This is a genomic window from Leucobacter sp. USHLN154 (genome assembly GCF_037145595.1).
GTDB classification, from domain to species: Bacteria; Actinomycetota; Actinomycetes; order Actinomycetales; family Microbacteriaceae; genus Leucobacter; species Leucobacter alluvii.
The window spans coordinates 1-230,686 of record NZ_JBBCXF010000001.1 but is presented as its reverse complement, the minus strand read 5'-3'; the positions used below and the strand labels follow the sequence as shown (position 1 = coordinate 230,686).

Annotated in this window: 200 protein-coding genes, 5 tRNA genes and 1 pseudogene (1 of these 206 cut by a window edge); 68 read left to right on the top strand and 138 right to left on the bottom strand. The window is 68.0% G+C overall.

Translation table 11 applies throughout. The annotated features are described in order from the left end of the window. A protein-coding gene (locus tag WFH23_RS01030; RefSeq protein ID WP_336661313.1) for an ABC transporter permease crosses the window boundary here: on the bottom strand, positions 1–589 show its 5' end (the start). 818 nt of this gene lie to the left of the window's left edge; 589 of the gene's 1,407 nt are visible here — the first part of the coding sequence; its start codon is at positions 587–589; its stop codon lies off the left edge, out of view. Beyond that, a complete protein-coding gene (locus WFH23_RS01025; protein WP_336661311.1) occupies positions 586–1,371 on the bottom strand; it encodes an ABC transporter ATP-binding protein in 786 nt (261 codons plus the stop codon). The genes WFH23_RS01030 and WFH23_RS01025 overlap by 4 nt, the downstream gene beginning before the upstream one ends. A 171-nt stretch (positions 1,372–1,542) precedes the next feature. On the opposite strand from WFH23_RS01025, the gene WFH23_RS01020 reads away from it, so the two are divergent. Further along, on the top strand, positions 1,543–2,592 hold the full coding sequence (locus tag WFH23_RS01020; protein ID WP_090146999.1) for an LLM class flavin-dependent oxidoreductase: 1,050 nt from the start codon (positions 1,543–1,545) through the stop codon (positions 2,590–2,592). Positions 2,593–2,616: 24 nt separating this feature from the next. Here WFH23_RS01020 and WFH23_RS01015 read toward each other — a convergent pair whose 3' ends face one another. Continuing rightward, positions 2,617–3,540, bottom strand: a complete 924-nt coding sequence (locus WFH23_RS01015; RefSeq protein ID WP_336661309.1) for a hypothetical protein — start codon at positions 3,538–3,540, stop codon at positions 2,617–2,619. Between the two features lie 48 nt (positions 3,541–3,588). Continuing rightward, positions 3,589–4,635 (bottom strand): hypothetical protein, encoded by a 1,047-nt coding sequence (locus WFH23_RS01010; RefSeq protein WP_336661308.1) that lies wholly within the window; start codon positions 4,633–4,635, stop codon positions 3,589–3,591. Between the two features lie 141 nt (positions 4,636–4,776). Here WFH23_RS01010 and WFH23_RS01005 point away from each other — a divergent pair, with 141 nt between their 5' ends. Continuing rightward, complete coding sequence (locus WFH23_RS01005; RefSeq protein WP_336661307.1) at positions 4,777–5,094, top strand: hypothetical protein; 318 nt, start codon at positions 4,777–4,779, stop codon at positions 5,092–5,094. Between the two features lie 16 nt (positions 5,095–5,110). Here the strand turns inward: WFH23_RS01005 and WFH23_RS01000 are convergent, their stop codons facing one another. The 3 genes from WFH23_RS01000 to WFH23_RS00990 form a co-directional block, all read right to left on the bottom strand. After that, a complete protein-coding gene (locus tag WFH23_RS01000) occupies positions 5,111–5,743 on the bottom strand; it encodes a maleylpyruvate isomerase family mycothiol-dependent enzyme (RefSeq protein ID WP_336661305.1) in 633 nt (210 codons plus the stop codon). A gap of 199 nt (positions 5,744–5,942) precedes the next feature. Further along, entirely contained in the window at positions 5,943–6,401 is a 459-nt protein-coding gene (locus WFH23_RS00995) for an ASCH domain-containing protein (protein ID WP_336661304.1), read from the bottom strand. Positions 6,402–6,440: 39 nt separating this feature from the next. Beyond that, a complete protein-coding gene (locus WFH23_RS00990) occupies positions 6,441–6,926 on the bottom strand; it encodes an SRPBCC family protein (RefSeq protein WP_336661303.1) in 486 nt (161 codons plus the stop codon). A gap of 203 nt (positions 6,927–7,129) precedes the next feature. Between WFH23_RS00990 and WFH23_RS00985 the strand changes: the two genes are divergently transcribed. From WFH23_RS00985 to WFH23_RS00975, 3 genes are read left to right on the top strand one after another with little or no spacing between them, the layout of a single operon-like run. Further along, entirely contained in the window at positions 7,130–7,849 is a 720-nt protein-coding gene (locus WFH23_RS00985; RefSeq protein WP_200329897.1) for a VIT1/CCC1 transporter family protein, read from the top strand. A gap of 52 nt (positions 7,850–7,901) precedes the next feature. Next, positions 7,902–8,300, top strand: a complete 399-nt coding sequence (locus WFH23_RS00980; protein WP_211650219.1) for an MGMT family protein — start codon at positions 7,902–7,904, stop codon at positions 8,298–8,300. Further along, a complete protein-coding gene (locus WFH23_RS00975) occupies positions 8,297–9,190 on the top strand; it encodes a LysR substrate-binding domain-containing protein (protein ID WP_090146987.1) in 894 nt (297 codons plus the stop codon). Before WFH23_RS00980 ends, WFH23_RS00975 begins: the two co-directional genes overlap by 4 nt. An 11-nt stretch (positions 9,191–9,201) precedes the next feature. Here the strand turns inward: WFH23_RS00975 and ypfJ are convergent, their stop codons facing one another. Both ypfJ and WFH23_RS00965 read right to left on the bottom strand, forming a co-directional pair. After that, complete coding sequence (ypfJ, locus tag WFH23_RS00970; protein ID WP_090146985.1) at positions 9,202–10,092, bottom strand: KPN_02809 family neutral zinc metallopeptidase; 891 nt, start codon at positions 10,090–10,092, stop codon at positions 9,202–9,204. A gap of 479 nt (positions 10,093–10,571) precedes the next feature. Continuing rightward, positions 10,572–10,811 carry a helix-turn-helix transcriptional regulator gene (locus tag WFH23_RS00965; protein WP_336661299.1) on the bottom strand — a complete coding sequence of 80 codons (240 nt, stop codon included), beginning with the start codon at positions 10,809–10,811 and terminating at the stop codon, positions 10,572–10,574. 183 nt (positions 10,812–10,994) lie between these two features. Here WFH23_RS00965 and WFH23_RS00960 point away from each other — a divergent pair, with 183 nt between their 5' ends. Next, positions 10,995–11,231 carry a hypothetical protein gene (locus WFH23_RS00960; RefSeq protein ID WP_336661297.1) on the top strand — a complete coding sequence of 79 codons (237 nt, stop codon included), beginning with the start codon at positions 10,995–10,997 and terminating at the stop codon, positions 11,229–11,231. Between the two features lies 1 nt (position 11,232). Continuing rightward, positions 11,233–11,700 carry a BLUF domain-containing protein gene (locus WFH23_RS00955; protein ID WP_336661295.1) on the top strand — a complete coding sequence of 156 codons (468 nt, stop codon included), beginning with the start codon at positions 11,233–11,235 and terminating at the stop codon, positions 11,698–11,700. A 378-nt stretch (positions 11,701–12,078) separates the two neighbouring features. Here WFH23_RS00955 and WFH23_RS00950 read toward each other — a convergent pair whose 3' ends face one another. Together WFH23_RS00950 and WFH23_RS00945 are read right to left on the bottom strand one after the other, a co-directional pair. Further along, positions 12,079–12,408, bottom strand: a complete 330-nt coding sequence (locus WFH23_RS00950) for a DUF7882 family protein (protein ID WP_336661293.1) — start codon at positions 12,406–12,408, stop codon at positions 12,079–12,081. Between the two features lie 94 nt (positions 12,409–12,502). Then, on the bottom strand, positions 12,503–12,847 hold the full coding sequence (locus WFH23_RS00945) for a DUF7882 family protein (RefSeq protein WP_336661292.1): 345 nt from the start codon (positions 12,845–12,847) through the stop codon (positions 12,503–12,505). 263 nt (positions 12,848–13,110) lie between these two features. Here WFH23_RS00945 and WFH23_RS00940 point away from each other — a divergent pair, with 263 nt between their 5' ends. The 3 genes from WFH23_RS00940 (at position 13,111) to WFH23_RS00930 (ending at position 14,848) form a co-directional block, all read left to right on the top strand. Then, the gene (locus tag WFH23_RS00940) at positions 13,111–13,743 is read left to right on the top strand and encodes a tyrosine-type recombinase/integrase (protein ID WP_336661660.1); all 633 of its coding nucleotides are present in this window, start codon (positions 13,111–13,113) and stop codon (positions 13,741–13,743) included. A gap of 249 nt (positions 13,744–13,992) precedes the next feature. Continuing rightward, complete coding sequence (locus WFH23_RS00935) at positions 13,993–14,196, top strand: hypothetical protein (protein WP_141653202.1); 204 nt, start codon at positions 13,993–13,995, stop codon at positions 14,194–14,196. Between the two features lie 4 nt (positions 14,197–14,200). Continuing rightward, entirely contained in the window at positions 14,201–14,848 is a 648-nt protein-coding gene (locus tag WFH23_RS00930) for a hypothetical protein (RefSeq protein WP_336661291.1), read from the top strand. On the opposite strand, the gene WFH23_RS00925 is transcribed toward WFH23_RS00930, so the two are convergent. The 5 genes from WFH23_RS00925 to WFH23_RS00905 all read right to left on the bottom strand — a co-directional run bounded on the left by WFH23_RS00925 (position 14,845) and on the right by WFH23_RS00905 (position 24,751). Further along, positions 14,845–15,762: a glutaminase gene (locus WFH23_RS00925; protein ID WP_200329907.1), complete on the bottom strand. Its 918-nt coding sequence runs from the start codon at positions 15,760–15,762 to the stop codon at positions 14,845–14,847. The genes WFH23_RS00930 and WFH23_RS00925 overlap by 4 nt on opposite strands. A gap of 9 nt (positions 15,763–15,771) precedes the next feature. Continuing rightward, on the bottom strand, positions 15,772–16,749 hold the full coding sequence (gene pip / locus WFH23_RS00920; protein ID WP_336661290.1) for a prolyl aminopeptidase: 978 nt from the start codon (positions 16,747–16,749) through the stop codon (positions 15,772–15,774). Positions 16,750–16,826: 77 nt separating this feature from the next. After that, on the bottom strand, positions 16,827–18,917 hold the full coding sequence (locus WFH23_RS00915; RefSeq protein WP_336661288.1) for an acyl-CoA dehydrogenase family protein: 2,091 nt from the start codon (positions 18,915–18,917) through the stop codon (positions 16,827–16,829). A 243-nt stretch (positions 18,918–19,160) separates the two neighbouring features. Further along, positions 19,161–20,507: a DEAD/DEAH box helicase gene (locus WFH23_RS00910; protein ID WP_336661287.1), complete on the bottom strand. Its 1,347-nt coding sequence runs from the start codon at positions 20,505–20,507 to the stop codon at positions 19,161–19,163. A 116-nt stretch (positions 20,508–20,623) separates the two neighbouring features. Further along, positions 20,624–24,751 carry an efflux RND transporter permease subunit gene (locus WFH23_RS00905; protein ID WP_336661286.1) on the bottom strand — a complete coding sequence of 1,376 codons (4,128 nt, stop codon included), beginning with the start codon at positions 24,749–24,751 and terminating at the stop codon, positions 20,624–20,626. 83 nt (positions 24,752–24,834) lie between these two features. Here WFH23_RS00905 and WFH23_RS00900 point away from each other — a divergent pair, with 83 nt between their 5' ends. Further along, complete coding sequence (locus WFH23_RS00900) at positions 24,835–26,139, top strand: DUF445 domain-containing protein (RefSeq protein WP_090146964.1); 1,305 nt, start codon at positions 24,835–24,837, stop codon at positions 26,137–26,139. A gap of 73 nt (positions 26,140–26,212) precedes the next feature. On the opposite strand, the gene WFH23_RS00895 is transcribed toward WFH23_RS00900, so the two are convergent. Then, positions 26,213–26,842 carry a hypothetical protein gene (locus WFH23_RS00895; protein WP_336661285.1) on the bottom strand — a complete coding sequence of 210 codons (630 nt, stop codon included), beginning with the start codon at positions 26,840–26,842 and terminating at the stop codon, positions 26,213–26,215. 129 nt (positions 26,843–26,971) lie between these two features. Between WFH23_RS00895 and WFH23_RS00890 the strand changes: the two genes are divergently transcribed. Next, positions 26,972–27,169, top strand: a complete 198-nt coding sequence (locus tag WFH23_RS00890) for a DUF3073 domain-containing protein (RefSeq protein ID WP_090146959.1) — start codon at positions 26,972–26,974, stop codon at positions 27,167–27,169. Between the two features lie 85 nt (positions 27,170–27,254). Here the strand turns inward: WFH23_RS00890 and WFH23_RS00885 are convergent, their stop codons facing one another. From WFH23_RS00885 to WFH23_RS00875, 3 genes are all read right to left on the bottom strand, one after another. Then, a complete protein-coding gene (locus tag WFH23_RS00885; RefSeq protein WP_234037098.1) occupies positions 27,255–28,001 on the bottom strand; it encodes a phosphoglyceromutase in 747 nt (248 codons plus the stop codon). A gap of 43 nt (positions 28,002–28,044) precedes the next feature. Next, positions 28,045–29,181, bottom strand: a complete 1,137-nt coding sequence (gene ygfZ / locus WFH23_RS00880; protein ID WP_336661284.1) for a CAF17-like 4Fe-4S cluster assembly/insertion protein YgfZ — start codon at positions 29,179–29,181, stop codon at positions 28,045–28,047. 183 nt (positions 29,182–29,364) lie between these two features. After that, on the bottom strand, positions 29,365–29,661 hold the full coding sequence (locus WFH23_RS00875) for a hypothetical protein (protein WP_090146952.1): 297 nt from the start codon (positions 29,659–29,661) through the stop codon (positions 29,365–29,367). Between the two features lie 121 nt (positions 29,662–29,782). Between WFH23_RS00875 and WFH23_RS00870 the strand changes: the two genes are divergently transcribed. The 8 genes from WFH23_RS00870 to pstB all read left to right on the top strand — a co-directional run bounded on the left by WFH23_RS00870 (position 29,783) and on the right by pstB (position 38,734). Beyond that, complete coding sequence (locus tag WFH23_RS00870; RefSeq protein ID WP_090146950.1) at positions 29,783–30,454, top strand: winged helix-turn-helix domain-containing protein; 672 nt, start codon at positions 29,783–29,785, stop codon at positions 30,452–30,454. Beyond that, positions 30,451–31,380, top strand: coding sequence for a mycothiol synthase (gene mshD / locus WFH23_RS00865; RefSeq protein ID WP_336661283.1), 930 nt, complete (start codon positions 30,451–30,453; stop codon positions 31,378–31,380). The genes WFH23_RS00870 and mshD overlap by 4 nt, the downstream gene beginning before the upstream one ends. Then, positions 31,377–33,506 (top strand): RNA degradosome polyphosphate kinase, encoded by a 2,130-nt coding sequence (locus WFH23_RS00860; RefSeq protein WP_090146946.1) that lies wholly within the window; start codon positions 31,377–31,379, stop codon positions 33,504–33,506. The genes mshD and WFH23_RS00860 overlap by 4 nt, the downstream gene beginning before the upstream one ends. Next, positions 33,503–34,456, top strand: coding sequence for an NUDIX hydrolase (locus WFH23_RS00855; RefSeq protein ID WP_336661282.1), 954 nt, complete (start codon positions 33,503–33,505; stop codon positions 34,454–34,456). Before WFH23_RS00860 ends, WFH23_RS00855 begins: the two co-directional genes overlap by 4 nt. A 194-nt stretch (positions 34,457–34,650) precedes the next feature. Beyond that, entirely contained in the window at positions 34,651–35,754 is a 1,104-nt protein-coding gene (pstS, locus tag WFH23_RS00850) for a phosphate ABC transporter substrate-binding protein PstS (protein WP_090146941.1), read from the top strand. A gap of 100 nt (positions 35,755–35,854) precedes the next feature. Then, positions 35,855–36,793: a phosphate ABC transporter permease subunit PstC gene (gene pstC, locus WFH23_RS00845; RefSeq protein WP_090146939.1), complete on the top strand. Its 939-nt coding sequence runs from the start codon at positions 35,855–35,857 to the stop codon at positions 36,791–36,793. Continuing rightward, entirely contained in the window at positions 36,793–37,914 is a 1,122-nt protein-coding gene (gene pstA / locus WFH23_RS00840) for a phosphate ABC transporter permease PstA (RefSeq protein ID WP_090146937.1), read from the top strand. Before pstC ends, pstA begins: the two co-directional genes overlap by 1 nt. Before the next feature lie 40 nt (positions 37,915–37,954). After that, on the top strand, positions 37,955–38,734 hold the full coding sequence (gene pstB / locus WFH23_RS00835; RefSeq protein ID WP_200329926.1) for a phosphate ABC transporter ATP-binding protein PstB: 780 nt from the start codon (positions 37,955–37,957) through the stop codon (positions 38,732–38,734). A 72-nt stretch (positions 38,735–38,806) separates the two neighbouring features. Here pstB and WFH23_RS00830 read toward each other — a convergent pair whose 3' ends face one another. After that, the gene (locus WFH23_RS00830; RefSeq protein ID WP_336661281.1) at positions 38,807–39,256 is read right to left on the bottom strand and encodes an acyl-CoA thioesterase; all 450 of its coding nucleotides are present in this window, start codon (positions 39,254–39,256) and stop codon (positions 38,807–38,809) included. A gap of 390 nt (positions 39,257–39,646) precedes the next feature. Further along, a complete protein-coding gene (locus tag WFH23_RS00825; RefSeq protein ID WP_336661280.1) occupies positions 39,647–40,276 on the bottom strand; it encodes a hypothetical protein in 630 nt (209 codons plus the stop codon). Positions 40,277–40,521: 245 nt separating this feature from the next. On the opposite strand from WFH23_RS00825, the gene WFH23_RS00820 reads away from it, so the two are divergent. Further along, positions 40,522–40,707, top strand: coding sequence for a CsbD family protein (locus WFH23_RS00820; protein WP_090146928.1), 186 nt, complete (start codon positions 40,522–40,524; stop codon positions 40,705–40,707). Positions 40,708–40,809: 102 nt separating this feature from the next. Here WFH23_RS00820 and WFH23_RS00815 read toward each other — a convergent pair. Both WFH23_RS00815 and WFH23_RS00810 read right to left on the bottom strand, forming a co-directional pair. Next, positions 40,810–40,884 (bottom strand) — tRNA-Lys (locus WFH23_RS00815). Between the two features lie 85 nt (positions 40,885–40,969). Next, positions 40,970–41,596: a LysE family transporter gene (locus WFH23_RS00810; protein ID WP_090147449.1), complete on the bottom strand. Its 627-nt coding sequence runs from the start codon at positions 41,594–41,596 to the stop codon at positions 40,970–40,972. A 74-nt stretch (positions 41,597–41,670) separates the two neighbouring features. On the opposite strand from WFH23_RS00810, the gene WFH23_RS00805 reads away from it, so the two are divergent. After that, positions 41,671–41,743 (top strand) — tRNA-Ala (locus tag WFH23_RS00805). Positions 41,744–41,848: 105 nt separating this feature from the next. On the opposite strand, the gene WFH23_RS00800 is transcribed toward WFH23_RS00805, so the two are convergent. Beyond that, positions 41,849–42,484 carry a TetR/AcrR family transcriptional regulator gene (locus WFH23_RS00800; RefSeq protein WP_090146925.1) on the bottom strand — a complete coding sequence of 212 codons (636 nt, stop codon included), beginning with the start codon at positions 42,482–42,484 and terminating at the stop codon, positions 41,849–41,851. A gap of 88 nt (positions 42,485–42,572) precedes the next feature. Between WFH23_RS00800 and WFH23_RS00795 the strand changes: the two genes are divergently transcribed. Both WFH23_RS00795 and WFH23_RS00790 read left to right on the top strand, forming a co-directional pair. After that, a complete protein-coding gene (locus tag WFH23_RS00795; protein WP_336661279.1) occupies positions 42,573–44,018 on the top strand; it encodes a purine-cytosine permease family protein in 1,446 nt (481 codons plus the stop codon). Further along, positions 44,015–45,190 carry a serine hydrolase domain-containing protein gene (locus WFH23_RS00790; RefSeq protein WP_336661278.1) on the top strand — a complete coding sequence of 392 codons (1,176 nt, stop codon included), beginning with the start codon at positions 44,015–44,017 and terminating at the stop codon, positions 45,188–45,190. Before WFH23_RS00795 ends, WFH23_RS00790 begins: the two co-directional genes overlap by 4 nt. A 75-nt stretch (positions 45,191–45,265) precedes the next feature. On the opposite strand, the gene WFH23_RS00785 is transcribed toward WFH23_RS00790, so the two are convergent. The 3 genes from WFH23_RS00785 to galU all read right to left on the bottom strand — a co-directional run bounded on the left by WFH23_RS00785 (position 45,266) and on the right by galU (position 47,946). Then, on the bottom strand, positions 45,266–46,315 hold the full coding sequence (locus WFH23_RS00785) for a hypothetical protein (RefSeq protein ID WP_200329935.1): 1,050 nt from the start codon (positions 46,313–46,315) through the stop codon (positions 45,266–45,268). Positions 46,316–46,402: 87 nt separating this feature from the next. Further along, the gene (locus tag WFH23_RS00780; RefSeq protein ID WP_090147447.1) at positions 46,403–47,011 is read right to left on the bottom strand and encodes a GNAT family N-acetyltransferase; all 609 of its coding nucleotides are present in this window, start codon (positions 47,009–47,011) and stop codon (positions 46,403–46,405) included. Positions 47,012–47,016: 5 nt separating this feature from the next. Further along, positions 47,017–47,946, bottom strand: coding sequence for a UTP--glucose-1-phosphate uridylyltransferase GalU (gene galU / locus WFH23_RS00775; protein ID WP_090146916.1), 930 nt, complete (start codon positions 47,944–47,946; stop codon positions 47,017–47,019). A 75-nt stretch (positions 47,947–48,021) separates the two neighbouring features. On the opposite strand from galU, the gene WFH23_RS00770 reads away from it, so the two are divergent. Both WFH23_RS00770 and WFH23_RS14080 read left to right on the top strand, forming a co-directional pair. Continuing rightward, positions 48,022–48,615, top strand: coding sequence for a 5-formyltetrahydrofolate cyclo-ligase (locus tag WFH23_RS00770; protein ID WP_336661277.1), 594 nt, complete (start codon positions 48,022–48,024; stop codon positions 48,613–48,615). Between the two features lie 18 nt (positions 48,616–48,633). After that, positions 48,634–48,822, top strand: a pseudogene (locus WFH23_RS14080) (FmdB family zinc ribbon protein); the annotation flags it as partial. A gap of 14 nt (positions 48,823–48,836) precedes the next feature. Here WFH23_RS14080 and WFH23_RS14075 read toward each other — a convergent pair. From WFH23_RS14075 to WFH23_RS00730, 7 genes are all read right to left on the bottom strand, one after another. Continuing rightward, entirely contained in the window at positions 48,837–49,211 is a 375-nt protein-coding gene (locus tag WFH23_RS14075; protein WP_442918683.1) for a hypothetical protein, read from the bottom strand. A gap of 24 nt (positions 49,212–49,235) precedes the next feature. Further along, the gene (locus WFH23_RS00755) at positions 49,236–52,997 is read right to left on the bottom strand and encodes an AAA family ATPase (protein WP_336661274.1); all 3,762 of its coding nucleotides are present in this window, start codon (positions 52,995–52,997) and stop codon (positions 49,236–49,238) included. Between the two features lie 153 nt (positions 52,998–53,150). Further along, on the bottom strand, positions 53,151–54,491 hold the full coding sequence (locus WFH23_RS00750) for a uracil-xanthine permease family protein (RefSeq protein ID WP_090146907.1): 1,341 nt from the start codon (positions 54,489–54,491) through the stop codon (positions 53,151–53,153). A gap of 118 nt (positions 54,492–54,609) precedes the next feature. After that, positions 54,610–54,999 carry a cupin domain-containing protein gene (locus WFH23_RS00745; protein WP_090146904.1) on the bottom strand — a complete coding sequence of 130 codons (390 nt, stop codon included), beginning with the start codon at positions 54,997–54,999 and terminating at the stop codon, positions 54,610–54,612. Then, positions 54,996–56,420, bottom strand: a complete 1,425-nt coding sequence (locus tag WFH23_RS00740) for an FAD-dependent oxidoreductase (protein WP_090146901.1) — start codon at positions 56,418–56,420, stop codon at positions 54,996–54,998. Before WFH23_RS00740 ends, WFH23_RS00745 begins: the two co-directional genes overlap by 4 nt. 175 nt (positions 56,421–56,595) lie before the next feature. Continuing rightward, the gene (locus tag WFH23_RS00735) at positions 56,596–56,814 is read right to left on the bottom strand and encodes an HPP family protein (RefSeq protein ID WP_200329950.1); all 219 of its coding nucleotides are present in this window, start codon (positions 56,812–56,814) and stop codon (positions 56,596–56,598) included. Further along, a complete protein-coding gene (locus WFH23_RS00730; protein WP_090146897.1) occupies positions 56,811–57,545 on the bottom strand; it encodes a CYTH domain-containing protein in 735 nt (244 codons plus the stop codon). The genes WFH23_RS00735 and WFH23_RS00730 overlap by 4 nt, the downstream gene beginning before the upstream one ends. 113 nt (positions 57,546–57,658) lie before the next feature. Here WFH23_RS00730 and WFH23_RS00725 point away from each other — a divergent pair, with 113 nt between their 5' ends. The 6 genes from WFH23_RS00725 to WFH23_RS00700 all read left to right on the top strand — a co-directional run bounded on the left by WFH23_RS00725 (position 57,659) and on the right by WFH23_RS00700 (position 60,600). Next, complete coding sequence (locus WFH23_RS00725; protein WP_336661273.1) at positions 57,659–58,240, top strand: hypothetical protein; 582 nt, start codon at positions 57,659–57,661, stop codon at positions 58,238–58,240. Positions 58,241–58,503: 263 nt separating this feature from the next. Then, complete coding sequence (locus WFH23_RS00720) at positions 58,504–58,740, top strand: hypothetical protein (protein ID WP_141653199.1); 237 nt, start codon at positions 58,504–58,506, stop codon at positions 58,738–58,740. Next, positions 58,733–59,224 (top strand): BLUF domain-containing protein, encoded by a 492-nt coding sequence (locus WFH23_RS00715; RefSeq protein ID WP_234037102.1) that lies wholly within the window; start codon positions 58,733–58,735, stop codon positions 59,222–59,224. Before WFH23_RS00720 ends, WFH23_RS00715 begins: the two co-directional genes overlap by 8 nt. Positions 59,225–59,465: 241 nt before the next feature. Beyond that, positions 59,466–59,807, top strand: a complete 342-nt coding sequence (locus WFH23_RS00710; RefSeq protein ID WP_336661272.1) for a hypothetical protein — start codon at positions 59,466–59,468, stop codon at positions 59,805–59,807. A gap of 185 nt (positions 59,808–59,992) precedes the next feature. Beyond that, positions 59,993–60,307: a hypothetical protein gene (locus WFH23_RS00705; protein ID WP_336661271.1), complete on the top strand. Its 315-nt coding sequence runs from the start codon at positions 59,993–59,995 to the stop codon at positions 60,305–60,307. A gap of 125 nt (positions 60,308–60,432) precedes the next feature. Continuing rightward, entirely contained in the window at positions 60,433–60,600 is a 168-nt protein-coding gene (locus tag WFH23_RS00700; RefSeq protein ID WP_176698278.1) for a hypothetical protein, read from the top strand. Positions 60,601–60,814: 214 nt separating this feature from the next. Here the strand turns inward: WFH23_RS00700 and WFH23_RS00695 are convergent. The 4 genes from WFH23_RS00695 to WFH23_RS00680 form a co-directional block, all read right to left on the bottom strand. Next, positions 60,815–60,887: transfer RNA gene (locus WFH23_RS00695), tRNA-Arg, on the bottom strand. Positions 60,888–61,115: 228 nt separating this feature from the next. Next, positions 61,116–61,877 carry an NlpC/P60 family protein gene (locus WFH23_RS00690; RefSeq protein ID WP_336661270.1) on the bottom strand — a complete coding sequence of 254 codons (762 nt, stop codon included), beginning with the start codon at positions 61,875–61,877 and terminating at the stop codon, positions 61,116–61,118. Positions 61,878–62,070: 193 nt separating this feature from the next. Then, positions 62,071–63,423, bottom strand: coding sequence for an NADP-specific glutamate dehydrogenase (gdhA, locus tag WFH23_RS00685; RefSeq protein WP_090146884.1), 1,353 nt, complete (start codon positions 63,421–63,423; stop codon positions 62,071–62,073). A 109-nt stretch (positions 63,424–63,532) separates the two neighbouring features. Next, positions 63,533–64,225, bottom strand: coding sequence for a metal-dependent transcriptional regulator (locus tag WFH23_RS00680; protein WP_200329964.1), 693 nt, complete (start codon positions 64,223–64,225; stop codon positions 63,533–63,535). Positions 64,226–64,313: 88 nt separating this feature from the next. Between WFH23_RS00680 and serC the strand changes: the two genes are divergently transcribed. After that, positions 64,314–65,432: a phosphoserine transaminase gene (gene serC, locus WFH23_RS00675; RefSeq protein ID WP_336661269.1), complete on the top strand. Its 1,119-nt coding sequence runs from the start codon at positions 64,314–64,316 to the stop codon at positions 65,430–65,432. A 165-nt stretch (positions 65,433–65,597) separates the two neighbouring features. Here serC and WFH23_RS00670 read toward each other — a convergent pair whose 3' ends face one another. From WFH23_RS00670 to WFH23_RS00650, 5 genes are all read right to left on the bottom strand, one after another. After that, entirely contained in the window at positions 65,598–66,533 is a 936-nt protein-coding gene (locus WFH23_RS00670) for a class C sortase (protein WP_336661268.1), read from the bottom strand. 71 nt (positions 66,534–66,604) lie between these two features. Further along, a complete protein-coding gene (locus tag WFH23_RS00665; protein ID WP_336661267.1) occupies positions 66,605–68,086 on the bottom strand; it encodes a SpaH/EbpB family LPXTG-anchored major pilin in 1,482 nt (493 codons plus the stop codon). 41 nt (positions 68,087–68,127) lie between these two features. Beyond that, entirely contained in the window at positions 68,128–71,094 is a 2,967-nt protein-coding gene (locus WFH23_RS00660) for a SpaA isopeptide-forming pilin-related protein (protein WP_336661266.1), read from the bottom strand. Between the two features lie 216 nt (positions 71,095–71,310). Continuing rightward, positions 71,311–71,994 carry a DUF3027 domain-containing protein gene (locus tag WFH23_RS00655; RefSeq protein WP_336661265.1) on the bottom strand — a complete coding sequence of 228 codons (684 nt, stop codon included), beginning with the start codon at positions 71,992–71,994 and terminating at the stop codon, positions 71,311–71,313. Beyond that, entirely contained in the window at positions 71,987–72,364 is a 378-nt protein-coding gene (locus WFH23_RS00650; protein ID WP_090146876.1) for a cold-shock protein, read from the bottom strand. The genes WFH23_RS00655 and WFH23_RS00650 overlap by 8 nt, the downstream gene beginning before the upstream one ends. A gap of 140 nt (positions 72,365–72,504) precedes the next feature. Between WFH23_RS00650 and WFH23_RS00645 the strand changes: the two genes are divergently transcribed. The 8 genes from WFH23_RS00645 (at position 72,505) to WFH23_RS00610 (ending at position 83,049) form a co-directional block, all read left to right on the top strand. Beyond that, positions 72,505–72,771: a hypothetical protein gene (locus WFH23_RS00645; RefSeq protein ID WP_090146874.1), complete on the top strand. Its 267-nt coding sequence runs from the start codon at positions 72,505–72,507 to the stop codon at positions 72,769–72,771. 13 nt (positions 72,772–72,784) lie between these two features. Next, positions 72,785–74,614, top strand: coding sequence for a helicase-associated domain-containing protein (locus WFH23_RS00640; protein WP_336661264.1), 1,830 nt, complete (start codon positions 72,785–72,787; stop codon positions 74,612–74,614). 45 nt (positions 74,615–74,659) lie between these two features. Beyond that, complete coding sequence (locus tag WFH23_RS00635) at positions 74,660–76,360, top strand: DNA repair helicase XPB (RefSeq protein ID WP_336661263.1); 1,701 nt, start codon at positions 74,660–74,662, stop codon at positions 76,358–76,360. Between the two features lie 72 nt (positions 76,361–76,432). Beyond that, entirely contained in the window at positions 76,433–77,461 is a 1,029-nt protein-coding gene (locus WFH23_RS00630; protein ID WP_200329989.1) for a LacI family DNA-binding transcriptional regulator, read from the top strand. A gap of 79 nt (positions 77,462–77,540) precedes the next feature. Then, complete coding sequence (mmsA, locus tag WFH23_RS00625; protein ID WP_336661262.1) at positions 77,541–79,130, top strand: multiple monosaccharide ABC transporter ATP-binding protein; 1,590 nt, start codon at positions 77,541–77,543, stop codon at positions 79,128–79,130. After that, entirely contained in the window at positions 79,127–80,545 is a 1,419-nt protein-coding gene (gene mmsB / locus WFH23_RS00620) for a multiple monosaccharide ABC transporter permease (protein WP_211650156.1), read from the top strand. Before mmsA ends, mmsB begins: the two co-directional genes overlap by 4 nt. Before the next feature lie 36 nt (positions 80,546–80,581). Next, the gene (locus WFH23_RS00615; RefSeq protein ID WP_090146844.1) at positions 80,582–81,712 is read left to right on the top strand and encodes a substrate-binding domain-containing protein; all 1,131 of its coding nucleotides are present in this window, start codon (positions 80,582–80,584) and stop codon (positions 81,710–81,712) included. A gap of 89 nt (positions 81,713–81,801) precedes the next feature. Continuing rightward, entirely contained in the window at positions 81,802–83,049 is a 1,248-nt protein-coding gene (locus WFH23_RS00610) for an AGE family epimerase/isomerase (protein ID WP_336661261.1), read from the top strand. Between the two features lie 85 nt (positions 83,050–83,134). On the opposite strand, the gene WFH23_RS00605 is transcribed toward WFH23_RS00610, so the two are convergent. The 6 genes from WFH23_RS00605 to WFH23_RS00580 form a co-directional block, all read right to left on the bottom strand. Next, the gene (locus WFH23_RS00605) at positions 83,135–84,166 is read right to left on the bottom strand and encodes a zinc-dependent alcohol dehydrogenase (RefSeq protein WP_336661260.1); all 1,032 of its coding nucleotides are present in this window, start codon (positions 84,164–84,166) and stop codon (positions 83,135–83,137) included. Continuing rightward, positions 84,166–84,924: an SDR family NAD(P)-dependent oxidoreductase gene (locus tag WFH23_RS00600; protein WP_090146838.1), complete on the bottom strand. Its 759-nt coding sequence runs from the start codon at positions 84,922–84,924 to the stop codon at positions 84,166–84,168. The genes WFH23_RS00605 and WFH23_RS00600 overlap by 1 nt, the downstream gene beginning before the upstream one ends. Before the next feature lie 70 nt (positions 84,925–84,994). After that, the gene (locus tag WFH23_RS00595; protein WP_200329998.1) at positions 84,995–86,032 is read right to left on the bottom strand and encodes an NAD(P)-dependent alcohol dehydrogenase; all 1,038 of its coding nucleotides are present in this window, start codon (positions 86,030–86,032) and stop codon (positions 84,995–84,997) included. Continuing rightward, positions 86,029–86,772, bottom strand: coding sequence for a hypothetical protein (locus WFH23_RS00590; RefSeq protein ID WP_336661259.1), 744 nt, complete (start codon positions 86,770–86,772; stop codon positions 86,029–86,031). The genes WFH23_RS00595 and WFH23_RS00590 overlap by 4 nt, the downstream gene beginning before the upstream one ends. Continuing rightward, positions 86,769–88,226 carry a xylulokinase gene (xylB, locus tag WFH23_RS00585; RefSeq protein ID WP_336661258.1) on the bottom strand — a complete coding sequence of 486 codons (1,458 nt, stop codon included), beginning with the start codon at positions 88,224–88,226 and terminating at the stop codon, positions 86,769–86,771. The genes WFH23_RS00590 and xylB overlap by 4 nt, the downstream gene beginning before the upstream one ends. Continuing rightward, the gene (locus WFH23_RS00580; RefSeq protein WP_336661257.1) at positions 88,223–88,867 is read right to left on the bottom strand and encodes an SIS domain-containing protein; all 645 of its coding nucleotides are present in this window, start codon (positions 88,865–88,867) and stop codon (positions 88,223–88,225) included. Before WFH23_RS00580 ends, xylB begins: the two co-directional genes overlap by 4 nt. A 133-nt stretch (positions 88,868–89,000) precedes the next feature. Between WFH23_RS00580 and WFH23_RS00575 the strand changes: the two genes are divergently transcribed. Beyond that, positions 89,001–89,948, top strand: a complete 948-nt coding sequence (locus WFH23_RS00575) for a sugar-binding transcriptional regulator (RefSeq protein ID WP_336661256.1) — start codon at positions 89,001–89,003, stop codon at positions 89,946–89,948. A gap of 55 nt (positions 89,949–90,003) precedes the next feature. On the opposite strand, the gene WFH23_RS00570 is transcribed toward WFH23_RS00575, so the two are convergent. The 3 genes from WFH23_RS00570 to WFH23_RS00560 form a co-directional block, all read right to left on the bottom strand. Further along, entirely contained in the window at positions 90,004–91,077 is a 1,074-nt protein-coding gene (locus WFH23_RS00570; RefSeq protein ID WP_090146826.1) for a substrate-binding domain-containing protein, read from the bottom strand. Between the two features lie 82 nt (positions 91,078–91,159). Beyond that, positions 91,160–92,173: an ABC transporter permease gene (locus tag WFH23_RS00565; protein ID WP_090146824.1), complete on the bottom strand. Its 1,014-nt coding sequence runs from the start codon at positions 92,171–92,173 to the stop codon at positions 91,160–91,162. A 1-nt stretch (position 92,174) separates the two neighbouring features. Further along, entirely contained in the window at positions 92,175–93,779 is a 1,605-nt protein-coding gene (locus tag WFH23_RS00560) for a sugar ABC transporter ATP-binding protein (RefSeq protein ID WP_090146822.1), read from the bottom strand. A 179-nt stretch (positions 93,780–93,958) separates the two neighbouring features. Between WFH23_RS00560 and WFH23_RS00555 the strand changes: the two genes are divergently transcribed. From WFH23_RS00555 to WFH23_RS00535, 5 genes are read left to right on the top strand one after another with little or no spacing between them, the layout of a single operon-like run. Then, on the top strand, positions 93,959–94,918 hold the full coding sequence (locus WFH23_RS00555) for a sugar-binding transcriptional regulator (RefSeq protein WP_336661255.1): 960 nt from the start codon (positions 93,959–93,961) through the stop codon (positions 94,916–94,918). Next, positions 94,915–95,685 carry an SDR family oxidoreductase gene (locus tag WFH23_RS00550; protein WP_336661254.1) on the top strand — a complete coding sequence of 257 codons (771 nt, stop codon included), beginning with the start codon at positions 94,915–94,917 and terminating at the stop codon, positions 95,683–95,685. Before WFH23_RS00555 ends, WFH23_RS00550 begins: the two co-directional genes overlap by 4 nt. Further along, the gene (locus tag WFH23_RS00545) at positions 95,682–96,623 is read left to right on the top strand and encodes a carbohydrate kinase family protein (protein ID WP_336661253.1); all 942 of its coding nucleotides are present in this window, start codon (positions 95,682–95,684) and stop codon (positions 96,621–96,623) included. The genes WFH23_RS00550 and WFH23_RS00545 overlap by 4 nt, the downstream gene beginning before the upstream one ends. 22 nt (positions 96,624–96,645) lie before the next feature. After that, positions 96,646–97,347: a response regulator transcription factor gene (locus WFH23_RS00540; RefSeq protein ID WP_010156155.1), complete on the top strand. Its 702-nt coding sequence runs from the start codon at positions 96,646–96,648 to the stop codon at positions 97,345–97,347. A gap of 1 nt (position 97,348) precedes the next feature. After that, on the top strand, positions 97,349–98,845 hold the full coding sequence (locus WFH23_RS00535; RefSeq protein WP_090146813.1) for an ATP-binding protein: 1,497 nt from the start codon (positions 97,349–97,351) through the stop codon (positions 98,843–98,845). Positions 98,846–99,396: 551 nt separating this feature from the next. On the opposite strand, the gene groL is transcribed toward WFH23_RS00535, so the two are convergent. From groL to WFH23_RS00490, 9 genes are all read right to left on the bottom strand, one after another. Next, the gene (gene groL, locus WFH23_RS00530) at positions 99,397–101,019 is read right to left on the bottom strand and encodes a chaperonin GroEL (protein ID WP_090146809.1); all 1,623 of its coding nucleotides are present in this window, start codon (positions 101,017–101,019) and stop codon (positions 99,397–99,399) included. Between the two features lie 185 nt (positions 101,020–101,204). Then, entirely contained in the window at positions 101,205–102,047 is an 843-nt protein-coding gene (locus WFH23_RS00525; protein WP_336661252.1) for a LytR C-terminal domain-containing protein, read from the bottom strand. Positions 102,048–102,144: 97 nt separating this feature from the next. Beyond that, entirely contained in the window at positions 102,145–102,957 is an 813-nt protein-coding gene (locus WFH23_RS00520) for a heme ABC transporter ATP-binding protein (protein ID WP_200330013.1), read from the bottom strand. Beyond that, entirely contained in the window at positions 102,954–104,024 is a 1,071-nt protein-coding gene (locus WFH23_RS00515) for a FecCD family ABC transporter permease (protein ID WP_442918665.1), read from the bottom strand. Before WFH23_RS00515 ends, WFH23_RS00520 begins: the two co-directional genes overlap by 4 nt. A gap of 101 nt (positions 104,025–104,125) precedes the next feature. Then, a complete protein-coding gene (locus WFH23_RS00510; RefSeq protein WP_090146798.1) occupies positions 104,126–105,235 on the bottom strand; it encodes an ABC transporter substrate-binding protein in 1,110 nt (369 codons plus the stop codon). Then, a complete protein-coding gene (locus WFH23_RS00505) occupies positions 105,235–106,176 on the bottom strand; it encodes an HtaA domain-containing protein (protein ID WP_336661251.1) in 942 nt (313 codons plus the stop codon). Before WFH23_RS00505 ends, WFH23_RS00510 begins: the two co-directional genes overlap by 1 nt. Before the next feature lie 48 nt (positions 106,177–106,224). Then, the gene (locus tag WFH23_RS00500; protein WP_336661250.1) at positions 106,225–109,089 is read right to left on the bottom strand and encodes an HtaA domain-containing protein; all 2,865 of its coding nucleotides are present in this window, start codon (positions 109,087–109,089) and stop codon (positions 106,225–106,227) included. A gap of 207 nt (positions 109,090–109,296) precedes the next feature. Next, positions 109,297–110,586, bottom strand: a complete 1,290-nt coding sequence (locus WFH23_RS00495; RefSeq protein ID WP_336661249.1) for an HtaA domain-containing protein — start codon at positions 110,584–110,586, stop codon at positions 109,297–109,299. A gap of 185 nt (positions 110,587–110,771) precedes the next feature. Continuing rightward, positions 110,772–113,375, bottom strand: coding sequence for an HtaA domain-containing protein (locus WFH23_RS00490; RefSeq protein WP_336661248.1), 2,604 nt, complete (start codon positions 113,373–113,375; stop codon positions 110,772–110,774). A 269-nt stretch (positions 113,376–113,644) separates the two neighbouring features. On the opposite strand from WFH23_RS00490, the gene msrB reads away from it, so the two are divergent. After that, on the top strand, positions 113,645–114,082 hold the full coding sequence (msrB, locus tag WFH23_RS00485; protein ID WP_200330023.1) for a peptide-methionine (R)-S-oxide reductase MsrB: 438 nt from the start codon (positions 113,645–113,647) through the stop codon (positions 114,080–114,082). Continuing rightward, a complete protein-coding gene (locus tag WFH23_RS00480; protein ID WP_090146788.1) occupies positions 114,079–114,636 on the top strand; it encodes a nitroreductase family protein in 558 nt (185 codons plus the stop codon). The genes msrB and WFH23_RS00480 overlap by 4 nt, the downstream gene beginning before the upstream one ends. Here the strand turns inward: WFH23_RS00480 and WFH23_RS00475 are convergent. The 4 genes from WFH23_RS00475 to secA form a co-directional block, all read right to left on the bottom strand. Beyond that, positions 114,633–115,574 carry a DMT family transporter gene (locus tag WFH23_RS00475; RefSeq protein WP_336661247.1) on the bottom strand — a complete coding sequence of 314 codons (942 nt, stop codon included), beginning with the start codon at positions 115,572–115,574 and terminating at the stop codon, positions 114,633–114,635. The genes WFH23_RS00480 and WFH23_RS00475 overlap by 4 nt on opposite strands. Positions 115,575–115,844: 270 nt before the next feature. Further along, positions 115,845–115,920, bottom strand: a tRNA-Thr gene (locus WFH23_RS00470). A 36-nt stretch (positions 115,921–115,956) separates the two neighbouring features. Then, entirely contained in the window at positions 115,957–116,931 is a 975-nt protein-coding gene (locus tag WFH23_RS00465; protein WP_336661246.1) for a DsbA family protein, read from the bottom strand. 62 nt (positions 116,932–116,993) lie between these two features. Further along, entirely contained in the window at positions 116,994–119,735 is a 2,742-nt protein-coding gene (gene secA, locus WFH23_RS00460) for a preprotein translocase subunit SecA (protein ID WP_336661245.1), read from the bottom strand. 125 nt (positions 119,736–119,860) lie between these two features. On the opposite strand from secA, the gene WFH23_RS00455 reads away from it, so the two are divergent. Next, a complete protein-coding gene (locus WFH23_RS00455) occupies positions 119,861–120,673 on the top strand; it encodes a polyprenol monophosphomannose synthase (protein ID WP_336661244.1) in 813 nt (270 codons plus the stop codon). A 65-nt stretch (positions 120,674–120,738) separates the two neighbouring features. Here WFH23_RS00455 and hpf read toward each other — a convergent pair whose 3' ends face one another. The 11 genes from hpf to truB all read right to left on the bottom strand — a co-directional run bounded on the left by hpf (position 120,739) and on the right by truB (position 133,276). Next, positions 120,739–121,368, bottom strand: coding sequence for a ribosome hibernation-promoting factor, HPF/YfiA family (gene hpf, locus WFH23_RS00450; RefSeq protein ID WP_090146780.1), 630 nt, complete (start codon positions 121,366–121,368; stop codon positions 120,739–120,741). A gap of 96 nt (positions 121,369–121,464) precedes the next feature. Then, complete coding sequence (locus WFH23_RS00445; protein ID WP_336661243.1) at positions 121,465–122,205, bottom strand: ComF family protein; 741 nt, start codon at positions 122,203–122,205, stop codon at positions 121,465–121,467. Between the two features lie 115 nt (positions 122,206–122,320). Beyond that, positions 122,321–123,970: an LpqB family beta-propeller domain-containing protein gene (locus tag WFH23_RS00440; protein ID WP_336661242.1), complete on the bottom strand. Its 1,650-nt coding sequence runs from the start codon at positions 123,968–123,970 to the stop codon at positions 122,321–122,323. 29 nt (positions 123,971–123,999) lie between these two features. Continuing rightward, a complete protein-coding gene (mtrB, locus tag WFH23_RS00435; protein WP_211650127.1) occupies positions 124,000–125,700 on the bottom strand; it encodes an MtrAB system histidine kinase MtrB in 1,701 nt (566 codons plus the stop codon). Positions 125,701–125,707: 7 nt separating this feature from the next. After that, entirely contained in the window at positions 125,708–126,391 is a 684-nt protein-coding gene (mtrA, locus tag WFH23_RS00430) for an MtrAB system response regulator MtrA (RefSeq protein ID WP_090146770.1), read from the bottom strand. A 90-nt stretch (positions 126,392–126,481) separates the two neighbouring features. Next, on the bottom strand, positions 126,482–126,937 hold the full coding sequence (locus tag WFH23_RS00425; protein ID WP_200330033.1) for a metallopeptidase family protein: 456 nt from the start codon (positions 126,935–126,937) through the stop codon (positions 126,482–126,484). Between the two features lie 18 nt (positions 126,938–126,955). Beyond that, positions 126,956–128,356, bottom strand: a complete 1,401-nt coding sequence (locus WFH23_RS00420) for a DUF5719 family protein (RefSeq protein ID WP_336661241.1) — start codon at positions 128,354–128,356, stop codon at positions 126,956–126,958. Further along, on the bottom strand, positions 128,353–131,430 hold the full coding sequence (locus WFH23_RS00415) for a glycosyltransferase (RefSeq protein ID WP_336661240.1): 3,078 nt from the start codon (positions 131,428–131,430) through the stop codon (positions 128,353–128,355). The genes WFH23_RS00420 and WFH23_RS00415 overlap by 4 nt, the downstream gene beginning before the upstream one ends. Positions 131,431–131,488: 58 nt before the next feature. Continuing rightward, positions 131,489–131,803 (bottom strand): WhiB family transcriptional regulator, encoded by a 315-nt coding sequence (locus WFH23_RS00410; RefSeq protein ID WP_090146764.1) that lies wholly within the window; start codon positions 131,801–131,803, stop codon positions 131,489–131,491. Positions 131,804–131,969: 166 nt separating this feature from the next. Further along, on the bottom strand, positions 131,970–132,326 hold the full coding sequence (locus WFH23_RS00405) for a hypothetical protein (protein WP_090146761.1): 357 nt from the start codon (positions 132,324–132,326) through the stop codon (positions 131,970–131,972). Continuing rightward, positions 132,323–133,276: a tRNA pseudouridine(55) synthase TruB gene (gene truB / locus WFH23_RS00400; protein WP_336661239.1), complete on the bottom strand. Its 954-nt coding sequence runs from the start codon at positions 133,274–133,276 to the stop codon at positions 132,323–132,325. Before truB ends, WFH23_RS00405 begins: the two co-directional genes overlap by 4 nt. Positions 133,277–133,348: 72 nt before the next feature. Here truB and WFH23_RS00395 point away from each other — a divergent pair, with 72 nt between their 5' ends. Continuing rightward, positions 133,349–134,248, top strand: coding sequence for an A/G-specific adenine glycosylase (locus WFH23_RS00395; protein ID WP_336661238.1), 900 nt, complete (start codon positions 133,349–133,351; stop codon positions 134,246–134,248). 9 nt (positions 134,249–134,257) lie between these two features. On the opposite strand, the gene rbfA is transcribed toward WFH23_RS00395, so the two are convergent. Next, positions 134,258–134,689, bottom strand: coding sequence for a 30S ribosome-binding factor RbfA (rbfA, locus tag WFH23_RS00390; RefSeq protein ID WP_200330041.1), 432 nt, complete (start codon positions 134,687–134,689; stop codon positions 134,258–134,260). 101 nt (positions 134,690–134,790) lie between these two features. Here rbfA and WFH23_RS00385 point away from each other — a divergent pair, with 101 nt between their 5' ends. Then, the gene (locus WFH23_RS00385; protein WP_336661237.1) at positions 134,791–135,663 is read left to right on the top strand and encodes a DUF805 domain-containing protein; all 873 of its coding nucleotides are present in this window, start codon (positions 134,791–134,793) and stop codon (positions 135,661–135,663) included. A 360-nt stretch (positions 135,664–136,023) separates the two neighbouring features. On the opposite strand, the gene infB is transcribed toward WFH23_RS00385, so the two are convergent. The 10 genes from infB to WFH23_RS00335 all read right to left on the bottom strand — a co-directional run bounded on the left by infB (position 136,024) and on the right by WFH23_RS00335 (position 151,015). Further along, positions 136,024–138,774, bottom strand: coding sequence for a translation initiation factor IF-2 (gene infB / locus WFH23_RS00380; protein ID WP_090146751.1), 2,751 nt, complete (start codon positions 138,772–138,774; stop codon positions 136,024–136,026). 75 nt (positions 138,775–138,849) lie between these two features. Beyond that, complete coding sequence (locus WFH23_RS00375; RefSeq protein ID WP_090146750.1) at positions 138,850–139,107, bottom strand: YlxR family protein; 258 nt, start codon at positions 139,105–139,107, stop codon at positions 138,850–138,852. Between the two features lie 97 nt (positions 139,108–139,204). Then, complete coding sequence (gene nusA, locus WFH23_RS00370) at positions 139,205–140,200, bottom strand: transcription termination factor NusA (RefSeq protein WP_090146748.1); 996 nt, start codon at positions 140,198–140,200, stop codon at positions 139,205–139,207. 109 nt (positions 140,201–140,309) lie between these two features. Next, a complete protein-coding gene (locus WFH23_RS00365) occupies positions 140,310–144,962 on the bottom strand; it encodes an FtsK/SpoIIIE domain-containing protein (RefSeq protein WP_336661235.1) in 4,653 nt (1,550 codons plus the stop codon). A gap of 24 nt (positions 144,963–144,986) precedes the next feature. Further along, positions 144,987–145,472, bottom strand: coding sequence for an inner membrane protein YiaA (gene yiaA / locus WFH23_RS00360; protein ID WP_336661233.1), 486 nt, complete (start codon positions 145,470–145,472; stop codon positions 144,987–144,989). Positions 145,473–145,566: 94 nt separating this feature from the next. Then, a complete protein-coding gene (locus WFH23_RS00355; protein WP_336661232.1) occupies positions 145,567–146,154 on the bottom strand; it encodes a hypothetical protein in 588 nt (195 codons plus the stop codon). A gap of 2 nt (positions 146,155–146,156) precedes the next feature. Next, positions 146,157–148,235: an alpha/beta hydrolase gene (locus WFH23_RS00350; protein ID WP_336661230.1), complete on the bottom strand. Its 2,079-nt coding sequence runs from the start codon at positions 148,233–148,235 to the stop codon at positions 146,157–146,159. Further along, complete coding sequence (locus WFH23_RS00345; protein WP_090146737.1) at positions 148,232–148,540, bottom strand: hypothetical protein; 309 nt, start codon at positions 148,538–148,540, stop codon at positions 148,232–148,234. Before WFH23_RS00345 ends, WFH23_RS00350 begins: the two co-directional genes overlap by 4 nt. Positions 148,541–148,643: 103 nt before the next feature. Beyond that, positions 148,644–148,991: a WXG100 family type VII secretion target gene (locus tag WFH23_RS00340; protein ID WP_249290837.1), complete on the bottom strand. Its 348-nt coding sequence runs from the start codon at positions 148,989–148,991 to the stop codon at positions 148,644–148,646. A 236-nt stretch (positions 148,992–149,227) separates the two neighbouring features. Beyond that, positions 149,228–151,015: a proline--tRNA ligase gene (locus WFH23_RS00335; protein WP_336661228.1), complete on the bottom strand. Its 1,788-nt coding sequence runs from the start codon at positions 151,013–151,015 to the stop codon at positions 149,228–149,230. A 57-nt stretch (positions 151,016–151,072) separates the two neighbouring features. Here WFH23_RS00335 and WFH23_RS00330 point away from each other — a divergent pair, with 57 nt between their 5' ends. After that, positions 151,073–152,686 (top strand): phospholipid carrier-dependent glycosyltransferase, encoded by a 1,614-nt coding sequence (locus WFH23_RS00330; RefSeq protein WP_336661658.1) that lies wholly within the window; start codon positions 151,073–151,075, stop codon positions 152,684–152,686. A gap of 30 nt (positions 152,687–152,716) precedes the next feature. Here WFH23_RS00330 and WFH23_RS00325 read toward each other — a convergent pair whose 3' ends face one another. Continuing rightward, a complete protein-coding gene (locus tag WFH23_RS00325) occupies positions 152,717–153,388 on the bottom strand; it encodes a response regulator transcription factor (RefSeq protein WP_336661227.1) in 672 nt (223 codons plus the stop codon). Then, positions 153,385–154,788, bottom strand: a complete 1,404-nt coding sequence (locus tag WFH23_RS00320; RefSeq protein WP_336661226.1) for an ATP-binding protein — start codon at positions 154,786–154,788, stop codon at positions 153,385–153,387. Before WFH23_RS00320 ends, WFH23_RS00325 begins: the two co-directional genes overlap by 4 nt. Before the next feature lie 113 nt (positions 154,789–154,901). Here WFH23_RS00320 and WFH23_RS00315 point away from each other — a divergent pair, with 113 nt between their 5' ends. Together WFH23_RS00315 and WFH23_RS00310 are read left to right on the top strand one after the other, a co-directional pair. Beyond that, positions 154,902–156,614: a PspC domain-containing protein gene (locus WFH23_RS00315; protein WP_336661225.1), complete on the top strand. Its 1,713-nt coding sequence runs from the start codon at positions 154,902–154,904 to the stop codon at positions 156,612–156,614. Further along, the gene (locus WFH23_RS00310; RefSeq protein ID WP_336661224.1) at positions 156,611–157,090 is read left to right on the top strand and encodes a hypothetical protein; all 480 of its coding nucleotides are present in this window, start codon (positions 156,611–156,613) and stop codon (positions 157,088–157,090) included. Before WFH23_RS00315 ends, WFH23_RS00310 begins: the two co-directional genes overlap by 4 nt. A gap of 3 nt (positions 157,091–157,093) precedes the next feature. Here the strand turns inward: WFH23_RS00310 and WFH23_RS00305 are convergent, their stop codons facing one another. After that, positions 157,094–158,605, bottom strand: a complete 1,512-nt coding sequence (locus WFH23_RS00305) for a histidine kinase N-terminal domain-containing protein (protein ID WP_090146722.1) — start codon at positions 158,603–158,605, stop codon at positions 157,094–157,096. A gap of 207 nt (positions 158,606–158,812) precedes the next feature. On the opposite strand from WFH23_RS00305, the gene WFH23_RS00300 reads away from it, so the two are divergent. Further along, a complete protein-coding gene (locus tag WFH23_RS00300; protein ID WP_336661222.1) occupies positions 158,813–159,352 on the top strand; it encodes an Rv3235 family protein in 540 nt (179 codons plus the stop codon). A gap of 29 nt (positions 159,353–159,381) precedes the next feature. Here WFH23_RS00300 and WFH23_RS00295 read toward each other — a convergent pair whose 3' ends face one another. Genes WFH23_RS00295 through galE form a run of 3 tightly spaced genes read right to left on the bottom strand, consistent with a single transcriptional unit; the run spans position 159,382 to position 162,840 of the window. Further along, positions 159,382–160,359, bottom strand: coding sequence for a glycosyltransferase (locus WFH23_RS00295; RefSeq protein WP_211650100.1), 978 nt, complete (start codon positions 160,357–160,359; stop codon positions 159,382–159,384). Between the two features lie 40 nt (positions 160,360–160,399). After that, entirely contained in the window at positions 160,400–161,830 is a 1,431-nt protein-coding gene (locus WFH23_RS00290) for an LCP family protein (RefSeq protein ID WP_336661221.1), read from the bottom strand. Beyond that, positions 161,827–162,840, bottom strand: coding sequence for a UDP-glucose 4-epimerase GalE (galE, locus tag WFH23_RS00285; RefSeq protein ID WP_090146713.1), 1,014 nt, complete (start codon positions 162,838–162,840; stop codon positions 161,827–161,829). Before galE ends, WFH23_RS00290 begins: the two co-directional genes overlap by 4 nt. Before the next feature lie 299 nt (positions 162,841–163,139). Here galE and WFH23_RS00280 point away from each other — a divergent pair, with 299 nt between their 5' ends. Further along, positions 163,140–164,255 carry a mannosyltransferase gene (locus WFH23_RS00280; protein WP_336661220.1) on the top strand — a complete coding sequence of 372 codons (1,116 nt, stop codon included), beginning with the start codon at positions 163,140–163,142 and terminating at the stop codon, positions 164,253–164,255. Positions 164,256–164,312: 57 nt separating this feature from the next. Here WFH23_RS00280 and purE read toward each other — a convergent pair whose 3' ends face one another. Together purE and WFH23_RS00270 are read right to left on the bottom strand one after the other, a co-directional pair. Beyond that, the gene (gene purE, locus WFH23_RS00275) at positions 164,313–164,825 is read right to left on the bottom strand and encodes a 5-(carboxyamino)imidazole ribonucleotide mutase (RefSeq protein WP_336661219.1); all 513 of its coding nucleotides are present in this window, start codon (positions 164,823–164,825) and stop codon (positions 164,313–164,315) included. A gap of 26 nt (positions 164,826–164,851) precedes the next feature. Next, positions 164,852–165,997: a 5-(carboxyamino)imidazole ribonucleotide synthase gene (locus WFH23_RS00270; RefSeq protein ID WP_336661218.1), complete on the bottom strand. Its 1,146-nt coding sequence runs from the start codon at positions 165,995–165,997 to the stop codon at positions 164,852–164,854. 188 nt (positions 165,998–166,185) lie between these two features. On the opposite strand from WFH23_RS00270, the gene WFH23_RS00265 reads away from it, so the two are divergent. Continuing rightward, complete coding sequence (locus WFH23_RS00265; RefSeq protein WP_090146707.1) at positions 166,186–166,761, top strand: MarR family transcriptional regulator; 576 nt, start codon at positions 166,186–166,188, stop codon at positions 166,759–166,761. Positions 166,762–166,858: 97 nt separating this feature from the next. Beyond that, complete coding sequence (locus tag WFH23_RS00260) at positions 166,859–167,650, top strand: GntR family transcriptional regulator (protein WP_200330078.1); 792 nt, start codon at positions 166,859–166,861, stop codon at positions 167,648–167,650. 47 nt (positions 167,651–167,697) lie between these two features. On the opposite strand, the gene WFH23_RS00255 is transcribed toward WFH23_RS00260, so the two are convergent. The 3 genes from WFH23_RS00255 to eccCa form a co-directional block, all read right to left on the bottom strand. After that, positions 167,698–168,396 (bottom strand): endonuclease/exonuclease/phosphatase family protein, encoded by a 699-nt coding sequence (locus WFH23_RS00255; protein WP_090146703.1) that lies wholly within the window; start codon positions 168,394–168,396, stop codon positions 167,698–167,700. Between the two features lie 180 nt (positions 168,397–168,576). Next, entirely contained in the window at positions 168,577–170,229 is a 1,653-nt protein-coding gene (locus WFH23_RS00250; protein WP_336661216.1) for a DUF5684 domain-containing protein, read from the bottom strand. A gap of 127 nt (positions 170,230–170,356) precedes the next feature. Beyond that, positions 170,357–174,349 carry a type VII secretion protein EccCa gene (gene eccCa, locus WFH23_RS00245; protein ID WP_336661215.1) on the bottom strand — a complete coding sequence of 1,331 codons (3,993 nt, stop codon included), beginning with the start codon at positions 174,347–174,349 and terminating at the stop codon, positions 170,357–170,359. 223 nt (positions 174,350–174,572) lie between these two features. Between eccCa and WFH23_RS00240 the strand changes: the two genes are divergently transcribed. Both WFH23_RS00240 and WFH23_RS00235 read left to right on the top strand, forming a co-directional pair. After that, a complete protein-coding gene (locus tag WFH23_RS00240) occupies positions 174,573–175,751 on the top strand; it encodes a DUF2510 domain-containing protein (RefSeq protein WP_336661214.1) in 1,179 nt (392 codons plus the stop codon). Further along, entirely contained in the window at positions 175,748–177,127 is a 1,380-nt protein-coding gene (locus tag WFH23_RS00235) for a hypothetical protein (protein WP_336661213.1), read from the top strand. Before WFH23_RS00240 ends, WFH23_RS00235 begins: the two co-directional genes overlap by 4 nt. A 21-nt stretch (positions 177,128–177,148) precedes the next feature. On the opposite strand, the gene WFH23_RS00230 is transcribed toward WFH23_RS00235, so the two are convergent. The 10 genes from WFH23_RS00230 to WFH23_RS00185 form a co-directional block, all read right to left on the bottom strand. Beyond that, positions 177,149–178,531: a hypothetical protein gene (locus tag WFH23_RS00230; protein WP_336661212.1), complete on the bottom strand. Its 1,383-nt coding sequence runs from the start codon at positions 178,529–178,531 to the stop codon at positions 177,149–177,151. Then, complete coding sequence (locus WFH23_RS00225; RefSeq protein ID WP_336661211.1) at positions 178,528–180,039, bottom strand: S8/S53 family peptidase; 1,512 nt, start codon at positions 180,037–180,039, stop codon at positions 178,528–178,530. Before WFH23_RS00225 ends, WFH23_RS00230 begins: the two co-directional genes overlap by 4 nt. Continuing rightward, positions 180,036–180,461 carry a hypothetical protein gene (locus tag WFH23_RS00220; RefSeq protein ID WP_336661210.1) on the bottom strand — a complete coding sequence of 142 codons (426 nt, stop codon included), beginning with the start codon at positions 180,459–180,461 and terminating at the stop codon, positions 180,036–180,038. Before WFH23_RS00220 ends, WFH23_RS00225 begins: the two co-directional genes overlap by 4 nt. Before the next feature lie 31 nt (positions 180,462–180,492). Beyond that, complete coding sequence (locus WFH23_RS00215) at positions 180,493–180,915, bottom strand: hypothetical protein (protein ID WP_090146691.1); 423 nt, start codon at positions 180,913–180,915, stop codon at positions 180,493–180,495. Between the two features lie 37 nt (positions 180,916–180,952). Continuing rightward, positions 180,953–181,798, bottom strand: coding sequence for a hypothetical protein (locus WFH23_RS00210; RefSeq protein ID WP_336661209.1), 846 nt, complete (start codon positions 181,796–181,798; stop codon positions 180,953–180,955). Then, positions 181,795–182,850 carry a hypothetical protein gene (locus WFH23_RS00205; RefSeq protein WP_336661207.1) on the bottom strand — a complete coding sequence of 352 codons (1,056 nt, stop codon included), beginning with the start codon at positions 182,848–182,850 and terminating at the stop codon, positions 181,795–181,797. The genes WFH23_RS00210 and WFH23_RS00205 overlap by 4 nt, the downstream gene beginning before the upstream one ends. Before the next feature lie 139 nt (positions 182,851–182,989). Continuing rightward, positions 182,990–183,286 (bottom strand): WXG100 family type VII secretion target, encoded by a 297-nt coding sequence (locus tag WFH23_RS00200; RefSeq protein WP_336661206.1) that lies wholly within the window; start codon positions 183,284–183,286, stop codon positions 182,990–182,992. Positions 183,287–183,324: 38 nt separating this feature from the next. After that, complete coding sequence (locus WFH23_RS00195) at positions 183,325–183,642, bottom strand: WXG100 family type VII secretion target (RefSeq protein WP_090146683.1); 318 nt, start codon at positions 183,640–183,642, stop codon at positions 183,325–183,327. A 212-nt stretch (positions 183,643–183,854) separates the two neighbouring features. Next, a complete protein-coding gene (locus WFH23_RS00190) occupies positions 183,855–185,279 on the bottom strand; it encodes an FHA domain-containing protein (protein ID WP_336661205.1) in 1,425 nt (474 codons plus the stop codon). Continuing rightward, positions 185,276–186,607 carry a hypothetical protein gene (locus WFH23_RS00185; RefSeq protein WP_336661204.1) on the bottom strand — a complete coding sequence of 444 codons (1,332 nt, stop codon included), beginning with the start codon at positions 186,605–186,607 and terminating at the stop codon, positions 185,276–185,278. Before WFH23_RS00185 ends, WFH23_RS00190 begins: the two co-directional genes overlap by 4 nt. Positions 186,608–186,726: 119 nt before the next feature. Here WFH23_RS00185 and eccD point away from each other — a divergent pair, with 119 nt between their 5' ends. From eccD to WFH23_RS00170, 3 genes are read left to right on the top strand one after another with little or no spacing between them, the layout of a single operon-like run. After that, positions 186,727–188,064: a type VII secretion integral membrane protein EccD gene (gene eccD / locus WFH23_RS00180; RefSeq protein ID WP_336661203.1), complete on the top strand. Its 1,338-nt coding sequence runs from the start codon at positions 186,727–186,729 to the stop codon at positions 188,062–188,064. 3 nt (positions 188,065–188,067) lie between these two features. After that, on the top strand, positions 188,068–189,414 hold the full coding sequence (eccB, locus tag WFH23_RS00175) for a type VII secretion protein EccB (RefSeq protein ID WP_336661202.1): 1,347 nt from the start codon (positions 188,068–188,070) through the stop codon (positions 189,412–189,414). Further along, positions 189,414–190,706: a S8 family serine peptidase gene (locus tag WFH23_RS00170; RefSeq protein ID WP_336661201.1), complete on the top strand. Its 1,293-nt coding sequence runs from the start codon at positions 189,414–189,416 to the stop codon at positions 190,704–190,706. Before eccB ends, WFH23_RS00170 begins: the two co-directional genes overlap by 1 nt. Positions 190,707–190,744: 38 nt before the next feature. On the opposite strand, the gene WFH23_RS00165 is transcribed toward WFH23_RS00170, so the two are convergent. The 13 genes from WFH23_RS00165 to WFH23_RS00105 all read right to left on the bottom strand — a co-directional run bounded on the left by WFH23_RS00165 (position 190,745) and on the right by WFH23_RS00105 (position 208,937). Continuing rightward, positions 190,745–191,386, bottom strand: a complete 642-nt coding sequence (locus WFH23_RS00165) for a hypothetical protein (RefSeq protein WP_200330106.1) — start codon at positions 191,384–191,386, stop codon at positions 190,745–190,747. Continuing rightward, positions 191,383–192,204 carry a PP2C family protein-serine/threonine phosphatase gene (locus WFH23_RS00160; RefSeq protein WP_200330108.1) on the bottom strand — a complete coding sequence of 274 codons (822 nt, stop codon included), beginning with the start codon at positions 192,202–192,204 and terminating at the stop codon, positions 191,383–191,385. Before WFH23_RS00160 ends, WFH23_RS00165 begins: the two co-directional genes overlap by 4 nt. Next, the gene (locus tag WFH23_RS00155; protein WP_336661200.1) at positions 192,204–194,777 is read right to left on the bottom strand and encodes a transglutaminase domain-containing protein; all 2,574 of its coding nucleotides are present in this window, start codon (positions 194,775–194,777) and stop codon (positions 192,204–192,206) included. Before WFH23_RS00155 ends, WFH23_RS00160 begins: the two co-directional genes overlap by 1 nt. Beyond that, complete coding sequence (locus WFH23_RS00150) at positions 194,774–196,141, bottom strand: DUF58 domain-containing protein (RefSeq protein ID WP_090146666.1); 1,368 nt, start codon at positions 196,139–196,141, stop codon at positions 194,774–194,776. Before WFH23_RS00150 ends, WFH23_RS00155 begins: the two co-directional genes overlap by 4 nt. After that, positions 196,138–197,130: an AAA family ATPase gene (locus tag WFH23_RS00145; protein WP_090146664.1), complete on the bottom strand. Its 993-nt coding sequence runs from the start codon at positions 197,128–197,130 to the stop codon at positions 196,138–196,140. Before WFH23_RS00145 ends, WFH23_RS00150 begins: the two co-directional genes overlap by 4 nt. Positions 197,131–197,179: 49 nt before the next feature. Continuing rightward, positions 197,180–203,347, bottom strand: a complete 6,168-nt coding sequence (locus tag WFH23_RS00140; protein ID WP_336661199.1) for an Ig-like domain-containing protein — start codon at positions 203,345–203,347, stop codon at positions 197,180–197,182. After that, the gene (locus WFH23_RS00135; protein WP_090146660.1) at positions 203,344–204,480 is read right to left on the bottom strand and encodes a protein kinase domain-containing protein; all 1,137 of its coding nucleotides are present in this window, start codon (positions 204,478–204,480) and stop codon (positions 203,344–203,346) included. The genes WFH23_RS00140 and WFH23_RS00135 overlap by 4 nt, the downstream gene beginning before the upstream one ends. 187 nt (positions 204,481–204,667) lie before the next feature. Further along, complete coding sequence (rplA, locus tag WFH23_RS00130; protein WP_090146657.1) at positions 204,668–205,357, bottom strand: 50S ribosomal protein L1; 690 nt, start codon at positions 205,355–205,357, stop codon at positions 204,668–204,670. 12 nt (positions 205,358–205,369) lie between these two features. Continuing rightward, positions 205,370–205,798 carry a 50S ribosomal protein L11 gene (gene rplK / locus WFH23_RS00125; RefSeq protein WP_090146655.1) on the bottom strand — a complete coding sequence of 143 codons (429 nt, stop codon included), beginning with the start codon at positions 205,796–205,798 and terminating at the stop codon, positions 205,370–205,372. Positions 205,799–205,988: 190 nt separating this feature from the next. Then, the gene (locus WFH23_RS00120) at positions 205,989–207,611 is read right to left on the bottom strand and encodes a molybdopterin-dependent oxidoreductase (RefSeq protein ID WP_336661198.1); all 1,623 of its coding nucleotides are present in this window, start codon (positions 207,609–207,611) and stop codon (positions 205,989–205,991) included. Positions 207,612–207,678: 67 nt separating this feature from the next. Next, the gene (gene nusG / locus WFH23_RS00115) at positions 207,679–208,491 is read right to left on the bottom strand and encodes a transcription termination/antitermination protein NusG (RefSeq protein ID WP_090146651.1); all 813 of its coding nucleotides are present in this window, start codon (positions 208,489–208,491) and stop codon (positions 207,679–207,681) included. A 46-nt stretch (positions 208,492–208,537) separates the two neighbouring features. Further along, positions 208,538–208,810: a preprotein translocase subunit SecE gene (secE, locus tag WFH23_RS00110; protein WP_090147422.1), complete on the bottom strand. Its 273-nt coding sequence runs from the start codon at positions 208,808–208,810 to the stop codon at positions 208,538–208,540. A 51-nt stretch (positions 208,811–208,861) separates the two neighbouring features. Next, a tRNA-Trp gene (locus WFH23_RS00105) sits at positions 208,862–208,937 on the bottom strand. A gap of 243 nt (positions 208,938–209,180) precedes the next feature. On the opposite strand from WFH23_RS00105, the gene WFH23_RS00100 reads away from it, so the two are divergent. Beyond that, complete coding sequence (locus tag WFH23_RS00100; RefSeq protein WP_090146649.1) at positions 209,181–210,383, top strand: aminotransferase class I/II-fold pyridoxal phosphate-dependent enzyme; 1,203 nt, start codon at positions 209,181–209,183, stop codon at positions 210,381–210,383. A 73-nt stretch (positions 210,384–210,456) separates the two neighbouring features. On the opposite strand, the gene WFH23_RS00095 is transcribed toward WFH23_RS00100, so the two are convergent. Further along, positions 210,457–211,242, bottom strand: a complete 786-nt coding sequence (locus tag WFH23_RS00095; protein WP_090146647.1) for a lytic murein transglycosylase — start codon at positions 211,240–211,242, stop codon at positions 210,457–210,459. 99 nt (positions 211,243–211,341) lie between these two features. Here WFH23_RS00095 and WFH23_RS00090 point away from each other — a divergent pair, with 99 nt between their 5' ends. The 3 genes from WFH23_RS00090 to WFH23_RS00080 all read left to right on the top strand — a co-directional run bounded on the left by WFH23_RS00090 (position 211,342) and on the right by WFH23_RS00080 (position 213,828). Further along, on the top strand, positions 211,342–212,529 hold the full coding sequence (locus WFH23_RS00090) for a CE1758 family FMN-dependent luciferase-like monooxygenase (RefSeq protein ID WP_090146645.1): 1,188 nt from the start codon (positions 211,342–211,344) through the stop codon (positions 212,527–212,529). An 85-nt stretch (positions 212,530–212,614) separates the two neighbouring features. Then, entirely contained in the window at positions 212,615–213,070 is a 456-nt protein-coding gene (locus WFH23_RS00085) for a MarR family winged helix-turn-helix transcriptional regulator (protein ID WP_336661196.1), read from the top strand. A 47-nt stretch (positions 213,071–213,117) separates the two neighbouring features. Beyond that, a complete protein-coding gene (locus tag WFH23_RS00080) occupies positions 213,118–213,828 on the top strand; it encodes a CE1759 family FMN reductase (RefSeq protein ID WP_336661195.1) in 711 nt (236 codons plus the stop codon). A gap of 234 nt (positions 213,829–214,062) precedes the next feature. On the opposite strand, the gene WFH23_RS00075 is transcribed toward WFH23_RS00080, so the two are convergent. The 15 genes from WFH23_RS00075 to WFH23_RS00005 form a co-directional block, all read right to left on the bottom strand. Next, on the bottom strand, positions 214,063–215,505 hold the full coding sequence (locus tag WFH23_RS00075; RefSeq protein ID WP_336661194.1) for an ATP-binding cassette domain-containing protein: 1,443 nt from the start codon (positions 215,503–215,505) through the stop codon (positions 214,063–214,065). Next, positions 215,498–216,382, bottom strand: a complete 885-nt coding sequence (locus tag WFH23_RS00070) for an energy-coupling factor transporter transmembrane component T family protein (protein WP_336661193.1) — start codon at positions 216,380–216,382, stop codon at positions 215,498–215,500. Before WFH23_RS00070 ends, WFH23_RS00075 begins: the two co-directional genes overlap by 8 nt. 2 nt (positions 216,383–216,384) lie before the next feature. Next, a complete protein-coding gene (locus WFH23_RS00065) occupies positions 216,385–217,239 on the bottom strand; it encodes a histidine kinase (protein WP_336661192.1) in 855 nt (284 codons plus the stop codon). Then, positions 217,223–218,413 carry a nucleoside hydrolase gene (locus tag WFH23_RS00060; protein WP_336661191.1) on the bottom strand — a complete coding sequence of 397 codons (1,191 nt, stop codon included), beginning with the start codon at positions 218,411–218,413 and terminating at the stop codon, positions 217,223–217,225. Before WFH23_RS00060 ends, WFH23_RS00065 begins: the two co-directional genes overlap by 17 nt. 62 nt (positions 218,414–218,475) lie before the next feature. Continuing rightward, positions 218,476–219,801 carry an MFS transporter gene (locus tag WFH23_RS00055; protein ID WP_442918680.1) on the bottom strand — a complete coding sequence of 442 codons (1,326 nt, stop codon included), beginning with the start codon at positions 219,799–219,801 and terminating at the stop codon, positions 218,476–218,478. A gap of 62 nt (positions 219,802–219,863) precedes the next feature. Beyond that, complete coding sequence (locus tag WFH23_RS00050; RefSeq protein WP_336661190.1) at positions 219,864–220,325, bottom strand: MarR family winged helix-turn-helix transcriptional regulator; 462 nt, start codon at positions 220,323–220,325, stop codon at positions 219,864–219,866. 138 nt (positions 220,326–220,463) lie between these two features. Then, a complete protein-coding gene (locus WFH23_RS00045; RefSeq protein WP_336661189.1) occupies positions 220,464–221,786 on the bottom strand; it encodes an aldehyde dehydrogenase family protein in 1,323 nt (440 codons plus the stop codon). Then, positions 221,783–223,441 (bottom strand): thiamine pyrophosphate-dependent enzyme, encoded by a 1,659-nt coding sequence (locus WFH23_RS00040; protein ID WP_336661188.1) that lies wholly within the window; start codon positions 223,439–223,441, stop codon positions 221,783–221,785. The genes WFH23_RS00045 and WFH23_RS00040 overlap by 4 nt, the downstream gene beginning before the upstream one ends. A 63-nt stretch (positions 223,442–223,504) precedes the next feature. Continuing rightward, positions 223,505–224,617 (bottom strand): ABC transporter substrate-binding protein, encoded by a 1,113-nt coding sequence (locus WFH23_RS00035; protein WP_090146623.1) that lies wholly within the window; start codon positions 224,615–224,617, stop codon positions 223,505–223,507. Between the two features lie 66 nt (positions 224,618–224,683). After that, positions 224,684–225,532, bottom strand: a complete 849-nt coding sequence (locus tag WFH23_RS00030; protein WP_090146621.1) for an ABC transporter permease — start codon at positions 225,530–225,532, stop codon at positions 224,684–224,686. Continuing rightward, the gene (locus WFH23_RS00025) at positions 225,529–226,365 is read right to left on the bottom strand and encodes an ABC transporter ATP-binding protein (RefSeq protein WP_090146619.1); all 837 of its coding nucleotides are present in this window, start codon (positions 226,363–226,365) and stop codon (positions 225,529–225,531) included. Before WFH23_RS00025 ends, WFH23_RS00030 begins: the two co-directional genes overlap by 4 nt. After that, the gene (locus WFH23_RS00020; RefSeq protein ID WP_336661187.1) at positions 226,362–227,357 is read right to left on the bottom strand and encodes a dipeptidase; all 996 of its coding nucleotides are present in this window, start codon (positions 227,355–227,357) and stop codon (positions 226,362–226,364) included. Before WFH23_RS00020 ends, WFH23_RS00025 begins: the two co-directional genes overlap by 4 nt. Positions 227,358–227,372: 15 nt before the next feature. Next, positions 227,373–228,077: a hypothetical protein gene (locus tag WFH23_RS00015; RefSeq protein WP_336661186.1), complete on the bottom strand. Its 705-nt coding sequence runs from the start codon at positions 228,075–228,077 to the stop codon at positions 227,373–227,375. A gap of 20 nt (positions 228,078–228,097) precedes the next feature. Then, positions 228,098–228,844 (bottom strand): IclR family transcriptional regulator, encoded by a 747-nt coding sequence (locus tag WFH23_RS00010; protein ID WP_090146613.1) that lies wholly within the window; start codon positions 228,842–228,844, stop codon positions 228,098–228,100. Beyond that, positions 228,841–230,523 (bottom strand): hypothetical protein, encoded by a 1,683-nt coding sequence (locus WFH23_RS00005; RefSeq protein ID WP_336661185.1) that lies wholly within the window; start codon positions 230,521–230,523, stop codon positions 228,841–228,843. The genes WFH23_RS00010 and WFH23_RS00005 overlap by 4 nt, the downstream gene beginning before the upstream one ends. Between the last annotated feature and the right edge of the window lie 163 nt (positions 230,524–230,686).

The window sequence follows — 230,686 nt, the reverse complement described above, 5'->3', positions numbered from 1 at the left end:
CGGGCCGGGGCTCCACGACCGCGCCGGTCGCGGCGATCGGAGAGACGGCTGCAACCCGACGCGATCCGACCCAGGCGGCCGCCCACGTCGTGAGCGCCACGACCGCGACGGCGATGAACGAGAGCGGATCGAAGAGCGGATACTCACGGCCCTCAGGCAGCCACCCCCATGCCGGTCCGAGCCTGGTGACTCCGAATGCGAGCGCCTCCGCGAGCCCCCAGCCGACGACGGCCCCGAGAGCTCCCATGATGAGGCCTTCGGCTGCGACGCGCGAGCGAACCGAGCGAGCCGTGGCGCCGACGAGCCGGAGGAGCGCAATGATGCGCGTGCGACCCGCGATCACCGTGGCGAAGGTGTTCGCGGTCACGATGGCGCCCACGTAGAGCGCGATGATGATGAAGATGACGCTCACCATCAGCAGCACGAGCCGGAAGGTCCCCGATTCTGCGATCAGTGCCGGGTCGAGCGCCGCGGTGAGGATGCCGGTGCCGAGGATCAGGGTGACGGCGAAGAGGGTGCTGAGCGCCGCCACCACGATTGTCGCGACGTGCTCGCGCAGCTGTCCCGTCGCAGTCCCGACCGCGCTCATGCGCGCTCACCGAGGCCGGCTGCGGCCCCCCGTTCGAGCCCCAGCATCGTCTCGGAGATCTGCTCGGGCGACATGGCGCCGCGGTCGGCGACGATGCGGCCGTCGGCGAGGAAGAGGATCCGGTCGGCGTGGCTCGCCGCGATCGGATCGTGCGTCACCATTGCGATGCTCTGCCCGGACTGCTCGACAGCCGATCGCAGCAGACTGAGCACTTCCCGCCCGGTGCGCGTGTCGAGAGCGCCCGTCGGTTCATCCGCGAAGATGATGTCGGGCTGCGTGGCGAGAGCTCGAGCGATCGCGACGCGCTGCTGCTGACCGCCCGAGAGCTCGTGCGGTCGATGGGTGACGCGATCGGCGAGACCGAGGCTGTGGAGCAGCGCGTCGATGCGGGCGAGTTCCTCCCGACCCGGCTTCACTCCGTCGAGCTGGAACGGCAGGAGGATGTTGCCGCGAACGTCGAGGGTGGGCACGAGGTTGAAGGACTGGAACACGAAGCCGATCCTGCGCCGTCGCAGCCGGGTCAGTGCGGCATCGCCGAGCCCCGTGATCTCGTCGCTGCCGAGCCACACCCGCCCGCTCGTCGGGGTGTCGAGGCCGGCCATCACGTGCATGAGCGTCGACTTCCCCGACCCCGACGGGCCCATGATCGCCGTGAACTGCCCGCGCGCGATGCCGATCGAGACGTCGTCGAGCGCGTGCACCCGCTGCTCGCCATCGCCGTAGTACTTGCCCAGGTCGGCGACGAGCGCGACCATTTCTCTTCCGCCAGTTCTTGTCTGCATACTCCGAAGGTACGAGCGGGGCGCGCTCGTACGGATCGTGCCGGAGTACGACATCGATGGGTCTACGGTGCCGTTCGCCGCCGGTACCAGCGGGCGTTCGAGAGCGAGGCGTCGCACGAACGGAAAGTGTATGCGCGGGAATATAGTTGGGAGCCCGGGGTTGTACCGGGCATGAAAGCATTCGGATTCCTCTCGTTCGGGCACTACGGCCCCGTTCCCGGTTCACGCGTCCGCACGGCGGGCGACATGCTGCGTCAGACCGTCGAACTCGCCGAGGGCGCCGATGAGATCGGCGTGAACGGCGCGTACGTTCGCGTGCACCACTTCGCCCGGCAAGCGGCCTCGCCGATCCCGCTCCTGACCGCGATGGCCGCCCGCACGAAGCGCATCGAAGTCGGCACGGGCGTCATCGACATGCGCTACGAGAACCCCCTCTACCTGGCCGAAGAACTCGCCGCGCTCGACCTGCTCGCCGATCAGCGCATCGCGATCGGCATCAGCCGCGGCTCCCCCGAGACCGCACTGCGCGGATACGAAGCCTTCGGGTACGGCGGATCCGACGACCCGCGCGGCGCCGATCTCGCTCGAGAGAAGTTCGACACGCTCCTCCGCGCGATCGATGGCGAAGCCGTCGTCGACAGCGATCCGCAGATGGCTCCCCCGGGACGGCTCGCCATCGAGCCCCGGTCGCCCGGGTTGCGCGACCGCATCTGGTGGGGCGCAGGATCGCGCGATTCCGCCGAGCAGGTCGGCCGGCAGGGCGTGAACCTCATGAGTTCCACCCTCCTCACTGAAGCGACCGGTCAGCCGTTCCACGTCTTGCAGCGGGAGCAGATCGACCGCTACCGGGAGGCGTACCGCGAAGCGGGTCACACCGGCAGCCCGCGCGTCTCCGTCAGTCGCAGCGTCTTCCCGATCGTGTCGGCCGAAGACGAAGCGTACTTCGGGCTGCGCTCCCGCGAGAACATGGACCAGGTCGGCATCATCGACGGGTTCCGGTCGACGTTCGGCAAGACCTACGCCGACGCCCCCGACCGGCTCATCCAGCAGCTCAAGGCGGACGAGGCCGTCATGTCGGCAGACACGCTCATGCTGACGATTCCGAACCAGCTGGGGCCCGAGTACAACCTGCACGTGCTCCAGGCGTTCGCCGAGCACGTCGCGCCCGCGCTCGGGTGGAAGCCGAACACGGAGGGACCGGTGCAGGGCGACGCGATGTGAGTGCGCCCGGTGCGGTTCCGCCCCTCAGAGCCCGAGAAACTTGTCGAGGTTCCGATCGCTCACGAACAGTGTGAGGTAGTCACCGCTCATGGCGTAGTGGAGGGCGTGCGTGTCCGAGGTCAGAACGGCTTCCGGCATCCCCGCGCCCTCCATGGCGGGATTCTCCTCGACGTCCCACCCCTCTGACGCGAGCCTCTCCATCCACGTCTGCACCTCCGGCTGAATCACCGGAGATCCTGTGAGCGTCCACGTCGTGGACGCCGGCGTGAACCCCGTGCCATCGCGGTAGCCCGACGATTCGCGGGCGTCGCACTCCTCGAACGTCGCCGCCTCAGGGTGCGGGAAATCGCTCCAGCTCTCAGCAGGGGTGTTCTCCACGTGCACGGGAATCCCCGGCTTCGCAGTCTCCTGGAGATGGAAGCGGTAACCGCCCGCGTCGAGGGATTCCCACCCCACGATCTTGGTCGCATCCATTGCGCTGGGGTGATCCTGAATCTGCCCCTCGGCTTTCATGCCTCCGGTGTCGCTGTCTCGGATCGAATCCTGCCCGTGCCCCTGCCTCACATCCTCGGGAACGGCGAAAAGATCTTGGATGCTCTCGAGATAGTCGCGCGTGCTCTGCTCCGTTGCGTCCGGACTGCTCACGAGGACCGCGAGCAGCGTTCCGTCGCAGGCGTAGTGATTCTCGATCTGGTCGAAACTCACGCCATCGGGAGTCGGGAGCGTCATCGTCGTCGGCCAGGGAATGTCACCCTGCGCATCTGCCAGACTGCCTGTCGTCGGCGCCGTCTCGGATGCGTCCGTCCCAGCCTCGGAGCCGGAGGGTGCTTCCGAAGATTCCAGGTGCGCCTCCGATTGCGGTTCCGCGTTCCCGGCGCATGCGGTGGCGCCGAGCAGCAGCAGCGCGGTGAGGGTGAGCGAGAAGGTGCGCGCGAACATGAAGGCCATGGGTTCGACCGTAGTTTCGTCTGGGCGCCTCTCGGGCCTGCTCGCTGTTCAGGTTTGTGCGAAAACCGAGACGCGTGCCTTCCGACCGGGCGTTTCCCGCAGCGCCCCGAGCTGTTCGATGAGCGGCATGTGCTTCGCGGAGAGCCTCATTCGACTGCGGATCACTGCGAAGATCGCGAGGGCGATGAAACCCGTCAGCAGCTTGTCGAGGATCGACGTCGAGAGATTCGAGGTGAAGGTCGCCGCGATGAAGGGCATCCCCGCTTCCTGGAGCGATTCCGAGATTCGACCGATCGCGCCGTACGCGCCTCCTCGGATCGCCACGAGTATCGGTGTCGCGACGAGGCTGCACGCGGTCGCCGCCAGCAGGCTGAGAACGAAGAAGCCCAGAATGTCGTGCCCGAACCGGAAGCGGCGCACGCCATAGCCCCAGACCAGGGCTCCGGTGACGTTGACGAGCGTGAAGGCCATGATGCCCGGCTCGAACATCGGCCCCGTGAGGCCGGTGGCGATCGCGACGGCGACGCCGTACCACGGCCCGAGGGCGATCGAAGCTACGGCGGTGCCCACCATGTCCAGATACACGGGAAGGTCGAGCGGCGCCGCGAGGAACCAGTGGCTGGCGTGGTTGCACACCACGAGCCCGAGGAGCAGCAGCAGCACGGGCGGCGCCGGGAGCCGGCGTGCTGGCTGAGCATCCGATCCCGGGCGGGGAGCACTGCCCGACGGCTCGGCGACGGATGCACGCTCGATCTTCCGAGCGTGCCGGGTGCGCTGCACCCACTGCACCGCTTCCTCTTCGCTCTGCCCGAGGGCGAGGACGATGTCTCGAAGCAGGGCCGGATCCATCCGGCTCCTCCCCGATTGGAAGGCGTTGTAGACCGTCGATCGAGCGGGAATGGCCGCTGCGGCGGAAACCCCTCTCCCGATGCGAAGGTCGGCGATCCGGCGCACGAGTTCCGCGAATGAAACCGGGCCGGCCGCTTCACGGAGCTCTCTGAGGTCTCGAGCGATCCTGTCGAAGCTCTCGGCCTCGCCGTTCTCAGCCTCGCCGTTCTCAGCCTCGCGACGGGGGAACGAGTCGGGGTTCGTCATCTTCCCTCTCCACTGTCGCAGCGCATATGGCTGCCGCGGCATATGGCTGAATCGAACGGCCTCATCATACTCTGAACGGGAGCCGCGACGGCTCCGGATGCGGATCTCATGAAGACTCACTGTCGCGGTAGCCTCTCACGCATGGGCAAGAAAGAGTGGGATCGAAAGCCGATGCCCCGCGACCGCTTCATCACCGTGAAGGCGCGCACGGGATTCTCGGATCACATCGCATCGCCCGACCTCGGCCCGCTCACGCTCTGCGGGCTCAGCGTGGGCGAAGTACTCGACGACGGCATCGACTTCGCCGACTACGACCGCCGTTGCAAGCCGGAGCACATCGCCCCGCGCGGCTACTGCGCACCGTGCAACCGCGCCTACCTCATCGTGCACGGCGTCCACGAGCCGCGCTGGGACCGCTGGGATGCTGCGCGGAAACGCGATCGTGAGCGGCGCGGGTAGCTCATCGCGTTCGACCTCACACGCTCAGGCGCCCCGCAAGCTCTCCGACCCCGTCCCCCGACAGGTGCGGGAGGAACGCGCGCCGCCCCGCCATCACCATGACGAGCGAGAGGATCGGCCCGTGGACGGACGGCCCCTCCCCCGAGCGGAAGTCGGCGTCGCTCGCTTCGAGCGTCAGGCCGCGCACCATCTTCTTGCTGTTCACCGCGAAATCCCGAGTCGAGAAGAAGCGGGCGATCTCGAGCACGCTGCGCGGATCGGGATCGAGCGCCAGCCCGAGTGGGAACGCGATGTCCTGGCTGTGCACGACGACCTCCCCGAGAAAGGCCGCGTAGTCGCGCGTCGGAGTGATCCGGCTCGGCACAGCCGAACGAAAGCGGGCGAGTGTTCCCACCGCATCCGAGCCGCGGTAGCGCTCGATCATGCGGTCGTTGTGCTTCGCAGCGTCGAATCCGGCGCGCACGATGCTCAGCAGCCACGCTGCGGTTCCCGTACTCGCGGCCGCGGTGAGGTGGGCGACGACCTCCTCGACCGTCCACCCGTCGCAGAGGGATGTCGACTGCCACTCGGCATCCGTGAACCCGCAGAGCACCTGCTCCAATCTGGATCGCTCGGCTCGCACGAGGTTCTCATACGCTTCGCGTTGCATATGCGCCTTTCAGAGGTTCTTCGGCCGCGCTCAGAAGGATCGCCGCAGCATATTCTGGCACGGCGCAGCCCGCAGCACGGCGCTCCGCCTGCCCGCGCCGGCGAGCCCAGCGCCGAAAGCGCGTTTCGGCACCTTCATTCCGCACAGCCGAGCACAACGTGCGCCCTCGCGAGCACGCGCCGCCGCCGCCCCGTCGCCGTCACGGATACCGCACACTGAAGCGCTCGCAGATCACCGGCATGTCGGGCTCGAAGCCGCGCTCGTTCTCGGAATAACGGCGCCAGTAGCGCTCGTGGGTGTCGCGCCAGTCGGCGAGCGTGCGATCCCCTTCCCCTTCGGAGCGGGCGTGCTCGGCGGTCACATCGCAGAACGGTACGGTCTCGATCCGCGTCGTCTCGAGCACTGCTCGCGGCACCCCGGACCCGTCGAGGATGATGCTGAAGTCACCGACCGCCGGCACCGGATCGCCGCTCGCTTCATAGTCCCAGAGCGACGAGGCTGTGCCCGTCTTCGTTCCGGCGAGCACGAGTTCGAGCAGCTGGTCGGCCTGCTCCGGGATCGCCCCGAACGCCCAGACCTCTGGGAGATCCTCCGGCAAGGCGGGGTCCTCGGCGCGGCGTTCCTCCCAGAACCGAACGACTGCAGCATCCACACTCATGCTGTGCAATCTATCTCGAACTGCCTGGTCCCGCGCGAATCACATCGCCAGGTAGGCCTCCCGCAGTTCGGGGTAGTACTGGTCGAATCCTGGGCGCTCGGTGCCCTCGGTGGACGCGACGAGGAGGTCGAGGTAGTACTCCCACCCGGGCCCGATCTCGCCGACCTCGTCGTCGGGGGTGAGGTGGTGCACGAAGGTCAGCAAGCAGTCGTCTCCGTCAGCCTCGAGGTGCAGCTCGAGCCGCCACGCGCCGACCTCCTCATCGGACAGGAGCGCGAGAAAGCGCGGAGCCTCGCACGCGAGCACCTTCATCGTGATCTCGGGCTCGTGATCTTCGAACCGCATGCGCACGCGCACCGTGCCGCCGACCCGACGATCACCCTCCCACGGACCGAACCAGGTCTCCGTCAGCTCGGATTCGGTGAGGTGGGCCCAAGCCTCGGCGTCCCTGAGCGACAGCGAACGCACCAGGATCAGGTCTCGTCCGCGTTCGGTTGCGACGACGCGTCCGCTTGCTTCGGTCATGTCGGCCTCCAGGCTCATCGTGCGCGGAATCGAGCATCCCGCATGCACAGCCTAAGCGGCGGCGGCACCCGCCGAGTAAGTTCGCCCCATCGAACTCCCGACACACCCTGTTTCGAGGTCTGATCCGGGCTTCTCCCGATCGCCGGAAACTTGCTACGGTTGCTGCTCGTGCGCCACCGCGCACCGCAACACTGGGAGCACACATGAGCGATTACAACATCGCGAACCCGCACGATTACGACCACCGTCACGCAGACATCGGCGCGGGTTGGCTGCGAGCGAGCGTCTTCGGAGCCATGGACGGCCTCGTGTCGAACCTGGGCCTCATCGCGGGCATCGCCGCGGCGGGCGCCGCACCCGGGATCGTCGCGATCACCGGCATCTCGGGCCTGATCGCCGGCGCGGTTTCGATGGCCCTCGGCGAGTACACCTCGGTGCGCACCGCCAACGAGCAGCTCGACGCCGAGGTACGGATCGAACGAGAAGCGCACCTGCGCAACCCCGAGGGGGAGATGGCCGAGCTCACGGCGCTGCTCGAGAACCTGGGCGTCGAGCCGAGGATCGCGGAGACCGCTGCGGAGCAGGTCCACGCGAACGCCGATCAGGCCGTGCGCGTGCATCTGCTCTCCGAGCTGGGCGTCAGCCCGGAGGAGCAGCCGTCGCCGTGGGTCGCGGCGTTCTCGTCACTGGTGGCGTTCGGCGTGGGGGCGCTGATCCCGATCCTCCCGTTCATCTTCGGGTTCGGCACGCTCGGGTTCGGACTCGCCTTCGGCGGCGTCGGATTGCTCATCGCAGGCGGACTCGCGGCTCGGTTCACGAAGCGCAACTGGCTGATGGGCGCTGCCCGCCAGCTGCTCTTCGGCGGCATCGCCGTCGCCGCGACCTACACGATCGGCTCGTTGCTCGGCGTCTCGGTCGCCTAGCGAGGCACGGCGAACAGTCTCGCACTCACGCTCGAGCGCGTAGGCTTGAGGCATGCCCAGCGCCGAATTCGTCGAAGCGGTGCTCGACGTCGTCGCGCGCATCCCGCCCGGTCGTGTCATGACGTACGGCGATGTCGGGATCGCGGTCGGTTCCGAAGCGCCACGCGCCGTCGGCCGAGTCATGGCGCTCTACGGCCACGGATCGCCCTGGTGGCGCGTCGTGCCCGCGAGCGGCAACCCGCCGCAGGGTCACGCGGTGCTCGCGCTCCCGCACTATGTCGACGAGGGCACCCCGATCCGCGTGACCGGAGCGCCGCGCGCCGGTACCGCAGCGGCTGCGGCGAGCGCGGAGGTCGCGCACCGCGCCGCACGCTCCGGGGAGTACCGGATCGCGTTATCGGCGGCTCGCCTCCCCTATACGCACGAGATCTACGGAGAGGTGGCGCTGTGAGCGACACGACCGCGAACGAATCCGATTCACCGACCGGCGCCGAATCCGCTCCGAGGCCGCTCCGCCTCGGATTCGCCCGCGGCATCGCCCCGAGCAAGTGGGCGCGGCGCTGGAAGGCGGCGACGCCCGGACGCAAGCTCGAACTCGTGCCGCTGGAGGTCGCGTTCGGCTCGCCGCTCGCAGCGCGCAACCAGGAGACGGCCTCCTCGGCCGCCGCGTGCGACGTGCTCATCGAGCGCACCGCGCCCGATGGCAGACCGGCGGACTCCGAGGGCGATGAGAGCCCTCGTCGCGCCATCCGGCTCTACGCAGAGTCGCTGGCACTCGTCGTGCCCGCTGACCACGAGCTCGCGGAGCAGGAATCGGTGAGTCTTGCCGAGATCGCGTTCGTCACACTGCTCGATCACCCCGACCATTTCCCGGCATGGCCTGCGCCGCAGCCGTGGGGGGATCCTGAATGGATGCCGAGGGGCCCGCGCGCTGCGCTCTCCCTCGTCGCCACCGGCGCCGGCGCCGTGCTCCTGCCCGTGCCGCTCGCACGGCACCTGATCAACAAGCGCGAGCACACGGTGCTCCCGGTCCGCCCGGAGCCGGGTGAGCGTCCGCTCGACGGTCCCGTCGTCTGGGCGGTGTGGAACGTGGACCGGGACGACGCGACGGTGCAGCACCTCGCGGGCATCCTCCGGGGCCGCACAGCCAACAGCTCGCGGGAGTCGGCCCAGGAAGAGGCGAAGAGCACCGCCAGAGCCCCCCGAGTGCACGCACAGCCGAAGAAGCAGGCACCCAAGCTCAAGCCGAACTCCCGCGGCGCGCAGTTGCAGGCAGCGAAGGAGAAGGCGGAGCGCAAGAAGGCAGAGGCTCGGCAGGCCAAGCGGCGCAAGCGCCGCTGATCCGGCGTTCGCTACAGGTCAGCCGCGCTGACGTCGAAGGTGCCGCAGGCCGTCGGCCCCTGCTCGTAACCCGTCATGAACCAGCGCTGCCGCTGCTCCGAGGTGCCGTGGCTGAACCGCTCGGGGTTCACCTCGACGCCTGCGGCCTCCATGATGTGGTCGTCCCCCACCGCAGCGGCGGCGCTCATCGCGTCGTCGATCTGCTGCTGCGTCACCGGCTTGAGGTAGGTGACGCCCTGATCATCGGTGACGGTCGACGCGGCCTGCACCCAGGCCCCCGCGAAGCAATCGGCCTGCAGTTCGAGGCGCACCGAACCAGACGTTGGGCCCGTCTCGCGGCCGGCGCCCTGCAGCGAACCGATGAGGTTCGAGACGTGGTGCCCCCACTCATGCGCCAGCACGTACATCTGCGCGAGCGACCCCTCTGACGCTCCGTATTCGTTCGAGAGGGTGTCGAAGAAGGCGACGTCGATGTAGATGGTCTCGTCCGCCGGGCAGTAGAAGGGGCCCGTCGATGCTGAGGCGGCCCCGCACTCGGATTGCGTCTGCCCGTCGAACAGGATCACCGGTCCTGGCGACCGATAGTTGCCGACCTCATTCGCCCAGTAGCGATCGAGAGAGTCCGCCGTGGCATTCATGCGGCACTCGTCATCGGAATTCGCGTCGACGCCGCTCTTGCAGGCGTCGAGCACGGCTTCCGACTGCTCGGAGGTGGTGCCGGCTCCGATCGCCTGCTGCACCGCCGGGGCGAACGGCGTGAGATCGAACCCGAGCAGCTGCGAGCCGAGCGCGAGCAGGAGCGCGATGCCGATGCCGCCACCTGCCACCATGCCACCGGTGCGCGCACCGCTGCGCTTTCTCACCTTGCTGTTGTCGATGCGCACGTTGTCGTTGAACGTCAAGGCTGCTCCTGTGCATGTTCGGGATTGATAGTGAGCGTTGAAAATACGCGTAAGTTCCAATAGCGCGTGATAGCTGATGATAGTGAGAAATTGGAACTTTTGCGGACTCCTTGCGGACTGGGGGTCGCGTTTCAAACGCCCCCCTTTCATCCCGCGTTTCAAACGCGACATGTCTCGCATGCCGTTTTGCCAACCACCGCGTGGAGTGGCTGGGATGAGCCTCCTACCGGTGGGCTCCGTGTTTCGCCTGGAACGCTCGCACCATCACCTCGAGCTCATCAACAGAAGGCCCGCCCGGCTTCCACGCGACCTCAGCAGCTTCACGCGGGTCCGAGTTCATGATGCGAACCACAGCCTTCCCCAAAGCACGCGCTGCGGTACGCCTGCAAGATTCATATGTTTCGGTCATAACACCCTCCTTCAACCAAGCGGGCGGCGATTCACCACACCGTTAAAGGGGGCGCAATAGCCGCGCCCCCTTACGGCCGCACGTCGATTCGTGATGCTTCGATGATCGCGTCGATCTCGTCACGCTTATAGAGCGGCGTGCGGGAACCCTGGAAGCGGTAGAACGGGAATCTGCGTTTCTCCGCGCGGAGATTCGCCAGCCTCCCCTTACTGAGCCCGGTAAGTGCGGAAAGCTCGTCGGGTGTCATCCATTCAGTCATCCGTCCAGTATCGAAGATCTGAATTTGCCTCCCGACGACGTCGAGCATCATGAAGGGAGAAAGTTGTGTAATCAACTTGGCCAAGAGCCTGTATACCTAGTCCATTTCTGTGTCAAAGAATGTACATTCGCATAGGTCGTGCAGCGCCGATAGCATCTTCGGGCGGTTATAACGTTCTACGTTTACGCGGCACCAGTTCGGTGCTGCTCTCTAGAGCCGTAGGAAGGCTCAGATATGAGCATCACCCTTCCGCCCCGGGCAGGAGCCACGTGGGCGAAAGTCGAGGACGGATTCTACGTCGGCAGTCGCGACGGCGCGTTCCTCGGTTACATCGATGAAGAATCAAACGGCCGGTACGTCGCGAGCAACATGTACTCCCACACCATCGGAGAATACGACGCGCTCGAAGACGCAATACAGGCGATCGATGAGGAATACAACGCACGTGAAGAACCACAGGAGGGGAACTGAGATGGAGACATCGTCCCACCCCGAAGCTTTGAAGTTCCTCGTGTACACCAGTGAAGCCATCACACGGTTCTACGAGGATGATCTTGAGCAACTCCTCGTCCTCGCACGGCAGCATAACCATTCAGCCGGAATCTCAGGGATCTTGCTCTATAAGAGCAACCGTTTTATCCAATTCCTTGAAGGCCCTCCTGCCGCTGTCGACGCTCTAATCGACCGTATCTCTCGCGATCCTCGCCATACGAACGTCCGCGTGGTTCTCGAAGAGCTGACGCTCGAGCGTCAGTTCGACGATTGGAGCATGGGATACCAGGTATCGAAGGACAATAGTGAGCAGCTCCCGGAAGGGTTTCGGGACTCGTTCGCCGACATCGAGGCAGCACCAGATGCCTTCACGACGGGACGTGCTGCGAAAGAACTCGCGCTGTGGTTCAAAGTGAAATCCGCCCGAACTGCGCAGGCGGCCGCTTAACCACGCTTCGGCCCGTCTCTTCTTCGTCGCGAGTCCTGCACTGACTGAAATCTCGTGCGATGCTGACGACAAGTCTCTCGCGCTTCGCGTTCTGTTTGCACAGTTCTTAAGTGATGTGCCAAAATTTTGTGAGCCACCCTGGCGCCCCCTGTTACCCCCAGTTTCATGACGTTAGGTTGGCTCTCGTGCCTGACGGACCCGGCCAAGCGTCGCGAATTCTAGACAGCTCGATCCTTGAAGGTCAACCCGTTTATGAACGGGGTCCATTGTTCGATACTGGAAACGTCGTTCTGCTTCACCGTGTACCCCATACCTTTGACGGGGAACGACGAAACCGCCCCTCCCGAGACTTCCGGAAGGGGCGGTTTTTAAGTTGCTTCACATCATGTCGGGGTTGCTCTTCACGAAGCGCTCGGCTTCTTCCTCGGAGATCGCGACGAGTCCCCGCGGGGTATGAGAGAGCGAGTTCAACGCCCGCACCCATACTTTGCTGAGTTCGGCTTCGCGACTTCCCGAAAAGTGGAAGCCCACGGTCCCGAAAGGAGACATCCAGACAGACATGCGCCCATCACCTTGATCGTGCGGCTTCTGCCAGCTCAGGAAGAAGCTCTCCTGCTTTTTGAGCTTCTGTCCGATCACGAACTTCAGATGCGCAAGTAAGCGGTCTTCGAACTCATATTGCCTTTCACCGTGTATTAAGTTCCCCATGTCCGAAGTCTGACATTCTAAACAAACTGCGGTAGGGGTTGCTTTCCGACCGAAAGTTTGCGAGCGAAATTGCGTGCCGCTCGCTGCCTTCGAATTACATGTCGCCTGGATACAGAGTTTTGTCCGGCGTATCCGCGATCGCCAACGAGCCGTCCTCTTCAGTGACTACCAGGCCGGTGCTCGCGTTCGCCGATTCGCCCAAACGTTCCAACCATTCCTTGTTGACGTCGGGCATGACATGCTCCATGAATGTGAAGGTGAGTGGTATCTGTGGTGAGAGCCAGATCGATGTACGCCCATCACCGCTGCTCTGGCCCGCCTTCCAGGACATCAAAAAACTCTCTTCGCGCATCAGCTTCTGCACGATGACGATCTGCATATGTGTCAGCAAATCGTCGTTGAAGTGCGTGGTGATTCCGTCGTAGCGAATAGAGCCCATGGTGGTCGTCCTTCCGTTGACGTTGTTCGACCACTCGGGTGCGAGTAAGTCAGACCTCCAGGAAAGCACGCCCGCCGCTCATCGGCACAGACCTTGACAGTTGGCGGAACTGCCCGGAAACGACGAAAAGCCCCCTGTGGCATCCCGAAGGACACCACAGAGGGCAGAGACTGGACCGAAGAGGACAGGAGGAAGGTGGCAGGGGAACCCGGTTTATCCGATGAGCACCGACAAGACCTTTGGGGCGTAGTACCTCTTCTTGTATGCCGTGTCATCTAGCACGTCAAGAATTCCCAGGTCCGCACTTCCGCGCATTTGTCTCACTGTGCGCGTTTGCCGGTCTTCGGCTCGGAGAGGCAGCCGCATTGCGACTCTCTGACATCGACTTTTTGCGGCGACAGATCACGGTGTCACGACAGATGCGCCCGGGCGCTGCGAAAGGCAGCTACGAGGTCGCGGCACCAAAGTACGGCTCAGAGCGAATTGTGTATGCCGCCGACGAGCTCCTTGAGCTGATGAATACTCATCTCGGCGAAATCGGCACTTTCGGAGAACTTGGATACCTCTTCCCCGGCAAACCTGGCGAGCCGCCCACCCGCGGGCAGGTCGGCTACTGGTGGGCGAAGGCACGCACCGCGGCCAGTGTCGACGGCGTGCGCCTGCACGACCTCCGGCACTTCTATGCCTCGGGTCTCATTGCGAACGGCTGCGACGTCGTGACGGTGCAGCAGGCGCTCGGGCATGCGAAGGCGACGACGACCCTGAACACGTACAGCCACCTCTGGCCGACAGCCGAAGACAAGACCCGCGCTGCCGTCGGGGCGATCGCACGGACCGCCCTCGCTGCTGCTGCGGACTCCGTGCGGACCGCGGACTTGGAGATCACCACAGCGTAAGGGATCGCGGCCTATTCTCGACGTTGTCGTTGAACGTCAAGGCTGCTCCTGGAGATGCGAGGGACTGTTCCCGAGCGCGTTTCGCGCGAGAGTACCGATCGTGGTGTGTAGCCGATACTAGTGAGGATTCGGGCGAGCTGTATTCCCCTGGTGCAGGAGCGAGCGCCGCACCGCCTCCTCGCTTACTCGAACGGACGCGACGAAGCAAGCGGGAGCATGTGCACGCGCACTCCCCCTAACCTGGGAATCATGTCCGACAACGCACACTTCCGTCGCCTCCCTCGAGCGATACAGCAATCGGTGACCTCGGGGCTCGATGCTGAAATCGAGGAGAGCTTTCGGCGCATCGACCGCGCGAAGCACGACCCTTCGGTTTCGGAGGCGGATGTACGAGCGATGGAGAACGACATCGTGACCGCCGGTGAGCTGCGCCGACGTCTGACCGGCGAGTAGTGCGATGAGAGCGCAACAGGCGATGAGTCTCGCAGCCGCATCGGTGCTGATGCTGGGTCTTGCATCGTGCGCGCCCGAGAGCGGCGCCTCAGACGAGCGCACCGCGTCGCCCTCGTCGTCTCGCGAGTCGGAACCGTCGCAGAAGCCGAGTTCGGAGCCCGCGCCGACGGAGGAGCCCGCGCCTGAGACCGAGCCGGCTCCCGTCGTGATTCCGGAATGCGAGCAGCTCGTTCCCATCGATGTGGTGCATGAGAGGCTCGGACCGGCGTTCGTCTTCACGCCGGATTCGGGGCCGTTCCGCGACATGCTGCTTGGAGCAGTCGGCCCGTCGGCGCAGGAAGCGATCTCGCGGGCCGAGCAGACGTCGTTCTGCTCGTGGGGCATCCCGCAGTCCGATGGCCTGAATCTGCTGATGGTCGCCGAACTGCCTGCTGATGCCCGAGATGCGTTCCTGGCGGAACTCCGCGCCTCCGAGTTCGTCGAGACCGAAACTGCAGGATCGCCCACGTTCGTATGGGAAGATGAGCCGGGTCTCTCGCAACGATTCCTCTGGTACGGGTTCACCGGTGACCTGCTGGTCATCTCGGTCGGCGCAAGCGCCGACGGCGGGGTCGGCGTGCCCGCGCTCGCGTCGCTCCAGGCCGCGACCTAGAAGATCGACCAGCCGGTGCGCGACGTGAGCTCGTCGAGCGCCGCCATCCCGATGAGCGAGTTGCCGGAGGAGTCGAGGCCTGGGCCCCACACGCAGATCGAGCACACATCGGGAACGATGGCGAGAATGCCGCCGCCGACGCCCGATTTCCCGGGAAGGCCGACGCGATAGGCGAACTCGCCTGCAGCGTCGTAGAACCCCGAGGTGAGCATGACGGCGTTCACGCGCTTCGTCTGGTTCCCGCTGAGCAGGTGACGGCCATCGGCGCTCTCGCCGCGTCGAGCGAGGAACGCCCCAGCCGCAGCGAGGTCCGTGCAGCTCATCGCGATCGAGCACTGACGCACGTACCGGTCGAGCACCGCGTCCACATCGTTGATCAGGTTGCCGAAGCTCCGCAGCAGGTGCGAGATCGAGGAGTTGCGATCGGCGTGCGCGAGTTCGGACGCGGCCGTGAGCGCGTCGATCGAGATGTCGGGGTTGCCCGATTCCGTGCGCACGAAATCGAGCACGGGATCCTCCGCGTCCGGCGTCAGTGACAGCAGGTGATCGGCGACGACGAGAGCGCCCGCGTTCATGAAGGGGTTGCGCGGAATACCGCGCTTGTACTCGAGCTGCGCCAACGAGTTGAATGCCGCGCCGGAGGGCTCGCGGTCCACCCGCTGCCAGATCTCGTCGCCGTCTCCCGCCATCACCAGCGCGAGCGAGAAGACCTTCGAGATGCTCTGGATGGAGAACTCGACGTCGGCATCGCCCGACGAGACCTGGGTGCCATCGGTCATCATCACGGAGATGCCGAAGTGATCGGGGTTCACCGCGGCGAGACGGGGGATGTAGTCAGCGACGCTGCCCGAGCCGATGAGTGGTCGGACGGCCTCGTGCACATCCTCGACGAGTTCTTGGAGATCGATCGTCATCGGCGTCACTCAGGCCGTGGCGAAGCGATCGGTGGCGCGCACGAGCGCGTCGACGATGCCCGGCTCGCTCGCGGCATGACCCGCATCGGGAATCATCTCGAACCGCGCTTCGGGCCACGCGCGGTGGAGATCCCAGGCCGTCTCCGGCGGGGTGCACGCGTCGTAGCGGCCCTGCACGATCACACCCGGGATGCCCGCGAGCCTCGCTGCGGCGTCTCGGATCAGCTGCCCCTCATCGAGCCACCCGGCGTTCGAGAAGTAGTGGTTCTCGATCCGCGCGAAGGCGACGGCACTGGCCGCGTCCTCGCGCACCTTCGCGATGCCCGCGAGGTCGGGGATGAGCCGGATGGTCGAGTTCTCCCACACGGTCCAGGCGAGGCCGGCCGGCACGTGCACCGCAGGGTCCTCATCGAACAGGCGCCGGTGGTATGCCGCAACCAGATCACTGCGCTCCGCCTCAGGGATCACCGAGAGGTACTCCTCCCACACGTCGGGGAAGAGATGCGACGCGCCGTCCTGGTAGAACCAACGGATTTCGCTCGTCCGCAGCGTGAAGATGCCGCGCAGCACGAGTTCGGTCACCCGCTCCGCGTGGGTCTGGGCGTAGGCGAGCGCGAGCGTCGAGCCCCAGGATCCGCCGAATACCTGCCACTGCTCGATGTCGAGCGACTCCCGCAGCCGTTCGATGTCGGCGACGAGATGCCAGGTGGTGTTCGATGAGAGATCGGCGTCGGGCGCGCTCGCGTGCGGCACGCTGCGGCCGCACCCGCGCTGGTCGAACAGCACGATCCGATAGCGTTCCGGATCGAAGAACCGGCGATGATCCGGAGCGCACCCTCCGCCGGGCCCTCCGTGCAGGAAGACGACCGGCTTGCCATCCGGATTCCCGCAGGTCTCCCAGTACACGGAGTGCCCGTCCCCGACATCGAGCATGCCGTGAGCGTAGGGCTCGATGGTCGGGTACAGTTCGCGCAGCGATTCGGTCATACCCCCACCCTAACGAGCAACGGTCGCGCTCGAAGTCGCATCCGGCACCCCGGCTCCAGTGGACTCCGGCGCCTCGGTCAGCTGGCTTTCGCCTGCCGGCTCTCGCGCTCGGCGGCCTGCCGCTGCTTCCGCAGCTCCTTCTCGTGCACCGGCCACGTCCCGGCGGCGCGCTGCGCCTCGACGTATTCGTGCGCCTCCTGCTGCCGCTCCGCTTCGATCCCCGTCGCGATCTCCGCGCGCAGCAGTTCGGGGGTGAGGCCGAACGGCTCGACGAGGTCGAGCGCATGCGGGCGCAGTCGACTGATGAGCCGATCCACGTAGGCCGTGACGGATTCTGCGCGGTGGGGAGAGATACGCCCGGCCGTGAGGTACCAGGCGGCGTTGCGCTCGATGATCCCGAGACCGAACAGATCTCGCAGCCATGTCAGCACCTGTCGAGATCCCGCGTCGGCGATCTTCTCGAGCGCGTCGGTGAAGGCCTCCCACTGCAGCAGCTCACCGTGGGCACGCGCCGCCTCGATGAGCTTGTACTGCTGCGCGTTGAAGGCGTTCTCGCTGGCGACGGCTCGGGCTCGACCATCTTCCTTCGGAATGCCCTTCGTCGCGTCGCGCAGAGCGAGCGCGATGTCGCCGACCATCGTCTGCACCCGATCAGCGAGCAGCTCTCGCTGCGCTTCCGGCGAGCGCATGCTCTCGATCGAGCGGGCGATCTGCCCGAAATCCGCGATGCTCTGTCCGACTCGGCGCAGCCCGAACCGGCTCACGCGATCACCGATCTGATTCACGGCAGCGCGGGTGAGCGTCGCACGGTCGGCATTCTTGAACTGGGCGGCGTAGTCGCTGAGCAATCGCTTGCCGACCAGTTGCAGCAGCACGTTGTTGTCGCCCTCGAATGTCACGTAGATGTCGAGATCGGCGCGGAGGCCGACGATGCGGTTCTTCGCGATGAAGCCGGCGCCGCCGCAAGCCTCGCGCGCCTCTTGCAGTGTGTCGAGTGCGGCCCAGGTCGACAGCGGCTTGAACGCAGCCGCGAGCGTCTCGAGGTCCTCGCGATTCTCATCCGTGTCTTTCGCTCCTGAGAAGACCTCGTCGAAGACGGTCAGGAGGCGCTCGTCAGCGAACTGCATCGCGTACGTCTGCGCGAGGCGAGGAATCAGGCGCCGTTGGTGCAGACCGTAGTCGAGCAGCACCGTCTCACGCCCGGAGGCGCCGGGGAACTGCCGTCGCTCGCTGCCGTAGCGGATGGCGATGCCGAGAGCCGCCTGCATCGCGCGCACGGCCGACCCGTCGAGCGAGACGCGGCCCTGCACGAGCGTGCCGATCATCGTGAAGAAGCGACGCCCCGGACTCTCGATCTCGGACGAGTAGGTGCCGTCCGGCGCGACATCGCCGTACCGGTTGAGGAGGTTCTCGCGCGGCACGCGCACGTGGGTGAAGTGCAGGCGGCCGTTGTCGATCCCGTTCAGCCCGCCCTTGACCCCGTCGTCCTCGCTGCCGACGCCGGGCAGCATCTCCCCGTCGGGGGTGCGGATCGGCACGTAGAACGCGTGCACGCCGTGATTCACCCCGCGGGTGATGAGCTGGGCGAAGACCACCGCTGCCCGTCCGTGCAGCGCCGCGTTGCCGAGGTAGTCCTTCCACGCACCCGCGAACGGCGTGTGGATCTCGAACTCCTCCGTCGTGGCATCGTAGGTCGCGGTCGTGCCGATCGAAGCGACATCGGATCCGTGGCCGATCTCGGTCATCGCGAACGCGCCAGGGGTCTGCAGATTGATGACGTCGGGGAGCCACTGCTCGTGATGCTTGGCGGTGCCGAGATGCAGGATCGCAGCGCCGAAGAGCCCCCATTGCACGCCGCTCTTGATCTGCAGCGAAGGATCCGCGAGCACGAGCTCCTGGAATGCAGCGATGTTGCCCCCGTGGTTATCGCTCCCGCCGACGGCGGTGGGGAACGCGCGCTGGATGGCTCCGGCCTCGACGAGAATGCTCAGCTGCTCGAGGGCTCGCTCACGATGGTCGTCCATCGACTGCCCGGGAACGGTGTGCAGCCTCGGATCGGCTGCGAGCTTGCGCGACTCCAGTCGCTCCGTCTTCCATTTGCCGAGCAGCGCGTCGCTCACGGCTGCGGTGTCGATTCGGGGGTGGGACGACGAGCTGCGTTCGGCCATCGGAACTCCTTCGAGATGACAGGCGGGACGGCCCTGCTTGGCGAGCCCCGTTGATGCTGTCAGCCTAAAGTCGACCTCTGAGACTGCCAAGCGGAGCGGGTCGCACACACAAACTGAGACGGGCCACGGCCCCGCCACCCTTGTGCACACCCTCCAAACTCGACGGAACTCAGCTGGCGGTATCGTCAATCGCCGATGAGCGCAGTCCGGCGTGATGCAGGGCAGCGCGACGCGAACGAGCGGTCAGCGCGGGAACCGCTTTCCGAATCCCGGCTCCACCTCTCCGAAGAACGACGCCCCGACATCCACCTCGTCGAGCATCTCTCTCGTGCGCGCCTGGCGCGTCGGGGGAATCACGAGCACGACACTCCCCGTCTTGCCCGCGCGCGCGGTGCGACCCGCACGGTGCAGATAGACTTTCGCGTCCTCTGGCGGATCGGCCTGCACCACGAGATCGACGTCGTCGACGTGGAGCCCTCTCGCGGCGACATCGGTGGCGACGAGCACGGACGCCTTGCCCGACGTGAACTTCGCGAGGTTGAGCTCTCGGCGCGCTTGGCTCAGGTTGCCGTGGAGCGCGGTCACCTTGAGCCCGGCCGTGGAGAGCATCTCAGCGACCTGCTCTGCGTACGCACGAGTGCGGCAGAAGACGATGGTGCGACCGGGCGCCGACGCGAGTTCGGTGATGACCTCGTCCTTGTGCGCCCGTCGCACCACGAACACCCGGTGCTCCACCGGCATCGCCGCCGCCTCCTCGGCTTCATGGACGGCGGGATCGTCGAGGAACTCGGCGACGAGCGCCGACACCGAGGCGTCGAGGGTCGCCGAGAACAGCAGCCGCTGACCGCCGCGAGCCGTCTGACGCAGAACGCGCTGCACGGGCTCCAGGAAGCCGAGGTCGCACATGTGGTCCGCCTCATCGATGACCGAGACGAGCACCTCCCGCAGGTCGAGACGCCGGCGGGTGACGAGATCCTCCACCCGACCCGGGGTTCCGATCACGATGTCGACGCCGCGCTGCAGCGCGTGGATCTGCGGGTCCACCGGCACGCCGCCGACGAGCTGAGCGGTGTAGAAGCCGACGGAACGCGCGAGCGGCTGCACCGTGCGATCGATCTGGAGCGCGAGCTCGCGCGTCGGGGCGAGGATCAGCGCCTTCGGCTTTCTGGTGGCGAGACGCGTGTCGCGCACGCCGCGCTGCTTCTTCGCCGCGGACGGCTTCGGGTCCGACGCGAAGGCGCCCTGAGCTTTCAGCCGCAGAAGACGCTCGACCAGTGCAGCGCCGAAGGCGATCGTCTTGCCCGACCCGGTTCGGGCACGGCCGAGCACGTCACGACCGTCGATCGCGTCGGGAATCGTCGCCGCCTGAATGGGAAACGGCTGATCCGCCCCGAGCTCGCCGAGGACCCGGACGAGATTGCCGCCGAGCCCGAGATCACCGAAGGCGAGACCGGCCACATCGGCTGCTGTGGTGCGTCGAGCGTCAAGACGTTGCGCCGGAACCGCACGCCTGGGCTGAGCGGGCGACGACGCTGCGCGCTCCTTCGTCGGCGCGGGCGCGTCCTTCTCGGCTCGCTTGGTGCGCTCCACGGGTGCGACTCCAGGCTCGGTCCGGCGTCCACGATGCCCGCCGGCTCCCTTCGGTTTCCGGTTGGGATCGTAGTTGGCAGGCGGCTTGAAGCCGCCGCGTCGCTTCTGCGCCATGGTTAGCGGGTCTCCCCCGGGTCGGTGCGCGGGCGGGGATCCCGACCGTCGGTCTCGGTGGCGTCAATGGCGGGCTCCGCTTCGTCGACCTCCTGCGTCGCCTGCCACATGAGCTGCTCCCAGTCGAGCTCTCCCGTGATCGGGGGCGCCGGTTCGCTCGGCTCCACATCCGTCTCGATCTCCGCCTCCGCCTCGACCTCGTCGTCGGAGCCTGTCGCTACGTCCGAAACGGGTGACGCGTCGGTGAGGCTCTCGACCGCCGGATCGCGAGCGGCGTCGGCCGCGAAGAGCCGGCTCACGGGGGGAACGACGGGCGCGGGCGGCGAGGAGGACGCGTGATCCGCCCCGTCGACCGCTCCGAGATCGGTCAGCGGGTTGTCATCCCCGGTGAAGCCGAGTCGATCCAGATCGAGCGACATCTGCTGCGTGGACGGCCCCATCGGCTCGTTCACGGTCGCCGGCTCGATGGTGACCGGAGGGTCTTCGGAATCCGACGGGGTCTCCTCAGAGAGATCCGCGGTGCGTCCCGCTGCATGTTCGGCAGCGGGCACTGCCTCGGGCAGGAGTCCCGGCGACTCTGCGATTCCGTGGGCGGGGGTCTCATCTGGCACGACCAGCGCCTGCTCCGGGTACGCGGTGTCGCTGTCGCGCGATACCGCGGGAACCGGCTCGGGCGGGGCGATGACGGGATCGATGCCCGGCCCCGATGTCGCGTCGTCGTCGGCGGCAGGCTCGACGTCGAGGGCGTCTTCGACGCGACCCTCACCGTGGTCGGCATGCGACGTGTGTGCGGCAACGCCTCCGGTCGCCGCGCCCGCACCGGTCACCGCAGCCGCACCGGCCGCCGCACCGGCACCGGCCGCTCCACCCGCACCAGCGAGCGCCGCAGCCGGAACGGGGCCGAGCGCCGGGCCTCGACGGCGATTCGACGGGCCGCCGCGACGGGGCCCGCGCTCGCGGCGGCGTTCCACGAGGTAGTAGAGCGTCGGGAGCACGACGAGCGTCAACACGGTCGAGGAGAGCAGACCGCCGATCACCACGACCGCGAGCGGCTGGGAGATGAAGCCGCCCTTTCCGGTGATACCGAGCGCCATCGGGGTGAGCGCGAGGATCGTGGCGAGCGCGGTCATCACGATCGGGCGGAGTCGCTGCAGGGATCCGTGCAGCACGGCATCGCGGAGGGCGTCTCCGCGCATTCGATACTGATTCACGAGGTCGATGAGCACGATCGCGTTCGTCACGACGATGCCGATGAGCATGAGCACACCGATCAGCGACGCGACGCCCAGCGGGATGCCGGTGACGATGAGCAGCAGGATGGCCCCCGTCGCAGCGAAGGGTACGGAGATCAGGAGCAGCAGCGGTTGCAGCAGGCTGCGGAAGGTCGCGACCATCACCACGTACACGATGAGGATGGCGGCCAGCAGCGCGAGTCCGAGCTGCTGGAAGGCATCGGCCTGCTGCGAGAGCACGCCTCCGACGCTCGCGCTCGCACCCGCGGGAAGTTCGAGGGTCTCGAGCGCGGCCGTGACCTCGGCGCTCGCCGTGCCGAGGTCGTCGCCCTTCGGCAACGCCGATACTGTGACGGATCGCACGCCGTCCTCCGTGCGCACGGTCACCGGCCCGTCCGCGACCTCCACGAGGGCGAGGCTGCTCAGCGGCTGCGGGCCGGCCGCGGTCTGGATCGTGAGCGCGGCGACGCCTGCCGGGTCCGTCGGCGCCACAGCGTTGGCGAGGTACACCGAAACGGTGTCGGCGTCCATCGTGATCGTACCGATCTGAGCGGGCTGCATCTGCTGCGCGACCTGGCCGGCGACGCCCGCCTCGGTGAGGCCGGCCTGCGCCGCGAGCGTGCGGTCGACCGCGATGCGGAGGAACTCGCGCGATGCACCCAGATCGCTCTCGACCTGCTGCAGACTGCTCTCGTCCTGCAGTGCGGCGACGACTGCGTCACTCGCTTCGGCCAGGGTCTCCTGATCCGGGGCCGTGACGTCGACCTCGATCGCACTGGACGAGGTCACGCCTCCTCCTGACTGCCCCAGCGAGAACTCCCCGGCGCCCTCGAGCTGGTCCACGGCGGCGCGGATGTCGTCTTGCACGCGAGCCTGATCGGCGTCCGGGTCAGTCGTGATCGCGTAGTTCACGGCGCCATCGCCGCCGCCGCCGCCGAACAGCGCTCCGGCTCCGCCTGCGCTGCCGATCGTCACCTGCACGCTCTCGATCGCGGAGACCTCGTTCAACGCCTGCTCGACGTCCTCCGCCTGCGCGAGCTGCGCCTCGAGACTGGTGCCTGGCGCGAGGTTCTGCACGAGACCGACCGAGTTCTGCTCGTCGGATCCGAGGAAGCTCGTCTTCATGAACGGGCTCGCGGCGATCGTCCCGGCGAACACGACGACCGCGATGAGCAGCGTGATCGCCGGGCGACGCAGGGTCCACTCGATGATGGGTCGGTACCGGCGCTGCAGCGCCGTCGGGTGCGCATCGATCTCCGCACCGGAGCTGCGCGGCTGCTCGTCGGCGACGGCGCCCGCGCCGGTGTCGACGCCGCTCCCGGCGGTGACGAACCCGCGTCGACGCCGCGACGGGCCCGTGCGCAGGAACCAGTAGGCGAGCACCGGCACGATCGTGAGCGACACGAGCAACGACGCGACCAGAGCGATCGTCACCGTGAATGCGAACGGCCGGAAGAGCTCACCCACCATTCCCGCGACGAAGGCCATCGGCAGGAAGACGGCGACGGTCGTCACGGTCGACGCCGTGATCGCTCCAGCCACCTCTCGCACGGCGCCGATGATCACCGCCGACCGCTCCCCTCCATCGGCGAGGTGGCGCTTGATGTTCTCGATCACGACGATCGAATCGTCGACGACGCGACCGATCGAGATCGTCAAGGCGCCCAGCGTGAGCAGGTTGAGCGTGTAATCGGCGAAGTTCAGGCCGACGAAGGTGAGCAGCACCGAGGTCGGAATCGAGATCGCCGTCACGAGCGTCGCTCGGATCGACATCAGGAAGACGAGGATCACGAGCACCGCGAAGACGAGCCCCAGCAGGCCTTCTGTGGTGAGCGTCTCGATCGACTGCTCGACGTACGGCGCCTGATCGAAGATCACGGTCAGCTTCGCGCCGCCGAGCTGATCCTGCAGCTCATCGAGCTTCTCCTGCACGGCGTGCGAGACGTCCACCGTATTCGCCGCAGAGGTCTTCGTGACGCCGATCGTCAGCGCCGGCGCGCCGTCCACTCGCGAGATGCTCTGCTCCGGCCCGGGCTCGAGACGGACGTCGGCGACCGCGCCGATCGTCACCGGCGCGGCGGGCGCCGCTGCCTCGCCGTCGAGCTGACCGGGGGATTGCGGAGCCTGCTGCTGCGCAGCCAGCTGCTCGGCGCCCAGCGCGATGGGGAGCGCGGCGATCTCATCGGCCGATTCGAGCTCGGTGCCCGCTTGCACGGCGAGGGTTCGATCCCCCTCAGTCACCGATCCTGCAGCGATCAGCACGCCGCTCTGCTGCAGCGTGTCGGTGATGGACTGCGGGCTCAGACCCTGTGCCGCGAGGGCTTCGAGATTCGGCTGGATCGTGACCCGCTCGGGTCGTGCGCCGCTCAGCTGCGCGTCGCGAACGCCGTCGAGGTCTGAGAGGTCGGGGATCGCGGTGCGCTCGACCAGTGCCGCGGTCGACTGCAGGTCCTCCCCTTCGGCGGGAGTCACCGCGATCTGGATCACGGGGAAGTCATCGATGGTGCCGGAGAGCACTTGCGTGTCCGCGGCTTCCGGGAGCACCTGGGAGATGCGGCTGATCGCCCGCTCGACCTTCTGCTCCGTGGAGGCGAGATCGACGCCATAGGTGAATTCTGCGAGCACCGTCGACGTTCCCGTGCTCGACGTCGCCGAAGAGGTCTCGAGCTGCGGCACTCCGCGCAAGGCGGTCTCGATCGGCATCGAGACGTCGTTGTTGACGACCTCAGGAGAAGCGCCCGGGTAGCTCGTCACCACCGCGATGGTCGGGAACTGCACCGACGGCATGAGTTCTTGCTTGAGCGATCCGGCTCCGATCACCCCGAACACGGCTGCGACGATCGTGACGAGCGCGATCAGCGCGCGGTTCTTGAGGCTCAGCGCCGTAAGGAGGTGCATGGGCTTGATTATCCCATGCAGCACCCGCTCCCGATGCGGCACCGGTGTGGCCTCTCCCGCGCCGGAGGGGAGATAATACTGGAATGCCGCAGCCCCGCACCCGCCGAACGCTCGGTGCCGTATCCCCCGTCGACTTCCAGCGCCTCGCCGAATTGAGACGCATGCAGGCCATCGCCGTCGGCCTGCTCATCGCGATGGCGGTGCTCTTCGTGGTCTCATTCATCTTGCAGTCGCGCTTCCCCGGTTGGGGCTTCGTCCGCGCCGCGAGCGAAGGAGGAATGGTCGGCGCCCTTGCCGATTGGTTCGCCGTCACCGCACTGTTCCGGCATCCGCTCGGGATCAAGATCCCGCACACCAATCTCATCTCGCAGAAGAAGGACGACATCGGCGAGGGGCTCGGCTCCTTCGTCGAGGAGAACTTCCTCGCCGAGGACGTCGTGCACGACAAGCTCTCCCAGATCAGCGGAGCGCGGCGGGCCGGTGAATGGCTCGTGGAACGTCAGAACGCCGAGCGGGTGAGCGCCATGGTGGCGACTGCGAGCCTCGGCGCGCTCGCGGTGCTCGATGACGACGATGTGCAGGAGCTTCTCGAGGTGCTCGTGCGTCGCCACGTCATCGATCCCGAATGGAGCCCGCTGCTCGGGCGAGCGGCGGAATCGTTCGTCGCCGGGGGCCACCACGAGGCGCTGCTCGACATCGCCGCCGAGCGCCTCGAAGGGTGGCTCGTGGAGCATCCGGACGCGTTCGACCGCGTCGTGTCGTCGCGGCTGCCGTCGTGGATGCCGGGCATCGTCGACCGGTTCGTCGACCACCGTCTGCACACCGAGGCCGTTCGCTTCGTGCAGAGCGTCGCCGTCGAGCGCGATCATCCCTTCCGCATCGCCATGAGCAAGTTCCTGTCCGACCTCGCGGGAGACCTGCAGTCGCAGGAGCGCTTGCAGGGGCAGCTCGAAGCGTTCAAGCACGGTGTCTTCGACAGCCCGCGCATCAGGGCGCTCGCGCAGAGCACGTGGCAGACCGCTCGCGCCGCCATCGTCGAGATGCTCGAAGACGCCGAGAGCGATCTCCGCACTCGCATGGTGCGCGCTGCGCAGGATTTCGGGCTCAAGCTGCAGGAGGATGCGACGCTGCAGTACAAAATCGACGTCTGGGTGATGGAAGTCGTCGAGCGTCTCGTGCGCACGTACCGGCACGACCTCGCCAACGTCATCTCAGAGACCGTGCAGCGGTGGGATGCACGGGAGGCGGCGGAGAAGATCGAGCTCCAGGTCGGCAAGGATCTGCAGTTCATCCGCATCAACGGCACCGTGGTCGGCTCGCTCGCCGGCCTCGCCATCTACGCGATGGCGACCCTCGTGATCGCGCCCCTGGCCGGCATCTCCCACTAGCCGCCGGCCGGATCGCGGACGCGACGCACGCGCCCCCGCACGCCCGGTCTCCCCGGCAGCGGGAGGGATCGCCTCACTCGTAGGCGATCGGGAGCAGGAGGTCCTGCACGCGATCCGCGGCGGCAGTGTGGTCGGCGCGCGTCGCGATCGCACATCGCGTCTCCCGGCAGTCGAGGCCTTCTCCCGACGCTTCGGGCATGGTGAGCGTCACCGAGAAGTCGCCCGCGGTTGCATCCGCGTACCGGTGCGTCGCGAAATTGCGCCAGGCCCAGTCGTTCGTCACCCATGCGCTCGTCAGCTGGGAGTCGTCCACGTCACCGGTCTCGGCGCCCTCCGGTATCCCTCCGAGGCAGGGTCCTGGTTTCTCACCGGTCACCTCGGGAATCGCGCAGACCGCGACGTATATGCCGATACCGGCATCGAAGCCGGAGCCCTCGATCCGGATCGCTTCATCCGGCTTCACCGCGTCGAGCTTCGCCGGCCCGTTCTCGTCGAAGGCGCTCAGAGTTCTCACTCGCCCATCCGCGCCACGCGCGGACGTCTCGGGCACAATGTCCGCGGGAATCTCCTGACCGGAGCCCCCTGCACTGCGATGGAGCAGGATGGGCGCGGTCACGGCGACGACTGCGACCAGCACGAGAGCGGCCACGATCAGGAGCGCGACGAGCACGATTCTGGAGGGGCGGACGCGCGTCGAAGACATGTCCACATGCTAACGCGCTGCATTCGTCGCGCAGGTTCATCATGCTAGAATCTGCACCATACGTCTATGAACTGGTATCTGCCTCGGGGATCACATCTCGCGGGGCCCGACTGTGTAAGGGGGTCACGCATGGGGCGCGGCCGTCAGAAGGCAAAGCACACCAAGGTCGCCAGGGAGCTGAAGTATTTCAGCCCCGACACGAACTACTCTGCGCTGCAACAGGAACTCTCAGCGGCTGAGGCTGCAGAGGCGTCTCGAGTGCGAGAGGAAGACCCTTGGGCGGAATATGCCAGTAAGTACAACGCGGACGATGACGACGAGGATTGATTCTCGGTTCGCACAGCGCGCTTCGGCTTGACGAGTAAGGGCCCCTCCGACAGGAGGGGCCCTTACTCGTAGCTTGAGTGGGTGATCAGGCGCCCTTGCCCTGCGCGGCGACGGCTGCCGCTCCGGCTGCAGCGGCTTCCGGGTCGAGGTAGCGTCCCGCGCCGTTCGGCGTCCCATCCGCGTTGATGTCGTAGACGAGCGGCATACCCGTCGGGATGTTCACCCCGGCGATGTCGGTGTCCGAGATCCCGTCGAGGTGCTTCACGAGTGCGCGGAGTGAATTGCCGTGCGCGGTGACGAGCACCGTCTTGCCGGCGTTCAGGTCGGGCAGAATGCTCTGCTCCCAGTAGGGCAGCATGCGATCGATCACGTCGGCGAGGCACTCGGTCCTCGGTCGCTCACCGTCGATGTCGGCATAGCGCGGATCGTCGGCCTGCGACCACTCGCTCGCGTCGTCGAGCGCGGGGGGCGGGGTGTCGAACGAACGCCGCCACTCCATGAACTGCTCCTCGCCGTACTTCTCCAGCGTCTCAGCCTTGTCGAGGCCCTGCAGGGCGCCGTAATGCCGCTCGTTGAGACGCCACGAACGACGAACCGGGACCCAGAGCCGATCGGCGCTGTCGAGTGCGAGGTGAGCGGTCTGAATCGCGCGGCTCAGCAGCGAGGTGTGCAGCACATCGGGGAGCAGACCTGCCTCGGCGAGCAGCTCGCCTCCGCGCTTCGCCTCGGCGCGCCCCTGGTCGGTGAGCCGCACATCGACCCAGCCGGTGAACAGGTTCTTCTGGTTCCACTCGCTCTGCCCGTGACGGAGCAGGATCAACGTATTCGTCATGCTCACCAGTCTATGGGGAGACCACCGCTCCCCGCCGCGCGGCTCATAGACGTTTCAACCGCGGCACCGAGCGTGCAGCGCCGGCGCTCGACGGAACGATGACCTCCTGCGTTGCGGCGATCGGGTCGCCCGGCGCGGCCTGCGGGTCGGCGCCCTCCGGGCCGCCGCGGACTTCGAGTGCGACGTCTTCGGCGACGGATCGCTTGAGCAGTGCGAGAGCGATGCCGCCCCACTCGTGGTGCAGCGCGGCGCGCGTGACGCGGCCGACCGGCCGTGCCCCCGGCTCGTTGGCCGAACCCGGCCCGGCGAACACGAGCGCTCCGGCCACCGGCAGCTCACCGCCGGTGCCGTCGAGGTGGAGCAGCGCGAGACGACGGGGCGGATGCCCCAGGTTGTGCACTTTCGCCACGGTCTCCTGACCGCGGTAGCAGCCCTTCGTGAGGTGGACGGCGGTGCGCAACCAATCGAGCTCGTGCGGAATCGTGCGTTCATCGACGTCTCCCGCCTGCGAGGGTCGCCACGCTCGCACCTCGAGCGCATCGAGTGCGAGCACGCCCGCTGCGCGCACGGCACCGCGGGTCACGAGGTCGACCACGGATGCGAGGCGTTCTCGTTCGAAGACGAAGTGGGTGGCCGACCAGTGCGCACCCGCGTGCTCCGCATCGTCCCGGGCGTACTGCACGCCTCCGCGTGCGACCGCGGACCAGGGGTCTCGCCACTCGACCGCAGGTCCGAGGCCGTGCAGGGCGTCGCGTGCGTCGCCCTCGAAGGCGAGCACCGTCGCGTACTTCTCGCTGCGGTCCTCCACCTCGACGCGCAATGCGAAGCGCATTCGCGTGAGGAACGCGGCAAGGGGGGCCGCTGAGCCGGCGTCGACCAGCAGCCACGTCCGCTCACCGTCATCGACGACGCGCACGGCGCGCTCGATTCGCCCGTTCGGGTCGAGCAGAAGCGTCTCGGTGCTCTCGCCCGGTCGGAGCGCGAGCAGATGCTGACTCGTCATGGAGTGCAGCCAATTCAGTCGATCCGCCCCCGATACGACGACGATGCCGTGATGCGAGAGGTCGACGATTGCGCCTCCCGCTTCCAGCGCTCGCTGCTCGAGCAGCGGCTCGCCGTAGTGCGACGCCACGCCCTCGTCCGATGCAACGCGCCCCGGCAGCTCGGAGAACGGCGTCACGTCGACTCCGCGCCCCTCGGCGTCACTCTCGAGAACGCTCAGCGCTGTCCCTTGAAGAGCTTGTAGATGACCGTGCCCGACACCCAGGCGATCGCGAGTGAGGCCAGGCCGAGCAGGCCGAGGTAGAAGAGTTCGAGCGCGAGAAGCATGACGACAGTCTACATCGCCTGTGCGACTTCTCGGTTAGAGGACGAGTCCGACCACGTCGATGATCGCGATGATGACCACCGAACCCGCCACGCTGAACGAGACACGCGTGATGAACCCTTCGCGCTGCGCGGTGCCGAGCTGCAGTGCGAACGTCACGAGCGCGGAGACTCCCACCGCGAGCACGAGCCACGAGAAGCGTTCTTCTGGCGCGGTGAGCAGGGTGACGAGCGTGCCCATGACGGCCGCCGCCGCCCACGCGAGGATCAGCCGCGGTACGTGCCAGGAGTGCGCATCGGGCATCTCCGCGGTCTCGGGGGGCATCTCGGTCATTGCGCCATTCTTCCACACGCCGCGAAACAGCCCGGCGAGCTCGAAACACTCGCGAAACGGGGGCGAAACAGGCCGCACAGTACTATTTGGTGCAGGCCACGAGACGAGGAAGGACGGGTAGATGCAACTCCTCTGCCTCTCAGATCGCGATCCGGCTGATTCACTCCCCGGGCTCGACCTCCTCCCGCACGATGTGCGCACCTCGCCGCTCTCCCTCCGAGTTCCGGAGACCATGGCGGATCGATTCGATGCCGTGCTCATCGACGGCACGCTCGACGCCCGCCGTGCACGCAGCGCGTGCCTCAGCATGGTCGATGGGAGCGAGACGCCGCGCGTGGTCATCCTCCCCGAGGTGGCGCTCACGGCGCTGACCCCGGATTGGGGCGTGCAGGAGCTGCTCCTGCCGACCGCGAGCCCCGTCGAGATCGAGCTCCGGCTGCGACTGCTCGAGCGCCCCAGGGCTGCCGCGCAGCCGGCCGCCGTGCACGCCGCCGGAGTCGTCATCGACGAATCGAACTTCACCGCTCGGCTCTTCGGCCGTCCGCTCGACCTCACCTACAAGGAGTTCGAGTTGCTGCACTTCCTCGCGGGCAACCCGGGTCGCGTGTTCACGCGCGAGCAGCTGCTGAGCGAGGTGTGGGGCACCGACTACTTCGGCGGCACGCGCACCGTCGACGTGCACGTGCGACGTCTCCGTGCGAAGCTGGGCGAACACGAGGGTCTGATCAGTACGGTGCGCGGGGTCGGCTACGGCTTCGCACGGGCCCGTATCGAGGAGGAAGAGACGGAGTGACGCATCTCGAGTCGTACGCCGCAACCCGCCCGTCCGACTTCGAGCTCGCCCGGCGCATCATCGCCGCGGCGCATCAGCACGATGGAGCGTCGCCCGTCTCCGATCAGGCGCTGCTCGCCGCGGCGCAGGGCGAGCGATCACTGCTCCTGTTCCGGGGCGATGCGAACGCGGATCCCGTGGCCGTCGGCGTCGTCGGCCAGGGCGAGGTCGATCTCGTCGTGCTCCCGGAGGCGCGTGGGAACGGAGTCGGCACTGCGGCCCTCGCCGAACTGCTGCATCGCGTCGACGCCGAGGCGCTCGCGTGGGCGCACGGCGAGAATCCGGCGGCCGAGGCCCTCCTGCGCCGCGCCGGCTTCACCCCGGTGCGCTCGCTCTATCGCATGGCCCTCGATCCCGCACTGCTCCCGCAGCCCGGTTCGGACGCGGTCGCACTCGACATACCAGACGGGTTCGAGCTGCGCCCATTCGACCCCGAGCGACCCGACGACGCCGGCAGGTGGGTGCGGGCGAACGCCGCAGCCTTCGCGACGCACCCCGAGCAGGGGCGCGTCACCGAATCGGACTTCGCCTTGATGCGGGCCGAAGAGTGGTTCGACCCGGAAGATCTGCTGCTCCTCATCGACGGCACCGGCGAGGCCGCGGGATCGACGTGGATCAAGACGCTCCGTGATCCCGAGGTCGAGACGGAGCTCTACGCCGTCGGAGTGCGCCCGGAGTTCGCCGGGCAGGGACTCGGGGGCCTGCTCCTCGACGCGACACTCGCTCGCATGGCGCAGCACCGGCCGCAGCGGGTCTCGCTGTACGTCGACGGCGACAACGATCGCGCCGTGCGCATGTACGAACGCGCGGGGTTCACCATCGATTCACGCAGTCGCCAGTGGAGAACGGCCTCACCGGCCTCCCCTGGTGCCACAATGGATCCATGAACGACGAACCGCGCGACCCCTCCGATGTCCGGGTCGAACTCCCAGCAGACCGGTACATCGACCGCGAGCTGAGCTGGCTCGACTTCAACCAGCGCGTGCTCGAGCTCGCAGAGGACCCGTCGACGCCGGTGCTCGAGCGGGCGAACTTCCTCGCGATCTTCGCCGCGAACCTGGACGAGTTCTTCATGGTGCGCGTCGCCGGCCTGCGACGGCGCATCATCACCGGCCTCGCGGTTCCGACGAACGTGGGACGCGCTCCGACCGACGTGCTCGCGAACATCAACCGACGCGCCTACGAGTTGCAGTTGCGGCACGCCGAGTGCTTCCGCGGTCACGTGCAGCCCGCGCTCGCCGAGTCCGGAATCAACATCGTCGACTGGGACGAGCTCGATGACGCGGATCGCGAGATCCTCACCGACTACTACGAGCAGCGGATCTACCCCGTGCTCATGCCGCTCGCCGTCGACCCGGCGCACCCATTCCCCTACATCTCCGGCCGCGCCCTCAACCTGTCGATCCGGGTGCGCAACCCGAACACCGACAAGATCGAGTTCGCGCGCCTCAAGGTGCCGCAGATGATCCCGCGCTACGTCCGCGTCGACGGTCGAGAGAGCGTCGACAACGTGCGCTTCATCCCGCTCGAAGAGCTCATCGCGAATCAGCTGGGCGGCCTCTTCCCCGGCATGGAGGTCATCGACCATCACGTCTTCCGCGTGACGCGCAATGAAGACGTCGAGATCGAAGAGGACGAGACCGAGAATCTGATTCAGGCGCTCGAGAAGGAGCTGCTGCGCCGCCGCTTCGGCCCACCCATCCGCCTGGAGATCTCGGATGACATGGATGAGGCGACGCTCGAACTGCTCGTGCGCGAATTCGACATCGACGAGCAGCAGGTCTACACCCTTCCGGCACCGCTCGATCTCAGCGGCCTGTTCGCCCTCACGCGGGTGGCGCGGCCCGACCTGAAGTTCAAGCCGCACATCCCGGTCACCCACCCCCAGTTCCGCGTCGGAGCTCCGAGCGACAAGCTCGACACGTTCGCCGCCATCGCTCGGCGCGAGGTGCTCGTGCACCACCCCTACGAGTCGTTCGCCACGAGCGTGCAGGCGTTCGTCGAACAGGCCGCGACCGATCCCGATGTGCTCGCCATCAAGCAGACGCTGTATCGCACCTCCGGCGACAGCCCCATCGTGGCGTCGCTCATCAAGGCCGCGGAAGCCGGCAAGCAGGTGCTCGCGCTCGTCGAGGTGAAGGCGCGGTTCGACGAAGAGGCGAACATCACGTGGGCACGCAAGCTCGAGCAGGCCGGGGTGCACGTCGTATACGGGCTCGTCGGATTGAAGACGCACTGCAAGCTCGTCCACGTGATCCGCGAAGAAGGCGGTCGCCTCGCGCACTACTGTCATATCGGGACCGGCAACTACAATCCGAAGACCAGTCGCATCTACGAGGACTTCGGGCTGTTCACATCGTCCCCCGAGGTGGGACGCGACGTCACGAAGCTCTTCAACGTATTGTCCGGCTACGCCATCGAGACGGACTACGACCGCCTCCTCGTCGCCCCGCTGCAGCTGCGCAGCGGACTCCTCGAACGCATCGAGCGCGAGGCGGAGCATGCACGCGCCGGCCGCCCGAGCGGCATTCGACTCAAAGGCAACTCGATGGTCGACGAGACCATCATCGACGCGCTCTACCGCGCGAGCCAGGCCGGTGTGCCGATCGACGTGTGGATGCGCGGCATCTGCTCGATCCGCGCCGAAGTGCCGGGCCTCTCCGAGACGATTCGCGTCCGGTCCGTGCTGGGCCGCTACCTCGAGCACTCGCGCATCTACTCGTTCGAGAACGGCGGAGAGCGCGAAGTGTTCATCGGCAGCGCCGACCTCATGCACCGCAACCTCGACCGTCGCATCGAGGTGCTCGTGCGCCTCGATGAGCGAGAACACCTCGAGCGCATCTCCCGCTTCTTCGACTTCGCCTTCAGCGACGACGTCTCGTCGTGGCGCATGCTGCCGGATGGCAGCTGGCATCGGAGCGTGACGAACGAGGCCGGCGAAGTGCTCCCCGATCTGCAGGATCTGGTCATGGAGGATCGCACCGAGGCGCGCCGTGCGCGGAGATCGCGGTGACGGAGGAGGTCTTCGCCGCCGGAACCGTCTGCTGGACCCGCGATGCCCGCGCTGACGGGAGCGAGCATGTGCTCGTGCTCGTCATCCACCGACCGAAACGGCGAGACATCTCGTTTCCGAAGGGCAAGCTCGAACCAGGCGAGAGCCTGCCGCCGGCCGCGGTGCGCGAGACTCGCGAGGAGACCGGGCTGAAGGTGCGGCTCGATCAGCATCTCGGCACGATCCACTACGGCCTCAGCGGCAACCGTCGGAAGACGGTGCAGTACTGGGCCGTCCAGGTCCCGAGGAAGCGTGCGCTCGAAGCCGCGTTTCAGCCGAACGGCGAGGTCGATGCGATCGAGTGGGTGCCCATCGACGAGGTGCGCGGGCGGCTCACCTATTCCGCCGATCAGGAGCTCTTCGACGTCTTCCTGAAACTGGCCGAGCACGATCACCTCGACAGCTTCTCCGTGACGCTGCTGCGCCACGGGAAAGCACTTCCGCGCGCTCAGAGCGGTGAGCCAGACCATCTCCGCCCGTTGACCGACTTCGGGAAGGCTCAAGCCGCCGCCCTGGTGCCAATCCTCGATGCATTCGGACCTCGGCGCATCTACACGTCGACGGCTGTGCGATGCGTGGAGACCGTCAGACCGTTCGCCGAGCGTCGGCGCAAACCGGCGCGGCTCACCGAAGCGATCAGCCAGGACTCGTGGGATGCGGGCGAACTCGGGGGGCTGCGCGAACTGATCGCCGCGATCGTCAGCCGCGGCAAGAACGTGCTGCTCTGCAGCCACCGACCCGTGCTGCCGGATCTCGCTCGCGAGCTCGCACTCGCCACCGGAGGTCGCATCGGCGCCTATCTGGAAGAAGCGACCACGCTGCCGACCGCCGGGTTCTCCGTGTTCCATCTGTCGCGGCGGCACCCCGAGGCGGGCATCCTCTCCGTTGAGACGTACCCGCTGAAGCACTGACCCCGAAGCCTCGGGATGGCCGGAAGGGCGCCGCGGAGCAGGTGCAGCCGTCCGCCGGCTGCGGATGCCGGCGGCGTGAGTTCACCTGTTGTTCACCCTCTGGCAGACCCCGCGTCACGCAGGATGCTTAGCGTGGTGCTGTGGTCGTTTGAGGCCATCACCTCACATCCGTTTCCAGATTGGATCAATCTCAAGTGAAGCTCTCCGCATTCGCCAAGATCGCCGCTATCGGCGGTATTGCTGCACTCACGCTGACCTCCTGTGCCGCCAACGAAGGCGGCAGCGCCTCCGGAAGCGATGACTCGGCTGCAACCTCGAGCCTCTCCGGCGAACTCGTCGGCGCCGGCGCCTCGTCGCAGGGCTCGGCCCAGGAAGTCTGGGTCGCCGGCTTCCAGACCGCGAACCCCGACGTCACGGTGAACTACGAGCCCTCCGGCTCGGGCGCCGGCCGCGAGACCTTCCAGCAGGGCGCGAGCGCCTTCGCGGGCTCCGACCGTGCGTTCAAGGCCGAAGAGATCTCGGCGGGCCCCTTCGACGGTTGCGCCACCGGCGACATCGTCGAGTTCCCCGCCTACATCTCCCCGATCGCAGTGATCTTCAACGTCGAGGGCGTCGATTCGCTGAAGCTCGACGCACCGACCGTTGCGAAGATCTTCTCCGGCGCCATCACCAGCTGGAACGACCCGGCCATCGCCGACCAGAACCCCGACGTCGAGCTGCCCGAGGGCAACATCACTGCCGTGCACCGCTCCGACGACTCCGGCACCACGGGCAACTTCACCGAGTACCTCGCGGCAGCAGCGGCCGATGACTGGACCGCCGGTTCCATCGAGACCTGGCCGACCGAGTTCGGCGGCGAAGGCGCGCAGGGCACCTCGGGCGTCGTCAGCGCGGTGAAGAACGGCAGCGGCACCATCGGTTACGCCGACGCTTCGCAGGCCGGCGACCTCGGCACCGTCGACATCAAGGTCGGCGAGGATTACGTGCCGTACTCCCCCGAGGCCGCCGCAGCCATCGTCGACGCTTCGTCGCTCGAGGAGGGCCGCACCGAAGGCGACCTCGCCATCACGCTCGATCGCACCTCGACCGAGGACGGCGTCTACCCGATCGTGCTCGTCAGCTACCTCATCGGGTGCGCCGAGTACGAGGATGCGGCGAACGCCGAGCTCGTGAAGTCGTACTTCAGCTACATCGTGAGCGAAGAAGGCCAGTCGGCGGCTCAGGAATCGGCCGGCAACGCGCCGATCTCCGAAGATCTCCGCGGCCAGGTGCAGACCGCGATCGACTCGATCAGCTGATCTTCGAGGTGGGAGGGGCGCGGACGTGTCGCGCCCCTCCCACCTCCGATCGCCGCCAGGTGATCCCCCCAGCAGTTCCCTCCCAGACCTCGGAGACTCAGTGACCGTCACTTCCGCCCCCGCCAAGCCGGTGCTCAGCATCGGCGACCGCGTCTTCTCGCGCTCCGCGGTCTTCGCGGGCAGCATGATCCTCGTCACCCTCGCTGCCGTCGCGATCTTCCTCATCGTGCAGAGCGTCCCCGCCTTCGTCGCCACCGATGAAAGCGCGTCGCTGCTCACCAGCAACTTCTGGTCGTACGTCGGTCCGCTCGTCTTCGGTACGGTCTGGGCCGCTGCTCTCGCCCTCCTGATCGCGCTCCCGCTGGCGATCGGCATCGCCCTCTTCATCTCCCACTACGCGCCTCGCCAGCTCGCGCAGGTGCTCGGCTACATCGTGGATCTGCTCGCGGCAGTGCCGAGCGTCGTATTCGGCCTGTGGGGCATCGGCGTGCTCGCGCCCGCGGCACGCCCGATCTTCGAGTGGCTCAACACGTACCTCGGGTGGATCCCGTTCTTCAGCGGCACGGTCAGCGGCACCGGTCGCACCATCCTGACGGCCGCGCTCGTGCTCGCCGTGATGATCCTCCCGATCATGACGGCGATCTGCCGCGAGATCTTCCTGCAGGCGCCCGTGCTGCACGAGGAGGCCGCGCTGGCGCTCGGCGCGACCCGCTGGGAGATGATCCGCATGGCGGTGCTCCCCTTCGGTCGCCCCGGCATCATCTCTGCCGCCATGCTCGGCCTCGGGCGAGCGCTCGGTGAGACGATGGCCGTAGCGATGGTGCTCTCGGCCACCGGTCTCGTCTCGTTCCGGCTGCTCACCTCCGAGAACCCCTCGACGATCGCGGCGAACATCGCCCTCTCGTTCCCGGAGGCCTACGGGGAGAACATCAACGTGCTCATCGCCACCGGCCTCATCCTGTTCATCGTCACCTTCCTGGTGAACGCGCTCGCTCGCTGGATCGTGAGCCGCCGCGCCGAGTTCTCGGCGGCCAACTGATGCTCCAGCAGACCGAACCGAAACAAGAGGGGACCACTTCCGTGGCCATCACCGTCCGCCCCGTCCGCGCAGGTTCTTCGCTCGCCGGCAACCGGTTGTCCCGTTCGACGCCGTGGTTCGTGCTCGTCGGCTGCCTCGCCGCAGCGTTCGCGCTCTTCGGCCTTCTCGCCGCGTCTTCCGGCAGCGAGTTCTCGATCGTGGGCGCGGTGCTCATCGGTGCGATCGCCTACGTGCTCGTGATCACGATCATGTCGGCCGCCGTCGAGGGCAGTCGCCAGGCCATGGACCGCTTCATCACGGCCATCGTCTCCGGAGCGTTCCTGCTCGCCATGGTGCCGCTGGTCTCGGTCGCGATCACCGTGGTCTCGAACGGCCTCGCACGCTTCGACGCCGAGTTCTTCAACTCCTCCATGCGCAACGTCACGGGCGAGGGCGGCGGTGCGCTCCACGCCATGATCGGCACGCTGCTGATCACGCTCGCGGCCTCGGTCATCTCGGTGCCGCTCGGCCTCATGACGTCGATCTACCTCGTCGAGTACGGACGCGGGCGGGTGGCGAAGACCATCACCTTCCTCGTCGACGTCATGACGGGCATCCCCTCGATCGTCGCCGGCCTGTTCGCCTACGCGGTCTTCGCGCTCTTCCTCGGCCCCGGCGTGCGCATGGGCATCGTCGGCGCGGTGGCCCTCTCAGTGCTGATGATCCCGGTCGTCGTCCGTTCGAGCGAGGAGATGCTCCGCCTCGTTCCCAATGAGCTGCGAGAAGCCTCGTACGCCCTGGGGGTGCCGAAGTGGCGCACCATCACCAAGGTCGTCCTGCCCACCTCCATCGCGGGCATCACCACCGGCATCATGCTCTCCATCGCTCGCGTCATCGGCGAGACGGCGCCGCTGCTCATCACCGCCGGGTTCACCGCCTCGATGAACTACGACCTCTTCTCGGACCGCATGCAGTCGCTGCCCGTGTACGTGTACACGCAGTTCATGAACCAGGGCAACCCGGCCGAAGCCTTCATCGACCGCGCCTGGGCCGCAGCGCTCGCGCTGATCCTCATCGTCATGGCGCTCAACCTGCTCGGCCGTCTCATCGCCCGCTGGTTCGCCCCTAAGACCGGCCGCTGAGCCGCTCCCCTTTCCGCTGACTCCGAACGAAAGAATCACCATGTCGAAGCGCATCGAGGTCAAAGACCTCAACGTCTACTACTCGAAGTTCCTGGCGGTCGAGGATGTCTCGATCAACATCGAACCCCGCAGCGTCACCGCGTTTATCGGCCCCTCGGGTTGCGGCAAGTCGACCTTCCTGCGCACGCTCAACCGCATGCACGAGGTCATCCCAGGCGCGCGCGTCGAAGGCGAAGTCCTGCTCGACGGAGAGGACCTCTACGGCACCGGCGTCGACCCCGTGCTCGTGCGTCGCCAGGTGGGCATGGTGTTCCAGCGCCCCAATCCCTTCCCCACCATGTCGATCCGCGACAACGTGCTCGCTGGTGTGCGCCTCAACGACCGCCGCATGTCGAAGAGCGACTCCGATGCGCTCGTCGAGAAGTCGCTGGTCGGCGCGAACCTCTGGAACGAGGTGAAGGATCGCCTCGACAAGCCGGGCTCAGGGCTCTCGGGCGGGCAGCAGCAGCGACTCTGCATCGCACGCGCCATCGCCGTCGAACCCGAGGTGCTCCTCATGGACGAGCCCTGCTCGGCGCTCGACCCGATCTCGACCCTCGCCATCGAGGATCTCATCGATCAGCTCAAGCAGGAGTACACGATCGTCATCGTGACCCACAACATGCAGCAGGCCTCCCGCGTCTCCGACCGCACCGCGTTCTTCAACATCGCGGGCACGGGCAAGCCGGGCAAGCTCATCGAGTACGACGACACCTCGACGATCTTCTCCACGCCGTCCGTCCAGGCGACCGAGGATTACGTCTCGGGCCGTTTCGGGTAACTCGCCCGCGGGGCAGCAGCCCCGGTGCGCGCCGGTGTTCGGCGCGCACCGGGGCTGCTGCGTTGACCGGGGTCAGTCCTCGTCGCGGTTCGGCATCCCGTCGGCGTGAGGCATGCGGTCGCGATCGTAGGTGATCTCCGTGTACCCGTGCGGCACCGGCACCCCTTCTGGGCCGATGTTGACGAACACGATGCGCTCGATCGACAGGATCGTCTTGCGCGTGATCATATTTCGCACCACGGCGCGCATCGTGAGCGAGGTCCTGCCGAATTCGGTCGCGACCAGTCCCATCTCGATGAGGTCGCCCTCGCGCGCCGACGCCTCGAAGTTGATCTCCGAGATCAGCTTCGTCACGACGTGCGGGTTGCCGAGCTGAATGATGGCGTAGATCGCCGCCTCTTCATCGATCCAACGCAGCAGGCTCCCCCCGAAGAGCGAACCGTTCGCGTTCATGTCTTCCGGCCGCACCCACTTGCGCGTGGAGAAGTTGATGCCGTCTGCGTGCGCGTACTGAGATCTCATGCACCCGAGCTTAGAACGCGCGCATTTCGAGCAGGAGAACAGCGATGTTTCGGGATCGAGAACGCGAGCGCTTCAGACCGCCCTCGCCAGGGCATGAAAAGACCGAGCCGCAGAAACGCCTCTCGGCGGAAGGCCGCTCGAAGCGGCGAAAATTGGAGCCCGGGGTTACTGCGGCCCGGCACGAACCAGTTTAGCGCAGCGTGCGCTCCGCGCGAGGGCGTGCCGTTTGCGCTGGGCGAACGCGCTGCTGCTCGCCCTGGGCGCGCCGCGGTGCTCCCTTCGCGCGCGAACACGAGGATTCACACCGAGAGCAATCCCATCGTCGGCGAATGCTCCCTCGTGCTCGCGCGTTTCACTCGTGCCCGCGAGTACCTCTCGACACCCACACCGTTACGAGAGCGTGCCGTCGCGCCAGCGCCTTGCACCGGCGTGGAGGTCGCTCGCGAACGTCGAGTAGCGCAGCGAACGGGTCGTGAGCTCCGAGGCGTGCGCGTCGTCGTGCACATCGCGCGTATCGGCGAGATCGGCGGCGCCGAGCGACATGATGCGGCAGTAGCTCGACGAGCGTTCGAGAGCGCCGCCCAGGTCTCCGGCGAAGACACCGCGGAGGATGGTGTCGCAGAGTCCGGCGATCGACTCCGGGGTCACCGGCTCGACTGCACCAGCGACCACCGGATCGATCGTCGCCGTGGCTGCCGCGCCGCGGCGGAAGAGGTCAGCTGATCCCTCGGGATCAGCGTCGACGACGCGGCGCAGCAGGTACAGCCGCCACAGCACACCCGCCAGCGAGTGCGAGCTCTCGCCCGCCCACAGTTCGGCGATGTCATCGAGCCCGGTCCCCGAAGCGAGCCCGACGACTCGCTCGACGACATCGGGGTCGGCGACGCTGCGCACACGGTCGAGCAGCGCCCACGAGGTCTCCTGGGCGAGCCGGCGAGCCGCCTCCGGTTCGTCGGACCCGATGATCCAATCGAAGGTGAAACTCGGCTGCAACACAGGGCGCTGGTGATCGCGTGACATCGGCCTCTTTCACGGTTCAATCGGGACGGGAAGCGCGCGAGCGCATCGCGGACTTCGCGAGTCTACGCCGCTTCGCGCACCACGATGCACAGCCCTCGCTCGACCCCGGGGAGTACCATTGAGGTCTCGCGATGATCCACACTTCACGGTGGAAGTGCAACCCCCTGGGCGCCGCCCGGGCGAGATGGCAATGTGGTGGATGTTCCCGATACAGGGAATGCGCCCCATCATCGAAGGAGGACTGCATGAGTGCATCTGACAAGATTTCCGCAGCAGGAGACAAGCTGAAGGGCAACGCCAAGGAGGCCGCTGGCCGGGCAACCGGAGACGACAGCAAGGTCGCCGAGGGCAAGCTCGATCAGGCCAAGGGCGATATGAAGCAGGCCGGCGCGAACGCGAAGGATTCTGCGAAGGACGTCTTCGACAAGTAGTCGAAGCGGACGAGAACGGCCCTGCACTTCTTCGGGAGTGCAGGGCCGTTCTGCGTGCTCCGGCCGAGACGGTCGCGGACGCGCGTCGAGCACTCTTGCACGTGGTGCCCCCAGTAGGGATCGAACCTACGACCTGCGGATTAAAAGTCCGTAGCTCTACCGCTGAGCTATAGGGGCCAACCCGAATAGCTTAGCGGATTCGAGGCGGCCGGCTCGTCTCGGCGCGACGAGCTTCGCGCACGCCGGGAGCGCACGCGTTCCGTCAGTGGATGAAGACGAGGAGTGCGGCGACGGCGACGAAGAGGCTGCCGAACACCGCGTTGAGCACCCGCTGGCCCCGAGCGGTCGCGGTGTAGCGGCGAAAGGGCCGGGCCGCCACCGCGAAGAAGCCCCACATCACGATCACGTCGACGCCGACGGCGGTCGCGACGAGGATCAGGTACTGCGGCATGATCGGTGCGTCCGTGTTGATGAACTGCGGGATGAAGGCCAAGAAGAACACGATCGCTTTGGGATTCAGCAGATTCACCCAGAATCCCCGGCGCAGCATCGCCATCCGCGTCGTCGCTTTCCGCGCCCCCTCCGAGTCGGCGGCTGGAGGCTGGGGCTTCGTGAAGATGAGGCGGAGACCGAGGTACACGAGGTAGGCAGCGCCCGCGTAACGAATCGCGTTGAAGAGTGCTGGGGTGCTGGCGACGAGCACCCCGACCCCGGCGGCGACGATGACGATGTGCACGAGCAGCGCGAGCTCTTGCCCGAGCACTCCCCAGATCGACCGGCGCCATCCGACCGCGAGTGAGTTCGACATCGTGTTGATCGCTCCGGCCCCGGGAGTGATGCAGATGACGACGGTGGCCGCCAGCAGGGAGAGCCAGATCGCGAGAGACACGAGCACAGTGTAACGGCGCGCGGGCGCGCGATTTTCACCAGGCCCCGCTCCCCTGCTAGAATCGATCGCTGTCAGGGTCTGTGGCGCAGTTGGTAGCGCGTCTCGTTCGCAATGAGAAGGTCAGGGGTTCGATTCCCCTCAGATCCACCGGTCAGAGTCTCGGTTTCCTCGTGGAGCCGAGACTCTTCTGCGCGTCGCGAGATCGAGCTCAGGACTCAGCTCGGACGGAGCCCGAGCGCAGCGTCCGGCCCGTTACTCGGCCGCTTCCACGTGCACGCGGAGGACGTCGGGCGCGAGGCCGATGGCCCAGGCGGCCACATCGGTGACGAAGTGGTCGAAGGCGGGATGCGCGAAGTCGCCGAGGTCGTTCGCGTAGGCGCCGACGCCATCGATCGCGATGAAGATGCGGATGCAGGCGACGAGGGGGTCGGGGCACGTGAATTCCTCAGCGGCGACACCGGCCTGCAGGATCGCGACGAGCTCATCCCGATCGAGTCGCTCCTGCTCGGCGACGGCTCTGGCCAGCTCGGGGCGGAAGCGCGAGAGGTTGCGGGCGTTGAGCCAGAAACGGGCGAGGTCGATGGCGTCGCCGCTCTCGACGCGTCGGATCATCGTCGCGAGGCGTCGGGTCGGCGCACCCTCCGACGCGAAGAGCGTTGTGCGCTCGATCGATATCGCTCGCTCGAACGCCGCAATCACGAGTGCCTCGGACGACGAGAAGTAGTGGTGCACGAGGCTCGGCTGCACGCCCAGCGGCTCGGCGACCGCGCGGAGCGTCACCGATTCGAGGCCGTGGGCGATCGCGATCTCCGCGGCTCGGTCGAGAATCTGCTGACGTCGTTCGGTCGGCGCTTTACGGGTCCTCGTTGCGCGCGCGGGTGACACCATGCCTCGGAGTCTACGAGATGCGTGCCCCACGCGCTATTGAAGTGTGCTTCAATAGTGGCCGAACGCCATCTATCGAAAGAGGATTTCAATGCCGAAATCGCCCCCGACACCACCGTCATCGCTGCCGCAGCAGCTCGACCGCGCCTCCCGCCCTGAGACTCGCGGCATCGACCTCGTGCCGCACACCGAGCGACACGGACGGGCGCGCGACCTCTTCACGGTGTGGGCGGCCCCCAACATCAGCGTCCTCAACTTCACGATCGGCGCAACGCTCACGCTCGTGCTGGGACTCGAGATCTGGCAGGCGCTGCTCGTCATCGTCGCAGCGCAACTGCTCTGGGTGCTCCCAGGAATCGTCGCGATCAGCGGGCCCGCCGCCGGCACCTCCGGGTCCGTCGTGCAGCGGGCGATCTACGGGATCCGCGGCAACAAGGCGGTCATCGCGATCTACGGCTGGTTCATCTCGGGAGTATTCCTCGCCCTCAACTGGGTCGCCTCCTCGTTCATGGGCGCGGAGCTCCTCATGCGCTGGGGGTTCCCAGACCACCTCGCCGCCCTGATCCTCGTCTCCATCGCGGTCTCGGCCTGCACCGTGCTCATCGCGGTGTTCGGCCACGGACTGATCCTCCGCTCCTACACCTGGGTGACGATCGGCCTCCTGCTCGTGTTCGTCATCGTGACCGCCTGCATCCTGCCGCGGGTCCACTTCGGATACGCGCAGCCGGAGCCGCTGACGGGCCTGGCCCTCTGGTCGAGCATCACGATCGGCTTCGCGATCCTCGCCTCCACACCGCTCTCGTACTCGAACAGCGCCGACCTCGCGCGCTACCTGCCGGCCACCACGAGCCCCAAGCGCATCATCGCCGCGACGGCGCTCGGCGGCGCCCTGCCGAGCGCCGTCTTCGTTTCGGTGGGCGCGCTGCTCGGCACCACAGTCTCCCCGGACGGGGCTTCGGAAGGAATCGAGTACGTGCTCTTCGAGTTGCTGCCCGGTTGGCTGGGACCGGTCTTCGTACTCGGCGTCATCGTGAACACCGTCGCGCTGAACGGGATGACCACCTACACGGCCAGCATGGCGTTCCAATCCATCGGCGTGCCGATCCGGCGCATCCCCTCCGCGATCCTCATCGGAGCGCTCGGGACCGGGCTCACAATCGTGCTCGTGCTGTCGACCACCCTGCTCGGTGCCGTGAACCTCATGCTCCAGTTCCTCATCGTCATCTCCGCCCCGACCATGGCGGTGTACGTCGCCGACATCGTGCTGCGGCAGGGCCGCTACGACGGCCTGATGCTCTTCGACGAACGCCCCGGCGGGCCGTTCTGGTATCGCGGCGGATTCGGCATGCCCGGGCTCCTGGCGGTGGTCTCGGGCGGCACAGCGGCGGCACTCTGCATCTCGACTGACGTGTGGACTGGGCCGATAGCGGTGGCGCTCGGATACCTCGACCTGTCGGTACCGGCCGGCATGCTCGTGTCGGCCGCGCTCTACTGGGTGTTCGCCGGTCGCTCGATCAAGCGGGGAGCGAACGCGTGAGCGGGGACGACGCCGAGTGCCGCCGCACCGTCGACCCGTGCGAAGCGCGGCCGACGCTCGACACGTGGCAGGATGCACCGCATCAGCCCTGGTCATTCGCGCACCTGTCCGAGCTCCTGCCGACCGCTCCCGTATCCCGCATCGCCGAGCGCCGGCCTGAGCACGGACGGGGGCAGGGGCTCGAAGCGCTGGAAGCGCTCGTGCCGGGCCTGCGCGCACGGCTCGATGCGACGCACACCGACGCGTTCCTCGTACTCCGAGGCGCTGAGGCGACCGCCGAATACGCCCGTTCCGGGCACTCGGTCGACGCCCCGCACCTGCTCATGAGTGTTTCGAAGTCGCTGTGCAGCACCGTCGTCGGCGCGCTCGTGGGCGAAGGGCGCATCGACACCGCGGCGCCGGTCACCGCGTATGTGCCCGAGCTCTGCGGTTCGGTGTTCGACGGGCCCAGCGTGCAGCAGCTGCTCGACATGGAGATATCGATCGACTACTCCGAGAACTACCTCGACCCACGGTCAGAGGTGCAGACGCACGATCGCGCTTCAGGGTGGCGCAGCAGGCAGCCGAACGACCCGGCGCACGACCGCGCCTTCCTGAGGACACTGCGAGGGCTCGGCGCCGTCGGCGAGTTCCAGTACTGCTCAGCATCGACGGATGTACTCGCATGGATCGTCGAGCGGGCGAGCGGGCTGAGGTATCCGCAGGCCCTCTCCCAGTATCTCTGGGCGAAGATCGGGGCGGATCGCGATGCGTCGATCACCGTCGACGCGACGGGCTTCGGATACGCCAATGCCGGCGTCTCGTGCACCGCGCGCGACCTCGCCCGCGTGGGTCGCATGATCCTCGACCGCGGTCTCGCTCCAGGAGGCCGCGTTGTTCCAGGCGAGTGGACGGACGCGCTGCTCGCCGGCGGATCGGCGACGGCGATGGCACCGAGTGGATGGACGGCGGCGTTTCCCGGCGGCAGCTACACCCGGCAGTGGTGGTGCACCGGAAACTCCCGCGGCAACATCGCCGCGATCGGGATCCACGGCCAGCACCTCTGGCTCGATCCGACGAGCGACAGCGTCATCGTGAAGCTCTCGTCGTGGCCCAGGCCCGACGACGATGCTGCGCATGCTGAGCAGACGCGCTTGCTCATGGACGTGTGCGAAGCGCTCGACGCGACCTGAACGAACGGGGAGTCGACCAGAGTTCTGAGCTCGGGGCAGGTTGCCGACTGACCACTGAGCGAGCCGACGGGCGTCTCAACCGGCGTTGCGGCGACGGCGAAGCACGGCGTCGAGATCGGGCATGCCGGTGGCAGTATCGCCCACCACGCCCATGTTGCGGAGTCGCTGGCTCGCCTCCTGCTGCTGGGCGCGCAGTTCGCGCTGCCTGGCCTGCTCCCGCAGGCGCGCGTCCTCAGCGGCCTGCGCCTGCTGGCGCGCCTGCTCTTCAGCCGCAGCCGACGCCGCAGCTGCACGAGGGTCGACCGGCGTCTCTGCGGCCTGAGCGAGCTGCTTGCGCACTTCGCGCAGCAGCATCGAATCCGTCTGGTTCTCCTGCGGCGCGGGGCGCTCCGCACGAGCGCGGGCCCGAGCACGGGCGAGTTCGATGCGCTCCGCGGCCGCGCGCTGAGCTTCCGCATGCGCCGTCGCAGCGGCCGCCGCATGCGCGGGGTCCGGCGCCTCGACGAGTTGCGGCGCGGATTCCACCACTGCGGTCGCGATCGCCGTGGTCACCTGCTCGGCGGGAACCGCCTGCACCCGTGCTCGACCGGGAGCGAGAAGCACGAGCGCACCGCTCGAAGCGGCGAAGAGTGCGGCCGAACCGATCAGCATCGAGGGCCCGCTTCCACCGATCGCGAAGCCGGCGCCGACGAGCAGCCCGATGAGCCCGAGCAGGGCCCCGAGAGCGGCGGTCGCGCGCACGCGCCGCGCCACCGGTTTCCGCAGCTTCGCCGCACGTTCGGCTGCCGCCTGCTTGCGCTGCATCTGTCGGGCTCGAATCTCTGCACGCACCTGTTCTGCCTCCGCTTCTGCCAGAGCGGCTCGTCGCTCGGCATCTTGACGCTTCTGCGCGCTTCGCAGCATGCGTTCATGCGCGAGCGCCTCCCGCGCTGTGGCCTCGAGACGCACCTCTTGCGGCACCTCAGAGGTCTCCGCCAGCAGGCGAAGGGTGCGCTGGAGCCTCAGCGCATTCTTCTCGGCCGCGCGGAACTCGCGCCGTCGTGCCCAGTTGGGAACCAGCACGGCACCCCACAGGAGCGCGGCGATCACGAAGATCACGCCTCCGCCCAGTACGCCGCCAGTCATGGGGATCACTGTACGGCGTCCGCGCGAGGCGCTGTCATCGGCGCGCCGCGATGCTGCGATGCCACCGCGAATGCGGCGCCGGAGCGCTCAGTCCCGGGATACCCTCGCGACGTAGCCAGCGCTCGCATCGCTTCGCAGAGCGACGAAGACGTCGTGATCGCGCCAGGCCCCATCGATGTGTATGTACGATTCCCTGCGCCCTTCGCGGCGCAGCCCCAGCTTCTCGACGACCCGGAGCGACGGGTCGTTCTCAGGCCGGATGCACACTTCGACGCGATGCAGGCCGAGAGCGGAGAAGAGATGATCGATCACGAGCGCCACAGCCGTCGTGGTGACGCCCCGACCGGCGACGTGCTCCGAGACCCAATAGCCGAGCTGCGACGACTGCAGGGCTCCGCCGCTGATCTCGGACACGCTGAGTTGCCCGACGACGACGCCGTCGTAGAGGATCACGAAGGGCATGCCGCTTCCGGCTCGCAACTGCCTGCGCAGGGTGCGGATCATCGGCCGCATCGACACGGATCCCGGAACGACGCTGCGACCCGATGGGTGCGTCGCCTCCCACCGCTGCAGCCAGGAGCGGTTGTCCGTAAGGAGCCTGCGCAGCGGCTCCGCATCCGCCCAGCGGATGATCCGCACGGCCACGCGACCCGACGCGAGCAGCCCCGGGTCGTCGATCTCGCGGCCGAGCGGCACCTCGGTCAGCCCTCGGAGCGCTGCTCGCGGAGGCGGTCCGCGAAGCCGATGACCCACTCGGTGATCTCGTCGCCGAGCTCTTCGTGGTCGACGCCGAGCAACACGTTCGCCTTGATCCAATCGGCGCGGTCGCCGGTGTCGTAGCGCCGCCCGCGGAAGATCACACCGTAGACGGGGCCGTCGCCCTTGCCCTCCGCCAGATAGTTCAGCGCATCGGTGAGCTGGATCTCGCCGCCGCGCCCCGGCGGCAGCTCATCGATGACGTCGAAGATCTCGGGCCGCAGCACATACCGTCCGATGATGGCGAGGTTCGACGGCGCCTCCTCGGCGGAGGGCTTCTCGATGAGCCCCGTGATGCGCACGACATCGGGATCATCCGTGGTCTCGACCGCTGCGCATCCGTACAGGTGCACTGACTCGCGCGGCACCTCCATGAGCGCGATGACCGTGGCGCCGCGGGAGTCGTGCTCCGCGATCATGCGATCGAGCAGCGGGTCGCGTGGATCGATGAGGTCATCGCCGAGCAGCACGGCGAAGGACTCGTCGCCGACGTGGCAGCGCGCGCGGCCGACTGCGTGACCGAGCCCGAGGGGCTGCCCCTGACGCAGGAAGTGCACCTCAGCGACCTCGCTCGACTCGCGCACCTTGTCGAGCTTGCCCTCGTCGCCCTTGCGCTCGAGCGAGTACTCGAGCTCGGGAACGCTGTCGAAGTGGTTGAGCAGGTTGTCCTTGTTCCGACCCGTGATGATCAGCACATCGCCCAGCCCGGCCGACGCGGCTTCTTCGACCACGTACTGAATCGCCGGCTTGTCGACGATCGGCAGCATCTCCTTCGGCATGGCCTTCGTGGCCGGGAGGAAACGGGTGCCGAGCCCTGCGGCCGGCACAACGGCCTTCGTCACCGAACGGCTGTGCTTCACCTGCGTGTCAGTCATGAGGTCAGCCTATCCTCCGCGCCCGAGGCGGCAAAGTCGTGCCGGTGGGCTCGCCTCAGACCTATGCTGAGTGCTATGTCTCAGCAGGTGCGCTCGGAGAAGATCGCGGTGCGAGCAGAAGTTCGCGCCCGACGCGCCTCGGCGTCTCCACGCGAACGCGAGCGGCGGCGCGACGCGCTCGCCGGGCAGCTCGTCGACCTGGTCTCCGACTTCGGCGCACGATCGGTGACCGCCTACGTGCCGCTCGGCAGCGAGCCCGACATCGGCGCGTTCTTGGAGTGGGCGTCGCACACGGGCGTGTGCGTGCTGCTCCCGGTGGCGCTGCCAGGTCATCGCATCGAGTGGGCGATCGACACGGGCGCCAGGATCGAGGGTCGGCACGGAATCCTCGAACCCGAGGGCCCCAGACTCGGCACCGAGGCGGCGGGCGACGTCGATCTGCTGCTCGTTCCCGCGTGCGCGGTCGACGCGAGCGGGACCCGTCTGGGGTGGGGGCTCGGGTACTACGACCGGATGCTCGCGACACTGCATCGTCGCCCACCGGTCTACGCGGTCGTCGACGACGAGGACGTGTATCCGTCCCTTCCCCGAGATGCCCACGACGTGCCCGTCGCCGGTGCGGTCACACCGACGCGCATCCTGCGTTTCGCCGACCAGCGAGAGGTGTAAGCCTGCGCCCGCGGAACCGTGCTGGCTCGGCGCTCGCGCGAGCGCGAAGAGGTATCATTGGTGCTTGTGCCTACGTACGCTTATCGCTGCTCTGAATGCGGCCACGCCTTCGATATCTATCAGGCGTTCTCCGACGCATCGCTGACCGAGTGCCCCGAGTGCGGAGGCACGCTGCGCAAGGTGTTCGGTTCACTCGGCGTGACCTTCAACGGCTCCGGGTTCTATCGCACCGATTCCCGGTCTTCCGGCAGCTCATCGGACTCCGGCGCAGGATCGGCTTCGAAGTCGTCAGGGTCGAAGTCCGACTCCGGGTCGAAGTCGGGCTCGGGATCGGGCTCGGGCTCCTCCTCCAGCGGGTCGTCCGCCGGGTCGTCGTCCAGTTGAGCCGATCGGCTACCCCCAGTGGGGCGGCCGATCTCGGCTGAGCGCCTCGTCGCGCGCCGATCGTGTTCCGGCACCGCGCGCGCCGGCCGCGCCGGGCTCGCCCCAGCCTTCCGGCAGGTCCTCAGCAGCGCGCCCGTCGAGCGGGTGCTGCGACGGATGCTGATCGACGCCGGGCGCAGCCGGACGACTGGCGCGACGAGAGCGGCGCTCACGCGGCGACTCCCCTCCGTTCGCGCTCATGCGCGATCGGATCCGGCTGCGCCCTCCCCCGCGTCGTACCCGACGATCCGCGCGATGCGCAGCGCGACCTCGTCGGGATCGGCGAAGAGATCGAAGCTCTGCACGCGGTGGTAGTGCCAGCCCAGACGACGGAGCACCGCAGGTCGCAGCCTCAGCGTGTCGCGAAGGCTGTCACCCCGGTAGTCGCCGGCGGCACCGAGGTCGAGGTCGATCGCGATCGCGCGATCCTCGAGCGACGCCGCGAGCGGAATGGCTCCGCGGTAGTCCATCGCGACGGTCAACCCGAGCGCTGCAAGCCGATCGGCGAGCTCCCCGAGCATCGGGTCCCGCTCGGCGGGCAGTGACGGCGCCTCCGGCTCCGGGTGCTCGAAGGCCAGGAGCTCCGCGAGTTCGACGACCCCGTGCTTGATGCGGGCGCGATCGAGGTCCTCCGGCTTGAAGCAGCTGACGATCGTCATCGCACGACGCGCGCGGGTCATGGCGACCGCGAGCAGGCGCTCGCCGCCCGGGCGACCGAGGCCGCCGAAGTTCGACAGCACGCGCCCGTGGGGCGTGCGCCCGAAGCCGATGGAGAAGATCACGCGATCGCGACTCTGCGCCGTCGCCTGCTCGAGCGTGAGCACTGCGAACGGCTCTGCGCGCTCGCCGAGCAGGAAGTCGCGATACTGCGGGAACTTCGAGAACGCCTGCAGCACGGCCTGATACACCCGCACCGCATGCCGCTCGCTCGCAGTGATGACCATCAGCGACTCGCCCGAGCGGTCGCTCGCGTGCTGCAGCACCAGCTGCACCACGCGTTCGACCTCGGCGTCGGTACTCTCGACCGCGCCAGTCTGCTGATCGGGGAGCCCCTGGCCGCCGCGCACGAACTCGTACGTCAGGCTCGAGTGGTTGAGGAAGCTTCCGGCCCAGGGCAGCGACTGAATCGCCCCGCCGTAGAAGCGGCTGTTCACCAGGTTCGTGAGGTCTTCGCCGCCGGCCCGATAACTGCGGGTGAGCGTCAGGGTCGGCAGCACCTCGCCGAGCTGCGCGAATGCCGAGCTGCGGTGCAGTGCGTCGGCGTCGACCGCTTCGCGCTCTTCATCCGACGCGCCCACGGCGATGTCGAAGTGCGAGGGCGTCTGCGTCATGGTGTCGCCGAAGGCGATGACCTGGTCCGCGCGTCGAATGGCGCCGAGGTTCTCGGCGAGCGTCGTCGCTCCAGCATCGACCACCACCGCGGCGTCGAAGCGCATCGAGTCGGGCAGCATGGCGACCTCGTACGGCGACATCGTCCACACGGGGGCGAGCACGCCGAGCAGGTTGGGAGCCCGCTGGGCGAGCGACTGCGGCGAGACGTATCCACTGCGCAGCGCCTCCCGCATCGCGAGAGCCTCCTGCTTGAAGTCAAGCACCGCGATGCGCCACGAATCGGCGAGCGAGGCTGCGAGCAGCGCACCGTTCGCTCCCGCGTGCGCGTCGTCGACGAGGCGGAAGTCGGCCTCGAGTCGTTCGATGACGCTCGTGTTCGCGCTCAGCAACGCCTCATTGCTCTGCAGCATGCGTTCGAGCGCGGATTGCCACCAGGCCAGTTCGAGCTCGTCGGCGACGTCTTCAGCTGGCACGTGGCGCGCTGAGAGGTCGTCGAGGAGGGGCTCGAGGTGCGCCGAACGCATGCGCTCGACGATGGCGGTGCGCTCCTGGATGTTCTGCAGCACCTCGGACTCGCGGGCGAGATCCGAAATGCGGCTCGCGAGCCGGGCGAGCGACTGCGTCTTCAGCCGATCGGCGTCCGCCGTGGTGCCGAGCACGCGATCGAGCGCGTCGAGATCTTGGTACGCCGACTGGAAGGCGACGACGACATCCGAGATGCCGAGCGGAACCTCCGGGCGGGCTCCGACCACCGTCGTGTATCGCTGCCAGAGCACGCGCTGCTGCTGGATCTGCACGAGTCGCGAGTACATGTCGGAGATGTGCACCCCGGGTCGCACGTACTCGCGGGCGAGCTTGCGGAGCCGTCGCTTGTTCGCCGCCGACATCTCGTCTTCCCCCCGCGGGGCGTGCGCGGCGATGACCTCGGTGAGCGACCGGTCGTACACCTCGGGAGTGAAGCGGTCGAGGGTCTCCCGGATGCCCATGAGCAACCGGAGGTAGACGCCGAGCTCGGCGATCGTCTCGTACGGGCGCATCGACGTCTGGCCGATGAGCTCGTTCGACATCGAGATCAGACGCGGCAGCTGGGACTCGGCGAGATCCACCGCCGTACCGTAGGCCGAGCGCGCCTCCTCGGTCGTGCTGAAGCTGACGCCGTACCAGGGCGAATCCTCCGGGCCGTACTGGAACTGCCCCAATCGTGCGACCTCGGTGAGCGCTTCGGCGACCGAGGATCGATCGAGGGTGAGCTGGCCGAGGGCCTGGTCGTCGAGCCGCACCGTCGTACTCGGCGGCCGCTCCTCGAGCGACAGGGCGGTGAGCCTGCGCAGCGCGTCGAGCGGCGAGACGCCGAAGCGCTCGTCGGGTGTGGAGAGCGCCGTCTGATAGTCGAGCAGCACGCCGCGCAGTCGCACCAGTGCTTCATCGACGTCGCGCAGTTGCTCAGTTCGGGCGTTCTCGTTCCGGCTGATCGACTCGACCAGATTGCGCCGCAGACGGCGCGGGCTGACCGAGAGACCGGCGAGACCCACACGGGCCAACCGGTGCGTGATGCCGTCGAGCGTCGCGCGCCGCGGGGAGACGACGAGCACGCGCTTGCCAGCGCGCACGAGGTTGCCGATCGCGTTCACGACGGTCTGCGTGCCGCCGGTGCCCGGGAGAGTGTGCACGACGAGCGAATGGCCGGCGTCGATCTGCGCGAGCACATCGTCCTGCTCCGCGTCAGCGTCGTAGAGGGTCCGATCAGTATCGGGCGACCGCTCATCGGGCGGCGTCGCCGAGACGGGGCGATAGGTCGCGGCGAGCTGACGTTTCGCCGGTTCGTTCCCGCAGACCGCAGCGAGCACGGGTGACGTCAGGTCCTTCGCGTCGGCCACCATCGACTGGGCGACATTGTGGAACGACGAGACGACGAGGCGCGGCTGCACCACGAACCCCGGCACCCCGGCCGCCATCTGCCGCAACCGATCGATCACGGGCTGGGGCTTGAAGACGCCCTCCGACTGCGACAGCTCGATGAGGGAGCGCGCATCGACGCTGATGCCGAACTGCTCGCGCATCGCGCGGATCAACTCGGAGTTCACCACGGGGAACTGCTTCAGCTTGAGCTCGAAGTCACGACCGTAGCGACGGATGGCGAGCGGGCGCAGCAGCACCGGCGCGCAGAACTCTTCGCCCTCGAATTCCCACTTCGCGATCCCGACACCCAGGTTGACGGTCTCGAGCCCACGGACGGTGCGCATCTCGATCGCCTTGTCGGTGACTCGGCCGGCGGCCTTGCGGGCGTGCCGCAGGGCGAGATCGTCACGGATGAGCGCGGAGAGGAGGATCTTATTGCCCGTGATGAACTGCGGGAGCCCGCCGGGGTGGGTCGTCGAGAGCTCGATGCGGTTGAACGGTCGATCATCGAAGTGCAGCAGGGCGTTCTTCCCGCCGATGCTGGCGAGCTCGCGCCGCCAGTCGGCGTGCTCGTCGGCGTACACGTCGACGAGCGATACCGGTCCGCTCAGCTCGGCTGCGAGATCGGGCTCATCACGGGGCGCCGGGGAAGGCGCCTTGGCGAGCGCGCCCTCGTTCACCGGCTGCTCCGCGACGTTCTGCGTCTGCGCCGCCGCTTCCGAGTCCACGCCGTTCGCGCGCGTGGAAGATGACTCGGCGCTCTCCGCGCCGCGGCCCTTTTCAGGTCGCCGTAACCGATCTACACTCCACACACCGCCACCCTACGCAGAACTCCCGGGAATCCGCGCTGATTCCCCGGAGTTTCGCGGCGCGTCGCCGTCTCAGTCGCGCGTTGCGCCCGTCACGACAGGATCAGCCACCTGCACTTCACCGCCGCGCAGCTTCGCGAGCCCGCGCATGAGGTGGTAGACGGCCACAGCGGCGATCGTTCCGAGCGCGATGCCGTTGAAGAGCACCGACCCGACCTGGAGGGTGAAGTCCGCGATCCCGACGATGAGGGGCACTGCGGCCGAGAACTGATTGATCGGCTTCGAGAAGTCGACGCCGTTATCGATCCAGATCTTCACTCCGATGAGGCCGATGAGGCCGTAGAGCGCGACCGTCACACCGGCGAGCACACCGGAGGGCACCGAGAAGATGAGCTCTCCGACCTTTGGAGAGAAGCTCAGCAGCACCGCGAAGAGCCCGGCGACCCAGTAGGCGGCAGTGGAGTAGACGCGCGTGGCGGCCATGACGCCGATGTTCTCGCCGTACGTGGTCGTGCCAGATCCTCCCCCGAACCCGGCCAGCATCGTCGACACCCCGTCGGCGAGCAGCGCGCGCCCGGTGAGCGGATCGAGATCCCGTTTCACCATGAGCCCGACACTCTTGACGTGGCCGACGTTCTCCGCGATCAGCACGAGCACGACCGGCAGGAACGCTGGGAGCAGGCCCCAGAGCGTCGGATCGGCGAACGGGTTGCCGACCGCATGGAACGACGGCAGACCGAGCCACGGGGCATCGCCGACCTTCGAGAAGTCGATCTCCCCCATGAGGGCCGCAGCGACGTAGCCGACGACCATGCCGAGCACGATGGAGAGACGGCCGAGCAGCCCGCGGAACAGCACCGTGATGAGCAGCACCGCGGTGATCGTGATGAGCGCCACCCACCCGGAGAGCTCTGTGGCGTTCCAGTTGTTCTTCACGGCGGGCGCGAGGTTGAAGCCGATGAGGGCGACGATGGCTCCCATCACCACCGGCGGCATCAGCGCGTTGATCCATCGAGAACCGAAGCGGTGCACGATCAGTCCGACGATGGCCATGAGCACGCCGATGGCGAGGATGCCGAACGATGCCCGGCCGAGATCCGGATTCTCGGGATCGCCGCCGGCGGTCGCGGCGAGAATCGGCGCGATGAACGCGAACGAGGAGCCGAGGTAGCTCGGCAGGCGATTACCGGTGATCAGCAGGAAGAGCAGCGTGCCCAGCCCTGAGAAGAAGAGCGTGGCGGTGGGGCTGAAACCGGTCAGCAGCGGCACCAGGAACGTGGCGCCGAACATGGCGACGACGTGCTGCGCTCCGAACCCGATGGTACGCAGCCAGCTCAACCGCTCCTCGGGGAGGACGATCGCTTCCGGGGCGACATGCGTGCCGTCTCCGTGCTGCTTCCAGGTCAATGCCATCGGGGCTCCTCAGGGGTTCCGGATCGCGAAGAGCCGCACGGCCACCCCTTCGAGCGCACAGCCAAGCACATATCCTAGTGCTCAGCGAGCGCTCAGCTTTCCATGGACCGGGGTTCCCCTACGCGTCCGACCCGGCGGCGACGTACACCTTGCGAATGTGGTCGGCGACCGTCCAACGCGTCCGCGTTCCAGCGACGAGCCGCATGACGTCTCCTGCGGCCACCTCGACGACGCGACCGGACTCCTCCGGCGAACCGGGCACCTCGAGCAGCTCGATCGAAGCGCCGCCGCTCAGCACGACGAAGATCTCGTCGACCTCGGTGTCGGTGACGGTTCCGCCGCGGAGCTCCCAGATGCCGAGCTCGGCGTCGCCGATGAGCCCGAGCTCCGCGATGCCCTGTTTCGGGCTGCCTGCCACGGTGTCTTCGGCGTCCACCGGATCGAGTGCGACATCGACCCGGGCGCCCTGCACGGAGACGTTGCGGCCGTCGGGAAGCAGCGCGTTCACGAGTCGAACCCGAATCCGACGGCGTCCATCGTCTTCAGGAAGAGATTCCGCTTGCCGCCGTTGTGGTCGGCGCGGTCGAAGGACCAGCGGAAGAGGTTGACGCCGATCGACGCCGCCGGCTCCGGCGGGAAGGGCAGCGGCATCTGCTTCACCATCTCGAGCTCGGTGCGCTCAGTGACGCGGCCCTCGAAGCGATCCACCATGACGTCCGCCGCGAAGTGCGTCGCGCCCACGCCGAGGCCGGTGAATCCGGACACGTACTGCACCCTGCCGCCGTGCGCCTGCCCGAAGAACGCGCAGAACCGGGTGCTCGAGTCGATCGCTCCGGCCCACCGATGGGAGAACTTGACGCCTGCGAGCTGGGGGAACGTGGTGAAGAAGTGACTCGCGAGCTTCCGATGGCTCTCCATGCGGTCTTCGTACTCCCGCTTGATGCGGCCGCCCGCGTGATACACCGCGTCGTAGCCTCCCCAGAGAATGCGGTTGTCCTTCGTGAGCCTCGAGTAGTGGAACTGGTTCGCGAGGTCTGAGAGCCCCTCTCGCCCCTCCCATCCGATCGATGCCAACTGCTCGTCGGTGAGCGGCTCCGTCATCAGCACGTAGTCGTAGACCGGAATCGTGTGGAAGCGGTAGCGCTTCAACAGTGACGGGAACACGTTGGTGCACAGCGCGACGCGCTCTGCGACGACGGCGCTGCCGTTCGCGATGGTCAGGCGAATCGGCTCTTCGGCAGAACCGTCGAGCTTCTCCACCGGGGAGCCCTCGTAGATCTCGACGCCGATCGAGGCGGCGTGCCGCGCGAGTTCGAGCGCGAGTTTCGCGGGATGGATGTTCGCATTCTCGCTCGGCGAGAACTCACCGCCGAGGAAGGTCGGCGAGGCGATGCGCCGCTGCACGGCTTCCTGATCGAGGGTGACGACGTGCTCGTCCTCGCTCTCGCCGAGCCAGTCGAGCTGGTAGGCCTCGTTCGCCACCGATAGAGCGCCGTTGCGCTCGAAGTCGACATCGAGATTGTGCTCGTTCACGAAGCGCTCGATCGCGTCGAGGTTCTCGTAGCCGATGCGACGGAGCGTGCCCGTCTCGTTCGGCCACCGCGATTCCGCGTTGGGCTCGCCGTGCGTGATGCTCGCCTCGCAGAACCCGCCGTTGCGACCGGAGGCCGCCCAGCCGACCCGAACCGCCTCGATGAGCACGACACGGCGATCCGGGTGCTCGGTCTTGAGCTTGATCGCCGTCCACAGCCCGGAGAATCCACCTCCGACCACGGCGTCGTCGACCTGCTGGTCTCCGCTGAGCTCGGGGTGCCTCGGAGCCTGCGCCTCCACGTCATCCGTCCAGAAGCAGGAGAACTTCGTGTCGGCGAGCGAGTCGTCGATCACTTTCGTGTCGGGCGTGCGGGTTTCAAAAATGGTGGGGTGCATGGATTCCTCGTCCTCGATGTCCGTCTCGATCCTCGCACACTCCGGCTGAGGTGTACACCATCATTCGTGAAGTGAATCTACGCGATCCGGCAAATTCTCACCGAATGCGCTCGATTCCGCAATCGAGATGGCAATATCACTGCGAAATCAGCAAACGCTTGCAGCAGCTCCCTGCTCAGGACCGGTCAGCCGGCGGCTTCATGATGGCACCCGTCGCGAGCCCCATCGCGAGACCGGCCGGAAGCCAGAGCCAGAACTGCGTCAGCGCGCCGAGCACCACGCCCATGATCAGCCCCATGACGAGCCCGACGATGATCTGTTTGCGCCGCGCGCCGGGCGACGGCGGCTCGGATGGCGATCTGTCGCGATCGCCTCGATCCGGGGTGTTCCTCATTCTGCAGCTCCTTCGGTTCGGGAATCAGCGCGCGCATCAGCAGCGGCTCGATCCGCCCGGTCGAGTGCTTCGAGCGCGACGATCCGATCCGCGCCAGCACCCGAACGTCGCGCCGCGTCGACGAGGCGGCCCGTTGCGCGCGCGATCTTCGCCAGACTGAGCGACGGCGCCGCCCCTGCGGCGAGCAGCACAGGTTCGACGACGTCGAGAGCGCTGGCCGGGGCACCGGGAAGAAGTTCGGCCTCCCACTCGCGCCAGGCGCGCGCGACACCCTCGACACGGTCGAACGCCTCGACTCGATCATCCGCGAGCTCGACGAGCTCTGCACCGGCGGCGTCGCTGAGCACGACGACGGTGCGCTCCGTGCTGAGCTCAGCGATCGGCGAGACCGCGTCAGCTGCACCGCCGATCCGCTCACGCAGCTCCGAACGCACTCCCTCGGGCATGGCGTCGCTCAGCGGCCAGAAGAGCTCCCGCACACCATCCTCACCCCGTTGCTTCAGGTGCCACCCCGCATCCGACCCGCCGCGCCGCACGCGAAGCGCGAGGTCGCGCCTCGCGAGATCTGAATCGCTGGTGTCGAAATAGATCGCCGAGAGCTCGTACGTGATCGGCGCCTCGGCACGCAGCCCCGCCTCTTCGAATGCCGCATCGGGAGGCAGCAGGAGATCCGCCGCGACATCGTACTTGCGCTCGACTTCGAGCGATTGCTGACCGGCGTTCTGACTCATTCCTACAGTCTATGTCGCCGCTCTCGCACGGATCGGAGAGCCTCGTCGAACGGATCGTCCGGCTGCTGGTGCGCCCGATGGATCGCGCATCGCGCCGGCGTTACACTGTGCGGGTGTCCGAGTCACCCGAGCCGCGAGCGACAACCGTGCCACCCGAGTTCGTCGCCGCGGTCGAGCGCGCGCGGGCCGCGTGCAGCGCGACCGCGCAACGCCTCGCGGCATCGAGGGTTCCGCGGGAGTTCTTAGCGGAGTACGTGCCGCCCCGTCGCGGCTTCTTGCGCATGAAACCGGGAGTGATGCGTCCGATCGGCGAGGTCTGGCGCATCGGATCGTTGCTGCTCGCCGACTCGGGTTCGCTCTACGGGCTCGGACAGGCGACACGCGCCGCGGAGCGCGGGCGCCCTGGCTACCAGTCGGTCTCCCGGGAGGAGCGGCGGGAGATCGCCGCCGCCGCGCTGCGCGGCGGGTATGCCGTCGGGGAGGCCGTCAACTTCGACGCGACGCCCATCCCACTCGACGCCGATGCGCCAGCGACTCATTCGGCGCTTTCGGGTGACGGACTCCTCGGTTACGCCTCCGGAGAGATCCGCGTGCGATGGAAGGCCGGCGCACCCCTCTCGGGTGCACCGGCCCTCAGCTCGTTTCTCACCGAACGCGCGGACCTGCTGATCAATCCGCCCTTCAGCGGCGGATGATCGCCCCTCGGTCGCCACGTTCCAATTGCCCGTCAGGGCCACCTGGCTGATGCCCGTCGCACGCGGGACGTCGCGTGCGACGGGCGGAACGCTGGCCGAGAGCACGGGGCACGAATCGGTGGAATCCGATCCGAACAAACCGTGCGCGCCCCCGTAGAACACGACCGCCTCGGATACACTGTCCCGGCGGCCCCGGCACATGACGTGCCTGTCCTGGCATCAGCTTGATGCCGCGCATGAAGGTCGCGGAAAGGCTCAGATCCATGAGCACCATCAGTTCCGCACACGCCGACATCATCTGGGCGGAGGTGGAGCACGGCTTCTATGTGGGAAGCCGGAGCGGAGAATTCCTCGGCTACATCGACGTAGAGACCGAGACACGACACGTTGTCTGCGACATGTATTCCCAGGCCGTGGGCGAATACGCCTCGCTCTCAGAAGCCATGCTCGCCCTCGAAGCCCTGCACCTCTCACCAGAAGGGGCGATCACCGTTGCTTGAGCCTCAGTCCACCACCGGCGGCGTGCCCCTCCCCGACGGAGCACTCCGCTCACTCGTCTACTCGAGCGAGGCGGTCTCCCGCTTCTACCAGGCCGACCTCGATCAGCTCCTGCTCGAAGCGCGGGCGCACAACGCGGCGGCCGGGATCACCGGCATCCTGCTCTACCGGAACGATCAGTTCATCCAGTTCCTCGAGGGCCCCCCGGAAGCGGTCGACGCTCTCACCGAACGCATCCGGCGGGATGCGCGCCACACCAACGTGCGCGTGCTCATCGACGAGTTCACGCTCGAACGGCAGTTCGACGACTGGACGATGGGATACCAGCCGTTGAAGAACCAGTCGTCCTCGGCGCTTCCCGGATTCCGGGACTCGTTCGCCGACATCGCCGCTGCACCCGACGAGTTCACCACCGGTCGCGCAGCGAAAGAACTCGCCCTGTGGTTCCGCGTGCGGGCCGGAAAGCCCTCGCGGACCGCCGCCTAACCACGCCTTCCGCGGTGCGCAGCCCCTTCGAGCTTCACAGCGCGGAGGGGCTGTCCTTCTGCCACGGCGCCTCCCCCGTTCCGGTGCGCGCCTTCCGCTGCTCGGCTGCTCCGCTGCTCGACTGCTCCGCTGCTCGACTGCTTCGCTGCTTCGCCCAGCGCCTCAGCATTTCCCCCTCCCGGGGGATGTGCCCTGTTCGGCGCCACCGTAGATTCGTGAGCACCACGAATGGAGGGCACACATGGACGAGAACCACTCGAAACCCGCAGCGCAAGACGAGCACACCGGTCTTGCGATCGGCATGTCGCTCGGCGTGAGCCTCGGCGTCGTACTCGGAATCACGCTCGACAACCTCGCCCTGTGGTTAGGGGTCGGGATCGCACTCGGCCTTGTGGCCGGCATGTTCGTCGACGAGAATCGCAAGAAGCGCACAGCGGCGGGGCCGGTGAAAACCGTCGACGGATCGACGTTCACGCTCATCGCGCGGAAGCACCCGGAGCCGGGACAGCGCAGCCACTACTGGTTGGGCGACAGCGGCCAGGAGATCGAGCTCACGGACACGGAAGCAGCAGAGCTGCTCTGAGCCGCCTGACCCAGCGGGCGGCTGCGCGGTGGGCGCCTCTCCGCGCCCGACTAGCTTCGAGGAGCCCGACGAAGGAGACCACGACTGCGTCAATGGAGAGCACGAGGGAGATGAGCTCCATAGGACAGGATTGTGATCACTTCCTTCCCTGGAGCGAGCTGCAAAGAATGATTACACCAACGCGAGTGACACTAGCAAACGAGTACGGTTTCACCCTGCCTGTGACGGCCTACGACGATGACGGGGAACTCATCCACAACGTGAAGGCGCTGTTCAGCCCTGCTCTCGACTCACGGCTTCGGGCGTGGGCCGCACGCTTCAACGATGATTACGGCTACGAGTCGGGCTGGCCGTCGTTGGTCGCGTGCCGAGAGGCGTATATGGAAGGTCTTGAGCTCTGTGATTTGGTGAAAGAAGAACTGAGCGGAACCACCGTGTCCTATGAGTTTTGGGAAACGCGTGTCCAGGGGAAGACCCGGTCGCTCGACGAGCTTCGGTAGGACAGGAGGTGAAGCCGCGCATTGTACGAGGGAGCCAACGAATCGCGCAGTGGCGCCCTGAACCCCCTCGGATCTCCGTCGCGCGGGGGAAGTGGCCATGCGCTTCGCCGCATAACGTTGAAGGCATGAGCAGCGCCGAGCAGAAACGACTCAACTGGTGGGCCGCGGTCATCGGATTCGGAATGATCCTGCCGATCGCCTGGCTGTCGTTCGACAACTTCACCTCGGCGATCATCATGGCCGGCGCGGCTGCGATTGCCGGCCTGTTCTTATTCCCGGTCAAAGCGCGCTGATTCATCGTCCCTCACCTCGCCACTCGCGCGGCGGAACCCCGTGTGCGGAAGCGGGATGCGTGACGAAGTCACCCTTTTCCGGAGAGATGCTCGACGGAGGAGTCGAACTCACAGTCGTCGCGGAGAACCTCGGTCACGCCAACACGACAACACTTCAACAGCTGTACGCGCACGCTACGGAGGAGAGGGCGCTACAGATCAATCTTCTCGAGGGTGCCCCGGATAGGAATCGAACCTACGACACCTTCTTTAGGAGAGAAGTGCTCTATCCACTGAGCTACCGGGGCGCTGGGCCGGAAAGCGGCCCATGCGATTCTAGCGCACGGACGCCCTGAGACTCCCCCGCGCCCCGCGCCCCACCTGGGAGCGGGGTCGATCTTCGTGCGTGTCGACCATGCAACACGCACGAAGATCGACCCCGCTCGCAGATTGGAAGGGGTGCGGTCGGCTAGGCGGGCGCGAACACGCAAAACGGGCGAGGTCGAAACCCCGCCCGTTTGCACACACGAATCGTCTTAGCCGAAGCGAACCACCGTCAGGCCCGACTCGCCGCCAGGAGCGATCGGCCCGATGCGGGTGGTGCCACCCCATCCGCCGTGCACGGCCTGGCCGTTGCCGATGTAGACGCCGACGTGCTGGCCCGGGAACACGAGGATGTCGCCGGGAGCGTAGTTGCCGCTTCCCACGATCGTTCCGCCGAGCGCGGTGTACTCGTGCACCTGCGTACCGAGGTCACCAGCAGGGATGCCGACAGCGCGCAGCGACTTCTCCACGAGCGCGGTGCAGTCCTGGTTCACACCGAGCTGCGCGAGCGCTGCATCGACGATGCCCTGTGCGCCGCTTCCGGCAGGAACGTCGCCGCCCTGGGGAGCGGAGGGGTCCGGAGCCGAAGCTCCTGCGGCACCCGCGGGGGCAGCTGCGGCGTTCTGGGCAGCGGCGCGATCCGCTGCCTCCTGCTTCGCCTTCGCCTCGTCTTCAGCCTTCTTGGCTGCGGCTGCCTCTTCAGCGGTCGCTGCCTCGTCGCTGCCGGCGGGCGTCTCGCCCACGGCTACGACGGTCTCGGCATTGTTCGTTTGCAGCGTCTGCGCGGCGAGGAACCCGTCGGGGAGCCCCTCGGGTGCCGGGCTCGTCGCATATGCCGGAAGCGAGAAGGTGCCGACCATGCCCAGGCTCAGTGCTGCTGCGCCGGCCATCTGTACGATCCGCTTCGCTCGCGACGGGGTCCGTCCGACGAGCTCGCTCGGAAGCACGACGTCCGTGCTGGAGTGCTGAGTCACGTGTATATCTGCCTTACTGTTGCCAACTGGTGTCTGCGTCAGGTGCAGCCCGTGCGGGCCGCGACCGTTCAAGGGTAACCGAACATCACGAATATGTCACGCTCAGGTCACGAAACCTTCAAGTACCGCTGAAACGTGCGGCAGTCGGGGCCAATGAGCGACTCACAATAGCTCGACGCCGAGAGATCGCGGCTCAGATCACACCCTGCGCCAGCATGGCGTGCGCCACCGTTTCGAACGCGGCGGAATTCGCACCGAGCACGTAGTCGCCTGGGCGACCGTACCGCACCGATGCGTCGTACGCGGAGGCGTGAACGTCCCGCATGATGTCGCGCAGACGCGACTCGCTCTTGTCGCGATCCCACCGCGAACGCGCGGCGTTCTGGCTCATCTCGAGCGCCGACGTCGCCACCCCTCCCGCATTGGCCGCCTTGCCCGGCGCGAAGAGCACGCCGGCTTCGCGGAACAGGGCCACGGCCTCCGGTGTGGCCGGCATGTTCGCGCCCTCGGCGACCGCGCGCAGCCCTCCGGCGATGAGCGAACGCGCGTGCTCGGCGTCGAGTTCGTTCTGAGTCGCGCACGGGAATGCGAGCTCCCCCTTGACGTCCCAGACCGAACCGGTCGCGACGAAGTGCGCGCCGGGACGGCGTTCCGCGTAGACGGAGATGCGAGACCGCTCGACCTCTTTGACCTGCTTCAGCAGATCGACGTCGACGCCGGCCTCGTCCACGATGTACCCGCTCGAATCGGACGCCGTGATCGCGGTGCCGCCGAGCTGCTGAATCTTCTCGATCGCATAGGTCGCGACATTGCCTGAGCCCGAGACGACGGCGCGGCGACCCTCGATCCCGTCACCAGCGCGCAGCAGCATCTCCTCGGCGAAGAAGACCGCGCCGTAGCCCGTGGCCTCGGTGCGCACCTCGGCCCCGCCCCACCCGAGACCCTTGCCCGTCAGCACCCCGGCTTCGTAGCGCTGCGTGATGCGGCGGTACTGCCCGAAGAGGTAGCCGATCTCGCGGCCGCCGACGCCGATATCGCCCGCCGGAATGTCGGTGTGCTCGCCGATGTGGTGCACGAGCTCGGTCATGAAGCTCTGGCAGAAGCGCATGACCTCGGCATCGCTCTTGTCGCTCGGGTCGAAGTCCGATCCTCCCTTGCCGCCGCCGATGCGCTGCGACGTGAGGGCGTTCTTGAAGATCTGCTCGAAGCCCAGGAACTTCACGACGGAGAGATTCACGCTCGGGTGGAAGCGCAGTCCCCCTTTATAGGGGCCGAGCGCGGAGTTGAACTGCACGCGATACCCGCGGTTGACGTGCACCCGACCCGCATCATCGGTCCAGGGCACCCGGAAGATGAGCTGACGTTCGGGCTCGACGAGCCGTTCCAGGATTCCCGCCTCGATGTACTCGGGGTGCTCGGCGAGTACCGGCTCGAGCGTCTCGAGCACCTCGCGCACCGCCTGCAAGAACTCGGGCTCCGCAGAACTGCGCCTGCGGACGGTCTCGGCGACGGCTCGCAGGTGGGCTTCAGGGGTAAGCAACGTCAATGTCGACTCCTCGGTCTCAGTACCTTGTGGATCGGCCCGGTCTGGGCAGATCAGATTGCACCCGCATTCCGGCCCAACCGCACTGCTGCGGCGAAGGAATGAGGGGTCGTCAGATCGAGACGAAGATGTGCGCAGCGACCTCGGTCGGCAGGTCGATCGCTTCGCTCGAACCCTCGACTTCGACGTGCACGGTGTGCCCGCTGCGGCTGAAGGAGGCCCGGTTCCCGGGCAGGACGCCCGCTGCCGCGAGCTGTTCGAGCAGCTCCGGGTCGACCTGGAGGGGTTCGGCCAGTCGCTTGATGCGCGCGACGACGGCCACCTCGGGATCGATGAGCAGCTCGGTCAGCCCCGTGACTCCGGTCTGGAAGGACCCGGCGCGCACGGCGCCAAGCTCTTCGAGCCCGGGGATCGGGTTTCCGTACGGCGACTCCGTGGGATTGCCGAGGATGCCGAGCAGCTTCCGCTCGACCTGCTCGCTCATCACGTGCTCCCACCGGCACGCCTCCTCGTGGACATACGCCCACTCGAGCCCGATGACATCGGCGAGGAGTCGCTCTGCAAGACGATGCTTGCGCATCACGTGCACGGCTTTGCTCCGACCCGGGATCGTCAGTTCGAGACGGCGATCGTCCGTGACGACGACGAGGCCGTCACGCTCCATGCGACCGACGGTCTGCGAGACGGTCGGACCCGAATGACCGAGCCGCTCGGAGATGCGCGCACGCAGGGGGACGATCCCTTCTTCTTCGAGCTCCAGAATCGTGCGGAGATACATCTCGGTCGTGTCGATCAGGTCCGTCATCGCCGTCCTTTCGGGTCCACCGTCCAGTTTAGGGCATCCTGACCCGGCGGAGCGGGTCGCGAAGCACGCGCTCGATAGAATTGCGCTCATGGCTGACATCACGATTCCCACTGAGCTCCTGCCCGCCGACGGACGATTCGGGTGCGGCCCATCCAAGGTGCGCGACGAGCAGCTCGCTTTCCTCGGTTCGCTGCAGCCCGGAGTTCTCGGCACCTCGCACCGCCAGGCTCCTGTGAAAGATCTCGTGGGAAGCGTCCGCTCTGGCCTCACCGATCTGTTCCGCGCGCCGGACGGGTACGAGATCCTGCTCGCGAACGGCGGTGCGACCACGTTCTGGGATTCGGCAGTGCACTCGCTCATCGAGCACCGCAGCCAGCACCTGACCTTCGGCGAGTTCGGGGCGAAGTTCGCGAAGGCGGCGAGCTCTGCGCCGTTCCTGGCGGAGCCCGACGTGCGAGCAGCGGATGCCGGTTCGCGATCCACCGCTGAGGCAGTCGCGGGAGTCGACGTGTACGCGTACCCGCACAACGAGACCTCGACGGGCGTGATGGCCCCGGTGCAGCGAGTGGCGGGCGATCCCGGCGCCCTCACGGTGGTCGATGCGACCAGCGGCGCCGGCGGCATCGATTTCGATGCGAAGGAGGTGGATGTCTACTACTTCTCCCCGCAGAAGAACTTCGCCTCGGATGGAGGAATCTGGTTCGCCCTCGTCTCCCCCGCCGCGATCGAGCGGATCGAGCGCGTCACGGCGTCAGGCCGGTACATTCCGGAGACCCTCAATCTCGCGGGTGCCATCGAGAACTCGCGGAAGAATCAGACGCTCAACACCCCGGCGCTCGCGACGCTCGGCATGATGGACGAGCAAGTGCGCTGGATCAACGCCAACGGCGGTCTCGGGTGGGCTGCCGCCCGCACCGCCGAGTCGTCCGGGGTGCTGTACGAGTGGGCCGACCGCACCTCGGTCGCGACCCCCTTCGTTTCCGATCCGGATCATCGCTCGCAGGTCGTCGTCACGATCGACTTCGATGACACCGTGGATGCCGCAGCGATCTCAAGCGCGCTCCGCGCCAATGGCGTGGTGGATACCGAGCCGTACCGCAAGCTGGGGCGCAACCAGCTGCGCATCGCGACGTTCACCGCGATCGATCCGGATGACGTGCGCGCGCTCGTCGCATCGATCGATTACGTGCTCGATCGCCTGAGCTGACGCTCGCAGACCGAAGGGCCCGGATCAAGGGGGAGTCTCCGGGCCCGACGGGAAGCGGTGGCCACGATCGCCCCGGCCGAGCCGGTGCAGAATTCGCAGCCGCGAACCCGCTTCTTGTGCGGGGCGCCAGTGCGGAGGAAGGCCGCGGACGCCCCGGTCTGTGAGTCACTCGCTCATGACGTTCTCCCTCGCTTGATCGGTCCGTGAGCCGCGCATTCGAACCAGGTAGCACACGACACCGCCCGCGCTGCCGAGCACCGCCGCCGCCCACCAGGGGAAGCCCGGAGCTTCCGGCCCCTCCCCCGCACGGTCGACGTCCGCCTGCGGCGTCGGCAGAACGCGTTCGCCCGTGACGAGGATGCGGTGGCTGTTGATGCCGAGCGGGGTGCAGGTCACGAGGGTCATGAGATCGGCATCGGCTTGAGGGAAGAGTGATTCCGTCTGGTCTGGGCGCACCACTCGGCTCTCGATGACCCGGTAGACCAGCACTTCGCCGAATACCTCCACCGTGAACGTTTCACTGACGCCGACCCGATCCAGGTTCGAGAACAGTTCTGATGTCGCGAGGCCTCGGTGCGCAGTCAGCACCGAATGCTGCGATGCGCCTCCCACGGGAAGCGAAGTGCCTTCGAGATGTCCCACACCTCTCGCAAGGGTCGCATCGGCCGTGCCGTGGTAGATCGGAAGATCGAGGTCGATCGATGGAACGCGCAAACGGCCCATCGCCCCTTCCGCGTCGGCTGCGAGAAGGCCGTTGTACGCGTCGGCGGGCACGTTGTCGAGCACGCCGGTGCCCGCGGGCACCGTCCGGTATTCCTCCAGGAGAGCTCCACCGATCAGAGCGTCGTTGTACGACCGCGCGCGCGCAATTTCGGAGGCGAGTGCGTCGAGGGGCTCCTCACCGGTGTCTGATCCGAGGTCTCTGATCACCCGAGACTGCTCCAGCTGCGAGAACCACGCTGCGGCAGCGGGGTAGACGAGCACCAGCACCCCGATGAGCGCAAGCAGCGAAGCCGCGACGGCGAGATACGGAAAGCCGCGTCGAGACGACGCCTGCGTCGCGCCGTGTCGCGGCGCGCGATCCTGGAGTACGGTACTCATCATCGCCGCCTTACTCGAAGTCCCGGGCTGTGGGGGCCGAGCTGAATGCTCGGCCCCCTTGGATTGCACCTCTATTGCAGCGGATTCCGCTTGCGCTTCGTCGCCACGAGCGCTGAACCGATGGCGATCAGCAGCAGCGCTGCGCCACCTGCCATGAAGACGGTGCCCCCGCTCGATCCTGTGAGGGGAAGGTTGGGGCCCCGCTGCTGAGTGTTCTGGATGGAAACCGAGACGACGCTCGCGAGGTCACCGGCGTTCACCGTGACCTCCGTCCATGCGGCATCACCGGAGGGAAGCACGTAACCGGCCGGCGCCTGCGTCTCGCGCACCCAATAGTTCTTGGAGAGCGTCGCGCCATTGCCCACCCAGAGCCCTGCCACCGAGACGATGCCGTCTGAGTCGCTGGTGAGAAGCCCGACTCCTGAGACCTCCGGACCGCCTTTCGTTTCGTGCAGGGTGAATTCCGCTCGAGAAAGGGTGCGATTGGGCTCTTGCGCTGCCGTCTTCACGATCTGCAACGGACCCCAGTTGGTCTGAGGTCGATCCGTCTCGCGCACGGAGTCGTTGACATTGACCACGGCCTTATTCTGAACCTTGCCGCCGGTCTCACCGCTTCCAAGCGAGGCCACCTGCGTCGAGAGCTCGACGGTGACCGCCGTCTTTCCGGCGAGCTGCTCGAGTCCGGCCGGGGTGAGCGTCACTACGGCATTGGGCCCGTTGGTCGCCGGCAATGAGGCGGGCTGCAGTGTGTAATCGGTGCCGAGCGCGAGCGCCTCACCGTCGAGCGAGACGGCAACCCCCGAGAGCGTGAGTCGCGGATCGAGCTGATCGGTCACGATGAACTTGCGGTAGGTGTCACCGACCCCGAGCTCCGGAATGGGGGCGGTGACGGTCCACTTGACCGTCGAACCGAGCACCAGCCCCTCCGGGGCGGCGACCGTCTTCGTGGGCTCCGTCGCATTGAGTTTGTTCTTCGGATAGACGTGCACGTCGTAGAGCCAGGAGCTGTCAGCAGCCTCGGGATAGGGCACCGACACCAGGAACGGCTGAACGGGAGACACGATCGGATTCGGCCCAGCATCCGTTTCCGTGACGAGGTAGAGGCCGTACGGGAGGTCGTCGGCGACTGCCAGGCCACCACCCGCCGTCGTCACCGACGGCGTCGAGGCTGCGACGAGACCGTACGGGGCAGTTCCGGCGTTCGCGGGGGTGGCGTCCTGCGCCTGGTCCCACCCGTCTGCGGTGGTGAGGTCGATCGGCTTCCCTGCGAAGGTCACTCGCTGCAGGCTGAACTGCACTCCGTCGAGTCCCTCGCCGAGTGCGTCAACGCTGTCCGGTGACGTGATGACGCCGCCATCACCAGCGGTACCCGGATCTCCTGCGTGCTTATGTATGGTCAGGCTGCCCGACGTTCCGACGATGTTCGAGATGTCGGGAGGGTCGGTAGCTTGCGCTGCGGAAGCGACTGCCACGGTTCCGAGTAGCGCCAGGGCGAAGGCTCCGACTGCGGCGAGCGCGCGCCGCAGGTGCGGGCGCCGTTCTGCTGATGTCATGGTGTTTTCCTCTCCATGGGACGCGTCGTCGCGTGCCCGGGTCACGGTGCTGGGGTGATCGAAGTGATGATTCGGGGGCGCAGCCTGCCCGCGCGACGCGCGACCAACGCGGTGAGGATCGCCAATCCGGCGACGCCCAGGCCGCCGAACGTGAAGAGCTGCGCTCCGAGGCCTCCGGTGAGTGGCAGCGCGACTCCCGGTTGCTGCGCATTGGTGATGGCGCCGCGGTCGATGATGGTGCCGGCGTTCTCCGCAGTGACGGCGAACGTGAATTCCGCCCCTCCGATGTACCCCGGTGGGGCCTGCGTCTCCGTGACGGTGTACGCCCCCCAAGCGAGATCTGCGAGCGCGAACGCGCCGGGGCCTGCATCGGTGTCGGCGCCTGTGCATGGAGCAGCGGTGCAATCGGCGATCGCTGTCCCTCCTGGCGGAGTGCCGGGACCGGTGATCTTCCACGCGGACCCGGCGAGCAGCGCGCCTCCGGCTTCGGCCGTCTTGGTCCACCGCACGCCTCCGGCGAGATCGCGGTTCGTGATCGTGCATGTCACGGAACCGCCGGCTGGCACGGCAACGGCGCTGTCAGACGTCACCGCGATCGAAGATCTCCCGTTGGTGCAGCTCCACTCGCTCGCCGTGTAACCGGCACCCGTCGACTCACTCAGCGTGTAACTTCCCGGCGTCACGGTAGCGTTCGTCACCTCGGCGTGCGCCGTTTTTCCGGTGATCGTGGTCGGGCCCGTGGCCGTGAGGGTCCAATCGTCGACGACGCTCGTGCCTCCGTACGCGTTCTCCACCTGCTTCACCAGCGTGAGTTTCGCGGTCGGGGGGTCCTGCTTGTTGACGATCGTGCAACTGGTGATCAGCTTTCCGTTCACCGGAACTGAGAAGCCGTTCGTCTTCTGCGTCACCGCTCCGGCGGCATTCGAGCATGTCGCGTTCACGAACGTGAACCCGGCTTGCGGGGTTTCCGTCAGCGTGAATGTACGGTTGGCGGTATCCGGGAAGACCAGGGAGAAATTCGTACCGGTGTCAGAGGTCGTCTGCGTGACGGGCGCACTGCCCGGAACCTCGAGCTGACCGGTGAAGTCCCACCCGGGTGCGTTGTCGTCGATGAGCGTTCCGTCGGATGCTCGCGTCTCCTTGATCACGGTGACGCTGCTGGCGCAGTTCTTCGTCGCAATCTGCTGGAGTGTCTGCTGCAGGGACGAGAAGCCGGATGAGAGGAAGTAGTCATTCCCCTCCGCCGGACCGGTGATCGCCTGCAAGTTGAGATGCGAGTTCGCGCTCAGGCCGACTCCGACTCCGAGCATCTTGGTCGCCGTACCGCTCGGACCGGTCCTCGCCTTGATCGCGTTCGCTGACATCGCCGCCTGTTCCACCATCCGGAATTGCACGTTCGTGTCGGTCGTCGTGCCCGATCCGTACGTGGTCGGATCACCATCGGTCAGCATCAGGACCATGTCGAACGCTCCCGTTTGCTGTACGAGCCGAAGCGCCGAATCCCAGTTCGTGAATCCGTCGCCTTGAGCCGGGAGGCCCGACTGGATGCGCTGCGCTGCACCGAGATACCCGGTATTGCCCGCGGCCGTCCCTGGAACCGAGAGATTGTAGGCAGTGCCACCGTTCAGCACCCCTGCGGTCGTACTGAAACTGAACATCGTCGCTCGTGAGGGCGTACCGCCGAGACCCGACGTCCCGACGAAGTTCTTCGCCGCGTTCTTGAACTGCGTCATCTCGTTTCCATTGATCGAGGTCGACGTGTCGAAGACCATCGCGATCGAAATGCCGCACACCTCAGGAAACTTCGGGTTGTCTCGCACGTCGACCCAGGCGTCGCTCACCGATGTGTTCGGCTGATTCCGATCCGCCGTCACATTGCGCGTGACGTTCTGCGCCCCGGTACCGACGGGGACTCGGAACTGATACGGCGTTACCGTTTTCCCTTGGTCGTACGGCCCGGTGCCCAAGGCCCCGATCGCCCGCCAACCGACTGGGGTCGCGGTTTCTGTGACCCACACGCCGTTGGGGTGCGTGTTATGAACGCTCATCGTGCAGATTCCCTGGGCGTTCGTCACGCAGGAGCCGAGAGATGGGCCGGTCGGCTGCGCTCCCGCACCTCCGGTCGAGGCAAACGCCTCATACGTCGCGCCGGAGACGGGTGCGCCTGCCGCAAGCCCGTCACCCGTGCGATCGCCGATCTTCGTCACGCGCAACGTCGTTGTTCCCGCTGCAGCGGCAACGGCCGCATTCGCTCGAATCGGCGGCTGCGGCACCGGCTCCGCCGCGTTCGGTTCCGGCTCTGAGTCGGCTTCCGAGCCTGCGGCGTCTTCCGGTTCCATGTGCTCCGGATCCGGCTCTGGTCCCGCGGGTTCGACGGGGGTCTCCGCCGCTGGAACGTGCTGAGGTGCGACCGAGATCGGGGTGGCGTCCGTGCGCGATGCGCCGGCTGACACCTGCTGCCATGCAGAGGCGCCGGCACCGACGGCACGAATGCGGAACGTCTCCCCCACGTGCACGTCTACCGCGACCGACGGGTCTAATGCGTGGCCGATGCGCTGCAGCATGAGTACCGCGGGTTCCTCGGCGAGGTCGAGGGCGTCACCGTCAGCCACCGCCGTCGTGCCGGCTTCCCCCCATTGAGCGTCAGCTCCGTCATCGGCGATCGAGGTGTTCCGCGGGCCCTGCACCTCGAAGTGCGCACCGGGAACAGCGACGCCGCTCGGGTCCACGGCGCTCCAGCGCAAGACGCCGGGAGCCGGTGCGATCGGTTCCGCCACGGAGGGCACCTCTGACTCCGCGGCGCCGAGGTCATTCGCGAGAGCGGGCCCGGCGCCGAGCAGGAGCAATGCCATCGCCACGGCAGCGGCAGCAGCCGTCCTCCCGGCGACGCGATTGCGCTGCGGCCGATCCGACCGCGGCCGCCCGAGGGCGCCCGCTCGCCGCCGGGTTTCCGCATGCCGCAGCGGCTTCACCCCTGATTCGGTCCCCGATGTTCGCGGTTGGTGCATGGCATCCCCGTTTCGCCCCGTTCAGGGGGCGACCGCATCGCCGTCGACGCCGTCTCCGACCCCCTGGCAGTCACGCTAGAGAGCGTCTGAGCGAAGGGGATCCGGGAGAATTACGTATTTCCGGGACAGTCGCGCCTTCTGAGCGCGACGATGCAGGGGGAAACGCACGACGCCCTCGACCCGTATCGGGTCGAGGGCGTCGCTCACTCGGGCCGACTACTCGTCGTCGTCCTCATCATCGTCATCATCGTCATCGTCGTCGTCGTCGTCGGAATCATCATCGTCGTCGACGTCATCGCTGTCCTCATCGAACAGTGCCGTGTCATCGGCATCGTCGTCGATGTCCTCATCGGAATCGTCGTCGTCAGAATCGTCGTCGTCATCCGAATCGTCGTCGTCGGAATCGTCGTCGACATCCGACTCCGCGTCGTCGGCGCCGAAGTCACCGTCGTCATCGATGTCGGCGCCATCGAGCTCGTCTTCGAAGTCGCCGTCCAGCTCGTCGCCGGCGTCGTCGAGCTCGTCACTCTCCGCATCTGCGGCGCTATCGTCCCCCTGCTTGGCGTGCCCCTCGCGATACTGCGCGAGACGCTCCGACCACGGCACCCAATCAGGAGCGATCACCGAATCCGGCCCCGGCAGCAATTCGACCTCGAGCACCGTCACCGGCGCGTCCTCGCTCGTGCGCGCGAGGGTCGCCGCCCACCGCCATCCGGGGTAGCCCGCCAGTCGGCACTCGAAGAACAGCGTGAGCACGTGCGCTTCTTCGACCTCGTGACCGTTGTCGTCGCCGATCGACGCGGGGTCGGTGATCTCGGCGAGCGCAGCGCGCGCTTGGTCACGCGCGTCGAGGAGCACCGGATCGGGAGCGAGCCCGGACTCCGATTCGGTCTCAGACATCGAAATCATCCGCCACTCGTCGCAGCATCGTCGCGACCTTCCGCGACTGTGCGCGCTCCGGGTACTGCCCGTGCTTCAGGCGTTCGCCGAGACCATCGAGCAGTTTCACGAGATCTTCGATGATCACCGCCATCTCGTCGGCCGACTTCCTGCTGCGCTTGGCGAGGCGCGGGGTGTCGAGGACATGCACCGACAGCGCCTGGGGGCCGCGTCGCCCGTCGGCGACGCTGTACTCCAGACGTGTGCCCGCCTGGATCTCGGCATCCGCCGGCACGACCGAGGCGTGCAGGTACACCTGAGCGCCATCATCCCCCTGGATGAACCCGAAGCCCTTGTCTTCGTCGTAGAACCTGACCTTGCCGTTCGGCATGCCTCGTTCCTTTCCGTCTCGTCGAGATGCCCCGCGTTCCGCTCACGCCCGTTCGCGAGCGCGGGTTCCCGAGCATTCAGCCAATTCTAGCGGGCCATCTTGCCCTCGCGCGGAGGCCGGAACCCGATAAAATGAAGCGGATGTCCACTGAACCCAGCACGCCGTCGATCCTCGAGCGGATCCTCGCCTACGCGTCCCTTTCCATCATCGGTCTGGCGCTCCTCTCTTTCTTCGCGACCCTGATCGTCGGCCTGAACAATCGCTTCGCGCTTGCGGAGGGGTTGTGGCCGATCGTCTACGGCATCTCGATGATCGGCTTGCCTGTCGGATTCGTCCTGCTGATCGTCCTGCTGATCCTCACTCAGCGCCGCCGCCGCACAGAGACTCGAAGGCTCTCCGGCCGTTAGGTCGGATGCGCTGATGAGCGGCACACTCGCGCTCGCCTCCGCTCTCGCGGAGATGGATCGCGACACTCTCGCTGCGCTCGTGCGCAGCCGGCGCCCGCACGCACCCGCGGGCATCACCGATCCCATCGGGCTCGCCTCCGATCTCCTGAAGACGGAGTCGATCGCGCGAGCTCTGGCTCCGCTCGATTGCGCGAGCCTCGCAGCGGTGCGCGATCCGACTGGCGCCGATGCCGCACTCGTCTCCGAGCTGTTCGGAATGGGCCTGCTCGGTCGCGATGGCGGATCCGCCGTCAGTCTGCCCGAAGTCGCCGCTGCACTCAGCGACGCGCTCGACGCAGCGCATGTGGTGATCGACTCGCTCTCATCCGCCCCCTTTCCTGGCGATATCAGCAGCGACGTCGACACCAGCGCCTGGTTCACCTCGGCGCTCACGGCCGTCGGGCAGGCCGCGGAGTGCCTGCGCACCCTGCGCGACCGCCCCGGCAAGTTGAACCGCTCGGGGAGCATCGCCGTCGCGACGGTCAAGCAGCTGGCGGAATCGACCGGGGTCGAACCCGACGAGGTGTCGCTCGCACTCGCCGCGCTCATGCGGGCGGGGCTGGTCACCGCTCTCATCGACGACCATCTGCTGATCACCGCCGCCGCCTCGAGCGCGTGGTTGCACAGCTCGCATGTCGAACGATGGCTCTCCCTCGCGCATGCCGCCGGTTGCAGTATGCCCTCGACGCTGCGCACCGAATGGAACCGAGCAGACCAGGCGGAGATCGATCTGCGCGCGCTCGCGGCAGGGGTGCCGACGCGGTATCCCCTGCTACCCGCGACCGACCTCACTGCGGTGGACGATTTCGTGCGCGGAGCCGAATACCTGGGCTTGACCGTCGAAGGGCGCTTCACGGAGGTGGCCGACGCACTCCTCGTCGGAGAAGTCGTCACCTCCGAGATTGCGCGCGCGATGCCAGAGACCGCGACGGGCGTCTACGTGCAACCCGACCTGAGCGTGGTCGTACCCGGCCCGCTGCCGCCGAAGGACGAAGCGGTGCTCGCAGCGCTCGCTCGCCCCGAGCACATCGGCGTCGCCTCGACCCGGCGGATCAGCGAGGCGTCGATCGCCGAGGCGTACGAGCGGGGCCTCTCGCCGGCCACCGCACGGGAGGCGTTCACCCGCATCTCGCTCACGGGCATCCCTCAACCCCTCGAGTACCTGCTCGACTCGTTGGGCGAGCGCGTCGGCGGCATCGTCGTCGGCGAGTACGCGGGTGACGAAGGACGCACGCGCCTCTCCTTCGCGCGGGCGGACGTCGCGGCCACGATCTCCGTTGATCGTGCGCTGCAGCACCTCCAGCTGCAGCGCTCGCGCGCGTCCGACACGGTGCTGTACTCCCGCCTGAGTGCTGACCATGTGCTCGCCGCGCTCGCCGATGCCCGGTATCACGCGTCTTCGCAGGTGGCAGCACTGCGAGATGCAGAACCCGCGGAGCCCGCGGAACCCGCGGAAGTCGGCGCCCTCCAGGCTGGTGCCACCGCATCCGAGGCGGCGGGAGCGACCGCGAGCCGGCGGGCGGGAGCTGGCGAGGGACCGACGGCCCCGTTCGACGCACTGGTCGAGCGCGTCTTCACCGCTGCGCGCTCCGAGCCGGGCACGGGCGACTTCACCAGGCGACTCGAGCTCGCGATCCGCGACCGCAGCCCCGTGCGCGTGACGGCGGAGGCGCGCGGAGAGGTGCGCACGTTCACGCTGCTCCCGGTCTCAGTCAATGCCGGGCGTCTGCGCGCCGCGGATCAAGCGGCGGGTGTCGAACGCACGCTGCCCGTGAACATGATCACGGCCGTCGAACCGGCCTGAACCGGCGCTCCGGCGGCCCAGCGATGCGCGGTAGACTTGCTGGTTATGACTCTCGGCCCCCTCATCGTGCAGAGCGACCACACCGTACTCCTCGAAGTCGCCCATCCCGATGCCGAAGACGCGCGGCACGCGCTCGCGGTCTTCGCCGAGCTGGAGCGCGCCCCGGAGCACATCCACACCTACCGGGTCACCCGGCTCGGGCTCTGGAATGCGCGGGCAGCCGGGCACACGTCCGACGAGATCCTCGAGACGCTGAACCTGTACGCCAAGTTCCCGGTGCCGAGCGGTGTCGCCAACGAGATCGCCGACACGATGCGCCGCTATGGGCGACTCACCATCGAGCGCGCGAAGGTCGCGGGCGACGCCGCGGTGGATCCCGCGGGCGACTCGGCAGCGGCTGCCGCCGAGGAGGCGGCACCCGCGCAACTCGTGCTCCGCTCGGAGGATCCGATGGTGCTCCGCGAGGTCGCGAGCGCCAAGAAGATCGCCCCGCTCCTCGGCAACCGCATCGACGAGCACACGTTCCCGGTGGAGGCGTGGGCGCGCGGAGAGCTGAAGCAGCAGCTGGTCGCCCGGGGGTGGCCGGCGGAGGATCTCGCCGGGTACCGCCCCGGTGAGCCCTACGACATCTCGCTGGCAGAGGACGGCTGGCAGCTGCGCGACTATCAGGCGAAGGCGGTCGAGGCCTTCCAGCGCGGGGGTTCGGGCGTCGTGGTGCTGCCCTGCGGGGCGGGCAAGACGATCGTGGGCGCGGCGTCGATGGCAGCGGTCGGCGCGAAGACGCTGATCCTGGTCACGAATGCGGTATCGGCGCGGCAATGGCGGGACGAGCTGCTGCGTCGCACCACGCTCACCGAGGATGAGATCGGCGAGTACTCGGGGCAGGTGAAAGAGGTGAAGCCCGTCACCATCGCGACGTACCAGATCCTCACGAGCCGCAGAAAGGGCGAGTACGCGCATCTGTCCCTGCTCGACGCGGAGGACTGGGGCGTCATCGTCTACGACGAGGTGCATCTGCTGCCCGCGCCGGTCTTCAAGCTCACCGCGGATCTGCAAGCGCGCCGCCGTCTCGGGCTCACAGCGACGCTCGTGCGCGAGGACGGCCGCGAGGGCGATGTGTTCAGCCTGATCGGCCCCAAGCGGTACGACGCCGCCTGGAAGGACATCGAGGCGCAGGGGTTCATCGCGCCTGCGGAGTGCTTCGAGGTGCGCGTCGACTTCGGCGAGGCGGAGCGCATGGACTACGCGGTGGCCGAGGATCAGGATCGCTACCGCATCGCGTCGAGCGCGCTCATCAAGCAGCCCGTTGCGCGCCGCATCATCGACCGTCATCCCGGCGAGAGCGTTCTCGTGATCGGGCAGTACATCGATCAGCTCGAGTCGATGTCGGAGGCGCTCGGCGCACCCCTGATCACCGGGCAGACTCCCGTCGATGAGCGAGCACGCCTGTTCCAGGCCTTCCGCGACGGGGAGGAGAAGATCCTCGTCGTGTCGAAGGTCGCGAACTTCTCGGTGGATCTCCCCGATGCCTCGGTCGCGATTCAGATCTCGGGATCATTCGGTTCCCGCCAGGAGGAGGCGCAGCGCTTGGGGCGTCTGCTGCGCCCGAAGGCGAACGGGGCCACGGCGTCGTTCTACACGTTGATCACCCGTGACACCGTCGATCAGGATTTCGCGCAGAACCGCCAGCGGTTCCTGGCTGAGCAGGGGTACGCGTACACGATTCTCGACGCAGATCAGCTGTGAGGGCGTGCCCGGGCGGGCCCGCGCGTACACTAATGTGAACGTACACATTCGAGTTTCACCGCGGAGGCCCTGATGTCCGGAGACGGAGAGGCGAGGGCCAAACCGGCAAGCATCCGCGACGTCGCGCGCCTCGCCGCCGTCTCCTATCAGACCGTCTCTCGGGTGCTCAACGATCACCCCAGCATCCGGGACGACACGCGTCAGCGGGTGCTCTCGGCGATCCAGACCCTCGACTACCGCCCGAACCAGGCCGCGAGGGCGCTCGCCTCGTCGCGTCCCAATGTCCTCGGCATCCTCTCCGCGACGATCGGCGAGTACGGCACCACGTCGGCGATCGTCGCGATCGAGCGCGTCGCCCGGGAGCGCGGCTTCTCGATCAGCACGCTCAACCTTCCGGACGCCTCGCCGGAGGCGATCGGCGAGGCGGTGCGTCAGTTCGATCACGAACAAGTGGCCGGCATCATCGTACTCGCCCCCCAGGTGCGCGTGTTCAACGTCATCGGCGGGCTCGGAGTGCGGGTTCCGGTCGCTTCGTTGCACACGGGAGCGGGCGGCACAGCCGAGAGCATCGCATCGGACCAGCGGCTGGGGGCGAGCATGGCGGTGCAGCATCTGGTCGCGCTCGGGCATCAGGACATCCTGCACATCGCCGGCCCGCAGGACTGGATCGAAGCAGAATCGCGCATGCACGGGTACTTGGATGCGATGTTCGAGGCCGATCTGTCGACGCTGCCGCCGATCCGGGGCGACTGGACCGCCGACTTCGGGTACTTCGCGGGTCGCGAACTGTCGGGGAGGCGCGACTTCACCGCGATCTTCGCCGCCAACGACCTGATGGCGATCGGTCTGATGCACGGATTCCGCGATGCCGGGGTGCGCGTGCCTGACGACGTCTGCGTGATCGGGTTCGACGACATTCCCGTCGCCGCGCACACCTGGCCGACACTCTCCACGGTGCGCGTGGACTTCGCGGAACTCGGCCGCCGGGCCGTGATGCACCTGCTCGCATCCATCGAGCAGCAGCCCGATCCGGAGTTCGAACTGCTGAGCCCTGAATTGATCGTGCGGGAATCCACAACCTCCCCCGCAATGCGACGGTAACGATTCTGTAATCAGCCGACAACGGCTTGACACGCGGCGTAACATGTTCCACGATGTGAACGGTCACACGAGTGGCGAGATGGATGACAGCGAGGTCAATCAAGTGGAACCAGCGACGACGCAGGCAGAGCCGGCTCCCGTGCTGCAGATGCACGACATCACGAAGGTCTTTCCGGGCGTGAAGGCGCTCTCCGACGTGTCGCTCACGGTGCGGCCGGCCACCATTCACGCGATCTGCGGCGAGAACGGCGCCGGCAAGTCGACGCTCATGAAGGTGCTCTCCGGCGTCTACCCGCATGGCACCTACACCGGCGACATCATCGTCGAGGGGCGGGAGATGCGCTTCCGCGACATCCGCGCGAGCGAAGAAGCCGGCATCGTCATCATCCATCAGGAGCTCGCCCTGATCCCCGAGCTCTCCATCACGGAGAACATCTTCCTCGGCAACGAACTTCGCCGCGGGGTCGGCATCGACTGGCGCTCCGCTCGCACGCGCACGGTCGAGCTGCTCGAACGCGTCGGACTGCGAGAGGATCCCGATACGCCCATCAAAGCCCTCGGCGTCGGCAAGCAGCAGCTCATCGAGATCGCCAAGGCGCTGAACAAGAACGTGCGACTGCTGATTCTCGACGAGCCGACCGCAGCCCTCAACGACACCGATTCCGAGCACCTGCTCGGGCTCATCCGAGGCCTCAGGGATCGCGGCATCGCGTCGATCATCATCAGCCACAAGCTCAATGAGATCGAGCAGATCGCCGACGACATCACGATCATCCGTGACGGCCGGGTCGTCGAGACGCTCGACGTGCAGCACGGCACGATCAATGAGGATCGCATCATCCACGGCATGGTCGGCCGCTCCCTCGAGCACCGCTACCCCGACCGCACGCCGAACCCCGGTGACGTCTTCTTCGAGGTGCGCGACTGGGTCGTGCAGCACCCGACGGTGCCGGAGCGATACGTCGTGAAGGGGTCGAGCCTCAACGTGCGCCGCGGAGAGGTCGTCGGCATCGCCGGCCTCATGGGCGCGGGGCGCACGGAGCTCGCCATGAGCATCTTCGGCCGCTCCTACGGCAGGTTCCTCTCGGGGACGATCACGAAAGACGGCGCCCAGATCGACGTCCCCGATGTGCCGGCCGCGATCCGCCACGGCATCGCCTACGTGAGCGAGGATCGCAAGTCGCTCGGCCTCAACCTCCTCGACTCGATCAAGCGGTCGGTGGTCTCGGCCAAGCTCTCGAAGATCACGCATCGCGGCATGGTCGACGCTCGGGAGGAGCGCGCCGTCGCGGAGCAGTACCGGAAGTCGCTGCGCATCAAGACGCCCGACGTCAACAACGGGGTCTCGAGCCTCTCGGGCGGCAACCAGCAGAAGGTGGTGCTGGCCAAGTGGATGTTCACCGACCCCGATCTGCTCATCCTCGACGAGCCGACGCGCGGTATCGATGTCGGCGCGAAGTACGAGATCTACTCGATCATCAACGAGCTGGCGAACGCCGGCAAGGGAGTGATCGTGATCTCGAGCGAACTCCCCGAGCTGCTCGGCATCTGCGACCGCATCTACACCGTGTTCGAAGGCCGCATCACCGACTGCATCCCGGCCGACCAGGCCACACCCGAGACGCTCATGCGCAGCATGACGTCGTTGAACGAGAAGGCGCACGCATGACCTCGACCGATACGAAGACCACGGAGAAGCACGGCTTCCGGTTCTCAGACATCCGCGGAATGTTCGGCGGCGGGCAATCGACGCTCCGCCAGTTCGGCATCCTCGGCAGCCTGATCGCCATCATCCTCATCTTCCAGATCTTCTCCGACGGGTTGACGTTGTCGCCCGGCAACGTGATCAACGTGATGCAGCAGTACTCCTACATCCTGATCCTCGCGATCGGCATGGTGATGGTGATCATCATGGGTCACATCGATCTGTCGGTCGGCTCGGTCGCGGCCTTCGTCGGCATCGTCGTCGCGAAATCGATGGCGGAATGGAATTTCCCGTGGTGGGCGGCCATCATTCTCGGCATCGGCCTCGGCGCCCTCGTCGGTGCATGGCAGGGTCTCTGGGTCGCCTACGTCGGGGTTCCCGCATTCATCGTGACGCTCGCGGGCATGCTCTTCTTCCGCGGCGCGAACCAATGGATCGGCGACTCCATCTCGGTTCCCGTTCCCAAGGAGTTCGTGACCATCGGCGCTGGGTACCTGCCCGAGATCGCGGGGATCCCGATCCCCTACAACGTGCCGACGCTCATCCTCGGCGTGCTGGCCGCCGCGTGGCTCGTGTTCTTCGAGTGGCGCACGCGCCGCCAGCAGAAGAAGATGGGATCTGAGCGCGCACCGCTTTGGGTGAGCGTCGTGAAGGTCGTGCTGCTCTGCGCGGTGATTCTCGGGGCCGCACTGCTGTTCGGCAGCGGTCGGCCCGGCACGAGCTTCCCGGTCTCCGGCATCATCCTGCTGGCGCTCGTCATCCTCTACTCGTTCGTGACGAACCACACGGTGTTCGGCCGCCACATCTACGCGGTCGGCGGCAACCGCCAGGCCGCGAAGCTCTCGGGCGTGAAGGATCGTCGCGTCGATTTCTTCGTGATGATGAACATGTCGGTGCTCGCCGCGGTCGCCGGCATGATCTTCGTCGCCCGCTCGCAGGCCTCCGGCCCGCAGGACGGGAACGGTTGGGAGCTCGACGCGATCGCCGCGGTCTTCATCGGCGGGGCGGCGGTCTCCGGTGGCATCGGCACCGTGATCGGGTCGATCATCGGCGGCCTCGTGATGGCATTCCTCAACAACGGCATGCAACTGCTCAGCTTCGGCGCCGACACCGTGCAGATGGTGAAGGGTGCAGTGCTGCTCGTCGCCGTCGGCATCGACGCGTACAACAAGCAGCAGGGCCGCCCATCGGTACTCGGGTTCCTCACGAAACGGCGCAATCCGCCCGGTGAGTTCGCAGGTATCGACACCACCCCCATCGGCGCCCGCGCCATGGAGGCTCCCCCGGCCGCCCCGCCCGCACCGGGCCCGCGCAGCTCCTCCTCCCAAACCCCTCCCGCCGCCGACGACAGCGCGACGAAGGAACCCGGCTCTCGCTGACGAGAGTTCGACGATCACAGAAAGTGAATGGAATCCATGAATAAGAGAATCCTCCTCTCCACGGGCGCTCTGCTGGCCGCGGCCGCCCTGGCGCTCACCGGATGCTCCTCGGAGCGCGGCGGCGACGCGGGTGGCTCGGGCGGCTCCGACGCCGGCGCCACGTCAACCGGGTTCGAAGAGGGCGCCACCATCGGCGTCGCGCTTCCCGACAAGACCAGCGAGAACTGGGTGCTCGCCGGCAAGCTCTTCACGGACGGTCTCGAAGACGCCGGGTACAAGGCCGACGTGCAGTACGCGCCCGCCTCGAACACCGTCGCCGAGCAGCAGAACCAGATCCAGGCAATGGTCACGGGCGGTGCGAAGGTCATCGTCATCGGCGCGAAGGACGGCAAGCAGCTCGCCACCCAGGTACAGGCCGCGAAGGACGCAGGCGCAACGGTCATCGCGTACGACCGCCTCATCGAGAACACCGACGCACTCGACTACTACGTCGCGTTCGACAACTTCAAGGTCGGCCAGTTGCAGGGCCAGGCGCTGCTCGACGGGCTCGAGGAGCGCACCGACCACGATGCTCCGTACAACGTCGAGCTGTTCTCCGGATCGACCGACGACGCGAACTCCGCGGTCTTCTTCAACGGCGCCATGGACGTGCTGCAGCCGAAGATCGACGACGGCACCCTCGTCGTGGGATCGGGCCAGACCGACATCCAGCAGACCGCGACCGCCGGGTGGAAGGCCGAGAACGCTCAGAGCCGCATGGACACGATCCTGACCTCCGCCTACAGCGACACCGACCTCGACGGCGTCCTCTCCCCGAACGACACGCTCGCGCGCGCCGTGCTGACCTCGGTCGAGCAGGCGGGCAAGCCACTGCCCGTCGTGACCGGCCAGGACTCGGAGGTCGAGTCGGTTCGCTCGATCATGGAGGGCAAGCAGTACTCGACCATCAATAAGGACACGGCGCTGCTCGTCGAGCAGACCATCAAGATGATCGGTCAGCTGCAGCAGGGCGAAGAGGTCGATGTGAACGACACCGACCAGTACGACAACGGCTCGAAGGTCGTGCCCGCCTACCTGCTCGATCCCGTGATCGTCACGCAGGAGAATGCAGCGGATTCGTACCAGAACGTGCCGAACCTGCTCGAGATCGTCGAAGAGTACAAGTAGCACTCGCGATATCCCCGCACTGAGCTGCGCCGGGATGCGGCAGGATCTTCCTCCGCACCCCGGCGCAGTGCCGTTTCGAAAGGCAGCGCATGACCGACACTCGCTTCTCCATCGACACCGACGCCCACCAGGCGTGGCTGGACGCCCAGACCGATCGGCTGCTTGCATTCGCAGAGCCCGCGCTCGACCCGGATGGCGGCTTCTCCTGGCTCGACGATTCCGGCGCTCCCGTCGCGTCCCAGGGCGCACAGCTCTGGATCGCCGGCCGCTACACCTACTGCGCGGTGCTCGGGCACTTGCTCGGGTTCCCCGGTCAGGCCGAGCGCGTGGAGCACGGGCTCGCCTTTCTCCGCTCCGGCGCGCTGCGCGACGCCGAGCACGGCGGTTGGTTCGTCACCGTCGGCGCGGCCGATCCTGCGACGAATTCCAACGCGAAGGAGAGCTACGGGCACGCATTCGTCCTGCTGGCCGCAGCTTCGGCGAAACTCGCGGGTTTCGAGGCCGACGATCTCTACGCCGACGCGCTCGGAGCACTCGAGCGCTGGTGGGAGCCGGAGGCGCGCATGTACGCGGACACGTGGAACCGCGAGTTCACCGTGCTCGACCCCTACCGCGGCGCCAATCCCAACATGCACCTCGTCGAAGCTGGCCTGCTCGCGTACGAGGCTGACGGCGATCCCCGCCATGTCGAACGATCGACGGCCATCGCGCGACGCCTCATCGGCGACGTGACCGCGCGCAACGAGTGGCGCCTACCGGAGCACTACCTGGAGGATTGGACGCCCGATCCCGAGTACGGCGCCGACTCCCCCGACAGCCACTTCAGGCCGTACGGCGCGACCGTGGGCCATTGGCTCGAGTGGGCTCGCCTGCTCATCGCGCTCGAGGCCGCGCAGCGCGAAGCCACCGGTTCGCCTGACACCTGGTTGATCGATGCGTCGCGCAGCCTGTTCGGCCGTGCGGTCGCCGATGCCTGGGACGAGGATCGCGGTGGGTTCGCATTCAGCACCGACTGGGCGGGCATCGTGTTGAACGACCACCGCTTCCACTGGGTGATCGCCGAGGCCATCGGCACGTCGGCGGCGCTCTTCCGCGCCACCGGCGACGCGTCCTACGCGAAGTGGTACGCCCGGTTCTGGGAGTACGCGGCGGCCCACCACATCGAGGCCGACGGCAGCTGGATCCACGAGCTCGACGCCGATGGGGCGCCAGCGGACGGCACGTGGAGCGGCAAGCCCGACCTCTACCATGCGCTCCAGGCAACGCTCTTCGCGCGACTGCCGGTGACGCACAGCCTGACGCACGGTCTGCGATCCGGCGCCCGCGACGCGAGCTGAGCCGCCAGCCCGGCAACGCGGATCGGGGTCGGCATCCGGGTGCGACCCCGCATACTGACCCCGACCCACAGGGAGGAGCGACGTACTACACCTCCACCAGCACCTTCACCTGCTCGGGATCGTTCGACGCGTCGAACGCCTGCTGCGCCTGGTCGAGCGGGAAGACTCCCGTGATGAGCTCGTCGAGGGGCAGGCGACGCTCGCGCAGCAGCGCGATGGCGGCCTCCACGTCCTCCCGCACGTACATCAGGTTCCCGAGCAGTGCGATCTCGCGATCCTGGATCAGCTCGAGGTCGATCGTGGTGGGCCCGGAGGGCACGCCGACGGTCATGATGGTGCCGCCCTTCTCGAGCATCTCGATCGCGAGGCGCACGGTGGCCTCCCGCGAGACGCAGTCGAACACGACGTCCGCCTTGCCGCCGAGCTCGCGCATCGCGGCTTCGGCGGCATCGGGGGCGCTCGAATCGAAGCTGCCGGAAGCGCCGAGACGCTCCGCGCGGGCGCGCTTCGACTCGAGCAGATCGGCGACGACGACGCGTTCAGCTCCCGCGTGCAGCGCGGCGATCGTCACGAACAAGCCGATGGGGCCGGCCCCGAGCACCACGACGCGAGCGCCCGTGAGATCCCCTGCGCGGCGCACCGCGTGCACGGGAGTCGCGAGCGGCTCGATGAGCGCAGCCTCTCGGTCGCTCAGGTCGTCGGGCAGCGCGATGACGCGATCTGCGGCGATGGTGAAGCGATCCGTCATGCCGCCAGGGGTCTGGCAGCCGAAGACGTCGAGCGTCGCGCAGATGTTGTACCGACCCCGCTGGCACGGCGTGCACTCCCCGCAGGCGAGGTTCGGCTCGATGACGACGCGGCGGTTCACGAGATCCGCCGGCGCCTCGGGTCCAGCGGCCTCGACGACGCCGATCACCTCGTGCCCCGGCCAGAACGGCAGGGACATGAACGGGTGTCGGCCGTGCGCCGCGTGCACGTCCGACCCGCAGATGCCGACGATGGTCGAGCGCACGAGCACCTCGCCGGTCCCCGCGGCGGGCGCCGGAATCTGCTCGACACGGATGTCATCGGCCGCATTGACGACGATGCGACGTACGGCGTCCTGCACGTCGCTCATCAGACTGCCGTGTATCCACCGTCGGCCACGAGGACCGAGCCGGTGATGAACGAGGCGGCGTCGCTCGCGAGGAAGACCACGCTCGGCGCGATCTCCTCGGGCAGGGCGAAGCGCTGCTGCGGGGCATCCTCGATCCAGTAGCGCTGGAACTCGGGGTTGTCGACGGGAGCCATCTCCGTCTTGACGTAGCCGGGCGCAACCGCGTTCACTCGGATGTTCAGGGGAGCCCACTCGACGGCGAGCGACTTGGTGAGGTGGTGCACTGCAGCCTTCGAGGCGTTGTACGCCGGCTGCCACTGCGGGCGGTTGACGATCAATCCCGACATCGAGCCGATGTTCACCTGCGATCCGCCACCGATCTCGCGCATGTGCTCGCCGACCGCGACGCTCGCTTTCCAGAGGGCGCGCACGTTGAGGTCCCACACCGCGTCCCACTGCTCGTCGGTGACGCTCCACGATTCGCCGTGGAAGCAGGTGCCAGCGTTGTTGACGAGGATGTCGATGCGGCCGAGACCCGACTTGGCCTCTTCGACCATACGGGTGATCTGCGCGTCGTCGGTGATGTCCGCGGTGATGGCGACGAACTCGATCCCGCGATCCGCGGCTTCGGCGACGACCTGCGCGTTTCGCTCGGCGCTGCGGCCGACGATCGCGACGCGTGCGCCGGCCTCGGCGAGCCCGAAGGCGAATGCCTTGCCGAGACCCTGGTTACCGCCGGTGACGAGGGCCGTCTTGCCCTCGAGGCTGAACGAAGTCATGTTTCGTGTCCTTTTCATGTTGGTACATCGTGCGAGGAAGCGACGGATCGTCGCGAGAGGTGGTGGCTGATCAGCGACCCGGGTAGACGACCGATTTCAGGCTGTCCGGGTCGGTGTCGCTCTCGAGTGCCTGCTCGACCTCGTCGAGACCGAATTGCCCGGTGACGAGCGAGTCGAGATCGACCTGGCCGTTCGAGACGAGCTGGATCGCGACCGGCCAGGTCTCGGTGTAGCGGAAGATCCCGGTGACGGTGATCTCGCGGTTCTGGATGTCTTCGACGGGCAGCGTCATCTCTGGGTTGCCGAGGCCGACGAGCACGGCGGTCCCGGCAGGACGCACGGCGCGGATGCCGGACTGCACGGCGGGTGCCGCGCCGCTCGCATCGATGAAGGCGTCGATCGGCACATCGAGATCCGCGGGGTTCTGCGTGCGCGGGTCGATGACGCGGGTCGCACCGTACTGCAGTGCGCGGTCGCGGCGCGCCTCGACGAGATCGGAGACGATCACTTCGCCGGCGCCGAATGCGCGTGCCGTCTGAGCGGTGATGATGCCGATGGGGCCGGCTCCGGCGATGAGCACGGTCGAGCCGGGGACGATGCCGGCTTTGCGCACCGAGGTGATCGCGACCGACAGCGGCTCGAGCAGGGCGGCCGCCTCGTCGGTCACGTTGTCGGGCACGTCGTGCGCGAAGGCCGACTGGATGGTCACGAACTCCGCGAAGGCGCCGTCGATCGGGGGCGTCGCGTAGAACTCCATGTCGGGGCAGAGGTTGTAGGCGCCGATGCGGCATTCGCGGCAGCGCCCGCATGGCCGCTGCGGCTCGATCGCGACCCGGTGGCCGACGCGGGCCGGATCGACGTTCTCGCCGACGGCGACGACGACGCCGCCGACCTCGTGCCCGAGCACGAGCGGAGCCTCGACGACGAAGTCTCCGATCCGCCCCTCGCGGAAGTAGTGCACATCTGAACCGCACACGCCGACGGCGCCGACGCGAACGAGTACCTCGTCGGCGGCGGGCACCGGCACCGGGCGCTCTTCGATCGTGAGCTCTCGCGTGCCGAGGAGCACGCTGGCGCGCATCCGCTCCGGGATCTCAGGGTGAGTCATGACTGTTCTCCTCGTACTGCTTGGGTGTGTGCGCGGCCGAGCAGGGCGCGGCCGACGATGACGTGATGGGCTCCGAGCTCGATCGCGCGGAGCGCGATGGCGGCATCGACGCCTCCGTCGACACTCACCTGCACCGCCGGAGCGAGCTGCGGAATGCGTTCGAGCAGTTCGGGGCGCGCGGGCTCCCGCGTGCCGGGCTCGATGAGCATGATCAGGGCGCCGGCAGTGCCGGCGTCGAGACTCGCCGGGTCGTCCCCCGGTTCGAGCACCGACCAGACCTCTCCGCCTGCGGCGCGGAACGCCTCGGTCAGGGAGGCGTCCGCTGCCACGCCGGCGGGCACTGCGGCGCGCTGCGCACCGACCGAGGCGGCGGCCTCGAGTACCGCGGCGATCTCGTCGCGCAGCTCGGGGTCGTACCCGTCGACGGCGCGGCCTCGCGCTCCCGCGAGCACGATCAGGTGGACCTCGAGCAGCGAATCAGGGTGCCGCGCGCCGAGGTCTCGCAGTTCGGCTGCGACGATCCCTCGATGCACCAGCTCCCCGGTGTCTTCGCGATCGAGAATCACATCGAGATGAATCGGCAGGCCGATCGCCGCGAATCGGTCGGCGACGGCTTCCCGATCCGGCGCAGGCGCGGCGTACAGGCTGCCGTACACCGATCCTTCCGGCACATCGGTGATCCATGCAGCATGGGGCGGGGCGGCAGCGGACGAGCGCTCCGCGAACTGCACCGCGCTCATCCGCGGCTCCGGTCGAGCGTGTCGATCGCTGCGACCTCGGCGTACCGCGCGAAGCGCTCGGTCGAGACTCTGGCGGGCTCGGCCGCGACCCGCCGGGCCGGCTTCCAGTGCTCCGCGAGCTCCATGATGGGCGTCTCGCTCAGCACCGAGGCGGCCTGCACGGCCGCTCCGCGCGCGACCGCCTCCGGTGCGTCGACGAGATGCACCGGTTTGCCAAGCGCATCGGCGAGGATCTGCCGCGTCGCGGCGGAACGGGCGGCGCCGCCGATGGCGATCACTTCGCCGTCGGTGCGCACCCCACAGCGCTCGAAGTGGGACAGCCCGGCGACGAGACCGAACACCACGCCTTCGTACGCCGCACGTGCCAGTTGCTCACGGCTCGTCTCGGTGGTGAGGTCGGCGAGCAGGCCGGAGGCCAGCGGCCGGTTGGGCGTGCGCTCCCCATCGAGGAACGCCGCGAGCACCGGCCCATCGCTCCCCGCCTGCAATGCGAGGGCGGAGAGTTCGTCGTGGTTCGCTCCCATGAGTCTCGCGAACGTGTCGATCACCTTCGCTCCGTTGAGCGTGCAGACGAGCGGCAGGAAGCCGCCCGTGAGGTTCGCGACGCCGTTCACGAATCCTCGCGCATCGCGCACGGGCTCTGGTGTGGTCGAGAACACCACCCCGGAGGTGCCGAACGCGAAGACGGCGTCTCCCTCCGCGATCCCGAGGCCCAGGGCCGAGGCGTGCTGGTCGCCGCCGCCGGCGGAGACGAGTGCCGGCTCTGCGATGCCGAGCTCGGTCATGGCCGCCGAGGTCGTGGTGCCGGCCACGCCGTCGGGCGGGAGCACCTCGGGCAGCATCGCCGCCCAGTCGCGCGACTCGTCGATGAGCGCGAGGTGATCGAGCAGATAGCGGTTCGCCGACGGGTCGAAGTACCCGGTGCCCGATGCTTCGGAGCGGTCGGTCGCGAACGCCCCGGTGAGCCGGTACGTGAGATAGTCGTGCGGCAGCAGGATGGTCGCGAGTCTCGAGAAGTTCTCCGGCTCGTGATCGGCGAACCACGCGACCTTGCTCAGCGTGAATGCGGCGGTCGGGAGCGATCCGGTGGACGCGATCAGGCGATCCGCACCGATGCGCTCGGTGAGCCGGCGCAGCTCGCCGTCGGTCGTCGTGTCGTTCCAGAGCTTCGCGTCGCGAATCACCTCGCCGTGCGCGTCGAGCGGCACCATGCCGTGGCACTGCCCCGCGACGGAGATCGCGCGAACGCTCACGTCGCCCGCTTGCGCGAGCGCAGCGCGAAATGCGCCGACGAACGCATTCCACCAGGCATGGGGATTCTGCTCGCTGCGCGGCGGCGCGACCGGCGGATGCGCGGCAGTGGCCCCCGCGATCCGGCGCCCGTCGTCGAGCGCGAAGAACTCCACCTTGCACGACTGCGTCGACGTATCGACGCCGCAGACGACGGCGATCATGCGGCGCCTCCCCGCGTCGGCGCCTCGATCGTATCCGGCAGCTCGCGCTGCTGGCCGACGATCCCGGCCGGGTGGATCTGCACGACCTCTTCCCAGCTGAAGCCGCGCAGGCCCATGAGCGTGACGGTGAGGGCGTCTCCCCACGCTCCGGCCACGAGTGTGCTGCCGAGTGCGATCAGGCCGCCTGCGTCGGCGTCGATCGGATCTGTGGTGAGGTGGACGACGCGCGTCGCGGCCGCGGCGAAGGGCGAGTCGGGTCGCTCGGTCACCGCGACGACGTCGGTTCCGCGCTCGACGAGGCGCTCGACGAGCTGGGTGAGTTCGACTGACTGCCCGCCCTTCGAGAAGGCGATCACGAGGTCGTCCGAGGTCACGGCTCCCATGCCTCCGTGGAGTGCGTCTTGCGAGGGGAGGTAGAACGCCGGCGTCCCGGAGACCGACAGCAGGTGAGCGAGGCGCTCGGCCATGATGCCCGACGTTCCGGCTCCCGTGGTCACGACTTTGCCGGTGCAGCGCTGGACGGCCGAGACCACGTCGGCGAAGCTGTCGTCGATCTGCTCGGCGAGATTCGCCAGTGCTTGAGACTCGCGAAGAATCGACTCTCGTGCGTGATGCACGAGGTCGGCGGCGGTTGCGCTCATATGATTGACCTGATCTCTCATTTGTTGCATTTATTCTATCGTCTTGCGCGATGTGAAGCGACTTCCGGCTCGACGCAGTGCGCGCCCCGGAATCATCCGGTGTGAGATGATGACCCATCGAGAGGAGACGACCATGGAACCCGGTCCCAACAGGCTGGTCGAGATGGCGCACGTCGCCCGAGAGCACTTCATCAACGACGTTCCGATGGTGGTGCTGGCCGCGCGAACCGGCATGTCCCGCTTCCGCGTCGCCCGACTCATCGCCGAGGCCCGCGACCTCGGCGTGCTGCGCATCAGCGTCGGCGCACCGCAAGCGCTCAGCCGCGATGACGTCGCCGAACTGCGCCGACGGTACGGGCTCCGCGACGTCCGGTGCGTCACGATGCCCGACGGCGACGCCGACCCGCGCGCGCTCCGCGCCGCTCTCGGCCGCGCCGCAGCCGAGTACCTCGAGACGCAGGTCCAAGCCGGAGAGGTGCTGGGGTTCGCGAGCGGCCGAACGCTCGCCGCGATTCCCGAGCACCTCCGCGCGCTCCCGCAGTGCGATGTCCTCCAGCTGACCGGGCTCGCGGGCCCTCCAGGTGAAACGGCTGGAGATCTGGTGCGCACCGTCAGTGCGATATCGGGAGGCGAGCCCGCGTCGCTGTACGTTCCGCTCGTGGCGTCCGACGCCGACGCCGCAGCCATGCTCTGCCGCCAGCCCGGCGTCGCCGAGACGCTGGCGCGCATGGGAGAGGTGACGCGCGCCGTGCTCGCGGTCGGCAGCTGGAGCCCCGTCGTCTCCCAGCTCGCGGATTCGATCTCCGACGACGATGCGGGCGGTCTGATCGCGAGCGGTGTGCGCGCCGATGTCGCGGCGTCGCTCTTCGACGGTTCGGGCGGCCGGGTTTCGGCCCTCGATACTCGCACCATTGCGATCCCCTTCGATCAATTGCGCGCGATCCCCGAGATCGTCGTCGTCGCGGGTGGAGCCGAGAAGCACGCCGCGCTCCGGGCCGTGCTGCTCGCCGGGTTCGTGACGACCCTCATCACCGACCGCGCCTCGGCGCTGTCGCTGCTCTCCGGGCCGCGCACAACCTGAACGGCGGCGGCTTCCACCCCTGCCCGGGAGGAAACCGCCGCCGCTCGATCGCTGACTACTCCTGGCCGGGCAGACCCTCGTACGCGATATCGCCGGTCTTGAGGTTCTCGGCGATCAGTTCGCTCAGCCCGTCGAGGAAGGCCGGGCGATCGTTGACGACGTGATCGAGAGCGTCCTCGACGTTGTCCTGCGTGATCGGGGGCATGGTGTAGACGAGGTTGTTGTCGACATCCTCATCGCGCGCGATGGCAGCAGCCACCGCAACACCGGTCGCGAGCTGGACCGTGCCGTTCTGCAGCGAGGTGCCGATGAAGTCGCCGTTCTTCACAGCGTTGAGACCATCCTCGATGCCGTCGATGCCGACTACCGGAATGTCGTCCATGCCGGCCTCGCGCAGCGCCTGCTTGGCGCCGAGACCCATGTCGTCGTTCTGCGAGATGACGCCGTCGATCTCATCGCCGAAGGCGGAGATCCAGTTCTTCATCTTGTTGACGGCCTCGTCGCGGCTCCAGTTTGCGGTGTCCTTCGCGAGCACGCTCACATCGGGGTTCTCCTCGAGCACCTGGTCGATGCCGGCGCCGCGGTTGATCTCGCCCGAGCCGCCCAGCGGGCCCTGCAGGATGACGACGTTGCCCTTGCCTCCGAGCTCGTCCATCATCATCTGCGCTTCCTGCGCGCCAGCGGCGACGTCGTCGGGCTGCACGCTCCCGGCGACCTCGTCGTTGTTCAGCGTCGCATTGACGTCGAGGAAGGGGATCCCCGCCTCGCTCGCGGCGGTCACCTGCGGCTGCAGCGTATCCGCCTGGACGGGGACGACCATGATCGCGTCCACGCCGGCCTGGATGAACTGATCGACCTGGGTCGCCTGCGTCGAGACGTCCATCTTCGCGACGTTCCACAGGATCTCGATGTTGTTGTCTTCCGCGTAGCGGTCGATGCCTTCCTTGCCTTCGGTGATGAAGGAGGACATGTCGTAGACGCTCACGCCGACGGTGACGCGTTCCTTGCCGCTGTCATCGGCGCCCTGCTGCGCTGCAGGATCGCCGGCACCGCAAGCCGCGAGCGACAGCACTGCCGCGCCGGCCACGGCAACCGCGAATCCGCGGTTCATTCGGGAGGTGAACTTCATGGGGTACTCCATTTCGATGGTGAGTGGTGAGGGGAGAGTCGTGCACTCGGGGATCTCGCCGCGCCCGTGGGAGCGGCGACGGTCAAGATCGTCGACGTTTGCTGGCCCATACGTCGACCGCGACTGCGGCGACGATCAGCACGCCCTTGATCACGTCCTGCCAGTAGGCGGGGACGGTCAGAATGTCGAGACCGTTGTTCAGGGTCTGAATGAGCAGCAGGCCGAGCGCGGTGCCCCAGACGGTGCCGCGGCCGCCCATGAGGCTCGCCCCACCGATCACGACTGCGGCAATGGCGTCGAGTTCGTAGCCCTGGCCGAGGTTCGGCGACCCGCTGATCACGCGGGAGGAGAGCATGATGCCGGAGAGGCCGGCGAGCGCGCCGCTGATGGCGTACACGCTGTAGAGCACCCGGCCGGTCTTCACGCCGGCGATCTGCGCGGCGAGCGGGTTGCCGCCCACTGCGTAGACGCGCAGGCCGTAGCTGGTGCGGCGCATCATCAGCCCGAATCCGATGATCATGAGGATCATGAGGATCACGGGGACGGTGAGCCCGAAGACGCGCGTGTTCGCGAACTGACCGTACTCGGTGGGCAGACCGTTGATCGGCGCACCGTCGCCCAGCACGAAGGCGAGGCCGCTGGCCAGCGTGAGCATGCCGAGCGTCGCGATGAACGGCGGCACCTTCATGACCGAGACGACGAAGCCGTTCACCGAACCCGCGGCGAAACCGACGGCCACGGCGACGATCGGCGCGAGCCAGATCTGGTCGGGCATCTCCTTCGCCGCGACGGCGGCGGCCATGGCGCTCAAGGCGATGACGCTGCCGACCGACAGGTCGATCCCGCCGGTGAGGATCACCAGCGTCTGCCCGAGCGCGATCAGCGCGAAGGGCGCCGCCGCGACCAGAATCGTCGTCACATTGTCCACCGTGCCGAAGCGCGCGCTGCGGTACAGGAAGAAGGCGATGATGAGCAGCATCACGATGACCATCGCGTAGCGGATGGCCAGTTCGCGGAACCAGGGTCCCGAAAAGCGGCGGAGATCGCCGCTCTCGGACACCGTCCGCATCACTTCGGTCTGTGTCGGATTCGACATGTCATGCGTCCTTTCGAGGAGCGTCTGCGGGTTCAGCGGCAGCCGCGTCCGCTTCCGTGGCTTCGAGTCCGCTGGCGAGGCGGAAGATTCGGTCCTGCACCTCGGCGCGGGAGAGGTCGGCTGCGGTGAGCTCACCGGCCACCGCACCCTCTCGCAGCACGAGTGCACGGTGGGAGAGGCTGAGGATCTCGGGCATATCGCTCGACGCCATGAGCACGGCCATGCCGCTGGCGGCCAATTCGACGATGATGCGGTAGATCTCGCTTCGCGCTCCGACGTCGACGCCGCGCGTCGGCTCGTCGAGCAGCAGCACGTCGACATCCCCGGTGAGCCAGCGGGCCAGCACCACCTTCTGCTGATTGCCGCCGGAGAGCGTCTCGAGCGACTGGTCGAGATCGCGGCTGCGCAGTCGCACCGAATCCATGACCTCGCCGACCCGCTCGCGACGAGCGCGCTGACGCAGGAACCCTGCGATGGAGAATTGGCCGAGGCCCGGCAGAGTGCCGTTGTCGAGCACCGACATCGGGAGCACAGCGCCAGAGCCCTTGCGATCCTCCGGCACGAGCGCCATCTTCGCTGTGATGGCGGCTGCTGGCTCGCCCGGCTTCACGCGCGATCCGCGGACCCTGACCTCGCCGCTCTCCGACTTGCGGACGCCGAACACGGTCTCCATGAGCTCCGTGCGTCCGGCGCCGACCAGACCGGCCAGGCCGACGATCTCGCCGCGGCGCACCTGCAGCGAGATGGGGGCGTTCGCGCCGGTGACCTGCAGCGCGTCCAGTTCGAGCACGACGTCAGCGCTCGGCACACCGCGCTCGGGGAAGAGGTCTTCGAGCTCTCGTCCGATCATCGCCGTCACGATGTCGTCGTCGGTCAGGTTCGCGAGCGCCTGGTCTTCGACGAGCTCACCGTCGCGGAGCACGATCACGCGGTCGGCGATGGCCCGAATCTCCTCCATCTTGTGCGTCGTGAACAGCAGCGCGACGCCGCGGTCGCGCAGCAGCCCCATGACCTCGAGCAGTCGGCCGACCTCCCGCTCCGAGATCGCGCTCGACGGCTCGTCGAGCAGGATCACGTTCGCGCCGGTGTTGGTGGCTTTGACGATCTCGATGATCTGACGGATGCCGACGGCGAGGTCGCCCATGCGCTTGCGCGGATCGATCGTGAGCCCGAAGACCGCGAGCTGCTCGCGGGCCTGCTCGATCATCGCGCCACGGCGAAGCCCCAGCGGTCCGCGCAGCTCGCGTCCGATGAAGAGGTTCTCGTACACGGTGAGCTCGAGGATCGACGCGAGCTCCTGCGGCACGATGGCGACGCCGAGTCGGTGCGCTGCTTGAGCGTTGCCCGCGGGAAGCGGGGTGCCCTGAACTTCGACGGTGCCGCCGTCCGGGCGGTACTGACCCGATGCGATCTTCATCAGCGTGGACTTGCCCGCGCCGTTCTCGCCCGCGAGCGCGGTGATGGTTCCCGCCTCGAGGCTCAATGAGATTCCCCTGAGCACGGGGATCCCTCCGAAGCCCTTGACGATGTTCGTGCATTCGAGCAGCGTCCCGGTGGCCGGCACGTGCTGCGCGGAGTCGCGCGTGTGTGCCTGCTGGTTACTCATGTTGCATTCACCCCTCTCCACGGCGAGCGGAGGTTCCTCGTCGTCCCGGCATGTGGGCGCTTCGTTCGAGGCCCGTATAGGTTTTTACCATGACTTGTAACATCTGAGAAACATGCCCGCACATTTGAGCGATGCTACAGTCTCTCTGTCCCACTGCGCCAATCCGATGGAGGAGCCCCATGAGCGAGGTCGAACGCCGCATGGCCCTCGTCGCAACGCGGCACTATCTCGATGGCTTGTCTCGCATAGAAATCGCAGATGAGCTCGGAATTTCCCGGTTCGCCGTCGCGCGCCTGCTCGAGCAAGCGCGCGAACGGGGAATCGTGCGATTCGAGATCGCCTCACCCGACGAACTCGACCTCGGGCTCTCCGCTCAGTTGCGCGCAGCCTTTCAACTTCGACACGCAATTGTTGTACACGCACCCGGCGGCGCGGAGGACACGTTGAAGCGGCGTCTCGGTACCGCCGCGGCGCGACTCGTCGAAGAGGTGATGACGCCCGGCGAGGTGCTCGGCCTGGCCGCAGGCCGCACCTTGCGCCAGATGGTGATGGCGTTCCAGTCGCTCCCGCCCGTCGATGTCGTCCAGTTGGAGGGCGTCGCCGCAGGTTTGCAGGAGAGCGGCGTCGAACTCGTGCGGCACGCCGCGAGGGTATCCGGCGGCACCCCGCACGCGCTGCTCGCTCCGCTCCTGACACGCAGTGATGAGACCGCCGAGCTGCTCCGCGACGAGCCCGCTGCTCGCGAGACGTTCGCCCGATTCTCAGAGGTCACCACCGCGGTCGTCGGCATCGGAAGTTGGAATCCGGAGGATTCGCAGGTCTCGATGCTCGCGGGGCAGCTCGGGATCCGCGAATCGCTCCTCGACGCCGGCGTGCGCGCCGACCTCGGCGCCGTACTGCTCGACATCGACGGTGCGGTAGTCGAGAATGCTGTGGGACGGAGCGTCGGCATCGACGCCCCGGGGCTCCGCAACGTCCCCCATGTGCTCGCCGTCGCCGGCGGGCCGCTGAAGTTCGTTGCGGTGCGCGCGGCGCTCCGCAGCGGGCTCATCCACTCGCTCGCATGCGATGCGAGCACCGCCCAGGCACTGCTCGCAGATGCCTCACGTACCGACCCGCACCGAAGGAGCGATTCATGAAGTTCGAAGACCTGCAGGGCCGCACAGCTGTCGTCACCGGCGGCGGACGCGGCCTCGGCTACTCGCTCGCGGAGGCGCTCGCGGGGCAGGGTGCGAATGTCGCACTGCTCGATGTGCTCCCCGACGTCGACGCGACGGCTGTCGCTCTCGGCGAGCGATTCGGCGTGCAGGCAGTCGGCATCCACACCGACGTCACCGACCCCGAGCAGATCAGCGCGGCGTTCGACCGGATCGGCGCTGCCGTCGGCACCCCCCAGATTCTGCTCACGGCCGCCGGCATCACCCTGCTCGAAGCCGCCGTCGATATCGACCCGGCGCAGTGGCGCCGAGTGCAGTCGATCAACGTCGACGGAACCTTCTTCGTGGCCCAGGAGTTCGCGCGACGGGTGTTGGCCGAGGGACACGCGGGCTCTGCGATCCTCGTCTCGTCGATGTCCGCGAAGATCGTCAACGTGCCGCAGCAGCAGACGGCGTACAACACGTCGAAGGCCGCCGTGGACCACCTCACGAAGTCGCTCGCCGTGGAGTGGGCCGCTGCAGGCATTCGCGTCAACGCCATCTCCCCGGGCTACTTCCTCTCCGACATGACGAAGCAGTTCACCGAGAGCAACCCGGAGCTCGCCGCCGAGTGGACGTCGCGCATTCCGATCGGCCGCATGGGCGATCCCAGTGACCTGCATGGGCTCGTCGCCTACCTCGCATCCGACGCGTCCTCCTACCTCACCGCCCAGTCGATCGTCATCGACGGCGGATACACCGCGCTGTGAAGCACGCGACGACCGGGGCGCCGCGCGCACTCGTCTTCGGCGAGGCGCTCGTCGACGTCATCGACGGCGCCGCGTTTCCCGGGGGTTCGCCTCTGAACGTCGCCGTCGGCCTGAGCCGGCTCGGCGTTGCCACGACGCTGGCCACCCGGTTCGGCGACGACGCGCACGGCGCGCAGATCGCCGATCATCTGCGCGCCTCCGACGTCTCGTTCGCTGAGCCCGTACCAGGCGCGGAGACCTCTCGTGCCGAGGTGACGCTCGACGCCACCGGGCAGGCGCAGTACCGCTTCGTGCTCGACTCGGAACTCCCGACGACTCCGCTCGACGGCATCGGCCTCGTGCACACGGGCTCGCTCGGCGCGGTGCTGACACCCGGCGCTGCCACCGTCGCGGCCGCATTCGACGATCCAGGATCGCGGCTGCGCAGCTACGACCCGAACATCCGCCCCGATCTCATGAAGGATCACGGCGCGACGCTCGACCAGGTCGAGCGCCTCGCCGCGCGGAGCCACATCGTGAAGATGAGCGATGAAGATGCGGAATGGCTGTACCCCGGTCAAGACCTCGATGCAGTGCTCGCACGCATGCTCACTCTCGGCGCGTCCCTCGCCGTCGTCACGCGTGGTGCGGCCGGTTGCATCGCACGGTTCGCCGACAGCCGGGCCGCTGCCCCCGCGGATCGAGTGGCGGTGGTCGACACGGTCGGCGCAGGCGATTCGTTCATGGCCGCGCTCCTCGCGGCCGTGCTCGACGGTCCGCTCGCCGCTTCCCTGCTCGCGGGTGATCCGCCCGCACCGCACGACGTTGAGCACGCACTGCAGTTCGCCGCACGAGCGGCGGGCATCACCGCCTCTCGCGCTGGTGCCAATCCGCCGTGGACGCGCGAACTCGCAGGCGAGGCGCATGGAGAGCCCGCCACATTTCCAGCCACTTCATAGCAAACCATCAGAGACTGGGTGCATGAACACTCAGCCAAAAGGACCCCGGATTCTCATCGTCGATGACGAGCCCAGCATCCGCGAGCTGCTCAGCACGAGCCTCCGCTTCGCCGGGTTCGGCGTTCGCGCGGTCGGCAACGGCGCGCAGACGATCTCAGCGGTGCTCGAGGAGGAACCCGACCTCATCGTGCTCGACGTGATGCTGCCCGACATGAACGGCTTCAGCGTGACCAAGCGCCTGCGATCCGCGGGCTACACCGCGCCGATCATCTTCCTCACCGCGAAGGATGACACGGAGGACAAGGTCGAAGGCCTCACGGTCGGCGGCGACGACTACGTCACGAAGCCGTTCAGCCTCGACGAGATCATCGCCCGCATCAAGGCCGTGCTGCGCCGCACGATCCAGGAAGACGAGGATTCGGTGCTCAGCGTCGGCCCCATCACGATGGATCAGGACACGCACGAAGTGACCGTGCAGGGCGCGTCGGTCGAGCTCTCACCCACCGAGTTCAAGCTGCTCCGCTACCTCATGCAGAACGCGAACCGAGTGCTCTCGAAGGCGCAGATCCTCGACCACGTCTGGGAGTACGATTTCAACGGCGACGCCGGCATCGTCGAGTCCTACATCTCGTACCTGCGGCGCAAGCTCGATCCGCTGACCGAAGAGTCGCTGATCCAGACGAAGCGCGGCTTCGGGTACATGCTGAAGACCGAAGTCAAGTAGCGTGGCTCGGCCCAACTGGTCGGAGCGTTGGGCCGACGTCTCGCTGCGGGCGAAGATCACCGGCGTCACGGTCTTCATCCTGTTCCTCGGGCTCATCGTGGCGGGCGTCGGCACCCTCGCCGTGCTCCACCCCATGCTCACTGCGAATCAGACGCAGGCGCTCGAACGCCTCCGCGAGAATCCGACGCCGGCGCTGCGCCCCTACGCGAACTTCAACGGACTGACGCCCGAAGACATTACGCAGGCGCCCAGCGGATACTACGTCGCGTTGCTCGACGCCGACGGCAACGTGATTCGCGACAACACGCGAGATCAAGATCGAAAAACGCTGCCCCAGGTCACGGGCATCACGCTCGACGACGTCATGTCGCAGTACGAATCCGCACTCGTCGGACTGCGCGCTGCCGACGGCGTCAAATGGAACGCGATCGTCAAACCGATCTATCAGGAGGGGCAGGCGGCTGGCACGCTGCTCATCGCCTCTTCCACGGCACCGGTCACCCAGACGGTTGCGCAGTACATCATCATCTTCACCGGGTTCGGCATCGCCGTCATCCTGCTCGGCGCCGCACTCACCCGACTGCTCGTCACTGCCACCTTCCTTCCACTCGCGGAGGTCGAGCGCACGGCGCTCGAGATCGCACGCGGCGATTATTCCAAGCGCATCATGATCTCGAGTCCCCATACCGAGGTGGGGCACCTGGGCCAGTCGCTGAACATCATGCTCGATCGTCTCGACGGGTCACTGGAAGACCAGGCGCGCACGATCGAGCGCATGCGCCGGTTCATCGGGGATGCGAGCCACGAACTCCGCACCCCGCTCGTCTCGGTGCGCGGGTACGCCGAGCTCTATCGGATGGGTGCGTTGCAGGAGGAGGAGAACGTCGCCCAGGCGATGGAGCGCATCGAGAAAGAGGCGATCCGCATGACCTCGCTCGTCGAGGATCTGCTGGCGCTCGCCCGCCTCGATGAACGGCGGCCGCTCGCGCTTGCGACGCTTCCGCTCAACAAGCTCGCCACCGACGCGGCGCTCGATGCGCGGGCACAAGCGCCTGACCGCGAGGTCGCCGTGATCACGGATCCTGCGGAGCCCGCGGTCATCGGTGACGAGCACAAGGTGCGGCAGCTCATGACCAACCTGCTCGGCAATGCCATGCGGCACACACCGGACGGCGGCCCGATCGAGCTCGTCGTCTCCAGCCCCGAACCTGCGCCCGGTGCGAAGTCGTTCACGCGTTTCGAGATCGTCGACCACGGCGAGGGCGTTCCTGAGCAGATCCGGGACAAGATCTTCGGCCGCTTCTGGCGCGCGGACACCTCCCGCAATCGTGAGACCGGCGGTTCCGGCCTGGGCCTCGCCATCGTGAAGTCCATCGTCGACGCGCACGGCGGCACGGTCAGCGTGCATGAGACGCCCGGCGGCGGGGCGACCTTCCGGGTCGATCTGCCAAGCGCGGAGGCCTCCGACGACACGGTCCCGGTACCGCGTCTCACCTGACCCGCTTCCGCGCTCGCAGCCGCGGGTGCTTCCACGTGCGCCTAGTGCGGTCGCCCGCCTCTTACGGCCGTGCGCCTCGAGCAGCCGCGCGTCCAGCAATGGATCCTGAGTGGTGCGGAGCGTATCCTCCGTACCGGCTCCGCTCTGCCCAGGACCGCCGGCGCGATGAAGTTCGGTCCGTATGCTCATAGCTCCATCGTGGTCGCTGTCTGCATCGGTCTCCCGTTCGAGGAGCGCGTCTGTGAGCAATACGGCGAAATGGCCGAGAGCCACAGCACCTGTGAGCGAATGACGCACTGCGCGGTGCCGACCCCGTGGCGCAGCGATCGCCGCACCCAACATCTCTGTTGCGCTCGCGCAGTGGATTCCGTGTGGCGCAGTGCGCGATTTCAAGATGCGTCCGCTGGTGACCGGGTCCCCTGCAGGACTCGCGGTACCGGACATGCGGTGAAAGCGCGAACAGGGACCGCACCGGACCCCCCGACACGCGAACAGGGGCCGCGTCCGAAGACGCGACCCCTGTTCGGGTATCTCTGTTGGAGGCTGAGGACTTAGAAGTCCATGCCACCGGTCGGATCGCCGGCGGGAGCGGCGGATGCCGGCTCCGGCTTGTCGGCGACGACGGCCTCGGTGGTGAGGAAGAGCCCTGCGATCGACGCTGCGTTCTGCAGTGCCGAGCGGGTGACCTTCGCCGGGTCCAGGATGCCCTGGGCCACCAGGTCGCCGTACTCGCCGGTTGCGGCGTTCAGGCCGTGACCGATCGGCAGGTTCGCGACGCGATCCGCCACAACACCCGGCTCGAGACCTGCGTTGAGCGCGATCTGACGCAGCGGCGCCTCGATAGCGGTCTGCACGATCTTCGCGCCGACAGCCTCGTCACCCGAGAGCTCGAGGCCCTCGAAGACGTCCTTGCCGGCCTGGATGAGCGCGACGCCACCGCCGGGGAGCACGCCCTCGTCGACTGCAGCCTTCGCGTTGCGCACTGCGTCTTCGATGCGGTGCTTGCGCTCCTTGAGCTCGACCTCGGTCGCAGCGCCCGCCTTGATGACGGCGACGCCGCCCGCGAGCTTCGCGAGGCGCTCCTGCAGCTTCTCGCGATCGTAGTCGCTGTCGGTGTTCTCGATCTCGCGACGGATCTGCGTGACGCGACCCTGAATGGCTTCGTCGTCGCCGCCGCCCTGGACGATGGTGGTCTCGTCCTTGGTGATGATGACCTTGCGAGCGGTGCCCAGCATGTCGAGGGTCGCGTTCTCGAGCTTGAGGCCGACCTCTTCCGAGATGACCTGGCCGCCGGTGAGGATCGCGATGTCCTGCAGCATCGCCTTGCGGCGATCGCCGAAGCCCGGAGCCTTGACGGCCGCCGACTTGAAGATGCCGCGGATCTTGTTGAGCACGAGGGTTGCGAGAGCTTCGCCCTCGACGTCCTCGGCGAGGATGAGCAGCTGCTTGCCCGACTGGATCACCGGATCGACGACGGGGAGCAGGTCCTTGATGTTCGAGACCTTGCTGTTCACGATGAGGATGTAGGGATCCTCGAACACGGCTTCCTGGCGATCGGTGTCGGTGACGAAGTATGCAGACAGGTAGCCCTTGTCGAAGCGCATGCCCTCGGTGAGTTCCAGCTCGGTGCCGAAGGTGTTCGACTCCTCGACGGTGACGACGCCTTCCTTGCCCACCTTGTCGATGGCCTCGGCGATGAGCTGACCGATCTGCTCGTCAGCTGCCGAGATCGATGCGGTAGCCGCGATCTGGTCGGTGGTCTCGATCTCCTGAGCGTTCTCGAGGAGCTTGGCCGACACTGCCGCGACGGCCTTCTCGATGCCCTTCTTGATCGCGATCGGATCGCTGCCGGCCGAGACGTTGCGCAGACCCTCGCGCACGAGTGCCTGTGCGAGCACGGTAGCGGTCGTCGTGCCGTCGCCTGCGACGTCGTCGGTCTTCTTCGCGACCTCCTTGACGAGCTCGGCGCCGATGCGCTCGTAGGGATCGTCGAGTTCGATCTCCTTGGCGATGGAGACGCCGTCGTTGGTGATCGTGGGGGCGCCCCACTTCTTCTCCAGCACGACGTTGCGGCCGCGGGGGCCGAGCGTCACCTTCACAGCGTCAGCGAGCGTGTTGAGACCCCGCTCGAGTCCACGACGCGCTTCCTCGTTAAACGCAATGATCTTTGCCATGTATTTGCCCCTCCGGAGGTGTTTCGATGTGGTGAGCATCGTGCCGACGCATAGCGCCGTCGCACGAATGTTTAGCACTCAGTCGGATCGACTGCTAACACTCATTTTGGCACTCTGACCGGGCGAGTGCAAGCGTGTCTGCTCGCGCGCAGCGAACAACGCGGGAATGGTCCCCGCCCCGCAGGTCAGCCCGAGATCGAGCCGCCCACTGCGGGGTCGCTCGGCGGGATCGTCGCCGGGTCGGTGGGCAGACCGGTCGCCGGATCGATCGGGAAGCCCGTCGTCGGGTCGATGTCCCATCCGGTCGCCGGGTCGATGTCGAGACCCGTCGTCGGGTTGATCTGCAGACCCGTCTCGGGATTCGTCTCGGGTTCCGGTGCACCGTCGGCATCGGCATCGGCATCGGTCGCGTTATCGGCGGAGCCGTCGGTGATCTCAGCGGCCTCTTCGAGGCCCGGTCCCTTGTAGTCCGCGCCCAGAAGCACGACCAGACGCACTCCGTACGATTCGTACTCGGTCGACGTGTACGTCGAGACGCCGCCCAGCTTCTCGGCGAGGCCGGCGGCGGCGGCGGCATCGTCGGGGTTCGAGTAGAACACGGCGGAGATCGCGACATCGGTCGTCTCCGCGCTCCCCGAGAACTGAATCTTGCCCCACTGCTCGGTCGTGACGATCGCGTCGAGCGCCGCCGCGAGATTCTCCGTCGGGGTTCCATTGAGGATTGCGATCGTCGCCTCGGGATCGAGCTCTGCCTTGACGGTCGGCGCCGCTGAACCGGAGGAGTCCCCGGAGGAGGCGAGCGGCAGCTTGCCGGTGGCGCCGATGCTCTGCACGGCGAGGATGCCGACGGTCGTGAGCAGGGCGAACCCGAGCAGACCGGCGATCAGGTACTGCCAGACGTATCGTGGGCGCGCGGTGACGCGGTGCGCTCCGATCCGACCCGTGTGATGCACGCGGTCGAATCGATCCTCGGGGTATGACTGACGGGCCGAGGGACTCTTCGTCCCTGCTTCGGTCGGTCGCGCCACGCGGTACCCCTTCAGATGTCGCCGATATGCAGCAGAACTTGCGCACTGCGAGATTCTGCCACACTACCGTGGCAGACCTGCCAGAACGGTGACAGGATCAGCGTTCTCGTCGAGGAATGACGATCGGTCTCCCGGTGTCGGGATCCTGCAGTACGCGCACGGGGGCCCCGTACACCTCGGCGATGCGGGCTTCGGTGAGCACCTCCCCCGGGGCGCCGCGGGCGACGAGCGCGCCATTGGCGAGGATGGCGACCTCGTCGGCGTACGCCCCGGCGAGCGACAGATCGTGCAGCACGACGATGACGGCTCTGCCGCGTTCGGCGAGCCCCCGTGCGATCTGCAGCACCGCCTCCTGGTGCTTCAGGTCGAGGGCTGCGGTCGGCTCATCCAGGAGCACGATCCGTGTCTCCTGGGCGAGCACGCGCGCCAGAGAGACTCGCGCTTTCTCACCGCCGGAGAGATGCGGAAATCCGCGCTGGGTCAGATGCCCGACGTCGGCCGCGGTCGTCGCATCGCGAATGGCTCGTTCGTCATCGTCTGCGTCCGGTGTCCCGATCCAGGGTGCGCGCCCCATGTCGATCACCTGCTGAGCGGTGAACGAGAACGCGACCTGATTGGCCTGCAGCAGTACCGCGCGGGCACGTGCGAGGTCGCGGGCCGGCCAGCTTCCGAGACCCCGCCCGTCGAGAGCCACCGAACCGCTCGACGGAACGATGTCGCCAGAGAGCACGCTGAGCAGGGTCGACTTCCCGGCACCGTTCGGGCCGACGAGGGCGAGCACCTCGCCGTATCGCACCGCCATCGTGACGTCGGTCAAGATCGGGACGGAACCGACGTGATAGCTCACGCCGTCCACCTGCTGGGCGACTGCGCCGGCTTGCTGCGAGACGGCGGGCTCCTCGACATTCATGCCCAGCCTCCCGAGCGACGACGGTTGCGACGGATGAGCCAGAAGAAGAACGGCCCGCCGACGAGCGATGTCAGCATGCCGATGGGCAGATCCGCGCCGTCGACCAGTGTGCGTGCCAGGAGATCGGCGTAGATCAGCAGCACGGCTCCGCCCAGCAGTGAGCAGATGAGCAGCAGGCGGTGCGCGGGACCGAGGATCATGCGCATGAGGTGGGGCACGACGAGGCCGACGAACGAGATGACGCCGACGAAGGCCACGCCGACGCCGGTCAGCAGCGCGACGAGCACGATCGACACGATGCGCAGTCGCTCGACGCGCACCCCGAGGTGCGCTGCAGTGCGGTCCCCGAGCGAGAGGAGATCGTATTGCTGGGCGAACAGGATCGCGATGCAGGCGGCGACCGCGGCGACGACCGCCACGATACCGACTTCGTTCCACCGGGATCCGTTGAGCGAGCCGAGCTGCCAGAAGACGATCTGCTCGCGACTGGCGGTGTCTCCGATGAAGGTGAACAGCGCGAGGCCTGCACCGGCGAACGCGTTGATGGCAACGCCGGTGAGCAGCAGCGTGACGATCTCGGTGCGACCCTGCGCGCGTGCCGTCAGGTACACGATGAATGTCGCTGCGAGGCCGCCGAGGAAGGCGAAGATCGCGATCGTCCACCCGCCGAACGCGGTGATGCCGAGCGTGATCGACGCCGATGCGCCGAGCGCCGCACCTGACGAGACGCCGACCACACCGGGCTCGGCGAGCGGGTTCCCGAAGATCGCCTGCATGACGGCGCCGGCGACCGCCAGTGCGGCGCCGACGAGCAAGGACATTATGACGCGCGGGAAGCGGATCTGCCACAGCGTGCGGTCCAGCAGCTCGTCGGTGGGAGCCCAGGAGTTGGCGATGCCGATCCGTCGCAGCACGGACCCGACGACCTCTGTCGGCCCGATCGAGAGCTGACCGAGCCCTGCCGAGAGGATGATGCCGACGATCACCAGGATCACGGCAGCGGTGATGACGATGGCACCGCGGCCTGCACTGCGGCGGCCGAGGGTACTCGGTGTGGCGTTCGTCACGTGATGCTTTCTCTGCGCTGGTGAGTACCGCTGCGACCCGGGGCCCCGGGGCCGGCACGATCACCTATTGTATCGGCGTTCGCCGCGCCGGAGCGCGGCAGCTACTGACCTTCCGGCGCGTAGATGGCGCGCGCGAGCGCGTCGAGAATCTCGGCGGATCGCGGGCCGAACGAGAGCACCGTGCCGTCCTCCATGTCGACGAAGCGGCGGTGCTCGCCGGCGGTGGTCACGGCGATCGCGGGCTTCTCCTCGAGCAGCCCGTCGACGCCGCCGACCGACTCGATGCCGTGCGACATGACGAGAATGAGGTCTGGGTTCGCTTTTACGAGCGCCTCGTCGGTCATCGGTTTCATGCCGTCCCAGCCCATGTCGGTGGCGACGTCGACCCCGCCGACCGCCTCGATGAGCTGATCGGCCCCTGATTCCTTGCCGAAGAGGTAGTAGACGCCCGCCGATCCGCGAAGGTACACGAATGCGATGCGCAGCTTGTCGGCGGGGGTGCCGGGTGCGATCTCCGCGATCTCCGCGATCTTTGCCTCGACTTCGCTCGCGATGCGCTCGGCCAGCTGCTCGCCCACTTCGGGGCTGCCGTAGATCGCGGCGACTTGACGGGCGAGCTCCTCGGCTCCCTCGAACGACGGGTCGTTCTTGACGAAGACGACCTGGATGCCGACATCCTGCAATTGCTCGATGACGTCTCGCGGACCCACAGACCCGTCGGTCACCACGACGTCCGGATGCAGGTCGATGATCGCCTCGGCGTTCACCGTGTGTCCCCCGCTCGTGACGCGAGGAAGGTCGGCCAGACTCTCGAGCGTGGTCGACTGGTCGACGCCGACGAGGCTGTCGGCGAATCCGAGCCCTGCGATCGTCACGGAGATGTTGCCGCCGAGATCGGCCGCCACCACCTTGTCGGCCCGTTCGACCGTGACATCCGTGCTGGAGCCGTCGGTCGCGAACGAGGGTACGGTCGCCGGCAGCGACTGCACCGGATTCTCAGCCACGGGCTCGATGGTGGAGTGCTGCAGCACCGCCGTCGACGGGCCGACGTAGGCCTTGGGGTCTTCGAGGGTCGCGAGCTCGGCGAGCGGTGTCGTCGACACCGCGGCGGGCGCATCAGTGCCGGTCGAATCCGACGGAGCAGCACAGCCGGCGAGCAGCAGAGACCCTGCGAGGAGGGCCGCGAAGCCGGCGGCGACGCGGTGGCGCATCACCGAGTCTCCCCGGAAGGACGATGGTCAGCTCCCGTGTCGGATGCCGGCTCGGACGGCTGCGCGGGATCCGGGGTCGGCGTCGCCGCCGCCTTACCCTTGCGCCCTGCGAGCAGCATGCCTCCGGTCACTCCGATCACCAGGATCGCGATGCCTCCGATGATAATCGGGAGCCACGGGATCGCAGCGGGCGACGCCGCGGGCGCGGCAGTCTCGACGGCGTCGGGGGCGGGGAGGATCTCCTCCGAAGCCCCATCCGAATCGGAGGGAGCCGCGCCGGCGCCGGCCGCACCGGCATCTGCGCAGCTGGAGAACTGCAGGTCGAGATCGACCGGATCGAGCTCTGCGCCCGCTTCGTAGAAGCCCGCGAACGCTTTGGCGCCCGTGTTCGTGAGGGTCGTCGAGAGCGCGTCAGCGACGAGCGCGTCGTCGGAGATGGGCAGCTGATCCGGCACGATCACGTCGCCGACCCACTCCTGCTGGGTGTCGATCGCGACCTCGCCCTCCATGTCGGTGCTCCGCGCGTCGAGCAGCAGAGCCGCCTTGCCGTCGCCCTCGAATTCGAGGGTCGGGTTCGCGATGGTCAGGTCGAGCACCCCGTCATGGCCGGTGAAATGCACGGTTCCCGTGAATGAGACGCTTCCCTCGCCCGTCTCCGTGTCGATGCTGCCGGTCGCACCGTCCCACGTGAACTGGGGCGTCTCGTACGTCGCACCGTCGCTCGCCTCCCACGATCCGTTCGCAATGCTGCCGCTGATGTACGCGCGGAAGCTCTCTTTGACGCCCCACGACAGCTCGCCGCCCGTGATCTCGCACACGCCTGCTTCGCCTGCGGCGCGAACCGGTTGCTGCGCCTGCGCCGCAGTGGGCGCGAGCAGCAGCCCGCCGATGATCGCAGCGCCTGCGAGCAGTGCGCCGGAGCGGCGGATTCGGGCGTTCACTGATGGACCTCCTGGAGATCGTGGGGTGGGACGGGAATGGGAGGATCGCTAGGCCGAGTTGCGGCGCTGGCGAATCGTGAGGAGCGTCATGCAGGCAGCGATCGCTGCGAGCCCGGCCGCACTCGCCCACCACTCCCAGGGTGCCATGCCGCCGGCAGGAATGATGGCCGCTGAGGTGACGCGATCCTCGACGACTGCGCCGGAGAGCGCCTCGGTTTCGACGTCAGCCGAACGCGCCGACTTCTTCTTCGGCTCGACGATGTCGATGACGGCGCCGGCATTCGTGCTGCCCTGGATGGTGATGGTGTGCGTGCCGCGCACGTCCTTGGGGAGCGTGCCCGACCAGCGCACGACGCCGTTCTTATCAGCGGTCGCGGCATCGTCGAGCACGATCGGATCGGAGTAGAGCACGACCAGCACACCCTCGTCGTCGGGGTCGAAGCCCGACGCCTCGATCTCGATGCGCCCGCCCGGTGTGAGTTTCTCGGCGTCGGTGAGCACGGTCACACCGGTCGTCGCCGGGGGCGTATCGGCTGCGGTGTACTGCTTCTTCTCGCTGCCGGCCGCGGTAGCGCCGAAGCTGACCTGGGACTCTGCGCCCACGGTGAACGTGAGGGGATCGAGCCCGATCGACTGGCTGCCACTGCCCCCGGCGCCCCCGCTGCTCAGCGTGCCCAGAACCGGCACATTGCTCCAGGTGACCTCTCCGCCTGCACCGACCGACTTGCTGCCGCTCGCGAGATCGAGCTGGTAGGTGCCGGAGCCGAACGACGTCGAGTTGCCGGTGCTGAGAGTCGCGCTCGCAGGGCCCGAGACGGTGATCGAGGGGTTGGAGACGTTGTACATGGTCATGCCGTAGCCCGTGAAGGCGACCGAACCGCTGTAGCTCACCGTGCCGGTCTGGCTCGCTCGATCCCAGCTCGAGCTCGCCGCCTGCGGGAAGAGGTAGCCGGCGCCGACGCCGTTCGTCTCGATGCTCCCCTTCGCGCAGTGCGCGTATCCGTACGCCTCCTTGTTGGTGCACGTCGTGTACGCGGCGAAGGCGTTCGACACGCTCCACGAGAGGGATCCGGCCGCGGCGCCGTCGGTCGACGCCGGCGCAGCCGGGGTCTCGGGCGTGCCAGCGGGCTTCGGCTTGCTCGCGGGATCGGTGGGCTCCGCGGGCTTCGTGCCGCTATCCGCTCCGATGATGAAGGTGATGTCGTCGAGCTTGGTTCCCGCGTCGTAGAAGGTGCCAGTCGGCCCCGCACCAGTGCCGTTCACGAAGAAGCGCTCCGCGCCGGCCTTCGAGAGAGTGGTCGGCGCCTTCGTGAACTTGACGGCGTTCCCCTCGAGCTTCTGCGGCTTGATCTGTGTCAGATCGATGTGCGCGAGCGTGAGCGTCGTGCCGTCGAACGGGATGCGCACCTCTGCGCTCGTCGCGTTCTTCACCACGATGGTGGGGTTGAGGAGATCGACGTTCATCTGCCCGTGGTGCCCGAAGAAGTTCACCTTTCCGGCGTACTGCACCGAGCCAGACGCTCCGTTCCAGTTCTGGGTCGACGACTGTGGAAAGGTGAAGACGCCGTTGTTCTCGGCCTGTCTCGCTCCAGCGGATGCCTTGATCTTGCCGCCGGCGATGGGGCCTACAACGTAGTCGCGGAACGACTCCTTCACTCCCCACTGCAGCGTGCCGGCGGTGCCCGTCACCTCGCGCTCGAGCTTCACCGTTTTGGGCGCCGACTTCGACGCCCGGAACGCTTCGGGGTCACTCGGCGTGAAGACCGCGCCATACGAGTAGGACCCGGGCTTCGACGGCTTGGCAGACGTCTCAGCGACGCCATTCTTCACAGGCTTCGCGTCTCCCAGGTTCTCGCCGTTCTGCGTGAACTGCACGGCCCCGGAGGCATCGGCGGGGCCGACCACTGCGGTGAGCGCGACATTCGCCCCGACATAGGGTGAACTCGACTTGGCCGTCAGGGAGGTAGTCGTGGCGGTCGGGCTCGGTTGCTCCGGCTGCTCCGTGATGTCGGCGGAGAACGTGATGGGGTCGAGACCGGCGTCGTTCGCGCTGTAGAAGCCGCCGAACGCTTCGAGACCGGCAGCCGTCATCTCCGCGGTCGCGTTCTTCCAGGTGTACCTCGTGCCTTCGATCGCGGGCTTCGACAACTGGATATCGGCGAAGTGCACGTCGTCGAACGTTTGCATTTCACCGACGGTCACGGTGTCGACGAATTTGCGGCTATCGACGTCGACATACAGTTCGGCGGTCTTCGACGATGTGACGGTGATTCTCGGCTCGGTGATCTTCAGGTCGAGAATGTGCACCTCGCCGCTCTCATGGCCTTGGAAGTGCACCCCATCGTTCTCGCCGAAGGTCACTTCGAGGTCGGTGCCGTCGGCCTGGGCGATGCCCGTTCCGGTTCCACCGGTCCATGTGTAGGGCGCGGGTGCGGTGGTTCCACCCACCGATTCGATCGAGCCCTTCGCGATCTTGCTCTCGATGTAGTTCCGGAAGGATTCGCGCACACCCCAGGACAGCGTCGCATTCCCCGCGCCGGTCTCGACGGCGTCAGACGCAGCTTCCACGGCCTGCTCCCCAAGCTGCGGCGCAGCAGCTGCGGCTTCGCTCACCTGCGGGTCGGTCTCGACCAGCACTTCCTGGTCCTCCGACACCTCGGGCGCGGGTGCCTCCGCCGGAGCCGACGGAGCCTCAGGTGCCGGCGAAACGTCATCAGCATCGTCCGCGACTTGGGATCCGCCACTCGTCTCGTCGCCGCTCTGCGCTGACTCCTCCGACTCGATCGCACTGATCGACCCGGCGACCGCCTCATCGGCATACGCGGCCGAAGCGCCGCCGAACACAGCGCCGACCACAAGCATCCCGACGATGCCGAGGGAGCTGGTTCTGGCGATGCGCGCGCGAGCAGACACGAATAATCCTTTGGTGAGACGACGTCGATCTGAAGTACTGGAGCCTCGTCACGCGGTGCAAGTCTGCCCAAGGTGAGGGTTACCTAAGTTCTCCGACTTCTAGTCTGGTCCGGATCATCAGATGTTGCAAGTCAGACGAGGAAATCACTGCCGAAACGCAACGGGCGGCCCTCCCCGAGGAGGTCCGCCCAGTGCGCTTCGCATCGACTACTGGCGATCTGCGCGGTAGAGGAACGCCGCCATCGCCTCTCGCGTCACATTGCTCTTCGACGCGTACGCCGGCTTTCCCGACGGCTGCTTGATGCCGGTCGAGAGCCCTGTGATCGACATCCAGGCGATCTCTTTGTAGAACTTATCCGACGGCTTCACGTCGACGAATGGGGACGTTCGCGGCGTCGCCGGCTTCGAGCGGGTGTCGAGACGATACATGAATGCGGCCATGGCCTCTCGAGTGATCCCGGCCTTCGGCTGATAGGCACGCGTGCCGTTCGGCTGCTTCACGCCCGTCGAGATCTTCTGCGCGTACATCCAGGAGATCTCTTTGTAGAACTTGTCACCCGGCTTGAGATCGGAGAAGTACGACTTCGCGGGGGCGCGGTAGTTCTGATTGGTGTTGTACTGGCGGAAGAGGAACGCGGCCATGGCCTCTCTGGACACGTTGCTCTTCGGCTCGTAGGTGCGGGTGCCGTTCGGCTGCTTGACGCCCGTCGAGACACCCTCCGTGTACATCCACGTGATCTCCTTGAAGAACTTGTCGCCCGACTTCACGTCGGTGAACGGCGCCTTGGTCGGCTGCGGATCGACCGGCGGCTTCGGGTCGACCGGCGGCTTCGGGACGGTGATCGGGAGAGAGAAGGTCACGGGATCCAACACATCCCCCGCGGCGTAGAACGTGCCGAACGCCGCCGAACCCTCTTCGGTGAGCGTCGCTTGCGCATTGCTCCACGTGCGCACCCCACCCGAGGTACTCGAGGCGGGAAGCTTCAGGGTGGCCATCTTCACATCGGCCAGTTCATACGTCTCGCCGACGGTCGTCACTCCGGAGAACTCCCGGCCGACGACGTCGAGGTGCAGCACACCTGTGGTCGCCGAGGTTACCGTCACGCGAGGGTTCGTGAACTTCAGGTCCAGCGCGTACGTCTCCGCACCAGTCGAATCCGTCATGGGGTGCGACTGGAAATGAACGCCATTCCCTGCCCCGAATGCCACATCGGCGACGGCCGCCGTGTTGTCAGCCGTTCCCACCCCGCCGGACCAGGTGAACACTCCTCCGCTCTGCGGTTGCGCAGTGGTTCCCTGGAGGCTCGTTCTCCCCTTGAACACACTGTTGCCGATGTAATTGCGGAACGACTCCTTCACGCCCCAGCTCAGCGTCGCGTTGGCGACCGTGCCGGGCGCCGCGGTCGCCGCGGCCGGAGCCAGCGCGACACCGCTTGCCACCAGCAAGGCTGCCGTGGCGGTGGCGAGCAGTCGGCGCACGCTCTTTCGTACAGTCATGGCGGGCGTCATCCTTCGTGTCAGGTGATGTGTCGCGAGGGCGCGGACGCGAAGTCTCAGTCGTCTGCCCTCGTCGGTCGAAGCCGGGCTGCCTGCGCAGCATCCGAGCACTATTCGACTTTACAGCGCAGAATGGCCTCCCTCCGCCGAGCAGCGAAGAGAGGCCATTCGTGATGCGGGCCGTATTAGTTCGAGGTCGCCCGTCGGCGAGCGACCATCAGGGCGGCTCCGAGCAGCAGCGCAAGCGCGCCGCCGGCGAGAAGACCGGTGAAGTCGGCGGCGCCAGTTGAAGCGAGGCCCTGTGCACCGGCTGCGGGAGCCGAAGCGATGGAACCGATAGTGCCCGTCCCGCCGCCAGTGCCGTTGCCGTTCGCGCCGCTCCCGCCGGCTCCGGTGCCATCGGCACCGCCGTCTGCAGCGCCACCACCGGCTCCGGTTCCGCCACCGGTGACGGTGATCGTGAGCGCGTCCGAGACCGAGTCGGAGACGGTGTCATCGCTCGACACGAACGTCGCCACGATCTCGTTCGCGCCTGCGGCGAGGTCAGCCGTGGCAGTCGCGGTGCCATTGGCCACGGCAACGGTGGCGAATGGGACGCCGTTGTTGGTGAAGGTGACTTCACCGGTCGCAGTCTCAGGTGCGATGGTCGCAACGAATTCCACGCCGTTCGGGCTCCCACCGACACCGGCCGACGAGGTCAGCGTGGTCGTCGAGATCGTGTACTCCGAGACGGTGAAGTCCGCCTCGAGGTACTCCTCGACATTGGTGCCCGCGAACGAAACGACGTAGTCTCCCGCTGCGAAGTCCGCGGGAACATCCCACGTGATCTCGGCCGAGCCAGAATCGTCGACGGTCACGTCGCCGACCTTCAGCGGTTCTCCAGCTGCCGGGGCGGCGTCACCTGCTGCAAGGGACTGCATCTGCCCGGCGGGGTTGATCCAGACCGCAAATTCGCTGCCCTCGTCGAACGGGCCAGCTGCGAACTCGATGGGTTCGCCCTGGCGGACCTGGGCAGCTGACGGCTTCTCGCCGTCGATCGAGATCGCGGGCACCGCTGCGACGGTAACCGTGACGGCTGCCGACTTCGAGCCGACGACGTCACTCGTGTTCGCGGGAACGAACTCGGCGGTGATCTCGTTGGCCCCGACCGGCAGCTCGGAGGTCTGCAGCGTCGCGACGCCGTTCGCGACCTCAACGGCCTCGCCCAGAGCGGTCGAGCCGTTCGAGAACCGCACGGACCCTGCCTGGTCCGCGGGGGTCACGTTCGCGGTGAGAGTGACCTCATCGCCGGCTCGTACGCTGGCGACGTCGGACTTCAGCTCGGTCGAAGTCTCCACGACCGGTGCGCCGTAGTTCACGCGCGCTTCCTGCTCCTGCGCTGCGTTCTTCACGCCGCCTGCGGCGTAGGTGAAGACACCGTAGCTGCCGTTCTCGGGTGCGGGCTTGGACGCATCGCGATCCTGCAGCGTCGTCGTCCACTCGAACGAACCGTCGGCGTTGATCGGCACCCACTGCGCGCGGATCGTGCCCTGGTACATCGCGGGAACCTGGTCGAGCGTTGCTTCAGACAGAGCCCAACCCTGAGTCGCGATCAGGCGCTGAGCCGAGGCGGCATTCTCTGAGGGCTTCCAGTTCTCACCGAACTCGCCGAAGACGACGTAGGTGCCCTGCGGCAGGGTGTTCGGGATCGGCACGCCGCGGCCACCGATGTTCGCCTCCGGATCGTAGCCCTCTCCCTTGACCACGACCTCATCGCCTGCAGACACTCGGGTGTCGCCCACCGGAGTCACGCCATCTTCGAGGAAGACCTCGATCTTCGGCGTCCACACCTTCTGCTCCTCGACGGTGACCGTGGTGCTCGTCGAAGTGGAACCGGCGAATGCGGATGCATCCGTCGGAGTGAACTTGGCCTCGACCTGGTTCGCGCCGGCCGGAAGGGCGTCGGTGGTGAACTTCGCCACGCCGCTCTCAACCGGAATCGCTGGCGAGATCTCGCCGGCTCCGTTCGCGGTGCGGTTGCTGAAGACCACGGCACCCGCGGCCTCTGCCGGAGCGACCGTTGCGGTGAACTCGACGCTGTCGCCTTCGGTCGCGGTGACCGCGCTCGCGGCGATCGACGTCGTGGTCTCCGCGGCGGGAACCGCTGCGATCGGAGCCGAGAACGTGATCGGGTCGAGGCCCGCCGTCGAAGCGTTGTAGAAGCCGCCGAAGGCGTCCAGGCCATCAGCGGTCATCGTGGCGGCGGCATTGGTCCACGTGTAGGTGGATCCGGAGACCGTCGGAGCCGGGAGCGTCACATCGGCGAAATGGACGTCGTCGAGCGAGTAGAACTCGCCGAGCGTCGTCGTGTCGACGAACTCGCGCCCATCGACGTCGAGGTACAGCTCCGCAGTCGTCGGCGAGGTGACCTTGAGCTGCGGCTGCGTGAACGTGAGATCGAGAATGGACTCTTCGCCCTCGGCGTGCCCCTGGAAGTGCACGCCGTCGTTCTCGCCGAAGGCGACGTCGACGCCGGTGCCGTCGAGATTCGCCGTTCCCGTTCCCCCGGTCCACGAGTACGGACCCGAGCCGGTGGTGGCTCCCAGGTTCGTGACGCTTCCCTTGGCGATCGGGCTGGTGATGTAGTTGCGGAAGGAGGTCTTCACGCCCCAGTCGAGCGTTGCGTTCGCAACCTCGCCGTCGCCTGGAGCCGCGTTGGCCACGGCCGGCGCAATCGCCAGGCCGCTGGCGACGAGCAGCCCCGTCGTCGCCGTGGCGAGCAGGCGCCGCCACTTCATCTGTGCAGTCATGAAGATTGCACTCCTTTTCTCTTCGGATTCGGCCGCCGCGCGAGCAGCAGCCCGCTCATCGGACTGAACTGAGGCTCCCCTAACCTGCAGCACCAGCAATAGTCTGACGATTTTCATCTGACCTTGCAACTCCCACCTCTGATTCGGCGCGCTCCCAGGTGCCGCACACGTACGCGACGCGGCTTCGCGCCCGGCGAACGCCGCACCCTGCGGCTGCTCACGCCACCGGCGTACACTGGGCGAGCCAATCCACGACACCGGAGGTCGCCATGAGCAAGCCCATCGATTCGGCCGACTACCCGTTCCAGCTCAGCGAGAGCGAATGGCGCGAACGACTCGCACCGGAGGAGTACGCCGTGCTGCGCAACCAGGGAACGGAGCGCGCGGGTACCGGGGAACTGCTGGACGAAGAACGAGACGGCCTGTACCGGTGCCGTGCCTGCGGCAACGAGCTGTTCATCGCTGGCACGAAGTTCGACTCGGGCTGCGGCTGGCCGAGCTTCTACGAGAGCGTACGGCCCGGTGCCGTCGAACTCCTCGACGACACGAGTCTCGGCATGGTGCGCACCGAAGTGCGCTGCGCCCAGTGCGGGTCGCACCTCGGGCACGTGTTCCCCGACGGCTTCGGCACTCCGACCGGCGACCGCTACTGCATGAACTCGCTCTCGTTGAGCTTCGAACCCGGCGCACGTCCCTCTGACGCATGACCGCGCACGGCGGCCCGGCGTACCGCGCACTCAAACGTCGTCGGTCCCATTCGAAGGTGACCGACGCGGCGCCCAGCCGTGAGGAGCTCGAGGAGTACGTGGCCGTCATGGCGAGCGTCTCGGATCATTCCCGCATGCGGCCGTGGCGCATCATCGAGCTGCGCGGCAAGGACCGCAAGAAGCTCGCGAAAGGTCTGGCGAAGGCTTCGGGTGAGGATCGCGGCAAGCACATCGCCAAGATGACGCGAGCACCGCTCGTCCTCGTCATCGTGGTCAGCCCCGGCAACACGAGCAAGGTGCCGTTGTGGGAGCAGGAGGCTGTGGCGAGCGGCGTGACGCACTTCCTGGGACTTCTCCTGCACGAGTCCGGGTGGGGATCCATCTGGAAGAGCGGCACGCACACCCGCAGCAAAGCCGTGCGCAAGGCACTCGGCGTGCAGAAGCCGGAGTATCTGCTCGGCTGGCTCCTCGTCGGCGGCATCCCCGAGCGCGACCGCGGTGAGAAGCCCCGCAAGCCTCTGGATCTATCGCGGCACCTCTCCGGCCCGGGCTAGTCCGGCAGCCCGCGTCTCCGGGAGGGAAGCGCCGCGACGACGACCGCGAGCAGCGCCACAGCCGACCCGGCGATCATGCCCTGCGTCAGGCCTCCGGCGAGCGGCGCCCCCGCCTCGAAAGCGACAGACGCCAGCAGTTGCCCCGCGACGTTCGACATGCTGAGCAGCAGCACCCCGGCAGTGCGCACGAGCATTGCGGCCACGGCGATGAACAGCGTTCCGATGATGCCGCCCAGGTAGAAGTAGGGAGCTGAAGGCCAGTTCGTCGGCCATCCGTTCATGGCTACCGACACCGCCGCGATGATCGCGAGGATCGCCGTGCCCACGACGAAGTTCACGAATGTCGAGGCGACCGCGCTCTGAGCGGCCGCCCGCACGAGCCCGTTCACCATGGATTGCGCTGAAACGCACACCCCGATGATCACCGGGAACACGATCAGCCATGCGCCGTGCACCCCGCTGAACCCGACGGACAGAGCGACCGCGACGATCGCCAGCACGGTGCCGGTGACCCGCATGGGCGTCGGATCGATGCGGCCTCCCGGCCCCAAGCCGGCGCGATCCAGCACCAGGCCGCCGAGCACTTGGCCGGCGACGATGCCAACGGTGAACAGCGCGAGTCCCATCGTCGGAGCGATCAGCCCCTGCGCCAGCACGAAGAAGGCGCCTCCGGCCCCGCCGAAGAGGGTCCACACGGGGAGCGAGCCCGAGCGCACCTCGCCGCGCAGCCGGGTGAGGCCGGTTCGGCCGCGACGCGTTGCGAGCACCGCGACGCACATGACGATGAGCCCGGAGCCGAACGACGCTGCAGCCGCGACGTATCCGTTGCCGAGTTCTTGGCTCAACCCGCCGTTGATGCGCGATTGCACGGCGACGAGGACGCCCGCGAGCCCCGACCCGAGGAGGGCGGCCCAGATGGGGAACTTGGAATGCGGCACTCCCCCAACCTTACTCCGGCTGACCGGCTCGCTCGCCGCACACCACGGCAACGCGTCGGCGTTGCGGGCGGCGAGCCGATGGAGCCTGCGACATCGGAATCGGTTCTCAAGCCGACTCGCGGCGCAGTGAGCGAAGCGAATGGAGCCGCCTGTCGGACTCGCTCGCCGCACACCACGGCAACGCGTCGGCGTTGCGTGCGGCGAGCCGATGGAGCCTGCGACATCGGAGTCGGTTCGCAAGCCGACTCGCGGCGCAGTGAGCGAAGCGAATGGAGCCGCCTGTCGGACTCGAACCGACCACCTGCGCTTTACAAGGGCGCTGCTCTACCAGATGAGCTAAGGCGGCATGGGGGCGGACGATTGCTCGACCGCCCCGACTATCTTACTCGGAGTCGGCCGACTCGTTGTCAGCCGATGCGTCGTCCGACGAACCGTTCTGCTCGAGCTCGCCCTTCACCTTCAACAGGTACGACTCGAGATCGCCGTCGCGACTCTGACTCCACTGCTGACCGTTGACGATCACGGTCGGCGTGCTGACCAGTCGTTGCGGCTCGTCAGCATTCTGGGGCGTGACGCCGTCGGCGCCGAGCAGCTGGGCTCCCTTTGCGAGGCCCTGCATGCCCACTTCGCTGACCTGCTTGTAGTTCGCGGAGATGAAGCTCGCGAAGGTGCGATCCTTCACGCACTGGCGGAGCTCCGTCGTCGCTTCAGCACCGGCGGCTTCCGCCTGCTCGATGAGCTGGGCGTCCGTCAGGCCGGTGGTGCTCTCAGCCGGCTGGACCTCGGCGCTGAGCAGCGCGTTGTTCAGCTTGAAGGCGTGGTCGGGCTGCTGGTCGACGACGCAGGCGAACAGGTTCGCCGCTCGGGTGGAGTACTTCGAGCCGAGCGATGCATTGTCGAGGAAGTTGAGCGGGTACACCGTGAGCTCGACATCACCCGCACCGACGTAGTTCTCGAGCATCGTGCCGTACTGCTGCTCGAACTGACCGCAGAAGGGGCACATGTAGTCGGAGTAGACCGTGACCTCGACCGGGAGCTCATCGAAGTTCGCCTCGGGAGCGACGCGTTCGTCACCGGGCTGCAGAGCGGGGCCGGTGACGACCTTCAGATCCTTGCCGAAGACGGCGCCGCCCGACGCCATGTTCTCGGGGCCGGGGCCTGCCGGTTTGATCGACTGCGTCAGCACGAGCGCGATGATCGCGAGCACGGCGATCACGCCGACGGCGATGCCGCCCTGCAGGAAGAGGCGGTTCCGCTTCTCGCGCTTCTTCTCCTGCTCGCGCGCAGCGGCGGCCTCGACGCGCGCCTGGGCGCGCCGCTCATTCTTCGTGGGACGTGGATTCGTCTCGTTTGCCATGGAAGTTCTCTCAGTCGGTCCGCCGGAGCGGATCACGGGTCAAATCGGTAGGCACGGTCGCCTTACTTGTTCTTCGAGGAACGGCGGTCGGCGCGATTGGTCGCCCCGTTGCCGGACTGCTGCCCGAACGCGCCGCGTGCCTGACCCTGCTGGGCGGGCTTGCCTGCTGCGCTCTTCGGCGGCTCGGCTCCGCTGACCGCGGGAGCCCCGTCTTCGTCGGGTGCGCTGTAGCTGAGCTTCGACTGATCCGTTGCCTGCTCGGCCTCGAGCCCACCGCCTTCGAGATGGACGTGATCTTGCGGGCCCTCTGCCGGACGAACCTTGACCTCGAGGTTGTAGAGCAGCCCCATGGACTCCTCCTTGATCTGCCCCATCATGCCCTCGAAGAGGGTGAAGCCTTCACGCTGGTACTCCACGAGCGGGTCGCGTTGCGCCATCGCGCGCAGTCCGATGCCCTCCTTGAGGTATTCCATCTCGTAGAGGTGATCGCGCCAGCGGCGATCGATCGTGGCGAGCACGACGCGGCGTTCGAGCTCGCGCATGGCCTCCGCACCGAGCGTCTCTTCACGCTTGGCGTACGCGACCTCGGCGTCGGAGAGAATCTCCCGGCGCAGGAACGCGCGATCGACGCGGCGGGCGCCTCCGGCCTCGGCGACGAGCTCATCGACCGTGAGTCCTACCGGATACACCTGGCGCAGATCATTGAAGAGCGCGTCGAAGTCCCAGTCGCCGTCGTGGCCGTGCGAGTCGAGGATCGCGTCGATCGTCTGCTGGCGGAAGGTGTCGATGCGCGGCTCGATCTCTTCGCCGTCGAGGATCTGCTGACGATCGCTGTAGATCGCCTTGCGCTGGCGATCGAGCACGTCATCGTATTTCAGCACGTTCTTGCGGATCTCCGCATTGCGCTGCTCGACCTGGCTCTGAGCGCTCTGGATGGCGCGCGAGACGACCTTCGACTCGATGGCGAGGTCGTCGGGGAAGCTGTCGCGGTTCATCAGCGCGGCAGCGGCGCCCGAGTTGAACAGCCGCATCAGATCGTCGCCCAGTGAGAGGTAGAAGCGGCTCTCGCCCGGGTCGCCCTGACGGCCGGAGCGGCCGCGCAGCTGGTTGTCGATACGGCGCGACTCGTGGCGCTCGGTGCCGAGCACGTACAGGCCTCCCACCTCGATGACCTTCTGGGCTTCGCCGTTGACGGTCTCCTTGACCGCTGCGAACACGTCGTCCCACGCAGCCTCGTAGGCATCGGGATCGTCTTCGGTGGAGAGTCCGCGAGCCGCCATCTCCTGGACTGCGAGGAACTCGGCGTTTCCGCCGAGCATGATGTCGGTACCACGACCGGCCATGTTCGTGGCGACGGTCACCGACCCGAGGCGACCCGCCTGGGCGATGATCGCGGCCTCGCGAGCGTGGTTCTTCGCGTTCAGCACCTCGTGGCGCACGCCGGACTTCGCGAGGAGGCGCGACAGGTACTCGCTCTTCTCGACGCTCGTCGTGCCGACGAGCACCGGCTGGCCCTTCTCATACCGCTCGGCGATATCGACGACGACCTGCGCGAACTTCGATTCCTCGTTCTTGTAGACGAGATCCGGTTGATCCTTGCGCTGCATCGAGCGGTTGGTCGGAATCGGCACGACGCCGAGGCCGTAGGTCGACATGAACTCGCTCGCCTCGGTTTCGGCGGTACCGGTCATGCCGGAGAGCTTCTCGTACAGACGGAAGTAGTTCTGCAGCGTCACCGTGGCGAGCATCTGGTTCTCGGCTTTGACCTGAACGCCTTCTTTGGCCTCGATGGCCTGATGCATGCCCTCGTTGTACCGGCGCCCCGCCAGGATGCGCCCGGTGTGCTCGTCGACGATGAGCACCTCGCCGTTCAGCACGACGTAGTCCTTGTCGCGGGTGAACAGCGCACTCGCCTTGATCGCATTGTTCAGGAACGAGATCAGCGGTGTGTTCACCGACTCGTAGAGGTTCGTGATACCGAGGTGATCCTCGACCTTCTCGATACCGGGTTCGAGCACACCGACCGTGCGCTTCTTCTCGTCGACCTCGAAGTCGACGCCCGGCTCGAGCTTCCGCGCGATCCGGGCGAACTCGGCGAACCAGCGGTTGGCCTCGCCCGAGGCGGGACCGGAGATGATGAGCGGCGTGCGCGCCTCGTCGATGAGGATCGAGTCGACCTCGTCGATGATGGCGAAGAAGTGCCCGCGCTGCACGCGCTCCGAGGAGGCCGATGCCATGTTGTCGCGCAGGTAGTCGAACCCGAATTCGTTGTTCGTGCCGTACGTCACGTCGGCGTTGTACTGCTCGCGGCGCGTCGCCGGGTCCTGGCCCGAGACGATGCACCCGGTCGTGAGCCCGAGCGCGCGGAACACGCGGCCCATGAGTTCGCTCTGGTACGTCGCGAGGTAGTCGTTCACGGTGACGATGTGCACGCCTTTGCCCGCGATGGCGTTGAGGTAGGCGGGCATCGTCGCCACCAGGGTCTTGCCCTCGCCGGTCTTCATCTCGGAGATGTTGCCGTGGTGGAGATTCGCTCCACCCATGATCTGCACCGGGAAGGGATTCAGACCGATGGTGCGCTTCGCAGCTTCGCGCACCGCCGCGAATGCTTCGGGGAGCAGGTCGTCGAGCGTCTCGCCCTTTTCGAGCCGCTCGCGGAACTCCGTGGTCTCCTCGCGCAGCTCCTCATCGCTCAACTCCGCGAAGGTGCCTTCCAGATTCGCCACGAGCTTCGCCTGCCGCTCGAGCTTCTTCAGGATGCGCCCTTCGCCGACGCGAAGAAGCTTCTCGAGAACTGTCGCCACGTTGTCTCTCCTGTACGTTCGGCGCGGTGTGGTTTCCCATGATTCGGGATCACCGCCGTTGCCACATTGTGACAACTCCTCAGCTTAGCAATTGCATGCTCACTCCCGGCTGAGGAGATGCCAATATGGAGGAACCATACGTCTCGGCCTCCCCGCGTGCGGATGCTCGCGTCGCTCATCACCAGAGAAAGGACGCCATGCCGCCTGCAGCGGTTGAGCTGCTCGTCGTGCTCCCCACCTACAACGAGCGGGACTCGCTGGCCGCAGTGGTCGCCGGCGTGCGGCGGTCGCTTCCGGAGGCCGACATCCTCATCGTCGACGACGGGAGCCCGGACGGGACCGGCGCCATCGCCGACGCGCTCGCTGCTGACGATTCCCATGTCTCCGTTCGGCACCGCGCTGGAAAATCCGGCCTGGGAACCGCGTACGTGCTCGGGTTCGCTGCAGCGCTCTCCGACGGGTATCGCGCTGTCGTCGCGATGGACGCCGACGGATCGCATCGGGCGGAGGATCTGCCTGCGCTCGTCGCGGCCTCACGCGCTGGGGCCGGGCTCGTGATCGGCACGCGCTGGATGGAGGGCGGACGGATCGTCAACTGGCCGGCCTACCGCAGGTGGATTTCCCGCGGCGGCACATGGTTCGCCCGCGCTCTGCTCGGTTCGCGACTGCGCGATCTCACCAGCGGATTCCGAGTCATTCAGCTCGAATGGCTCCGCCGGATCGATCTCGAGGCGCTCGACTCGCAGGGGTACGGATTCCAGGTCGAGACCGCGTGGACGCTCGAGCGGATGGGCTGCCCCGTCACGGAGATTCCCATCACCTTCGTGGAGCGCGTCGATGGCCGTTCCAAGATGTCGCTCGGCATCGTGCTCGAGGCATTCGCCAACGTGGTGCGATGGTCATGGAGATCGCGAAGCAGACGCACCGCCGCCGACTGAGCGGAACGCGGCCGCGCCGTTCGAGAACGGCGCGCTGCATCCGCCCAGCCGGCGGCGCGGTGGATCTACTCGACTTCGGAGAGCGAGATCACTCCGTAGTTCCACCCCTTGCGCCGGTAGACCACGCTCGGATTGCCGCCGACCTCCTCGATGAAGAGGAAGAAATCGTGGCCGACGAGCTCCATACGATCGACGGCGTCTTCGACGGCCATGCGCTCGGCGGGGAACTCCTTGGTGCGGATGACCACCGGCGAATAGTCCTGCTCGCCGGAGTCGACGACCGGTACTTCACCGGTCGCGACGGCCTCGAGCACTTCGAGGGGCGCTGGGGTGACATCGATCATCTCGAAGTCGTTGGCGGCAGCATCCGCCAGTGACGTGCGGCCGCGGCCGCGGCGATCCTGTCGCTTATCCTTCATGCGACGGATGCGTTCGAGCACTCGCCCGTACGCGATGTCGAACGCCGAGTACTTGTCGCCTCCGGCGGACTCCGCGCGAATCACGGGCCCCGGCCCGATGAGGGTGATCTCGACGTGATCGCCGTGTTGAGGGCTCCGGTCGCTCTGCCGAGAGACTCTCACTTCGAACGCCTGGGCCCGGGGCAGCAGCCCCTCCACTTTGTCCGTTTTCGCTTCGACATAGCTTTCGAAACGATCGGTAATCCCGACGTTCTTGCCGCGGATGTTCACGTCCATGGTGACCTCCCTGGAGACTCGGGCGGGTGTGCCATCTGGCGCACCGTTACGCCTTTCTCGAACTCTACTCCACTCGCGCGACGCGTTTCCACCGGATCAGGGATTCTCCCGCGACTTCGCAGGAACACCTCGCGCATCGCGTCGCCCGGCCACGCACAGCGCCACCATCGCCACGACGTTCGCGCCCGCGTGCTCGAGCGCTTCCCGTGCCGCGCGCATGCTCGCCCCGGTTGTGATGATGTCGTCGACGAGCACGACGCGGCGCCCGCGAACGAGGCGTCGCGCGGAATGCCGCACCGCGATGCGCCGCGCGTTGCGTTCTCGTGCCGAGGCCGAGAGACCGACCTGCCCGACCCTGCCCCGCGTCGTCCGGAGCGCGCGCAGGCGCAGCGCCGGAATACGCGAGCCCCGGAGCGCTGCAGTGACGAGCAGCTCGAGGTGTCGGTACCCCCGCTTGCGCACCCCGTTCGGTCGCGATGGCATCGCGACGATGAGCGGAGCCGATGGCCCACCGCCCTCGGTGCGAGCCGCGCACCGGATCGCACTGAGCAGGGGGTCGCGCAGCACCGCTCCGAGCACTCGGCGAAATCCCACCCGCCCATCGTGCTTGAACGCCACGAGCACCGAGCGCAGTGGCCCTTCGTAGCTGCCTCCCGCGAAACAGGGCACCCCATCGTGCTCCCGCTCGTGCACGGCGGGCAGCTCGCCCAGCGCTGCGAGACAGACGTCGCAGCAATCGCGATCCTCTGCGCCGCACCCCACGCAGGCGGTCGGCAACACGAGCGCCGCGAGATCGAGCAGCAGCTCGCGGAGGTGCTGAGCGCGGAGAGTGGGCATGCGTCGAGTATTCCGAGACGGACTCCCGCATGCCGCGAGGACGGACATTCAGTGGAGAACCGCGGTGCGCGCCGCTCTGCCAGAGATCTGTGAGCGACGGCGGCGCGGCCCTCCCCTACCCGTGCTTCGCGAGCAGCTCGATGCCCGTCACGGCCCGCTGCCATCCGCTCCCCTGCGACGCATACAGGTCGCCCTTCGAACTCAGCACGCGCAACTGCGAGCGGGCCGAGCCGCCGGCGAGCTGCACACCCCCCTGCACGGCGCCCTGCTCCGCAGAGATGAGTCCGATACCGCCGATGGTGACGCGACTCGTCGAATCGGCCTTCGAGAGCACCGCGAACCGTGTCTGCCCCACCCAGTCGAGGTCGACGGGCGCACCACTCGTCCACAGGTGAACGTCGGCCTCGTCGGTGGTGCGCACCGGTAGCCCTTCCGCGTCCCGCTCCACACCGGCGACCAGCACCTGACTCCCCTGCTCGTCACGCACGAGTGCCGCGATCCGCATGCCATCGGGCGACAGGCGCACGGCGACCGGGGTCCGTCCGGCGAGCCACGGAGCAGCGATCTCGATCACCGAACCCTCCCGGGTCGTCGCCCAGAGCGTCTGAGGCGCCGACGCCTGCACGGTCCAGATGAAGTCGAAGGCGTCGAACATCGGATCGAGCAGCCCGTCGCGCTCATCGATCGGAACGACGCCGAGTGCGTCCACCCGCGTCACGCCCTGAGCGTTGAGAATCGCTGCCGCGTCCCCTTCCGGGTTGAGCGTGATCGCGCTCGGCTCGTAGTCGCTGAGCGAAGTCGCGAACCCCGGCGCGGCGACGAACTGACCTGCGACGATGGCCCCGAATTGCTCGTCTACGAGCACCGCAGGGTCGGTGACGTCGTTCAGCAGGCGCGGTTCGACGGCGTCATTCCTGGCCTCCGACCGGATCTGCGTGCCCTCTGCCGACAAGTCGTATCCGTTGACGCTCTGCACCGTCTGCAGGCTCAATCGCAGCTGCTGCCGAATCTCAGCCATCGCCGTCGTTCCGGCTTCGAGCAGATTCCCGGAGAGATCGACCTGAGCTCTGCCGTTCTCGATCGGCACCGAGTTCATCACGAGCGTCGTGCCAGAGGGGAATCCGCTGTGCAGCACCCCTGACATGCGCTCGCCGGGCCCTTCGAGGAGGGCGCTGACGATCTCGGTCGGCAGCGCGGAGCGCGTCATGAACCAGCGCGTCTCCGGCACCATGATGCCTCCCGGCCCGACGAAGTACAGCTGATGCGGGGCCCAGATCGTGGTGAAGGTCGTCGTATCGAGGATGATGCCGTTCGGAGCCGACGAGATCCGCCACTCGCCGCCGACGCGTTCGAGCTCGAACCGCAGCTCGGTGTTCGCACCAGGTTCGACCGGCAGCATGAAGCCCTCGGCATCGACGGTTGCGAGAGCCGAGATCTCGAGCGTGCCGGAGCCGTCGTCGTTCTCCGTGTACGGCCGGCTCCCATCGTCGACGAGGACGTTCGACGACGGATCCCACTGCTTCGCGTAATCCGGCGAGAGGAACTCTCGCGCGGTCCCGTAATCGTCGGCGCTCGAGACCGCCGCGAGCACGAAGCCGCGCACGACATCCTCCTGGGAGGATCCCGAAGCCGGCCCGGCCGCGTTGAACTGCACCGGCTGCTCGGCCTGCTGAAGGTCTTGGGCACCGACCTGCACCGGGCCGGAGCTCGGGATGGCGGTGCAGGAGGTGAGCGCCAGCGAGGCTGCGGCGGCTGCCGCGAGCACCAGGGCCCTCGTCCGTATGCGGAATCGTCTCACTTCCGACCCTCCTTCCGGATGCGGCGGCCCGGGCGCCTGAGCCAACCGCCCGTGGCCTGCGGATCGGTCTGCTCCGGTGTCACGTCTTCGGGGACGAGCGGCAACGGCGACATGAAACTCGTGATGCCGTCGCCACGAGGCAGCGTGAGCCTGAAGTTCGTTCCGACACCGAGCTGCGACCAGGCCTCCAGGATGCCGCCGTGCACCGCGGCATCCTCCTGTGCGATCGCGAGCCCCAGGCCCGTGCCTCCGAGCGTCCGCTTGCGGGACGGGTCGGCGCGCCAGAAGCGGTCGAAGACGTGGGCGAGATCCTCCTCCCGCATGCCGATGCCCCAGTCGCGCACCGACAGCGAGATCGCGGCCGCGTTCGAGTCGATGGACACCACGATGCTCCGCCCCTCGCCGTGCTCGATGGCGTTGCCGACGAGGTTCGAGACGATGCGCCGAATGCGTCGGGCGTCGACATCGATCGGCGAATAGCCTCCCAGAGCGCGCACCTCGATGATGCCCTCCGACAGCGGCTGCAGCCCCTCGACCACCTCGGTCGCCAGGGTGACGAGGTTCGTCGGCTCCGTCTCGAGTGTGACGCGGCCGGCGTCGTAGCGGGAGATCTCGAGCAGATCTTCGAGGAGCGTCTCGAACCGGTCGATCTGACCGCCGAGCACCTCCACTGCGCGCTGCTGACCCGGCTCGAGGCCGTGCGTGCTGCTCTGGAGCACCTGGCTCGCCAGGCGCACGGTCGTCAGCGGTGTGCGCAGCTCATGGGAGACGTCCGAGACGAAGCGCTGCTGCATCTCGGAGAGCTGGTCGAGCTCCTCGATGCGCATCTGGAGCGTCTCGGCCATCTCGTTGAAGCCCTCCGAGAGCACGTCGAAGTGCTCATCGTTCTGCAACGGCATCCGCGCGTCGCTCTCACCTGACGCGAGACGACGGCTCGCGGCTGCGGCGGAGCGGATCGGCCGGAAGACGATGCGGGACATGATCCAGACCAGGATGCCGATGAAGGCCATCATCGCCGCGGCTGTGATCAAGAGGGTGCGCTGCACGAACGAGAGCGTGTCCTGCGTGTCGGCGAGGTTGTATCCGATGAAGAGATCGTAGGTGCCAGCTCCGGCGGGGAAGGTGACGCTCGAACCGACCACGATGCCGGGCGACGGCGAGCCATCCTCCTCGATGAACGTGACGGCCTGCCAGTACTGGGCCGCGGTGCCCGCTTCGACGGCGTGCGCGAGCTCCGGGGTGACCGCCTCCGGCAGCAGCGAGCTCGTGAACGAGGGCGGCGGTGCGTCGGCGAACACCTCCTGACCGGCCTGCCTGCGCAGGTAGACCATCTGGCTCGAGGTCGTGTCTCGCACGGTGCGCCGCACCGAGGCGGCCAGCGTCGAGAGGGCGCCACGATCAGACGCATCTGAGGCGTCGATCTGGCGCTGCGCCGCGAGCGTCGCGCGCGCCGAGTCCTGCAGCGCCTGCTCCTGCCGGGAGGAATAGAGGTCGCTCGCGACGCTGCCGAGGATGAACAGGCCGGCGGTCAGCACGATGAACCCGGTGACGAGCCCGGTCACCGTCATCGTGCGCACCATGAGCGACCGCCGCCAGCGTGCGCGGAATCCTCCGAGCACCGGCTCGGAGAATCGCAACCAGCGCACTCGGATTCGCCGGAGCGCGGTGACGAGGCGGGAACGGCGGGAGCGCGTCATGGCGCTCCTACTCGACGGGCGTGCCGGCCCGGTACCCGACGCCCCGCACAGTGGTGACGATGGTCGGGTGATCGGGATCCTGCTCGATCTTCGCGCGCAGGCGCTGCACATGGACGTTCACCAGACGGGTGTCGGCCTTGTACTGGTAGCCCCACACCTTCTCGAGGAGCACCTCGCGAGTGAACACCTGCTGCGGCTTGCGCGCCAAGATCGCGAGGAGATCGAACTCGAGCGGCGTCAGCGGGATGGACTGGGATCCTCGGCGCACCTCGTGCGCCGACACATCGATCGTCAGATCTCCGATCCGCAACGACTCGGCGCTCTCCTGCTGCGGCTCGCGCAGGCGGGCTCGGATGCGGGCGATGAGTTCGGCCGGGTTGAACGGTTTGACGACGTAGTCGTCGGCCCCGGCTTCGAGGCCGCGCACCACGTCCCGCGTATCCGTGCGAGCGGTCAGCATGATGATCGGGGTACCCGACTCGGCTCGAATCTTCTCCGCGACTTCGATGCCGTCGAGTCCGGGCAGCATGACGTCGAGCAGCACGAGGTCGGGGCGCATCTCGCGGAATCTCTCGACCGCATCGGCCCCGTCGGCAGAGTGCTCCGTGACGAACCCTTCGGCCTGCAGCACCATGCCCAGCATCTCCGCCAGAGCCCTGTCGTCGTCTACCACCAAGATACGCGCGCTCATGGTCTCCATTATGTCTGCAAAGCATCGGGATACGCGGAGCATCGCGCGGTCGCCCTCGTGGCGAGGTTCGGCGTACCGATGTCGGCGACGTCAGTAGTGCTCGAAACGACCGGGAATCAAGTCCCACGGATCCGCGCCGAGATACTCGCAGACGGCGCGATACACGCAGTACTCGAGGAACGCGCGCCGGTGCTCGGCGTCGTCGACGTGCAGCGTCTTCGCGCGCTGGATGGGCATCCGATAGAGCACGATGCTCTTCGACGGCCGGTCGATCATGTAGAGCAGCGGGAGCTGGCTCTCGCCATCGCTCGTAGGCGCGGTCTGGAAGCCGAATCGCACCCCGTGCAACTCATCCGGGAGATACCCCTGCACGACTGCGATGGCAGCGCGGGCATCGGCCTCGAAGCGTCGGAAGCGACCCTCGGGATCGGGGAGCGCCGGGCCCGTGAGCGAGGATCGGATCGGACGCCGCCCGTGCCGCGACGCCCGCGCCCTCGACGGCATTGCGGGAGCATCTCGAGAAGGAGCACGACGACGACCGAACATGCCCTCAGTCTACGTCGGCTAGCGCGGGTAGACCGTCAGCGTGCCGTCCCGCGGATCGGGTGCGAGGATCGGGTACCCGGCGATCGCGGAATCGGACACGTACCGCACGCCTGCATGGACGGGTGCCGAACTCGTGAGGATGGCGTTCGCCGGAGCATCCAGCACGACCGCTGCGCCCGGCCGGACGGTCTCGGTCGTGTCCTTGCCCTTGCCATCCGCGCGCGCGATGGTGATCTCTGCTTCAGTGTCCGCCGGATTCACGACGACCAGACGCCCACCGGCCACGACGGGCGCGGCGACCTCGGCGTCGGCGGCGATGACGGGAGCCGGAGCGAACCACTCGAAGTCGTGCTCCCGGGTGTCAGCATCGTCGGCTGAACCGGCAGCGCCCGCGATGATGGGAACGTCGGCGTCGATGACGAGCGCGTTCGCACCGTCCGGCAGCGTTCGGACACTCAGCTCTCCGACCGCGTTCGGCGCCAGTTCGATCTCGCCGACCTCAGTGCTCTTCCCATTCTTGTCGAGCACGCGCACTGATGCGGTGCCAGCGAGCTCCCCCGGGGCGAGCGCGCGGACGATGAACGGGAACGCGTCCCCCTCACCCGAATCGTTCGGGCCGCGGTCGTCTCCGTCCGCATTCTCGATCGCCGGGATGACGAGCGAAGTGGACGGTTCGACCTGCGGTGTCGCCCCGGAGACGCCGAACGGGGTGATGCCCGAGCTCTGCGCCACCCCGACGTGCGCGGTGACCGGAGCTCCCGTGCTCACGACGCGCACGGCGAGCCGCTCGCGATCGGGCGCGTACCCGTTGAGCGACACCGTGTGCTGGGTGCCTGGAGCGACGATCACTCCGGCCGTCTGCACCGAGTCGACTGCGCCGTTCTCGTCGTACACGGCGATCGAAACCGTCGCCGGCACCGTGCCCGGGTTCCCGAGACTCAGCGTCGTCGAGAAGCCGAGCGACGAAGCGCCGCCCATGATCCACTGCTCATTGCTCGGTTCCGCGCAGCTGCTCGCCGCTGCGCCCCGCAGGTTCTCGGTGTCGATCGCCTGGAACTGCGCCGCGGCGAGCGGCTGCGACATCGGCGCGAAGACGACACTCGGAAGGCCCGTTCCCTCACCGCGCGCGAGCGTCGCAGTGCCCGATGCTTCTCCGGATACCGCGGTCGTGGCTTCGCCGACGGGGATCGCGACTCCCGGCCGCCCAGGGTCGGCGCCGAGTTCGGAGAAGGACCCGGCACACGCAAGCGTGCGCGCCGTGTCCTGCGTCGTATCGACCGTGAGCGCGAGCGGTTCGTGCACCACCGCCGGCAGCGGAACATTGCCCATGAGCACGACGCCGCCGACGGCCGCCGCCGTCACCAGCAGACCGGTGACTGCCCGGGCGCCGCCGCGCAGTAGCCGTGAACGATCGGTCATCGTCCGTCTCCGTTCGTCTCGTCGGTCGTCCGCTCGCCGGGCGCATCAGCGGTCCGGTCCACTGCCGGCTCCGCTGTGGGCTCCGCTGCCGGCTCCGCTGTGGGCTCCGCAGGGTCCGTCTGCGCGTCGGCCGTGTCAGCCCGCGAGTCGGCCGGCGCGGCGGGCGCGGTCGCCTCGGTCGCCGCGGTCGAACGTGCACGAGTGGCGCGGTTCTTCCGGCGCGATGGGCGCCTGCGCTTCTCGGGCCGCCAGGTCACTTCGGCGGTGGGAAGCGCGAGCAGGATCACGCCGAACAGCACCGCGAGCTGCACCGCCCAGACGGTCGTGCCGCTCAGCGAGGTGCCTCCCAATCGAGTTGCGGAGTCGCCGACTTCGGCATCCTGGCCCGGCGCCTGCTGAACGCGCCAGAGCAGTCCTTGATCGGTGAGTCCGGCGTTCGCGAGCGCCTGATGCTGATCGAACACCCGCTGCAGCTCCGAGCGCTCCGCGTCGTCTCCGCCGACGGGCAGCAGCACGAAGCCGACACCCGCTGATTGCAGCGCTTCGGTCACGTCGCGCCCGCCGACGCTCGCGAGACCTGCGACGAGTTCGGCGACCTGGCGGTCGGCTTCCCGCTCCTCCGGCGTGGTCAGCGCGGTGCGGATCTCGTCGAGACGCAGGCCGCTCCCCGTCACGAGCTCGGCGCGGACGGCATGATCGCCCTCCGCGGTGATCACGAGGGTGCGCACTCCGGGGTCCGTCTCCCCCGCGGCCTGCACCAGCGCCGGCATCTGGGAGCTCGCCGGAGCGAAGGGCACACGATTCAGCACGAGCTGCGCTGAGACCGGGAGCACCGCGATGATCGCAGCGGCGAGAGCGACGGCGACGACCGGAGTCGCGCCGCGCCGCAGTGCGGCCGCGCCGACCGCTGCGAGTCCGAGGAGCGCGATCCAGTACAGCGCGAGCCCGGAGCCCGTCCAGACAGCGATGCTCGAGCCTCCTGCCGCGGTGAGCTGCAGCTGCCCTGCCGCGACGGCCGTCGCGAGCCCGAGCGCGCCGAGCGCCGAGTGCAGCAGCGTCACGGCGACGCGCCCGGTGAACAGGCCCAGCAGGGCGAGCAGCGCGAGCGGGAGCATCAGTACTCCGATGAGCAGCGTGGCCGGAGGCCCGCCGAGGCCGATGCCGTCGAGAATGCCGGCCCAGCCCTCGAGCCCGAACTCGGGGTAGCCGATCAGCAGATGCCAGGTCGTGCCCGGCTGGAAGGGAGAGTTGATGCCCGGATCGAGGAGCACGTCGAGGGGGCGCCCCGAGACGATGCTCGCGAAGAACTTCGGCGCGAAGAGGATGGCCGGCACGAGAGCGGTCGTCAGCACGCGGGCGACGCCGCGCAGGGTTGTGAACAGCCCCAGAATCAGCATGATCACCGCTGCGGGAATGAGGATCGGCGCGGAGGCCAGCGCGGCTGCGGCGAGCAGTGACGCCGTTCCGGCCCAGCTCCACGACTCCCGGCAGCGGGACGCCGCGAGCAGCAGCCACGGGAGCACGACGGCGAGGACGAGGGTCTGCAGCCGGCCGGCTTCGATGGATCCCAGGAGCACGGGGCTCAGCGCGAACCCGAGACTCAGGAGGGCTCGCCCCGCTTTCGACTCGGTGAGCTGAGCCGCCCAGATCCAAGCGCCGAGCGCTGTGAGCGGGATCGAGACGATCATCAGCAGCACGACCGCGTGCGACGGGTTCCAGAACGTCAGCGTCCCGATCAGCGCGAGCACCCAGGTGAACGGATCGGCTGGAATCCCATCGATCGGGCGCGTATTCGCCCAGAGCTGGTCGAGCGGGCTCAGCGGAGCGAGACCGCCCCCGAAGAGGCTCGTCTGCGGGAACGCCCACCACATCAGCACGACGGCGGCGACCGCCGCCGCGGAGAGGACTGCGAGTCCGCCCATCGAGATGAAGTGCATCTCGCGTCGCTGCCGCCCGGAGGACGCAAGGATCGCTTCACGGTCGATCATGCGCGCGGTGCGCACGCTCTTCGGGTCGATGCGCAGCTGCCGCACGGCCGACCAGCCTGCCGACGAGTGCGCTGCGATGCGGCGACGGGAGGCGAGGATCGCGTGCGGTCGGAAGAAGACGGCGAAGGCCGCCACGAACTCGCCGACCATGTACCCTGGCTGCTCGCGGATCAACGCCCACAGCACCCGCAGCAGCGCGTATACCGGCAGGCACAACCAGGTGAGAAACGCGACGACGGGCGAGGCGTAGGCGATCCGGCGGTGCAGATGCGCGGTGCGCGCCTGGCGGTGCGCGTGACGGAGCACGGAGCGCCTGCGATCGATGCGCGGGCCTGCCACACCGCTCTGGGCGAATCGTACGCGCGACGCGGGGGCCACCTCGACGCGATGACCGGCGAGGCGGGCGCGCACGCAGAAATCCAGGCCGTCGTCGTACACGGGAAGGGCGGGGTCGAAGCCGCCGAGCTCGTCCCAGACGTCGCGGCGCACGAGCATGCCGACGGGTCCGACGCCGAGCACGTCTTGCATGTGGTCGTACTGCTGCTGGTCGAGCTCCTGGCGGCGGAGGGTCCACCGCGAGCCGTATCGAGTGAGACTCTGGCCGAGTTCGATGATGCGGTCGGGATGATCCCAGTCGACCAGCTTCGGCCCGGCGACGACCACCGATGGCGAGCGCTGCACGCTGCTGACGATCCGCTCGAGCGCTGCAGGTTCGGGGCACGAATCCTCGCTGAGCAGCCAGATCCACTCATCCGGAGCCGTCCCCGGCAGCAGTTTCGGCTGCCCCTCCCCCTGCCGGGTGAGGGGGGCGTCCGCTCGTACGCCGGCATTGCCCTCATCGGAGGCCGGAGCCATTGCTTCCACGGCGCGCGCGACCGCCTCGCCGAACGGCAGCCGCGACGGGAGGCCGACCACGCGGTCCGCGCCGCTCGCAAGCAATTGCTCTCGAACGTCGTCAGAGCCGCCGTTGTTGACCGCGATGATGTTCGCGGGCGCGAGCGTTTGCCCGGCGATGCCGGCTATCGTCTGGTCGAGCCAATCGCCGCCCCGCTGGGCGACCAGGATGGCGGTTACTCGGGTGCGCATCACTCGGCAAGTCTAGGCGCGGATCATGTGCGCGCCCCGGAGCCATGCCGGGCGCTGATCAGATCGCTTCTCGGCGGAGCTTGCGGCGCTCGCGCTCCGAGAGACCGCCCCAGATGCCGAAGCGCTCGTCGTTCTCGAGCGCGTACTCGAGGCACTCCGACCGGACTTCGCAGCCCTCGCAGATTCGCTTCGCTTCGCGCGTCGATCCGCCTTTCTCGGGGAAGAACGCCTCGGGATCGGTCTGCGCGCACAAGGCGTCCGTCTGCCAGGACAGTGCCTCTTCGTCATCGCGCCGGATCCCGGGAGTACCGAGGAAGACCGGGTCCACGAACCAGTTGCCGGGTACCGGCGTGTGCGAAGTGTCGCTCAACATCCCGTCCCTTCCTCGACTTCAGCGGCTCGTGCTCGCAACCGCGCTCACATAATTACACCGTTGTGATTCCCTCAAGTCAAGCTGAGGATTCTAAACCCTCAATCACGCATTGAGGGTGGAGGACACGCCAGCGAGTCGCAACTGTACGCGAAACCGCCATCCGAGGTCAGCCCCAGATCACCAGCATCCGGTACGTCATCACGCCGACCGAGAGATGCACGACGGCGAGCACCAGGTTCGCCCAGCGCGTGCGGTCGACCAAGGCCCAGAATCCTGCCCCCAGCGGAAGCATCAGCGCGACGATGAGATACATCCAGAACTCGAGTGGATCCCCCGCGGGCGCGTTGCCGGCGGCCGGTGCCGCGATCGCCACGACGACCTGCGCGATCAACGCCAGAGCGACGAGGAGCGTGGCGCCCATCGTGAAATCGTTCGGCGCGCGTCGGCGCAGCGCCTCCACCAGGCAGAGCACCGCGGCGGCGAGAGCGACGACGATGACCGCGACGCCGTACCAGGCGATCATGGAGCGCCTCCCGTCTCCACCGGGAAGTTCGTGACGGCGCGCACTCGACCGCGCTTCACCTGCACCAGACCCACGAGACGCTCCCCGGGCCCCACGGCCGCCGCGATGGAGGCGTCGGGGACGACGGCGGGATCCACCTCGAGTTTCTTGCCGTTGCCGAGGTCGATCGTCTGCTCTGCACCGAGATCCAGGCGCGGGAACAGCGACGTGGCCACCGACGTCGGAGCGAGGAGCGCCAGTGCGCCGCCCTGCGCGAGCGCCTCCGTTCCGACAGCGTCCGCGACATCGAACGGGCCGACGCGCGTGCGACGCAGCATCGTCAGATGACCGCCGACCCCGAGTGCCTTTCCGAGATCCCTCGCGAGGGCTCGGATGTAGGTGCCGGTCGAGCACCGTACCGTCGCGTCGATGTCGATGACAGGCGCCCCGGTGTCGTCGACCCCGTGACGAGCTTCTCCCAGTTCGAAGGTGTGCACGGTGACCGGTCGCTGCTGCAATTCGACCGCCTCGCCGGCGCGCACCCGATCATAGGCGCGCTGCCCGTTCACCTTGATGGCGCTCACTGCACTCGGCGCCTGCAGGATGTCCCCCGTCAGCTCCGCCGCCGCGGCGCTGATGCGCTCGGGCGTCACCTCGCCCATGGCTCCCGCATCCGCGGTGCTGATCCGCTCGCCCTCGCGATCATCGGTCACAGTCGCGTACCCGAGTCGAATCGTCGTGAGGTAGGTCTTGTCGAGCCCGACGAGATGCGTCAGCAAGCGCGTCGACGGCCCCGCACCCAGCACGAGGAGGCCCGTCGCCATGGGGTCGAGGGTGCCGGCGTGCCCCACCTTGCGTGTGCCGAGCGCACGCCGAGACTTCGCGACGACGTCATGGCTCGTCCAGCCCTCCGCCTTGTCCACGAGCAGAATGGCGCCCTGCGCGGGCAGAATGGCTGGGTCGTTCGTCACCCGTTCAGCCTACCGGCGGCGGCAGCGCCCTCCCGCCGCCCCGCATCCGAGAGGCGGCCTACACTGGAGCCGATGAAGCCGACCGAAGACGTCGCCTCCGAGATCGCGGCGGCGCTGAGCGCCTGGTTCGCACGCGCAGCGCGAGACCTGCCCTGGCGGGGCGCCGACGTGACGCCCTGGGCGATCCTCGTCTCCGAGTTCATGCTGCAGCAGACCCAGGTGGAGCGCGTGCTCCCCCGCTGGGTCGCCTGGATCGAACGCTGGCCGACACCCTCTGCGCTCGCCGCCGACGAGCCGGGCGAAGCGGTACGGGCGTGGGATCGCCTGGGGTACCCCAGGCGCGCGCTCTGGCTGCATCGTGCCGCCGTCGAGATCAGCGAGCAGCACAGCGATGCGGTGCCGTCGAACGTCGACGACCTGCTGGCGCTCACCGGCATCGGCCCGTACACCGCGCGCGCGGTCGCCGCCTTCGCGTACGGTGAACGCCACCCGGTCGTCGATACCAATACCAGGCGCGTGATCGCGCGGCTCGTGCACGGCCGCGCAGCCGCCGGCATGCCTGCACGGGGCGACCTCACCGATATGGAAGCGCTCCTGCCCGAATCTCGCGAGTCGGCCGCCGTGTTCAACGCGGCAGCGATGGAGCTCGGCGCAACGGTGTGCACCGCTCGGGCTCCTCGATGCGGCGAGTGCCCCGTGGCCGCATGGTGCGAGTGGCGAGGCGCCGGCTACCCCGACAACGCACCTGAGAAACGACCGAGGCAGGCGAAGTTCGACGGAAGCGACCGCCAGGTGCGGGGCCGGATCATGGCGCTGCTGCGTCGCTCGAGCACGTCCGTCGACCGCGAGACCGCGCTCGACGCGGCAGCCGAGGGAGGCGTCCGCGATCCGGAGCAACCGCGTCGCGCGTACGACTCGCTCCTCGCCGACGGCCTCGTCATCGAGCTCGACGGGAAGGCGCGCCTGCCCTAGGGAGTGCCCCTAGCGGTCGTCGTCCTCGCGCGGCTTCACATACGGGTCCTCTTCACCCGCGTACTGCGCCTGAGCTGCGAGCGCCGCGGCTTCATCGTCTCGCCGCTTGGCCTCCGCGAGCAGCTCGTTGAGATGCTGGGCGCTTTCGGGGAGTTCGTCGTGAATGAACTCGAGCACCGGGGTCAACCGCGTGCCGAGCTGCTTGCCGACCTCGGTGCGCAGCATTCCCGTCGCCGCCTTCAACGCGGCCGCCGTGTCCACCTGCTCCTGCTCGTCGCCGTACACCGTGTAGAACACGCTCGCCTGCTGCAGATCGCCAGTGACACGCACATCGGTGATCGTCACGAAGCCGAGGCGCGGATCACGGAGCCCCTTCTCGAGGCGCCGTGCGATGATCTGCTGGATGCGCTCGGCGACTTTTCCCGCCCGTGGATTGCTCATGCACCCAGACTACCGCCGGATTTCTCTCAGACGATGCGTACGCATGCCCCTACGATGGATGCAGTCAGACGTACGCGACGAACAGTTGAGGAGGCGTCTTCATGACGTACCCGCCCACCCCCGAGAACCCGGAACAGCCCGAGAGCCACGATACGGGCAAGTCCGTGCCGGGCTCCGCGCCGACCGACGACCAGCCGACACCCCCGAACACCGCGCCTCCGCAGTACCAGGCCCCGGAGCAGCCAGAGCAGCCGCAGTACGGAGCACCGCGGTACCAGGCCCCGCAGCAGCCAGAGCAGCCGCAGTACGAGGCTCCTCAGTACCAGGCCCCGCAGCAGCCCGAACAGCCGCAGGCGCCCTACGCCCCTCCCGCAGCCTCCCTGTACCCCAATCAGCCCCAGCCGCACTACGCCTCGGCTCCGGCCTACGCAGCCGGCATGACGGGCGTCCCGGGCCCGGGCGAGCCGTTCAACGGCGCGACCGACCCTGAAGATCTCAGTCGCCCGCTCTACGGAGCGACCTTCGGCCAGGCGATCCGCCGCTTCCTCAAGAATTACGCCGGCTTCAGCGGGCGCGCATCCCGGAGCGAGTACTGGTGGGTCGCACTGTTCAGCTTCCTGGTCACGCTCATTCCGCTGGCGCTCTACATCATCGGCGTCGTGATGCTCGCGGTCGCGAGCGACAATTCCTCCACGTACGACGACGGCTTCGGCGACGGATACGGTTCGGCCGCCGTCGCGCCAGCGGCAGGCCTGGGGCTCACGCTCCTCTTCGTCGGCCTCGGGCTCCTCATCGTGATCGGGCTCGCTCTGCTCGTGCCGAGCATCGCCATCAGCTGGCGCCGCTTCCACGATGCGAACTTCGCCGGCCCGTTCTACTTCTTGAGCTTCATCCCCTACGTCGGCGGCCTGGTCGTGCTCGTCTTCATGGTCTTGCCGCCCAGCCCGCTGGGTCGGCGCTTCGACCGCGTGTAACTGCTCGCGGCCGTCTCGAAGGCCCGCGCCCGCTTCGGCGGCGCGGGCCTTCGTCGTACCTGCTCGCTGACGCGCGGCCCCGTACTCGGGCTCACGCAGGAGATCCGCGCTTCAGCAGGATAGCCGCGCTCGAGCAGTAGCTCATCGCTCGAGCAGGGGATCCGCGCTCCCCCGGGCCCGATCGCAGCAACCGGCCCGCACGAGCGCGGATCTCCTGCACGGCGACGCCCCGCCCCCAGGAGGAGCATGACGGCCTGGGCCTCCTCCCATGGGCCGAGAACATGTTCTGCGCACGCAACAGGGGCGGGGCGGATCAACCGAAGCTGATCCTCCCCGCCCCTGTCAGGCGAGCACCGCGTGTTAGCCGCGCGGCTTCTCCACCATCTCGGTCGTCTCGATCTCGTCACCGATCTGGATGTCGTTGAACTTGCCGAGACCGATACCGGCCTCGTAGTCCGTCTTCACCTCGGTGACGTCATCCTTGAAACGACGCAGCGACTCGATGGCCAGGCCATCGGCGATGACGACGCCCTCGCGGATGACACGAGCCTTCGCGTTGCGCGTGATGGTGCCACTGCGCACGATGACACCGGCGATGTTGCCGACCTTCGAGGAGCGGAACACCTCGCGGATCTCGGCGACACCCGAACGGACCTCTTCGTACTCCGGCTTGAGCATGCCCGTGAGCGAGTTCTCGATGTCATCGAGCGCGTTGTAGATGACGTTGTAGAACCGGATGTCGATGCCCTCGCGCGCTGCGCGCTCGCGAGCCTTGACATCGGGGCGCACGTTGAAGCCGATGACGATCGCGTTGTCGATCGTGGCGAGATCCACGTCCGACTCGGTGATCGCACCGACACCGCGGTGCAGGATGCGGAGCTGGACCGAATCGTCCACCTCGATCTTCATGAGCGATTCCTCGAGCGCCTCGACGGCACCCGACACGTCACCCTTGATGATGAGGTTGAGCGACTCGACCTTGCCATCCTCGAGCGCCTTCGTGAACTCTTCGAGGCTGATGCGCTTGCGTGCCTTGGCGAGCATCGCGTTGCGCTCTGCAGCCTCGCGCTTCTCGGCGATCTGACGGGCGGTGCGATCCTCGGAGGTGACGATGAAGTTGTCACCCGCGCGCGGAACGCTCGAGAGACCCTGCACCTGCACCGGACGCGAGGGAACGGCTTCGAGCACGGGATCGCCGTTCTCATCGCTCATCGCACGAACACGGCCGTAGGCCGTACCCGCGACGATCGCGTCACCGACGCGCAGCGTACCCGACTGGATGAGCACGGTCGCGACGGATCCGCGGCCCTTGTCGAGCTTCGCCTCGATCGCGACACCGCGTGCGTCCTTGTTCGGGTTCGCACGCAGGTCCAGACCTGCGTCAGCCGTGAGCAGTACCGCATCGAGCAGGTCGTTGATGCCGACGTTGTTCTTCGCCGACACGTCGACGAACATGACGTCGCCGCCCCACTCCTCGGAGAGCAGACCGAACTCGGTGAGCTGCTGACGCACCTTCTCCGGGTTCGCGCCTTCCTTGTCGATCTTGTTGACCGCGACCACGATCGGCACGTTCGCCGACTGCGCGTGGTTCAACGCCTCGATCGTCTGCGGCATGATGCCGTCGTCAGCTGCGACCACGAGGATCGCGATGTCGGTGACCTGCGCACCACGGGCACGCATGGCGGTGAACGCCTCGTGGCCCGGAGTATCGATGAAGGTCAGCGCGCGCTCGATGCCATCGTGCTCGGTGTGCACCTGGTACGCACCGATGTGCTGCGTGATGCCACCGGCCTCGCCGCCACCGACGTCTGCCTTGCGGATCGCATCGAGCAGGCGGGTCTTACCGTGATCGACGTGACCCATGACGGTGACGACCGGCGGACGAGCCTGCAGCACGTCGTCACCCTCTTCTTCGAGCTCGGCATCGATGTCGATGTCGAACCCTTCGAGGAGTTCGCGATCCTCGTCCTCGGGAGAGACGATCTGGATCTTGTACCCCAGTTCGTCACCGAGGATCTGGAACGTGGCCTCATCGAGCGACTCCGTCGCCGTTGCCATCTCTCCCAGGTGGAAGAGGACGGTGATGAGGTTCGAGGCATTCGTGTCGATCTTGTCCGCGAAGTCGGAGAGCGATGCACCGCGACGCAGACGAACCGGCGTGTTGCCGTTACCGCGGGGAACGCTGACACCGCCGAGCGACGGGGCCTCCCGCATCTCGAACTCTTGCCGCTTCGCCCGCTTCGACTTGCGCGCCTTGCTCTTGGAGCCGCCACGGCCGAACGCACCAGCGGTGCCTGCACCGCGGCCGCCGCGGCCACGGCCGGCGAAGCCGCCTGCCGGGCGCGGCGCGCCGAAGCCACCTGCACCGGGAGCGCCACCGCCGCCGCCAGGACGGTTGAAACCGCCACCGCCGCCACCGGGACGACCGCCGCCGGGACGACCGGGGCCGCCTGCACGACCGCCGGGGCCGCCTGCGCCGCCGCCCTGAGGGCGCGGAGCGGGGCGCGGAATGTTTCCGGGGTTCGGGCGCCCGGCACCGCCGGCACCGGGACGACCCATGCCCTGATTCGGGGCGAACGGGTTGTTGCCCGGGCGCGGGGGACGGGGGATGCCCATGCCCTGGCTGGACGCGAACGGGTTGTTGCCCGGACGCGGGCCACCCGGCTTGGGGCCACCCGGCTTCGACCCGGAGGCGGGCTTTGCCGCACCCGGCTTTCCGTCAGCGGACTTCGCCGCACCGGGCTTCTGCCCGCCCGGCTTCATCTCGGCCAGCGCTTCTGCAGCCGGGGATGCGGGTTCTGCCGCCGGCTGCGCCGGGGCGGCCTCGGCCGGGGCAGGAGCCTCGGGCTCCGGCTTCGGGGCGGGCTTCGGGCCCGGCTTCGGGGCGCCGGCAGCCTTCTTGGCGGCGGGCTTCGCAGCCGCATCGCCGTCACCCTGGGCCTTGGTCACACCGTCTGCCTCGAGGGCAGCCTTGACCTTGCGCGCCACCGGGGGCGCAATGCTTGACGAGGACGCCTTGACGAACTCGCCCATATCTTTGAGCTTGGCCAGAACGACCTTGCTATCGACACCGATCTCCGCAGCGATCTCGTGTACGCGTGGGTTTGCCACTTTTCTCCTGTCTGGGTTCACGCCAGACAGGCGAGAACCATTAATTAGCCGACGGGCTTCATTGTGAGCCGCTCATTAGTTGTCCATGAGTGTTTTCAGCCTGTTCTCTAAGGGACTTACGTCGGGTTTCCCCGACACTCGCAGTGCACGGAGGAGGATTCCTCGCGTCACCGCACGATCCAGACACTGGAACACGGGATGCACCCACGCTCCTCGCCCCGGAAGCACCGCGCGATCGTCAACCAGAAGTCGACCTTCGCGCACCACCACCCGCAGCATCTCTGTGCGCGGGGCGCGTTTGCGACACGCGACACAGGTCCGAACCGGAACCATCTTACCAGCTTCCTACTTTCTGCTCTCCCAGATGCGGCGCCGCTCTCAGGCGAAGCCGCATCTGGGAGCCTCAGACGCTCACGATCAATCGCGTGCGTCAGTCGTTCATGATGGAATCCGGCTGGATGTCGATCTTCGCGCCCGTCAGCTTCGCGGCGAGGCGGGCGTTCTGACCTTCCTTGCCGATCGCGAGCGAGAGCTGGAAATCGGGAACGAGCGCACGCACCTGCTTCAGCGATTCGTTCAACATGAACACGTCGGTCACCTTCGCCGGCGACAGCGCGTTGGCGACGAATGCCGGCAGCGCGGGCGAGTAGTCGACGATGTCGATCTTCTCTTCTCCGAGCTCGCTCATCACGGCGCGCACGCGGCTGCCGAGTTCGCCGATGCACGTGCCCTTGGCGTTGATTCCTGCCTGCTTCGCGCGGACTGCCACCTTGGTGCGGTGACCGGCTTCGCGGGCCAGCGACACGATCTCGACGAGCCCCTCGGCGAGCTCCGGTACTTCCCGTTCGAAGAGCTTGCGCACGAGTCCGGGGTGGGTGCGGGAGACGATGACCTGCGGCCCCTTCGTGCCCTTCGACACGCTGGTGACGTACACGCGCAGACGGGTGCCGTGCGCGTAGCTCTCACCGGGGATCTGCTCCTCTGGAGGGAGGATCGCCTCGAGTTCGCCCAGGTCGATGTGCACCATGCGAGGGTTCGGCCCCTGCTGCACGACGCCGGAGACGATCTGGCCCTCCTTGTCTTTGAAGGTGCCGAGCACTGCGTCGTCGGTGAGGTCGCGCAGACGCTGATTGATGACCTGCTTGGCGGCGCTCGAGGCGACTCGGCCGAATTCATCGGTGGTCACGTACGACTCGCCGATGACCTGGCCCTCGTCGTCGAGTTCGGGGATGAGCACGGAGATCTCGCCGCTCTTCCGGTCGAGGGTCACGCGCACATCGCTCTCGCGGGGAACGGGGAGCTTCTGGTTCTCCGCATGGCGCAGGTATGCCGACTGAATCGCTTGCTCGATGATCTCGATCAGTTCGTCGAAGGGGATTTCCTTCTCACGCTCGATCTGACGCAGCGTGACGAGTTCGATCTTCACGAGTGGCCTCCTGTGGTATTGAGATGTCTATTCAAATATGGTCCGCGCGCAGGCGGACCACTCAGGATACCCCACGTGCCTCACCTCGTTTCGGGTGGCGTGCCGCACGTCAGTCATCCGGTAACGCGACGTGCACCGGTTGCACGCGCCCCGATTCGATCGCCAGCCCTCGGCCGATAGGAAAGTCCGCACGCTTGACCCGACCCAAGGACTCCCGAAACGGCGACTGACCCTCGGAACCGTCCGGCTGGAGCGCGAGCCCCCAGTTCGGCTGCTTGAGTGCGCTGAACAGATCCCAAATCGCACTCCCGCTGCTCTGCTCGAACTCGAACAGCACGAGCACGTCCGAGCGCCGGGCGGCCTTCGCGAGCGCGATGAGTTCGGGGAGCGCTTCGGTGCCTTCCGCATCGGCCGGCCGTTCGATCACGATGATTCCGCGCTTTCCCGGCGGCGGGAAGACCGGCACGGGTTCCTCGAATGCAGGATCGGGCCGACCGGCCGACCCATCGCCGAGGGTGCCGCCGATGATCCCGGCACCGATTCCTCCCGCTGCGGCTCTACGAGCCGCCGGTCTTCCTCCGAGTGCGACCGTCAGCGCTCGCGCTCGATCCTTCACCTCCTCTTCACCGGACCCGATCTGCTCCCAGTTCCCCCGTATTCTGAGTCCGTCTGAAGCGAAGGTCAGCAGCACCCGTTCGAGAGCCTCCCCCCGAGCACCGGCCCACCGCCGGAGCGCCTGCACGCAGACGCGAGCCGCCGTCGAAAGGCCTGAGCCCGGAGGCCCTGCGATGACGCCGAGCCCGGTGGCAGGCATTCCGATCGGTGCGAAATCATCGGTGTTGATGCCGTACACCGGTCGCCCACCGGCATCCTCGCTGAGCGCCGAGAGAGCGATGTGCGTCGGCGCGTTGCGGATCCGCGGCGCCTCGGGCACGCCGCCGTCGCGGAGCTCCTTCCCGAGCCGTTCGAGTCCGTGCACCTGGGCGCTCAGACCGTCTCCGTCGCCCACCCGTGCGATGTGGATCTCATCGTCGGCACGACCCATCAGCGCACGGCCCGCAGGGGCGTCCTCAAGCGCATCTGCACTCACCCCGAGTTGGCTGTAGTCGTGCGTGCCCGTGAGGCGGAATACGAACTGCTGCTGCACGGCAGACGACATCGCAGCCGGGATGGCGCCCGGCCGGTCGCTGGTCAGTACGACATGCACCCCGACCGAGCGCCCCGCCGACATGATCTCGCCCAGCATCTGCATCGGGGAAGCGGTTCCTCCGAGGGCCTCGGTGGCCTGCCGGAACGCCGCGAAACCATCGAGCAGGAGCACGACGCGAGGCTCGCTCCCATGATCGGCGGTGCGTCGGAACGCCCGCAGCCCACCGGCCCGCGCGGATGCGTACCGGGAGCCGCGCTCGCCGATGAGACCGAGTAGATGGCGCAGCACGCGTGAGGTGAGCTCCGAATCCGTCAGGGGCGCCACCGCACCGACGGTCGGCAGCGCGTCGAGCGCGTCGAGGGCTCCCCCGGCGGCGTCGATTGCGTAAAGCTGCACAGGGTACCTGCCCGCGCTCGAGCTGAGCGAGGCGGCGAGCGTCATCAGGGCAGTCGACTTTCCGGTGCCGCTTGCGCCGATGAAGGCGACGTTTCCCGTCTCTTCGAGGTCGATCACGACGGGGCGCTGAGCCTGCGATGCCGGTTCATCGCGCAGGCCGATCACTGGAGCATCATCGATATCACCGAGGAGTTCGACCGCCTGCTGCCGGAGCGACTCGAGCCCGAGTGACACGGGAAGCGCGTCGAGCCACGGGCGGCGCGGCGCGGCGACCCCGGTCTTCACCGCCGCCGCCACGATGCCGTCGCGGAGCTGTTCGATATCCCGCGGAGGCTTCGCGCGACGGCGCGGTACGAGCTGGGGTTCCGGTGGGATGTTCCACGGCTCCCCCTCCGTGAAGCCCAGTGATCGAAGCTCGACACGGGATCCCGGGGCGCTGTGTGCGGCTCGTCCTCCGAGGTATCCCGTCTGGAAGTCGGCGATACGCCCTGGGCCGACCTTGAATGCGCCGCGGCCGGGAGTTTCGGCGTCGAAGAAGGCCGCATCGGAGACGCCGAGCACGTCGGTACTGTCCGATTCGTCTGCCATGCGCAGCGCGATGCGCAGATTCGTATTGGCGCGCAGATTGTCGGTGATGACCCCCGCGGGCCGCTGCGTCGCCATGACGAGGTGCAGCCCGAGCGAACGGCCGCGCTGGGCCACGTCGATGACGCCGTCCACGAATTCGGGAACGTCTGCGGCGAGCGCGGCGAACTCGTCGATCACGATGACGAGCACTGGCGGTGCCGCAGGATCCGAACGTCGCTCCATGGTGATCAGATCCTTGGCGCCATGCGCGGCGAGCAGTTCCTCTCGGTAGCGCAGTTCGGCCTTCAGCGACGCGAGCGCTCTGCGCACCAGGTGCGGGCTGAGGTCGGTGACGAGCCCGACCGTGTGCGGAAGGTCGACGCATTCCGCGAAGGCGGCGCCGCCCTTGTAATCGACGAGAAGGAACGTGAGCCGATCCGGGCTGATCGTGGCGGCCATGCTCATGATCCACGTTTGCAGGAACTCCGATTTCCCGGCGCCGGTGGTTCCTCCGACGAGCGCGTGCGGCCCGTGCGTGCGCAGGTCGATCACGGCGGGGCCGTCGGGGCTGTGGCCGATCGCGGCAGCAAGGGAGATCGGTTCGCGCTCGTCCCCGGTTTTCCAGTACCGGGACACGCTGCCGGACTGGTGCCATGCGCGCACCACTGGCTCTGCCCCGCCCAGCAGGTCGGTGCCGTGCAAGTCCCTCAGCTGCACCGTCTTCGGGAGGTCGCTTTCATCCAGAGCACGTGCGCTCACATCTTCTACCGGAGCGAGGCGCCTCGCCAGTTCGAGGGCCTGCAGCGATTCCATCGGTGCAAGGAGTTGGAGCTGGATCGAGGTGCCCGTTCGCACGAAGCTGACCCGGCCTTCGGCGGTGCTGAGCTCGACGAAGGTGCGGCATGCTGCGGGGAGTCGGTCCGTGGAGGGGGCCACCCAGATGAGGTGCATTCCGTGATCAGGGCCGTCTTCCGCGAGTGCGATGATGCGGGAGGGATCGATGAGCCCGGCGTCGAGCACCAGCACGACCACTGCTGGAACTACCGGAAGGTCGCCGACTGCAACGCCGGAGTCCTCATCGTTGCGCGTCTTTTCCTCGAGATGCGACCGCACGGTTCGGCGGCGGTTCGTCGCCTGCCGCCTGGATTCGAGCAGCCCTTCGAGAGCAGTGATGAGTCGCGCCGAACTGGCGGAATCATCGGCCAGCTGCCAGGAGAGGATCGGACTGGTGACGGTGTCGATATGCGGAAGCCATTTCAACCATTCCCACTCGCCCGCGTGATGCGCCGATGCGAAGCAGGCGAGCACCAGTTCGGACGGAGAGTGGAGGCCGGCGAGCTGCATGATGAGAGACCGGGCGATGCCCTCCGCCCAGATCGGTTCTCCCACCACGCCGATCGACCCGCACCGCTCGAAACGCTCGAGCAGCGGGACGGGTGCGACGTGAGCGAACTCCGCTTCGACGCGCTGAAGCGCCTCCCACTGCACGAGGTCGGTCTCGCCTCGCGCGGGCAGTGCGATCTCGGTGCGACTGGGAAGCTCACCGTCGCCGAAACGAACCTCGAGGAAGGATCGGTGCTCCGGTCTGCGCGTCCAGAGCAGGCCCGAGCGGTACTGCACCGCATCGGCGATCTCGGCGAGCGTGGGGGTCTCGGAGGCGCGAACCTCGATTTCGCGTGTTCTCAGGTCGGTGAGTTCAGCGCGATCGAGGGCGAGTGATTCCACGAACCTCGCGAGATCGCGCTTCTGCTTGCGTTTGCTTCCCGCGCGGGTGTCGAGCCACGATCCGATCATCATGAGCGGGGAGAACGCGACCATCATGAGGCTCATGGGTGATTGGGTCACGAGGTACATGGCGCCACCCATCATCATCGGCGCCAGCATCGCGAGCATCGGGATTCGATTCCGTTCCGCGGGGCGCGGCGGGGCGGGGAGTTCGCGCTGCGATGCTGGAAACACCGGGGCCACGCGCGGAGCGCGGACGTGCATGACGCGGTGCGAGAAGCCCGGGGTGTCGGGCACGGGCGGTCCCGGCGTGATCCGCACCGTGACGTCTCCGAGGGCGATTTCGCGGGGTCGATCGACACGGCACTCCGTGATCGCCTCTCCTTCGGGTCCGCCAAGCAGCACGCCGTTGGCGGACCCGAGATCGTGCACGACGATGCTCGTCGTACGGCCGGCGACGATTTCGACCTGGGCGTGCCGTCGCGACACGCTCGCGTCAGTGAGGTGCACGCGGGAGCTGGGGTCGCGGCCCACCGCGTTCGTGCCGGCGATCAAACTGTAGGTCGCTCCGGCGTGCACGCCGGTCAGTACTTCGAGGTATGCGGCGACGTCGATGAGCCGTCGTTCGGCGCTGCGATTGCCGAACTCGGGAACGGCTTCGATGATCCACCCCGATTGCAGCCCGGAGGCGCCGAGCGGTGACATCGGGTCGAGGAGCAGCACGGGTTCGGATGCTCCGGCTCTGCCCCGCAGGGTGACCGGAATGCGACGGGTCTGCGCGGCGCGAGCGAGTCGTCCGTCTCCGGAGACACCGGCTCTGAGGAGCGCTCTTGCCGCGTCGCCGACCGTTGCGGTCACGTCGCATGAGAGCGTCACGTCGTGAAGACCGAGGTTCGGCACGGCGAGGGTGAGCTTCAGCTTCATGTGGGTTGTTCGTGCAGCGTCCGCTCACTCCACGGGCGCGCTCTGGAAGCGGTACAGGGGAGCATCCGTATCCTCATCACCGCCGGGTTCTGACGTTTCGCCACGGAAGCGAGCGAGGTCGCGCACGTTCTTCTGCACGGCTACGGACGCGAACAGGCTCATGGCGAATCCGATGCCGTAGAACCCCTTCTCGCTGAGCGTCATGCTGCCCGCATTCCAGAGGCCGATCGCGAGGAGACCGAGCGCGAGCGCAACAGCGCACCAGGCGATTCCATAGTAGAGATTCGTCACCGGCAGTTTCTCAGCACGGTCGCGCACAGTCTTCTGCAGTGAGACCGCAGCGAACAGCCCGAACATGAGCACGGTGAAGTAATAGCCCTTCTCGTTGAGTTCCATCCGCGCATTGAACAGGCCGATCAAGTACGTCGACATTCCGATCAACAGCGCGAGCCACGAGGCGCCGATGAAGGCCGGCGTGGGCTTGTGCGGCGATTCCTGGAGTTCGTGCATGGTGGTTGTCCTTCCTGCAGCAGCGTTCGATGTCGCCGCTGGTGTTCGTGCCTACCGTGGTGGGCTCGTGAGCGAACGGCTCCGAGCATGCCGCTCATTCCTCCGATTCGTTCTCCAGTTCGCTGTGGAGCCTCCAGTTGGTCACCGTGTTGTTCACGGAGCAGGCGGTCGCGACTTCCAGGGACATGCCCTCCTTCGATGCCTGGAAGGCCAGCTGCGCGCCGTCCTCACCGTCGGCGCGGAAGTACGGATCTGACTCGTACGAGCGAATATCGGACACCGCCCAGCCCTCCGATTCCCAGAAGGAATGCACCGCTGCAGCCGCGGCCAAAGGATCCTCTGCGCTCATGTTCTTCAATGACTCGTCCAGCCGCCCTCCTGAACCGCAATCGCGAGGGAAGAGGGAGTTCAAAGTTCTAGTGCGATCTTCAGGTCTGTCGCGCGCCCAAAGAACGTTCTTGTCGTAGATGTCGTACCAGCCCTCTGCGACTCCACTCGCGGCGATCGCAGCATCGAACTGCTCCCCCACCCATTCCCGCTGCTCGTCCAGCGTCATGTTCGTCGTCTGATTCCCGGGTTCGCTCGACACGATCGGCACCTCCTGCATGCAACTCGACAGCATCGTGATCGCGGCGACGACCGTCGCGGCGATCATCATGTGCTTCGGTCTGATCCGACTCATGGTCATTCGGCCTCGCATCTCACTCGGATTGGCGTCACCGTGCCGTCGACGCCCGTGATGGCCTCGACGCACATCCCCTCGGTGCGGGTGAACGACCGCCTGAGGTCCGGGTCAATGAGACCGGTCGTGATCTTCGCGACGGTGTCCAGGGATTGGGTTCGCACGTCGAGGTACCCGTGGCCTTCCGAGGCGGACATTCCCACGATGCCCGGTCGATCGCCTTCGCCGATCGTGGAATGTCCATCGGTTTCCTCCAGATTCTGACTCGGATCGCCCTCGGACGAGAATGAGAGGCCTCCGGCGTACACGGGACTCTGCAGATACAGGTGGAACGGGTCGCGCGCATCAGGGTTCGGCTGCCCGCGGCCGGGAAAGCCCGCGCCGAATGGCGCCAGATGATCGCCTGAGGCGTGGGTCGTGAAGATCGCCTTCTGCCCCGCCGTGAGCTCCCGTACCCGCAGCACTTCGTACGAAGGCACCTTCTCGGTGTCGAGACCCGCGGAGCCGAGCATGGTGAGCGAGTCCACCGGATGGTCCTCGCCGATCAGGGTCAGCGCGAACGTGGCGAGCGTGGTGCCGTAGGAGTGGGCGAGCACGTTCACCTCCGGGACGCCGGACTCGCCCGCGCTTCGCGCCGCGTGAGCACCCTCGAGCTCAGCCGCGAAACGCGGCGCGCCCGCCCTGGCCGCGTCCACGGAGAGCACTCCGAAGTCGCCCGTCACCGGCGAGTTCGGGGCGTCGTACCCGAGCCAGGCCACCGTCGCGGTCGAACCTGAGAACCCCGACACCTTGTTCTGCGCGCTGTAGACGTGCCGGCTCGCCTCATCCCAGCCTTCCAGCGCCAGATGGGCGTCGCTGTTCATTCCCGCGACCTGCCAGGTCGTATGCGTCACCGTGTCCAGGTCCCCGTACCCGACCGCAGTCTTCGGCACCTCACTCGTCATATCGAGTGCGACGAGTTGGATGGGCGGCCTTCCCTCTCCGAACTGCTCTTCTTGATCGGCTTCGAGCTTCAGAATCTCCCGAATATCGGCCAGCAGCTGCAATTGCTCGGGGGTCATTGCTTGCGGGTGCTGCTGGTAGAACTCCACCATCTTGCGGTTCGCCGCATCGCGGACCCCATACGGGAGACCGGGAAGATTGCCGACGACCCATGGCACCTCATTGATCAGGCGCTCGCGTTCCACCGGCTCCAGTGCCGCCCAATTCACCGCGACGGTTTCAGGGTCGGGCGGGTGATCCCATGTGCGCTCGCCCGATTCGGTGCCGAGCAGTTTCGTCAGCAGCGGATGCGACTTCTTCGTCTCGGGCGCATCTTCACTCGTGCCCCACAACTCCCCGGATATGGTCACGGCGATGGTGAATGTGCGCGCCTCCGCACTGTCGGAACTCACGTTCAGGAGCTGCCCGATCGCGGTGTCGTCGAGGGCACCGATCAGACGCTCTTCAGCTCTCCGACGCTCCTCGATGAGGTTCGACCACGTCGTCTTCGCGTCTTGGATGCTCACGAGTGCGGCTTGCCAGATCGATGCGGCGCGCATCCATTCGTGCTCGTGCATCGAATGCAGGTGCTGCACGGCGAGTTCCCGCTGGTCGGCGTCGAGGTCTCGCGCCTGACTTCCGAGCTGGGGTTGGGGCATCACGCCTGGTGCCCCAACAGACCACTCATACGGCGTCTCGACGCGAATCACTGCAGCGATGCTCTCGATCTGGACGGTGCACTGATGAATCTCAGAGAGAGCATCGTCCACACCCTGCCGTGTCCGTTCTGCGCTGTCATGAATCCGGTCCACCTCCGACGCGTAGGCGTCGAGGGCGCTCTTCGCATCGCTCGCCGCCCGGAATACCGTGTTTGCTCCCGGGAGCAGGAATTCGCTGATCTTCGTGCTGAGGGTCGCCAGGGCAGTGCTCTTCTCCGACCCGAGGGTGAATCGAGCATTCTGCACATCTGCGGCGTACTGCATCGCATCCGAGGCGACATCCTGCGCGAATCGACCGATCGCGTTGATCTCGTCAACTGACCCGACTACGGGCGTGCCCTCGAGCAACGTCGCACCGTCGACTGGAACGTAGATCGTCACCGCCCGGTCCCCCTCACGGCGAATCCGGTGTAGAGAGCGCTCGCCAGACGCGCGTCCAGATCAGAGCTGTCGCTCATGATGCCGGCGACCCCGGTGCTCGCGGTCTTCGCAGCGTCAGCGAGGGCGAGTCGGCCGGTCGAGAGTCCGGTGACGAATCGCGCTATCTCTTCGCCGGCTCCCGTCATCGTCGCGGGAGCACCGGCCGGCAACGATTGGTTTCCGTCGATCATCACACGCGATGCAGCGACGAGATGTGAGGCTGCCGCTTCGAGCACCGCGTCGGAGATTTTCAGACCGTCAGGCATAGTCATTCCCTCGTTTCACAGAGACTCGGCGCGACCCGCAGCGTGCCATGGCTCCCCGGCCGCACCGGAGCACGACCGGAGCTGCGAGTCGAGCCGATCAGCCTCAGTTGATCTTGGCGGCGATCTGGGCGTCCATCTCGCGCATCGCGTTCGCGGTCTGCGTGAGGAAGGTCTGGATCTCGGAGAGCTTCTGCACGACCGTGTTCGCGCTCGTCGTGTAGTCGTTGTAGGCCGCGTTGAACTTGCCCGACGCCTGGTCGGTGACGAAACCGGAGGTGACCAGATTGTTGATCTGCATCTGCAGTGCGCGAAGCTTCTCGGTGATTTCGTCGCGCCCGGTGCCGAGCTGCGAAGCAGCCTGCTCCATCTCGCCGTAGGTCACATTGATGTTGGCCATGGGGATCCCTTCTCTCGCGCGATCCCCCCGGCTCGCGTCAGTGCTGATGGTCATCGCCCGGAGTGTCCGGGAGATGACTTCCACCGTATGGAGTCGCGAGACGGGAGTGCACAGCACTCGGCAGGAATGTGGATAACTGCGGTATACGAGGGCGAGCACTCCGGTATGAGCGGCGAAGCGATGCGGTGATTCGGCGATAGGCTCCGCGCGGCCATATGGAAAACGGGGCGCCGCTGCACCAGCAGCGACGCCCCGTCACACCTGCGCGACCGAAGGCCGCGATCCTCACATCACACGCGCACGCCGAAGAGGCCGGGCACGTCCGAGAGCGCGACCTTCTCCTTGGTTCCGGCGGCCCGATCCCACACCTCGGCGAAACCGTCCGCCGCATCTCGGCCCACGACCACCACGCGAGGAACCCCGAGCAATTCGGCGTCGCCGAACTTCACGCCGGGCGACACCTTCGGGCGATCGTCGAAGATGACCTCGATACCGGCGGCATCGAGCGTCTCGACGAGCGACTCGGCGACCTCGTATACAGCCGCATCCCGGCCTGTGGCGACGACGTGCACGTTGAACGGCGCGACGGCTTCCGGCCAGATCAGCCCGCGATCGTCGTGGTGCAGTTCGGCGAGAATGGCCATGATGCGAGTCACTCCGATGCCGTACGAGCCCATGGTCACCGTGACGAGTTTGCCGTTCTCGTCGAGCACCTTCAGCCCGAGTGCCTCAGCGTATTTGCGGCCGAGCTGGAAGATGTGACCGATCTCCATGCCGCGCGCGGTCTCGATCGGCCCTGATCCGTCGGGAGCGGGGTCGCCGTCGCGCACGTCGGCGATCTCGACCGTGCCGTCCGCATCGAAATCCCGCCCGAAGACGAGATGCGCGACGTGCTGGCCTTCGACGTTCGCCCCGGTCACCCAGGTCGTGCCCGCGACGACGCGCGGGTCGACGAGGTACCGCAGGCCCGTAGCGCTCTCGGCGCCGAGCACAGGGGTGATCCCGCCCTGGTCGTCGATGCGCGCCGGCCCGATGTACCCCTTCACGAGGCCGGGATGGCGGGCGAGATCCGCGGCCGTCGCCGGCTCGACCTCAGCGCCAGGGAACGCGACTTCCGCGCGCTTCATGTCGGCGTCGCGGTCTCCGGGGATGCCAACGACGACGATCTCGCGCTCGCCGCCGATGGGCGTCACTGCGAGCACGAGGTTCTTCAGCGTGTCGGCGGCGGTCCATGCGCGCCCGTCCTCGCGAGGCAGCACCGCGTTCGTGTGGGCGACAAGGGTGTCGATCGTCGGTGTGTCGGGCGAGTCGTAGACGACGGCCGACGGCGCATCGTTGAACGGAATGGCCTCGGGAACGGGGGTGGAGTACGCCTCGACATTCGCCGCGTACCCGCCGGCAGAGCGCACGAAGGTATCCTCGCCGATCGACGTCGGCAGGAGGAATTCTTCGCTGCGCGATCCGCCCATCGCGCCAGCGTCGGCGGAGACGATGGCGTATTCGAGACCGAGCCGGGTGAAGATGCGCTCGTAGGCGGCGCGCTGGCGCTCGTAGCTCGCGTGCAACCCCTCGTCGGTCGCATCGAACGAGTAGGCGTCCTTCATCGTGAACTCGCGGCCGCGCAGCAGGCCGGCGCGGGGCCGAGCCTCATCGCGGTACTTGTCCTGAATCTGGAAGAGCGCCAGCGGCAGGTCCTTGTACGACGTCACGATGTCCTTCACCATGTTGGTGAAGACCTCTTCGTGCGTCGGTGCGAGCAGGTAGTCGGCGCCGTGGCGATCCTGCAGGCGGAAGAGGGCGTCTCCGTACTCCTCCCACCGACCGGAGGCTTCGTATGGCTCGCGGGGCAGCAGTCCGGGGAAATGCACTTCGTGCGCACCGGCGGCGACCATCTCCTCGCGGATGATCTGCTCGAGCTTGCCCTTCACCCGCAAGCCGAGCGGCATCCACCCGAAGATTCCCGGGGCCTGGCGCCGGATGTAGCCCGCGCGCACGAGCAGCCGGTGGCTCGCCACCTCGGCGTCAGAGGGATCTTCTCGGAGGGTCTTGAGAAAGTAGGAGCTGAGCCGCGTAATCACCTCACCATCGTAGCCCGCGCGCCGCGCGTCGGAGGTGCGCCGTACGCTGGAGCCGTGATGCGAAACCGCTGGCTGCACTGGCTCGCACCGGCACTGGTGCTCGCGATCGCTGCTGCACTGAGGTTCTGGGCTCTCGGCCGTCCCGGGGTGCTCGTCTTCGACGAGTTGTACTACGTGCGGGATGCCATCAGCCAGCTCGCGCACGGATACCCGACGACCTGGCCCGATGACGAACCGGACATGAGCGGGTCGCGTGCGCTCGGCTTCTCCGACGAGCCGTCGAACGCAGTGCACCCTCCACTCGGCAAGTGGCTCATCGGCCTCGGGGTGCTCGTGTTCGGGCCCGGTTCCGGCTGGGGGTGGCGAAGTGCGGTCGCGCTCGCCGGCGTGCTCACCGTGGCGGTCACGATGCGCCTCGGCTGGCGCATCACCCGGAGCGTCGTCGTCGCATGCACCGTGGGTCTCCTCCTCGCGATCGACGGAGTGCACGTCGTACTCACGCGAGTGGGTCTGCTCGACGGCTTCCTCACCCTCGCCGTCGCGATCGGCGCGCTGTGCGTCTGGCGCGATATCGAATGGACCGGGGCACGGGCGACGACGCCGGATCAGCGTGACCGCTCCGGTCCACCGCCGCCCCGCGTTCCGGTGCTCTGGCGCCGCCCGTGGCTGCTCGCGGCCGCGGGAGCCTTCGGCGCTGCGGCATCGATCAAATGGTCCGGCCTGTACCCGCTCGCTGCCTTCCTCGTCTTCATCACCGTGCGCGATCTCGTCGTCCGGCTCCGGGCACGGGAACGCCACGCCGTGCCGCGCGCTGCGTGGCAGGCCGTCGTCGCCGGGCTGGTCGCCCTCCCCGCTGCCGCGCTCGTGTACGTCGCCAGTTGGGCGGGCTGGATCCTGAATCCCGGCGGGTGGAGCCGCACCGCAGGAGAAGCATGGTGGCCGGCGCTGCTGCAGTATCACGCCGAGATGCTCGACTGGCACCGGTCGCTCAGCGCGCCGCACCCCTACGCCTCCCATCCGCTGACGTGGCCGCTCGCGCTTCGCCCGACCGGGATGTACGAATCCCGCTGGGGTTCTGATGCTGGTTGCCCGTGGTCGGCCTGCGCAGCGGTCGTGTCGCCCCTGCCGAACCCGCTCGTGACCTGGGGTGGCGCGATCGCGCTCATCGCACTCGTCTGCGTCATCGTCTTCCGCGCGCGCCGCGGGCCCGACCCGCTGGTGACCGCGAGCGCGTTCGTCGTCGTCGGCTACCTCTCGGGGTGGCTCCCGTGGGTGCTGACCGTGTCGCGTTCCGCGGTCTTCCAGTTCTACGCCGTGGTGCTGACGCCGTTCTCGGCGATCGCCCTCGCGATGGGGCTCGCGCTGCTGTGCCGCGTGCGCATGCGACCTCGGCTGAGCGCGGGTGAACCGCATCCGGCGGCGAGCGCGGCCGGCCGTGCCGCGGCGAGCCATGCGGCGGCGAGCGGTGTGACGGCGGCGAGCGAGCACGGGCGCGAGTTCAAGGGCCCCGGCGGGGGCTCGCCCGAGACTCTGCTCGGAATCCGGATCGCGGTCGCCCTGTATGTGGTCGCCTGCATCGCTCTCGCCGTCCTGTTCTTCCCCGTCTGGTCCGGGGCGCCGATGGCCGAGTGGTTCTGGCGCGCGCACCAGTGGTTGCCCGGCTGGCAGTAGCAGGGCGGCGGACTCAGTTCGCCTGCTCCCTCAGAGCAAGCGCCGTGACAGCGCCCACGCCGTGAGTTCGTGCCGATTCGAGAGCTGGAGTTTGCGCAGCACGTTCGAGACGTGCGTCTCCACCGTCTTCACCGAGAGGAACAACTCGGCTGCGACCTCCTTGTAGGCGTAGCCGCGGGCGATCATGCGCATCACCTCTTGCTCGCGCGCTGAGAGACGGTCCAGTTCATCGTCTCGCGCCGCGGTCTCCCCGCCGCCCGTGCCGAACGCATCGAGCACGAACCCCGCGAGCCGCGGCGAGAACACGGCGTCTCCGCTGTGCACCCGCCCCACCGCTGCCGTCACCTCGGCGCCGGATGCGGTCTTCGTCAGGTACCCCCTGGCGCCGGCGCGGATGACCTGCACGACATCGTCGGCCGCGTCCGAGACGCTCAGCGCCAGCATACGGATGCCGCGCGTCGCAGGGTTGCCCGCGAGACGCTGCAGCACCTCGGCCCCGCCACCGCCGGCGCCGCCGGGCAGGTGCACGTCGAGCAACACGACGTCGGGCACGGTCGCCGTCACCACCGCGACCGCCTCGTCGACGTTCGCGGCTTCGCCGACCACCGCGAGCTCGTCCCCGAGTTCGGCTCGGAGACCGGTGCGGAAGATCTGATGGTCGTCGACGATGACAATGCGGATCTCGTGCGGTGCGCGATTCATCGGGTCTCCTCGTTCTGCGCGGTCTCATGGTGCGTCGTTCCCGCGGGTTCGGTCGGCGTCTGCCGGGGAATCCCGAGCCGTACCGAGGTGCCCCCGCCCGGACCGCGCACGATCCGAGCCTGCCCACCGGCTCGTTCCATTCTGCCGAGGATCGACTCGCGCACGCCCATTCGCCCCTCGGGAAGGTCGTTCGGGTCGAGCCCGACTCCGCGGTCTGTGATGTCGATCGTCACCCGATCCTGCGTCGCTTCGAGATAGACGGTGACGTCGCCGCCCGCGTGACGCGCGGCGTTCAGCATCGCCTCGCGCGCCGCTGCGACGATGGGTGCCGGCGCGACGAGCCCCTCGCCCGCTCCGACTGAGACGACCTCGAAGCGCACGGGATGATCGGCTTCGAGCGCTGCGGCGTGCGCGCGGAGCTCGGTGTCGACGGCCTCGCGCGGCTGCGGGGCGCCTCCATCGGCCGCACGAAACAGCCACTCGCGCAATTCTCGCTCCTGGCCTCGCGCCAACCGGGCGACCTCGCTGCCCGGTTCCGACCGCTGCTGGATCAGCGCGAGGGTCTGCAGCACCGAGTCGTGCAAGTGCGCGGCGATGTCGGAGCGCTCGGCCTCACGAGCTCGGGCCGCGCGCTCGCTCATCAGCTCGCGATTGATGCGGAGCAGCCAGGGCGCCACTGCAAGGGCGACGCCTCCGAGCACGGCGAGTGCCGCACCGATGACAGTCCAGGTGTTCGGCTCGCGGGCGGTGACGAAGAACATGAGGACACCGACGGCGACGAGCGCGAGGGCCCCGAGGGCTCGCGGCAGCGCATGGCGATCCGGGCGGTCGCGATCTGCGATCTGCCACCAGGTGAGGCCGACGCCCACCAGTACGGCGAGTGCGGGGAGCAACAGCTCGAGTCGCAGCTGCACCCCGAGTCGCTCGAGCACGAGACCGGCGCCCGCCAGCAACAGACACGTGCCGAGCAGCAATTCGGCGATGGGCCAGCGGGGTCGGCGCTCGTTCGCAGTGTCGGCTGCGGGCGCTCCGAGTTCGATGGGAGGCACCTGCGCCGCCGGCATGCGCGTCGCAGGGGTCGATGGCGCTGTCGTCGCCGGGGCCGCCGGAGTCGCTGCAGCTGCCGGAGCCGAGGCGGGAGCAGCAGACGCAGCAGCGGCGGGAGCCGCAGGCGGGGTCAGCGCCCGTCGAAGCGGCACGATGCCCGCATCGTCGCCGTTCCACGGCACAGTGGCCCAGAGCCACAGGTAGAGCACGGCCCCGGCTCCGCCCAGCGCGGTCAGCACGAGCATCGCAATGCGCACCGTCTGCGACGAAACGCCGAGATGCGCCCCGAGTCCCCCGCAGACGCCCATGAGCACGCGGTCATCGCGCGAGCGGGTGAGAGGAGCATCGGCCATGCCCCCATCCAATCAGGTCACGCGACGCGTGGGGGTCTCGGGGTCTCGGGATCAGGGAAGGATCAGGGTGATCCCCCATGGCCGAGCATTCCCGTCTCAGCCAGACTCGAACCATGGACACCACACCTCCCACACCGGGCCCCGCAGGGCCGCCTGCGGGCCAGGGCTTCTTCACCTGGTTGCGCGGTCTCGGCATCACCCGCAGCAGCGACCGGTGGTTCGCCGGCGTCGCCGCCGGAATCGCAGATCGCCTTCGGATCGATCCCATCATCGTGCGAGGCATCTTCATCGTGCTCGCGCTGCTGGGAGGCCCTGGCGTTCTGCTCTACCTCATCGGCTGGCTCCTCCTGCCCGACGCGAACGGCCGCATCCACGTGGAGGAGATCATCCGGGGGCGAGCAGAGACCGGGATGATCGTCGTCGCCGTGATCCTCACGGCCGTCGTCATCGTTCCGGGCATTCTCGGCCTCGTGAGCCCTGGAGACGCCTACCCGCTGTTCAGCGTGTGGAGCTGGGGCGTCTGGGGGTCGCTCGGCATTCCCGGATGGGTCACTGCGACAGCGGCCTGGCTGTCCTGGATCGCGATCCTCGTGCTCGGGTTCTTCTGGGTACGGAGCATCGTGCTCAAGCGCGGCCGAGAATACGGCGAACACGCATCCGGTGCCGACGACGCGGCGTCAGGAGAGGCCGGGGCCGATCCGGATCACGCGGATCGCGCTGCCGACCGCGAGTACGCCCGCACCCCGCACGACTCCGCCGATTCCGCTGCATCGTTCGCCGCGCGGGCGAGCGAGAGCGCCGACCGCGTCGCACGGGACGCCGCTGACTGGGGTCGCCGCGCGGGCGCCGCTGCCGATAAGTGGGGGCGAGAGGTCGGCGAGCAGACCGAGGCGTGGAGCGCCCGCTACGCGGAGCACCACGACGCGCATCGGCTGGGAGCCGCCCACACGGTGATCACCCTGGCACTCGCGCTGCTCGCGGGCGGACTCGCGGCACTGTGGACGACCTCAGTGCACGGTCCGCTCTCGATCGAGAGCGTCGCTCCCGACGCGCTCATCACCGGCCTCATCGCGGCGCTCGCCGTACTGGCATTGTCGTTGATCGTCGCCGGAACACGCGGTCGGTACACCGGGTGGATCGGGTTTCTCTCGTTCTGCGGTGTGGTGGCGTTGCTCATCACCGTCGTGCTCCCCTGGGGCATTCGCTTCCAGCCGTTCGGCAATCTGCATGTGACCGGAGCGGAGACCGGTGCCGTCGTGCTCGCGGGCAACACCACGGTCGATCTCGGGGATATCGAGACGAGAGCGGGTGGCGCCGATGATCTCGAGGTGTGGGTGCTCGCGGGTCGCAGCACCATCGAGCTTCCTGCGTCGTCTCCGGTCATCGTGCACGCGCGCGTACTCGCTGGACGGATCGATGAATCCGGCCGCAACGACCTCGACTCGTCTCGAGCGACCCAGATCGTGACGAGCGGGCCCTTCATCTCGCGGGAGATCCGATCGAACGTCACGCCCGACAACGAGGACGCGGCACCTGTCGTCACGGTGACGCTGCTCGCCGGCAACGTCGACGTCACGGGCGGTGCGGCCGGGCGGGATGCCGCGAGGGCGGATGAGAACGAGCTCGCAGGGGTCGATACCCCTGCAGACACGGACGCGGATCGGCGTCTGGAGCAGGAGGCCGATCGCCTCGACGGCCAGCTCGACGTGCTCGACTGGAAGCTCGCGGAACCGGGCCTCAGCCCGTCTGAGCGCCGGAGCCTGGAAGACGAGCGCACCGATATCGCACAGGAGCTCGAAGCCCTGGAACTGGAGATGAACTCATGAGCGTCGAACCTACGAGCCCCGGGACGAATGATGAGACGACGGCCAGGATTCCGCTGACGCCACCGCCCGCGAGCGGGGTCGCAGCGGCTCCCGCCGACGCGGAGAGCGGTCCGGGAGAATCCGCCGGCCAGAGCGCACCGAGCGCACCGAGCGCAGCCGCCGCACCCGCCGCACCTCGACCGGACGCACGCGAAACGCCTGACGCATTCGGGGCGCCGACGGGCGAACGCGCGGCCGGAAACACTGCTGCGGGCGTTCGCGCACCGTCGCGGCCGAGCCCGCGGACGGGGCCCATCGTCTGGGGAGCGCTGATCCTGGTCTTCTGCGGATACATCTCGCAGCAGGTGCTCGGCGGCGGCGGCCTGGACGCGGCCGGCTGGATCACCGCGACGATTATCGGGCTGGGCGTCCTACTGCTCGGTGTCGGCTTCGCCGTGCTGATCCGCGGCCGTCGCGATACCCGGCGTCGGCGGTAGGGATCAGGCTGGCACCCGCGGTATCTCCCGCGTCTGCGTTGAGATCCAATGCAGCGGGACCTGGATCGCGACGCGGGTGCCACCGCCGGCGTCCGGGCCCCAGGTGATGCTCCCGCCGAGTTCGCCTTCGATCAGCGTGCGCACGATCTGCGTGCCCAGCCCGTCGCCGACCGTGCCGCCGGGAAGCCCGGTGCCCGTATCGACCACTTCGACCGTGAGCTGCTCATCGGTACGCCGGGCGGTGACGAAGACCTCGCCCTCGCGGCCTGCGAGTCCGTGCTCCACGGCGTTCGTCACGATCTCGGTGAGCGCGAGGGCGAGAGGGGTCGCGTACTCCGAGGGCAGCTCGCCGAACTCCCCTTCCTTGTGCGGGTGCACCGTCGTGTTGTGCAGGCTGGCCACCTCTGCGGCGAGCCCGATCACGCGGTCGAAGACCTTGTCGAAGTCGACGATCTGCGAGAGCCCGGTCGACAGCGTGTCGTGCACGACGGCGATTGCGGCGACCCGGCGCATGGCCTGGCCGAGCACCTGCTTCGCCTCTTCGCTCCTGGCGCGGCGGGCCTGCACGCGGAGCAATGATGCGACGGTCTGCAGATTGTTCTTGACCCGGTGATGGATCTCGCGAATCGTCGCGTCTTTCGTGATGAGCTCCTGCGCCTGCTGGCGCAGCTCGGTCACATCGCGCGTCAGCACGATGCCGCCGACGCGGGCTCCGTCGCGGAAGACCGGTATCGAACGCAATGTGATCGTATGTCCGTGCGTGTCGATCTCAACGCGCTTCGCGATCTTGCCCTGCGCGATCAGCGGCAGCGACTCGTTGGTGTCGAACTGCCCCTTCACGATGTCGGCGACCACTTCGCTGAAGTTCTCGCCCTCGATCTCATCCCGGAACCCGAGGGACGAGAACGTGGTCTGGGTGTTCGGGCTGGCGAACGTCGCGACCCCGTCGAGATTGATGCGCACGAGCCCATCGGCTGCACGCGGCGCGCCCTGCTCCCCTCCGCGGGAGCTCCCGGGAACGGGGAACATCCCCTTCTGGATCATGCCGAGCAGGTCAGCCGCGACCTCGCGGAACGCGGCTCCGATGCGAGAGGCCGGTTGCGTATCGGCCACGCTCGTGTGCACGGTGATGACGGCGAACGGACCCTGCACCTCTCCGTCGGCATCGGTGCGACTCACGGAGTACGCGGCAAGACGCATCGGATTCTCTTCATACCAGGCCGGTGACGTGGAGACCGTCGGATTCGTACTGGTCATCGCCTCGTCCACGAGTTCGCGCCAGTCGGCTCGCAGCAGATCGCCGATCACGTCGCGGTAGAAGAGCGTCACCGAACCTGCCGGCCTGCTGTGGGCGATCGCGAGGTAGTTCTCGTCACTCGTCGGCACCCAGAGCACCACGTCGCCGAGGGCGAGATCCGCGAGCAGGCGCAGATCGAGCGTGAGCAGCTCGAGCCATTCGATCTCCTCTTCGTCGAGGGAGGAATACTTCGTTGCAAGATTGCGCAGTGTGGCCACGACCCCAGACTAGAGCACCGCGTCCGGGAGCGAACTCCGAGATCCGCGTCTGAAAGCACGGGCGCGGTGTCTCCCGCCATCCGGGAGTTCTTGACACCCCATAGGGCGCAGTGCATAGGGTGATGACCACATCATCTCGAATCCGGCAGTGCAGTGAGGGTGAGTCGCAACGGGAGCGGCGCGCGGATCCGTTCGAAGGGACCCGTCATGCCTGCCTCCGCTCCAACGCCCCAGCACGACCGTACGCTGCGCGCGGTTCCGCAGCAGCCGCGCGCCCACGCGCGCAGTCACCTCCACGCGGTGCCGGATGTCGTGCCGAGTGCGAGCGGGCTCGGTGCGGCACCTCCCGCACGCTCCCCGTCGCCGTCACGGGTGCCCGGTCATCGCGCGGTGCTCGACGGTCCACCGGTCGATCCACCTCCCGACGCATTCGTGCAGCGTCTCGCGGTGTACGCCTTCGAGGTGCTCGAGGGGGTGCGGTCGGTCGCGCAGTTCGGTGGCTGGATCACTCCGGAAGTCGCTGCTGCGCTGAAAGCGCGACGAGCTCTCCGCGCGGAACGCGAGGCCCTCACGCGAGACCGTCGACGGCGCACGGCGACACCGGGCCGAGCGCATCTCAGCACGCCGCTCCCCCACATCATCGAGGCGACCGTCGTGCTCCACACCGACTCGCGCTCGACCGTCGTGGCGATCCGCCTCGAACACCGCAGGGAACGTTGGCGCGCGACCGACATCACGGTGCTCTGACACGCGGCGCGAACTGGACCGGCTGAAACCTACCGGTCGTTCAACCGCGACAGCTTCTCGACTTCGTACATCACGTCGACGGGAACCCCCGCGTTGCGCAGCACGTCGCGCGTCGACCGCGGCGCGGTGAGCCACCCGGCCTTCCACCCGCGCCGCAGGCAGTCGCGCAGCTGCGCGCGATCGCGCGACGCCCGGAAGGTCCGGAACCAGCGCCGCGCGGTCGCGGCGGAGTACAGCAGCTTCTCCCACCCGAAGAGTGCCGGGCTCCGCCGGAACACCCAGAGCTTGTTGCGCACCTCGTAGAAGAACCGCGGACCCGGATCCTGATCGCTCGACCCCCGCTTCACCGTGCGATGCGTGACCACCGAGGCCGGAACATACAGCCCGCGCGCGCCGCGCAACAGGCGCGCCGAGTACTCGAAGTCGTCGTTCCACAGGAAGTAGTCGGCGATCGGCAGACCCTGCTCGCGGACGCGGGCGGCGCGCAGGAATGCCGAGACGAACGAGATGGAACGGATCTCCATGGCGTCGACGGACGCGGCCCGCGCGCGCTCAGCTTCCGATGCGCGGATCTTCGGCTTCGGCGTATTCATCGGGTGGTCCTCCCCGTCGGTCCACACGACGCGTGAGCCCATCACGGCGAGGTCGTCCGGCCCGGACGCGCGGTACCGCTCGTAGGTCTCGAGGGCTCCCGCGAGCGCATCCGGCCCTGGCACGGTGTCGTCGTCCATGACCCAGACCCAGTCGGTATCGTCCTCGACGACGGCAGCCGCGATCCCGGTCGCGAACCCTCCCGCGCCGCCCGTGTTCTCGGTGAGCTCGATGTGACGCGCACGCTCGCCCCAGGCCTCCAGCATCTCGGCGGCGACCTCGACCGATCCGTCGTCCGACGCATTGTCGACCACGACGAGACGGTCGACGGGTCGGCTCTGCGCGGCGAGAGCGGCGAGTGATTCCCGCAGCAGTTCTCGCCGGTTGTAGGCCACCAGCACGGCGGTCACACGCATGCGATCGGTCTCCTTCGCGTTTCGAGCAAACCCGGCAAGTCTAGCCCGCCTCTTCCTCGGCCGGAGACGAGGCGGCGATCCCATCGGCGATGAGCTGCTGCACCGTCGCCCAGTCCGGGGCCTCTGGGTCGATCGCGGGCGGAACGAGCTCGACGTTGACCGGCTCGTACCCGCGGGCGTCGGCGGCAAGGTCGACGAATCGGCCGAGCATGGAGTCAGGGATGTCGGTGTCGACGAGCTGCGAACCCGCCGAGAGCACCTCCTGGAATCGCGCGAGGACGTTCTGCGGATTCATCTGCGCGAGAATGGCCGATTGGAGTTCGCGCTGCCGCTGCATCCGCGCGTAGTCGCCATCGGCCGACCCGTACCGCGATCGGGCGTACCAGAGCGCCGTGAACCCGTCCATCTGCTGCTCGCCCGGCTCGATCCAGCCTTCGACGCCGACCAGCTCGCCTGTCATCTCGTCGACCTGGCCTCCGATCGGCAGGCGCTCCTGCACGTTGATGGTGATGCCCCCGAGCGCGTCGATGAGGCTCTCGAACGCGTCCATGTTCACGAGGACGTAGAACTGCACTTCGAGTCCCGTCGCCCCCGAGACCGCGTCCTTGGTCGCCTCGATGCCGGGCGACGATCCCTGGGAGACGGCGTCGGCGTACATGCCGTCGTACGACGGCGATCCCGAATCCTCGAGTTCGGTGACGAGCGAGTTGAGGTTGCCGGTGGTGAAGCAGTAGTAGCCGCCGCCGTCCACGATCTCGTAGTTGTTGACCTCGTCGCAGTATCCCTCCGGATAGACGGGGGCGAGAGGAGAGCCCTCGGGGAACGGGGCGTCCTTGAGCTCGCGCGGCAGTCCGACGATCATCGACTGCCCCGTCTCGGCGTCGATGCTGACGAGCGAGATGCTGTCGGGACGCAGACCCTCGCGGTCGGACCCGGCGTCTGTGCCGAGGAGCAGGATGTTGTACCGGCCGTCGACCGGCGCGACCGCCGGTGCACTGCGGAAGAGGTCGCCAATGAGCCCGCGGCCGGCTCCGACGGCGTTTCCGGCCCAGGCGGCGCCAGCGGCGGGGACGATGGTGAGCAGCACCGAGAGCATCGCGACCGGAACGCGCCACCCGCGCTGCACGCGCACGAGCTTCGTGAGCCGGAGCGTGTCGATGCCGAGCACCACCCAGATCACCGCGTAGATGAAGAGCAGCCACTGCACGACGAGCAGCACGATGCTGTTCGTGAAGAACGTGAGCGTCGCCGTGCGCGCGAGCAGCAGGCTCACGCCCGCGATGATGACTCCGACGACGAGGATCGCCGTGGCGATGAGCCCGAACCGACCGAGGCGGCGGTTGCCGGCGACCACCTGAGCGGTCCCCGGCAGGATGAAGCCGAGGATCACGAGCCATCTGGCTCGCTTGCTCATGAGCGGTTCTGACGCCAGATCGGGGTGGCGCAGCGGCCGCTCGAGGTCGAGCGTCATGCGCGGTATCCCGCAGGATTCCCGGACTGCCAGTTCCACGAGTCGCGGCAGGCCTCGGCCAGGTCGCGGGTGGTGCGCCATTCGAGCTCGGTGTTCGCGAGCGACGGATCTGCCACCGTCTCCGCAACGTCACCCGATCGCGGCGCTTCGATCGCATAGGGGACCGGCCGGCCGGAGGCCGTCTCGAAGGCTCGCACGACCTCGAGCACGCTCGAGCCGATGCCCGATCCGAGATTGTAAGTGGAGACGCCGGGGGTGTTGTGCTCGAGCGCCGCGACGTGCCCCTCGGCGAGATCCATCACGTGGATGTAATCGCGCACGCCCGTACCGTCGACCGTCTGATATGTGTCGCCGAAGACGCTGAGCCGTTCGCGCTTGCCCACCGCGACCTGCGCGATGAACGGCATGAGATTGTTCGGGATCCCGCTCGGGTCCTCCCCGATGCGCCCCGAGGGGTGCGCCCCCACGGGGTTGAAGTAGCGGAGCAGCACGGCGCCGAGTTCGGGCCACGCGACCTGCGCATCTCGCACGATCTGCTCGTTCATGAATTTCGACCACCCGTAGGGGTTGGTGAGGCCGACGCCCGCGGGGTGCGCCTCGTCGATCGGGGAGTACTGCGGGTCGCCGTACACGGTGGCCGATGAGCTGAAGATGAAGTTCGTGATGCTGCGCTCGCGGAGGAGGTCGAGCAGCACGATCGTGGAATCGAGGTTCACCCGGTAGTACCGCGTCGGCTGCGCCACCGATTCGCCGACGGCCTTCAGCCCGGCGAGGTGGATCACCGCGTCGAAGGCGACATCTGCGAGCGCACTCCGCGCCGCATCCCGGTCGGCGAGGTCGGCCTCGACGATCTGCACCGTCGCACCGCTCAGCTCCTCGACGCGCCGCACCGCCTCGCGACTGCTGTTGGAGAAGTCGTCGAGCACGATCACCTCATGGCCGCGTTCGATCAGAACGAGTGCAGTGTGCGAGCCGATGTAGCCGGCGCCGCCTGTCAACAAAACACGCATGGGGACAGGGTACTTCGCGGATCGTGGGGGAAACCTCAAGCCGCACCGCAATGATCTGCTTTGCGTGCCGAGAATGTGCCGACCGGTGCTCGCTCACCCCGCCTGCGTGAGCGGCTGGAGCATCGGCGAGACACGTCGAGAGCGCGAAAACTCGGAGCGCGCCCCGAATTGTTGCAATTACGTCTCACTCCAGTGCTTTACGCCGTGGCGCACAGCCGCTCTCAGCTTCGCATTCCATACAATGTGGAGTGCGGGCTCGTACCGCACGCACGTGAGATGACGATTCGAGGGGAGTTCGATTGGCGACGCTCACCCTCATCGCCGACCCGTTCCCCGATTGGGAAGCCGCGGCGCACGCCTCAGCGGCTCGTGATCTCGCACAGGCGGTCGCTGAAACCGCTCCACGCAGTTGCAGCGCCCGATACCTGCTGGCTCGCGGCGGCGAGATGCCGGACTTCGCGTCTCCGCGACTCGCCACGGAGATGCTTCCGCTGCGCGCCAGCGTCCTGCCGCTCGTCTGGCAGAACGGCGCCACCGCTCGACCTCTCGACGGCGAGTTCGTGCACGCGCTGACTCCGATGATGCCGCTGCGATCCCGCGGCGACGATGACGGCTCGCAGACCTCGGTCACGATTCCGCACAGCATCGCCTGGGAGGCGCCGTCGCTGCTCGGGAATTCGCAGGCGCGCCTCTTCCGCGCGTTCGCGCGACGGGCCGTCAAGCACGCCGACATCATTCTCACTCCGACGCACGCCACCGCGCGCGTGCTGCAGCAGCAGTACGGCAGCGACCTCCCGGTGCAGGTGTTCCCGCTCGCCACACCCTCCGCCTTCGCCGCGCCCGCTGACGCTGCGGAGCGCCGGGACGCGTGGGGGCTCCCCGATCGCTTCGCGGTCACCACGGCCCGACCCGGCGAGCACGGCAGACTGGAGTGGGTGTTCGACGCGATGCGCAGCGACGAGCGCCTTCCGCCGCTCGTCGTGCTCGACGGCCTGGATCCGCAGGGCGCGACCACCCGCGAGAAGGACCGGGAATCCGCTCTGGATATCCCGCAGGACCTGCAGGGCCGTGTGCACACGGTGCGCATATCAGACCTCTCGGACGTGGGCGCAGTGCTCGCCGCAGCCCTGGTGCTCGTGCAGCCGCAGTCGTTCGCCGGAACGGGCTACACCGTGCTCGCCGCGCTCGACGCGGCCGTGCCAGTGGTGCACGCCGGCCACCCCGCCACGGAGGAGCTCGTTCTCGATGCGGGCGTGTCAGGAGGTACCGCGGAAGCATTCGCCCATGAGTACCACGACCTGGTCGGCCAGACCGGTGCTCTGCCCACGCTCACGGTGCTTGCATGCGACCGGAGCCGAGGGTTCAGCTGGCGCGCTTCGGCCTGGAACCTCTGGGAGACCCACGCGAACCTGTAGCTCGCGTGCGCTGCCGTTCGTGCCGGTGACCTGCGCTGGGTCGCGGCTGGTCGACGGCTACTCGGCGGCGATGCGCGCCTTGAGCGCATCGTTCTTCTCCCCCACGGCGGCAGTGAGGCCGTCGGCGTAGTCGGCGAGGCGCTTCGCGATCGTCGTGTCGGATGAGCCGAGGATGCGCGCCGCAAGAATCCCTGCGTTCTTCGCGCCGCCGATCGACACGGTCGCCACGGGAATGCCGCCGGGCATTTGCACGATCGACAGCAAGGAATCGAGTCCGTCGAGCTTCGCCAGCGGCACGGGAACGCCGATCACCGGAAGCGTCGTCATCGACGCCACCATGCCGGGCAGATGCGCTGCTCCGCCCGCACCCGCGATGATCACGCGGAGACCGCGGGCGGCGGCCTCGCGAGCATAGGTCATCATCTTGTCGGGGGTGCGGTGCGCGCTGACCACCTCGACCTCGTGGGCGATGCCGAACTCGCGCAGCACCTGCACGGCGTCGGTCATGACCGAGTAATCGGAATCGGAGCCCATGATGACGCCGACGAGGGGTGCGGAGGATTCAGCCATGCTCTCCATCGTATCGGCGCGCAGGATCACTCGAAGTGCTGGGCAGCGGCGACCGCCTCCGCGCGCACCGCGTCGAGCTGCTCGCCCGTCACGGTGACATGCCCGACCTTCCGTCCAGGCCGCGGCTGCTTGTCGTAGCTGTGGAACTTGGCGCGCGGGTGCGCTGCGAGGGCCTCGGCGTATCGCACCGGCATCGGGCCTTCGGCCGGCCCGCCCAGCACGTTCACCATGACCGCTGCGGGCGCGGTCATGGAGGTATCGCCGAGCGGCAGGTCCGCGACGGCGCGGAGGTGCTGCTCGAACTGGCTCGTCACCGACCCTTCGATGGAGAAGTGCCCCGAATTGTGGGGGCGCATGGCCAGCTCGTTGACGAGCACCCGACCGTCGCGGGTCTCGAACATCTCGACGGCGAGCACACCGGTGACGTCGACGCCCTCGGCCACGATCGCACCGATGCCGGCGGCCTGCTCGAGGACCTCGGCACGGTCGGTCGGGGCGGGAGCGAGCACCTCGGCGCAGACGCCGTCGCGCTGGATCGTCTCGACGACCGGCCAGGTGCGCGTCTCCCCGCTCGGCCGACGTGCGACCAACTGCGAGAGCTCTCGCACGAAATCGACGAGCTCTTCGACGAGCAGAGAACCGCCGTTCCCGTCTTCGGCGAGCGCGGTGAACCAGTCGCGGACCTCTGCGGCGTCGGAGATGACGCGCACGCCTTTCCCGTCGTACCCGCCGCGCGCGGTCTTCACCACGGCTCGTCCGCCGTGCGCGTCGAGGAAGGCCTGGAGATCGGTCTCGTCGGCGGCGGCGGTCCAGTCCGGAATGGGCACGCCCAGCTCTGCGAGCTTCTCGCGCATGACGATCTTGTCTTGCGCGTACTGCAGCGCATCCGGGCGCGGGTGCACGGCGACGCCGCGCGACACGAGCTCGTGCAGGATCGACTGCGGCACGTGCTCGTGGTCGAACGTGATGACGTCGACGGTCTCGGCGAACGCGTACACCGTCTCGGCGTCACGGTAGTCGCCGACGACATCAGCAGCACGCTCGGCGCTCGCTCCCTCGCTCTCGGCGAGCACGCTGATGCGCAGCCCCAGGTGGATCGCCGGGGGAACCATCATGCGGGCGAGCTGCCCGCCACCGATCACGCCGATCTTGATGCTGCCGTTTTGCGTCACGTCTCGCCTCTCGGGTTCGCGTCGTCGGCGCAGTGCGACGCCGACTCACGCCTCCATTCTGCCGCATTGCCGCGGGTGCGCATTCGCGCCGCGGGCCGGGCGCCTGCGCAGCGCGAGATGAACCGACGCGCGGGAACACTCCAGCGCGCCGGGCGCGGCAGCGGGCTGGGCGCGGCACACTAGTAGCTATGCACGATGCCAGCGAGCCCGCCACGGATGCCGCGAACCACGACGGCATCTCCGAGATCATCGCTGAGTTCTCCGAGGTCTTCGCCTTCGCGCGCACTCGGTGGGCGCGGTACGCGGAAGAGGTGGACCCCGAGCTCAAAGGCATCGGCATCATGATGCTGCAGCTGATCCTGCGCAAAGGCCCGATCTCCGCGACGGGGATCAGTCAGATGCTCGACATGGATAAGGCGATGGTGAGCCGGCAGGTGACGAAGCTGCGCGAGCTCGAACTGGTCGACACGCAGCCAGCGGCCGAGGATCGCCGTGTCGTACTGCTCACGCCGAGCCCCAAGGCGGAGGAGCTGCTCGGTGCCATCCGCCAGAAATGGGCGCACGCGTACCACGAGCGCTTCGCCGATTGGAGCCCAGGAGAGCTCGAGCAGTTGCGCGTCTCGCTGCACCGGTTCAACGCATCCGCCGACGGTATGAGCAGCGAGCCCTTCGGGCCCCGCCGCGGGCGGGACCCCCGAGGCGAATCCGACGGCGCCGGATCGACGCCGACGGGAGTCGACTCCGCCGATCCTCCCCCGCAGTAGGGCCGGCCCCTTCGTCTCACCCGCCGTTCGCCGATCGTTCACGCAGCCGTTACCCCACGGGCGGCCGTAACCAAGTCGTGACTTATACAGTGGCCACATGACGACCTCATCGCCGCTCCACGTGCAGTTGTACGAGGAGATGATCCACCGCATCCGAACGGGCGCGTGGCAGCCCGGCGAGAAGGTTCCGAGCGAGAAATCGCTCATCGCCGAGTTCGGCACATCCCGCGGCCCTGTGCGCCAAGCGCTCGCCGCTCTGCGCGCCGACGGCATGATCGTGGGTGGCCGGGGAACCCCGCCTCGTGTGCAGCACACCGCTCCCCCGCAATCGTTCGATACGTTCATCTCGTTCAGCGAGTGGGCCCGCGAACTGGGGCTGACGCCCGGCCAACGCGTCATCGAGGCGAGTCGCCGATCAGCGACCGAGGAGTGCGCCCGCGAGTTGCAGATCGCCCCGGATGCACCGGTGATCGAGATCATCCGCGTGCGCTACCTCGACGAGAAACCTGCGATGCTCGAGCGCTCGCTGTTCCCGTATGAGATCGGCAAGCACCTGCTCGGCACCGACTTCCAGCACGGCAGCGTGACGCAGGCACTCGCCAACGTCGGAATCGTCCCGACTCGCGCGCGCCACGTCATCGACGCTATCGCGGCGCACCCGCTCGAGGTGGAGCAGTTGCACATCGCGCCTGGCAGCCCACTGCTGCGGGTGCGCCGCCTCGCCTACAACGAGTTCGGCACCGTCATCGAGAGCGCCGACGACCGGTATCTCCCGACCATGGCGACATTCGTGGTCGAGAACAGCGCGAAGCACCGCAACCATCTGTCCCGTCACACGGCGACCCCGGCGAGCGGCCTCCTCTCCCTGTACGACGGGGCTGGCCGCTAGCCACATCCGAGGTCCGGAATGTCGCGTCGCAGGATGCAGGCGGTGCCTTATGCGGCAGCGGTCTGCAGCGCCGGGATCTCGGACATCGAGGCGGTCACCATGATCGGAAGGTGATCCGACGTGCCGCGGTCGAGCGTACGCACGCTGTCGATGTCGAGGCCCATCGAGGTCGCGAAATCGAAGTGGCCCCGGAACATCTTGTAGCGCGTGTAGGTGCGCTTGTCGCTGAGGCTCAGCTCGTAGCCGGTGTCGCGCATCTCGGTATCGAGGCGTCCTTTGAACACCGGGTAGTTGTAGTCTCCGACCATGAGTGCCGGCAGACCGGGCCCGAGGTGGCGCAGCTCGGCGAGGGCGGCGTGGATCTGATGCCGGCGCAGCGAGTTGAGCGCCGTGAGCGGGGCCGCGTGGAACGAGGCGACGACGAGGTCGCGCTGCAACTCCGAATCATGCATCCGCACGCCCAGGAGGCGCTCGTGAGCGGGGGCGAGCAGACGGTCGTGCAGTGACTTCTTCAATTGGAACGTGTGGGCGGAGCGCGTGTGGAAGCGCCCGTCGCGCACGTACATCGCAAGACCGAGGCGGTTGCGCTCGGTCGCGTGCACGAGTGAGAGGTGCCCGAGTCGTGCGGGAAGCGCGACGGCTTCAGCTTCTTGCAGGCAGAGCACATCGACGCCGTGATCGTCCGTGAGCGCATCCAGCTCACTGAGGGCGCGGTTCTTCCGCAAGTTGTAGCTGATGACCTTCATATCGCGTACCTCCATGTGGTCGTGCAGGGCGGCTGAGCCCAACAGAAGACACCCTACGCCCGGCGGCCTGTGGAGTCAGCGTGTCACTCCTGACAAATCACTCAGCTTGCTGCTGGCGCCGTGCGGGGCGTTGCAGTGCCCCATCGGGCGCACCGGACCCGAGGCGCACCGCTGCCCCTGCTACAGCTGGCGCAACCGCACCTCGAGCGTGCCGATGATCATCTGCTCCGTCACCGGAGCGACCCGGCCCGGTTCGAGCTGCATCGCGGTTCCGTCGGCGCCGACGAGCGAGACGCCATTGGTCGACTGGAGGTCCTCGATCGACCAGTCCTCGCCTGCGCGGCGCAGGCGCGCATGCGACTTCGACGTCGTACGCGTCGGATCGGTGATCTGCAGCACCGACGACGCCTCACGCGCCTCCGGCTTGCGACCGATGACGATGTCGTCGCCGTCGAGTTCGAGGAGTTCGCCGCCGGGCAGTTCGAGCGCCCACCGCGAGCGTCGTGACACGACGACCGTGTGATCTTCGTCGAGCCCGCCCGGTGCGGCGACCGGAGGCGCGACAGGCGGCGCGACCGGCGGCATGGCAGAAACGGGCACCGACGGCGTCGTGGCCGGAGCCGTCGATGCCGCGACCGGAGCAGTGGGTGGAGCGACGGAGGCGGCGGGAGTCGGCGCAGCAGGCTCGGGCGTCGGCTGCGCTACTGGCTCGGCCGCCGGCTGGGCTGCGGGCTCGGCCGCCGGCTGGGCTGCGGGCTCGGCCGCCGGCTGGGCTGGAGCGCCACGGTCGAAGATCGACGGCTCAGGAGCGGGCTCAGGGGCGGGCGTCGGAAGCGGCACCGCCCCCGGGCTCACGGGAGGGTGCGCGGGCACTGGGGGTGGAGCGGGCGCTGCTCGCTGGTCGCTCTCGGGAGCCTGCGACAGCACTGCGGCTGACGGCTCGGGAAGGACCATCGGGCCGGACTCGTGCTCGACGTTGGTGTCTTCGACGGCAGGCCAGGAGAAGGGGCGCGGAGGGGCTTCCCCGCCGAGTGGCTGCGGCGCGCGCGGCGCGACTCCCTCAGCCGCGAGACGCTCGAAATCTCCTTCTGTCGTATTGCTGAACCCCCAGTTGTTCACGACCGGCTGCTGCGCGCCCGACCCTGCCTGCTGGCTCTGCACGGGCTGCTGGTGCTGCACCGGCTGCTGGCTCTGCACCGGCTGCGGGGGCGCGGGCTGCTGCCATCCGCCATTCGCAGGTTCCGGCACGGGGGCTGCGGCCCACGGGTCCTGCGCAACCGCCGGCTGCTGCGGCACCGGAGGCAGGCCCTGCCAACTGGGATCGTGCTGACCCGCTGCGGGCTGCGGCGCGAAGCCGGCAGTCCCGTACGCCGGAGCACCGGCGTAGCCGGCTCCATCGGCCCCGAAGCCATCAGCCGCGGGGTAGCCGGCGGCGGCGTATCCCGCTGCGTCGAACTCTCGATCCCGCAGCTGAGCTGAGAAGAGGGTCGCCCACAACGGCGGGATGAACGCTCCGAGCACCGTGAAACCGGCGCCCTTGCCGAACTCGGTGTTGATGCGGTGAATCGCGATGATCGAGACCACGAGCACGATGATGCTGAGACCCGGAACGATCATGAACAGCGCGAGCCAGCCCGGGAGACCGCCCCGCTGAATCAGCTGCCACTGGTTCCAGAGCGGGATCCAGCCCCACCCGGAGGGCAGTCCCAGGTAGGGGAAGAGTCGCGAAAGCGACCAGAGGTACCAGACGTAGACCGCGAGGCCGACGAGCGACCAGACACCGAAGACGAGGAAGAACCCAGCACCGAGCTGCGTCGAATTCTCGTAGACCATGAATCACTCTTTTCCGTTGGGCGATGTGGCAGGCTGCCGATCGGCACGGCAGCCTCGCGATCGGGGCGCGACGCGGCGGTAACTCTGACAGGGTACCGTTCTGGGGCCCATTCGAGAATCCCGGCGATCACGACTCGTCATGCGGGGCGTCTTGCGACGACGGGGCGTACGCGAGTTGCACCACCTGATACCCGCGCGACCGCGAGATGACCTGTGCGCGACCCGGGGCGCTCGGAATCGCCTTGACCTTTCCGATCAGCTGGCCCTCTTCGGGATTTCCGCTCAGCAGGATGCCGGTGACGCCGAGATCGGTCATGCCCTGCAGGATCGGATCGTACGCGGCACGTGACGCGCCGCCGGAACGGCGCGTCACGACGACGTGCAGTCCGAGGTCTCCGGCCTGGGCCAGGAGCTGCGCGAGCGGTGCCGCTGGGTTGCCCTGCTGCGTGGCCACCAGATCGTAGTCGTCGATGAGAATATATCCTTCGGCCCCGGTCCACCAGCTGCGATTGCGCAGCTGGTCTGCCGTCACGTCGGGTCCGGGAAGCCGCGCCCGGAAGAACTCCACGAGCTGGTTCACCGCACCGGCGGCCTGCTCGGCGGTCGTCAGGTAGGCCCCGAGGTAGTCCTCGGGAATCTCGCCGAGGTGCGCGCGCCGGTAGTCGATCATGAAGATGCGGGCCTGGCCCGGCTCGTAGCGACGCGTGATCTCGTGCACGATGCCGCGCAGCATCGACGACTTGCCCGAACCCGAGTCGCCGTACAAGAACAGGTGCTGTTCGCGAGCGGGGTCGATGCCGATCGGCGCGAGTTCTGCCTCGTCCAGTCCGAGCAGCAACTGCTGAGGGTTCGCGGCCGGATGCTGCCGCAGTTCGTCGAGCGGCAGCCGTTCCGGCAGCAGACGCAGTTTCGGGCCCTGCTCGCGCTGCCAGGCGCTGCTGACCTTTGCGACGAGGTCGTCAACGCCGTCGACGAGGGTCTCTGCTGCCGTGTCGGTGTCGATGCGGGGAAGGGCGGTGAGCATCTGGAGGCCGGAGGGATCGAGGCCGCGACCAGGCAACGCCGATACGTTCGCCGCCGCACGGCGGTTGACCTCGGAGTCGGCGGCGTCGCCGAGTCGCAGCTCGATGCGCCCGCCCATGAGGTCCTTGACATTGGGTCGGATGTCGAGCCAGCGACTCGCCGTCAGCACGATATGCACGCCGAAGCTGAGACCGCGGGCCGCCAGCTGCTGCACGGGAGCCTCGAGATTCTCGTAATCGCTTCGGAGCGTCGCCCACCCGTCGACGACGAGGAAGATGTCGCCGTAGCCGTCGTCGACGATTCCCTGCTCGCGCCGTGCACGGTACGTATCGATCGAGTCGATGCCGTGCGCGCGGAAGTATGCCTCTCGTGCGTTGAGGAGCGACGTGACCTCGGCGACCGTGCGACGGATCACCTCCGGCTCGCCTCGCGTGGCGAGGCCCGCGAGATGGGGGAGATTGCGCAGCCCGGCGAAGCTGCCGCCGAAGTCGATGACGAACACCTGCACCTCGTGCGGGGTGTGCGTGAGCGCGAGCGCCGAGACGAGCGTCCGAGCCGCGGTGCTCTTGCCGGAGAGCGGAGCACCCACGATCGCGACGTGCCCTGCGGCACCCGACAAGTCGAGGGTGAGCACGTCCCGTCGCTGATAGAGCGGCACGTCGACGATGCCGACCGGAACGGTGAGTCTGCGGTGCTCGCGCCAGCGGGGAGCGTGCAGGCCGAGCTCGTAGCTGACCGCGAGCTTTCCGAGCAGCTGGTCGAGCGTCGCCGGCTCCTCCAACGGAGGCAGCCACACCTGGTGCGCGGCCGGCCCGATGCCTGACATCCGGGCGACCGCCAGCTCGAAGGTGCTGCGCGTCTCCTCCGGTTCTGCCGCTGCGAGCTCCTCGGCTCGACGCTCGGCTTCGGCGGCCTGACGCGCTGCCTCGTCAGCGGGGTCGGTGAGCTGCTTCGCAGCCGCCGTGAACGGGGTGATGCGCACCGCGCCCGGCGCAGCCGACGCATCGTCTGCTGCGATCGCGCGTCGTGCGGGCGGTGGTCCGGAAACATAGGCCGCGCGGAACTGGGTGAGGTTGTCATCGCTGCCGACTTTGAGCAGACCGCCGCCCGGCTCCTGCGGCAGGTGATACGCGTCGGGTACGCCGATGACGGTGCGCGACTCAGCCGCCGAGAAGGTGCGCAGGCCTATGCGATACGAGAGGTGCGTGTCGAGTCCCTTGAGGCGCGACTCCTCGAGTCGCTGCGAAGCGAGCAGCAGGTGCACGTGCAGCGAACGACCCAAGCGGCCGATCGCGACGAACGATTCGATGAACTCGGGCTTCGCGCTCAGCAGCTCGGAGAACTCGTCGGCGACGATGAGCAGCGCGGGCAACGGCGGCAGGTCGCTGCGACCGTTCTTTCTCGCCTTCTCGTATTCGCCGACGTTCACGAAGTTCCCCGCCGAGCGCAGAAGCTCCTGACGCCGCGTCATCTCGCCCTGCAGGGCGTCCTGCATGCGGTCGACGAGGCTGATCTCCTCGCCCAGGTTGGTGATGATCGCCGACACGTGTGGCATGTCGGCCATGCCTGCGAATGTCGCACCGCCCTTGAAGTCCACCAGCACGAAGTTGAGCTGCTCGGGCGAGTGCGTCAATGCGAGCGAGAGCACGAGCGTGCGCAGCACTTCGGACTTGCCCGAGCCCGTGGCGCCGATGATCAGACCGTGCGGGCCCATGCCCTGCGAAGCGGACTCCTTGAGGTCGAGGATCAGCGGGGCGCCATTCGTGTCCTGCCCGATCGGCACGCGCAGCCGGTCTCGCTCGGGCAGATACCGCCACTGCTGCTCGAGGTCGAGATCACGGACGTCGGGCAGGCTCAGCAGCTCGAGCAGCTCCTGCTGTCGCTTGCTCGCTCGGGATACCGACCCGCCGCCGCCTTCTCGGTGCAGCGGTGCGAGACGGCGCGCAACCGCTTCCGCCTCGACCAGGCTCATGTCGTCGGGCGCGATGGTCTGCGCCTGCGTGCGCCCCTCTGCCACCTCTGCAGTGCCGGAGCCGATGTAGACCCGTGCGGTGTACGCATCGTCGTTGTCGTCCCAAGCGCTCGGCAGGTCGAGCACGGTGATTCCTTGCAGGCCACCGGCGAATACCGAGTCACTGGGCGGCACGGTGGCGCCGTCGACGACGACGAGGAGGTGCGGGCCGCTGGAGGGCGAGCCCCCGCCTGCCGAGAATCGCGGGCGTTCGCGCAGATCCGCCGGGAGCATGCGGAGCAGGGTGTCGAGATCCGAGCCGATCATTCGAGCCGGGCCGAGCGAGTCCCTGAGTCGGGTGGACTGCGCATGCGGCAACCACTTCGCCCATTCCCACTGCGGGAGCGATTCGGGGCCGGCAGCGATGACGATCTGCAGGTCGTCGGGACTGTGCAGCGCTGCGAGGTGGCAGATCATGCCCCGAGCCAGGCCCCGGATGCGTTCGACGTCGTCGCCGACGAGCTGCACGCTCCGGTAATGCGAGACGCGCACATAGGTGGGCAGGTCCGGTTGGGTCTCATGCGTTGCGAGAAAGCGGTGCGCCGCCGTCGTCGCCACCGGATCGAGATCTGCGATCGGAGGCAGCTCTGGGGCGACCAGCGTGAGCGCGAGCGGCTGTTCGCAGGTTCCGACGCGCACCGTGAGGAAGTCGTCGTCTGCAGCGCCGCGCTCCCACACCCTGGTACCGTCTTCGACCAGATAGCTCAGCGTCTCAGGGGCGGGGTAGCGCCAGTTGCGCTCGCGGCGCTGCGCTTTCGCCGCGGTGCGCACGGTGTCGCGCAGATCGGTGAGGTACGCGAGATACTCGCGGCGCGAGCTCAGAATCGATGCCTGCCGCGTCGCCCGCTGCCGCCAGCCGTTCACGAAGACGAACCCGAGCGCCGAGATGAGGAACATTCCACCGGTGATCCAGCCCGTCGGACCGGCGTTGCTCACGGAGACCATGATGATCGCGCCCACGCTGCCGAGCATCGGAAGCGCCGAGGTCAGCAGACTGCTGCCTCCCTCGGAGGGTTCGATCTCGGGGGGCGCCTGCAGATTGACGCTGCCGGAGGGCACGCGCGGCGGCGCGAGTCGACTGCTCATCGATGTGCTCCTTCGAGCCGGTGTTCGGCCCGGCTGTTCCCTGGTGCTGCCACCGGTTCAGACTACCAACGGCTCCCGACGCGGATGCAGCCCTTTTCCCCCGTCGCGCCACCTCGGGAACGATTAAGCTCTCGGACAGGAGCGGGTCATCGGCGCAGCGCCCCGATCCGCGGTCGACGTGAGCGTCGACGCTGATGAGAAACGTGCATGAAGGGATACTTCGGTGGAGCTCGCTGAGGGAACGGCCGCGACGCCGCCGGCCGCGTGGTACCCGGATCCGGCCGGCAGCGGCATGCTGCGCTACTGGGACGGATCGGGCTGGACCGGTCACCTCGCCCCGGCTTCGACGCCGGCGCCCCAGGCCGACCCGGCGCACCCGTATGTCCGGCCCGCATACGCGCGGGCTCGCAGACCGCCCCACGAGCGGGCTTGGACGACGGGCACGATCGTCACGCTCATCGTGTGCGCTCTGCTGGTCATCGCGACGGTTCCGGCGCTCGCCTGGCTCGCGGGCGCCAAGGCGCACGCACTCGAGGGCGGCGCGGCGGCGGCCGTCGAGAAGTTCCTCGCCGCTGCGACGACGGGTGATCCGGCGTGGCGCGACGCAGCCGACCCAGCGCTGCATCCCGAGACCGACGACAGCGCCACCCCGCTCTACGGAGATATCGCCTCAGCAGAGCAGCTCGGCCTCACCCTGGACTACCGATACGACCCCGGCGATTTCGTCTATGCGAACGCCGGGTCCAGTTACCTCACCGGCGAACCGCAGACTGCGGACACTGTGTCCGTTCCCGTCGGTCTCACCTATGACTACACGGTCGATGGCGAGTCGTTCACCTCAGAACTCACGCAGGCCCTCTGGCTCACCCGCCCCTTCTACTACGACGGAGACGACGAGCCGAGCGCCTCTGATGCATCGCGCGCGCCCTCGGCCGTCGGCCCCTGGCGCGTGGCGGGGATCGCGGCCGGATCGACCATCGACTTCGACATCGCAGGCGACGAATTCGAGACCACGTTCTCCGATGCCGGCACCGGGAGCGACGAGAGCGTCTGCGCCGACCCGAAATCGATGATTCTGGAGATGTCTCAGCTCTCGCGTCAGGACGGCATGCTCAGCAGCTCGTGCCTGGTGCGACAGGGGGACGCCCGACTGCGCCCCGACGACCTCGACCCGCAGGCGGTTGCTGCGAAGTTTCCGGTGATGAACGAGTTCAGCACGATCCCCGACGACGTCATGGGAGCGGAGGTCGGCTACGACACGCTGCCACCGCTCTCCCAATACCCGATCACGATGGGCGATACGCAGTACGTCTTCACAATCGCGGCTACCCCGAGCGGTGGCGCAGGCGTGCAGGGCCAGACGCTCCGGTTCATCCAGGTCGCAGAGGTGGCGGGCGGATGAGCGCAGACACGAGCAGCGCGGGTGCCTCCCGCGAAACCGGCGACGTTGCGACGCAGCCGCGTCGAAGAAACCGCCGGGCGAGACTGGCCCAGCTGATCGTCATCGCGGCGACCGTGCTCTGCCTCGGCGTCGCAGGTTCGGTCGCCGCCCTGAACTGGCCCACCCCGTACCCGGTGGGGCAGGCAGCGGCGGTGCCGGCTGGCGACACGACCCCAGCCTGGGTCGAGGAGGACTACAACGCTGAGACGAGCAGCTACGATCAGGCGTGGTTCGACATGAACGAGGCCCTGCAGCAGCACGATCGAGAGCTGTTCCTCTCGTATGCGGAGGGTGACGCGCAGGCGCAGCTGGCGCTGTGGTGGGACAACCTGTCTGCACTCGGCTGGACCACGGGTTTCATCGCCCCGAACACCGACGCCGATGGGTCCCAGCTGGTCAACATCGGCGTCGACCTCGGCTTCCCTGCGAACGAAATGCGCGGGAGCGGGGCGGCCGACGCTGGGCTGATTCTCACCCAGGGCAGCTATTACCGCATCACGACGACGGGCAGCGGCGATTCGCTGCGCATCACCTCTTTCGTGCCGCGCGACGTGATCCAGCCCTGGGACGACGGCAAGATCTACGTCGAGCGACGCGACCACGTCGTGCTGTTCGCACTGGAGGACGAGCGAGAGTTGGTGACGCGCACCATCGATGAAGCCGAAGAGGCGGCAGTGACGACCCTCGAACTCGCCACGCGCATGGGCGGTGACGTGCCGCAAACCGGTTTCACCTCGGGCATCACGGCGAGCAATGAACGTCTCGAGCGGTGGCGGTACGGAAACTTGGAGAAACCGGAGGGCGAGATCGACGCCGCCGGGTTCGCCCGGTCGAGCTACCGCCCCCAGGGCTCGGAGATCATCGACCCGAGCATCGCGACCGGTCAGGCGACCGGCGGCACGACCGTCGTACTGGGGCCCGGTGCCGACTTCGACCGGCGCGCGGTCTTCATCCACGAATTCGCCCATGCGATCCACTACACGGCGGCGCCGTCCCAGAGCTGGGCGACCTCGACGGCGGCGCTCGAGGGCTTCGCCCGGTATGCCGAGTACGCCTCCGGCGCCGCGCAGTTCATCGCCTATCCGGAGCTGAAAGCCGCGGTGGCGTCGCTGGGCGTCGACGTGTTCTCCGACGAGCGCATCTACCAGGAGGCCGGGGCGCTCGAAGCCTACGACGCAGCCGGATCGTACTATCTCTTCGTCGCTGAGAACGGCGGCGACCCGTGGGCGCTCGCGGTCGACTCGGTCACCGAGGGCCGACCCATCTCCGAGGTCGCCGCGGCATCCTCCGCTGCGCTCTCGGCCGAGAACTGGCAGCTCTGGGTCGCGGGCCAGTAGGCCGAGCTACCCGCGTTCCCCTCAGCTGCCGTCGCTCTCCGGGGTGCGGCCGCCGGCGCGCGAGGCACGTGCTGCCGGTCCGCCGTCGCCCTCGTCCTCGAGCTTGGGAGCGATGTACCCGCCCAATCCAGACCGGGCCGACTTCTTCTCAGCGCCGCCGCCGGCGCCGCCGCCCATCATCATGCCTCCAGGGCGCGCGCCGCGGCCCGAGCCGGCGGTGTTCGACGATGCGCCGGATCCGCCACCCGATCCTCCGGCACCCGCCGCCGCCGCCGCACCGCGCAGACCGCCGCCGCCGCCGGTCAGGCCTGCCCCGGCGGGAGCCGCGCCGAGCCCTCCGGGGCCGACCGCGCCGAGGCCCATGCCGAAGCCGGAGTTGCCGCCGCCCGCGCCCGCCAGCTTCGCTCCCGCCGCGAGACCGGCCGCGCCGAGCCCGGCTGCCCCGAGACCGCTGCGCACCGCCGACCCGTCGAGGTTGCTGTCGACGCTCGGGCGCTGCCCGGTATCGGTCCAATTCGGATCCTCCGGGCCGCCGGGGCCATCAGAACCCGGCCCGTCGGGGTCGAAGGGCGGTGGGTCCGTGATCACCGGCGGCCAGTCGGGGTCGAGTGGCTGCGGGAGCGTGGGGTCGTTCGGACCGTCCGGACCGTCCGGACCGTCCGGGCCATTCGGTCCGGTCGAATCAACCGGTCCCCCAACGTCGCCCGAACCGCCGCCGCCCGATCCGGGGCCGGTACCCGTCGGACCGCCTCCGCCCGGATTTCGGCCGACCGGCGGCGGCACACTCGGGCCAGGGCCTCCCGTGACCGGAGACGAGGTGCCGTCGCTGTCGCCGGTGAGCTGATCATTCACGTTCGGATCGTTGGGCTCGACGCGGTCGAAACCGGTGCGGATCGTGCGGTCGAGCTCGTCGGAGCGATCAGTGAGGAAGGTCCTCATCCGATTCAGCGCCTTCTGCGCTTCCTCCTCCCGGCGCTCCTGGAAGAATGCGCTCGCCACGGCGAGTCCCACTGGTCCGGTTCCGAGCCCGATGAGTCCGTACGGGGTCATCGCTTCCGGCTGTCCGCGATCGATCGCATCGCGGACAGTGGACGGCAATCCCCCCATGGGAAGCGCATCGAGTTCACTCTGCGCCTGCTGCCGAATCATCTCGCTGTGTTGGGGGATGGTCTTGTCGATGCGATCCAGCCACGAACGGGCGTTGGCGAGGGTCATCTCCATCGCCTGCAGGTGGGCGGCTGCCACTCCTGCCGACGTGCCCGACCATTCGCCGTTCTCGATCGACTCGCGCACGCGCTGCGTACGCGCCTTGATGTTCTGCACCGAGTCCTGCATCCAAGAGAGCTTGTCCAGGCGCCAGGTAGCCCCGGACGCCAGATTCTGAAGTTCTTCCTCAGCACTCACTGTCCGCCTCCTACGGTCTGATGACTGTTTGCCGCACGCGGCCGTGTTCTCGTGACGACGACTGCGACGGCGATGAGCACGAGTACGATCACTCCCGCCCCAACGGCGATCCAGACCCACAGGGGGGTGCCCGTGGCATCATCCGTCGTCTCTCCGGATTGCGCATAGACGGAATCGACCATCTCACCGGCATCCGTCAGCACCTGTGCGCCATCGTTCACCACCGCTTGATACGCCTCGAACTGCGGAGGGTACGGTCCGGTCGACCACTCGCACTTCCACACGCCGCCGTCCTCCACAACGCCGGCCTCACCGTCCGGGGCTGCGCATCTCGAGTCGGCGATGTCGCTGACGAACAGCGGGTTCTCGTCGGGGAACGCGCTCGGGTCCAGCTCGAGACTGCTCTTCGGATTCGCGTATCCGTACCCGAGATAGATGTCGTTCCAGACCGCATCGTGCTCGCCGCCGGCACCGGTCGTGCGCACCATCGCCTGCAGCGCCTGGAACACCGAAGTGCCGGGGTACTTCTGCACCATGAGCGCGAGCGAGCCGGCAAGGATCGGCGCCGAGTACGAGGAGCCGTCGATCCGCGTCGGCCCCCACGCCGTCGCGTCGCCGACCCCGAGGAGCCCCGCGCCCGGCACGGCGAAGGCGAGATTCAACGACCCCGAGCCCCGGTCACCGGTCGCCGGGCTGGTGAGCAGTTCACCCTGCGAGTCGATCGCGCTCACGGGTACGGCGCCGTTCGTCAGCCACGGGCCACCGATGAATCCGAGTTCGGTATCCGGGTTGGGCGTGCCCGTCACCACGGCGACGCCCTGGGCCTGGGCTTCGATCAGCACCTGATCCCAGTCGCCGAGTCCGCTGAGCACCGACACCGACACGATGTCGGCGCCGTCGCGGATCGCCGCACGCGCGGCGAGGGCGGTCGCGTCGCCCTCAGCGCTCGGATTCTCGTAGATCTCCGTCCCGACTCCCGGACGGATGTCGCGCGCGAGGTCGACATCACCGTCGGCGCGGGTCGGATCCTGAAGTTCGCACGTGTCGATTCCTTCGATGTCGCCGACGCCGTAGAACCAGACGGAAGCGTCCGGGGCGATTCCGGTGGCTCCCGGCCCGCCGTCCTCCGCCGTCCCAGACCCCACGAGCATCGACACGACGTTCGTCCCGTGCTCCGAGATCTCCGGGTCCGTCGACTCGATCTGCGCGGGCTCACCGGTTCCGGCATCGACGCATGTGGTGCCGCGCACCTCCACGTCGGCCCCCGCCAGCTCCGGTACCTCGGTGTTGATGGCCTCATCGATCACGGCGATGGTGACGCCCTCGCCAGTGACCCCGTCCTCCTGCAGCGCAGCGTAATCGAGCCATTGCTCGGTATTCCAGAGCAGCGCGGGGCGCTCGCCGGGCTCCACAGTCTGGGCCGCCGCAGGTGACGCATGGGTCATCAGCATCACGGCCGAGGCGAGCACGAAGGCGCCGCTGGAAAGTCCGATTCCACGCCTGATCACAGCATCCACTCCGTACCGGAGTTGGATCCCGAGGGGTCTTTGGCGCGGCCTGAGGGCGGCTGCAAGGTCTTCGGCGCTTGAGCAGCCGGATCCGACCCCGCAACATCGTGATTCAGGCCCTCGACCTCTGCCAGCAGCGCGTTCAACGTGTCGGCGGCTTCTGCATCGACAGCTCGCTGCTCCTCGATCGCCAGCTTCATGGCTTCCTGGATTCGCTGCAGCTCGTCGTCCAATTTCTTGATCTCGAGGTAGATCTGCGTTCCACCCTTTTCAAGTGCGGAGAAATAGTGACGACCGAGCCCCGCGCTCGCGCCGCTCACCGACGCCATCTCCGCGCCGTTCGGGTAGTCGCCCTGGGTCGCGCGGAGCGTACCGAGCAGGTCTTCAAAGCCGTCGGCCAGGCCGATCCGTTTTTCGCTCATGACCCTGTCTCCCTGTTCTCCCCCGTGCACATCACTGCAGTCCGCTCGCCCTCGTCGACTCTCTCAACCGCTGGAGCGTCTCGACGAGACGCTGCTGAGCCTCGACCATCTCTGGCGTGAGCGGCACCGGCCCCTCGTGCTCCTCTTCCGCAGCATCCTCGAGCTCGCCCAACGTCTTGCCCATCGCCGTGCGCACCGCCCGCGCCTCGGTCGAGAGGTCGAGGCCCTGCAGTACGGCGAACTCACTCGTCTGACCGAGGTCGATGCGCTGCTGCAAGATCTGCCAATCACGACCGTGCTCACCACGACGGCGCGCCTCAGCCGTTTTCACGGCCTCGTCCCGACGTGCCGCCTCGCGCTGCTCGCGCGCCGCGGCCATCGCGCGAGTGCGCGCGTCGAGCTGCGCCGTCGCGGCTTGCAGCTGCGCGATGGCCTCTGCTGGATCTCTCGTCATCCCTGCGTCTCCTGGTCCTGCGTAGTGACGATCACGTTCACGGCTGCGAGCCGGAGCCTGAGCCGCCAGCCCCCGAGCCGCCAGCGCCGCCGCCAGCACCCCCCGAGCCGCCGCTGATCGTTCTGATGTCTCGCACGCCGCCCACGACCGAGCTCACGGTCTCGTAGACCGCGAGACCGATCGATGCGGCCGCCGTCAGACCGGACAACGCGCTTCGCACGCCGCCGAGCAGATTCGCGATGCCCGTGTGAATCGCGATGACCGCCTCGATGAATCCCAGGAATTCGTTGAAGAGGTCGATGACCTCGATGACCCAGCCGGCGACGATCGGGATGGCGATCGCGAGCACCTTCGCGGCGTTGATCTGACCGAGAACGGGCACGGCGATGATCGACAGGAGGTCGAGCCCGAACGACACGATTCCCGAGATCACCTCGTTGATGAATTCCAGGATGCCGCGGGCGAAGTTCGCCAGCTGCTGATCCATGACACCGGCTTGCTCGCACTGCTGCGGCAACCCGTCGAGCAGCTCGCCGAGGCGCTCGTGACAGCGTCCGAATTCGTAGGCGGCTTCGCCCTGCCAGTCATCGGTGACGAATTCGCCGAACGACGACACGCGCTCGTTGATGAGCTGTACCGCCTGTCCGCACCGCGGCCAGGCCTCGGCTGCGAGTTCCATCGAGCGCCAATCGCCCACGAAGGGCTTGTGCACCCATTCCTCGAGCGGGCTGAACCCGACGAGCAGGCTGACGACCGTGTCGATCATGCCGAGACCAGATGCGCTCTGGTGCTCGACGCGCCACATGGTCTGTTCGAGCACCGTCGCGGGCGTCGGCGGCGTCAGCACCGTGTCGATGCCGAGCGGTGGAGCGTACGCATTCATACCGTTACCTCCGTGCGATCGGTCACCACAGTGGGCGCATCGGAATACGCGGCCGTGATCAGCGCGTCGAGATCGAAGGCGATCCCCGTCTTCGACGACGTGCCGGGCTGCGTTTCCAGCGAGGCGTCGACGAGCCGCACGTCATCCGTACCGGGACGCACCGGAGTGACCGGCTCCCGGTTCTCCCACAGCTCCTGCAGGTCCGCGAGCTCCTGAGGGGAGGGCTCGCGATCGCCGAAGAACAGCTCGCGCACCCACTCGGGCACATGCGCGACGCCGTCTTGGCAGCCGGAGCACTCCGGGGGGCAGCCCACCTGGGTCTCGTCCATGGCGCAGGCCGCGCACTGGCACCCGCCCGGATGCATATCGCACGGCGCGCAGCGGCACCCGACCGGGTGCCCCTCGCACACGCCGCAGTGGCATCCGCTCGGATGGAACGCGTTGCACGCCTCGCAGCAGCAGCCCTCCGGATGCCCGTCTGGGCGCTCGCCTTGGGCGTTGTCGCCGTCTTCATCGTGGGGCGACTCATCGTCGGACTCACCATCGCCCGGCGTCGGCGGTTCTGGCAGCTCCGGCGTTTCCACTTCGGGCGTCGCCACGGGAGCCCCGCCACCGCCCGGCGATCCGCCGCCACCGGGCGATCCGCCGCCTCCGGGCGATCCGCCGCCACCGGGCGATCCGCCGCCGGGAGCAGGAGCGGGAGCGGGTGCCGGTGCGGGTGCCGGAGCAGGCGCCGGTTGCTCACCGCCGGGCTCGGTCGGGCAGACCGTGTCGAGTTCACCCTCGTGGCACTGGCAGATGTCGATCACGTGCTGCTCGCAGTTGCCCATGTCCTCGAGCGCATCGCGGACGCTCTGCGAGGTCACGGCGAGGGTGTCGCCGAGGGCCTGCAGGTTGTTCATGACGGCGTCGCGCGCGCCATTGTGAATGGGTTGGAGGGGCTGCAGCAGCAGCCCGAAGGCACCCTCGAGCGAACAGTATTCGCGGGCGTACTCCACAGTCCGCTGCAACGCGTTCTCGCACTCGGCGATGTTCGCGATCGCAGCTTCCATTGCGGAGGGATCGTAACTTATGCAATCACTCGACATGGTGATTCCTCGTGCTCGGCGTCCCGCCGGCCAACGACGTCTGGGGTGTGAGGCTCGCGAATCTCCGTCCGCGACTCCTCACACCCGTGTCAGGCCGGAAAGATCAGCCGGCGAAGCGCCCGGCGTTGCGCGCGTCGCTGGCGTCGTAGGTCTGGGCGATCTGCTCGGTGCTTCCCGAGATGCGCTCGAGGAGCGCCTGCAGCTCGTTCAGCGATTGCGTCCACTTGCGCTGCGCGATGTCGTAGGAGCCCTGGGCTTCACCGCTCCATGCTCCGCGGAGCTTCGCCACCTCGGACTCGAGACGCTCGATCTCCGAGCGGATCCCCTGTGATCCGGTGCGAATCTCGGCGGCAAGTGCGCTCACCTGTGCCGTCTGCACAGACATTGACTGCATGCTCATGTTGTTTCGTTCCCCCCTGGAAAGTGTTCAGTGTGTGCTTAGTTGCCCGACATCATTGCGCCGAGACCCGAGATCGCCTGCTGGTGCTCCTGCTCCGTGGCTGACTGATCCTGCTCGGTGCCGCGCAGCGAGTTCTCGAGCTCGACGAGCACGTTGTTGAGCTTCACCGTCTCGGCGTCCCAGCGCTGCATGAGCTGCGTGAACGCGCCCGCGGCGGAACCCTTCCAGTACCCGCGAAGCTGCTCGATATCACCGCGCACCTTCTTGGTCTGCTGATCGATGCCCGACTTCGCCTCGGCGACAGCCTGCTGCCCTCTGCGCAGGGCCCCTTCTTCAGCGGAAATGGTCTGAGCCATGTCGACTCCTCCTTCTCAACGATTCGGCCCCGTTGCGGAGCACATGACGTGATGACGCTTCGCTCTGAGCGAGGCCGCCAGTAGAGACGGTACGCGATACTCGGCGCAGACGCCAAGAAACAATTCCCCGCAGCCGCATCTCGCACTCCGCCGAAACGCAGCCCGACCAGCCACGGAGCCGCTTCGCGCCGCCGCCGTCGGCGAACCGTCACCTACAGTTCACCCGTGATCGTCGCGACCGTGAAGCTGCGCTGACCCATGCGCACGCTCGCACCGTCTTCGAGTCGCACCCGGGCCCCGCGCACGAGGGCGCTCGTCGCCCCCGTGTCATCGACCATCTCCGATCCGTTGGTCGACCCGAGATCCGACACCCAGACACTGTCTCCGCGATATTCGAGACGGAGATGGGTTTTCGAGACCGACCCGTCAGGATCCTCCACGACGACGAGCTGGTCTTCGGGATCGCTCGCCTCGGGCCGCCGCCCGAGATTCACGACCGTCGGAATGCGCAACTGCGCGCGCTGACCCGTGTCGAAGTTCAGCAGCAGCAGCGTCCCCACCTCGCGCGGAGCGGGCGCTGCCGCGACCGGTGCGTCGACGGCGACCACTCCTGGCGGCAGCGGCGGCGCTGCGGCGCTCGCGACCGTCGCCGCTGCCGGAGCACGGGGCGCCGTCACCGGAGGCGTCGGCTGCGCGATCGGCGCTCCCCCGACGTGCGCGAGCTGCGCCTGAGGGGCGACGGCCTGCTGGTGAGCGAGCATCGCCGCTTCTGGAGCCCGCCCATCCGCCCCCGCCATCGTGCCGGGGCCGGGCGGCGCGTCGACGGGACGCACCGGCGCCTGGAGCGCCCACGCCTCGGCGTTCCTCGACCAGAGTTCGCGCTCCGCAGCTGAGGGAACCTTGACCACCAGCGTCCGCCCAGCGCGATCCGCGAGGCTGCGTCCCATGCGCTCGGGATCCGCTGCGCTCGTCGCGACCACGACCCAGCCGCCGATGAAAGCGGCCAGGCTGCCCGCGCCCTGCACCAGGCCGCGGACGAGGCCCCTGGCCATGCCCGGAGAGTAGGGCGCGTCATCGCGCGCGGTTCGTTGACGGAGCGCCAGATTGCCGACCGTCGCACCGGTCCGCGCTTCGACGACGAGCAGAATGATCGCGGCTTCGGCGAGCACGAGGCCGCCAACGAGGAGGCTGCCCGTGAGCAGCCAGGCCGCGACCGCCAGGATGAAGCAGACCGCGGCATCGATCGAGTACGCGGCGAGTCTGGCACCCAGGCCGGCAGGGCGGGCCCAGGCCCGCGAGCGGGCGAGCGCCGCGCTCACCCGGCCGATCTCCGACCGTTGAGCGGAGGCCGGCCGACCGGCGGCGCGCCGCTCAGCGGCACGTCTGGCAGTAGCGCGCTGCGCTGCGGCCCGCTGCGCCGGGGCGCCCTGGACGGGCACTCCCCTGGCGGGAGCACCTTGCGCAGCGCCGCCGACGGGCGCGCCCGGAACCGGCGGCCGCGGATGCTGCGCGCGCTGGGGCACGGAGTGCTGAGCGGGCGACGAGGGCGGCTGCGTCGGCTGCGGGCGCGCCGCTGCGGACGGGCGGGTCGGCTGCGCGGATCCTCGACGACTGCGCCTGCGTGCACCATCGTTCATGCGGCCAGCACTCCCTGCAATAGGTTCAACGTTCCGGCAGCCAGTATTCCGGAGGGGAGCACCAGGGCGACCGCGATGCTGTCCACGATATCTCCCGCGCGCGACCAGCCGAGCGACCGCTCGCCTCGCGCGAGCGGCAGGATGACGGCGGCCGCGATCACCCCGGCCGCCAGCACGAGGCCTGCGGCGAGAGTGGCGATGACGCCCGGGACGATCGGCGCCACTCCGACGGCGAGCCCGGAGAGTCCGACCGCGACGGCGACGCGCGGCGGTACACGCAGAATGTTCGCGGCCGTTCGGCGGGAGGTGAGGAGCAGACCGAGCACCATCCACATGACGAATACCGCGGCCGAGATCACTTGGACCAGATCACCGCTCCGGAACGGCACGACAGCTGCAGGAATGCCCGCAGCTGCGATGACCGACAGGGAGACGACGGTCGAGGCGAGACGCGCCTCGGCGGCGTCGACGAGGTCGCGCACGCGGCTCTCGTCGACGCGCTCGATGTACTCGGGTACCCGGCCGCGCACGGTCCACCGCAGCACCATGAAGCGCCCGTAGTCGATGTGGTAGCCCGGATCAACGCCCACCAGCAGGCTCGGCGCGGCGCGAACTCCGACCGCGGCAGCGGCAGCGGCGACGATGAGCAGCTGCGCGGGCGACCAGCCGAGCGCAGGGCTGACCATCGCGAGCGCTGCGAAGAGTGCGGAGATCACCACGATCGGCGTCGCCGCGGCGCGGAGCAGTGGCGCACTCGCCACGAATCCGAGCATGGCGGCGAGCACTGAGACGCTCGCCGCGCCGACCGCGATGGCAAGACCAGGCGTGCCCGCGACGCTCGGCCACACGGCGATCGCGGCGGAGATCCCGGCGAGCACGAGTGCAGCGGCGAACGCCGCGCCGCGCCCTCGGCGCTCGAACGAACTCGACGCCAGAGCCGCGACGGCGGCGAGCGCGAGCACGATCACCGTCGGCCATCGCGATTCAGGGGCCGCGGTCACCAGCGCGGCTCCGGCAAGGCCGAACCCGGTCAGAGCCCACGGCAGCGAGCTGACGTTCGCAGTGCGGTCGGAAGCGCCTGAACGCGCGGCGGCGGAACCGGCCGCGCCGGCCACAGCGTAGAGCCCGCCCTCGCGGAGGTCGCGAACGCTGGTGGCGGTGTCGACGACGGAGCCGTCCGGGCCGAGTACCTGCTCCCCCGCCCCGAGGTGCACGCCGATCGCCGCGAGCGCTCCGGCGAGCGCCTCGTTCTGAGGCACCACCAGATCATGCCGGTCTCCCGCCGCATCGAGCGCGATCCGGCGCAGGTGCGGCGCAGGCTGACTCACGCCAGCAAGTGTAGCGCCGCACTGCGGAATGCGATCGAGGGGACGGAGAGGCCCGATCCGCACTAGGATGCTTGCTGGAACCTGGGGAAAGTCCGATCATTCGGATGGGGAGGCAGTACGTGAGCGCAGAAGCGACCGACACGAGCGCCGTAGTGCGGCTATCGGTCGTGCACGCTGAGCGCCGAGTCGACCTCGCGATACCCGGCCGCCTGCCCCTCCTGGAGGTGCTGCCCGGCGTCGCACGCGGTCTCGGGGTACTCGACGCCACGCTGCTGCACGGCGGCTACCGTCTCACACGCGCCGACGGCTCGGAGCTCGATCCCACGCGCGGCGCGATCGCGCAGGGCGTCGACCAAGGCGAGATACTCACGCTCACGCGGGGCCAGCTGGTGGCGGTCCCCCGCCGGTACGACGATGTCGTCGAAGCCGTGATCGATGCGACCAGCGCCCATCACACGGCCTGGCGGCCGGAGGATGCCGCTCGCACGGCCACCGCCGTCAGCCTGACGCTCGTCGCGCTCAGCGCGATCCTCCTCGCCCTGCAACCCTCCACGTCGTACCTGCCGGCCATCATCGCCGGGGTCGGCACCCTCGTGCTGCTCGCCCTGACCGCCACGCTGTGCCGCATCCGCCAGCACGAGGCCGGACTCGGGTTCGGCCTCGCTGCGGCGACGTTCGCCGGTCTCACCGGATATCTCATCGCGCAGAACCAGCCCCTGTGGGGGTTCGCGCTCGCGGCAGCCGGGCTCGGGCTGATGGTGGGCGGCGGAGCTGCGCTCCTGCTCGCGACGAAACCCGCTGAAATGCTGCTCCTCCCCGTGGCGCTCGGTCTCGCGCTCGTCGTACCGGCCGGCATCGTCGGCATCACGGGCGTCGACCCGTCTGGCCCGTACGCGATCATGGTCGCCTGTGCCGGGCTCCTCGCCGGGGCGCTCCCCTGGCTCACGCTCAGCAGCACCCGCATTCGTGTCATCTCGCCGATGACCGAGAACGAGATGTTCGATCCGCCGCCCCCGGTCGACCCCGAACGCGTCGCCGCCCGAGTCGACGCCGGGCACCGACTGCTCGTCGCCCTGCGCATCGCGTTCGCGATCGCCGTGCTCGTGGCCACCCCTGTCGTGGCGAGCTCCAGCTGGATCGGGACGGTGCTCACCCTCATCTGCGGCGCCGTCCTGATGTTCCAGTCCCGGCAGTCGGCGCGTCGCGCCTCCGTCATCGTGCTGCTCGCGGGCGGCACCGCGATCCTCGCGGTGACCGGTGTGGCCGCGATCCTCTCGCATCGAGAGCAGGCCCCCATGCTGCTCGCTGGCCTGCTGATCGCCACCGGGCTGGTCTCCGGCCTCACACTGCTGAGCGAACGCGCGCGGATGCGCATCACGACGCTGGGAGACACGATCGAGGTCGTCCTGCTGGCGCTGCTGCTCCCGCTCGGTGCGATCACCGCAGGGCTCGCGTAACCCGTGGCGACGAAAAAGGACCTGCTCGAGGCGCAGAACTTCAGCAAGGCCAGGCTCCTGTCCGCCTTCATCGGCGGTGCTCCCGGTGGCAAGGAGCTGGAACCGGCGAAGCCGCTGCGAGCGGTATTCGCCGGTATCGCCTTGACCGCGATGGTGATTCTGGCCGGAGTCTTCATCGGTCTCATGCAGCCCAAGCTGCCGAGCGGCTGGGAGAACAATCGCCTGATCGTCGCGAGCGACACGGGCGCCCGATACATCAGCGTCGCGGGAGAGCTCCACCCCGTCATCAACACCGTGAGCGCCCGCATGGCGATTCCCGAGGGCGAATTCAGTGTGGTCACGGTGAAGCAGGGCGCACTCGAGGGGATACCGATCGGCGGTACGGTCGGCATTCTCGGCGCCCCCGACACGCTGCCGGAGACGAGCCATCTCGACGGCACCGGATGGGCGGCCTGCGCCACTCCCGGCGCCACATCCGTGCACGTGGGCGACGAGCAGATGCGAGCGGCGGCCGACGGCAGCGGCATCGTGGTCGAGCGCGACGGCGAGACCTACGTCGTCGCGGGCGGGACCAGCTATCTCGTCGCCGAGCAGGATCGCACGGCCGTGCTCCGAGCCATCGGTCTCGACGCCGCCGCACCCGTCGAGGTGCGCGGCGAATGGCTCGCACTCTTCACGCGCGGCTCCGATCTGCAGCCGCTGACCTTCGACGGACGCGGCACCATCGAGGGCGTCGACCTGCCAGCTGGGTCGGTGATCCGCCCCACGGGCGGCGGCGACTCCGAACGCTACCTGCTCACGGCCGATGGATCGCTCTCTCGGCTGAGCGACCTCGCCTACCGCCTCTACCTGCTCGGCGGCGGCGCGGGTGCGCTCGGCGACGAGGTCGAGATCAGTCCGGCGGAGATCGGGGCCCTGCCCTCGGCCGATGCGGCTGGCGCCGACGACTGGCCGCAGCAGACGCTCACCCCGCTGACCGGAGCCACGGCACCCTGCGCAACGCTCGCGGGTGATGCGAACGAGCAGCGCACCGCACTCGCGGAGGGCGGATCGGCGATCGACGACCGCGGTGGCGTGGATGACGAAGCGGTGACCGAGACCGGCAACACGCGCGTCACCGTCTCGGAGGACGGCGGCGCTCTCGTGCGGGGCGGAGCGGCGGGCACGCTCACCCTCGTCGACGGCGGCGGCACCGCCTACGCGGTCCCGGGCGACCCCGCCTCGGGCGCGGCACGACTCGGCTACACGGCGAGCGACATCACCACCGTGCCGGCGCCCTGGATCCTCCTCCTGCCCGCCGGACCCGCGCTCACACCGGAAGCCGCAGGGGCGACACCGGAGGCGCAGTGATGAGCCGACGCCGCGCGGTTCCGGATCGCGGGGGGCTCCGACGCGTCGGCGCTCTCGCGCTGGCATCCGCCATCGCCTCCGGGCTGCTGATGGCCGCCCCCGACGTCGTCGCGCCGGTCCGGGCAACCGCTGCTGAGGAGTGCGGCGTCGGTGTGATGGCGCGTCTGCCCGGTCCCCCGAGCGCGTTCGCCGCGATGGGCTGGTCTCCCCAGGGCACCGCGGACACCGGGGCGACCGCGCCGACCGGAGCGGGCGTCACCGTCGCCGTCATCGACTCCGGCGTCGACGTGTCACGGCCGCAGCTCGCCGAAGCATTCGCGCCGGGAAGCACGTCGCTCATCAGCGACGGGGAGCGGCCGGACGGTCTCGGCGACCCTCAGGGCCACGGCACTGCGCTCGCCGGCGTCATCGCCGCCCGCCCCGCCGACACCTCCGGCGCGGTCGGCCTCGCGCCGGATGCGAGGATCGTGTCGCTGCGCATCTTCCGCGGCACCGACGAGGAGAGCGAACGGGCGGGGTTCGGGCCCGACGCCGAGCGTCTGGCCCAGGCGATACGCAGCGCCACCGACCTCGGCGCGCAGGTCATCGTCGTCGCGCTGAGCGACGACGTCGACACCCCTGCGCTTCGCGATGCGACCGCGAACGCCGCGGCCAGCGGCTCCCTCGTCGTCGCCAGCGGAGGCAACCGGAGCACGACCGAGAACACCGAAGACTCCCCGCGCTTCCCGGCGGCGTACCCCGGGGCGCTCTCCGTCACCGCGGTCGACGCGAACGGTCTGCCGACCTCGGATTCGATTCACGGCGAGCACATCGAAGTGGCCGCTCCCGGGCAGGACGTGCTCACCACATCGACCGGCGGCGGCGACTGCCGCTACGCGCCGGACGCGCCGTCTTCGAGCTTCGCGACCGCGTACGCGGCGGGCGCGGCCGCGTTGCTCGCGGAGGAGTACCCCGATGAAGGCCCCGAGGGATGGGCGTATCGACTCATGGCGACCGCCGCGCGGTCGAACCCGGACGCCCGCGACGACCAAGTGGGGTGGGGCGTGATCCGCCCCACTGCCGCACTCGACCTGCGCCCGGATTCCACCACGCGCGGACCCACGAGCCCGTTCGCCGACACGAGTGATGCGGCCTTCTCGTCGAGCAGTACGCGCGTCGCCCCTGAGCCGGCGGAGCCGGGGAACGCGGCGTTCATCACTGCGATCGCCGTCGTCGCCGCCGGGCTCGTGTCCCTCTTCGGCCTCGGAGCGATCCTGCGCCGCCGCCCGCGCAACGACTCCGCGTCTCGCTGAGAGACCCTCGCCGTTGCCCGGCGGTCCGGGTCGGAGGGTCAGCCGAAGGCGAGTACGGCGACCAACCAGAGCCCGCCGACCGCCACGATCAGGCTGCTCCCGAACCCCACGACCGCTCCGATGCCGAAACGCCGGTTCGCGCGGGCCGTCGATCGCACGCCCGTGCGATCCGCCGGGGGCGGCGCCGGGCGGGATTCCGGCGCCGGGCCGAAATTCGCGTCCGTGTCGGTGCCCGAAGCGGAGCGGCGGCCGGAACGCTGCGAGGTCATCACCGGCAGCGCGGGGCTGACCCCTCGGCGGGGCAGCGCATGGTCGGGCGCCGGGCTCGGCGCCTCCGGCACACGGTACCTGGCGTCGAGCGGCGATTTGAACATGCGGGCCGCGAGCTCGGGCGGGAGTTCGAGGGGAGCCGGTTCGTCGACGGGCGGCGCCGGGTTTCGCGATAGGGCGCGGGGTGCTGCGGGGGGCGCGGGCGCCGCCGCTGCTGCCTGCGACGCCCGCGGCGTGACGATGGTCTCGTCGTGACGTTCGGACTGCGACGCGCCCGACACGGCAACTGTCTCGTCCGTCGCCTCCCGCCGGGCGCGACGAGGCGTCACGATGGTCTCGTCAGGCGCCTCGACGGGCTCGACCCGAGGGGTGACCACCGTCTCGTCGCTCGGCTCCCGCGACTCGTTCACTGCGCGCGCCTCGGCACGGTCGCAGTGAGCGTGCGATCGTCCTCGCTCTCGGTGTCGACCTCCGATCCAGGATCGGAGGTCACGTGCCACGCCGAACCGCCGGAGAGCACATCGACGACGAGCACCGTGATGTTGTCGCGCCCGCCTGCCTCGTTCGCGCGTTGCACGAGCTCCTCGACCACGGCCTCGGGCTGCCCGCCCATCGTGAGGGCGGCGCGCAGCTGCTGATCGTCGACCTCGGTGGTGAGCCCGTCCGAGCAGATCAGCAGCCGCGATCCGTCTTCGACCGGCAGCAACCAGCTGTCGGCAGTGGTGTCGGCTGACCCCAGGGCCCGCGTGATGACGTTCCGACCGGGCAGAGCGTCGAGTCTCGCCCCTCCGGCGATCATCTCGTCGCGCAGAGAATGATCGATCGTCACCTGGTGCAGCTCGGCGCCGCGGTGCAGGTACACCCGAGAGTCGCCGACATTGAGCACGAGCCAGCAGGCGCGGCCCTCGTGGCGCACGAGTACCGCCCCGGTGAGCGTGCACCCCGCACCCCGCTCCCGGTCAGCGGCGATGCTGCTGACCGCTTCGCGGGCGGCCTCGAGCGCGAGGCCGACATCGCGCACGGTCGACAGCTCGCCGGGGCGGATCACCGACGCGAACGCGTCGACGGCCGCACGGCTCGCCTGGTCTCCGGCCTCGTGCCCGCCCATTCCGTCCGCGACGAGGTAGCTCGGGAACTCCAGGAGCGCCGAATCCTCGTTCACGGCCCGCAGCATGCCGGGGTCGGTGCGCACGGCAGCGGTCACCTCTGGCGCATTTCCGATTCGCATTATCGTCCTCCTGCGTTCGCGCGTCGCAGCGGGCGCGCGACGCGTCGTGTACGTGCTGATGGCAGCAGCGAGCGCAGCGAGTATTCGGCGCGCAGGCGCTTCCACATCCCGAGTTCCGCTCGTCGTGCCGCCAGTTCTTCATCGACCAACGTCCACAGCTGGTCGGCGTCGCTTCCCTCGATTCCCTCGTGAGAATACACCGCCCGGTCGACGGTCCACGCGAGCCACGAGCCCGATGGCACGCCCAGTTGCTCCATCACGTCCCGGCGGCTGCCGGGCTCTGCGGCGACGCGGCCCATGTCGGCGAGTCCGTCGATCAACGCGTCCCAGGCGCCGAGCGCCCGCTCTTCCGGCGAGGCTGCGGCCCGGCGACGCTTGCGGCGCAGCCGCTTCGCGACGGGCAGGAAGAGCAGTGGCAGGGCGAGCAGCACGAGCGCGAGCAGCGACAAGCCGACCGCGCGCAGCACGGGCCAGAGCGCGGCGAACGCGTTCCGGTCGGTCGAGTCCGCCGGCTCGTTCGCGTCACCGCTCGTGCCAGAGGGCGGATCAGCCTGACTCGCATCGCGCTCCTCCGGAACGGACGGGAACTCCGGCAGTTGCTCGCCGCGTTCGAGCGTGCTCGGCGGCGTCTCGACCTGCGGGCTGGCATCGACCGGCGCCCATGCTCCGCCGTCGCCCCGCACTTCGACCCACGCCGCGAGGTGCTCCCCGGTGCACACCTCCGCGCAGGCGGGCACGCCTGGCACGCCGGCGTCGTCGTCATCGCCGAGGCGGACGCCGAGCACCACCCGTGATTCGAAGCCCATCGCCCGAGCGATGAGGCCGGCGGCGGCGGCGAACTGCTCGTCGTCGCCGATGCCCGCCACGAGAGCCCGTTCGTCGGCACCCTCACCGGCGGCGCGCTGCTGCTCGTTGAGCTGTAGGAAGAGCGATTCGAGGCGCGCGATCGAATGGCCGCCCGCACTCGGAACGAACTTGGTGCCGTACTCCGTCGCGGCGGTCTCGAGCCATTCGCGTTCGCCCGCTCCATCGGTGAGCGAGTGACTCAAGTAGCCGCGGTCGCGCAGACGCTGGATCGCCTCGAGCAGTCCGTCCATCGTCGTCGGCAGCTGTTGCGCGTCGAGCCACTGCGCGAGTTGCGGGGTGCGTTCGAGATCGATCAACGGCGCGTCTTGCACGGGGTCGCCGCTCGGCTCGCGATCTGCGGCAGCGCTCATCTCGCCGGTGTAGCCGTCGCCGGCGCGCACGCCGCGACCGCCGGGAACGGCGATCGCAGCCCAACTCGCGCGGTTGACGTAGAAGGCGTCTCCCAGAGCGCCGGATCGCGGCCCGTCGAACGTGAGCGGGGCCGCCAGTGGCGGGGCGACCGGCAACCAGATGCCGTCGTATCCCTCTGCGATCTCGACCGAGACCGTCACGGGGTCGTCGACCGGTTCGCCGCTGGGGAAGCGAGTGAAGCGCCCGTCGGGGCCGGCGTCGACGAAGAAGTCGACGCCGTCGTACCCGTCGAGTACCGCCATGCGCAGCCTCGCGGGAGCTGCGCCTTCGGTTCGCACCGAGAACATGGGCGCAGCGAAGGCTTCGTCGCGTTTCGCGGCGCGATACCCTGCGAGTGGGCTGGTCTGCTCGCGAACCACGAGCTGGGGATCGACGCGGTCTCGTGGTACGTTTCGGTCGGCGTTTGCGAGCGGCGCGACGGCGGCGCCGATCCCGAGAGCGACCAGCGCGGTGAGCACTCCGCTGATCGCGCGCACCGCCGCGTTGCGGCGAACCCCGCCCGCACCCTCGGCCGGCTGCGCGGAACGACCGAGGCGGAGGGCGCGCCGGCGACCCATCCCCGAAGACCACGCCACCCAGATCGCCCCGGCGACGCAGACGACCGCCCAGAGCGCGAGCTCTCGAGGAGCCGTGACGGTCAACGCGCCGAGCTCGATGGGCGCGCTCACCTGCGACGAGCCGAAGGTGACCCCGAAGGCGACGGGGAGGAGCGTCGGGATGGCAGCGAGCGGCGCAAGACGGCCCCCGCGCAGCGCCAGAGCCGCGCTCATCGCCGTCGCTCCCATGGCGACGAGCAACCACGGCACCATCACGGCCTGATAGGTGCCGACGGGGAGCGTGAGGGTGAGCAGTTGCTTCCACCCGAGCGTCACGGTCGCCAGACCATCGACGAGTCCGCTGAGGAGCCCGAGCGGGCCGGTGCCGAGTGCGCTCGGAACGGCGAGCGGTACCACTCCGACGACGAAGGCGCCGATGAGGGCTGCGACGGTGCCGACTCCCCATCGCAGGCGGCGACCGAGCCAGACGATGCCGAAAGCCGATGCCCAAGCCACACCGCCGACGAGCCACACCCACGGAGTGCGATAGATCGGCATGACCGAGAGTGCGCCTGCGATGACGGCGACGGCGCTGAGCACCGCCGCACCCGCCACGAGGGCAGGGCTCGTGCGCGTGCGGCGACCCCGAGCCGGGCGGCGAGCGCGCGGCTCGCGCTTCGGCTTCGGGGAGCGGAGGCGCGCGGAGGCGGCCCCGCGAGCGGCTCGACGCGGCCCTGCCTCGGATGGGATGTCGCTCACGACAGGCCCCCTCGCACCATCAGCTGCGGGAGATCGCCGATCGCACCGACCGTGAACATGGTGCAGTTGTCGATCAATCGTGCAGCAGGATCGGCGAGCACCTCTGCCCGCACCACGAGCACGCGCACGTCCTCGGTGAACGCTGCGGCGGCGCGGCGCAGGCGCGCCGGATCCGGCACCGAACCCGTGACGACCGCGACGATGGAGAGCGGGCGCCGCGACTCTGCGAGGCTCCGTGTGAGCCGTTCGATCGGGAGAGCGTCGACGGCGGGTTCGAGTTCGGCCCACGCGTCGAGCAGCTGCGCCGGGGTGCTCGACGGCAGTTCTTCGAGACCGTCGATGCTCGGACGGACACGTCCCGGGGCCCACTGCGATGCGATGAAGCGCTCCCGCCCCTCGCGCACGGCCTGAAGCCCGAGGGACGCTGCGATGCTCACGCCGAGTTCGAACTCCTCATCACTGGCGTACTCCTCGCGCGACGCGTCGAAGAGAATGGCTGCGCGCGCCGTCTGCGACTCCTCGTACTGGCGCACCATGAGCGTTCCGGTCTTCGCCGTCGACTTCCAGTGGACGTGTCGCATCGCGTCGCCGCGCACGTACTCGCGCACGGCATGGAACGAGAGATCGGAATCGGTGAGACGACGACTGGCCGCGCCGTCGAGATCCCGCACGAGCCCCGCCGACCCCTGCGGCAGTCGAGCCGTGCGCGGGTGCACGTGGACGAGATGGCGGTCGCGCCAAGTGATTTCACGGCGCACGAGCCCGAGCGGATCACGGCGCGCCAGGGTCAGCGGACCGACTTCGATGACGCCTCGGGAGACCGCAGGGATTCCCACCGGCACCGCTGCGGTGGCGTGCGGCCCGATGAATGGGATCGGAATCTCGCGGAGCGCTTCTCCGACGGGCAGTTCAGCCGTGGCCGGCAGCGCAGGGCGCGCACCGGCGTTCTCGACCTCCACGCGAAGCGCGACCTCGCCGCCCACGACCACTCTCAGCCGATCGACGGTGATGCGGATCAGGTAGGCCCGCGAACCGAGGAGAAACGGCAGGCCGACCAGCAGCAGCACGCCGAAACCGATCGCGACGAACCAGGCCTCGACCCAGCCGAGCGTCGCGCCGAGCACCGCCGAGAGCACCGCGACCCCGAGCACGAAATAGCCCGTCGGCGTCACCGTCTCACGGACGCGGCGCCACTGACGGCGCAGACGACGGCGATTGCGACGCCACCAGCGCCGGGCCGCGCGACGCCGACGCGTGACACCGCGGCCGGTGCCCTGCACGGTGTCGCCGAACCGCGTGGCGGTGCCGCCACGCGTTCCCGTCCCGGTGTTCGAAACCGGGGCGCGCGAGGTGTCGAGGCTCACGCGGTGCCGTTCTCCTGGGGCGCTGCGATATCGAGCATGATCTGACCGAGAATCTGGGCCGCGGTGACCCCGTCGAATTCGGCCTCCGGCTCGAGCACGAGGCGATGAGTCAGCACCGGCATCGCGAGATCGCGCACATCATCGGGCGTGACGTAGTGCCGCCCGCTCGCCGCCGCCCACGCGGAGGCGAGGCGCACGAGCGCTAGCGCGCCGCGCACACTCGCGCCGAGACGTACCTCGCTCGCTCGCCGCGTCGCCTCGACCAGACGCACCGCGTAGTCGGCGACGAGCGGGCTGACGTGCACGCGACTGATGAGTTCCTGCGCCTGGGTGACCATACCAGTGCTCACCACCGGCGCAAGCGGGTGCTGCTGCAGGCGATCACCCTGCAGGATGCGCGTCATCGCGGCCTGATCGGGGTAGCCGATCGAGGTCTTCACCATGAAGCGGTCGAGCTGCGCCTCCGGCAGCCGATACGTGCCGGCCTGCTCGACCGGGTTCTGCGTGGCGATCACCAGGAAGGGACTGCCGACGTCGTGACTGGTGCCGTCGACGGTGACGCGCCCCTCCTCCATCACCTCGAGCAGCGCCGACTGCGTCTTCGGGCTCGCCCGGTTGATCTCATCCGCGAGCACGACGTTCGCGAAGATCGGGCCGGGATGGAACTCGAAGGCGCCCACACGCTGGTCGAACACGGTGATGCCGGTGATGTCGCCGGGCAGCAGGTCGGGGGTGAACTGCACCCGTGAGGTGGTGCCCTGGATCACTTGACCGAGCGCTCGTGCGAGCGCCGTCTTTCCCGTCCCGGGCACGTCTTCGAGCAGCACGTGGCCGCCGGCGAGCGCGCAGGCGATCACGAGCTCGACCACCCGGCGCTTGCCATGAATCGCCTGTTCCATCGCGTCGGCCGTGGTGGCGAACAGCTGCGCGACCCACTGCGCCTGATCGGGCGTGATGGCGTGGGTTGAGGTCTGCGGCTGGGAGGTCATGCGGCTCCTTCGGCGGGGCGGGTCGAAACGTGGTGCGTGCGGACGAGAACTACGGGGTCTGCGGCGGAGTCTCCGGGTCGGGATCGCCGCCCGGGTCCGGCGGTGTTGGCGCTGCGCATATTGGGACGTTGATGGTCGCGGCGTTGAGCTGGTACGGATTGCCCCAGCCGCCCCAGGAGATTGCGACAGGCATATTCGTGCCCGCCGCGGTGCCCGCCTGCGGCCGGGCGTACTGCGGATCTGCACCGGTGAAGGTGAACATCTCGCGCAGCTCTGATTCGTTCGGCGGATTCGACGCGTCGTAGCAGACGCCCGGGTCCGGCTTGAGCTCAACAGTGATCGGGTTCGGCGCATTCCGCCACTGAACTGCGGAGCTCGACGAGCAGCTGCCGCCGTCATTCGGGTCACCGGCGCACTGCATCACGGTCATCCCGGGTTCGAAGACGAACCCCGCATCACCCGTGTTGCTGAAGCGCAGTTCGGCTCCATCAGCTTTCGTGATCTCGAGCGCGATCTCATCTCCGTTCTTCACGAAATCGTACGTCGCCGTTGTACCGCTCACCACCGGGTCCTGAGCGATGGTGAATCGCACCGTGGGGGCGTCCAATTCGCGACCGATGATCGTTCGGCCTGTCTCCGCGACGCTCACTCCGTATTCGCTCTGCATGCACACTCTCGCGTGGTACCAGCGATATTTCTGCAATCCCGTGAAGTTCGGGGAGTTCTGGCCGCCGTCCGTGCAGCTGCCGATGCTCTGCGACGCCCGTGCGATCGCATATTTCGTGGTGACGGCTTCTCCGGTGTGCGCACCGGCCGCATCGACGCCGACGGCGGCGGACGTGTCGCCGGTGCTCGTGAGAGTGGCGCTGTTCAAGCGCGGAGCACCGATGACGAACCCGTCGCCCTGCGCCGCGGCGCCCGTGTTCGATCCGCCGCCGATCTCGGGAACGTCGAACTTGGTCGTCGGGGTGACCGTGAACGAGATCGGTCCGACCGAGAGCCCGGGGTAGTCCCGGCTCCCCTGCGAGCCGTCGATCGTGCCGCCGTCGACGCCCCGGTATGAAACGGCGAACTGCCTGGTGTCGTTCGAGCCCGAAACCGAGAGTCGCACTCCACCGGTCGACTGATCCTGGTTCCCCGGGTTCTTGATCGACTCGACCGTGACCTTCGGGGCGGCAGGGGCTGCGTACGCCCACGCGGTCACCGAGGTGGATGCTGCGGACGAGCCGACGCCGTTCACTGCGACGGCGGTGAACTCGTGCTTCTCGCCGTTGGCGAGCCCGGTGGCGACGCACTGGAATGAGGAGCCGCCGACCGCGTTGCAGCTCGTCGAGCCACCGCCCGAGAGGGTGACGCCCGACACGTCGGGGTGCGCCGCTCTGCCGCCGAGCGTCACCGTGAAGCTGGCGCTATCGGCCGTGTACCCGGTCTGCTGCATGCTGGGCCGGCTCGGGATGCCCTGCGCGTCGAACTCGATGACGCCTTCGCCGGTGCGCCCCTGGGCGTCCACCACGGTGAAGCCGACGCGGCACGTGCCGCCGATCTCGGGGCCTCCCGGCCACGACACCGAGACGCCGGAGTCGCCGACGCGCGTGAAACTGCCGTACGAGCACCCGGCACCGCTCACTGCGGCCAGTTTGAGCCCGCCGCCGCTCTTGCCCGCGAAGGGGTCGTGCTCCCCGGAGACGCCGACGAGCTCGGCGCGGCAGTCGCTCCCGACGGTGCACTGCAGCGCGACGGTCGCGCCCCTCGGCAGATCGCGCGGCGCCTGACCGACGCGCAGCGTCAACGGGGCGCGCGATTCTCCGGCGCCGCTCACGGACACCGAGAGCGACTCCTGACTCCCGGGGACCGCGTCGGCACGGGCCTCGACCGCGAGCGATGCCCCGCTCTGCGACACCGTGAACAAGGAGCTGCCGCCCGACACGTCGAATTTCAGCTTCGACACGTCGCCTTCGCGGCCGCCCTGCCACGTGATCATGTCGGCCAGTTCGATCTTCGCGTTCGCGCCGGGGTCGATGGTGCGCGTCAGCGGCGCTGCCTGCACCGACGGTTCGTCGGGCACGACGACGACGGGTACGGGCAGCGTCGTCCACGCTTTCTGTCCGACGAGTCGCGCCTGCATGAGGCACGTGTCATTCCACGGAGCTTCGCGACCGGCCGAGTATCGCAGGCGGTCGCTCGATACCGCGTCGCAGGTGGCCTGCGCACGCCCTACAGCGAACGGCTCGCGGCGCAGCTCGACGCGATCGCCGGATCCGATGTCGACGAGGTCGCCGACGGCGGCCTCCCGTTGCTCGTTCTCATCGACTTTGATGGGCTGCAGATCGGGCTTGAGCGTGAGCCGCAGCTCGTCGAGCGGAGGCATGATGAGGAGCCCGTACGATGCGACGTCCTGGCCGGTCGCGTCGGTACCCGACAGTTTGAAGACCACCGTGTCACCGCTCGCCCGGTACTCGCCCGAGATCTTCGAACCCGAGACCTGGTAGCCCTCACCAGAGCCAGCCCACAGCGACATCCGCAGGGTGGACACGTCGCCGGTCGCCCAGCGCACCTTGTCGGTGATGACGTCGACGCCGCCGGCCGCGAGCTCCGCGCGATCGCGCACGTTCAGCACCGTGTCGCTGATGGTCGGCGCCTGCGCTCCCACGCGTTCGGACGTGTGCACGACGATGAGACCGTCGGCGGTGCTCTTCGTGGTCTCCGAGCGAATCGTGTACCGGTAGGAGACGGCGCCCAGATCGTCGCCGGGCTGCACGGATACGCGCCCCTCCGAGAGCTTCGAGAGGTCGAGTCGTTTTGCCAGCTGCTTCGCTTCGCTGCTGTTCGCACCGCCTGCGACATTGGGCACGACCGTCTCGATCGTGAGCTTGCCGCCGGACGGATCGATGTCATTGTCGAGCGGTCGCACCACCGCTGGGTCGCTCTTCGGTGTCAACCGGAGGTAGTCGGTCGACGCGACGATCGCGCTGGATTCCGCGGACGGCACGATGATCACCGTGAGCGCGCCGGTGCCCGATCCTCCCTGCGCATCACGGACGGTGTACGAGAGCTGCACGGAGCCTGCGGTCGCACTCGCGAGCGCCGCGATGTCGAATCCGTTGCCCGCCGAGTTGACGGTCGCCGATACGGCGGCCTCGGCGTCGGTGTCGACCGCGACGAGACGCACTCGGTCTCCGTCCGGGTCGACCCCGGAGAGCGGCACGCGCACCTGCGTCGTCGAGCCAGGGCTGACGCGCGCCTTCACCGCGGCGGGCTCGGGATCGCGGTTCGAGCCGTCGGGCAGCACTGTCACGATCACAGAGCCCACGTCTCCTGCAGCCGGATCGCTCGCCCCGTACGCGGTGTAGCTCAGTCGATAGGTGCCCGGCTGCTTCGGTGCGAGATATCGCAGCACGTTGCCCGAAGCGAACGCGAGCTCACCCTTCGTTCCAGACCCGACGATCTCGGGGTCGAGCAGCAGGCGCTCTCCGGGGGCCGCCACGTCGTTGTCGAGCACACGGATGTCGACGACCGAACCGGCGCGGACGGTCGCGGAGTCTGCCACCGCGATCGCACCGGTGGCGCCCGTATCCGGAACCTGGAACACCGTGAGCTTGCCCTCCGCCCGCGCCTCTCCCTCGGCGACGGTGACATCGACGGAACCGATCCGGCCGGCACCGCCATCCGCGGTGCTGCCCGCGACGCGCACCTGCGCATGATCGATGATGTCGGCCTGCAGGTCGCCGTCGGCGATGTCGGCGCCGGCCACCGAGAGCGACCGAGAGGCGGCACCCGGGATCGCATCGAGTATCTCCACCGTCGCGTCGGTGAGCGGTCGCACGAACGCGCGCAGTGCCGGCAGCGCGAGTGGTGGTCCGGCGGGAGTGGCGGTGACGCGCAGCTGCCCGGTGACCTCGCCGCCGGTAACGGTGTCGCGCACGGTCACGGTGACGGCCGCGGTACCCGCTGCGGCCGCCTTGATCTCGACCGCGCCGCTGGTCGGCTGCGGCGCGACCTGGACGGTGCCGCTCGGGTCGGTGGCGTCGAGCAGCGCGAACGAACCCGACCCGCCGGCAACTCGGTCGAGCGGTCGCACGGTCGCGGTCCGGCCCACCTGAATGGTCGTCGCCGTCGCCGTGAACTCGGGTGTCGCACTCGGGTCGACGGCGAGGGTCAGTTCCCGCTGCGCTTCTTCACCACGGCCGTCGCGCACGGTGACGCGCAGGGCGACGTCGGAGGCGCCGGCATTCGGATCCGTGTGCCGAATGCCGAGACGCCCGTCGGCGGTGACGATCGCGCGCACGGGATCCTCCGACCGCACAGCCTCGGCCGCAGCCAGCGTCATGACATCGCCTTCTGGGTCGACCCACCCCTCCAGAACGGGGTATACGAGGGTGCCGCCCGGAGCCAGCGACGGCACGCGCCATTCGCGCTGGCAGCCTTCCACCGGGCACCATGCGGGCGCCGTGTTGACGTCTTCGTCTGCGACGGTGAGGGTGACGGTCGCCGGCTCAGACACGAGCCCGCCGTCAGTCACCCGATAGGTGAAGGTCGCACTGCCGCTCGCGTCGGCGGCTGGCTGCACGGTGAGTGACTGCCCGTCCGGCATGAGCTGCAGCGCACCGAACGACTCGGGAAGACCCTGCTCGCCGATCGATTCCGGCACGATCGTGAGCACATCGCGCTTGTTCGCGTCGAAGTCGTTCAGCAGCACCGGGAGCGGGGCCGGCTCCCCCGCGCGCACTCCGAATGCGTCGTCCACAGCGGTCGGGGGCACCTGCTCGGTCACGTCTTCCACGACGACCGTGCCGCGATCCTCTTTCGGCGGGTCTGAGATGGTCCACTGCGAGAGCGGGATCAGCGCACCTCCTGGCAGCGTCCACAGCATGCCGGTGCGCATCTCGTTGAGCACGCCGCGTTCACCGTTCGAGCGGATCACCGGCAGCAGGTCGCCCGATTCCCGCGCCGAATCGTCGAGCACGAGCGGCTTCTCCCCCTCGTCGGTGGTCCAGAGCGCTCCCGAGTTCTGCCCGATCCACGCCGCATAGGCGGTCTGCCCGATGTACACGGGCTGCGCCGGCGTACCAGTGGTCTCGACGACTCGCTCCGCGGCCCCCTCGGTGTCCACCGCGGTGAGGCCGCTGGTGTCGGCGATCAGCACCGTGCGACCCTCCCGGGTGCCATCACCACCGCTGGCTTGCAACCTCGCCGAGCCATCGAGCTCGAGGGTCACCGCCGGGGCGCCCTCGCGCCACAGTTCACCGTTCTCAGGGTCGAGCAGCACCCAGTCCCCGCTCACCAGGGCGAGTTGGGGCGCAGGGGCGTCACCGGCTGCAGCAGGCACTTCGGCTGCACCGCCGACGAACTCCCGACGCGAGACCTCGTACTCCCGCACGGCGTCCTCGTCGCTCGAGAAGAGCGCCATTCGGCCCGAGTCGGTCACGGCGATCGCGGCGGCGCGGTACGACGAGCCGCCGTCGACGCTCTCCGCTTCGGTGTCCGCCTCCGCATCGCCGCCCGCATCGTCTGCTCCCTCGTTCACGAGAGGATCAACGCGTTCGAGCGACGTCAAGCGGGACTCGAGATCGGCGAGTGCGCGGTCATCACCGGAGAGGTCGGCGGCGGAGCCGCCCGGCCCGCCGAGCGCGGTCATCGACGGGTCGGCGATGAGCTCACCGGCGTAGACGGCGCCCGATTCGGTGCGCACCGCGACGAACCGCCCGGCGCTCACCACTTCCCGCGTGCCGTCGGGCAGGCGCACCGCCGCTGCCGCACCCTCCGATGCCGCGTCTTCCGGGTCGGCGGCTTCGCTGTCGGAGACCCGAGAGGCAGTCGCCCCGTCATCGTCAGCGCCGGCCGCTTCGGCATCATCGGTCGCGGCATCCTGGCCTGCTCCGGCGCGGTCCCCGAGGTCTACGGGGTCTCCTGCGTCGAGCGGCCACGCGCGACCGTTGCCGTGCGACAGCACGGCGGCACTCGCCCCCGACTGCAGCACGCCGCTCGGGTCGGCCACTTTGCGTACGACGTCGATCTCACCCGTGTCGGTGTTGACGCGCGCATACTGCCCGGCCTCGCGAGCCACCCACACGCCAGGCTCTGCGCGAGGGGTCTCACGGGCGTCGTACCCGTTCGCGATCACCGCAACCGTGGCGATGAGCGCGCACGAGACGACGCCGGCGATCCACCACTGCAGCCGCCGAAACCTCTCGCGCCCCTCGCTCGGCGCCGCACTCACCCGGCACCGCCGCTCATCGCCCAGATGACACTCCCGGCGCCGGCGACGACGGCGAGGGCCACTCCGGCTCCGATGAGCCCGGCGCGCCAGGGCGATGCCGGTCGATCGAGGATCAGCCCGTCGTCGTCCGTGCCTCGACGCTGCGCGAGCATCTCAGCGCGCGCCTCGGCGCGCGTCACGCGGCCGACGGTGCTCACGACGGGGCCGCGAGTGCCGGCCGGCACCGCTTCGGCGCGCGGCAGCCAGGCCTCCGCGACGATCTCAAGTGGCGTCACGTCGTAGCCGAACGTGCGCTGCAGCTGCTGCAGTGCCTCACCGAACTCCGCCATCGAGGCGTATCGCTCGTGCGGGTTCTTCCGCAGCGCCTTCGCGATGAGTTCGTCGAAGCGCTCGTAACCCTGCGCACCGGGAATCGCCTGGTACAGCGCCTTCGAAATGCGCTCGGTGAGCTTCGAACGGGAGTTCTGCGAGCGATCCGCGAGCTCGAACGGCGACCGGCCCGCGGCGAACGAGTAGAGGGTCGCACCGAGCGACCACACCTCGGTCGCGACGCTGCCGGTGCTCTGCAATCCGACCACCTCGGGGGCCGACCAGGGGATCGACATCGCCATCTCCCCGTCGAGTTCGCGCCTGCCCAGTACCTGGGCGATGCCGAAATCGGAGAGCGCCGGGCGGCCGAGCGTCGTGAGCAGCACGTTCGAGGGCTTGATGTCGCGGTGCAGCACACCGGCTCGATGCGCCGTCTCGAGCGCCCCGGCGATGCGCACACCCGCGTCCAGCACGTCGCGGAGTCGCGCCGGCTGCCCTTTGGTGAGCGCCCCCATCGAAGCGGGGCAGAACTCCATGGCGAGATACGGGTGCCCCTCGAGCGAAATGCTCGCCTGGTAGATCGAGACCACCGAAGGGTGGCTGCTCAGGCGTGCCATGACGTCGGCCTCGCTCTCGAAGACCTCCCGCAGTTCTTCGACGGCTGCCGATCCCTTCGCGGCGCCGTTCAGCACCTTCACCGCCACGAGGCGGCGCGGCATGTCCTGTTCGTACAGGAACACCTGCGCGAAGCCGCCCGACCCCAGCGGACGCACATAGCTGAACCCCGGGATCGAGGGCGCGCCGACTGGGGCGCGCTCAGGCACGAGCCGCCCCTGCGGCAATCGGCCTGCACTGCATTGGCGCGCGTCGGTGCGCTGCAGCGGCTGGGGAGCAGTGTGTCACGTGAATATCCTAATCGAGGCGAAGCGCACGGAGGACCGTATCCACAGCGGCGGAGACACGTCAGCCCCCGACCGCTGAGCGGCCGGGGGCTGACGTGAACGGTTCTGCTTACAGACCCGAGACGTCGAGCGGGATGCCCGGGCCGAAGGTCGTCGAAACGGCGCCCTTCTGCACGTACTTGCCCTTTGCCGACGATGGCTTCAGACGCGAGATCTCGTCGAGCACCGAGTTGATGTTGTCAGCGAGCTGCTCGGCCGTGAACGATGCCTTGCCGACGATGAAGTGCACGTTGGAGTGCTTGTCGACGCGGAATTCGATCTTACCGCCCTTGATCTCGGTCACAGCCTTGGCTGCGTCCGGGGTCACGGTGCCGGTCTTCGGGTTGGGCATGAGGCCGCGGGGGCCGAGCACCTTACCCAGACGACCGACCTTGCCCATGAGCTCGGGGGTCGAGACAGCCGAATCGAAGTCGGTGTAGCCTGCGGCCACCTTCTCGATCAGCTCGTCGCCGCCGACCTCATCGGCGCCGGCAGCGATTGCTGCCTCAGCAGCAGCGCCCACCGCGAACACGATGACGCGCGCGGTCTTGCCGGTGCCGTGGGGCAGGCTCACGGTGCCGCGAACCATCTGGTCCGCCTTGCGGGGATCCACACCGAGCTTGACGGCGACCTCGACGGTCGTGTCGGTCTTGGTGGAACCGGTCTCCTTCGCCAGGGCGACTGCCTCAGCGGGAGTGTAGAACTTGTCTGCCTGAATCTTCTCGGCAGCGGCGCGGTACGCCTTCGACTTCTGTGCCATGTCCGATGCCCCTTACTCGACCGTGATGCCCATGGAGCGAGCGGTGCCCGCAATGATCTTCGCCGCAGCGTCGATGTCGTTCGCGTTGAGATCGGCCTGCTTCTGCTCGGCGATCTGGCGAACCTGCTCTGCGGTGACCTTCGCGACCTTGACGGTGTGCGGAGTGCCAGAGCCCTTCTGCACGCCTGCCGCCTTCTTCAGCAGCTCGGCTGCCGGCGGGGTCTTGAGCACGAACGTGAACGAACGGTCCTCGTACACGGTGATCTCCACCGGAACGATGTTGCCGCGCTGGGATTCCGTTGCAGCGTTGTACGCCTTGCAGAATTCCATGATGTTGACACCGTGCTGACCGAGCGCCGGACCCACGGGAGGTGCGGGGTTGGCTGCACCGGCCGGGATCTGAAGCTTGATCAGACCGGTAACCTTCTTGACCTTAGCCATGATTGTTTCCTTTCCATCGAACTCGCACGGTGGTGCGAGCTCTCCCGCGAGTCCGGCCGTTCCGGATGCGGTACTCGTCCGCGTCGACGCACGCCAGGGGCGTTCACAGACGCAAACCAGTCAAGTCTACCCGATGAAACAGGATCGCGCACCTGGGGGCCGGGACGGTTGGGTGCATCCGACACCCGGGTCACACGCTGAACTCGACCGAGTCCCAACCCGTCGCACCGTTCGGTGCGGGCGGCGCCGTTGCCGCGGTCTGCGTGTAGCCCGATCTGTCGGTCGCCCGCACGCGCGCCGTATGCCGCCCCGGGCTCGACGGCCAGGCGAGCGTCCACTGCACCCACGTGTCGTCCGAGATCGCTGAGGCCAGCGTCGTCTGCTGCCACTCGCCGCCGTCGACCTGCACTTCGACCCGGTCGATACCCGTGTGCTGCGCCCATGCCACTCCCGCGATCGCGATGGTGTCGCCCGATGCGTTCGCGCCGGAGCGCGGGGTGTCGATGCGCGACGCCGTCTTGATCGGCCCCAGTTCCGACCAGCCGCGCGGGGTCCAGTACCCTTCCGCGTCGGCGAACCGCGTCACCTCTAGACGCGTGACCCATTTCGTCGCGGAGACGTATCCGTACAGGCCGGGAACGATCAGGCGCGCGGGGAACCCGTGCTCGGCCGGCAGCGGCTCGCCGTTCATCCCGACCGCGAGAAGCGCATTGCGGTCGGGGTCGGTGAGCGTCTCGAGGGGCGTGCCGGCCGTGAAGCCGTCCGGCCCGGAAGACAGCACCATATCGGCGTCGCGCGAGACCCCCGCGCGTTCGAGGAGCTCGCGAATCGGATACCCGAGCCACGTCGCCGTGCCGATGAGGTCGCCGCCGACGGTGTTCGACACGCACGCGATCGTGGTGATGTGCTCCTCGAGCGGGAGCGCGAGAAGCTCGTCGTAGGTGATGGTCATCGGGGTGTCGACGAGGCCGCTGATCTCGAGCCTCCAGGCGGAGGGGTCGATCCTCGGCACCTGCAGCGCGATATCGATGCGATAGAAATCCGCATTCGGAGTGATCAGCGGGCTGATCCCCGGTACGTCGAGTTGCGCGCCCGCCGGGACCGCCGGGGCCGCCGTTGCCGGGGCCGGAAGCCTGATCGCCGATCGCGCCGCCAGATATGCGGCGCTGCCGGCGTTCTTCACCCGAGCACCGACGCCGACGATCAGGGCGGCCGCCGAGGTCGCGCCGACGAAGACCAGGAAGCTGCGCCTCTCGAACTTCGCACTGCGCTGCTTCGGGTGCACGACTCCGGCCGACCGCTGCGGCTCCGGCTCGTCTCGCAGTGCAGCGGGCGCCGATTCGGAGTTCCGGGTGACGACTGCGGCGCGCCACGCGACAGCCTTCGGTCGGCCGCGATGCAGCACCCAGAGTCCTGCGATCGTCCCGAGCCCCGTCGGCAGCGCCCACAGCGGCGTGGCCTCGGCGCGCGTCAGAATCGCCAGCAGCGCGACGGCGGAGACCCCGATCAGGACCACCATGCCGAACCCGCGCCAGGCCACCTCCACCGCACCTGCGACGATGGCGAGCACCAGCAGCACGACGCCGAGGATGACGAACAGCGCCACCTTGTCGGCGGTGCCGAAGAGGGAGATCATGGTGTCTTTCACCCAGCTCGGCGCGAGGTCGATCGCGAGCGACCCGACGGCGAACACGGGTGACGAGCGGGGATTCACGAACGCGGCGACGAGTTCTGCGACGCCGAGCACGGCGAGCGCCGCTGCGATTCCGAGCACAGCGCCGCCTGCCCGTGTTTCAGCTCCGCCCGTGTGCATGTGCTCACCGTAACGAGGCAACATGCAAAAAGCCCCGCCGAAGCGGGGCTTTCCTGCAGTGTGGGGGTTAGACCATCTTGGTGACCTGATCGAAGCTCAGCTCGACCGGGGTCTCGCGCTCGAAGAGCGAGACGAGCACCGTGAGCTTCCCAGCAGCGGGGTTGATCTCACTGATCGTGCCGGGCAGCCCCTCGAAGGAGCCCGACTTGATCGTGATGGTCTCGCCGACCTCGAAGTCGATCTCGACGTTGCCCTGAGCTGCCGCGTTCGCGGCTGCCTTGCCCTTCGCCGTCGCGGCGGGCTCGAGCTCGACGGTGCTCTTGAGCATCTCGAACGCTTCGTTGATGCGCAGCGGGACGGGGTTGTGAGCGTTGCCGACGAAGCCCGTGACCCCGGGGGTGTGGCGCACGACGGACCACGTGGTCTCGTTGAGATGCATGCGAACGAGCACGTAGCCCGGGATGCGCACGCGCGTCACCATCTTGCGCTGGCCGTTCTTGACCTCCATGACCTCTTCCATGGGGACCTGGATCTCGAAGATGTCGTCGACCGCGCCCATCGTCTCGCGACGGTTCCAGAGGTTCGACTTCACCTTGCGCTCGTAGCCGGCGTAGGTGTGGATCACGAACCACTTCCCGGGGCGGCGGCGCAGATCCTTCTTGAAGGCCTTGTAGGGATCGACGGCGGTCTCGCCGTCTTCATCGGTCTCTTCTTCCGACTCCTCGTCGACGATCGCGCTGGCGGCCGCCTCGGCCTCTTCAGCGCTATCGATGTCGAGCGCGTCCTCCACGGCAGCGTCCACATCGGGGTCCGTCGACTGCACCAGTGCGTCGAGTGCCGCGTCGAGGTCTGCCTCGGGGGTGTTGTTCTCGCTCGTCATCTCTACTTGCTTTCCTTGCTCTACGGTCGGTTCGTTCGTCGGCTGATCAGCCGAGCGTCGTTCCGAATAGGAAGACCGTCACGAATCCGAACGCCTGGTCGAGTACCCACACCAACGCCATCATGATCAGCACGAACGCGATCACGACGAGGGTGAAGTTGATGAGTTCTTTGCGGGTCGGGGTGACGACCTTCTTCAGCTCGGCGATGACCTGCTGAATGAACAGAATGATGCGGCTGAACCAGTTGCGCTTCGCGGCGCGATCGGCTTTGGCGCGCTCGACGAGGCCGCCGCTCTCCTCAACTTCGGTGCTGCTCACTCGCATGTCCTTTCCGTTGCCCCCGTTCGGCGCTTTCGCGCCGAACGGGTTTGGCAGGGCAGACAGGACTCGAACCTGCAACCTGCGGTTTTGGAGACCGCTGCGCTACCAATTGCGCCACTGCCCTATGGTGTGTTCAACCCAATCTCCCAGCCCTGGCGGCATAGGAAATTTTGGCAGAAGTCAACTACCGAGAAACACTCTACGCGATCCGCCTGGCGCTGTCGAACCGAGCGGGGTGCTCCCGGGCGCGTCGTGGCTCGAGGGCTGCGACTCGCCGGACCGGCACCGCGCTGCGGCGCGGGCGGGCGATCCTCTGCATCCCGTGGGATCGCACCCGCACGGCGCCGCCCGGGGATAGGATCGAATCGTGAGCCACATCTCCCGTTTATCAAAGAAGATCTCCGCAATCGCCGAGTCGGCGACGCTCAAGGTCGATGCGAAGGCGAAAGCCCTGCAGGCCGAGGGGCGCCCCGTCATCAGTTACGCGGCAGGTGAACCCGACTTCTCCACGCCGCAGCACATCGTCGACGCGGCCCGATCCGCACTCGATGATCCGAAGAACTTCCGGTACACCGCAGCTGCGGGCCTTCCCGATCTCAAGCGCGCGATCGCCGACAAGACCGCGCGCGACTCCGGCTGGGCGGTCGAGCCCTCCCAGGTCGTCGTCACCAACGGCGGGAAGCAGGCCGTCTACCAGGCCTTCCAAGTGCTGCTCGATCCGGGCGACGAGGTGCTGCTGCCCGCACCGTACTGGACCACCTATCCCGAGGCGATCCAGCTCGCCGACGGCGTTCCCGTGGAGGTCTTCGCAGGAGCGGAACAGCACTACAAGGTCACGGTCGAACAGCTCGAAGCGGCGCGCACCGAGCGCACGAAGGTGCTGCTCTTCGTGTCGCCCTCCAACCCGACCGGCGCCGTCTACTCGCCGGAGGAGACGCGCGCGATCGGCGAGTGGGCGCAGGCCAACGGGCTGTGGATCATCGCCGATGAGATCTACCAGAACCTCACCTACGACGGCGTGCGCGCGGTCTCCATCGTCGAGGCCGTCCCCGCGCTGCAGGATCGCGCGATCCTCGTCAACGGCGTCGCGAAGACCTATGCCATGACGGGCTGGCGCCTCGGATGGATGGTCGGCCCGGCCGACATCGTGAAGGGCGCGTCGAACCTGCAGTCGCATCTGACCTCGAACGTCAACAACATCGCGCAGCGCGCTGCGATCGCGGCGCTCACGGGTCCGCAGGAGCCGATCGAAGCCATGCGGCAGGCTTTCGATCGTCGGCGCAAGCTGATCGTCGCCGAGCTCAACGAGGTTCCCGGATTCCACTGCCCGACGCCCGAGGGTGCGTTCTACGCCTACGTCGACGTCACGTCGGCCCTCGGCAAGACCTATCGGGGCGTCACGCCGGAGACGTCGCTGGAGCTCGCGGACCTCATCCTCTCCGAGGCCGAAGTCGCTGCCGTTCCCGGCGAGGCGTTCGGCCCGAGCGGGTACCTGCGCTTCAGCTACGCACTCGGCGACGAGGCGCTCGTCGAGGGTGTCCGCCGAATTCAGGCGCTGCTGAGCGAGTAGAACGGCCGCCTGCGAGGCGCGGGCGGTGCTGGATCTGCGGATCCGGCACCGCCCGCGCGCATCTCAGCAGCCGCTAGCCGAACTGCGCGTAGTACTCGGCGGCGTCTGCCACGTCGTTGTTGTACGACGCGCTCGGGTTGTAGCCGTCGAGTGCCGCGATCCAGTGCTCGCCGACTGTGAGGTCGAGTCCCGGGTCGCATAGCAGCGCTGCAGCTGACAGAGCCGCGTCATCGATCTGGTCGATCTCGATGCGCCCGTCGCCGTTGCCGTCGCGGCCGAACACGTCCCACGTGCTCGGAATGAACTGCATCGGCCCCACCGCGCGGTCCCACTGCGCATCACCGTCGATGACGCCGCCGTCGGTGTCGGGGGTCGCGAGAAAATCGGTGCCATCGAGCGGCACGCCGATGATGCGTGGCGTCGTCTCGCCGCTCGGCAGCAACCTCGCGCCGTCGATGCTGCCGTGCTCGGACTCGATCTTGCCGATGCCTGCGAGCATGTTCCAGCCGAGCCGGCAGCCCGGCTGCTCGTCTGCGAGCGTCAACGCCGCCATCGCGTATGCGCGGAGGGCCCGCTCGGGAATATCCGCTGCGCCCGAGACCCGCTGGAGCCACGCGGCATCGGCAGCCGGCAGCGCGCCGCCCGTCGCAGTCGGGGGCGGGGCGGGCGACGGGGGCGACGCGTCGGTCGCGTGCGCCGGCGGCGCCCCTCCCCCGTTCCTCTGGCCGGTCCCGACGAGGACGGCCGCGCCTGCAGCGACGATGAGCGCAGCGAGAGCGACACCGCCGACGGCGTAGCGGAGGGTGCGACGGCCACGCGATCCTGCGCGGGCAGCGGCGCCGCGATCCGTGTCATCCATCGCCTCAAAGATATCGGGAATGAATCAGCATCTCGCGTGTTACATTTGTATGCAGGCGCATATAAATGGCGCGGAAGACGAGACACACAGGAGCACATCATGGAATTCGGGATCTTCTCGGTCAGCGACGTCACCCGCGACCCGGTCTCGGGTGAGACGCCGAGCGAGGCCGCACGCATCCAGGGACTCGCGGAGATCGCCGTGCACGCCGAAGAGGTGGGCTTCGACGTCTTCGCCGTCGGCGAGCATCACAACGCGCCCTTCTTCTCCTCGAGCCCGACGACGTTCCTCGCCTACATCGCGGCGATGACGAAGACGCTGAAGCTCTCCACCAGCACCACGCTCATCACCACCAACGACCCGGTGCGCATCGCCGAGGAGTACGCGATGCTGCAGCACCTCGCGAAGGGCCGCATGGACCTCATGCTCGGACGCGGCAACACCGCGCCCGTGTACCCCTGGTTCGGCAAGGACATCCGCTCGGCGCTGCCCCTCGCGCTCGACAACTACAACCTCCTGCACCGTCTGTGGCGCGAGGACGTCGTCGACTACGACGGCAATTTCCGCACCCCGCTGCAGGGCTTCACGAGCACGCCGCGCCCGCTCGACGACGTGCCCCCGTTCGTGTGGCACGGCTCGATCCGCACCCCGGAGATCGCCGAGCAGGCCGCCTACTACGGCGACGGGTTTTTCTCGAACCACATCTTCGCCCCCTCCGAGCACTCGCTCCGCCTCGTCCGGTTCTACCGCGAGCGCTTCGAGCACTACGGGCACGGAACGCAGAAGCAGGCAGTCGTCGGCCTCGGCGGGCAGGCCTTCATGGCGAAGAACTCGCAGGACGCGATGTCGCAGTTCCGCCCCTACTTCAACGAAGCCCCCGTGTACGGCCACGGGCCGCGGCTCGAGGACTTCGCCAGCCAGACGCCCCTGACCGTGGGCAGCCCGCAGGAAGTCATCGATAAGACGCTCGGATTCCGCGATGTCTTCGGCGACTACCAGCGTCAGATGTTCCTCATCGATCACGCAGGCCTCCCCACGAAGACCGTGCTCGAGCAGCTCGACCTCTTCGGTTCGGAGGTGCTCCCGGTGCTGCGCGCCGAGATGGCGAAGGACCGCGACCCAGAGGTCGCAGAAGCCCCGTCTCACGCCGACCTCGTCACCGCCAAGTACGGCGACGCGGCGCCGCGGCAGCCCCGCCCGAACGCGAATCGGGGGGACAATGTCACAGGGGGTTCTCCGTACCAGGATTCACCCGCGAAGCGGGGAGCGGCGTTCGGGGTCGCCTGATCCCCCGTCCGTTCACGGAGGGGCGCTGCTGCGGCAGCACCCCTCCTCTACCCGGTCAGACCCGCAGGATGAAGGAGAACGCGAGATGGAACAGCCCACTCGTATCGATGTGCGCCTCGCGAACGAGGCTTGGGAATCGGTGATGTCGGCGCACGCGGCGCTCATGCACACCTTCGCCGCCGAGCACATGTGGTCGGAGATCAGCATGCGCGAGTACGACGTGCTCTACACGCTCTCCAAACGCGGTGAGCCGATGCGCATGTGCGATGTGCAGGGCGGCGTATTGCTCAGCCAGCCCGCGCTCTCCCGCATGGTGGAGCGCCTCGCCGCGCGGGGGCTCATCGCGCGTGAGCCCGATCCCCAAGACGGCCGCGCCGTGCTGCTCAGCCTCACCCCCGAGGGGGAGCGCCTGCAGCAGCAGGTCGGGCGGGCGCACGCGAAAAGCGTCGCACGGCAGCTCGGCTCCGCGCTCACCGCCCCAGAGCTGAACGATCTGCGCCGCCTCGCCGGCAAGCTCGTCACCGGCGACGCACCCGCCTGATCGTCTCTCACCCCGTCATTCCCACCGCGTTCCTTGAGGAGCACCCCATGAACACACCATTTGAAGGATCAGCCGCTCCCTCACCAGAGGCTTCGACCGCTCACCCGCGCACCCTCGCCGTCGTGAGCGCCGGCACCAGCGACCCGTCGACCACGACGATGCTCGCGAACCGCGTCGCAGAAGCCGCAGCGAAGCTCGCAGCGCAGCGCGGCATCGAACTGCGCGTTCGCTTCGTCGATCTCCGTGCACTCGCCGAAGACGTCACGACGGCGCTCGTCACCCAGCACGTCTCCCCCGCACTGCAGGCGGCCAGCGACATCATGCGCGACGCCGACGCGATCGTCGCGTCGACCCCCGTGTACAAGGCCGGCGCAAGCGGGCTCTTCACCGCCTTCTTCCAGGTGCTCGACAACGACCTCCTCATCGGCACGCCCGTCGTGCTCGGAGCGACGGCCGGCAGCGCCCGGCATGCGCTCGTCGTCGACGACCAGCTGCGCGGGCTCTTCGCGTACCTCCGCACCATCACCGTGCCGACCGGCCTCTTCGCGGCCCCCGATGATTGGACGAGCCGCGACTTCGGCAAGCGGATCGAGCGCGCTGCGACGGAGCTCGTCGCCCTCGTGGACGGCGGATTCCGTGAAGCGGTGCGCGGCGAGACGTGGGGCGCGTATCAGCACTCCTACGGCAGTGCCGGGGGAACCGAGCTCGGCATCGACTTCGACAGCGACCTCATGAAGCTTGCGACGGGCGGGCGCTGAGCTCGAACGCAGCGCGTTCGGGCACCGCGCCCGGTGGCGCCACAGCGCCAGCCCACGGAGCGCAGCGCGGGGTGGGGCGCTGAGCTCGAACGCAGCGCGTTCGGGCACCGCGCCCGGTGGCGCCACAGCGCCAGCCCACGGAGCGCAGCGCGGGTGTGGCGCCGGTGCTTCGGTGAGAGATCCGGCTTCGGTGGGGCCGATTCCGGCCTGTGGGTCTCACCGAAGCCGGATCCCTCACCCGAGGCGCGCGGTGCGCGCGGCGACGCGCCCGGCCCACCGCAGGTCGTGCGTCGTGACGACCACGGCACCTCCCGCGGCGGAGAACTCGCGAATCACGCGCTCCAGACGGCGCATCGCGGCAAGATCTCGCCCGAGCGTGGGCTCGTCGAGGAGGAGCACCTCGGCCCGCAGCAGCAGCGCCGATGCGATGACGAGATCTTTGCGCTGCGCCGGCGCGAGGTCGTAGGGATGCTCGCCGGCGTGCTCGGCGAGCCCGGTCCGCTCGAGCACTCGGCCGACCGCCGCTGCGCGATCCGATCGAAGCTGCGCGCGATCTCGGCGCCGGTGAGGCGGCAGCGGCAGGGCGCGCTCGAGTTCGGTCTGCACCGTCGCGGACGAGAGCTGCGCGCCGGGATCCTGCCCCACCCAGCCCACCCACCGCGCGCGCTGGTGCGCCGGCAGGCCGTGCAACTCGGTGCGACCGACGTGCACCTCACCCGCGACGCGCACCGTCGGGTCGGCGACGAGCATCCCGGCGATGGCACGGAGCAACGTCGATTTTCCGGTTCCGTTCGGGCCCACGATCGCCGCCACCTCGCCGCGAGCGACGCTGCAGTCGAACGATTGGAACACGGTCGACCTCCCGCGCACCACGGTGAGGCCGTGCACATGCAGTCCAGGCGCGTCGAGATCGCGCCCAAGGAACGCGGCCTCAGTCGACGGGGGCTCGCGCTCCTCGGAGACGCCACCAGGGCGGGCGATCCCGACCGTGCTCCAGACCCCGTGCTCGGCCAGCAGCGCATCCGTGAGCGATCCGGGGTGCGCACTGTCGACGATGCGACCGGCCCGCAGGAACTGCACGCGATCCGCAGTCTCCGCCAGTTCGTCGAACTGGTGCCCGGCGAGCAGCACGGCCCCTCCCGATGCGCGGAAGCGTCGAAGCGCTCGCGAGAGCCGCTGCCGGGCATCGGGGTCGAGCGATAGCGCGGGTTGATCGAGCACGAGCAGTGACGGTCCGAGCGTCATGAGACTTGCGAGGGCGACGAGCTGCCGTTCGCCTCCCGAGAGGGTGTCGAGGCGCCGGCCGATCAATCGTTGCATGCCGAACATGTCGAGGGCGGCGCGGACGTCGACGGGGCGTGCACTGCCTGCGAGCCGTGCGGGCAGTCGCACCTCGTCATCGACGTAGCTCGTCATGCCCGTCAGCTGGGCCTCGGGGTCGTCGCCGAGCATCGCGACGCTGCCGCCCACGGCTCGAGAGCCCGACGTCGCCCCGCGATCGCCGAGGAGCGCGGCCGCGAGTCGGCAGAGCGTCGAGGTGCCCGCACCCTGAGGTCCGAGCACGGCGAGCATCTCGCCCGGGCCGATACTCAGATCGACGCTCGCCAGCGCGCTCGTTTCGGCGCCGTGGAACGCGAAACCCGCCCCCGTGAGCGACAGCACCGGGGTGTCAGCCACGGAGCACCCCCAGCAGCTCGGATGCCGTCGGCGCCTGCAGCACGCCGCCGAGCGCGGCGGCCACCAGCAGTATCGTCGAGATCGGCGCTCCCCACCGGAGCGCGCGCTGCAGCGCGCCGTCGGCGTGATCCTGCAACTCGGCCGGCCGCGGGGATCGCCCGAATCCCCGCTGCTCGAGGGTGTCGTGCCGCTGGTCGAGCTGGACGAGCGAAGCCGTCAGCAGGCCACCGATGATGCCGGGCATGAGGCGCACCCGCGTGCGGAGCCGGGCGGTGTTCCAGCCTCGGGCCGCTCTCGCCGAGAGCGCGTGGGACACCTGATCGCGCAGCAGAGGAATCAGGCTCAGCGCGGTCGCGCAGACGTATGCGATGCCGAGCGGCAGGCGCAGACGGATCATGCCGTCGAATGTGCGCGCCGAATCGGAGCCGAACGCGAAGAGGGCGCAGACGGCGATCATCGCCGCGACCCGCAACCAGAGCTGCAGAGCGACGGAGAGCCCTTCGACGGTGAGCGCTGCCGCACCCCAGCGCCACAGCACCTCGAGGTCGTCGCCCGGGTAGAACAACCCCTGGATGATGCCGACCATGATGAGCATCGGCACGGCCAGCACTGCGACGGTCGCGCTCCAGCGAGCGAAGCGCACACGTGGAGAGCACGCAGCGATCGTGGCGGACACGACGAGCAGCGCCGCCGGCACGATCGGAGACGGAATACCGTAGGTGAGCACGAGCGCGCAGGCGAGCAGCACGAGCTCGGTGGCCGGGTGCAGCAGGCTCGCACGGCGGATCCCGGGTCGCCCGTTCGCCGCACCGATCGGGTCGGGCGGGGCGCTGCCCGCGTTCATGACCGGGTCAGCGGCGAACGGGCGATCCTCCATGGTCAGCCGGAGACGCTGGGCGTCGTCGCGCGCCTGCCGGAGAGCGAGCGCATGGCGAGCGGATACCTGCTGACGATGCGCTTCGGCAGGGTGCGCAGGACGAGGAAGGCGAGCAGGAAGATGATCGCCTTGTCCGCGGTGTCGGAGGCGAGGCTCTGCACCGTGGTCGCGTTCAGCATCTCGAGCCCTGCCGCTTGCAGCGTCGCGACGATGCCGCCGGTGCCGACGCCGAGGCCTCCGCCGAACACGAAAGCTGCGACGGGAGCGCCCAGTGCGCCCCCGGGAATCCCCGCGATCGCTCCGGCGAGCACGGCCCACCATGCGGCCCGGAATGCGCCGAGCCGGGCGGCCCAGCCGGCTGCGGCGCCGATGAAGGCGGCACCGGCGGTGAACGCGATGACTGTGGGGTTGATGGTGACGCCCCAGATGAGATTGCCGAGCACGCCTGTCAGTGCCCCGGCTGCCGGGCCGGCGAGCACGCCGACGATGACAGAACCGAGCGAGTCGAGGTAGAGCGGGATGGGAGTCAGTGTGCCGACGATCTGCCCGACGGTGATGTTCAAGGCGATGGCGATCGGCATGAGCGCGAAGATGCTGCGCGGAATGAGCGGCAGCGTGCCGGCGGCGATGAGCGCTGCACCGGCGAGATAGCCGACCATGACCCAGAGGGTGGTATTGCCGAGGTCCTGCCCGAGCGTTGCGGGCTGCGTGACGAGCACCGCGACGTAGGTGGCGGTGATCACGACCGCGCCGGCGGCGGTGAGGAGGTACGCCCACTTCGGGGCGGTGGGGCGGGCTTCTCCGGGACTCATCGTGGTGATGAGCCCCTGCCCAGAGACGCTATCGCGTGCGGTCATGCTGCGGTCCTTCCATCAGGGTGTCAGTGAGGTGGTCGAGAAAGCGTGCGGCGTCGACACGACGAATGATCTCCGCATTCGCGGGTCGGTTCCATCGACCCAACCAGTCGGCGATGGTCTCGCCGCGCGTCAGCGTTCCGGTCAGTTCCACATCGACCGGCGCGATCGCCGTCTCCGCCCAGGGAATTCTGCCAGCCGTCGCCGATCCGCGCGATTCGGCCTGCACCTCGGCCGGGTCGCGCGGGGCTCCCGCACCGCGGATCGGCGGCACGGACGCTGCCGCGCTCCGCGCCCAGTGCACCGCCGTCGCCGCAACGTACGGGTCGTGGATGTGCGCGAGGTAGCCGTGGCCGTCCTCCTCGTGGAACTCGAAGTAGAACCGCAGCGCTTCCTCGATCTCGTGCAGCAGCGCACGCCATCGAGGCGACGCGCGGTGCGCTCCATCGACGATGCGGCTGAGGCGCTCGGGCGTCATCTCGACCATCTCAGTGGCCTCGATCGGCCCGATCACCGGCGGGAACGGGGCCTCACCAGCGACGTAGGCCTCGCCGAACGCGGCGAAGACACGGGCGGCGGCCTCCGGATCGTAGCTCACGTTCCATTCCGTCGTCGGGTGCGTGTTGCCGCGGTAGTTGAAGGCTCCGCCCATCACGAAGAGCCGCTTCAGCAGCCGGGGCAGCTCGGGCGCGATCTCGAGGGCGAGGGCGAGGTTCGTGGCGGGGCCGATCATCACGCCGATGAGTTCGCCTGGGCGCGCTCTCGCCGCATCGACCCAGGCCTGCGCAGCGCTGGCGTCTCGTGTGGCGCTGGTCGGCTGCGGAAGCGTCGCGTACCCCGATCCGGTATCGCCGTGGGTCACCTCCGCGTACTCCGGGTCCGCGGCGGCGTCAGACGAGGCGCGGGCGCCCGTCGCCGCTTCCGCCTCCTCACGCGCGGCCGTCGCCGTCTGCGCGAGGGGGTGCACCGCGCCGCGGAAGACCGGCAGGTCGGTGCGCCCGGCGAGGGCGAGCCAGCCGTGCGTATTGCGCACGACCTGCTCTGTCGAGACGTTGCCGCCGCTCGCGGCGATCCCGACGATCTCGACGTCGGGCTGGCACAGCAGATAGGCGATCGCTATGGCGTCGTCGATGCCCGGGTCGCAGTCGAGGAAGAGCGGGATCGCGGTTTCAGCCATGCCTCTATTGTGGCGGACGCCGCCGACACCGCCGAGAACCGGGGGCGCCCGGTGCACCTCGGCTACGCGTCGCCCGACGTGATGTCTTGCGCTTCCTCCACCGGGGTCTCGTGCGGGCGACCGATGTGGGCGATGTGACGACCCGCGATCCCGAGCATGATCATGGCGATGCCGGTCGCCGCGGCCCCGAACCAGTAGGGCGCACCGGCGCCCAGGGCTTCCGAGATCGGCCCTGCGACCGCGGGCGCGACAGCGCCTCCCATGAATCGCACACCCGAGTACGTCGACGATGCCACGTTCCGGGGCAGATCCGTCGCTTCCATCACGGCCTCGGTCAGCGCAGTGTTCATGACGCCGAGCAAGAGCCCGCTGACGATGACCACCACGACGAGTCCGGTCAGCGACCCGGTGAAGCAGCCGAGCAGCACGAGGCAGACGGTGAGCCCGCTGAGCATCGAGAACAGCACGGGTCGAAGGCCGAAGCGGCGAGTCAGCGCCGGGGCCACGAGCACGGAGGTGATCGCGAGCGCGAGCCCCCAGCCGAAGAAGACGAGGCCGAGCTCGTGCGCACCGAATTCGAGCCCGAGCGAATGCGCTGCGGCCTCCATCGGGTAGGGGCTGTAGGCGAGCAGCACGAAGAATCCGAAGTTGTAGAACAGCGCGACGAGCGCGAGCGATCGCAGCGCAGGATTGCGCAACGCCCGGAAACCGGCGAGGATCGACACCCGCTCGGCGGGCGGGGCGGCGTCGGCGGGCGGTGCCGGCTTGGGCTGACGCAGCAGCACGAGGATCGCGATGAGGGCGACCCCCATCAGCGCCGCCGTGCCGAAGAACGGTCCGCGCCACGACACCGAGCCGAGCACTCCGCCGACCAACGGTCCGACCGCGAGCCCGACGCCGAGGGCTGCCTCGTAGAGCACGATCGCCTGCCGAGCGCCGCCGGAGGCCGCGCCGACGATCGCGGCCAGCGCGGTCGAGATGAAGAGCGCGTTGCCGAGGCCCCAGCCTGCGCGGAACCCGATGATGGCGTCGACCGACGCCGATGCCCCGGCGAGCGCGGCGAAGATGACGACGAGCACCAGCCCGGCGAGGAGCGTGCGCTTCACGCCGAGGCGGCTCGACACCCAGCTCGTGAAGAACATCGCGGCGCCCGTGATGAAGAGGTAGCTCGTGAAGAGCAGCATGGTCTGGCTCGGACTCGCGCCGAGTTCGTGACTGATCGCGGGGAGGATCGGGTCGACCAGCCCGATGCCCATGAACGAAACGGCGCATGCGAAGGCGATCGCCCACACCGCGGTGGGCTGGCGCAGGATCGACGTCTTCTGGGCGGGCGACGATACGGGTGTGGACTCGGTGCCCGGTCGTGATTCAGCGGTGGTGGACGTGATCTGCTCCTGGGGTCTGGCGCGCTCGGCGCGCGGTTCATGCGGTGATCGGGACGGGAGACGGGTTAGCCCGGGCGGGCGTCGATGCCGTCGCCGATCTGCTGCATGAGCTCCGCGGCGCGCGCGAGGGTGGCCCGGTCGAAGTCGGACAGCGCGTCGAGGTGCGGGCGCACCCGTGCTGCGGCGGCCGCCCGGTACTCCTCGAGTGCTTCCACTCCCGCGGGCGTGACGGAGACGAGCGTGGCGCGCCCGTCGGCGGGGTCGGGGGCACGGCTCACCCAGCCCTCGCCTTCCAGGCGCTGCACGAGACCCGTCATCGAGGGCTGCGCGACGTGCTGCTGATGCGCGAGGGCGCTGACGCGCATGGGGCCCGCCTGCTCGAGCTCGGCGAGCACGCGCCACGCGATGAGCGAGAAGCCGCCGCCGGCGACGCGGCCGGCCACGCGGGCGAATCGCCCGGTGACGCGGGTGAGATCGAGAGCAAGCGCATCGGCACCTGAACCATTCTCTGAAAGTTTCTCGCTCACGAGAGAGACAGTAGCACGAATTGCATCGGACTGCGATGCATGTGTATGTGCGCCGCCCCGGTGAGACCATCCAGCACGAAGTTCACTCAGCGAAGCCGAATCACTCACCGAAGCCGGCGGCATTCGCGCCTCGAGCCGCTACCCCCGGTCGATCACCACCACTTTCTGATTCGAGAACTCCCGGAGCCCCTGCGCGCCCAGCTCGCGCCCGAACCCGGAGCGCTTCACCCCGCCGAACGGCAGCGCGGGGCTGCCGCCCTTCAGGCGATTGATCGACACCATGCCGGCGACGATCTCGGTCGCGCACCGCTCGGCCGCCTCCGACGTATCCGCGAACACCGTCGCACCCAGGCCGTAGGGCGAATCGTTGGCCAGTTCGATCGCCTCGTCGATCGTGTCGGCGCCGACGATCATCGCGACGGGGCCGAACAGCTCCTCATGCCAGACCGGCAGCTCGCGGAGCGGCTCGAGCAGCACGACGGGAGCGAAACGGCACGGATCCTCGTCATCGCGCTCGAACGACCCCCGCACCTCGGCACCCTGCTGCTGCGCCGCTCGCACCGCGCTGCGCAACTCGTCAGCGGCCGTCTCGTTCGACAACGGACCGAGACGGGTCTCGCCGTCCAAAGGATCCCCGGGGAGCGCGGAGAAGAACTCCGCGGTGAAGTCATCGACGAACTGGTCGAGCAGATCGCGTCGCACGATGATCCGCTTGGGCGAGACGCACGTCTGCCCGGCGTTCGAGAGCCGCATCGTCGCGGCGAGCCTCGCGAGTTCGCGTGCGCGCGACGCATCGAACACGATGAACGGGTCGCTGCCGCCGAGCTCGAGGACGACCTTCGTCAATGCGGCTCCCGCCGCCTCCGCGATCGCGGCACCCGCACGTTCTCCGCCGGTGAACGAGACGCCGGAGACGAGCGGATGCGCGATCGCCGCGAACACCTCCGCATGCGTGAACCCGGTATCGCGCACCAGACCGCGCGGGGCCCCGGCATCGATGAAGAGCGCCTCGACCAGCGCTGCGCTCCCCCCGCAGATCGATGCGTGCTTGAACGCGACGGCGTTCCCGAGCAGCAGGTTCGGCGCGATGCACCGGATCAACTGGTAGTGCGGGTAGTTCCACGGCATGACCCCGAGCACGACGCCGATCGCCTGCAGTCGCACCTCTGCCTGGTTCCCGTCTTCGTGCGCGATGAGGTCGGGTGCGAGCAGGTCGGCGGCGTTGTCCGCGTAGTACGAGAGGATCGCGATGCACGATCGCACCTCCGCGAGACCCTGCGCGATCGGCTTTCCCATATCGAGCGCCATCTGCTCGGCGAGGGCGTCGGCGCGCTCCTCGTAGAGTTTCGCCGCGCGCGCCAGCACCTGCGCTCGCGCGGCGACGCTCTGCCGGTGCCAGTCGGCGAAGGCTGCATGAGCGGCGCCGAGCACGTGCTCGACCGACGCGTCGACGGCGTTCATGCGCGCACCCCCGACGGCTGCTCGCGACCACCGGTCGGCAGCGCGGCACCGGTCGGGACGGGCGGCAGCAGCACCCAGAGCAGGGTCGATCCGTCGGCGGCGAGCGCGCGTCGAAGGGCCGGTCCGAAGTCGGCGAGATCGCTGATCGCGCTCGCTTCGATGCCGTGCGCGCGTGCGAGCAACGCGTAGTCGGGATTCGTGAGCGACGTCCCTGCCGGACGACCGGGGAAGTGCCGCTCCTGGTGCGAGTGGATCGTGCCGAAGCCTGCGTTGTCGAAGACGATGATGATCGCCCGCCCACCCGTCGCCTGGAGTGTGGCGAGTTCCTGACCGTTCATGCCGAAGCACCCGTCTCCCGCCAGCGCGACCACGGTGCGGCCGGGGTGCACGTGCGAGGCCGCGACGGCGGCCGGAACGCCCATCCCCATCGCCCCGTTCCTGGGCCCGATGAAGGTGCGCGGGTGCTGGTGGTGCAGGTAACGGAGCGCGCCGATGACGTAATTGCCCGCGCCGACCGTGATGATGGCGTCTTCGGGGAGTTGGCGCTGCATCTCCCCGAAGACGGATCCGCGCCACTCGTCCTCCCCGGTGCGCTCGGCCGCCGGAATGCTCCATTCGAGATAGGCGGCCCGTTCGCGCTGCAGGCGATCGATCCGCGCCGGAGTCGCCGCGCGCACCGACGTCAGCGCTCGCAGCCAGTCCTGAGGGTCGGCGACGTACTGCAGTGAGACCTGGCCCTCGTGTCCGAGCAGGTCGGCGTCCGGGCTCACCACGATCGTGCAGCTCTCGTCGCCTCCGAGCGTGTACTCGTCCGAGAGCACATCCCGGCGCACCGTGCCGAGGTAGCACACGAGGTCTGCCGACCCGTAGGCTTCCGCCGCTCCGGCGTTGCGGCCGAAGCCGAGGCTGCCCACCCACGCTGGGGACTCGTGCGGAAACGCGTCGTGAGCGCGGAAGTCGGAGACGACCGGAATGCCCGCCTGCTCGGCGACGCGGCGCAGAAGCGCCGCCGCTTCGACGTTCCAGCCGTCACCGCCGACGACGAACACGGGGCGCTCCGCGGCATCGATCGCGCCGGCCGCTGCGCTGACCGATGCCGCGGTGAGCGCGAGCGGCGGCCGCTCGGTCCGCGGTACCGGGACCACGCCTGGGGCGCGCTGCACGAGCACCTCCTCCGGCAGTCCGACCACGACGGGGCCGGGTCGGCCGGACTCGGCGATCTCGAAGGCCCGCGCCACGCGTTCGGCCGCGCTCGCGGGATGATCCAGGATGAACACGGCCTTCGCGGTGCTCCCGAACCAGGCTTTGAGGTCGAACTCCTGGAACGATTCGAGGTCGCGCACATGGGTCGAGATCAGCCCGACGAAGACGACGAGCGGGGTGCAGTCCTGATAGGCGGTGTGGATCGCGATCGACGCGTTGGCGGCGCCCGGCCCGCGCGTCACCGCGACGACGCCCGCCCGGCCCGTGAGCCGGGCCTCTGCAACGGCCATGAACCCGGCCCCGCCCTCGTGGCGAGCGGTGATCAGGTCGATGGGCGAGTCCCGCAGGGCGTCGAGGAGCCCGAGAAAGCTCTCCCCCGGCACCTGATAGACGCGGGGCACCCCGCGACGTTCGAGCTGCGTGACAATGGTGTTCGCGACGAGGTCGGACATGCGCACCTTTTCGATGTGTGGGTTGCGGAAGAGGGATGCGCGCCGGTCACGCGCATCCCCGCATTACTCGGCCGTGTATTCCTTCGCTTCTTGCCGGATCGCCTCGGGATCGAAGTCGTTGATCTGATCCGTCAGGTCGTGGTTGAACAGCGTGGCGACGTCGTAGTCGGCAGCCTCGCCCTCGATCACGCCGTACTCGGTCAGGAGATCGACCATCTGCTGCAGGTCCTCGTCGGTCTGCAACCCGTACTGGCCCGAGTTGCCCTGACCGCCTGTCAGTTCGAGACGCGTCGAGAGTTGCCGCACCGCGAGCGCGAGCTGCTCCTCGTCAGTGCCCTCGGTCGGCTTCGCGGAGGGGTAGCGCTCCCAGTGCAGCTTGATCGAAGCCTCAGGGTTCTCCTCGGCGAAGACCGCGCCCTTGTAGAACGCGCGCCAGATCCCCGCGATCATCTCCGGGTCGTTCTCCACGGCCTCGGTGGAGCAGACGAACGTGGACGTGCCGTTGAGGTCGTTCATCACGGAGTCGAGATTGACGAGCTCTTCATCGAGCAGCGACTCGACGACGAGGTTCGGGCTGTCCCACGCCGAGTACGCGTCGATCTCGCCCTGCTGGAACGCGAGCGCTGTCTGCGCGCCGAACCCTACGGGCAGAAACTGGTCCTTCGACGCGCTCACACCGGCGGCTTCCATGCCGCCGATCGCGTAGTTGATGCCCGTCGCCGTCGCCGAGTTGCTGCCGATCGTCTTGCCCTCGAGATCGGCGACCGACGTGAATCCCTTCGACTTCGGCGCGACCACTCGGAACATGTTGCCCGCCGTCGATCCGACGATGGTGATCGACGGATCGCCGGCCACCGTGGGAAGCGCCGTGGCGACGGACGCGTACGTGCATACCGAGTTGCCTGAGACGACGGACTGCACACCCGAGAGCGCGGTCTCGACGGGCTGCATCGTGACGTCGAGTCCCTCGTCTGCGAAGTAGCCGAGATCGATCGGCACGGTCGCGTAGCTCGCGGTCGCGGCCGAGAGCGTCTGGTCGGTGACGGCGAAGGTGATCGGCGTCAGGTCCGCCGCACCCTCGGTTGATGCGCCGCCCTCTGACGATGCGCAACCGGAGAGCGCGAGGGCTGCGACCGCCGCGAACGCCGCGGCTCCGGTGATCCTGTGTTGCTTCATGCTGGTGTTCTCCTCTATGAGATGGCTACATTGCCTGTGGATCGAAGTGGTGCAGAGTGCCTGCGCTTATCGCTGGTACTTGCGCAGAAGGAAGTTGAGCGCCGCCATGGTGAGCCAGATCGCGACGCCGAAGCATCCGAGCACGAAGAGCAGCGCGAACGTCGTGCCGACCGAGCCGGTCTGCACGGCCGCCTGAATCGCGAATCCCATTCCTTCGCGCGCGGAGACGAACTCGGCGACGATCGTGCCGATGAGCGCGAGCACCGCGGCGCTGTTGAGCGCCGGGAGCAGGTAGCTGATCGCATTCGGGATGCGCAGTTTGCGGATCACCTGCCACTTCGACGCTCCCACCGACCGGAAGAGGTTCACCTGGTCGCCGTTGATGTTCGTCATGCCGACCAGCGCATTCACGAGAATCGGGAAGAAGGCCATGAGCGCGGCGAGGATCACCTTCGGTGTCGTGCCGTATCCGAAGCCCGCGATGATCAGCGGGGCGATCGCGACCTTCGGGAACGTCTGGATGATGATGAGCATCGGGTAGACGGCTTTGCGCAACGACTCGGAGAAGACGAAGAGAAAGCTGATCAGCAGCGCGAGGACGATGGCGATCGTCAGTCCGAGGATCGTGATCTGCGCCGTCGCCGCGAGGTTCGTCCAGATCGTGCCGTCCGAGAACATGCGCGCGAGGGCCTCTCCGACCGCCTCCGGCGGAGCCAGCAGCAGGGGTGACACCCAGCCGCGTTCGGTGCTCAGATTCCAGAGCCAGAAGCCGCCCCCGAAGATCACGAGCACGATGATCACCGCGCGCACGTTCGTCGAGGCGAGGGCGCTCCGCAGGGTCGCCTCGCGGCCGGTCGTCTTGCGCACCTCGTCGCCCGAGAGCACGGGCATCAGTTCCGTCTTCGTCGCACTCATGACTTGCCACCTGCTTCTGCATCGTTCGCCGGTCCGCCGGCCGCCTTCGCGGCTTCGAGGCTCACGCGGCCCCGCCTGACGAGTTCGTTGAATTCGGGAGAGGTCCTCGTTCGCGCGGAGCGCGGCCTCGGGAGGTCGACGTCGATGACGTCGACGATGCGACCGGGGCGGGCAGACATCACGACGATCCGGTCGGAGAGGAACACCGCTTCCGAGATGCTGTGCGTGACGAAGATCACGGTCTTCGGTTCGGCTCCCCAGAGCCGGAGCAGCTCTTCGTTGAGGTCTTCCCGTGTGAACTCGTCGAGCGCGCCGAACGGTTCGTCCATGAGCAGCAGCTCGGGGCGGGTGATCAGCGATCGCGCGATCGCGGCGCGCTGCTCCATCCCTCCCGAGAGCTCGCGGGGGTAGTGCGACGCGAAATCCTGGAGCCCCATCATCTCGATCAGTTCCGACGCGTACGCCCGGTCGGCCTTCGTCGGCCGTCCGCCCCGGATCTCGATCGGCAGCAGAATGTTGTCGGTCACATTCCGCCAGGACAGCAGGGTCGGCTTCTGGAATGCGACGCTCGCCGTCGGGAGGGTACCCGAGACGACCTCTCCGCCGACGCGCACCTCACCGCTCGACGGGGAGTCGAGACCGGCGATGAGCTTCAGCAGCGTCGACTTGCCGCAACCGCTCGGCCCGATGAGCGAGACGAACTCGCCCTGCTTGAACTCGGCGCTGGTCTCGGAGAGCGCATGGATCTCGAGGCGCTTCCGTCGGAAGATCTTCGATACGCCCTCGACGCTCACTCCCCCCAGTCGCGTCCGCTCTGCTAGTGACGCACTCATGCGACCCCTCCCATCTGCTTCTCCCGGACGTCATCGATGACCCGGGTGTAGAAATTCATCCAGTTGCCTCCGAGCACGAGTTCGCGCTCCTCCCGGCCGAGCCCGCGTGCTTCGAGGGCGGCTCCGAGACGGCCGAAATCCTGCGGGCCGCTGAACCAGTCGGGTCGCTCGGACGGCGCCACCCCCGGCGGCGGCGATGCTCCCAGTTGCGGCTGACGGCTCCAGCGGCCGCGGCGCATCCATTCCCGGTACTCGTCGGTGCCGCGCTGGTTCGCATCGGTCCCGATGCCGACGGCGGTGAGTCCGAGCAGATCGATGGAACGCGCCACCATCTCGGACCACAGCTCCGGAGTCGCGATCCGGCCCCGCGTGAGGTTGTGGTAGGTCGTGAGACCGATGACCCCGCCGTGTTCGACGAGCGGCCGGAGCACCTCGAGCGGCTTGTTGCGCGGGTGCTCCACGAGCTCGAAGATGTTCGCGTGCGTCACGGCGACCGGCATGCTCGAAGCGTGCACGGCGTCGAGCGAGGTGCGGTTGCCGACGTGCGAGAGGTCGATGACCATTCCGGTTCGGTTCATCTCGCCGACGACCTCCGCACCGAAGCGGCTGAGTCCCGAGTCGTGCGGGTCGTAGCAGCTCCCCCCGATGTCGTTCTGGATGTTGTAGGTCAGCTGCGCGACACGCACACCCACGTCGGCGAACACCTCGACGAACCCGAGGCGCCCCTGCAGGAAGGAGCTGTTCTGGAATCCGAGGACGATGCCGAGACGCCCCGCGGCCCTGGCCTCGCGCATGTCCGCTGCACTCGCGACGATCTGCGCGATGTCGCTGTTCGCCTCGGCCAGCTCGCGCCAGGAGACGACCGCATCGAGGGATTCGATGGCGTCCTCCCAGAATCCGCAGGTCACGGTGACCGCGTCGACACCGCCCGCCCGGATCTCTTCGATGCCCCGGCGGTCGAGCCGGGAGCAGATCAAACTATCGACATTCATGGTTCCCCCCGGGGTTCAGACCGAATAGTGGAGGAGCGTTTCGCTCACTCCGGTGTGCGTGCGCGAAAGCTCGGACTCGACGCTCAGCGCGAAGTTGGACGGCTGGTAGATGCGCCACCACTGCTCGCCCGAGACCTCGACGCCGTCGCGCAGAAGCTGGACGACGTCAGCGTCGCGGTCGGCGTCGCAGCGCTCGATCGAGACGCGAAGGGTGCCTGCGTCATGGTCGGCCTCCGAGGTCAGCGCATACCCGTGATAGCGCGCTCGCACGTCGAGCCCGGCATACCCGATCACCGATGCGAGGCCCGTCACGACGAAGGGCTTCGCCGGATCGTCGGCGGCCGAGGCGAGGAGCGCATTCACGATCACGTCCCCGGCGAGCAGCAGGCTCTCACCGCCGGCGTCGATGCCGTCCGGGGTGAGACGAGCGCTCAGCCAGGAGCGCCCCGGTTCACGAGCCGCGATGGCGCGTTCGAATTCGTCGACCCCAGCAGCGCCGGTGACCGCGATCGTTTCGAGCACGAAATCGCGCACGCCGGGCCACATCCCCTGCGGGCAGTCGAGCGCCATGATCAGTCGCTCGACGATCAGCGAGAGCTCGCGGCGAGACATTCGGATGCGCGCCGGAATGTGGTCCGTGTTCGGGAGGGTATCCGGATCGTCGTGAGCGAAGGCCGAGAGAACACTTCGTTGTTGTACTTCGAGAGCCACTGCTGCCATTCTCCTTATTCGCTGCTCCGCTACGCGGCGAGGTCGTTGTTGATGCGCTTCGCAGCGCGCTGCATCGTCGTGATGAGGGTGTCGTCTGGCAGGATCCCCTGCTCCGTGATCACGCTCAGCGCCCCGACGCACGCACCGCCCTTCATGATGGGAACCGCTACGGCGGTGATGAGATCGCCGAGCCACTCGGAGTGCACGATCGCGTACCCCTGTCGTCTGACGCGCTCGTACACCGAATCGTCGAGCACTTCCGCCTCGCGGGCGACCGCCCGGTAGACGTCGTCCGAGAATCCGAGCAGCACCTGGCCGGAGGCGGACGACCTCGGGGAGACCCTGGCCTCGTACCCGCGCCTGATGAACTTCGCGCGGACCGGTTCGACGCGCTCGACGATCACCGGGCTGCTCTGCTCCATCACGGCGAATGAGACGGGGGCGCCGAGCTCGGCGACCGCCTCCTGCATGACGGGCAGCAGCACCGGCCTCAGCTCCTTCGCCGGGTTCACCTTCGTCGCGAGCTCGGCCACGTGCAGGCTCAGATGGTACATGGCGCTCTCATCTTGAAACGCCCATCCCGCCGCGACGGCCGTCTGCAGATACTGATGCGCGGCGGCGCGCGCCCACCCCATCCGCTCGGCGAAGACGGAGACCGTGGTCCCGTCCTCCGATTTGGAGAGCATGTCGATCGCGGCGAGCATCTTCATCCCCGTCTGCAGCACCGGAGTGCCGGCCTTCTGGCGTCCCTGCGTCTCGCCGGCCTCCGCGTTCATGCGCTGACCGCCCAACGCCAGTCACGTGCCTCGAGACCGAGATCTCTGCTGAAGTGGGCGTTCTCGAAGATCAGACCGCGGAGATTGCGCTGGTGCACGTCGCGGGTCTTATCGAGTCCGTAGCAGAACGCGTTGAAGAGCCGGATGATGTAGGCGGGCACGAATCGGTCGTCGCGCACATCCATGTGCGGCGTCGCATAGGGCAGGTCGGCCGTCGCCTGCACGTAGCCGACGATCTGGCCGAGCTGCGGATGCCTCGCGAGGAATCGCCCGATCCGCTCGCTCGGTGCCGCGTCGCTCAGCGCGTGCTGCAGCTCGCGAACACCGCCGATCAGGTCGATCGCAAGATCGTTCGTGCGGTCGGGCACCTCCGCGACCGGGCCGCTGCGCGGTTCCTCCGAGTTGCGGGATTTGTACCAGATGCGGGAGCGATCTTCGTGCGGAGCGACCGCGAACTCCGAGACCCACGCGTAGCCGCGCGATATCTGCGCGGAGAGGTCGGCGACGGTGGTCGTCGGGTCGGCTTGCTTGCGCTCGTCGACGATGAGCGCGCGGGTCGCCTCGATCACCTGCTCGACGGGTGCGAGCTCGAGGAGGAGGGAATGGAACATCTCCTGCGCGTCCGGGGTCACGGTGGTCGGAATCGACCGCGACACTTCGCCGAGTGTCATGGCGATTCCGGCGGCATGCGCGCCCTCCGCTTTGCGCAGCATGCGTCGGATGAGGGCGAGATCGACCGCGACCGCCTCTCCCGACGGGAAGACGCCGTAGTCCGTGCGATCCTGCTCTTTGAAGGTGATCGCCTCGCGCAGCAGCTCGTCGACTCGTGCGAAGACGTCCGGGGTGATGCGCTGCTCGAGCACGTCGGCCAGCAGGCCCTCGTAGCCGCTGATCCACGCATTCACCAGCTGCGGACGATTCATCGTGAGGAGAACGAGCCCGAGCGCCGAACCGTTGCCGACCGCGAGGCTTCCCCGCGTCGTGACGTCCGCTTCGACGGACTCCGCACTGCGAGCGCGGGCGATGAGGTTCACCAGGTCGAGGGAGATCTCGCGCATCATGTACGCGGTGAAGAGCTGCGCGGAGTACGGGATCGCCAGCGGGTGCTCGGGGCCGTAGTTCTGGAAGTCCTTCGTGCCGAAGGTGCCGTTGCCGTCGAGTCCGGTGTTGCGCAGCAGGTACCCGACCTCGGCGATGCGGTCGACGTCGGGCTGCTGCCCCGCCGCCAGTGCTTCGACGACGTGATCGAATACGCGGATGCTGCGGTTGGCGCGGAACCAGACGAGTGTCTCGGGTGTCGCCCGCCCGGCGTAGAGCCGCGGAATCGCTGTGCGGGTGTCCTCCAGCTCGGCGTCGCTCACCTCTCCGTCGATGAGCGCTCCGACGATGTCCCAGCTCGAGCCGATGATGCGCGGGCTCCGGTCCACCATCTGGGGCTCTTCCGAGAACGCCACGACGTGCATCACGTGACCATCGGCTTCGATGCGGTAGAGCACGCGGCCGGAGCCGACGCGATCGATGTCGGCCGAGACGAGCTCGATGCGCCAGTGCTCCCGGATCATCTTCGCGTACAGACTGCGCGCCGCGCTCAGGCGGCCCGGCTGCAGCGCCCCCAGGCGGCGCGGGTTCATGACGATCTCGGCTGCGCGGCCACGGGTCTCGACCTGACGGTTCTTCATGCACTTCCTCGGGCTCGGTGGCTACTGTCTTGTATGAACAGACGCCATCTTTTTCTGCAATACGGGCGATGCTAGCATGCGATGCATCCGATGCCAAGGAGAACGGGGAGAAGCCGACGATGCACGCCACCGCAGCAGCTCATGCGGTACTCGCGCGCCTGCT

Bases quoted from the DNA above. Each gene is read 5' to 3' on its own strand.
- WFH23_RS00590 (WP_336661259.1), bottom strand. From the start codon at position 86,772: ATGAGCGCGGTGCAGTTCGCGGAGCGCTCGTCCGCTGCCGCCCCGCCC.
- WFH23_RS00210 (WP_336661209.1), bottom strand. From the start codon at position 181,798: ATGAATGCGTACGCTCCACCGCTCGGCATCGACACGGTGCTGACGCCG.
- WFH23_RS00645 (WP_090146874.1), top strand. From the start codon at position 72,505: ATGTCCACTGAACCCAGCACGCCGTCGATCCTCGAGCGGATCCTCGCC.
- WFH23_RS00795 (WP_336661279.1), top strand. From the start codon at position 42,573: ATGCCGAAATCGCCCCCGACACCACCGTCATCGCTGCCGCAGCAGCTC.
- WFH23_RS00395 (WP_336661238.1), top strand. From the start codon at position 133,349: ATGAAGCCGACCGAAGACGTCGCCTCCGAGATCGCGGCGGCGCTGAGC.
- WFH23_RS00660 (WP_336661266.1), bottom strand. From the start codon at position 71,094: ATGCACCAACCGCGAACATCGGGGACCGAATCAGGGGTGAAGCCGCTG.
- WFH23_RS00570 (WP_090146826.1), bottom strand. From the start codon at position 91,077: ATGAAGTTCACCTCCCGAATGAACCGCGGATTCGCGGTTGCCGTGGCC.
- WFH23_RS00325 (WP_336661227.1), bottom strand. From the start codon at position 153,388: ATGAATCGCGCACCGCACGAGATCCGCATTGTCATCGTCGACGACCAT.
- WFH23_RS00200 (WP_336661206.1), bottom strand. From the start codon at position 183,286: ATGAGCATGCAGTCAATGTCTGTGCAGACGGCACAGGTGAGCGCACTT.
- WFH23_RS01000 (WP_336661305.1), bottom strand. From the start codon at position 5,743: ATGCAACGCGAAGCGTATGAGAACCTCGTGCGAGCCGAGCGATCCAGA.
- WFH23_RS00890 (WP_090146959.1), top strand. From the start codon at position 26,972: ATGGGGCGCGGCCGTCAGAAGGCAAAGCACACCAAGGTCGCCAGGGAG.
- WFH23_RS00205 (WP_336661207.1), bottom strand. From the start codon at position 182,850: ATGGAAGCTGCGATCGCGAACATCGCCGAGTGCGAGAACGCGTTGCAG.
- WFH23_RS00235 (WP_336661213.1), top strand. From the start codon at position 175,748: ATGAGCGCAGACACGAGCAGCGCGGGTGCCTCCCGCGAAACCGGCGAC.
- WFH23_RS00265 (WP_090146707.1), top strand. From the start codon at position 166,186: ATGCACGATGCCAGCGAGCCCGCCACGGATGCCGCGAACCACGACGGC.
- WFH23_RS00015 (WP_336661186.1), bottom strand. From the start codon at position 228,077: ATGGCAGCAGTGGCTCTCGAAGTACAACAACGAAGTGTTCTCTCGGCC.
- WFH23_RS00875 (WP_090146952.1), bottom strand. From the start codon at position 29,661: ATGACCGAGATGCCCCCCGAGACCGCGGAGATGCCCGATGCGCACTCC.
- rplA (WP_090146657.1), bottom strand. From the start codon at position 205,357: ATGGCACAGAAGTCGAAGGCGTACCGCGCCGCTGCCGAGAAGATTCAG.
- WFH23_RS00710 (WP_336661272.1), top strand. From the start codon at position 59,466: ATGGACGAGAACCACTCGAAACCCGCAGCGCAAGACGAGCACACCGGT.
- pip (WP_336661290.1), bottom strand. From the start codon at position 16,749: ATGACCGAATCGCTGCGCGAACTGTACCCGACCATCGAGCCCTACGCT.
- eccCa (WP_336661215.1), bottom strand. From the start codon at position 174,349: ATGAGCAGTCGACTCGCGCCGCCGCGCGTGCCCTCCGGCAGCGTCAAT.
- WFH23_RS01020 (WP_090146999.1), top strand. From the start codon at position 1,543: ATGAAAGCATTCGGATTCCTCTCGTTCGGGCACTACGGCCCCGTTCCC.
- purE (WP_336661219.1), bottom strand. From the start codon at position 164,825: ATGGCTGAATCCTCCGCACCCCTCGTCGGCGTCATCATGGGCTCCGAT.
- WFH23_RS00145 (WP_090146664.1), bottom strand. From the start codon at position 197,130: ATGACCTCCCAGCCGCAGACCTCAACCCACGCCATCACGCCCGATCAG.
- WFH23_RS00425 (WP_200330033.1), bottom strand. From the start codon at position 126,937: ATGTTCGGTCGTCGTCGTGCTCCTTCTCGAGATGCTCCCGCAATGCCG.
- WFH23_RS00190 (WP_336661205.1), bottom strand. From the start codon at position 185,279: ATGAACGATGGTGCACGCAGGCGCAGTCGTCGAGGATCCGCGCAGCCG.
- WFH23_RS00960 (WP_336661297.1), top strand. From the start codon at position 10,995: ATGAGCATCACCCTTCCGCCCCGGGCAGGAGCCACGTGGGCGAAAGTC.
- WFH23_RS00540 (WP_010156155.1), top strand. From the start codon at position 96,646: ATGAACACTCAGCCAAAAGGACCCCGGATTCTCATCGTCGATGACGAG.
- WFH23_RS00385 (WP_336661237.1), top strand. From the start codon at position 134,791: ATGACGTACCCGCCCACCCCCGAGAACCCGGAACAGCCCGAGAGCCAC.
- WFH23_RS00160 (WP_200330108.1), bottom strand. From the start codon at position 192,204: ATGCGAATCGGAAATGCGCCAGAGGTGACCGCTGCCGTGCGCACCGAC.
- WFH23_RS00320 (WP_336661226.1), bottom strand. From the start codon at position 154,788: ATGGCCGATGCTCCTCTCACCCGCTCGCGCGATGACCGCGTGCTCATG.
- WFH23_RS00905 (WP_336661286.1), bottom strand. From the start codon at position 24,751: ATGCACCTCCTTACGGCGCTGAGCCTCAAGAACCGCGCGCTGATCGCG.
- WFH23_RS00315 (WP_336661225.1), top strand. From the start codon at position 154,902: ATGGACACCACACCTCCCACACCGGGCCCCGCAGGGCCGCCTGCGGGC.
- WFH23_RS00025 (WP_090146619.1), bottom strand. From the start codon at position 226,365: ATGAGTGCGTCACTAGCAGAGCGGACGCGACTGGGGGGAGTGAGCGTC.
- WFH23_RS00605 (WP_336661260.1), bottom strand. From the start codon at position 84,166: ATGAGCGACGTGCAGGACGCCGTACGTCGCATCGTCGTCAATGCGGCC.
- WFH23_RS00375 (WP_090146750.1), bottom strand. From the start codon at position 139,107: ATGGTTCCGGTTCGGACCTGTGTCGCGTGTCGCAAACGCGCCCCGCGC.
- WFH23_RS00630 (WP_200329989.1), top strand. From the start codon at position 76,433: ATGTCCGGAGACGGAGAGGCGAGGGCCAAACCGGCAAGCATCCGCGAC.
- WFH23_RS00830 (WP_336661281.1), bottom strand. From the start codon at position 39,256: ATGAGATCTCAGTACGCGCACGCAGACGGCATCAACTTCTCCACGCGC.
- WFH23_RS00035 (WP_090146623.1), bottom strand. From the start codon at position 224,617: ATGAAGCAACACAGGATCACCGGAGCCGCGGCGTTCGCGGCGGTCGCA.
- WFH23_RS00065 (WP_336661192.1), bottom strand. From the start codon at position 217,239: ATGACCGCACGCGATAGCGTCTCTGGGCAGGGGCTCATCACCACGATG.
- WFH23_RS00120 (WP_336661198.1), bottom strand. From the start codon at position 207,611: ATGCACACGGGCGGAGCTGAAACACGGGCAGGCGGCGCTGTGCTCGGA.
- WFH23_RS00770 (WP_336661277.1), top strand. From the start codon at position 48,022: ATGTCTCAGCAGGTGCGCTCGGAGAAGATCGCGGTGCGAGCAGAAGTT.
- xylB (WP_336661258.1), bottom strand. From the start codon at position 88,226: ATGATCGCCGTCGTCTGCGGCGTCGATACGTCGACGCAGTCGTGCAAG.
- WFH23_RS00665 (WP_336661267.1), bottom strand. From the start codon at position 68,086: ATGACATCAGCAGAACGGCGCCCGCACCTGCGGCGCGCGCTCGCCGCA.
- msrB (WP_200330023.1), top strand. From the start codon at position 113,645: ATGAGCAAGCCCATCGATTCGGCCGACTACCCGTTCCAGCTCAGCGAG.
- WFH23_RS00480 (WP_090146788.1), top strand. From the start codon at position 114,079: ATGACCGCGCACGGCGGCCCGGCGTACCGCGCACTCAAACGTCGTCGG.
- WFH23_RS00935 (WP_141653202.1), top strand. From the start codon at position 13,993: ATGTCCGACAACGCACACTTCCGTCGCCTCCCTCGAGCGATACAGCAA.
- WFH23_RS00650 (WP_090146876.1), bottom strand. From the start codon at position 72,364: ATGCCGAACGGCAAGGTCAGGTTCTACGACGAAGACAAGGGCTTCGGG.
- WFH23_RS00510 (WP_090146798.1), bottom strand. From the start codon at position 105,235: ATGCGCCACCGCGTCGCCGCCGGCTTCGCGGCCCTCCTCGCAGGGTCT.
- WFH23_RS00870 (WP_090146950.1), top strand. From the start codon at position 29,783: ATGCAACTCCTCTGCCTCTCAGATCGCGATCCGGCTGATTCACTCCCC.
- WFH23_RS00455 (WP_336661244.1), top strand. From the start codon at position 119,861: ATGGAGGAACCATACGTCTCGGCCTCCCCGCGTGCGGATGCTCGCGTC.
- WFH23_RS00565 (WP_090146824.1), bottom strand. From the start codon at position 92,173: ATGTCGAATCCGACACAGACCGAAGTGATGCGGACGGTGTCCGAGAGC.
- WFH23_RS00740 (WP_090146901.1), bottom strand. From the start codon at position 56,420: ATGCACCCCACCATTTTTGAAACCCGCACGCCCGACACGAAAGTGATC.
- WFH23_RS01005 (WP_336661307.1), top strand. From the start codon at position 4,777: ATGGGCAAGAAAGAGTGGGATCGAAAGCCGATGCCCCGCGACCGCTTC.
- WFH23_RS00575 (WP_336661256.1), top strand. From the start codon at position 89,001: ATGGAACCCGGTCCCAACAGGCTGGTCGAGATGGCGCACGTCGCCCGA.
- yiaA (WP_336661233.1), bottom strand. From the start codon at position 145,472: ATGCACGAACTCCAGGAATCGCCGCACAAGCCCACGCCGGCCTTCATC.
- WFH23_RS00915 (WP_336661288.1), bottom strand. From the start codon at position 18,917: ATGGCCGAACGCAGCTCGTCGTCCCACCCCCGAATCGACACCGCAGCC.
- hpf (WP_090146780.1), bottom strand. From the start codon at position 121,368: ATGGACGTGAACATCCGCGGCAAGAACGTCGGGATTACCGATCGTTTC.
- WFH23_RS00340 (WP_249290837.1), bottom strand. From the start codon at position 148,991: ATGACCATCAGCACTGACGCGAGCCGGGGGGATCGCGCGAGAGAAGGG.
- WFH23_RS00580 (WP_336661257.1), bottom strand. From the start codon at position 88,867: ATGAGCGCAACCGCCGCCGACCTCGTGCATCACGCACGAGAGTCGATT.
- WFH23_RS00300 (WP_336661222.1), top strand. From the start codon at position 158,813: ATGCCTGCCTCCGCTCCAACGCCCCAGCACGACCGTACGCTGCGCGCG.
- WFH23_RS00800 (WP_090146925.1), bottom strand. From the start codon at position 42,484: ATGGTGTCACCCGCGCGCGCAACGAGGACCCGTAAAGCGCCGACCGAA.
- WFH23_RS00990 (WP_336661303.1), bottom strand. From the start codon at position 6,926: ATGACCGAAGCAAGCGGACGCGTCGTCGCAACCGAACGCGGACGAGAC.
- WFH23_RS00490 (WP_336661248.1), bottom strand. From the start codon at position 113,375: ATGACTGCACAGATGAAGTGGCGGCGCCTGCTCGCCACGGCGACGACG.
- WFH23_RS00045 (WP_336661189.1), bottom strand. From the start codon at position 221,786: ATGAACGCCGTCGACGCGTCGGTCGAGCACGTGCTCGGCGCCGCTCAT.
- WFH23_RS00415 (WP_336661240.1), bottom strand. From the start codon at position 131,430: ATGCGCACCCGAGTAACCGCCATCCTGGTCGCCCAGCGGGGCGGCGAT.
- WFH23_RS00255 (WP_090146703.1), bottom strand. From the start codon at position 168,396: ATGAAGGTCATCAGCTACAACTTGCGGAAGAACCGCGCCCTCAGTGAG.
- WFH23_RS00995 (WP_336661304.1), bottom strand. From the start codon at position 6,401: ATGAGTGTGGATGCTGCAGTCGTTCGGTTCTGGGAGGAACGCCGCGCC.
- WFH23_RS00040 (WP_336661188.1), bottom strand. From the start codon at position 223,441: ATGTCCGACCTCGTCGCGAACACCATTGTCACGCAGCTCGAACGTCGC.
- WFH23_RS00330 (WP_336661658.1), top strand. From the start codon at position 151,073: ATGCGAAACCGCTGGCTGCACTGGCTCGCACCGGCACTGGTGCTCGCG.
- WFH23_RS00825 (WP_336661280.1), bottom strand. From the start codon at position 40,276: ATGTCACGCGATCACCAGCGCCCTGTGTTGCAGCCGAGTTTCACCTTC.
- WFH23_RS00090 (WP_090146645.1), top strand. From the start codon at position 211,342: ATGGAATTCGGGATCTTCTCGGTCAGCGACGTCACCCGCGACCCGGTC.
- WFH23_RS00820 (WP_090146928.1), top strand. From the start codon at position 40,522: ATGAGTGCATCTGACAAGATTTCCGCAGCAGGAGACAAGCTGAAGGGC.
- galU (WP_090146916.1), bottom strand. From the start codon at position 47,946: ATGACTGACACGCAGGTGAAGCACAGCCGTTCGGTGACGAAGGCCGTT.
- mmsA (WP_336661262.1), top strand. From the start codon at position 77,541: ATGGATGACAGCGAGGTCAATCAAGTGGAACCAGCGACGACGCAGGCA.
- WFH23_RS00215 (WP_090146691.1), bottom strand. From the start codon at position 180,915: ATGACGAGAGATCCAGCAGAGGCCATCGCGCAGCTGCAAGCCGCGACG.
- WFH23_RS00930 (WP_336661291.1), top strand. From the start codon at position 14,201: ATGAGAGCGCAACAGGCGATGAGTCTCGCAGCCGCATCGGTGCTGATG.
- WFH23_RS00785 (WP_200329935.1), bottom strand. From the start codon at position 46,315: ATGACTGGCGGCGTACTGGGCGGAGGCGTGATCTTCGTGATCGCCGCG.
- WFH23_RS00900 (WP_090146964.1), top strand. From the start codon at position 24,835: ATGCCGCAGCCCCGCACCCGCCGAACGCTCGGTGCCGTATCCCCCGTC.
- WFH23_RS00085 (WP_336661196.1), top strand. From the start codon at position 212,615: ATGGAACAGCCCACTCGTATCGATGTGCGCCTCGCGAACGAGGCTTGG.
- WFH23_RS00700 (WP_176698278.1), top strand. From the start codon at position 60,433: ATGAGCAGCGCCGAGCAGAAACGACTCAACTGGTGGGCCGCGGTCATC.
- WFH23_RS00555 (WP_336661255.1), top strand. From the start codon at position 93,959: ATGAGCGAGGTCGAACGCCGCATGGCCCTCGTCGCAACGCGGCACTAT.
- WFH23_RS00195 (WP_090146683.1), bottom strand. From the start codon at position 183,642: ATGGCTCAGACCATTTCCGCTGAAGAAGGGGCCCTGCGCAGAGGGCAG.
- mtrB (WP_211650127.1), bottom strand. From the start codon at position 125,700: ATGACGCGCTCCCGCCGTTCCCGCCTCGTCACCGCGCTCCGGCGAATC.
- WFH23_RS00295 (WP_211650100.1), bottom strand. From the start codon at position 160,359: ATGCGTGTGACCGCCGTGCTGGTGGCCTACAACCGGCGAGAACTGCTG.
- WFH23_RS00060 (WP_336661191.1), bottom strand. From the start codon at position 218,413: ATGGCTGAAACCGCGATCCCGCTCTTCCTCGACTGCGACCCGGGCATC.
- WFH23_RS00520 (WP_200330013.1), bottom strand. From the start codon at position 102,957: ATGAATGTCGAGGAGCCCGCCGTCTCGCAGCAAGCCGGCGCAGTCGCC.
- pstB (WP_200329926.1), top strand. From the start codon at position 37,955: ATGTCGAAGCGCATCGAGGTCAAAGACCTCAACGTCTACTACTCGAAG.
- WFH23_RS00405 (WP_090146761.1), bottom strand. From the start codon at position 132,326: ATGATCGCCTGGTACGGCGTCGCGGTCATCGTCGTCGCTCTCGCCGCC.
- WFH23_RS00730 (WP_090146897.1), bottom strand. From the start codon at position 57,545: ATGAGTCAGAACGCCGGTCAGCAATCGCTCGAAGTCGAGCGCAAGTAC.
- WFH23_RS00095 (WP_090146647.1), bottom strand. From the start codon at position 211,242: ATGGATGACACGGATCGCGGCGCCGCTGCCCGCGCAGGATCGCGTGGC.
- WFH23_RS00965 (WP_336661299.1), bottom strand. From the start codon at position 10,811: ATGATGCTCGACGTCGTCGGGAGGCAAATTCAGATCTTCGATACTGGA.
- WFH23_RS00750 (WP_090146907.1), bottom strand. From the start codon at position 54,491: ATGGCATTGACCTGGAAGCAGCACGGAGACGGCACGCATGTCGCCCCG.
- WFH23_RS00940 (WP_336661660.1), top strand. From the start codon at position 13,111: ATGCCGTGTCATCTAGCACGTCAAGAATTCCCAGGTCCGCACTTCCGC.
- WFH23_RS00070 (WP_336661193.1), bottom strand. From the start codon at position 216,382: ATGGAGGATCGCCCGTTCGCCGCTGACCCGGTCATGAACGCGGGCAGC.
- nusG (WP_090146651.1), bottom strand. From the start codon at position 208,491: ATGACGAGCGAGAACAACACCCCCGAGGCAGACCTCGACGCGGCACTC.
- WFH23_RS00680 (WP_200329964.1), bottom strand. From the start codon at position 64,225: ATGACGGACCTGATCGACACGACCGAGATGTATCTCCGCACGATTCTG.
- WFH23_RS00410 (WP_090146764.1), bottom strand. From the start codon at position 131,803: ATGTTGAGCGACACTTCGCACACGCCGGTACCCGGCAACTGGTTCGTG.
- pstA (WP_090146937.1), top strand. From the start codon at position 36,793: ATGCTCCAGCAGACCGAACCGAAACAAGAGGGGACCACTTCCGTGGCC.
- WFH23_RS00420 (WP_336661241.1), bottom strand. From the start codon at position 128,356: ATGACCGATCGTTCACGGCTACTGCGCGGCGGCGCCCGGGCAGTCACC.
- serC (WP_336661269.1), top strand. From the start codon at position 64,314: ATGGCTGACATCACGATTCCCACTGAGCTCCTGCCCGCCGACGGACGA.
- WFH23_RS00985 (WP_200329897.1), top strand. From the start codon at position 7,130: ATGAGCGATTACAACATCGCGAACCCGCACGATTACGACCACCGTCAC.
- WFH23_RS00945 (WP_336661292.1), bottom strand. From the start codon at position 12,847: ATGGGCTCTATTCGCTACGACGGAATCACCACGCACTTCAACGACGAT.
- WFH23_RS00635 (WP_336661263.1), top strand. From the start codon at position 74,660: ATGACTCTCGGCCCCCTCATCGTGCAGAGCGACCACACCGTACTCCTC.
- WFH23_RS00885 (WP_234037098.1), bottom strand. From the start codon at position 28,001: ATGACGAATACGTTGATCCTGCTCCGTCACGGGCAGAGCGAGTGGAAC.
- WFH23_RS00550 (WP_336661254.1), top strand. From the start codon at position 94,915: ATGAAGTTCGAAGACCTGCAGGGCCGCACAGCTGTCGTCACCGGCGGC.
- WFH23_RS00735 (WP_200329950.1), bottom strand. From the start codon at position 56,814: ATGAGGAACACCCCGGATCGAGGCGATCGCGACAGATCGCCATCCGAG.
- WFH23_RS00925 (WP_200329907.1), bottom strand. From the start codon at position 15,762: ATGACGATCGATCTCCAAGAACTCGTCGAGGATGTGCACGAGGCCGTC.
- WFH23_RS00220 (WP_336661210.1), bottom strand. From the start codon at position 180,461: ATGAGCGAAAAACGGATCGGCCTGGCCGACGGCTTTGAAGACCTGCTC.
- WFH23_RS00670 (WP_336661268.1), bottom strand. From the start codon at position 66,533: ATGAGTACCGTACTCCAGGATCGCGCGCCGCGACACGGCGCGACGCAG.
- WFH23_RS00020 (WP_336661187.1), bottom strand. From the start codon at position 227,357: ATGAATGTCGATAGTTTGATCTGCTCCCGGCTCGACCGCCGGGGCATC.
- rplK (WP_090146655.1), bottom strand. From the start codon at position 205,798: ATGGCTAAGGTCAAGAAGGTTACCGGTCTGATCAAGCTTCAGATCCCG.
- WFH23_RS00290 (WP_336661221.1), bottom strand. From the start codon at position 161,830: ATGACGCTCGACCTCGAGCGGCCGCTGCGCCACCCCGATCTGGCGTCA.
- WFH23_RS00465 (WP_336661246.1), bottom strand. From the start codon at position 116,931: ATGGCAAACGAGACGAATCCACGTCCCACGAAGAATGAGCGGCGCGCC.
- WFH23_RS00030 (WP_090146621.1), bottom strand. From the start codon at position 225,532: ATGAGTGCGACGAAGACGGAACTGATGCCCGTGCTCTCGGGCGACGAG.
- WFH23_RS00610 (WP_336661261.1), top strand. From the start codon at position 81,802: ATGACCGACACTCGCTTCTCCATCGACACCGACGCCCACCAGGCGTGG.
- WFH23_RS00980 (WP_211650219.1), top strand. From the start codon at position 7,902: ATGCCCAGCGCCGAATTCGTCGAAGCGGTGCTCGACGTCGTCGCGCGC.
- WFH23_RS00005 (WP_336661185.1), bottom strand. From the start codon at position 230,523: ATGAAGAACCGTCAGGTCGAGACCCGTGGCCGCGCAGCCGAGATCGTC.
- WFH23_RS00445 (WP_336661243.1), bottom strand. From the start codon at position 122,205: ATGCCCACTCTCCGCGCTCAGCACCTCCGCGAGCTGCTGCTCGATCTC.
- groL (WP_090146809.1), bottom strand. From the start codon at position 101,019: ATGGCAAAGATCATTGCGTTTAACGAGGAAGCGCGTCGTGGACTCGAG.
- WFH23_RS00860 (WP_090146946.1), top strand. From the start codon at position 31,377: ATGAACGACGAACCGCGCGACCCCTCCGATGTCCGGGTCGAACTCCCA.
- mtrA (WP_090146770.1), bottom strand. From the start codon at position 126,391: ATGAGCGCGCGTATCTTGGTGGTAGACGACGACAGGGCTCTGGCGGAG.
- WFH23_RS00595 (WP_200329998.1), bottom strand. From the start codon at position 86,032: ATGACTCACCCTGAGATCCCGGAGCGGATGCGCGCCAGCGTGCTCCTC.
- WFH23_RS00895 (WP_336661285.1), bottom strand. From the start codon at position 26,842: ATGTCTTCGACGCGCGTCCGCCCCTCCAGAATCGTGCTCGTCGCGCTC.
- WFH23_RS00640 (WP_336661264.1), top strand. From the start codon at position 72,785: ATGAGCGGCACACTCGCGCTCGCCTCCGCTCTCGCGGAGATGGATCGC.
- WFH23_RS00310 (WP_336661224.1), top strand. From the start codon at position 156,611: ATGAGCGTCGAACCTACGAGCCCCGGGACGAATGATGAGACGACGGCC.
- WFH23_RS01015 (WP_336661309.1), bottom strand. From the start codon at position 3,540: ATGGCCTTCATGTTCGCGCGCACCTTCTCGCTCACCCTCACCGCGCTG.
- galE (WP_090146713.1), bottom strand. From the start codon at position 162,840: ATGCGTGTTTTGTTGACAGGCGGCGCCGGCTACATCGGCTCGCACACT.
- WFH23_RS00955 (WP_336661295.1), top strand. From the start codon at position 11,233: ATGGAGACATCGTCCCACCCCGAAGCTTTGAAGTTCCTCGTGTACACC.
- WFH23_RS00080 (WP_336661195.1), top strand. From the start codon at position 213,118: ATGAACACACCATTTGAAGGATCAGCCGCTCCCTCACCAGAGGCTTCG.
- WFH23_RS00260 (WP_200330078.1), top strand. From the start codon at position 166,859: ATGACGACCTCATCGCCGCTCCACGTGCAGTTGTACGAGGAGATGATC.
- WFH23_RS00720 (WP_141653199.1), top strand. From the start codon at position 58,504: ATGAGCACCATCAGTTCCGCACACGCCGACATCATCTGGGCGGAGGTG.
- WFH23_RS00950 (WP_336661293.1), bottom strand. From the start codon at position 12,408: ATGGGGAACTTAATACACGGTGAAAGGCAATATGAGTTCGAAGACCGC.
- WFH23_RS00170 (WP_336661201.1), top strand. From the start codon at position 189,414: ATGAGCCGACGCCGCGCGGTTCCGGATCGCGGGGGGCTCCGACGCGTC.
- WFH23_RS00365 (WP_336661235.1), bottom strand. From the start codon at position 144,962: ATGAAGCTGAAGCTCACCCTCGCCGTGCCGAACCTCGGTCTTCACGAC.
- WFH23_RS00655 (WP_336661265.1), bottom strand. From the start codon at position 71,994: ATGTCTGAGACCGAATCGGAGTCCGGGCTCGCTCCCGATCCGGTGCTC.
- WFH23_RS00495 (WP_336661249.1), bottom strand. From the start codon at position 110,586: ATGACTGTACGAAAGAGCGTGCGCCGACTGCTCGCCACCGCCACGGCA.
- WFH23_RS00345 (WP_090146737.1), bottom strand. From the start codon at position 148,540: ATGCCTGACGGTCTGAAAATCTCCGACGCGGTGCTCGAAGCGGCAGCC.
- mmsB (WP_211650156.1), top strand. From the start codon at position 79,127: ATGACCTCGACCGATACGAAGACCACGGAGAAGCACGGCTTCCGGTTC.
- WFH23_RS00600 (WP_090146838.1), bottom strand. From the start codon at position 84,924: ATGACTTCGTTCAGCCTCGAGGGCAAGACGGCCCTCGTCACCGGCGGT.
- WFH23_RS00560 (WP_090146822.1), bottom strand. From the start codon at position 93,779: ATGAGTAACCAGCAGGCACACACGCGCGACTCCGCGCAGCACGTGCCG.
- WFH23_RS00250 (WP_336661216.1), bottom strand. From the start codon at position 170,229: ATGGTCTACGAGAATTCGACGCAGCTCGGTGCTGGGTTCTTCCTCGTC.
- WFH23_RS01025 (WP_336661311.1), bottom strand. From the start codon at position 1,371: ATGCAGACAAGAACTGGCGGAAGAGAAATGGTCGCGCTCGTCGCCGAC.
- WFH23_RS01010 (WP_336661308.1), bottom strand. From the start codon at position 4,635: ATGACGAACCCCGACTCGTTCCCCCGTCGCGAGGCTGAGAACGGCGAG.
- WFH23_RS00010 (WP_090146613.1), bottom strand. From the start codon at position 228,844: ATGAACGCGGAGGCCGGCGAGACGCAGGGACGCCAGAAGGCCGGCACT.
- WFH23_RS00615 (WP_090146844.1), top strand. From the start codon at position 80,582: ATGAATAAGAGAATCCTCCTCTCCACGGGCGCTCTGCTGGCCGCGGCC.
- WFH23_RS00355 (WP_336661232.1), bottom strand. From the start codon at position 146,154: ATGAGTCGGATCAGACCGAAGCACATGATGATCGCCGCGACGGTCGTC.
- rbfA (WP_200330041.1), bottom strand. From the start codon at position 134,689: ATGAGCAATCCACGGGCGGGAAAAGTCGCCGAGCGCATCCAGCAGATC.